General features: G+C 69.1%; 208 protein-coding genes and 1 tRNA gene (1 of these 209 only partly in view). 146 read left to right on the top strand and 63 right to left on the bottom strand.

The window, feature by feature from the left end; translation table 11 throughout:
- The 3 genes in view from ASC77_RS22660 to ASC77_RS22650 are tightly spaced (at most 49 nt apart) and all read left to right on the top strand, a layout consistent with a single transcriptional unit that may run on beyond the window.
- A protein-coding gene (locus ASC77_RS22660) for a hypothetical protein (protein ID WP_056158377.1) crosses the window boundary here: on the top strand, positions 1 to 80 show its final stretch. The gene continues 139 nt to the left of window position 1, outside the view; 80 of the gene's 219 nt are visible here — the last part of the coding sequence; its start codon lies off the left edge, out of view; it ends in the stop codon at positions 78 to 80.
- A gap of 7 nt (positions 81 to 87) precedes the next feature.
- The gene (locus ASC77_RS22655) at positions 88 to 1,122 is read left to right on the top strand and encodes a glycoside hydrolase family 6 protein (protein WP_056158374.1); all 1,035 of its coding nucleotides are present in this window, start codon (positions 88 to 90) and stop codon (positions 1,120 to 1,122) included.
- 49 nt (positions 1,123 to 1,171) lie between these two features.
- The gene (locus tag ASC77_RS22650) at positions 1,172 to 2,248 is read left to right on the top strand and encodes a response regulator transcription factor (RefSeq protein WP_056158372.1); all 1,077 of its coding nucleotides are present in this window, start codon (positions 1,172 to 1,174) and stop codon (positions 2,246 to 2,248) included.
- Between the two features lie 9 nt (positions 2,249 to 2,257).
- Here the strand turns inward: ASC77_RS22650 and ASC77_RS22645 are convergent, their stop codons facing one another.
- The 4 genes from ASC77_RS22645 to ASC77_RS22630 form a co-directional block, all read right to left on the bottom strand.
- The gene (locus ASC77_RS22645) at positions 2,258 to 2,992 is read right to left on the bottom strand and encodes a hypothetical protein (protein ID WP_056793395.1); all 735 of its coding nucleotides are present in this window, start codon (positions 2,990 to 2,992) and stop codon (positions 2,258 to 2,260) included.
- A 47-nt stretch (positions 2,993 to 3,039) separates the two neighbouring features.
- Complete coding sequence (locus ASC77_RS22640; RefSeq protein ID WP_235547541.1) at positions 3,040 to 4,509, bottom strand: glycosyltransferase family 2 protein; 1,470 nt, start codon at positions 4,507 to 4,509, stop codon at positions 3,040 to 3,042.
- Positions 4,510 to 4,665: 156 nt separating this feature from the next.
- Positions 4,666 to 4,881, bottom strand: a complete 216-nt coding sequence (locus tag ASC77_RS22635; protein WP_056158366.1) for an acyl-CoA carboxylase epsilon subunit — start codon at positions 4,879 to 4,881, stop codon at positions 4,666 to 4,668.
- A complete protein-coding gene (locus tag ASC77_RS22630) occupies positions 4,881 to 6,500 on the bottom strand; it encodes an acyl-CoA carboxylase subunit beta (protein ID WP_056158365.1) in 1,620 nt (539 codons plus the stop codon). The genes ASC77_RS22635 and ASC77_RS22630 overlap by 1 nt, the downstream gene beginning before the upstream one ends.
- A 69-nt stretch (positions 6,501 to 6,569) precedes the next feature.
- Between ASC77_RS22630 and ASC77_RS22625 the strand changes: the two genes are divergently transcribed.
- From ASC77_RS22625 to ASC77_RS22580, 9 genes are all read left to right on the top strand, one after another.
- Positions 6,570 to 7,376, top strand: a complete 807-nt coding sequence (locus ASC77_RS22625) for a biotin--[acetyl-CoA-carboxylase] ligase (RefSeq protein WP_056158640.1) — start codon at positions 6,570 to 6,572, stop codon at positions 7,374 to 7,376.
- Positions 7,377 to 7,388: 12 nt separating this feature from the next.
- Complete coding sequence (locus ASC77_RS22620; protein WP_056158362.1) at positions 7,389 to 7,895, top strand: PH domain-containing protein; 507 nt, start codon at positions 7,389 to 7,391, stop codon at positions 7,893 to 7,895.
- The gene (locus ASC77_RS22615) at positions 7,879 to 8,865 is read left to right on the top strand and encodes an adenylate/guanylate cyclase domain-containing protein (RefSeq protein ID WP_082575222.1); all 987 of its coding nucleotides are present in this window, start codon (positions 7,879 to 7,881) and stop codon (positions 8,863 to 8,865) included. The genes ASC77_RS22620 and ASC77_RS22615 overlap by 17 nt, the downstream gene beginning before the upstream one ends.
- A gap of 86 nt (positions 8,866 to 8,951) precedes the next feature.
- The gene (locus tag ASC77_RS22610; protein ID WP_056158359.1) at positions 8,952 to 9,269 is read left to right on the top strand and encodes a winged helix-turn-helix domain-containing protein; all 318 of its coding nucleotides are present in this window, start codon (positions 8,952 to 8,954) and stop codon (positions 9,267 to 9,269) included.
- Between the two features lie 88 nt (positions 9,270 to 9,357).
- Positions 9,358 to 10,476: a 5-(carboxyamino)imidazole ribonucleotide synthase gene (locus tag ASC77_RS22605; protein ID WP_056158634.1), complete on the top strand. Its 1,119-nt coding sequence runs from the start codon at positions 9,358 to 9,360 to the stop codon at positions 10,474 to 10,476.
- A 1-nt stretch (position 10,477) separates the two neighbouring features.
- Positions 10,478 to 10,987 (top strand): 5-(carboxyamino)imidazole ribonucleotide mutase, encoded by a 510-nt coding sequence (gene purE / locus ASC77_RS22600; protein ID WP_056158358.1) that lies wholly within the window; start codon positions 10,478 to 10,480, stop codon positions 10,985 to 10,987.
- 1,469 nt (positions 10,988 to 12,456) lie between these two features.
- The coding region (locus tag ASC77_RS22590) for an HNH endonuclease signature motif containing protein (RefSeq protein WP_235565259.1) at positions 12,457 to 12,690 on the top strand (234 nt) is incomplete at its 5' end.
- Positions 12,691 to 13,003: 313 nt separating this feature from the next.
- Positions 13,004 to 13,639, top strand: coding sequence for a DUF6758 family protein (locus ASC77_RS22585; RefSeq protein WP_082575220.1), 636 nt, complete (start codon positions 13,004 to 13,006; stop codon positions 13,637 to 13,639).
- A gap of 26 nt (positions 13,640 to 13,665) precedes the next feature.
- Complete coding sequence (locus ASC77_RS22580; RefSeq protein ID WP_056158348.1) at positions 13,666 to 14,589, top strand: PHP domain-containing protein; 924 nt, start codon at positions 13,666 to 13,668, stop codon at positions 14,587 to 14,589.
- Here ASC77_RS22580 and ASC77_RS22575 read toward each other — a convergent pair.
- Positions 14,558 to 15,301, bottom strand: a complete 744-nt coding sequence (locus tag ASC77_RS22575) for an SDR family NAD(P)-dependent oxidoreductase (RefSeq protein WP_235547726.1) — start codon at positions 15,299 to 15,301, stop codon at positions 14,558 to 14,560. The two genes, ASC77_RS22580 and ASC77_RS22575, sit on opposite strands and share 32 nt — an antisense overlap.
- 96 nt (positions 15,302 to 15,397) lie before the next feature.
- Between ASC77_RS22575 and ASC77_RS22570 the strand changes: the two genes are divergently transcribed.
- Both ASC77_RS22570 and ASC77_RS22565 read left to right on the top strand, forming a co-directional pair.
- Positions 15,398 to 16,207 carry a ParA family protein gene (locus ASC77_RS22570; RefSeq protein ID WP_056158343.1) on the top strand — a complete coding sequence of 270 codons (810 nt, stop codon included), beginning with the start codon at positions 15,398 to 15,400 and terminating at the stop codon, positions 16,205 to 16,207.
- Positions 16,204 to 16,917, top strand: a complete 714-nt coding sequence (locus tag ASC77_RS22565) for a L,D-transpeptidase (RefSeq protein WP_056158340.1) — start codon at positions 16,204 to 16,206, stop codon at positions 16,915 to 16,917. Before ASC77_RS22570 ends, ASC77_RS22565 begins: the two co-directional genes overlap by 4 nt.
- 4 nt (positions 16,918 to 16,921) lie before the next feature.
- Here ASC77_RS22565 and ASC77_RS22560 read toward each other — a convergent pair whose 3' ends face one another.
- The gene (locus ASC77_RS22560) at positions 16,922 to 18,385 is read right to left on the bottom strand and encodes a DEAD/DEAH box helicase (protein WP_056158336.1); all 1,464 of its coding nucleotides are present in this window, start codon (positions 18,383 to 18,385) and stop codon (positions 16,922 to 16,924) included.
- A gap of 190 nt (positions 18,386 to 18,575) precedes the next feature.
- Here ASC77_RS22560 and ASC77_RS22555 point away from each other — a divergent pair, with 190 nt between their 5' ends.
- Entirely contained in the window at positions 18,576 to 19,277 is a 702-nt protein-coding gene (locus tag ASC77_RS22555; RefSeq protein WP_056158334.1) for a ferritin-like fold-containing protein, read from the top strand.
- Here ASC77_RS22555 and ASC77_RS22550 read toward each other — a convergent pair.
- From ASC77_RS22550 to ASC77_RS22540, 3 genes are read right to left on the bottom strand one after another with little or no spacing between them, the layout of a single operon-like run.
- Positions 19,274 to 19,552, bottom strand: coding sequence for a GlsB/YeaQ/YmgE family stress response membrane protein (locus ASC77_RS22550; protein ID WP_056158331.1), 279 nt, complete (start codon positions 19,550 to 19,552; stop codon positions 19,274 to 19,276). The two genes, ASC77_RS22555 and ASC77_RS22550, sit on opposite strands and share 4 nt — an antisense overlap.
- A gap of 33 nt (positions 19,553 to 19,585) precedes the next feature.
- Complete coding sequence (locus tag ASC77_RS22545; protein WP_414813206.1) at positions 19,586 to 19,822, bottom strand: DUF3107 domain-containing protein; 237 nt, start codon at positions 19,820 to 19,822, stop codon at positions 19,586 to 19,588.
- A gap of 42 nt (positions 19,823 to 19,864) precedes the next feature.
- The gene (locus ASC77_RS22540) at positions 19,865 to 20,452 is read right to left on the bottom strand and encodes a TetR/AcrR family transcriptional regulator (RefSeq protein ID WP_056158328.1); all 588 of its coding nucleotides are present in this window, start codon (positions 20,450 to 20,452) and stop codon (positions 19,865 to 19,867) included.
- A 178-nt stretch (positions 20,453 to 20,630) separates the two neighbouring features.
- On the opposite strand from ASC77_RS22540, the gene moeZ reads away from it, so the two are divergent.
- From moeZ to ASC77_RS22495, 9 genes are all read left to right on the top strand, one after another.
- The gene (moeZ, locus tag ASC77_RS22535; protein ID WP_056158326.1) at positions 20,631 to 21,830 is read left to right on the top strand and encodes an adenylyltransferase/sulfurtransferase MoeZ; all 1,200 of its coding nucleotides are present in this window, start codon (positions 20,631 to 20,633) and stop codon (positions 21,828 to 21,830) included.
- A 70-nt stretch (positions 21,831 to 21,900) separates the two neighbouring features.
- A complete protein-coding gene (locus ASC77_RS22530; protein ID WP_056158323.1) occupies positions 21,901 to 22,779 on the top strand; it encodes a hypothetical protein in 879 nt (292 codons plus the stop codon).
- Positions 22,780 to 22,798: 19 nt separating this feature from the next.
- A complete protein-coding gene (locus ASC77_RS22525; RefSeq protein WP_082575218.1) occupies positions 22,799 to 23,533 on the top strand; it encodes a DUF4129 domain-containing protein in 735 nt (244 codons plus the stop codon).
- Positions 23,530 to 24,000 (top strand): hypothetical protein, encoded by a 471-nt coding sequence (locus ASC77_RS22520; protein ID WP_056158318.1) that lies wholly within the window; start codon positions 23,530 to 23,532, stop codon positions 23,998 to 24,000. Before ASC77_RS22525 ends, ASC77_RS22520 begins: the two co-directional genes overlap by 4 nt.
- A gap of 2 nt (positions 24,001 to 24,002) precedes the next feature.
- A complete protein-coding gene (locus ASC77_RS22515; RefSeq protein ID WP_056158315.1) occupies positions 24,003 to 24,986 on the top strand; it encodes an AAA family ATPase in 984 nt (327 codons plus the stop codon).
- The gene (locus tag ASC77_RS22510) at positions 24,983 to 26,305 is read left to right on the top strand and encodes a DUF58 domain-containing protein (protein ID WP_056158312.1); all 1,323 of its coding nucleotides are present in this window, start codon (positions 24,983 to 24,985) and stop codon (positions 26,303 to 26,305) included. Before ASC77_RS22515 ends, ASC77_RS22510 begins: the two co-directional genes overlap by 4 nt.
- Positions 26,302 to 26,817: a hypothetical protein gene (locus ASC77_RS26860; protein ID WP_056158309.1), complete on the top strand. Its 516-nt coding sequence runs from the start codon at positions 26,302 to 26,304 to the stop codon at positions 26,815 to 26,817. Before ASC77_RS22510 ends, ASC77_RS26860 begins: the two co-directional genes overlap by 4 nt.
- Positions 26,814 to 27,143: an MGMT family protein gene (locus tag ASC77_RS22500; RefSeq protein ID WP_056158306.1), complete on the top strand. Its 330-nt coding sequence runs from the start codon at positions 26,814 to 26,816 to the stop codon at positions 27,141 to 27,143. The genes ASC77_RS26860 and ASC77_RS22500 overlap by 4 nt, the downstream gene beginning before the upstream one ends.
- Positions 27,144 to 27,223: 80 nt before the next feature.
- On the top strand, positions 27,224 to 27,829 hold the full coding sequence (locus tag ASC77_RS22495) for a hypothetical protein (RefSeq protein ID WP_056158304.1): 606 nt from the start codon (positions 27,224 to 27,226) through the stop codon (positions 27,827 to 27,829).
- Here ASC77_RS22495 and ASC77_RS27770 read toward each other — a convergent pair.
- The 3 genes from ASC77_RS27770 to ASC77_RS22480 are packed head-to-tail and all read right to left on the bottom strand — an operon-like array spanning position 27,823 to position 31,291.
- The gene (locus ASC77_RS27770; RefSeq protein WP_056158301.1) at positions 27,823 to 29,226 is read right to left on the bottom strand and encodes a DUF1116 domain-containing protein; all 1,404 of its coding nucleotides are present in this window, start codon (positions 29,224 to 29,226) and stop codon (positions 27,823 to 27,825) included. The two genes, ASC77_RS22495 and ASC77_RS27770, sit on opposite strands and share 7 nt — an antisense overlap.
- Positions 29,223 to 30,644, bottom strand: a complete 1,422-nt coding sequence (locus tag ASC77_RS22485) for an FdrA family protein (RefSeq protein WP_056158298.1) — start codon at positions 30,642 to 30,644, stop codon at positions 29,223 to 29,225. Before ASC77_RS22485 ends, ASC77_RS27770 begins: the two co-directional genes overlap by 4 nt.
- A complete protein-coding gene (locus tag ASC77_RS22480; protein ID WP_082575217.1) occupies positions 30,641 to 31,291 on the bottom strand; it encodes a DUF2877 domain-containing protein in 651 nt (216 codons plus the stop codon). Before ASC77_RS22480 ends, ASC77_RS22485 begins: the two co-directional genes overlap by 4 nt.
- Positions 31,292 to 31,366: 75 nt before the next feature.
- Here ASC77_RS22480 and ASC77_RS22475 point away from each other — a divergent pair, with 75 nt between their 5' ends.
- From ASC77_RS22475 to ASC77_RS22435, 9 genes are all read left to right on the top strand, one after another.
- Entirely contained in the window at positions 31,367 to 32,653 is a 1,287-nt protein-coding gene (locus tag ASC77_RS22475) for a PucR family transcriptional regulator (RefSeq protein WP_056158293.1), read from the top strand.
- Between the two features lie 161 nt (positions 32,654 to 32,814).
- Entirely contained in the window at positions 32,815 to 34,182 is a 1,368-nt protein-coding gene (locus ASC77_RS22470) for a uracil-xanthine permease family protein (RefSeq protein ID WP_200945108.1), read from the top strand.
- Positions 34,179 to 35,045 carry an FAD binding domain-containing protein gene (locus ASC77_RS22465; RefSeq protein WP_056158290.1) on the top strand — a complete coding sequence of 289 codons (867 nt, stop codon included), beginning with the start codon at positions 34,179 to 34,181 and terminating at the stop codon, positions 35,043 to 35,045. The genes ASC77_RS22470 and ASC77_RS22465 overlap by 4 nt, the downstream gene beginning before the upstream one ends.
- The gene (locus ASC77_RS22460; RefSeq protein WP_156391247.1) at positions 35,045 to 35,536 is read left to right on the top strand and encodes a (2Fe-2S)-binding protein; all 492 of its coding nucleotides are present in this window, start codon (positions 35,045 to 35,047) and stop codon (positions 35,534 to 35,536) included. The genes ASC77_RS22465 and ASC77_RS22460 overlap by 1 nt, the downstream gene beginning before the upstream one ends.
- Positions 35,533 to 37,947 (top strand): aerobic carbon-monoxide dehydrogenase large subunit, encoded by a 2,415-nt coding sequence (cutA, locus tag ASC77_RS22455; RefSeq protein WP_056158284.1) that lies wholly within the window; start codon positions 35,533 to 35,535, stop codon positions 37,945 to 37,947. Before ASC77_RS22460 ends, cutA begins: the two co-directional genes overlap by 4 nt.
- Positions 37,944 to 38,558 carry an SRPBCC family protein gene (locus tag ASC77_RS22450; protein WP_056158282.1) on the top strand — a complete coding sequence of 205 codons (615 nt, stop codon included), beginning with the start codon at positions 37,944 to 37,946 and terminating at the stop codon, positions 38,556 to 38,558. Before cutA ends, ASC77_RS22450 begins: the two co-directional genes overlap by 4 nt.
- Entirely contained in the window at positions 38,555 to 39,943 is a 1,389-nt protein-coding gene (locus ASC77_RS22445; RefSeq protein WP_056158279.1) for an amidase, read from the top strand. Before ASC77_RS22450 ends, ASC77_RS22445 begins: the two co-directional genes overlap by 4 nt.
- Before the next feature lie 1,047 nt (positions 39,944 to 40,990).
- Entirely contained in the window at positions 40,991 to 41,920 is a 930-nt protein-coding gene (locus ASC77_RS27035; protein WP_056158276.1) for a peptidoglycan-binding domain-containing protein, read from the top strand.
- 82 nt (positions 41,921 to 42,002) lie between these two features.
- Entirely contained in the window at positions 42,003 to 42,668 is a 666-nt protein-coding gene (locus ASC77_RS22435) for a lysophospholipid acyltransferase family protein (RefSeq protein WP_056158273.1), read from the top strand.
- Here ASC77_RS22435 and ASC77_RS22430 read toward each other — a convergent pair.
- Both ASC77_RS22430 and ASC77_RS22425 read right to left on the bottom strand, forming a co-directional pair.
- On the bottom strand, positions 42,641 to 43,057 hold the full coding sequence (locus ASC77_RS22430) for a DUF5990 family protein (protein ID WP_056158271.1): 417 nt from the start codon (positions 43,055 to 43,057) through the stop codon (positions 42,641 to 42,643). The genes ASC77_RS22435 and ASC77_RS22430 overlap by 28 nt on opposite strands.
- A 4-nt stretch (positions 43,058 to 43,061) precedes the next feature.
- Positions 43,062 to 43,790, bottom strand: a complete 729-nt coding sequence (locus ASC77_RS22425; RefSeq protein WP_056158268.1) for a winged helix-turn-helix transcriptional regulator — start codon at positions 43,788 to 43,790, stop codon at positions 43,062 to 43,064.
- A gap of 108 nt (positions 43,791 to 43,898) precedes the next feature.
- Between ASC77_RS22425 and ASC77_RS22420 the strand changes: the two genes are divergently transcribed.
- The 7 genes from ASC77_RS22420 to ASC77_RS26850 all read left to right on the top strand — a co-directional run bounded on the left by ASC77_RS22420 (position 43,899) and on the right by ASC77_RS26850 (position 52,536).
- Positions 43,899 to 45,038: an acyl-CoA dehydrogenase family protein gene (locus tag ASC77_RS22420; protein ID WP_056158265.1), complete on the top strand. Its 1,140-nt coding sequence runs from the start codon at positions 43,899 to 43,901 to the stop codon at positions 45,036 to 45,038.
- Positions 45,039 to 45,131: 93 nt separating this feature from the next.
- Positions 45,132 to 46,373 (top strand): amidohydrolase family protein, encoded by a 1,242-nt coding sequence (locus ASC77_RS22415; RefSeq protein WP_056158262.1) that lies wholly within the window; start codon positions 45,132 to 45,134, stop codon positions 46,371 to 46,373.
- Complete coding sequence (locus ASC77_RS22410; protein WP_056158259.1) at positions 46,370 to 48,448, top strand: hydantoinase/oxoprolinase family protein; 2,079 nt, start codon at positions 46,370 to 46,372, stop codon at positions 48,446 to 48,448. The genes ASC77_RS22415 and ASC77_RS22410 overlap by 4 nt, the downstream gene beginning before the upstream one ends.
- Positions 48,448 to 50,358, top strand: a complete 1,911-nt coding sequence (locus ASC77_RS22405) for a hydantoinase B/oxoprolinase family protein (protein WP_056158256.1) — start codon at positions 48,448 to 48,450, stop codon at positions 50,356 to 50,358. The genes ASC77_RS22410 and ASC77_RS22405 overlap by 1 nt, the downstream gene beginning before the upstream one ends.
- A gap of 73 nt (positions 50,359 to 50,431) precedes the next feature.
- Positions 50,432 to 51,103: a hypothetical protein gene (locus ASC77_RS22400; protein WP_156391245.1), complete on the top strand. Its 672-nt coding sequence runs from the start codon at positions 50,432 to 50,434 to the stop codon at positions 51,101 to 51,103.
- 53 nt (positions 51,104 to 51,156) lie between these two features.
- Positions 51,157 to 51,861 (top strand): class I SAM-dependent methyltransferase, encoded by a 705-nt coding sequence (locus ASC77_RS26855; RefSeq protein ID WP_056158249.1) that lies wholly within the window; start codon positions 51,157 to 51,159, stop codon positions 51,859 to 51,861.
- 3 nt (positions 51,862 to 51,864) lie between these two features.
- A complete protein-coding gene (locus tag ASC77_RS26850; protein WP_056158247.1) occupies positions 51,865 to 52,536 on the top strand; it encodes an SDR family oxidoreductase in 672 nt (223 codons plus the stop codon).
- A gap of 5 nt (positions 52,537 to 52,541) precedes the next feature.
- On the opposite strand, the gene ASC77_RS22385 is transcribed toward ASC77_RS26850, so the two are convergent.
- Both ASC77_RS22385 and ASC77_RS22380 read right to left on the bottom strand, forming a co-directional pair.
- Positions 52,542 to 53,219, bottom strand: coding sequence for a TIGR00266 family protein (locus tag ASC77_RS22385; protein WP_056158244.1), 678 nt, complete (start codon positions 53,217 to 53,219; stop codon positions 52,542 to 52,544).
- Positions 53,220 to 53,239: 20 nt separating this feature from the next.
- Positions 53,240 to 53,746, bottom strand: a complete 507-nt coding sequence (locus ASC77_RS22380) for a cupin domain-containing protein (RefSeq protein WP_056158241.1) — start codon at positions 53,744 to 53,746, stop codon at positions 53,240 to 53,242.
- 55 nt (positions 53,747 to 53,801) lie between these two features.
- Between ASC77_RS22380 and ASC77_RS22375 the strand changes: the two genes are divergently transcribed.
- Positions 53,802 to 54,449 (top strand): helix-turn-helix domain-containing protein, encoded by a 648-nt coding sequence (locus ASC77_RS22375; RefSeq protein WP_056158238.1) that lies wholly within the window; start codon positions 53,802 to 53,804, stop codon positions 54,447 to 54,449.
- Positions 54,450 to 54,465: 16 nt separating this feature from the next.
- On the opposite strand, the gene ASC77_RS22370 is transcribed toward ASC77_RS22375, so the two are convergent.
- Positions 54,466 to 55,164 carry an SDR family oxidoreductase gene (locus tag ASC77_RS22370; RefSeq protein WP_056158235.1) on the bottom strand — a complete coding sequence of 233 codons (699 nt, stop codon included), beginning with the start codon at positions 55,162 to 55,164 and terminating at the stop codon, positions 54,466 to 54,468.
- 125 nt (positions 55,165 to 55,289) lie between these two features.
- On the opposite strand from ASC77_RS22370, the gene ASC77_RS22365 reads away from it, so the two are divergent.
- On the top strand, positions 55,290 to 55,859 hold the full coding sequence (locus tag ASC77_RS22365) for a TetR/AcrR family transcriptional regulator (RefSeq protein WP_056158232.1): 570 nt from the start codon (positions 55,290 to 55,292) through the stop codon (positions 55,857 to 55,859).
- A 25-nt stretch (positions 55,860 to 55,884) separates the two neighbouring features.
- Complete coding sequence (locus tag ASC77_RS22360) at positions 55,885 to 57,474, top strand: arylsulfatase (RefSeq protein ID WP_056158230.1); 1,590 nt, start codon at positions 55,885 to 55,887, stop codon at positions 57,472 to 57,474.
- On the opposite strand, the gene ASC77_RS22355 is transcribed toward ASC77_RS22360, so the two are convergent.
- A complete protein-coding gene (locus ASC77_RS22355) occupies positions 57,471 to 57,845 on the bottom strand; it encodes a VOC family protein (RefSeq protein WP_056158226.1) in 375 nt (124 codons plus the stop codon). The two genes, ASC77_RS22360 and ASC77_RS22355, sit on opposite strands and share 4 nt — an antisense overlap.
- An 80-nt stretch (positions 57,846 to 57,925) precedes the next feature.
- Between ASC77_RS22355 and ASC77_RS22350 the strand changes: the two genes are divergently transcribed.
- On the top strand, positions 57,926 to 58,411 hold the full coding sequence (locus ASC77_RS22350; protein WP_056158223.1) for a nucleoside deaminase: 486 nt from the start codon (positions 57,926 to 57,928) through the stop codon (positions 58,409 to 58,411).
- A gap of 22 nt (positions 58,412 to 58,433) precedes the next feature.
- Here the strand turns inward: ASC77_RS22350 and ASC77_RS22345 are convergent, their stop codons facing one another.
- Complete coding sequence (locus tag ASC77_RS22345; RefSeq protein WP_056158220.1) at positions 58,434 to 58,640, bottom strand: hypothetical protein; 207 nt, start codon at positions 58,638 to 58,640, stop codon at positions 58,434 to 58,436.
- Between the two features lie 174 nt (positions 58,641 to 58,814).
- Between ASC77_RS22345 and ASC77_RS22340 the strand changes: the two genes are divergently transcribed.
- Positions 58,815 to 59,219, top strand: a complete 405-nt coding sequence (locus ASC77_RS22340; protein WP_056158218.1) for a cupin domain-containing protein — start codon at positions 58,815 to 58,817, stop codon at positions 59,217 to 59,219.
- Positions 59,216 to 59,953: an SDR family oxidoreductase gene (locus ASC77_RS22335; RefSeq protein WP_056158215.1), complete on the top strand. Its 738-nt coding sequence runs from the start codon at positions 59,216 to 59,218 to the stop codon at positions 59,951 to 59,953. The genes ASC77_RS22340 and ASC77_RS22335 overlap by 4 nt, the downstream gene beginning before the upstream one ends.
- 6 nt (positions 59,954 to 59,959) lie before the next feature.
- Here the strand turns inward: ASC77_RS22335 and ASC77_RS27335 are convergent, their stop codons facing one another.
- Complete coding sequence (locus ASC77_RS27335; protein WP_056158212.1) at positions 59,960 to 60,619, bottom strand: response regulator; 660 nt, start codon at positions 60,617 to 60,619, stop codon at positions 59,960 to 59,962.
- On the bottom strand, positions 60,616 to 61,458 hold the full coding sequence (locus ASC77_RS27330) for a sensor histidine kinase (RefSeq protein WP_056158209.1): 843 nt from the start codon (positions 61,456 to 61,458) through the stop codon (positions 60,616 to 60,618). The genes ASC77_RS27335 and ASC77_RS27330 overlap by 4 nt, the downstream gene beginning before the upstream one ends.
- Positions 61,459 to 61,594: 136 nt before the next feature.
- Between ASC77_RS27330 and ASC77_RS22320 the strand changes: the two genes are divergently transcribed.
- The 5 genes from ASC77_RS22320 (at position 61,595) to ASC77_RS22300 (ending at position 67,167) form a co-directional block, all read left to right on the top strand.
- Complete coding sequence (locus tag ASC77_RS22320; protein ID WP_056158207.1) at positions 61,595 to 62,131, top strand: SPFH domain-containing protein; 537 nt, start codon at positions 61,595 to 61,597, stop codon at positions 62,129 to 62,131.
- Between the two features lie 10 nt (positions 62,132 to 62,141).
- Positions 62,142 to 63,437: an SLC13 family permease gene (locus ASC77_RS22315; protein WP_056158204.1), complete on the top strand. Its 1,296-nt coding sequence runs from the start codon at positions 62,142 to 62,144 to the stop codon at positions 63,435 to 63,437.
- A gap of 62 nt (positions 63,438 to 63,499) precedes the next feature.
- Positions 63,500 to 64,435, top strand: coding sequence for a carbamate kinase (locus ASC77_RS22310; RefSeq protein ID WP_056158201.1), 936 nt, complete (start codon positions 63,500 to 63,502; stop codon positions 64,433 to 64,435).
- Positions 64,436 to 64,447: 12 nt separating this feature from the next.
- On the top strand, positions 64,448 to 65,542 hold the full coding sequence (locus ASC77_RS22305; protein ID WP_056158198.1) for a ring-opening amidohydrolase: 1,095 nt from the start codon (positions 64,448 to 64,450) through the stop codon (positions 65,540 to 65,542).
- A gap of 167 nt (positions 65,543 to 65,709) precedes the next feature.
- On the top strand, positions 65,710 to 67,167 hold the full coding sequence (locus ASC77_RS22300; protein WP_056158196.1) for an aldehyde dehydrogenase family protein: 1,458 nt from the start codon (positions 65,710 to 65,712) through the stop codon (positions 67,165 to 67,167).
- A gap of 4 nt (positions 67,168 to 67,171) precedes the next feature.
- On the opposite strand, the gene ASC77_RS22295 is transcribed toward ASC77_RS22300, so the two are convergent.
- The 4 genes from ASC77_RS22295 to ASC77_RS22280 form a co-directional block, all read right to left on the bottom strand.
- Complete coding sequence (locus tag ASC77_RS22295; RefSeq protein WP_056158193.1) at positions 67,172 to 67,495, bottom strand: nuclear transport factor 2 family protein; 324 nt, start codon at positions 67,493 to 67,495, stop codon at positions 67,172 to 67,174.
- Positions 67,496 to 67,620: 125 nt separating this feature from the next.
- On the bottom strand, positions 67,621 to 68,253 hold the full coding sequence (locus ASC77_RS22290) for a class I SAM-dependent methyltransferase (RefSeq protein ID WP_056158192.1): 633 nt from the start codon (positions 68,251 to 68,253) through the stop codon (positions 67,621 to 67,623).
- A 7-nt stretch (positions 68,254 to 68,260) separates the two neighbouring features.
- Positions 68,261 to 69,418: a CaiB/BaiF CoA transferase family protein gene (locus tag ASC77_RS22285; RefSeq protein ID WP_056158189.1), complete on the bottom strand. Its 1,158-nt coding sequence runs from the start codon at positions 69,416 to 69,418 to the stop codon at positions 68,261 to 68,263.
- A 62-nt stretch (positions 69,419 to 69,480) separates the two neighbouring features.
- Complete coding sequence (locus ASC77_RS22280; RefSeq protein WP_235547727.1) at positions 69,481 to 70,071, bottom strand: DJ-1/PfpI family protein; 591 nt, start codon at positions 70,069 to 70,071, stop codon at positions 69,481 to 69,483.
- Between the two features lie 46 nt (positions 70,072 to 70,117).
- On the opposite strand from ASC77_RS22280, the gene ASC77_RS22275 reads away from it, so the two are divergent.
- From ASC77_RS22275 to ASC77_RS22265, 3 genes are read left to right on the top strand one after another with little or no spacing between them, the layout of a single operon-like run.
- Positions 70,118 to 73,354, top strand: a complete 3,237-nt coding sequence (locus tag ASC77_RS22275; protein ID WP_056158177.1) for an ATP-dependent helicase — start codon at positions 70,118 to 70,120, stop codon at positions 73,352 to 73,354.
- On the top strand, positions 73,351 to 76,539 hold the full coding sequence (locus tag ASC77_RS22270) for an ATP-dependent DNA helicase (RefSeq protein ID WP_235547728.1): 3,189 nt from the start codon (positions 73,351 to 73,353) through the stop codon (positions 76,537 to 76,539). Before ASC77_RS22275 ends, ASC77_RS22270 begins: the two co-directional genes overlap by 4 nt.
- 52 nt (positions 76,540 to 76,591) lie before the next feature.
- Positions 76,592 to 78,463 carry a patatin-like phospholipase family protein gene (locus ASC77_RS22265; protein WP_056158175.1) on the top strand — a complete coding sequence of 624 codons (1,872 nt, stop codon included), beginning with the start codon at positions 76,592 to 76,594 and terminating at the stop codon, positions 78,461 to 78,463.
- On the opposite strand, the gene ASC77_RS22260 is transcribed toward ASC77_RS22265, so the two are convergent.
- The gene (locus ASC77_RS22260) at positions 78,438 to 79,514 is read right to left on the bottom strand and encodes an FAD-dependent oxidoreductase (protein WP_056158167.1); all 1,077 of its coding nucleotides are present in this window, start codon (positions 79,512 to 79,514) and stop codon (positions 78,438 to 78,440) included. The two genes, ASC77_RS22265 and ASC77_RS22260, sit on opposite strands and share 26 nt — an antisense overlap.
- Before the next feature lie 23 nt (positions 79,515 to 79,537).
- Here ASC77_RS22260 and ASC77_RS22255 point away from each other — a divergent pair, with 23 nt between their 5' ends.
- On the top strand, positions 79,538 to 80,146 hold the full coding sequence (locus tag ASC77_RS22255) for a hypothetical protein (protein ID WP_156391244.1): 609 nt from the start codon (positions 79,538 to 79,540) through the stop codon (positions 80,144 to 80,146).
- Here ASC77_RS22255 and deoD read toward each other — a convergent pair.
- Positions 80,137 to 80,853 (bottom strand): purine-nucleoside phosphorylase, encoded by a 717-nt coding sequence (deoD, locus tag ASC77_RS22250; protein WP_056158161.1) that lies wholly within the window; start codon positions 80,851 to 80,853, stop codon positions 80,137 to 80,139. The two genes, ASC77_RS22255 and deoD, sit on opposite strands and share 10 nt — an antisense overlap.
- A gap of 30 nt (positions 80,854 to 80,883) precedes the next feature.
- Between deoD and nudC the strand changes: the two genes are divergently transcribed.
- Positions 80,884 to 81,789, top strand: coding sequence for an NAD(+) diphosphatase (nudC, locus tag ASC77_RS22245; RefSeq protein ID WP_056158158.1), 906 nt, complete (start codon positions 80,884 to 80,886; stop codon positions 81,787 to 81,789).
- Between the two features lie 4 nt (positions 81,790 to 81,793).
- Here the strand turns inward: nudC and ASC77_RS22240 are convergent, their stop codons facing one another.
- Positions 81,794 to 82,048, bottom strand: a complete 255-nt coding sequence (locus ASC77_RS22240; protein ID WP_056158156.1) for a mycoredoxin — start codon at positions 82,046 to 82,048, stop codon at positions 81,794 to 81,796.
- Positions 82,049 to 82,128: 80 nt separating this feature from the next.
- Between ASC77_RS22240 and ASC77_RS22235 the strand changes: the two genes are divergently transcribed.
- From ASC77_RS22235 to ASC77_RS27320, 6 genes are all read left to right on the top strand, one after another.
- Positions 82,129 to 84,165 (top strand): ATP-dependent DNA helicase UvrD2, encoded by a 2,037-nt coding sequence (locus tag ASC77_RS22235; RefSeq protein ID WP_056158154.1) that lies wholly within the window; start codon positions 82,129 to 82,131, stop codon positions 84,163 to 84,165.
- Positions 84,166 to 84,343: 178 nt separating this feature from the next.
- Positions 84,344 to 84,562, top strand: coding sequence for a hypothetical protein (locus ASC77_RS26845; protein WP_156391243.1), 219 nt, complete (start codon positions 84,344 to 84,346; stop codon positions 84,560 to 84,562).
- Between the two features lie 132 nt (positions 84,563 to 84,694).
- A complete protein-coding gene (locus tag ASC77_RS22225) occupies positions 84,695 to 85,033 on the top strand; it encodes a WhiB family transcriptional regulator (RefSeq protein WP_056158148.1) in 339 nt (112 codons plus the stop codon).
- Positions 85,034 to 85,101: 68 nt separating this feature from the next.
- A complete protein-coding gene (locus ASC77_RS27325) occupies positions 85,102 to 85,266 on the top strand; it encodes a hypothetical protein (RefSeq protein WP_200945106.1) in 165 nt (54 codons plus the stop codon).
- A 26-nt stretch (positions 85,267 to 85,292) separates the two neighbouring features.
- Complete coding sequence (locus tag ASC77_RS22220; protein WP_235547729.1) at positions 85,293 to 85,508, top strand: hypothetical protein; 216 nt, start codon at positions 85,293 to 85,295, stop codon at positions 85,506 to 85,508.
- An 82-nt stretch (positions 85,509 to 85,590) separates the two neighbouring features.
- On the top strand, positions 85,591 to 85,752 hold the full coding sequence (locus tag ASC77_RS27320; RefSeq protein WP_200945105.1) for a hypothetical protein: 162 nt from the start codon (positions 85,591 to 85,593) through the stop codon (positions 85,750 to 85,752).
- Between the two features lies 1 nt (position 85,753).
- Here the strand turns inward: ASC77_RS27320 and ASC77_RS22215 are convergent, their stop codons facing one another.
- From ASC77_RS22215 to ASC77_RS27315, 7 genes are all read right to left on the bottom strand, one after another.
- Positions 85,754 to 88,192 carry a beta-glucosidase family protein gene (locus ASC77_RS22215; RefSeq protein ID WP_056158142.1) on the bottom strand — a complete coding sequence of 813 codons (2,439 nt, stop codon included), beginning with the start codon at positions 88,190 to 88,192 and terminating at the stop codon, positions 85,754 to 85,756.
- A 49-nt stretch (positions 88,193 to 88,241) separates the two neighbouring features.
- Positions 88,242 to 89,108: a carbohydrate ABC transporter permease gene (locus ASC77_RS22210; RefSeq protein ID WP_235547730.1), complete on the bottom strand. Its 867-nt coding sequence runs from the start codon at positions 89,106 to 89,108 to the stop codon at positions 88,242 to 88,244.
- Positions 89,105 to 90,034 carry a carbohydrate ABC transporter permease gene (locus tag ASC77_RS22205; RefSeq protein ID WP_056158139.1) on the bottom strand — a complete coding sequence of 310 codons (930 nt, stop codon included), beginning with the start codon at positions 90,032 to 90,034 and terminating at the stop codon, positions 89,105 to 89,107. Before ASC77_RS22205 ends, ASC77_RS22210 begins: the two co-directional genes overlap by 4 nt.
- Before the next feature lie 97 nt (positions 90,035 to 90,131).
- Entirely contained in the window at positions 90,132 to 91,481 is a 1,350-nt protein-coding gene (locus ASC77_RS22200) for an ABC transporter substrate-binding protein (protein WP_056158136.1), read from the bottom strand.
- A gap of 189 nt (positions 91,482 to 91,670) precedes the next feature.
- Positions 91,671 to 92,315 carry a TetR/AcrR family transcriptional regulator gene (locus tag ASC77_RS22195; RefSeq protein WP_056158133.1) on the bottom strand — a complete coding sequence of 215 codons (645 nt, stop codon included), beginning with the start codon at positions 92,313 to 92,315 and terminating at the stop codon, positions 91,671 to 91,673.
- A 10-nt stretch (positions 92,316 to 92,325) separates the two neighbouring features.
- A complete protein-coding gene (locus ASC77_RS22190; protein WP_056158126.1) occupies positions 92,326 to 93,099 on the bottom strand; it encodes a hypothetical protein in 774 nt (257 codons plus the stop codon).
- A 129-nt stretch (positions 93,100 to 93,228) separates the two neighbouring features.
- A complete protein-coding gene (locus tag ASC77_RS27315) occupies positions 93,229 to 93,387 on the bottom strand; it encodes a DUF5679 domain-containing protein (RefSeq protein ID WP_165356914.1) in 159 nt (52 codons plus the stop codon).
- A gap of 202 nt (positions 93,388 to 93,589) precedes the next feature.
- Here ASC77_RS27315 and ASC77_RS22185 point away from each other — a divergent pair, with 202 nt between their 5' ends.
- From ASC77_RS22185 to ASC77_RS22175, 3 genes are all read left to right on the top strand, one after another.
- The gene (locus tag ASC77_RS22185; protein WP_056158124.1) at positions 93,590 to 94,396 is read left to right on the top strand and encodes an enoyl-CoA hydratase/isomerase family protein; all 807 of its coding nucleotides are present in this window, start codon (positions 93,590 to 93,592) and stop codon (positions 94,394 to 94,396) included.
- A gap of 339 nt (positions 94,397 to 94,735) precedes the next feature.
- Positions 94,736 to 95,788, top strand: coding sequence for a PHP domain-containing protein (locus ASC77_RS22180; RefSeq protein ID WP_056158121.1), 1,053 nt, complete (start codon positions 94,736 to 94,738; stop codon positions 95,786 to 95,788).
- Between the two features lie 9 nt (positions 95,789 to 95,797).
- Positions 95,798 to 96,334 (top strand): M48 family metallopeptidase, encoded by a 537-nt coding sequence (locus ASC77_RS22175; protein ID WP_056158117.1) that lies wholly within the window; start codon positions 95,798 to 95,800, stop codon positions 96,332 to 96,334.
- On the opposite strand, the gene ASC77_RS22170 is transcribed toward ASC77_RS22175, so the two are convergent.
- Both ASC77_RS22170 and ASC77_RS22165 read right to left on the bottom strand, forming a co-directional pair.
- Positions 96,331 to 96,870, bottom strand: a complete 540-nt coding sequence (locus ASC77_RS22170; RefSeq protein ID WP_056158113.1) for an NUDIX hydrolase — start codon at positions 96,868 to 96,870, stop codon at positions 96,331 to 96,333. The genes ASC77_RS22175 and ASC77_RS22170 overlap by 4 nt on opposite strands.
- The gene (locus ASC77_RS22165) at positions 96,867 to 98,171 is read right to left on the bottom strand and encodes a zinc-dependent metalloprotease (RefSeq protein ID WP_056158110.1); all 1,305 of its coding nucleotides are present in this window, start codon (positions 98,169 to 98,171) and stop codon (positions 96,867 to 96,869) included. Before ASC77_RS22165 ends, ASC77_RS22170 begins: the two co-directional genes overlap by 4 nt.
- A gap of 30 nt (positions 98,172 to 98,201) precedes the next feature.
- Here ASC77_RS22165 and ASC77_RS22160 point away from each other — a divergent pair, with 30 nt between their 5' ends.
- From ASC77_RS22160 to ASC77_RS22125, 8 genes are all read left to right on the top strand, one after another.
- Complete coding sequence (locus tag ASC77_RS22160; protein ID WP_056158107.1) at positions 98,202 to 98,624, top strand: molybdenum cofactor biosynthesis protein MoaE; 423 nt, start codon at positions 98,202 to 98,204, stop codon at positions 98,622 to 98,624.
- Positions 98,625 to 98,671: 47 nt separating this feature from the next.
- The gene (locus tag ASC77_RS22155; RefSeq protein ID WP_056158105.1) at positions 98,672 to 98,917 is read left to right on the top strand and encodes a hypothetical protein; all 246 of its coding nucleotides are present in this window, start codon (positions 98,672 to 98,674) and stop codon (positions 98,915 to 98,917) included.
- Positions 98,918 to 98,959: 42 nt separating this feature from the next.
- On the top strand, positions 98,960 to 100,015 hold the full coding sequence (locus tag ASC77_RS22150) for a PDZ domain-containing protein (RefSeq protein WP_056158101.1): 1,056 nt from the start codon (positions 98,960 to 98,962) through the stop codon (positions 100,013 to 100,015).
- A 10-nt stretch (positions 100,016 to 100,025) separates the two neighbouring features.
- Positions 100,026 to 100,592 (top strand): PPA1309 family protein, encoded by a 567-nt coding sequence (locus tag ASC77_RS22145; protein ID WP_056158099.1) that lies wholly within the window; start codon positions 100,026 to 100,028, stop codon positions 100,590 to 100,592.
- A gap of 25 nt (positions 100,593 to 100,617) precedes the next feature.
- Entirely contained in the window at positions 100,618 to 103,632 is a 3,015-nt protein-coding gene (locus tag ASC77_RS22140) for a UPF0182 family protein (RefSeq protein WP_056158097.1), read from the top strand.
- A gap of 48 nt (positions 103,633 to 103,680) precedes the next feature.
- A tRNA-Met gene (locus ASC77_RS22135) sits at positions 103,681 to 103,754 on the top strand.
- A 242-nt stretch (positions 103,755 to 103,996) separates the two neighbouring features.
- Positions 103,997 to 104,173, top strand: a complete 177-nt coding sequence (locus ASC77_RS22130; RefSeq protein ID WP_200945104.1) for a helix-turn-helix transcriptional regulator — start codon at positions 103,997 to 103,999, stop codon at positions 104,171 to 104,173.
- 6 nt (positions 104,174 to 104,179) lie between these two features.
- Positions 104,180 to 105,376 (top strand): tyrosine-type recombinase/integrase, encoded by a 1,197-nt coding sequence (locus ASC77_RS22125; RefSeq protein ID WP_056158096.1) that lies wholly within the window; start codon positions 104,180 to 104,182, stop codon positions 105,374 to 105,376.
- Positions 105,377 to 105,714: 338 nt separating this feature from the next.
- Here ASC77_RS22125 and mobF read toward each other — a convergent pair whose 3' ends face one another.
- Positions 105,715 to 108,336 (bottom strand): MobF family relaxase, encoded by a 2,622-nt coding sequence (mobF, locus tag ASC77_RS22120; protein ID WP_200945103.1) that lies wholly within the window; start codon positions 108,334 to 108,336, stop codon positions 105,715 to 105,717.
- A 1,947-nt stretch (positions 108,337 to 110,283) separates the two neighbouring features.
- Between mobF and ASC77_RS22115 the strand changes: the two genes are divergently transcribed.
- From ASC77_RS22115 to ASC77_RS22100, 7 genes are all read left to right on the top strand, one after another.
- Entirely contained in the window at positions 110,284 to 110,691 is a 408-nt protein-coding gene (locus ASC77_RS22115) for a hypothetical protein (protein ID WP_056158090.1), read from the top strand.
- A gap of 163 nt (positions 110,692 to 110,854) precedes the next feature.
- Positions 110,855 to 111,538 (top strand): hypothetical protein, encoded by a 684-nt coding sequence (locus ASC77_RS22110; protein WP_056793450.1) that lies wholly within the window; start codon positions 110,855 to 110,857, stop codon positions 111,536 to 111,538.
- Between the two features lie 354 nt (positions 111,539 to 111,892).
- Positions 111,893 to 112,189: a hypothetical protein gene (locus ASC77_RS22105; RefSeq protein ID WP_056158085.1), complete on the top strand. Its 297-nt coding sequence runs from the start codon at positions 111,893 to 111,895 to the stop codon at positions 112,187 to 112,189.
- Positions 112,190 to 112,868: 679 nt separating this feature from the next.
- Positions 112,869 to 119,072, top strand: a complete 6,204-nt coding sequence (locus ASC77_RS26840; protein ID WP_162249853.1) for an RHS repeat-associated core domain-containing protein — start codon at positions 112,869 to 112,871, stop codon at positions 119,070 to 119,072.
- A 127-nt stretch (positions 119,073 to 119,199) separates the two neighbouring features.
- Positions 119,200 to 119,721, top strand: a complete 522-nt coding sequence (locus ASC77_RS26835) for a hypothetical protein (protein WP_156391241.1) — start codon at positions 119,200 to 119,202, stop codon at positions 119,719 to 119,721.
- Positions 119,722 to 119,793: 72 nt separating this feature from the next.
- Positions 119,794 to 120,390, top strand: coding sequence for a DUF1990 domain-containing protein (locus ASC77_RS27905; protein ID WP_082620438.1), 597 nt, complete (start codon positions 119,794 to 119,796; stop codon positions 120,388 to 120,390).
- A 323-nt stretch (positions 120,391 to 120,713) separates the two neighbouring features.
- Positions 120,714 to 121,730 carry a tyrosine-type recombinase/integrase gene (locus tag ASC77_RS22100; protein WP_056158082.1) on the top strand — a complete coding sequence of 339 codons (1,017 nt, stop codon included), beginning with the start codon at positions 120,714 to 120,716 and terminating at the stop codon, positions 121,728 to 121,730.
- Position 121,731: 1 nt separating this feature from the next.
- Here the strand turns inward: ASC77_RS22100 and ASC77_RS22095 are convergent, their stop codons facing one another.
- Positions 121,732 to 121,992 carry a hypothetical protein gene (locus tag ASC77_RS22095; protein WP_056158073.1) on the bottom strand — a complete coding sequence of 87 codons (261 nt, stop codon included), beginning with the start codon at positions 121,990 to 121,992 and terminating at the stop codon, positions 121,732 to 121,734.
- A gap of 182 nt (positions 121,993 to 122,174) precedes the next feature.
- On the opposite strand from ASC77_RS22095, the gene ASC77_RS22090 reads away from it, so the two are divergent.
- The 4 genes from ASC77_RS22090 (at position 122,175) to ASC77_RS22075 (ending at position 128,861) form a co-directional block, all read left to right on the top strand.
- Positions 122,175 to 123,848, top strand: coding sequence for an Lsr2 dimerization domain-containing protein (locus tag ASC77_RS22090; protein WP_056158071.1), 1,674 nt, complete (start codon positions 122,175 to 122,177; stop codon positions 123,846 to 123,848).
- Positions 123,849 to 123,945: 97 nt separating this feature from the next.
- Complete coding sequence (locus ASC77_RS26350) at positions 123,946 to 124,662, top strand: TIGR02391 family protein (RefSeq protein WP_156391240.1); 717 nt, start codon at positions 123,946 to 123,948, stop codon at positions 124,660 to 124,662.
- 135 nt (positions 124,663 to 124,797) lie between these two features.
- Positions 124,798 to 126,984 carry an ATP-dependent nuclease gene (locus ASC77_RS22080; RefSeq protein ID WP_082575208.1) on the top strand — a complete coding sequence of 729 codons (2,187 nt, stop codon included), beginning with the start codon at positions 124,798 to 124,800 and terminating at the stop codon, positions 126,982 to 126,984.
- Positions 126,981 to 128,861 carry a UvrD-helicase domain-containing protein gene (locus ASC77_RS22075; RefSeq protein WP_056158065.1) on the top strand — a complete coding sequence of 627 codons (1,881 nt, stop codon included), beginning with the start codon at positions 126,981 to 126,983 and terminating at the stop codon, positions 128,859 to 128,861. Before ASC77_RS22080 ends, ASC77_RS22075 begins: the two co-directional genes overlap by 4 nt.
- A gap of 405 nt (positions 128,862 to 129,266) precedes the next feature.
- Here ASC77_RS22075 and ASC77_RS22070 read toward each other — a convergent pair whose 3' ends face one another.
- A complete protein-coding gene (locus ASC77_RS22070) occupies positions 129,267 to 130,085 on the bottom strand; it encodes a hypothetical protein (protein ID WP_056158062.1) in 819 nt (272 codons plus the stop codon).
- 335 nt (positions 130,086 to 130,420) lie between these two features.
- Here ASC77_RS22070 and ASC77_RS26345 point away from each other — a divergent pair, with 335 nt between their 5' ends.
- The 5 genes from ASC77_RS26345 to ASC77_RS22045 all read left to right on the top strand — a co-directional run bounded on the left by ASC77_RS26345 (position 130,421) and on the right by ASC77_RS22045 (position 137,311).
- The gene (locus ASC77_RS26345; RefSeq protein WP_162249851.1) at positions 130,421 to 131,101 is read left to right on the top strand and encodes a DUF433 domain-containing protein; all 681 of its coding nucleotides are present in this window, start codon (positions 130,421 to 130,423) and stop codon (positions 131,099 to 131,101) included.
- Between the two features lie 2 nt (positions 131,102 to 131,103).
- Positions 131,104 to 131,541, top strand: coding sequence for a hypothetical protein (locus tag ASC77_RS22060; RefSeq protein WP_056158055.1), 438 nt, complete (start codon positions 131,104 to 131,106; stop codon positions 131,539 to 131,541).
- Between the two features lie 643 nt (positions 131,542 to 132,184).
- The gene (locus ASC77_RS22055) at positions 132,185 to 132,628 is read left to right on the top strand and encodes a hypothetical protein (protein ID WP_056158052.1); all 444 of its coding nucleotides are present in this window, start codon (positions 132,185 to 132,187) and stop codon (positions 132,626 to 132,628) included.
- Between the two features lies 1 nt (position 132,629).
- Positions 132,630 to 134,762: a tyrosine-type recombinase/integrase gene (locus ASC77_RS22050; protein WP_056158049.1), complete on the top strand. Its 2,133-nt coding sequence runs from the start codon at positions 132,630 to 132,632 to the stop codon at positions 134,760 to 134,762.
- A 116-nt stretch (positions 134,763 to 134,878) separates the two neighbouring features.
- Positions 134,879 to 137,311, top strand: a complete 2,433-nt coding sequence (locus ASC77_RS22045) for a hypothetical protein (RefSeq protein WP_056158046.1) — start codon at positions 134,879 to 134,881, stop codon at positions 137,309 to 137,311.
- A gap of 38 nt (positions 137,312 to 137,349) precedes the next feature.
- On the opposite strand, the gene ASC77_RS22040 is transcribed toward ASC77_RS22045, so the two are convergent.
- Positions 137,350 to 140,379, bottom strand: coding sequence for a hypothetical protein (locus ASC77_RS22040; RefSeq protein ID WP_156391239.1), 3,030 nt, complete (start codon positions 140,377 to 140,379; stop codon positions 137,350 to 137,352).
- 2,295 nt (positions 140,380 to 142,674) lie between these two features.
- Between ASC77_RS22040 and ASC77_RS22030 the strand changes: the two genes are divergently transcribed.
- On the top strand, positions 142,675 to 143,046 hold the full coding sequence (locus ASC77_RS22030; protein WP_056158037.1) for a hypothetical protein: 372 nt from the start codon (positions 142,675 to 142,677) through the stop codon (positions 143,044 to 143,046).
- 31 nt (positions 143,047 to 143,077) lie between these two features.
- Here ASC77_RS22030 and ASC77_RS22025 read toward each other — a convergent pair whose 3' ends face one another.
- From ASC77_RS22025 to ASC77_RS22010, 4 genes are all read right to left on the bottom strand, one after another.
- Positions 143,078 to 144,388 carry a type II toxin-antitoxin system HipA family toxin gene (locus ASC77_RS22025; protein ID WP_056158035.1) on the bottom strand — a complete coding sequence of 437 codons (1,311 nt, stop codon included), beginning with the start codon at positions 144,386 to 144,388 and terminating at the stop codon, positions 143,078 to 143,080.
- Positions 144,388 to 144,735 carry a helix-turn-helix domain-containing protein gene (locus ASC77_RS26340; RefSeq protein WP_162249850.1) on the bottom strand — a complete coding sequence of 116 codons (348 nt, stop codon included), beginning with the start codon at positions 144,733 to 144,735 and terminating at the stop codon, positions 144,388 to 144,390. The genes ASC77_RS22025 and ASC77_RS26340 overlap by 1 nt, the downstream gene beginning before the upstream one ends.
- A gap of 458 nt (positions 144,736 to 145,193) precedes the next feature.
- Positions 145,194 to 145,448, bottom strand: a complete 255-nt coding sequence (locus ASC77_RS27900) for a helix-turn-helix domain-containing protein (protein ID WP_056158030.1) — start codon at positions 145,446 to 145,448, stop codon at positions 145,194 to 145,196.
- Between the two features lie 206 nt (positions 145,449 to 145,654).
- Entirely contained in the window at positions 145,655 to 145,978 is a 324-nt protein-coding gene (locus ASC77_RS22010; protein ID WP_056158028.1) for a hypothetical protein, read from the bottom strand.
- 254 nt (positions 145,979 to 146,232) lie between these two features.
- On the opposite strand from ASC77_RS22010, the gene ASC77_RS27765 reads away from it, so the two are divergent.
- The 9 genes from ASC77_RS27765 to ASC77_RS21970 all read left to right on the top strand — a co-directional run bounded on the left by ASC77_RS27765 (position 146,233) and on the right by ASC77_RS21970 (position 154,671).
- Positions 146,233 to 146,367 carry a hypothetical protein gene (locus ASC77_RS27765; RefSeq protein ID WP_268788441.1) on the top strand — a complete coding sequence of 45 codons (135 nt, stop codon included), beginning with the start codon at positions 146,233 to 146,235 and terminating at the stop codon, positions 146,365 to 146,367.
- A 193-nt stretch (positions 146,368 to 146,560) separates the two neighbouring features.
- Positions 146,561 to 146,941, top strand: a complete 381-nt coding sequence (locus ASC77_RS22005) for a hypothetical protein (RefSeq protein WP_056158025.1) — start codon at positions 146,561 to 146,563, stop codon at positions 146,939 to 146,941.
- A gap of 982 nt (positions 146,942 to 147,923) precedes the next feature.
- Positions 147,924 to 149,021, top strand: a complete 1,098-nt coding sequence (locus tag ASC77_RS22000; protein WP_162249849.1) for a branched-chain amino acid ABC transporter permease — start codon at positions 147,924 to 147,926, stop codon at positions 149,019 to 149,021.
- Entirely contained in the window at positions 149,018 to 149,749 is a 732-nt protein-coding gene (locus ASC77_RS21995; protein WP_056158018.1) for an ABC transporter ATP-binding protein, read from the top strand. The genes ASC77_RS22000 and ASC77_RS21995 overlap by 4 nt, the downstream gene beginning before the upstream one ends.
- A complete protein-coding gene (locus ASC77_RS21990) occupies positions 149,746 to 150,546 on the top strand; it encodes an ABC transporter ATP-binding protein (RefSeq protein WP_056158016.1) in 801 nt (266 codons plus the stop codon). Before ASC77_RS21995 ends, ASC77_RS21990 begins: the two co-directional genes overlap by 4 nt.
- The gene (locus ASC77_RS21985) at positions 150,543 to 151,427 is read left to right on the top strand and encodes a branched-chain amino acid ABC transporter permease (RefSeq protein WP_056158013.1); all 885 of its coding nucleotides are present in this window, start codon (positions 150,543 to 150,545) and stop codon (positions 151,425 to 151,427) included. Before ASC77_RS21990 ends, ASC77_RS21985 begins: the two co-directional genes overlap by 4 nt.
- 56 nt (positions 151,428 to 151,483) lie before the next feature.
- The gene (locus tag ASC77_RS21980) at positions 151,484 to 152,731 is read left to right on the top strand and encodes an ABC transporter substrate-binding protein (protein WP_082575199.1); all 1,248 of its coding nucleotides are present in this window, start codon (positions 151,484 to 151,486) and stop codon (positions 152,729 to 152,731) included.
- A gap of 81 nt (positions 152,732 to 152,812) precedes the next feature.
- Positions 152,813 to 153,583 carry an SDR family NAD(P)-dependent oxidoreductase gene (locus tag ASC77_RS21975; RefSeq protein WP_082575197.1) on the top strand — a complete coding sequence of 257 codons (771 nt, stop codon included), beginning with the start codon at positions 152,813 to 152,815 and terminating at the stop codon, positions 153,581 to 153,583.
- Positions 153,580 to 154,671 carry a Gfo/Idh/MocA family protein gene (locus tag ASC77_RS21970; RefSeq protein WP_082575195.1) on the top strand — a complete coding sequence of 364 codons (1,092 nt, stop codon included), beginning with the start codon at positions 153,580 to 153,582 and terminating at the stop codon, positions 154,669 to 154,671. Before ASC77_RS21975 ends, ASC77_RS21970 begins: the two co-directional genes overlap by 4 nt.
- Here ASC77_RS21970 and ASC77_RS21965 read toward each other — a convergent pair.
- The 3 genes from ASC77_RS21965 to ASC77_RS21955 are packed head-to-tail and all read right to left on the bottom strand — an operon-like array spanning position 154,656 to position 157,349.
- Positions 154,656 to 154,991, bottom strand: coding sequence for a hypothetical protein (locus ASC77_RS21965; RefSeq protein WP_056158000.1), 336 nt, complete (start codon positions 154,989 to 154,991; stop codon positions 154,656 to 154,658). The genes ASC77_RS21970 and ASC77_RS21965 overlap by 16 nt on opposite strands.
- Entirely contained in the window at positions 154,988 to 156,550 is a 1,563-nt protein-coding gene (locus tag ASC77_RS21960; RefSeq protein WP_082575193.1) for a class I adenylate-forming enzyme family protein, read from the bottom strand. Before ASC77_RS21960 ends, ASC77_RS21965 begins: the two co-directional genes overlap by 4 nt.
- A 37-nt stretch (positions 156,551 to 156,587) precedes the next feature.
- Positions 156,588 to 157,349: an enoyl-CoA hydratase/isomerase family protein gene (locus tag ASC77_RS21955; RefSeq protein WP_056157995.1), complete on the bottom strand. Its 762-nt coding sequence runs from the start codon at positions 157,347 to 157,349 to the stop codon at positions 156,588 to 156,590.
- A 161-nt stretch (positions 157,350 to 157,510) separates the two neighbouring features.
- Between ASC77_RS21955 and ASC77_RS21950 the strand changes: the two genes are divergently transcribed.
- The 6 genes from ASC77_RS21950 to ASC77_RS21925 all read left to right on the top strand — a co-directional run bounded on the left by ASC77_RS21950 (position 157,511) and on the right by ASC77_RS21925 (position 162,889).
- The gene (locus ASC77_RS21950) at positions 157,511 to 158,647 is read left to right on the top strand and encodes an acyl-CoA dehydrogenase family protein (protein ID WP_056157993.1); all 1,137 of its coding nucleotides are present in this window, start codon (positions 157,511 to 157,513) and stop codon (positions 158,645 to 158,647) included.
- Between the two features lie 20 nt (positions 158,648 to 158,667).
- Positions 158,668 to 159,129, top strand: coding sequence for a MaoC family dehydratase (locus tag ASC77_RS21945; RefSeq protein WP_200945102.1), 462 nt, complete (start codon positions 158,668 to 158,670; stop codon positions 159,127 to 159,129).
- Entirely contained in the window at positions 159,122 to 160,348 is a 1,227-nt protein-coding gene (locus ASC77_RS21940) for a thiolase family protein (protein WP_056157988.1), read from the top strand. The genes ASC77_RS21945 and ASC77_RS21940 overlap by 8 nt, the downstream gene beginning before the upstream one ends.
- A gap of 14 nt (positions 160,349 to 160,362) precedes the next feature.
- Entirely contained in the window at positions 160,363 to 160,761 is a 399-nt protein-coding gene (locus tag ASC77_RS21935) for a Zn-ribbon domain-containing OB-fold protein (RefSeq protein WP_200945101.1), read from the top strand.
- Positions 160,758 to 161,594, top strand: a complete 837-nt coding sequence (locus tag ASC77_RS21930) for an enoyl-CoA hydratase/isomerase family protein (RefSeq protein WP_056157985.1) — start codon at positions 160,758 to 160,760, stop codon at positions 161,592 to 161,594. Before ASC77_RS21935 ends, ASC77_RS21930 begins: the two co-directional genes overlap by 4 nt.
- A gap of 110 nt (positions 161,595 to 161,704) precedes the next feature.
- Complete coding sequence (locus ASC77_RS21925) at positions 161,705 to 162,889, top strand: cytochrome P450 (RefSeq protein ID WP_056157982.1); 1,185 nt, start codon at positions 161,705 to 161,707, stop codon at positions 162,887 to 162,889.
- A 206-nt stretch (positions 162,890 to 163,095) separates the two neighbouring features.
- Here ASC77_RS21925 and ASC77_RS21920 read toward each other — a convergent pair whose 3' ends face one another.
- Both ASC77_RS21920 and ASC77_RS21915 read right to left on the bottom strand, forming a co-directional pair.
- Complete coding sequence (locus ASC77_RS21920) at positions 163,096 to 163,851, bottom strand: SDR family NAD(P)-dependent oxidoreductase (RefSeq protein ID WP_056157980.1); 756 nt, start codon at positions 163,849 to 163,851, stop codon at positions 163,096 to 163,098.
- Positions 163,852 to 163,939: 88 nt separating this feature from the next.
- Positions 163,940 to 164,503 carry a TetR/AcrR family transcriptional regulator gene (locus ASC77_RS21915; protein WP_056157977.1) on the bottom strand — a complete coding sequence of 188 codons (564 nt, stop codon included), beginning with the start codon at positions 164,501 to 164,503 and terminating at the stop codon, positions 163,940 to 163,942.
- A gap of 156 nt (positions 164,504 to 164,659) precedes the next feature.
- Between ASC77_RS21915 and ASC77_RS21910 the strand changes: the two genes are divergently transcribed.
- From ASC77_RS21910 to ASC77_RS21900, 3 genes are all read left to right on the top strand, one after another.
- Entirely contained in the window at positions 164,660 to 165,871 is a 1,212-nt protein-coding gene (locus ASC77_RS21910; protein ID WP_056157974.1) for a thiolase family protein, read from the top strand.
- Positions 165,871 to 166,395, top strand: coding sequence for a VOC family protein (locus ASC77_RS21905; RefSeq protein WP_056158611.1), 525 nt, complete (start codon positions 165,871 to 165,873; stop codon positions 166,393 to 166,395). Before ASC77_RS21910 ends, ASC77_RS21905 begins: the two co-directional genes overlap by 1 nt.
- A gap of 86 nt (positions 166,396 to 166,481) precedes the next feature.
- Positions 166,482 to 167,072: a TetR/AcrR family transcriptional regulator gene (locus ASC77_RS21900; protein WP_200945100.1), complete on the top strand. Its 591-nt coding sequence runs from the start codon at positions 166,482 to 166,484 to the stop codon at positions 167,070 to 167,072.
- A 3-nt stretch (positions 167,073 to 167,075) separates the two neighbouring features.
- Here the strand turns inward: ASC77_RS21900 and ASC77_RS21895 are convergent, their stop codons facing one another.
- The 3 genes from ASC77_RS21895 to ASC77_RS21885 are packed head-to-tail and all read right to left on the bottom strand — an operon-like array spanning position 167,076 to position 171,180.
- Positions 167,076 to 168,263, bottom strand: coding sequence for an NAD(P)/FAD-dependent oxidoreductase (locus ASC77_RS21895; protein ID WP_056157967.1), 1,188 nt, complete (start codon positions 168,261 to 168,263; stop codon positions 167,076 to 167,078).
- On the bottom strand, positions 168,260 to 169,960 hold the full coding sequence (locus ASC77_RS21890) for an AMP-binding protein (protein WP_056158608.1): 1,701 nt from the start codon (positions 169,958 to 169,960) through the stop codon (positions 168,260 to 168,262). The genes ASC77_RS21895 and ASC77_RS21890 overlap by 4 nt, the downstream gene beginning before the upstream one ends.
- A 44-nt stretch (positions 169,961 to 170,004) precedes the next feature.
- On the bottom strand, positions 170,005 to 171,180 hold the full coding sequence (locus ASC77_RS21885) for a CaiB/BaiF CoA transferase family protein (protein ID WP_200945099.1): 1,176 nt from the start codon (positions 171,178 to 171,180) through the stop codon (positions 170,005 to 170,007).
- Positions 171,181 to 171,386: 206 nt separating this feature from the next.
- On the opposite strand from ASC77_RS21885, the gene ASC77_RS21880 reads away from it, so the two are divergent.
- From ASC77_RS21880 to ASC77_RS21855, 6 genes are all read left to right on the top strand, one after another.
- Positions 171,387 to 171,581, top strand: coding sequence for a ferredoxin (locus ASC77_RS21880; protein WP_056158605.1), 195 nt, complete (start codon positions 171,387 to 171,389; stop codon positions 171,579 to 171,581).
- 49 nt (positions 171,582 to 171,630) lie between these two features.
- The gene (locus ASC77_RS21875; protein ID WP_056157962.1) at positions 171,631 to 173,229 is read left to right on the top strand and encodes an FAD-dependent oxidoreductase; all 1,599 of its coding nucleotides are present in this window, start codon (positions 171,631 to 171,633) and stop codon (positions 173,227 to 173,229) included.
- A gap of 28 nt (positions 173,230 to 173,257) precedes the next feature.
- Entirely contained in the window at positions 173,258 to 173,860 is a 603-nt protein-coding gene (locus ASC77_RS21870) for a nuclear transport factor 2 family protein (protein WP_056157957.1), read from the top strand.
- Positions 173,861 to 174,126: 266 nt separating this feature from the next.
- Positions 174,127 to 175,764 (top strand): flavin-containing monooxygenase, encoded by a 1,638-nt coding sequence (locus tag ASC77_RS21865; protein ID WP_056157954.1) that lies wholly within the window; start codon positions 174,127 to 174,129, stop codon positions 175,762 to 175,764.
- Positions 175,765 to 175,821: 57 nt separating this feature from the next.
- The gene (locus ASC77_RS21860; protein ID WP_056157951.1) at positions 175,822 to 176,565 is read left to right on the top strand and encodes an SDR family NAD(P)-dependent oxidoreductase; all 744 of its coding nucleotides are present in this window, start codon (positions 175,822 to 175,824) and stop codon (positions 176,563 to 176,565) included.
- Positions 176,566 to 176,604: 39 nt separating this feature from the next.
- Entirely contained in the window at positions 176,605 to 177,564 is a 960-nt protein-coding gene (locus ASC77_RS21855; protein WP_200945098.1) for an SMP-30/gluconolactonase/LRE family protein, read from the top strand.
- Positions 177,565 to 177,640: 76 nt separating this feature from the next.
- Here the strand turns inward: ASC77_RS21855 and ASC77_RS21850 are convergent, their stop codons facing one another.
- Entirely contained in the window at positions 177,641 to 178,528 is an 888-nt protein-coding gene (locus ASC77_RS21850) for a LysR family transcriptional regulator (RefSeq protein ID WP_162249848.1), read from the bottom strand.
- Between the two features lie 116 nt (positions 178,529 to 178,644).
- On the opposite strand from ASC77_RS21850, the gene ASC77_RS21845 reads away from it, so the two are divergent.
- From ASC77_RS21845 to ASC77_RS21815, 7 genes are read left to right on the top strand one after another with little or no spacing between them, the layout of a single operon-like run.
- Complete coding sequence (locus tag ASC77_RS21845) at positions 178,645 to 179,817, top strand: CaiB/BaiF CoA transferase family protein (RefSeq protein ID WP_056157943.1); 1,173 nt, start codon at positions 178,645 to 178,647, stop codon at positions 179,815 to 179,817.
- Entirely contained in the window at positions 179,814 to 180,953 is a 1,140-nt protein-coding gene (locus ASC77_RS21840) for an acyl-CoA dehydrogenase family protein (protein WP_056157939.1), read from the top strand. The genes ASC77_RS21845 and ASC77_RS21840 overlap by 4 nt, the downstream gene beginning before the upstream one ends.
- Positions 180,950 to 181,999 carry an enoyl-CoA hydratase/isomerase family protein gene (locus tag ASC77_RS21835; protein ID WP_056157936.1) on the top strand — a complete coding sequence of 350 codons (1,050 nt, stop codon included), beginning with the start codon at positions 180,950 to 180,952 and terminating at the stop codon, positions 181,997 to 181,999. The genes ASC77_RS21840 and ASC77_RS21835 overlap by 4 nt, the downstream gene beginning before the upstream one ends.
- Positions 181,996 to 182,943, top strand: coding sequence for a 3-hydroxyisobutyrate dehydrogenase (mmsB, locus tag ASC77_RS21830; protein WP_056157934.1), 948 nt, complete (start codon positions 181,996 to 181,998; stop codon positions 182,941 to 182,943). The genes ASC77_RS21835 and mmsB overlap by 4 nt, the downstream gene beginning before the upstream one ends.
- Positions 182,940 to 183,716: an enoyl-CoA hydratase gene (locus ASC77_RS21825; RefSeq protein ID WP_056157931.1), complete on the top strand. Its 777-nt coding sequence runs from the start codon at positions 182,940 to 182,942 to the stop codon at positions 183,714 to 183,716. Before mmsB ends, ASC77_RS21825 begins: the two co-directional genes overlap by 4 nt.
- Positions 183,717 to 183,743: 27 nt before the next feature.
- A complete protein-coding gene (locus ASC77_RS21820; protein ID WP_056157927.1) occupies positions 183,744 to 185,246 on the top strand; it encodes an aldehyde dehydrogenase family protein in 1,503 nt (500 codons plus the stop codon).
- Positions 185,247 to 185,254: 8 nt separating this feature from the next.
- A complete protein-coding gene (locus tag ASC77_RS21815) occupies positions 185,255 to 185,845 on the top strand; it encodes an adenylate kinase (protein WP_056157924.1) in 591 nt (196 codons plus the stop codon).
- Between the two features lie 514 nt (positions 185,846 to 186,359).
- Here ASC77_RS21815 and ASC77_RS21810 read toward each other — a convergent pair.
- On the bottom strand, positions 186,360 to 187,034 hold the full coding sequence (locus ASC77_RS21810; protein WP_056157921.1) for a PaaI family thioesterase: 675 nt from the start codon (positions 187,032 to 187,034) through the stop codon (positions 186,360 to 186,362).
- A gap of 3 nt (positions 187,035 to 187,037) precedes the next feature.
- Positions 187,038 to 188,243 carry a phenylacetate--CoA ligase family protein gene (locus tag ASC77_RS21805; protein WP_056157918.1) on the bottom strand — a complete coding sequence of 402 codons (1,206 nt, stop codon included), beginning with the start codon at positions 188,241 to 188,243 and terminating at the stop codon, positions 187,038 to 187,040.
- Positions 188,244 to 188,482: 239 nt separating this feature from the next.
- Between ASC77_RS21805 and ASC77_RS21800 the strand changes: the two genes are divergently transcribed.
- The 7 genes from ASC77_RS21800 (at position 188,483) to ASC77_RS21770 (ending at position 196,541) form a co-directional block, all read left to right on the top strand.
- Entirely contained in the window at positions 188,483 to 189,970 is a 1,488-nt protein-coding gene (locus ASC77_RS21800; RefSeq protein WP_056157915.1) for an aldehyde dehydrogenase family protein, read from the top strand.
- A complete protein-coding gene (locus tag ASC77_RS21795) occupies positions 189,967 to 191,184 on the top strand; it encodes an acyl-CoA dehydrogenase family protein (protein WP_056157913.1) in 1,218 nt (405 codons plus the stop codon). Before ASC77_RS21800 ends, ASC77_RS21795 begins: the two co-directional genes overlap by 4 nt.
- Positions 191,181 to 192,227, top strand: a complete 1,047-nt coding sequence (locus ASC77_RS21790) for a phosphotransferase family protein (protein WP_056157911.1) — start codon at positions 191,181 to 191,183, stop codon at positions 192,225 to 192,227. The genes ASC77_RS21795 and ASC77_RS21790 overlap by 4 nt, the downstream gene beginning before the upstream one ends.
- Positions 192,224 to 192,958, top strand: coding sequence for an SDR family NAD(P)-dependent oxidoreductase (locus ASC77_RS21785; RefSeq protein ID WP_056157908.1), 735 nt, complete (start codon positions 192,224 to 192,226; stop codon positions 192,956 to 192,958). Before ASC77_RS21790 ends, ASC77_RS21785 begins: the two co-directional genes overlap by 4 nt.
- A 192-nt stretch (positions 192,959 to 193,150) precedes the next feature.
- Positions 193,151 to 194,359 (top strand): TRAP transporter substrate-binding protein DctP, encoded by a 1,209-nt coding sequence (dctP, locus tag ASC77_RS21780; RefSeq protein WP_156391237.1) that lies wholly within the window; start codon positions 193,151 to 193,153, stop codon positions 194,357 to 194,359.
- A gap of 16 nt (positions 194,360 to 194,375) precedes the next feature.
- A complete protein-coding gene (locus ASC77_RS21775) occupies positions 194,376 to 195,032 on the top strand; it encodes a TRAP transporter small permease (RefSeq protein ID WP_156391236.1) in 657 nt (218 codons plus the stop codon).
- Positions 195,033 to 195,068: 36 nt separating this feature from the next.
- The gene (locus ASC77_RS21770) at positions 195,069 to 196,541 is read left to right on the top strand and encodes a TRAP transporter large permease (RefSeq protein ID WP_082575183.1); all 1,473 of its coding nucleotides are present in this window, start codon (positions 195,069 to 195,071) and stop codon (positions 196,539 to 196,541) included.
- A gap of 29 nt (positions 196,542 to 196,570) precedes the next feature.
- Here ASC77_RS21770 and ASC77_RS21765 read toward each other — a convergent pair whose 3' ends face one another.
- On the bottom strand, positions 196,571 to 197,173 hold the full coding sequence (locus tag ASC77_RS21765) for a TetR/AcrR family transcriptional regulator (RefSeq protein ID WP_056157898.1): 603 nt from the start codon (positions 197,171 to 197,173) through the stop codon (positions 196,571 to 196,573).
- A gap of 310 nt (positions 197,174 to 197,483) precedes the next feature.
- On the opposite strand from ASC77_RS21765, the gene ASC77_RS21760 reads away from it, so the two are divergent.
- A complete protein-coding gene (locus tag ASC77_RS21760) occupies positions 197,484 to 198,284 on the top strand; it encodes an SDR family NAD(P)-dependent oxidoreductase (protein ID WP_056157895.1) in 801 nt (266 codons plus the stop codon).
- A 21-nt stretch (positions 198,285 to 198,305) separates the two neighbouring features.
- Here ASC77_RS21760 and ASC77_RS21755 read toward each other — a convergent pair whose 3' ends face one another.
- The 3 genes from ASC77_RS21755 to ASC77_RS21745 form a co-directional block, all read right to left on the bottom strand.
- Positions 198,306 to 199,334: an NADP-dependent oxidoreductase gene (locus tag ASC77_RS21755; protein ID WP_082575179.1), complete on the bottom strand. Its 1,029-nt coding sequence runs from the start codon at positions 199,332 to 199,334 to the stop codon at positions 198,306 to 198,308.
- Positions 199,335 to 199,402: 68 nt separating this feature from the next.
- Entirely contained in the window at positions 199,403 to 201,103 is a 1,701-nt protein-coding gene (locus ASC77_RS21750) for a flavin-containing monooxygenase (protein ID WP_082575177.1), read from the bottom strand.
- 37 nt (positions 201,104 to 201,140) lie between these two features.
- Complete coding sequence (locus ASC77_RS21745; RefSeq protein WP_056157888.1) at positions 201,141 to 203,018, bottom strand: AMP-binding protein; 1,878 nt, start codon at positions 203,016 to 203,018, stop codon at positions 201,141 to 201,143.
- A gap of 304 nt (positions 203,019 to 203,322) precedes the next feature.
- On the opposite strand from ASC77_RS21745, the gene ASC77_RS21740 reads away from it, so the two are divergent.
- The gene (locus ASC77_RS21740) at positions 203,323 to 204,228 is read left to right on the top strand and encodes an acetyl-CoA hydrolase/transferase C-terminal domain-containing protein (RefSeq protein ID WP_162249846.1); all 906 of its coding nucleotides are present in this window, start codon (positions 203,323 to 203,325) and stop codon (positions 204,226 to 204,228) included.
- Between the two features lie 53 nt (positions 204,229 to 204,281).
- Here the strand turns inward: ASC77_RS21740 and ASC77_RS21735 are convergent, their stop codons facing one another.
- Positions 204,282 to 205,217, bottom strand: coding sequence for an aldo/keto reductase (locus ASC77_RS21735; RefSeq protein WP_056157883.1), 936 nt, complete (start codon positions 205,215 to 205,217; stop codon positions 204,282 to 204,284).
- 101 nt (positions 205,218 to 205,318) lie between these two features.
- Between ASC77_RS21735 and ASC77_RS21730 the strand changes: the two genes are divergently transcribed.
- From ASC77_RS21730 to ASC77_RS21670, 13 genes are all read left to right on the top strand, one after another.
- Complete coding sequence (locus tag ASC77_RS21730; RefSeq protein WP_200945097.1) at positions 205,319 to 206,563, top strand: acyl-CoA dehydrogenase family protein; 1,245 nt, start codon at positions 205,319 to 205,321, stop codon at positions 206,561 to 206,563.
- Positions 206,564 to 206,565: 2 nt separating this feature from the next.
- The gene (locus ASC77_RS21725; protein WP_056157877.1) at positions 206,566 to 208,884 is read left to right on the top strand and encodes a CaiB/BaiF CoA-transferase family protein; all 2,319 of its coding nucleotides are present in this window, start codon (positions 206,566 to 206,568) and stop codon (positions 208,882 to 208,884) included.
- The gene (locus ASC77_RS21720) at positions 208,877 to 209,272 is read left to right on the top strand and encodes a nuclear transport factor 2 family protein (RefSeq protein WP_056157874.1); all 396 of its coding nucleotides are present in this window, start codon (positions 208,877 to 208,879) and stop codon (positions 209,270 to 209,272) included. The genes ASC77_RS21725 and ASC77_RS21720 overlap by 8 nt, the downstream gene beginning before the upstream one ends.
- Positions 209,269 to 209,931, top strand: a complete 663-nt coding sequence (locus tag ASC77_RS21715; RefSeq protein ID WP_056157871.1) for a nitroreductase family protein — start codon at positions 209,269 to 209,271, stop codon at positions 209,929 to 209,931. The genes ASC77_RS21720 and ASC77_RS21715 overlap by 4 nt, the downstream gene beginning before the upstream one ends.
- Before the next feature lie 116 nt (positions 209,932 to 210,047).
- Positions 210,048 to 210,920, top strand: a complete 873-nt coding sequence (locus tag ASC77_RS21710) for a cyclase family protein (protein ID WP_156391235.1) — start codon at positions 210,048 to 210,050, stop codon at positions 210,918 to 210,920.
- Between the two features lie 188 nt (positions 210,921 to 211,108).
- Positions 211,109 to 212,086: a thiolase family protein gene (locus ASC77_RS21705; protein WP_200945095.1), complete on the top strand. Its 978-nt coding sequence runs from the start codon at positions 211,109 to 211,111 to the stop codon at positions 212,084 to 212,086.
- Positions 212,079 to 212,483, top strand: a complete 405-nt coding sequence (locus ASC77_RS21700; protein WP_056157865.1) for a Zn-ribbon domain-containing OB-fold protein — start codon at positions 212,079 to 212,081, stop codon at positions 212,481 to 212,483. Before ASC77_RS21705 ends, ASC77_RS21700 begins: the two co-directional genes overlap by 8 nt.
- A gap of 96 nt (positions 212,484 to 212,579) precedes the next feature.
- Positions 212,580 to 213,815 carry a CynX/NimT family MFS transporter gene (locus ASC77_RS21695; RefSeq protein WP_156391234.1) on the top strand — a complete coding sequence of 412 codons (1,236 nt, stop codon included), beginning with the start codon at positions 212,580 to 212,582 and terminating at the stop codon, positions 213,813 to 213,815.
- A 75-nt stretch (positions 213,816 to 213,890) separates the two neighbouring features.
- Positions 213,891 to 214,304, top strand: a complete 414-nt coding sequence (locus tag ASC77_RS21690) for a hypothetical protein (protein WP_056158594.1) — start codon at positions 213,891 to 213,893, stop codon at positions 214,302 to 214,304.
- Positions 214,301 to 215,668 carry an acyclic terpene utilization AtuA family protein gene (locus tag ASC77_RS21685; protein ID WP_056157859.1) on the top strand — a complete coding sequence of 456 codons (1,368 nt, stop codon included), beginning with the start codon at positions 214,301 to 214,303 and terminating at the stop codon, positions 215,666 to 215,668. The genes ASC77_RS21690 and ASC77_RS21685 overlap by 4 nt, the downstream gene beginning before the upstream one ends.
- Positions 215,661 to 216,437 (top strand): enoyl-CoA hydratase/isomerase family protein, encoded by a 777-nt coding sequence (locus ASC77_RS21680; RefSeq protein WP_056157856.1) that lies wholly within the window; start codon positions 215,661 to 215,663, stop codon positions 216,435 to 216,437. Before ASC77_RS21685 ends, ASC77_RS21680 begins: the two co-directional genes overlap by 8 nt.
- Before the next feature lie 3 nt (positions 216,438 to 216,440).
- A complete protein-coding gene (locus tag ASC77_RS21675) occupies positions 216,441 to 217,385 on the top strand; it encodes a phosphate acyltransferase (protein ID WP_156391233.1) in 945 nt (314 codons plus the stop codon).
- A complete protein-coding gene (locus ASC77_RS21670; protein ID WP_056157853.1) occupies positions 217,382 to 218,323 on the top strand; it encodes an SDR family NAD(P)-dependent oxidoreductase in 942 nt (313 codons plus the stop codon). Before ASC77_RS21675 ends, ASC77_RS21670 begins: the two co-directional genes overlap by 4 nt.
- 369 nt (positions 218,324 to 218,692) lie before the next feature.
- Here the strand turns inward: ASC77_RS21670 and ASC77_RS21665 are convergent, their stop codons facing one another.
- Positions 218,693 to 219,181, bottom strand: a complete 489-nt coding sequence (locus tag ASC77_RS21665; protein WP_056157851.1) for a hypothetical protein — start codon at positions 219,179 to 219,181, stop codon at positions 218,693 to 218,695.
- Between the two features lie 454 nt (positions 219,182 to 219,635).
- Here ASC77_RS21665 and ASC77_RS21660 point away from each other — a divergent pair, with 454 nt between their 5' ends.
- The 3 genes from ASC77_RS21660 to ASC77_RS21650 all read left to right on the top strand — a co-directional run bounded on the left by ASC77_RS21660 (position 219,636) and on the right by ASC77_RS21650 (position 225,723).
- Complete coding sequence (locus ASC77_RS21660; protein ID WP_156391232.1) at positions 219,636 to 220,133, top strand: hypothetical protein; 498 nt, start codon at positions 219,636 to 219,638, stop codon at positions 220,131 to 220,133.
- A gap of 522 nt (positions 220,134 to 220,655) precedes the next feature.
- A complete protein-coding gene (locus ASC77_RS21655) occupies positions 220,656 to 224,192 on the top strand; it encodes a hypothetical protein (RefSeq protein WP_056157843.1) in 3,537 nt (1,178 codons plus the stop codon).
- Between the two features lie 322 nt (positions 224,193 to 224,514).
- Positions 224,515 to 225,723, top strand: a complete 1,209-nt coding sequence (locus ASC77_RS21650; RefSeq protein WP_200945094.1) for an IS110 family transposase — start codon at positions 224,515 to 224,517, stop codon at positions 225,721 to 225,723.
- 265 nt (positions 225,724 to 225,988) lie between these two features.
- Here the strand turns inward: ASC77_RS21650 and ASC77_RS21645 are convergent, their stop codons facing one another.
- The gene (locus ASC77_RS21645) at positions 225,989 to 229,444 is read right to left on the bottom strand and encodes an RCC1 domain-containing protein (RefSeq protein ID WP_156391231.1); all 3,456 of its coding nucleotides are present in this window, start codon (positions 229,442 to 229,444) and stop codon (positions 225,989 to 225,991) included.
- Positions 229,445 to 230,178: the final 734 nt, after the last annotated feature.

The raw sequence follows: 230,178 nt of genomic DNA, 5'->3' as shown, positions 1-230,178 counted from the left end.
GGAGGACCGGCAGTCGTCCGGGCCGGCCCGCGTCCGACCGGGTGGGGCGGACCGGGAAGCAGGCGCCTCGCTTGGCATGATGGCGCGGTGGACCTTCTCCGATCGTCTCGCACCACGCCCCGCCGGCTGCTGGCCGGCGGGGCGTTCGTCGCCCTGGCGGCCCTGACCGGGTGCTCCAGCGGGTCTGACGGCTCAGCCGGCTCGGACCCGGCGGCCTCCCAGCCGAGCCGCGACGCCCAGACGGTGAACCCCTACGACGGTCACGAGCAGTTCGCCGACCCGGGCTCGAAGGTCGCCCAGGCGGCGGCCCAGGCGAAGACCGACGGGGACACCGATCGCGAGGACGACTTCACCCGGCTCGCCGGGGTGCCGCAAGGCATCTGGCTGACGCCGGAGCAGTACCCGGCCGGCTCGGTCGGGCCGTTCGTCGCGAAGATCGTGGCCGCCGCGGACGACGCGGGCAGCGTGCCGACCTTCGTCATCTACGGCATCCCCGACCGCGACTGCACGGGCCAGCACTCGGCCGGCGGCCTGCCGGCCGACCAGTACGGACCCTGGGTCGGCGAGATCGCCGACGCGGCCGAGAGCGGCACCGACGTGGCGGCGGTCGTCGAGCCCGACGGGCTCGCGTCGCTGCTGGAGTGCGGCGACCGCGGCCAGCGGGTCGGGCTGATCGCCGACGCCGCCCACCGGCTCGCCGCGGCCGGCGTGACGACGTACCTCGACGGCGGTCACTCCCACTGGATCGACCCCGACAAGATCGCGCCGCTGCTCCAGGACGCCGGGGTCGCGGACGTGCGCGGCTTCTCGACCAACGTCTCGAACTTCCAGAGCGACGACGACGAGAAGGCCTACGGCGAGCAGCTCAGCGCGCTCGTCGGCGGGGCGCACTTCATCATCGACAGCGGGCGCAACGGCTTCGGCGCGACCAAGGACTGGTGCAACCCGCCCGGTCGCGCGTTCGGGACCGACCCGGGAGCGGTCTCCGGCGGGGGCAACCTGGACGCGTTCGTCTGGGTCAAGCCTCCCGGCGAGAGTGACGGGGAGTGCAACGGCGGACCGGCAGCGGGCCAGTTCTGGCCCGAGCGGACGATGGAGCTCGCCTCGGCATCCGGATGGTGACCGACTGGACGGTGACGGCGACACCCGAGCCGTTGTTAGGCTGCGCGTCATGGAGCCGGGTAACCAGTGGGTCGCTGTCATCATCGAGGACGACCCCGACGTGCGCGATCTCATCGACATCGTGCTGACCCAGTCCGGTTTCACGACGGTCGTCACGGAGAACGGCACCGATGGTGTCGAGGCCGTGCGCAAGCACAACCCGCTGATCACCACGCTCGACGTGAACATGCCGGGCATGGACGGGTTCGCGGTCGCGAAGCGGCTGCGTGAGTTCAGCAGCACCTACCTGATCATGATCACGGCGCTCGCCGACGAGATCGACGTGGTGCAGGGCTTCGAGGCGGGGGCCGACGACTACCTCGTCAAGCCGTTCCGGCCGCGCGAGCTGCGCGCCCGCGCCGACTCGATGCTGCGCCGCCCGCGGGCGCGGATGGACAAGCCGCACGGCTGGGCCGACGACGAGCCGGAGGCCCCGGCTCCCGCCGCGCCGGCGCCGGCGCAGTCCTGGGCGGCCGCCGCCGCCCGGGAGTTCGCGGAGTCGCAGCAGGTGGCGCCGCCCCAGGCGCCGCCCGCGCCGTCGGCGCCGCAGCCGCAGCCGGTCCAGCCGCAGCCCGTCCAGCCGCCGCCCGTCCAGCCGCAGCCCGTCCAGCCGGTGCAGCCGCCGGCGCCCCAGCAGCCGACCCAGCCCGCCTTCCAGCCCGCGGCACCGCCGACGGTCCAGCAGCCGCCCGCACCCGCCCCGCAGGCGCCGCAGCCGGTGCCTGCGCAGCACGGCGCCGTCACGGCCGAGGCCGGCACCGGGTGGATGCGGTTCAACGGACTCGCGCTCAACGCCGAGACCCGGATCGTGACCGTCAACGGCGGCACGGTCGACCTGACGCGCACCGAGTTCGACCTGCTCTACTCGCTGATGGGCACCGGCCGCCGGGTGCGCAGCAAGGCCGACCTGGTGCTGACGATGCGCGGGCAGCAGTACGTCACGTCGTACTTTGTCAACGAGGCCGACAAGCGCTCTGTCGAGGTCCACATCGCCAACCTGCGCCGCAAGCTCGGCGACGACGCCGCCACCCCGCGCTACGTCGAGACGGTCCGCGGCGTCGGCTACCGCCTCGCCGAGGCGGGCTGAGCGACCCTCTCAGTTCGCGTCGACGGGGATGTCCTGGGCCTCGGTGGCCTGGTCGGAGGCGAAGATCGCGATCGGGACCCGCTGCTTGATGGTCTTGCGCGCGAACGTGCCCGACCCGGCGCGACGCTCGACGTACACCGTGGCGGTGAAGGTCAGGTCGATGCCGACGGTGTCGTCGGCGGTCGGCTTGATCGTCTGGTTGCGGAGCTCGAAGGCGCCCTTCGGCGACGTGATGAGCATGCCGCGCTTCGTCGAGAGCGGCTCCGGGTCGAAGGTGACCTCCTTGGCGATCGCGTTCAGCTCGTAGGGCCGCTCGTCGTTCGTGCCGGTCGAGGTCTTGACCGTCGAGGTGACCTTGATCCGCTGGAGGTAGACCTCGCGCTTGGTCGAGAACGGGTCACGGATGTCGCGGTCGAGGTCGTAGGCCTGGAAGGTGAACGTGAAGTACTTGTTGCCCTTGGGGTACCACTCGTTGGTCCGCGGCGTGGCCTTCGTCGGGTAGAGCGTGTAGACGAAGTCCATCCCGTCGATCTCGATGTGGGACTGAAACGTGCCGTCACGCGTGAACTCCGACTCGTACGGCGTCTCGCTCGCCGAGGGCGACGCCGACGGCGTGGCGGAGGGGTCGTCGTTGCCCGTGAGGCCGTCGACGACGGAGCAGCCGGAGAACGCCGCCATCGCGACGACCGCCGCCAGGGCGCCGGCCAGGCCGCGGGCGTACGGGCGCGTGCGGGTGCTGCTCATGGACGTCTCCTGCGGGTGGGGGATGGGCGTGCGGTCGACGCGGTGACTCATGCCTTGAAGCCGCGGTAGCGCTTCATGGCCTTGAGGCACATCCAGGCGGTCTGGAGCACGGTGATGACGCCGAGGATCGGCCAGCTCACCGCGAGGATGTCGGAGCGCAGCCCGATGGGCAGCTGCAGCCAGATCGCCGCGGAGACCGCGAAGATGAAGAAGAACGCGAGGAACGGGTAGGTCCAGGCGACGCCCTTGCCGCGCTCCGCCTTCGCCTGCGCCGCCCAGTTGTCGGTCTGCTGGCGGCTGAAGAACTTCAGCCAGGCCCGGATGAAGTGGCCCATCCGGATGATCATGTAGCTCTCGGCCGGCACGATCAGCAGCGCGAAGAGGTAGTCACGCCGGTTCGCGAACTCCATGGACCGGGCCACCCGGAAGTTCAGCCAGATCGAGGCGAACGGCGGGATCAGCCACCAGGGGCTGAACACGAACGCGTGGATGTTGAGCGAGCCGGCGAGCAGCAGCACGAAGAGCACGCGGGTCGTGATGTTGATGACCATCGAGAGGTGCTCGAACCAGCGCAGCCGCAGGTTGGGGTGGAACGGTTGGCCGCGGGTGTCGCCGCGCTGGCCGGGCCACATCAGGTCGATGGCCCCGAAGTTCCACTTCACCTGCTGCGCGTCCAGCGAGCGCAGCGTGTCCATGCCGCCGACGTGCGCGCGGGCCCGGGCGCTGATCTTGGTGAGGTAGCCGGCGCTCTTGATCTGGAGCGAGAGGAGCGAGTCCTCGACCTCGCTGTCGCTGACCCACGGGGTGCGCTGGTGGCTGTCGCGGAGGACGTCGCGCAGCGCCTGCGTCGAGAAGATCGAGAACTGGCCGCCGAGGACCGCCATGTTGCGGCCCTTGAGGAGGTTCTGCATGTTGAACGCCGAGAACTGGGCGCGCTGGCCGGCGATCAGGAACTTCGCCATCCAGCCGTCGAGGGCGCTGTCGTCGATCGAGTAGATCGCGGAGATGCCGCCGATCCGGTCGTCGCTGGAGATCTCGTCGACGAGGTGCTGGATCGCGTCCGGCTCCGGGGTGGTGTCGCCGTCGACGCCGAGCAGGAAGTCCATGTGCTCGACGAGCGAGTAGCCGTAGTTGAGCGCGCCGACCTTCTTGTCGGGGTTCTTGCCGATGTCGTGGACGTAGATGATCGTGCTCTGCTCGCCGGTCGGGGTCATCCGCGTGTGCGGGCCGGCGTAGTGGCTGGCGATCTCGACGGAGTCGTCGGAGGTGTTGTTGACGATCAGGTGGATGACGTCGGGGAGCCGGGTCTGCTGGAGCAGCGAGTCGAGCACGCCCGCGATCGTCTCGGCCTCGTTGTAGGCCGGGATGATGCAGCCGACGGTCGGCCGGTACGTCGGGAGGTCGTCGACCTCCTCCTGGTACTGGTTCTCGTACGCGGCCAGGTCGGGGTCTGCCACGCGCAGGTAGGGATCGGCGGGCGCCGATCCGTACTGGGTCCCCATGTCGTTGACGTCCACCCTGGTCCTCGCCTCCGTGCTGCGGGTGCCGCCCGATGCGGCCGCCCGTGTGACTCCAGTCTGGAGACCGCGTCTCAAGCCCCCACACCGATTACCCCAAAGATCTCCCTAAGTATGGGTCAGGACGGTGGTCCAGGTCACGGCTCAGGTCACGGCTCAGCGGGGCAGCGCGCTCGAGCGCCAGCCGCCGGGTCCGTGCGGGAGGGTCCGGCGCACCGTGCGGTGCGGCGCCGACCACTCCGGCGTACGACGGGGCGCCGGCGCGGCCTCGGTCTGGAGCGCGGCGAAGACCGCCACGATCGCCGCGACCTCCTCCGGGGTGGCGTCCGCGTTGACGATGCGCAGGGCGGGCTTCGCGTCCTCGGCGACCATCAGAGCGGGATGTTCCCGTGCTTCTTGGCCGGCAGCGTCTCGCGCTTGGAGCGCAGCAGGCGCAGCGCGCGGACGATCTCGACGCGGGTCTCGTGGGGCGAGATGACCGCGTCGACGTAGCCGCGCTCGGCGGCGATGTAGGGGTTGGCGAGCGTGGTCTCGTACTCGTCGATCAGCTCGGCGCGCTTGGCCTCGACGTCGCCGCCGTCCTCCTCGACCTTCTTGAGGGTCTTGCGGTGCACGATGTTGGCGGCGCCCTGGGCGCCCATCACGGCGATCTGGGCGGTCGGCCAGGCGAGGTTGATGTCGGCGCCCAGGTGCTTGGAGCCCATCACGTCGTAGGCCCCGCCGTACGCCTTGCGGGTGATGATCGTGACCAGCGGGACCGTCGCCTCGGCGTACGCGTAGATGAGCTTGGCGCCGCGCCGGATGATGCCGTTCCACTCCTGGTCGGTGCCCGGCAGGAAGCCGGGCACGTCGACGAAGGTCAGCACCGGGATGTTGAAGGCGTCGCAGAACCGCACGAACCGGGCGGCCTTCTCGGAGGCGTCGATGTCGAGGGTGCCGGCGAACTGCATCGGCTGGTTGGCGACCACGCCGACCGGGTGGCCCTCGACGCGGCCGAAGCCGATGACGATGTTGGGCGCGAAGAGCTCCTGGACCTCGAGGAAGTCCTCGTCGTCGACGACGGTGGTGATGACGTCGCGCATGTCGTAGGGCTGGTTCGGCGAGTCCGGGATGATCGTGTCCAGCGCCCGGTCCAGGTCACTGAAGTCCGTGTCCGCGACCTCGTCGTACGTCGGAGCCTCGTCGAGGTTGTTCTGCGGCAGGTAGGACAGCAGCGCCTTGACGTACTCGATGGCGTCGTCCTCGTCGGAGCCCATGTAGTGGGCGTTGCCGGACTTGGTGTTGTGGGTGCGCGCGCCGCCGAGGTCCTCCATGGTGACGTCCTCGCCGGTGACGGTCTTGATGACGTCGGGGCCGGTGATGAACATGTTGGAGGTGCCGTCGACCATGATCGTGAAGTCGGTGACCGCGGGGGAGTAGACGTGCCCGCCGGCGCAGGAGCCCATGATCATGGAGATCTGCGGGATGACGCCCGAGGCGTGCACGTTGCGGCGGAAGATCTCGCCGTACAGGCCGAGCGAGACGACGCCCTCCTGGATGCGGGCGCCGGCGCCCTCGTTGATGCCGATGATCGGGCAGCCGGTCTTGATGGCGAGGTCCATCACCTTGGTGATCTTCTCGCCGTACACCTCGCCGAGCGAGCCGCCGAAGATCGTGAAGTCCTGCGAGAACACGCACACCTGGCGGCCGTCGATGGTGCCGTAGCCGGTGATCACGCCGTCGCCGTACGGGCGGTTCTTCTCGAGCCCGAACGCCGTCGAGCGGTGCCGGGCGAGCTCGTCGAGCTCCACGAACGAGCCCTCGTCGAAGAGCAGCTCGATGCGCTCGCGGGCGGTCTTGCGGCCCTTGGCGTGCTGCTTCTCGACGGCCTTCGCGGAGCCCGCGTGGACGGCCTCGTCGAGGCGTCGGTCGAGGTCGGCCAGCTTGCCCGCGGTCGTGTGGAGGTCGATGTCCGCGGGGACGTCGGTGCCTTCGCCGGGCTCTGCAGTCATCGGGGTGGACTCCTCATTGGCACGGGGTTGGGACCGTGGGCCAATCTAGTGCCCGTGACCGCCGACGCCATGAGACGCCCATCACTCGACGCCCGGCGACTGGCGTCGCTCGCTCCAGCGCTGGACGTCGAGGTGCTCGAGGAGGCGACGTCGACCAACGCCGTCGCCGCCGACCGCGCCCGGGCGGGCGCCGCCGAGGGCCACGTGGTCGTCGCGGAGCAGCAGACCGCGGGACGCGGACGCCTCGACCGCACCTGGCACACCCCGCCCCGCGCCGCGCTGCTCTTCTCGGTGGTGCTGCGTCCGACCGTGGCCGCGGCGGACTGGCCCTGGCTGCCGCTGCTCACCGGTCTCTCCGTGTCCCGAGCGCTGCAGGGCCTCGGCTACGACGCGGGCGTCAAGTGGCCCAACGACGTGCTCGTCGCCGGTGCCGACGGGGAGAGCCGCAAGCTCGTCGGCATCCTCGTCGAGCGGGTGGAGACCCCGGACGGGCCGGCCGCGGTGGTCGGCGTCGGCATCAACGTCTCGCTGACGGCCGCGGAGCTGCCGGTCCCGACCGCGACGTCGCTGGCGATCGAGAGCGGCACCGAGCCGGACCGCACCGCGGTTCTCGCCACGGTGCTCAGCACGCTCGTCGAGGCGTACGATGCGTGGCAGGCGGGGGGTGCGGAGTCGCACCGGCGCCTGGCCGCGTCGTACGCCGCCGCGTGCGTCACCGTCGGCCGCGACGTACGGGTGGAGATGCCGTCGGGGAAGCCGCTGCTCGGCCGGGCCACCGGGGTGGACCGCGGCGGCCGTCTCCTCGTCGACGGACCGGACGGCCAGACCGCCGTCGGCGCTGGTGACGTAGTCCACGTGCGCGCCGTCGATCGGTGACATGATCGCCCCGTGGCCATCTCACCGAAGCTCCTGAACGAGGGCGAGAAAGTCGTCGTCGACACGCGCACGCACGTCAAGGCACTGATCTTCCCGATCTTCATGCTGGTCCTCTTCCTGGCGATCGGGACGTTCGTCCAGGTGAAGGTCGACCAGGGCATCCTGACGAACGGCGTGTGGATCCTGGTCGCCGTCGGCGTCATCTGGTTCGTCCTCCGGCCGCTGATCATCTGGGCGACCGCGACGTACACGTTCACCGACCGCCGGCTGATCACCCGCACCGGCGTGATCGTGCGGCGCGGGCACGACATGCCGCTGGCCCGGATCAGCGACATCGCCTACGAGTTCGGCCCCATCGACCGCCTGCTCGGCTGCGGCACGCTGCTCATCTCCGACGCGAGCACGCACGGCACGATCAAGCTGCACGACATCCCGCGGGTCGAGGAGACCCAGCGCCAGCTCAACCAGATGCTCCAGCGGATCCACGACCCCGCGGCAGGACATGACGACGGAGCCTGATCGGCCCGGCCCCGACGACCTCGAGCGCGCCATCCTCGGGGAGACGCCGGAGCTCAACGCCCTGGAGGTCGCCGAGGCCACCGGGGTGACCCTCGAGGAGGCCCGCCGTCTCTGGCGCGCCCTGGGCTTCCCCGAGCACGGCCTCGAGAACGCCTACACCGACGCGGACACCGAGGCGCTGTCGACGATGATCAGCGCCGTCCGCGCGGACCTCATCGACTTCGACCTGGCGGTGAACCTGACCCGCGCGGTCGGCCAGACCATGGCCCGGCTCGCCGACTGGGAGGTCTCGACGCTGGTCTCCCGGGTGGACGACCTCGCCTCCGACCCGACGACCGACGAGGGGCGCACCGGCTCCGCCCTGCGCCTGATCGAGCAGATCAAGGACCCCTTCGAGGAGCTCCTGGTCTACGTCTGGCGCCGTCACCTCGCCGCCGCCGTCGCCCGGGTCGAGGCGCTGCGGGCCAACGAGGAGGACCTCAACACCGTCCAGCTCACGGTCGGCTTCGCCGACATCGTCAGCTTCACCGCGCTGTCCAACCGGCTCACCGAGGAGCGGATCGGCGACCTCGTCGAGATCTTCGAGTCCCGCTGCGCCGACGTCGTGACCACGCAGGGCGGCCGGGTCATCAAGAGCATCGGGGACTCGGTGCTGTTCGTGAGCGACGACCCCGTCCGCGCCTACGACATCGCCGAGGGCATCATCAACGTCGTCGGCCGCGACTCCCGGATGCCCGACATCCGGCTCGGCCTCGCCAGTGGCGCGGTCGTGATGCGGCTCGGCGACGTCTTCGGTCCGCCGGTCAACCTGGCCGCCCGGCTGACCGCGGTCGCGCGTCGCAACCGCATCATCATCGATGCGACGACGGCCGACCTGCTGCCCGAGGACGAGTTCGAGACCCGCCGGCTGCCGGCGCGACCGGTGCGCGGCTTCGGCATCGTCGAACCGCTGACCGTGCGGCGCGCCTGAGCGGGCGAGGTTTCGCGCAATTCGGACACCCCAGGATATTTCGGCATTTGCCCACCTGACACGCGTCACCTTCCTACGGTGGGCAGATGCTCGAGGTCCAGGAGATCAGGCTCGACCCCGAAGAACGCCGTACGTGGCGCGGGGGCGAGGAGATCGTGCTGTCGCGCAAGGAGTTCGACCTCGTCTATGCGCTGATGACCCGGGCCGGAGACATCGTCAGCCGTGAGGACCTGATGCGCGAGGTCTGGCACACGACGTTCTGGACGTCGTCGAAGACGATCGACGTGCACCTGGGGTGGGTGCGCCGCAAGCTCGGCGACGACAGCCGCCAGCCCCACCTGATCACCACGATCCGCGGCCGCGGGCTGCGGTTCGAGACCGAGGACCTGCGCAACGGCTCCTGAGCCCGACCTCTAGTCTGGGCGCGTGCCTGCGCCGGACCCCACCCACGCGCCCACCCTCGCCGTGATCGGCGGCGGCCAGCTGGCCCGGATGATGGCGGAGCCGGCCGCGGCGCTCGGACTGCCGCTCCGGCTGCTCGCCGAGGCCGAGGGCGTCTCCGCCGCGCAGGTGATCCCCGACCACCGGGTCGGCGACTACCGCGACCTCGAGACGCTGCGCGCGGTCACCGCCGGCTGCCCCGTCGTCACCTTCGACCACGAGCACGTCCCGACCGAGCACCTGCACGCCCTCGAGGCGGACGGCGTCGCCGTACGCCCCGGGCCGGAGGCGCTCGTGCACGCCCAGGACAAGGGCGTGATGCGCGAGCGGCTCGCCGAGCTCGGCGTCCCGTGCCCGCGCAACGCGATCGTCTCCTCGGTCGCCGAGGTCGAGGCGTTCGGCTTCCCGTGCGTGCTCAAGACGACGCGTGGCGGGTACGACGGCAAGGGCGTGTGGTTCGTCCGCTCGGCTGCCGCCCTGTCACAGGTGGCAGCCGACGCCTTCGCCGCAGCGGAGACCGCGGGGGTGCGGATCCTCGCCGAGGAGCTGGTCGACTTCCGCCGCGAGCTGTCGGCGCTGGTCGCCCGCTCGCCGAGCGGGCAGGCGGCGTCGTACCCCGTCGTCGCCTCGACCCAGCAGGACGGCATCTGCCACGAGGTCGTCGCGCCGGCGCCGGACCTCGACCCCGCCCTGGCCGGGCAGGCGCAGGAGATCGCGCTGCGCATCGCCGGCGCCCTCGACGTCACCGGCATCCTCGCGGTCGAGCTCTTCGAGACCAACGACGGCCGGATCCTCGTCAACGAGCTGGCCATGCGGCCCCACAACACCGGGCACTGGACCCAGGACGGGGCGGTGACGTCGCAGTTCGAGAACCACCTGCGCGCCGTGCTCGACCTGCCGCTCGGCTCGCCCGCGCCGCGGGCACGCTGGACGGTGATGGTCAACATCCTCGGCGGCCCGGACAGCACCGTCGGCCGCCTCTACGACGGCTACCCGCACGCGCTGGCGCGGGACCCGCACCTGCGGGTGCACCTCTACGGCAAGGACCTCCGTCCGGGACGCAAGGTCGGGCACGTCAACGCGTACGGCGACGACCTCGACGAGTGTCTCGAGCGGGCCCGGCACGCGGCCGCGTGGTTCCGGGGCGACCTGGGGAACGAGAGTGAGTGAGATGGCATCCGTCGGCATCGTGATGGGCTCCGACTCGGACTGGCCGGTGATGAAGGCGGCCTCCGAGGCGCTGGCCGAGTTCGACATCGCCTTCGAGGCGGACGTCGTCTCCGCGCACCGGATGCCGGAGGAGATGCTCGAGTACGGCCGCTCCGCCGCCTCGCGCGGGCTGTCGGTGATCATCGCCGGCGCCGGCGGCGCCGCCCACCTGCCCGGCATGCTCGCGTCGGTGACGCCGCTGCCCGTGATCGGCGTACCGGTGCCGCTGAAGTACCTCGACGGCATGGACTCCCTGCTCTCCATCGTGCAGATGCCCGCCGGTGTCCCCGTCGCCACCGTCGCCGTCGGCGGCGCCCGCAACGCCGGTCTCCTCGCCGTCCGCATCCTCGCCGCGAGCTCGCCCGAGCTGCAGGAGAAGATGCTGGCGTTCCAGGCCGAGCTCAAGACGTCGGCCCAGGAGAAGGGCGCGGTCGTGCGCAACGACGCCGGTCCGCGGAAGGTCGGCTTCTAAGGCCCTCTGTCGGTTGCCTGCGGGTTCGCTTCCCAGCACCCGGTGGTTGAGGAAGGCGCGCTAGCGCCTGTCTCGAAACCCCGGAGCCGAGCAGGGGCGATCTGCGCGGCTCGCGGGTCCGCTCGGGTTGGCCGCCGACAGGCTGGCTACGCCGGGTGAGGTCGGCGGTGGGTTGCGCTCGCCTCCCGGGCTGCGGGTCCGCCCGAAAATAGTTCGAATCAATCCCGAGGCCTATCGAACATTCGTTCGAATCGTGGTAGGATCGAGCATGGCTCGACGCACCCCCACCCAGGACCCGCAGCTGCGGGATCTACTGGAGCGTGCGACCGAGCAGACCCAGGTCGCGCGGATGGCCGAGGCCTCCCGGTTCGAGCTCGCCGCCACCTGGGCCGAAGCCCACCCCGCACCGGTCGAGGACGCCGTGGTCGACGAGCTCGGCGACCTGGTCATGTTCGGCGACCAGCCGATCACCCTGGCCGGCGAAGGTGCACCGGGGATGAGCGAGTTCGCGGTCGCGGAGTTCGCCGCCGCCGTCGGCATGTCTGCCTACCAGGGCCGCAACTTCCTCGGCGCCGCCCTCGAGACCAAGTACCGGCTCCCCAACATCTGGTCCCGGACCATGGCCGGTGAGATCCCCGTGTGGAAGGTCCGTCGAGTCACCGACCGCACCCACCGCCTCAACCACGTCGCCGCCGCCCACGTCGACCACCAGTTGGCCCCCGTGCTCGCGACCTGCTCGTGGGCCAAGGTCGAGGCAGAGGTCGAGACCGCCGCCGCCGTGGCCGACCCCGAGCACGCCGAAGGCGAACGCCTCGACTGCTCCGCCCAGGCACACCTCGACATCGCGTTGACCGACGNGGTCGAGACCGCCGCCGCCGTGGCCGACCCCGAGCACGCCGAAGGCGAACGCCTCGACTGCTCCGCCCAGGCACACCTCGACATCGCGTTGACCGACGCCCACCTCAACCGGGGCCTCGTCCCCATCACCGGGCTCCTCGAGTACACCGACGCCCTCGCCCTCGACGCACAGATCAAAGCCGGCGCCCACGCCCTCCTGACCGAGCACCCCGAGCTGGACCTCGACACCCGCCGCGCGATGGCCGCCGGACACCTNCGCCCTCGACGCACAGATCAAAGCCGGCGCCCACGCCCTCCTGACCGAGCACCCCGAGCTGGACCTCGACACCCGCCGCGCGATGGCCGCCGGACACCTCGGCGGCGATGCCGCTGCGCCGCGCGAGGTCGTCATCTACGCCCACCACCAGCCCGACGAGCCCCACGGCATCGTCACCGTGGAGGGCGGCCACGTCCCGTACGCCACCATCGACCAACTGGTCGAGTGGTGCACGGCCCAGGGCACCCGGGTGTCGATCCGGCCCGTCCTGGACCTCTCCGAAGAGATCAGCACCGACGCCTACGCGCCGACTGCCCGGCAGCGGGAGCAGGCGATCCTGCTGACCCCGAGGTGNCACTGCAGCAAGGACGCCCGGGGCTGCGACCTCGACCACATCACCCCCTACGCGAGCGGCGGGAAGACCACGTCGTGGAACCTCGCCCCGTTGTGCCGGTTCCACCACCGCGTCAAGACCTTCAGCACCTGGACCTACCAGCGCACCTCCCGCACCAGCTTCGTCTGGACCTCCCCCAAGGGCCGGGTCCACCCCGTCGACCTCACCGACGAACACCGACGACGAACCCGCTGACCCCCACCCCGCCGACACCGCTGGCGGGGCCATTCTCATGCCACCCGGGCCACCACGGTCGACCCGAGCGGACTCGCAGCCCACCAGGCGCTGGAAATCGCCCCCGCAACCACCGACCACGGTGACCACGTATCCCGGTAGTCGCGTCAACAGCAGCAACCACCACGAACCGCGGCGCCGAGAACAGCCGGGAAGATCTGGTGCACCGGGTAGATCAGATGTTCCCGGGTGATCGCCCGGTCGACGCCGCGACCGGGGGCGCGTCGCGGAGGGCGCCCTTGACGGCCGCGGCGCCGATCCGCACCGTTGTCCCATGCTGACGGCGAGCTGTGTGCGCTGCCCGGCTCCGGTGGCGGAGGCGACGGACGGCAGCTGGTCGTGCCCCGACCACGGCGCGACGAGCCCGCTGTGGCGTGCCGAGGAGGCGTCGTACGACGGGTTCGCGGAGCACCTGCGCACGGCGGACGGCTTCCCGACGTACGTGCCCTGGCCGCTGAGCCCGGGGTGGACGCTGACCGACTTCGCCGCCGTGGCGCCGGCGCCGGGGGAGGCGACCGCCGTCCTGACCTGTGCCTCGGGCACGAGCGAGCTCGACGGCCCCGTCGACGTGCTGGTGGTGGCCGAGGAGGCCGGCACCGGGCTGGGGGCGCGGTGTGCGGGAACGCGCTACACCGACCCCGGCTCCGAGATCGGCGAGCGTCCGCCCTCGGCGCGGGTGCGGATCGGCAGTCAGTCGGTGAACCTCTGGGACATCTCGACCAGCAGCTCGGACGGCGAGTGGGACCGGTCGGTGCTGGCGGGCGAGGCCGCCGGACGGTGGCTGTGGATCGTGATGCGACCGGCCTCCGCGCTGCTGCTGTTCCGGGACGACTGGATCCTGCGTGACGTCTCCGCGGCGGGCCCGCAGCTGGTCGAGCTGCCGTTCGGGGGACACCGGCCGGGCTGGTGACGACCGGCACACCCTAGGGTTGAGGCGTGCGCATCGACCTGCACACGCACTCCCGTGCCAGCGACGGGACCGACACCCCGGCCGAGCTGGTGCGTGCGGCGGCGCGGGCCGGGCTGGACGTCGTGGCGATCACCGACCACGACACTGCCGACGGGTGGGCCGAGGCGTCGGTGGCGGCCGAGGACGCCGGGGTCACGCTGGTGCCGGGCATGGAGATCAGCACCGGCCACCACGGCCGCAGCGTGCACCTGCTCGCCTACCTCCCCGACCCCACGAGCCCCGCCCTGGCCGACGAGCTCGCCCGCGTGCTGACCGGCCGCGAGTCGCGGGTCCCCGACATGGTGCAGCGGCTGCGCGGCCTCGGCATCGAGATCACCGCCGACGACGTACGCGCGGCCGCCCACGGTGCCGCGGCCACCGGGCGACCCCACATCGCCGACGCCCTCGTCACCCTGGGGGTCGTCGGCGACCGCACCGAGGCCTTCGACCGCTACCTCGGAGCGGGCAAGGTCGCGTTCGTGAACCGGTACGCCGCTCCGCTGGAGACGACGATCCGTGCCGTGACCGAGGCCGGCGGGGTGTCGGTGATCGCGCACCCGTGGGGGAGGGGCGGCCTCGGCCGGCCCGACGAGGCCACGCTGGCGCGCCTGCGCGACGTCGGGCTCGCCGGCATCGAGGTCGACCACCAGGACCACGACGCCCCGACCCGCGAGCGCCTGCGCGCGATGGCGCGCGACCTGGGCCTGGTGGCGACCGGGTCCAGCGACTACCACGGCGTCGGCAAGATCGACCACGACCTGGGCTGCAACACCACCGACCCGGAGGAGTACGAGCGGCTGATGGCGATGGCGGCCGAGGCGGCCGCGCTCAGCAGCCGTCGGACCCCGACTACTTCCGGCCCAGCTACTTCCGGCCCAGCTACTTCCGGCCCAGGGACTGGAAGCGCTTGAGCAGCGGGGTGGGGACCATCCGCGCCGCGCGCGTGATCACCTTGTACTGAGCCCCGGGGATCGAGAACACCTTGCCCTTGGCGTGGTCGGCGAGCGCGTCGGCCACCAGCTCGTCGGCGTCGAGCCACAGGAAGTCGGGTGCCGAGCCGCGCGAGACGTCCATCCGCTCGTGGAACTCGGTCTTGGTGAACCCGGGGCACAGGCACGTGATCGTCACGCCCTGGTCGCGGTACTCGTACGCCGCCCACTCCGAGAAGGAGTTCACCCACGCCTTCGCGGCGCTGTAGCTGCCGCGGGGCAGGAACGACGCCACGCTCGAGACGTTGATGATGCCGCCCTGGCCGCGCTCGGTCATCGGCCCGAGCGCCGCGTGGCTGAGCCGCATCACCGCGGTGACCAGCACCTCGAGCATCGCCTGCTCGGCATCGACGGAGTTGTCGAGGAAGCGCTGCTTCAGCCCGAAGCCCGCGTTGTTGACCAGCAGGTCGACCGGGCGGTCCCGGTCGGCGAGCCGGGCCTCGACCGCAGCGAGCTCCTCGCGGTCCACGAGGTCGGCCGGCAGCACCTCGACGCCGACGCCGCACGACGCGGTCAGCTCGGCCGCCTCGGCCTCGAGCCGGGCCCGGTCGCGGGCGACCAGCACGAGGTCGTAGCCCTGGGCGGCGAGCTGGTGGGCGAAGGACCGGCCGATCCCTGCCGTGGGTCCGGTCACGAGAGCAGTCTTCGACATGTGCCCGAGTAAATCAGGTGTCAGCCCAAGCAGGTGCCTGCGGGATCTGCGCGCACCGGTCCGGCATGATGGTCACCGATGACCACCACGCTCGCGATCGCCAACCAGAAGGGCGGCGTCGCCAAGACCACGACCGTCGCCTCGGTCGGCGCCGCACTGGCCGAGCTCGGGTACTCCGTGCTGCTGGTCGACCTCGATGCGCAGGCGTGCCTGACCTTCTCCCTGGGCATCGATCCCGAGGACCTCGAGCTGTCCGTGCACCACGTGCTCACCAAGGGCGTCGACCCGAGCGAGGTCATCATCGCCACCGACGACGGTGTCGACCTGCTCCCGGCGACGATCGAGCTGGCGCGCGCGGAGGCCGAGCTGCTGACCCGCACCGGCCGTGAGCACGTCGTGAAGTCGATGGTCGAGACCCTGGCCGAGGACGGCACCGAGTACGACTGGGTGCTGCTCGACTGTCCGCCGTCGCTCGGCGTGATGACGGTCGCCGCGCTCACCGCCGCCGACGGCGTGCTGATCCCGCTCCAGTGCGAGACGCTGTCGCACCGCGGCGTCGGCCAGCTGCTCGACACCGTCCACGACGTACGCCGCTTCACCAACCGCAAGCTCGAGGTCTGGGGCGTGCTGCCGACGTTGTACGACGGGCGCACCAACCACGCGCGCACCGTGCTCGAGACGATCTCGGACACCTACGACCTCGACGTGATCGAGCCGCCGATCCCGAAGACGATCAAGTTCGCCGAGGCGCCCGCCGCCGGCCGCTCGATCCTCGCCACGAACCGCAGCAGCAAGGGCGCCCGTGCCTACCGGGAGGCGACGGAGGCCCTGGTCGCCCGCGCCAAGCGCCCGAAGGTCAAGAAGAAGAAGACGGGACGAGTGTCGTGACCGAGCTCCGCGGCGCCCACCGCGCAACGCCGATCCGGCCCCGCTACGGCCGGCTCAGTGCGCTGGGCGTCTCGCTCGCGGTCACGGCGATCGCGGTGCTCGGCTCGTTCGGCGCGCTGCCGTTCTCCGGCGACGACGCCCAGGCGCAGCAGCAGCCGCACGCCAACCAGGCCGCCGCCGACGTCGGCGCCGCGGCGAAGCCGTCGACCTCGACCTCGACCCCGACCCCGACCTCGCCGACGCCGTCAGGCTCGACCGCGTCCGCGGACAGCACCGAGTCGGCGAGCGACCCCGCCCTCGACACCGCGCTCCCGGCCGACTCGGGGACCGGCAAGCGGGTCGTCTTCAGCCAGAGCCGGCAGCGGGTGTGGCTGGTCGACGCCGACACCGGCGTACGCCGTACCTACCTGGTCTCGGGCAGCCTGCTCGACAACCTCGAGCCCGGCAGCTACGAGGTCTACAGCAAGTCCCGGTGGGCGGTCGGCGTCGACGACTCCGGGGTGATGGAGTACTTCGTGCGCTTCACGAAGGGGCCGAGCGGGGCCGCGATCGGCTTCCACACGATCCCGACCAAGGACGGCACGCCGCTGCAGACCAAGGCGCAGCTCGGCACCCCGCGGTCGCACGGCTGCATCCGGCAGAAGACCCCCGACGCGATCGCGCTGTGGAACTTCGCGCCGGTCGGGGGCTCCGTCGTCGTGACCGCCTAGCGGATCACTCCGCGGCGGGAGCCTGGTCGCCGCCACCCGAGCCGCCGGAGCGGCGCCGACGGTTGCGGTTGCGGTTGCGGCTCGCACCAGCGGGAGCGTCGCCGCCCTCGGTGCTCGCGGCCGCGGCCGCGGCCGGCGCGTCGGTGGTGGCTGCCTCGCCGGAGCGGGTCCGGGTCCGGCTGCGGTTGCGGTTGCGCGCGGGACGGTCGCCGGAGCGCTCGCCCCGGTTGCCGCCGCGGTCGCCGCCCCGGTCCTCGCGCGGCTTGCGCTCCACGGGCGCCGGGTCGACGATGCGGCCCTTGGTGCCGGGCGGGATGCCCTGGTCGTGGAAGAGGTGCTCGGACGTGGAGTAGGTCTCCTGCGGCTCGTCGAACGGCAGGTCCAGCGTCTTGTTGATCATCTTCCAGCGGTGCAGGTCCGCCCAGTCGACGAACGTGATCGCGATGCCGGAGGCGCCGGCGCGGCCGGTGCGGCCGATCCGGTGGACGTAGGTCTTGTCGTCCTCGGGGCAGGTGTAGTTGATGACGTGGGACACGCCGCGCACGTCGATGCCGCGAGCGGCGACGTCGGTCGCCACGAGCACCCGGATCTTGTCCTCGCGGAACTTCGTCAGCGCCTTCTCGCGCGCCACCTGGGCCATGTCGCCGTGCAGGGGGCTGGCGCTGAAGCCGCGCTCGACGAGGTCGTCGGCCACCCGCTGCGACTGCCGCTTGGTGCGGGTGAAGACGATGATCTTCTCGGCGTCCTCGGCCTGCAAGATGCGGCCGATGATCTCCGGCTTGTCGAGGTCGTGGGCCTGGTAGATGAACTGGGCGGTCGCCGGCACCATCGAGGTGTCGTACGACGACTCGGCGCGGATGTTCATCGGGTGCCGCATGTGCATGCGGGCGAGCGAGACGATCGCCGACGGCATGGTGGCCGAGAACAGCATCGTCTGGCGGGTCTCGGGGGTCATCCGCAGGATCCGCTCGACGTCGGGCAGGAAGCCCAGGTCCAGCATCTCGTCGGCCTCGTCGAGCACGAGCGCGTGCACGTGCGAGAGGTCGAGGGCGCGGCGGTTCGCGAGGTCGATCAGGCGTCCGGGGGTGCCGACGACGATGTCGACGCCGGACTCGAGCACGTCGAGCTGGGTGTCGTAGCCGACCCCGCCGTACACGGTGAGGACCCGCAGGCCGGTGTCGGCGCTGGCGATGGAGAGGTCGCTGGAGACCTGGAGCGCGAGCTCGCGGGTCGGGGCGACGATCAGCGCCTGCGGCTTGCCCTGGGGCATGTCGGCGTACGCCGGGTCGGTCGGGGAGACGCTGCGCTGCAGCACGGGGATGCCGAACGCGAGGGTCTTGCCGGTGCCGGTGCGGGCCTGGCCGATCAGGTCGGTGCCCATCAGGGCGACGGAGAGGGTCATCTCCTGGATGGCGAACGGGGTCGTGATGCCGTGGCGGTCGAGCGCATCGCAAATCTCGGGGAGCACCCCGAGCTCTCGGAACGTGGTCAGTGTCTTCTGCTTTCGTGAGTCAGCCGGGTATCAACCGAGTGAATGTCGGGTGCGGCGGACTCCGTCACAGACGACGGGCAGGTCTGCCGCGCACATGCGGGAGGTCGCGGCCGAACGAACAGCTGAGCGACCTCGGTCACGTCCACTGTATCTGTAGGGTGCGCACGTGCCCCCATCGACGCCGGACGACACCCCGGTCGCGTTCCAGGACCCGCAGTACCGCGAGGCCGTCATCGACCTGCTCGCCGCGATCGCGTACGGCGAGATCTCGGCCTTCGAGCGCCTCGCGGAGGACGCCAAGCTGGCGCCGACGCTGGAGGACAAGGTCGCGATCGCCTCGATGGCGTCGGCGGAGTTCGGCCACGTCGCGCGGCTGCGCGAGCGGCTCGCCGAGCTGGGCGCCGACCCGTTCCAGGCGATGGCGCCGTTCCGCAGGCCGATCGACAAGTTCCACGAGCACACCGCGCCCGCCGACTGGTACGAGGGCCTGATCAAGGCGTACGTCGGCGACGGGATGGCCAACGACTTCTACCGCGAGATCGCGGCCTACCTCGACGCCGACACCCGCGACCTGATCGTGGCCTCGCTCGAGGACACCGGTCACTCGGAGTTCGTCGTCGGCCGGGTGCGCGCCGCGATCGCCGCGGACCCGCGGCTCGGCGGCCGGCTGGCGCTGTGGGGCCGCCGGCTGATGGGCGAGGCGCTCACCCAGGCGCAGCGGGTCGCCGCCGACCGCGATGCGTTGACCGCGCTGCTGGCCGGAGGCATCGACCGGCCCGGTCTCGACCTGGCCGCGCTCGGCCGGATGTTCGCCCGGATCACCGAGCGGCACGCCGAGCGGATGGCCGAGCTCGGCCTCGACAGCTAGCGGGACACGCGTCCCCGACGCCCCGTGAGCGTCGCTGCGATCGTCACCAGCACCGCAGCGGCGACGACCTGCCAGCCGTGGCGCCACCAGTCGACCCCGAGGGTCTGCGGGTTGAAGAACAGGCCGTAGAGGTAGTCGCCGACGAGGCAGCCGCCGATGCCGCACAGGATCGTCAGCCACAGCGGCACGTCGTCGCGGTCGCCCGGCGCGACCAGCTTGCCGAGCAGGCCGATCACGGTGCCGCCGATCACGGCCCACAGCAGGGCGGAGATCATCCCTGGATCATGCTCCTGGTCGTGGTCGGAGCGCTACGAGCGGAAGCCGACCTGGCCCGCGACGCCGTGACCCAGCTCGACGTACGCCAGCTTGGCGACGGGGACGATCAGGCGCCGACCCTTGGCGTCCTTGAGGTTGAGCACGCCGTCGCCGGAGACGGCGTCGGCGACGAGCTTCTCGACGGCCTCGGCGGTCTCGTCGACCTCGATCGTCAGCTCACGGGCGGCGTTCTGGACGCCGATCTTGACCTCCACGAGGTCCTCCTTCATCGATCCTGCTCGGGGGTGGTGCGGGGTGCTGCGAGGGGTTGGTCAGTGGTCGTCGGTGAGCGGGTATCCGCGGATGCCCCGCCAGGCCAGCCCGGCGACCAGCGCAGCTGCGTCCGGGCGGGGGATGTCACCGTGCTCCGCGAGCCAGAACCGCGCGCTCACCTGGGCCATTCCCACCAGGGAGACGGCCAGCAGGCGGGAGGCGTCGTCGGGCAGGCCCGTGTCGTCGTGGATGACGTGGGCGATCATCGCGGCGCACTCCGTCGTCACCCGGTCCACGTGCTCGCGGACGGCGGGCTCGTTGGTCAGGTCGGACTCGAAGACCAGGCGGAACGCGCCGGTCTCGCTCGAGACGTACTCGAAGAAGACGTCCATCGTCGCCGCGACCCGCTGCTTGTTGTCGTGCGTCGAGGAGAGCGCGTGGCGGGTGTTGTCGATGATCGTGTCGCACGAGCGGTCCAGCAGCGCGAGGTAGAGGTCGAGCTTGCCGGGGAAGTGCTGGTAGAGCACGGGCTTGGAGACACCCGCGCGCTCGGCGATGTCGTCCATCGCTGCCGCGTGGTAGCCCTGGGCCACGAACACCTCGAGGGCGGACTCCATCAGCTGGGCGCGTCGCTCCCGCCGGGGCATCCGGCCGCCGCGGGGTCGCGCCGGTGCGTCGTACTGCTCTGCCGTCACCCGCCGAACACTACCGGGCAGTCACCAGCGTCCGGATGACGGGACGCGGCGATCCGCGCCGCGTCCCGGCGGGGAACATGGCAGGACCGGAGGTTGTTGGTCCGGCAACCGATCGATCAAGGAGTACGCCGTGTCCTTTCCCGCGCTCGTGGAGCCCGCGGACGAGCTGACCATCGACGAGGTGCGTCGCTACAGCCGCCACCTGATCATCCCCGACGTCGGGATGACCGGTCAGAAGCGCCTCAAGAACGCCAAGGTGCTGGTCATCGGCGCCGGCGGTCTCGGCAGCCCGGCCCTGCTCTACCTCGCGGCGGCCGGCGTCCACACGCTCGGCATCGCGGAGTTCGACGAGGTCGACGAGTCCAACCTGCAGCGCCAGATCATCCACGGCCAGTCCGACATCGGGAAGTCGAAGGCGGTGTCGGCCAAGGAGTCGATCGCCGAGACCAACCCCTACGTCAACGTGATCGTCCACGAGACCCGTCTCGACAACGACAACGTCATGGAGATCTTCCGGGGCTACGACCTCATCGTCGACGGCACCGACAACTTCGCGACGCGCTACATGGTCAACGACGCGGCGTACTTCCTGGGCATCCCGTACGTCTGGGGCTCCATCTACCGCTTCGACGGCCAGGCCTCGGTCTTCGCGCCCACCCTCTCCGACGACGCGCCGTGCTACCGCTGCCTCTACCCGGAGCCCCCGCCGCCGGGCATGGTCCCGAGCTGCGCCGAGGGCGGCGTGCTCGGCGTGCTGTGCGCGTCGATCGGGTCGATCCAGGTCAACGAGGCCATCAAGCTGCTCACCGGCATCGGCGAGCCGCTGGTCGGCAAGCTGATGATCTACGACGCCCTCGAGATGGAGTACCGCAAGCTGAAGGTCCGCAAGGACCCGAACTGCGCGCTCTGCGGCGAGCACCCGACGGTCACCGGCCTCATCGACTACGACGCCTTCTGCGGCGCGATCTCCGACGACGCCGCCGAGGCGGCCGCCGGCTCGACGATCTCGGTGACGACCCTCGAGCACATGCTCAAGGAGCGCGCCGAGGGCACCCGCGACTTCGTCCTGGTCGACGTGCGCGAGCCGAACGAGTACGAGATCAACAAGATCCCCGGCTCGGTGCTGATCCCGAAGGGCGACTTCCTCAACGGCTCGGCCCTCGAGAAGCTGCCCGCCGACAAGCAGATCGTCATGCACTGCAAGTCGGGGGTCCGCTCGGCGGAGACGCTCGCGATCGTGAAGGGCGCCGGGTACGCCGACGCCGTCCACGTCGGCGGCGGCGTGGTCGCCTGGGTCAACCAGATCGACCCCTCGCAGCCGACGTACTAGATGCTTCAACCGACGCTCCCGGTCTGTTACCCACGCGTAACCGGCCGGGAGCGTCGTCGTTGACCCGGGCATGAGCCTCACTCGTTCCCAGCTGGCCGCCGTGTTCGCGGCCGTCACGATCACGATCCTGACCGCCGCGCTGCTGACGCTCACGCCGTCGCGCGCCGACAGCGCGCCCACCTGGGCGCCTGCCGACACGGCCGAGATCCACCCCGGCACGATGATGTACACGGAGGGTGCCCAGTGCACCGCCAACTTCGTCTACACCGACGGCGCCGGCAACGTGTACGTCGGCTACGCCGCCCACTGTGCGGGCACCGGCGAGGCCACCGACACGAACGGCTGCAACGTCGACTCGCTGCCGCTCGGCACGCCGGTCACCTTCAACGAGGGTGGCAGCCTGGTCGACGAGGGCACCCAGGTCGGCTCGGGCACGCTCGTGTACTCGTCCTGGCTGACCGAGAAGCAGCTCGGCACCACCGACGCCAACACCTGCGCCTACAACGACCTCGCCCTGGTGAAGGTCAGCGCTGCGGACGTCGGCAAGGTGAACCCCTCGATCCCGTTCTGGGGTGGCCCGACCGGCATCGACACCGACGGCACCGCCGCCGGCGACCGGGTCTACACCTACGGCAACTCCAGCCTCCGCGCCGGCATCTCCGTGCTCTCCCCGCACACCGGCATCAGCCTCGGTGACGACGCGGCGGACGGCGGTTGGTCGCACCCGCTCTACACCGTGGGCCCCGGCATCCCCGGCGACTCCGGCTCGGCGTTCGTCTCGGCCGACGGCAAGGCGATCGGCGTCCTCTCGACGCTCGGCCTGGCCCCGCTGCCGCTGTCGAACAACATCGGCGACCTGAGCAAGGAGCTCGCGTTCGCCCAGCAGCACTCCGGCATCTCCGGTCTGCAGCTGGTCAACGGCACGGAGCCGTTCTCGCCCATCCTCTGACCCGGGTAGGTTGCCGGGCATGACGGCCCGGCAACCCGCTTCACGGCAGGGAGCCCTGGCCGCGGCATTGGTCGCGGCCGGGGTCCTTCTCGTCGTCCTGCTGGTGACCTGGGCGGCCTCGATCGGCCCCAGCGGGGTGCTGCGCGGTGACGGCCCGGGCGCCGTACGGCCCACGACGGAGCAGACGACGGCCACGGCCGCGCCGCAGCCGCAGCCGAAGCCGGTCAAGGACGAGCGGGGCGACGGCGGTGGTGGCTACCTGTGGATCGCCGCGCTGCTGATCAACATCGCCACCGCGGTGCTCGCGGTGGCGCTGCTCGTGTGGCTGGTGCGCTGGCTGGCCAGGGTCCGCCGGGTACGTCGTGCCCGGCGTCGCCGCGAGGCGGCCGTCGACGCCGCGGACATCGACGTGCTGTCACCGGGCGAGGCCGTCGCGCGTGAGCTGCTGGCCGACGTCGACGCCCAGCGGTCCGCGCTCTCGGGTGGCGCACCGCGCAACGGCATCGTGGAGTGCTGGCACCGCTTCGAGGTCTCCGCGGCCGCGGCCGGGATCGAGCGCCGTCCGTGGGAGACGTCGTCCGAGCACACGCTGCGCGTCCTCGACCTCGTGGACGCGGATCCGGCGGCGGTCTCCCGCCTCGCCGCGCTGTACCGCGAGGCCCGCTTCTCCGAGCACGAGCTCACCGAGACCCACCGTGCCGCCGCGGTCGAGGCGCTGGACCGGATCCACCACACCATCGGGGCGCCGGCATGAGGGACCGGTGGTGGCTGCGGGTCGCGGGCGGGCTCGTGGCCTACGTCGGCTTCGAGGTGCTGCTGACCCTGCTCGACGCCGACCCCGACCCGCTGCGCCTCGCGCTCCTGGTCGCGACCTGCACGGCCATCCTCGGGCTGGTCTTCGACGCCCTCGACGGCGGTGAGCCCTCCTGGCAGGTCGACGTCGAGCGTCCGTCGGTGCGCGACAGCGGTGACCCGCGCCTGGTCCGGTACGTCGGGCTGATCGAGGCCCACCAGTCCTCCCGGACGCCGGACCACGCGCTGCGCGACCGGCTCGCCGTGCTCACCGACCAGGTGCTCCGGCAGCGGCACGGCATCGGCCGCGCCGACCCCGCGGCAGCAGCGGTGCTCGGACCCGAGCTGACCGACCTGCTGACCGCTCCGCCCCGGCGACTCAGCAACGCCCAGATCGACCACTACCTGACCATCATCGAGGAGCTCTGAGCATGACCACATCGCCGCAGGCGACCCTGTCCGTCGCCGAGGCAGCCGAGCTGGCGGCCCGCGTCGTCACCGAGGTGGAGAAGGCCGTCGTCGGCAAGCGCGAGGCACTGCTCCAGGTCCTCGCCGCCATCCTCGCCAAGGGGCACGTGCTGCTCGAGGACTACCCGGGCCTCGGCAAGACCCTCGCGGCGCGCTCGTTCGCCCAGGCGCTCGGCCTGGACTTCCGGCGCGCGCAGTTCACCCCCGACCTGCTGCCGGCCGACCTCACCGGCTCGTTCGTCTACGACCAGCGCGAGGCCCGTTTCGACTTCCGTCCCGGACCGATCTTCACGGGCCTGCTGCTCGCCGACGAGATCAACCGGACGCCGCCCAAGACCCAGTCCGCGCTGCTCGAGGCCATGCAGGAGCGGCAGGTCACGGTCGAGGGCGAGACGTTCCCGCTGACGGCGCCCTTCCACGTGCTGGCCACGGCGAACCCGATCGAGTACGAGGGCACCTACCCGCTGCCGGAGGCCCAGCTCGACCGGTTCCTGCTGCGGGTCAGCTTCGGGTACCCCTCGGCCGGGGAGGAGTACGACGTGCTCGCCCGCCGCCTCGAGCGGCGCCAGGAGGAGGTCGACCTCGAGCCGGTCACCGACGCCGCCGGGCTGCTCGCGATGCAGGCGGCGGTCGAGACGGTGGTCGTCGGCGAGGACGTCGGTCGCTACTGCGTCGACCTCGCCACCGCCACCCGCACGCACGCCGACGTGCTCACCGGCGCCTCGCCGCGCGGCTCGCTCGGCCTGGTGCTGGCCGCCCGCGCCTTCGCGCTGATCCGCGGTCGCGACTACGTGATCCCCGAGGACGTCAAGGCGGTCGCCCGGTCCGTGCTCGCCCACCGCATCACCGTCCGGCCCGAGCTCTGGATGACCGAGGCGAGCGGCCGCGGGGTCGTCGACTCGGTCCTCGCGAAGGTGCCGACCCCGAGCACGCTCGAGCGCCGATGACCCAGCCCGTGACCCACGGCGACGCCGTGTGGCGCCCCACCGCCGCCCTCGGGCGCGCGGTCTTCACCGCCGCGGTCGCGGTCGCCGGGGCACTCCTCGTCGGCGAGCCGGCGCTGGTCGTCCTCGCCGTGCCCTTCATCGCGCTCGCGGCGCTGGGCCTGCTGCACCGGCCGACCCAGGCACCCCGGCTGACGACGCACCTGGACCACACCTCGCTGCACGAGGGCCAGGGCACCACGTCGCGGCTGACGGTCGCGGACGCCGGAGACGCGGAGTACCTGACGCGCGCCTCCGGCCGGCCCCCGTACGTCGTGATGCGGCCGCACGCCGGACAGGTCGGCGCCCTGCTGAGTGGGCCCGACGGGGCCGGGCCGACCGTCGAGATCAGCCCGCGCCGCTGGGGCCTCCGGTTCGTCGGCCAGGAGAAGGTGGCGCTGATGTCGCGGTGGGCGGGCTTCCGGTTCGGGCCGGTCCCGCTCGGCGGCCAGCACCTGCGGGTTCTTCCGATGGCGGCCGTCTACGACTCGCGCGCGGACGCACCGCAACCGGTCGGCCTCGTCGGCGCGCACCGGTCGCAGCGGCCCGGGTCGGGCACGGAGCTGGCGGGCATCCGCCCGTTCACGCCGGGGGACCGGCTGCGGCGGGTCAACTGGCGGGTCTCGCTGCGCACCCGCGAGCTGCACGTCGTCAGCACCCGGGCCGAGGAGGACACCGCCGTGCTCCTCGTCGTCGACGCCCTCGCCGACCACGGTGCCTCCGGCGGCGTCGACGGGGCGGCGAGCAGCCTGGACCTGTCGGTGCGCGCCGCGTCCGCGGTCGCCGAGCACCACGTCCGCTCGGGCGACCGGGTCGCGCTGCGCGTGGTCGGTCGCGGTCGCGAGCTGGTCGGCTACGGCACGGGCGCCCGGCACCTGCGGCGGATCCAGCACACCCTGGCCGGGATCCGGAGCGGCGAGGTGGCGGAGGCCGAGGCGGGCGTGCTGCAGCTCGGTGTCACCGGTGGCACCGTCGTCGTCGTGCTCTCCCCGATGCTGGCCGAGTCGATCGGCGCGGTCGCCGCGACGCTCACCCGCCGCGGCGTGCCGGTGCTGGTCGTCGACACGCTGCCCGGCGACGTCCGCCCCGGGGTCGCGCCGGGCACCGACCCCGACCTGGCGTCACTCGCCTGGCGGATGCGCACCTTGGAGCGGACCGCGGTGCTCCAGCGCCTGGCCGCGCTCGGCTGCCCGGTGGTGCCGTGGCGGGGTCCTGGCACCATCGACGACGTCCTGCGCCGGCTCGCCCGACGGGCGGCCCAGCCTCGGGTGGTGGCCCGGTGAACGGCCTGCTGAGCGCGGTGACCGAGCTCTCCCGCAGCCAGCTGGTGCTCCGGGTGCTGATCTTCCTCGGGCCGGTGGTGGCCGTCCTCGCCGCCGGCCCCGCGGGGCGGTGGCCGACCTGGTGGGTCGCGCTCGGGATCGTGGTGCTCGCGGGCGCCTTCGCGGCCATGCCCGAGTCCGCGGTCGGTGCCGCCGTGATGCTCGCCGTGCTCGCCTGGTGGGCCGGTGCGCTCGACGACGGCCTGCACCCGGCGGTCCTGGTGGCCGCGACCGGGCTGCTGGTGGCCCACCTCGCGGCGCTGCTCGCCGGCTACGGTCCCGACCGGATGCCGGTCGACCCGGCGCTGGTGCGGCTGTGGGTACGCCGCGGGGCGCTGCTGCTCCTCGGCGTACCCCTCGTCTGGGGGCTGGCGCTCGCGCTGCGCGGCCAGCCGGAGCAGCCCGGGATCTGGGTGGTCGGCGTGATGGCCGGCCTCGTCGCCACCGTCGCGGCTGCGGTGGCCCTCACATGAGCCTGGACTTCGAGGAGTACGTCGAGCTGGTGCTGCGCTGCGTCGAGACGGTGCCGCGCGGCCGGGTGACGACGTACGGCGTGATCGCGGAGGTCGTCGGCGCCGTGGTCGGTGGCGGTGGCCCGCGCCTCGTCGGCAACGTGATGGCGACCCACGGCAGCGGCATGCCGTGGTGGCGGGTCGTGCGCGCCGACGGGTCGCTGCCGCCGAGCCACCAGGGCGAGGCGCGCCAGGCCTACCTGGAGGAGGGCACGCCCCTGCGCCCGTCGGGCAACGTCGACATCAAGGTCGCGCTCTGGCGGCCGCCGACGCCCAGTCGCACCTGAGACAGCCGCACCTGAGATGACCGGGCGTTGTGTCAGGAAGCAGACAGTGCCGACCCTGCCCACGTCCCTACCGTCACGGCATGACCACTCTCGCGAAGGCCGTCGCGGCCGCCGTCACCGTCGTCCTGGCCACCGTGGGCAGCCTGCTCCTGCCCGTCGGGAGTGCCGTTGCCAACGACGAGGACGCGGGCGCGTTCTCCGGGACCTGGCACCACGTGCACTGGCACATCAACGCCTACGGCGGGGGAGCCGGCGGCAGCTGCGAGGGCAGCTGGCGTGACGACGCGGGCTTCTGCCAGGGCCGCGCCGAGTGGCGGACCTGGCACGACAGCTACCCCTTCAACAACACGACGTTCGTGCGGTGGGCGTCGCAGCCGACGCGCTGCCCCGACGTCCCCGGCGGCCGTGACCCGGCCGTGTGGCGCCACGAGGTGCACGTCTACGCGGCGCACGTGGGCACCGGCCAGAACAGCTGGCTGTGCGGCTGGGTCGACCGTGGCTGGAACACGATGATCGTGACCGGCGGCCAGGTCCGCGGGTACGACGGCTACTTCCACGACATCGCCCCCAGCAGCGGCAAGGTCGCCGACCGCGAGCACGTGCAGGGTGGGCCGCTCTACGTGTTCCTGGACGCCAACCGCGAGCGCGGCGCCGTCATCGGCCTCCGCGGGTGGATCCGCTACTGACGCTGCCGCGTCAGCTCGGCCAGCCGCGCCAGCGCCTTCGGGAAGATCTCCGCGGGCGGGGTGACGAGTCCGGCCCCGACCTGGCCGGTGCCGGCGACCTTGCCGGCCATGCCGGTGTTGATCTGCGGCAGGATCCCGGTGCGGCACACCTTGGTCACGTCGATGCCGCTCGGGGTGCCCTGGAACTCCAGCACCGGCACCGTCCACCGCGGGTTCTCGCCGAGCGTGATCTCGTGCATCCGTCGGGTCGTGGCGAGCGCGTCCGGCACGGAGCCGCCGACCAGCCGGACGATCGCGGGCGCGGTCGCCATCGCGAAGCCACCGATGCCGGCGGTCTCGGTGATCGCCGAGTCGCCGATGTCGGGGTTGGCGTCGTCGGGCCCGTAGGAGCCGAGAAATAGGCCGTCGGCGAGCTGGGCCGGCCCGGTGAACCACTCGTCGCCGGTGCCCGCGACCTGGATGCCGAAGTCGGTGCCGTTGCGGGCCATGGCGACCACCATCGTCGAGCCCTCGATGCCGCGCGCTGCATCGAGCGCGAGCTTGCAGGCGGGCATCGCCAGGTTGAGGAAGAAGTGGTCGTTGCTGCCGATGAAGCGGAACGCCTCGGCGATGTCGTCGGGGGCGGCAGCGCTACGCACCAGAGCCGGCGCGAGGTCGCGCAGCAGCATCAGGGTGCCGGCCCGGTTGCGGTTGTGGGCCTCGTCGCCCATCTGCAGCATCTGGGTGAGGATGCCCGTGACGTCGACCGCGCCGGTCGCCCGGACGGCCTGCTGCAGCAGCGGGCCGAGCACGTCGCGCATCCAGCGCAGCCGGGTCAGCACCTCGGGGCCGTAGGCGCCGTACCGCAGCACCTTGCCGAGCCCCTCGTTGAGCGAGCAGTACGTACGGCGGCCGGTCGTCGCGTCCTCGAGCACGAACATCCACATGCTCGGCGTGACGACGCCGGCCATCGGACCGACGGTCGAGCGGTGGTGGCACGGCTCGAGGGAGACCCCGGAGCCCGACTCGAAGAGCGCGGCCGCGTCCTCGGGGTCGTCGACCAGCCCCTCGAGCGCCGCTCCGGCCATCAGCCCGCCGCGCAGCGGGCCCGACGCGCGCTCCCACGCGATCGGGGGGCCGGCGTGCAGGAACTCGCCGCGCTGGAGGCCGAGCACCTCGGACGCCGGGGCCACGTCGACCAGGTTGGCGGTGACGTCGAGCATCGCCGCGAGCGCGCGCTCGTTGGCGGTACGGCGCAGCGGGTCGGCGGCGACGGTCGCGAGGTCGGCCTCGGTGCCGGTCATCGGCGGGCGCCAGTCGACGCGGGTCACCGGCGTGGCCTGGTCGGCGATCGCATCGGCGAGCAGGTCGGCGCCGACGTTGACGACGGCCCCGGGTGTGCTCAGGGGGTTGCTCATGCGTTGTCTCCCAGCAGCTCGAGGGCGCGGCGGGTGGCGCCGGCGTTGGACAGGTGCACCTCGGCGCCGGCGTCGACCAGCGCCCGGACCTGGCGGTCCCGGCCCTGGGGATCGCCGACGGTGCCGACGACGGCGATCACCACGGGCTGGTCGACGGCTGCGACGGCCGGGGCGAGCAGCGCCGCCGGGTCGGGCTCGGCGCCGTGGCCGAGCACGACGTCGAGCAGCAGGACGCCGGTCGCCGGGTCGGCGGCGGCTCGGGCGAGGTGCTCCAGCCGCAGGCTCGGGTCGATCATCGGGTGGGCCCGCCCGGACGTGTACTCGTCGTCGCCGAAGTCGACGAAGCTGTGCCCGCCGTCCTGCCCAGAGATGTGCTCAGCGGCGATGAGCTGGGCCTCGGTCTTCAGGGTGCCGCCGACGAACAGCCCGCGGATCGCTCCGCTGCCCCGGCCGGCCTCGCCGGTCACCGGCCAGGCGGGGACGTCGCGACCGAGCCGGCGCAGCACCGACTCGGCGGCCGCGGTGAGGTCGGGCCGGCCCTCGCCGAGCAGGGCGAACTCGACCGGCGTCGCCAGGCTCGCGGCGTACGCCTCGATCTCGGTGGCGACGTCTGCTGCGGGAGGCTTCGAGATGACCACGACCAGCTCGACCGCGGGATCCTCGTCGAGGCGGCGCAGCGCCTCACGGGTCGAGGCACCGCGGACCTCCGAGGAGAGGTCCCGGCCACCGACGCCCAGCGCGGACCCGACGCCGACCCCGGCGTGGTCGAGCAGGGCGAGCAGCTGCTGGCACCCGGTGCCGGACGCCGCGACGATGCCGACGGGGCCGGGGGAGACGACGTTGGCGAAGCCGAGTCCGAGCCCGCCGACGACGGCGGTGCCGCAGTCGGGCCCCATCACCAGCACGCCGCGCTCGGCGGCCGCACGCTTGAGGGCGACCTCCTGCTCGACGGGCACGTTGTCGCTGAAGACGAGCACGTCGCGGCCGGCGTCGACGGCGTCCATCGCCTCGACCAGCGCGCTCGGGCCGGGGACGGACACGACGACGATCTCGTCGCCCGGGGTGCCGGCAGTTCGCCGCAGCGCGCTGCCCGTCGTCCGCGGTGCCGCGACCTCGCTCGAACCCTCCGGACGCCGGTTGGCGTCGCGCAGCGCCTGGTCGACTCCGGCGAGCGCGGCGGCCAGCGCGCCCTCGTCCGCGAGGCGCAGGGCGACGACCATGTCGTTGGTGGTGGCCTCGGTGGGGACCTCGAAACCCATCTCGGTGAGGACCTCGATGTTGAGGGCGGTCGCCATCGCGACCTGGGCCGCGAGCACCCCGTCGAGGCCCTGCACGGCACGGCTGACCTGGAGCAGCGTGACCGAGTCGGCGTACGCGCCGGCTCGGAGCTCGACGTGGCCGAACGTGGGGGTGGTCATGCGGCACCTCTCATCTCGTGCAGGGCGAAGCGGGCACCCTGGAGCATGCCGCGCCCCGAGGTGTGTCCGACCGCCGCGAGGGTCGCGGTGCGGTCGGGGTCGTCGGGGGCGGCCAGCCAGGCCGCGAACTCGGGGATGACCTCGCCGTGCATCGCGCAGTCCAGCAGCGTCGCCGACAGCAGCGTCGTGCGCGACAGGCGGGCGCGGACGGCGGCGTCGACCTCCGGGGTCCCGACACCGGCCGCCCGGTGGACCGCGAACCAGCCGCACAGCACGTCGTCGTCGTACGGCGTCAGGCCGTCCCCGCGGCCGACCATCGCGGCCACCTCGCCGGGCGGCGGTGCCGCCACCCGCGCGTGGGGGAGCCGGGGCACGGAGACGTCGACCAGGCGGCCGACGAGCAGTGCCTGGTCGTCGAGGTGCAGCACGCCGTCGTGCAACCGGGCGGTCCCGATGTCCGGCAGGGACGGGACTCCGGTGCGCAGCGCGCAGGGCACCGCGGTCGCCCGCGACGACACGACGCCGACGCACCGGCCGACGATCTCGACGTACACGGCGTCCCGTCCGCGGTGCACGATCGGCACCGGTCCGTCGGGCGTCGACCGCAGCAGGTCGCGCACTCGCGGAGGTGCGCTGACGGGGATCACTGCACCGACGCTATCCGGGGCGGTTACGGTTTGGGGATGTGAGGTTGTGCCAACGCCTACGTCGAGGGAGTGCAAGTGTTGATAACCGGTGACCGCGAGGAGCTCGCCAGCGCTGCGCTCGCGCGCATCGACGCGCTGCACAGCGGGCTCACCCAGATCGCTCTCGAGGGCGGCAACCTCGACGGGATCGCAGCCGAGGTGAGCCGGGTGCTCGGGCTCGGCGTGGCGTTCACGTCCACCGACGGCCGGGTCCGCGAGGCGGCGCTCACCGACGACCACCGGACCCTCCTGGAGACCCACCACCTGCTCGACCCGACCGGCCGGATCCGGGTCGAGCGGATCGGCGGTGTCCCCGCCTACATGACCCGGGTCGCTGCCGGCGGCATCGACCTGGCCCGCCTCGTGGCGGTGCGCGCCGACGAGCCGATCCCGGACGACGACGTGCACGCGCTGGAGCGCGCGGCGGCGATCGCGGCGCTGCTGATCACCCGGGAGACGGCGGTCGCGGCGGTCGAGAACAAGTACCAGGGCGACTTCCTCCGCGACCTGCTGCTGCGCCGCAACGTCGACGCGGCGTACGTCGCCGAGCACGCCTCGACCTTCGGCTGGGACCTCGACCGGCCGGTCGTCGTCGTCACCGCCGAGATCGACCCGGTCCTCGAGACGACGCCGGGCGAGGAACCGGTCTCGAGCACGCAGCGGCGCCAGTGGCAGGAGCGCTTCTCCGCGGCCTGGCGCCAGGTCGGCGACTCGCTCGCGCCCGGCATCCCGTCGGCCGACTTCTCCTCCGAGGTCGTCGTCCTGCTGCCGCTGCTGGAGGCCCCCGACGCGCAGGGCGGTGAGCCCGTCGACGGGCACGGCGTCGTACGCCGCGCGGTGACCGCGGTGGCGGGCGACAAGGGTGGCGGCCGCCGTCCGTTCTCGGTCGGTGTCAGCCGGGTCGCGCACTCCCTCGACGACCTGCCGGGGGCCTACGCCCAGGCGCGGCGTGCGGTCGAGGTCGGTCGCCGGGTCAGCGGTGGCGGCTCGACGACGTTCTTCGACCAGCTCGGCCTGCACCGGCTGATCGCCCTGATCCCCGAGGGGCCCCAGGGCGACGCGGAGCTGCGCTCGTTCGTGCACGACGTGCTCGGCTCGCTCGCCGAGTCGACCACCGAGGCCGCGGACCTCCGCGAGACCCTCCAGGTGCTGCTGGACACGAACTTCAACGTCGCCGAGGCCGCCCGTCTGCAGTTCTTCCACTACAACACGATGCGCTACCGGGTCTCCAAGCTGGAGCGCCTGCTCGGCCCGCTCTCGACCGATCCGCACCTGCGCCTCGACGTCGCCGTCGCGCTGCGGGTCCTGGAGATCACCGGCTGATCACGCCTCGGTTACCGGGCATCCGAGCGCGCGCCGCGCCCACAACTGCTGCCATCGGATGCGGCGTTCCTTCGGCATCTGTCGCCGTCGAAGGTGTGTCATGGCTCTCATTAGGTTGAGCGGGACTCGGGGCCTGTCCTGACACCGAAAGGGTGTGCGCAATGTCGATGTTCAAGTGGGACGTGGTTGATCCACAGCCTGGCGAGCCGGTAGGGCCGCGACAGCGGCTGCCGTGGGGCAAGACGGTGGGCGTCGGAGCCCAGCACGTCGTCGCCATGTTCGGGGCGACGTTCGTCTTCCCGATCGTCATGGGGCTCGATCCCAACCTGGCGATCATGTTCTCCGGTATCTGCACGATCCTGTTCCTGCTCGTGACGAAGAACATGGTTCCGAGCTACCTCGGCACCAGCGCGTCCTTCGTCGCCGGCGTGGCAGCGATCCGGGCGCAGGGCGGCGACTCCTCCGACGTCACGGGAGCGATCCTGGTCTCCGGGCTCGTGCTCCTCGCGGTGGGCGTCCTCGTCCACTTCGCCGGCTCGGGCATGATCCACGCGATCCTGCCGCCGGCCGTCACCGGTGCCGTCGTCATGCTGATCGGCTTCAACCTGGCGCCGGTCGTCGCCCAGATCTACTGGCCCCAGGACCAGTGGGTGGCACTGCTGACCGCCACCTTCATGGTGGTCGCGGCCTGTCTGTTCCCCGGCTTCTGGTCCCGGATCGCGGTGTTCCTCGCCCTGATCTTCGGCTACCTCGTGTCGTGGCTCTTCGACGCCGTCTTCGGCCAGATCAACTCGGTCCTCGGTGGCGCGACGGAGGCGACCGACCACGACCGCGTGTCGTGGGCGGGCGTGAAGGCGGCCGACTGGATCGGCTTCCCGAGCGGCAAGCTCGCCGACGGCGTCGACGTGGTCCACGGGCCGAGCTTCTCCCTCACCTTCATCCTGCTCGTGCTGCCCGGTGTCATCGCGCTGATCGCGGAGAACACCGGCCACGTGAAGGCCGTCGCCGAGATGACGGGCGAGGACCTCGACCCCTACATGGGCCGGGCGATCGCCGCCGACGGTGGCGCCACCGCGCTCGCCAGCCTCTTCGGTGGCTCGCCGACCACGACGTACGCCGAGAACATCGGGGTCATGGGAGCGACCAAGGTCTACTCGACCGCCGCCTACTACGTGGCCGCGATCGTGGCGATCCTGCTGGGTCTCTGCCCGAAGTTCGGGGCGATCGTGAGCGCGACGCCCGGTGGTGTCCTCGGCGGCATCACCGTCGTGCTCTACGGCATGATCGGTCTCGTCGGCGCCAAGATCTGGGTCGAGAACCGGGTCGACTTCGGCAACCCGGTCAACATGGTCGGACTGGCAGCAGGCATCATCGCCGGTATCGGCGGCGTGACCCTGAAGATCACCGACGACTTCGAGCTCAGCGGCATCGCGCTCGGCACCATCCTGGTGATCGTCTACTTCCACCTCGTCAACATCCGCGGCCGCCACACCGACCGAACGTCGGGAGAGGTGACCAAGGTCCTGTGAAGCCAGCACCGTTCGCGTACCGCCGGCCGGGGACCATCGCCGAAGCTGTCGAGGCCCTGGCCGGCGAGCCGAACGCCAAGGTGCTGGCCGGTGGCCAGAGCCTGGTCCCGTTGCTGTCGATGCGGCTCGCGGCTCCCGCGACGCTCGTCGACATCAACGGGATCCCGGGCCTGGACACGATCACGGTGCTGCCGGAGAGCGAGAACGGTGGCGGCGTCCGGGTGGGTGCGCTCGCCCGGCACGCCGCCGTCCTCGCCTCGGACGACGTACGACGCGTGCAGCCGCTCGTCCCGCTGGCGCTCTCGCACGTCGCGCACGCCACGATCCGCAACCGGGGCACGACGGTCGGCTCGCTCGTCCACGCCGACGCGGCCGCCGAGATGCCCGTCGTGCTCTCGTTGCTCGGTGGGTCCGTCGAGGTCGAGGGGCCCGCGGGTCGCCGTACGATCCCGGCCTCCGAGCTGTACGTCGGCCCGCTCGAGTCGTCCCTGCACCACGACGAGATCGCGGTGTCGGCGTTCTTCCCGGCGCTCGCGCCGGGGGCCGGCGTCGCGTTCGAGGAGATCGCGCGCCGCCACGGCGACTACGCCCTGGTGGGCGCGGCGGCGCTCGTCGACGGAGCCCCTGGTGATGGGCAGAGCGTCAAGGTCGGCTACCTGTCGGTGAGCGACGTGCCCACGGTCGTCGACCTCAGCGGCGTCGCCGACGACGAGCTGGGGGAGGCCGCGCTCGCGCAGCTCGACCCGGCAGAGGACATCCACGCCAGCGCCGCCTACCGCGCGCAGCTGGTCCGCGTGCTCACCGCACGCGTGGTTCGATCGGCCCGAGTGTTTCGACAGGCTCAACGACCGGAGGAGCTCTGATGGAGGAGCTGCACGACGTACGGCTGAGCGTCAACGGCCACACCCACGAGATCCGGGTGCCCGCGCGGCGGCTGCTCTCGGACGCCCTGCGCCACGACCTGAGGCTCACCGGCACCCACGTCGGCTGCGAGCACGGGGTCTGCGGCGCCTGCACGATCCTCGTCGACGGCGCCCCGACCCGGGCCTGCCTGATGTTCGCGGTCTCCGCGCAGGGCAGCGAGATCACGACGGTGGAGGGGCTGACCAGGCCCGACGGCTCGCTCGGTCCGGTGCAGCAGGCCTTCATGGAGTGCCACGGCCTCCAGTGCGGCTTCTGCACGCCCGGCTTCCTGACCACGATCACGGCCGGCCTGCGCGACAACCCGACGCCGACCCACGACGAGGCGCGCGACATGGTCGCGGGCAACCTCTGCCGCTGCACCGGCTACCAGAACATCGTGAAGGCCGTGGAGAGGGCCGCGGAGATCGCGGGCGAGGAAGCGGCATCGTGACCACCAAGCTGATGGGCCAGAAGGTCCAGCGCGTCGAGGACCAGCGCTTCCTGCGCGGCAACGGACGGTACGTCGACGACGTGGCCGTCGAGGGAGGCACCCTGCACGCCGCCGTGCTCCGCTCGCCGCACGCGCACGCCCGGATCCTCGACATCGACGTCGAGGCCGTGCTCGACCTGGAGGGCGTGCACGCGGTCTTCACCTGGGACGACCTGGCATCGTGCACGCCGCAGATGGCCGAGCCGCTGCCGCTGCTGATCCCGCACCCGGCGCTGACCCACGGCCGCACGCAGTACGCGCTCGCGAAGGACGAGGTCAACTACGTCGGCGAGGCGATCGCCTTCGTCGTCGCCGACGACCGCTACATCGCCGAGGACGCGGTCGGCCGGATCCGCGTCGACTACGAGTTCCTGCCGCCGGTGGTGGGCATCGACGCCGCGCGGGCGGCGACCTCGCTGGTGCACGACGACGTGCCCGGCAACATCGGTGCGCGCCTGGAGCAGAACGTCGGCGACGCGCCGGCCGCGATCGCCCAGGCACCACACCGCCTCGAGCTCGACCTCACCGTCGAGCGCAGCGCCTGCATGCCGATGGAGGGCCGGGGCACCGTCGCCCGCTGGGACCCGGACCTCAACCGGCTCCAGCTGTGGACCTCGACCCAGAGCTCGACCGGCGTGCGCGCCGCGGTCGCGGTGAAGATGGGCCTCGACCTCGGCCAGGTCGACGTGATCACCCCCGATGTCGGCGGCGGCTTCGGGGTGAAGATCAACCACCCGTGGCCCGAGGAGCTGCTCGTCCCGATGGCGGCGAAGGCGCTCGGCCGCACCGTGAAGTTCACCGAGGACCGGCGCGAGCACTTCATCTCCTCCGCGCACGAGCGCGGGCAGGTGCAGCACATCGAGGTCGGCTTCGACGACGACGGCCGGCTGCTCGGTCTGGACGTGGAGTTCTGGCACGACCACGGTGCGTACACGCCGTACGGCCTGATCGTCCCGATCATCACCTCGACCCAGCTGCTCGGCCCCTACAAGCCGCAGAACTACAAGGTCGTCTTCGAGTCGCTCTACACCAACACCGTCATCGTCACGCCCTACCGCGGCGCCGGTCGCCCGCAGGGCTGCTACGCCATGGAGCGGACGATGGACGCCATCGCGGCCTACCTCGGCAAGGACCGTGCCGAGGTGCGCGCCGTGAACTTCATCCAGCCCGACGAGTTCCCCTACGACCAGGGCCTCATCTTCCAGGACGGGCGCGAGCTGGAGTACGACTCCGGCGACTACCCGGCGATGCTGGAGAAGACCAAGGCGCTGGTCGGCTGGGACGAGTTCCCGGCGTTCAAGGCAGAGATGGCGGCCCAGGGACGGCAGGTGGGCATCGGCCTGGCCTGCTACGTCGAGGGCACCGGCGTCGGTCCCTACGAGGGCGCGCACGTGCACATCGAGACCAGCGGCAAGGTCAAGGTCGCGACCGGCCTCACCACCCAGGGCCAGGGCCACGCCACCGTCTTCGCGCAGCTGGTCGCCGACGAGCTCGGCGTGAAGTTCGAGGACGTCGAGGTCGTCACCGGCGACACCCGCCGGATGCCGTACGCCGTCGGCACGTTCGCGTCGCGCGCCGCCGTGATGAGCGGCTCGGCCATCCACCTGGCCGCGAAGCGGGCCAAGGAGAAGGCGCTCAAGATCGCCGCGGAGGCGCTGGAGGCCGACGAGAAGGACCTCCAGATCGTCGACGGCGTCGTGTCGGTGAAGGGCTCGCCGGGCACGTCGATCGACCTCGGCACCGTGTCCGTGCTGTCCAACCCGCTGCGCTACGCCTTCGACGAGGCGTCGAAGGCCGCGACCCAGTTCTCCGTCGGCGACCCGGGCAAGCCGCCGGTGCCCGAGGACGACGAGCCGGGACTGGAGGGCAAGGACTTCTACTCGCCGGAGCGGGCGACGTTCGCCTCGGGCATGCACGCCGTCATCGTCGAGACCGACCCCGAGACGGCCGAGATCACCATCCTCAAGTACGCCGTCGTCCACGACTGCGGTCACCTGATCAACCCGATGATCGTCGAGGGCCAGATCCACGGCGGCGTCGCCCAGGGCGTCGGGGGAGCGCTCTACGAGCGGATGGCGTACGACGAGTCCGGGCAGCTGCTCAACGCCTCGTTCATGGACTTCCTGATGCCCTACGTCACCGAGGTGCCGGACGGCATCGACATCGACCACCTCGAGACGCCCTCGCCCCTCAACCCGCTCGGCATCAAGGGCGCGGGCGAGGCCGGCGTGATCCCTTCGGCCGCTGTCTTCGCCGCCGCCATCGAGGACGCGGAGGGCACCCTGCATCCGGGAATGGGCATCACGGCGATGCCGATCTCGCCGTCCGAGCTGTACGCCCTGCGCCAGTCACATGATGGGAAGAACTCATGAAGATCAGCGGTACCAACGTCGTCGACCAGCCCGTCGAGAAGGTCTGGGACGCGTTGCTCGACCCGCGGGTGCTGGTCGCCACCATCCCCGGCTGCGAGCGACTGGTCGCGACCGGCGACAACGCCTACGACATGACGGTCACCGCCGGGGTCGCCGCGATCAAGGGCACCTACCAGGGGCAGTGCACGCTCTCGGACCTCGAGGAGCACCGGGGCCTGACCATGCGGCTCTCCGGGGCAGGCGCGCCCGGCACCATCGACGCGACCGTGCAGGTCTCCTTCGCCTCGCCGGCCGCCGGCAGCACCGAGATCTCCTACGAGGCCGACGCGGTGGTCGGCGGCATGGTCGGCGGCGTCGGCCAGCGGATGCTCTCCAGCGTCTCCAAGCGGATGGCGGGGGAGTTCTTCGGCAACGTCGGCTCCGCGATCGCGGGTGGACCGGTGGTCGAGCCTGTCGAGACCCCCGCAGCCGATGCGCCCGCCGGGACCACGTTCACGGCGCCGGCGAAGGCCTCCGTGTCGTCCCAGGACGACTTCCTCAAGGGCATCGCCGTCGGCGCCGGGCTCGTGGTGCTCGGCGTCGTCGTCGGACGCCTCTTCGGCCGCCGATGAGCCTCGGCGTCGAGTCGACGGCACGCGACCAGGCCGACGCCGTACGCCGTCGCGAGATCTCCGCGCGCGAGCTGCTCGACCTGCACCTGGACCGGATCCGTGCGCGCAACCCGCAGCTCAACGCGATCGTCTCGCTCGACGAGGAGCGCGCGCGGGCCGGCGCCGCCGAGGCCGACGAGGCGCTCGCGTCCGGCGCCGAGGTGGGGCCGCTGCACGGGCTGCCGTTCGCCTTCAAGGACACCCACGCGGTGGCCGGCTGGCGCACGACGTACGGCTCGCCCCTCTACGCCGACCACGTGCCGGACCGGGACGAGCTGATCGTCGAGCGCGTGCGCCGGGCCGGGGTGGTGACCATCGGCAAGACCAACGTGCCCGAGTTCGCCGCCGGCTCGCACACCTTCAACACGGTCTTCGGCACCACCCTCAACCCGGTCGACCCGTCGCGCTCGGCGGGCGGCTCGTCCGGTGGCGCCGCGTGCGCCCTCGCCGCCGGGATGGTGCCGCTGGCCGACGGGTCCGACATGGGCGGCTCGCTGCGCAACCCGGCGTCGTTCTGCGGGGTCGTCGGGCTGCGGCCGAGCCTGGGCCGGGTGCCGGAGTGGCCGCTCTCCAACCAGTGGGAGACGACGTCGGTCGGTGGCCCGATGGCCCGCAACGTCGGCGACCTCGCGCTGCTGCTGTCCGTGATGGCCGGCCCCGACCCCCGCGCGCCCCAGGCGCTCGGGGACCCCGGCGCGGCCTTCGCCCCGCCGGTCTCCGGGTCGCTCGCGGGCCTGCGGGTGGCTCTGTCCGTGGACCTCGGTGGTGCCTTCGACGTCGACGACGAGGTGGCCGCGATCGTGGCCTCGGCCGGCGGGGTCTTCGGCGACGTGGCCGACGCCCACCCGGACCTGCACGAGGCCGACGACACGTTCCGCACCCTGCGCGCCTGGCACTTCCAGGCCCGTTTCGGCGAGCGGCTCGCGCAGCACCCCGACGCCTTCAAGCAGTCCCTCGCCGACAACATCCGGCTCGGCGAGGCGCTGAGCGGCGCCGACGTCGCGCGCGCCTACGCCCAGCGGACCACGCTCGCCGAGCGGATGCGCACCTTCTTCTCCCCCGAGGACGGCGGCGGGTACGACGTCCTGGTCCTGCCGGTCTCGCAGGTGGCGCCGTTCCCGGCCGACCAGGAGTACCCGACATCGATCAACGGCCGCCCGATGGAGACCTACCTCGACTGGATGCGGGCGGCGTACTACATCACCGTCACCGGCTGCCCCGCGATCTCCGTCCCCTTCGGCCACACGCGCGACGGGCTGCCGGTGGGCATCCAGATCGTCGCCGCGCACGGCCGCGACCGGTTCCTGCTCGAGGTCGCCGCGGCGTTCGAGGCGGCCGTCAGCTGACGGCCGGCTAGGGCCGTCGGTGGAAGTCGATCTCACGGTGAGCGGGGAAGATCTGATCCACCCCGTGCACCAGATCTTCCCGGCTGACCGCTGACTACCACCCGCGGGCCGGGAGGCGACGCCGACCTGAGACCGCCGTGCCCGGCGTAGAAAGCCTGTCGGCGCACAACCACGGACCGCCCGCAGGCTGCGGGGGTTTCGAGACGGGCCCAGCGGCCTTCCTCAACCACCGACATTCATCCACAGGGGTGGTGGATAACCTGTGTGATCCGGTGCACATCCTGTGGATGGTGGGCCCGGAAACTGTGGGGAACGGGTCAGTTTCGGTGGAACCGGAGGAATGTTGCCGCAACCTCTTGCGCGCCCTGATCCGGAGGGCATAGAACTTCTCCCACGCCCTCCGGCAACGGGGAGCGGGACAGCTCGAAGGTGAGGGTCCGTACGACGAAGAGCCGGCTTGCCGGGGACGCGTCGCGGCGACTGGATGACGAAGTCGCTGGGGCCGGAATCGACGAGAGGTCGATCGGGAGCGTCATCAGTACCGGTCACTTGAAAGGCCCTTGCGACTCATACTCGCAAGGGCCTTTCTCCTTTTGTGCCCCGCGCTGGTGGATGCCCGATCCCGCTCAACTGTGGGGATCTGGGCGTTTTCTGTGGACAACCAGGGTCGGTTCTGTGGACGAAGTCCCCTATTTCGGTGGAACCGGAAGAATGTTCCGGAAAGCTCTTGCGCACCGGGTTCGCCAGGGCATAGAACTTCTCCCACGCCCTCCGGCAACGGGAGGCGGGACAGCTCGGAGACGAGGGTCCACACGAGAGCGAACCGGCTTGCCGGGGAGTGATCGCGGCGGCGAGATGACGACGACGCCGGGGCCGGAAGCGAGGAGCAGTCGATCGGGAGCGTCATCGGTACCGGTCAACCGAAGGGCCCTTGGAACTCATACTTCCGAGGGCCCTTCACCTATTTCAAGACCTGTCTCGGGCACCTGTCTCGGGACGAGGGTTTCCCCGGTTCCGACGATCCGGCCACCGTGCTCCGATGGAGACATGCCTCGGACCCTCCGCATCGTCCTGTCCGTCCTGGTCGCGCTGGTGGTCGCGCTCGTGGGGTCGGCGGGCCTGAGCGCCGCCCCGGCGTACGCCGCGACCTACCCGACGCTGAGCACCGGCGCTACCGGGGCGAACGTCACGAGCCTCCAGCACCTGCTCACCTCGCGCGGCTACTCCACGGCCGCGGACGGTGACTTCGGCAGCGGCACCCAGGCGGCGGTGCAGGCCTTCCAGTCCGGGGCCGGGCTGAGCGCCGACGGGGTGGCCGGGCCCGCGACGTTCGGAGCCCTGGTCAGCACGCTGCGCCAGGGCGACAGCGGAGCGGCGGTGCAGGCGCTCCAGGTGCAGCTGGTCAAGCACGGTGCGTCGGTCACGGCCGACGGCGCGTTCGGGCCGGCCACCGACAGTGCAGTCCGCAGCTTCCAGTCGGCGGCGGGCCTGGGCATCGACGGGGTGGTCGGGCCGGCGACCTGGCAGGCGCTGCTCGGGACCGGCGGAGGCGGCTCGACCCCGGGCACGACGTACGACTCCCTCTCCGAGGAGCAGAAGCAGAACGCGCGCACGATCATCGGGGTCGGGCAGGACGCGGGCATCCCGGAGTACGGCTGGGTGATCGCGCTCGCCACCGCGATGCACGAGTCCACCCTGGTCAACGTCGACTACGGCGACCGTGACTCCCTCGGCCTCTTCCAGCAGCGGACCAGCCAGGGCTGGGGGACCGAGGCGCAGATCCTCGACCCGGTGCTCGCGAGCAAGGCGTTCTACGGCGTCGCGACCCACACCTCCAACCCGGGCCTGACCGACATCAGCGGCTGGCAGTCGATGAGCGTCACCCGGGCCGCGCAGGCGGTGCAGCGCTCGGCGTACCCGGACGCCTACGCGAAGTGGGAGAGCCTCGCGCGCGACATCGTGGCCCACGAGGCGTGAGACGCCCACCTCCCACGACGGCCAGGACCGTGGACGAGGAGTCGGCTGACTGACGGGTAACCGCAAGACTGGACGGGTGGTCATGTACTCGGTCCTGCACGCGGTCGTCCCGCCGGTCGCGAAGCTGGTGTGGCGACCGACGGTGACCGGCCTCGACAACGTGCCGCGCACCGGGGCCGTGCTGCTGGCCAGCAACCACCTGAGCTTCGCCGACTCGCTGGTGATCCCGATCGTGGCGCCGCGCAAGGTGCACTTCCTGGCCAAGTCCGACTACTTCCGCGGCGGCGGGATCAAGGGGACGCTCCAGAAGGCGTGGTTCGAGGGCATGGGGATGCTGCCCGTCGACCGCGACGACCCCCGGGCCGCGATCGCCAGCCTCGACACCGCGCTCGAGGTGCTCGGCCGCGGCGATGCGTTCGGCCTCTACCCCGAGGGCACCCGCTCCCGCGACGGCCGGCTCTACCGCGGCCGCACGGGTGTCGCGCACCTCGCCCTGACCGCCGGCGTCCCGGTGGTCCCGGTCGGCATCACCGGGACCGAGCGGCTGCAACCCGTCGACGCCCGCTTCCCGCGCGTCGTCCCGGTGTCGATCAGCTTCGGCGAGCCCATCCAGGTCGTGGGCCGGTACGACGGGGTGCCGCTCGGCAGGGCCCGGCGGCAGATCACCGACGAGATCATGACCGCGATCCAGGCCCTCACCGGCCAGGAGGAGGCCGGGATCTACAACGAGCGGGCGCCCGACGCCTGAGCCGCCCAGGAGATCGCGGGCGGGTGCACCCGGGCGCAGCGCGGACCGCCCTTCTCGTCGGTGAGCGACACGGTCGCCACCAGGGTGCCGTCGTCGCTCGCGGGTGGCGCGTCGGCGAGCATCAGCTTCGCCCGCCGGAACATGCCCCAGTCGTCGCCCACCGGGCTGCCCCAGGTCAGGTAGAGGAACCGCTCGCCGCGCTTCCCGTGGACGGCCGGGCCCCGGAAGTCCCCGTCGACGACGCGGACCTCGGTCTCCCACCGCGCCGACGCCGCGTCGCCCGGCACCGGGTCGGCCGGGTCGGTCCGGACCTGCAGCGCGACGTGCACGTCGGCGTACGACGCGAACGTGCGGCCGGGCAGGTCCCGGCCCTCGATGACGATCCGCATCCGCTCAGCGACTCGTCTCGTGCGGGCTCGCGAGTTCCTCGGCGCGGGCCCGGTCGGCCCGCTCCCGGGTCACCTGGGACCACGGACTCCACAGGAACCAGCGCGGCAGCGCGGACAGCAGGCGGGGCGGACCGGCGGCCTCGATCCGACCGTCGGCGACCGCCTCCTGCCACGTGCAGTAGCCCTGGAAGACGTCGGCGAAGGTGTCGGTGGTCGCGGAGACGACGACGTCGACGTCGAAGCCCGGGTGCACCATGCACACCGACACCTCCTGCCGGTCGAGGACCAGCCAGATGACCTGGACGGCGGGTCCGGTGTGCCGCCACTCGATGACCGTGCGGTGCGGCGGGAAGCGGGCCGGGTCCACGCGCCGGTGCATCCACCACATCAGGGTCGTCGGCGGCACGTCCTGGGGTCGCATGTCGTCGAAGAGCCACTCGATCGCCCACCGGCCGAAGCTGTCGATGACCCGCTCGAGGTCCCGGCCCGCGGGAGTGAGGTGGTACTCGTTGCCCCGCCCGGTCGGCGAGGGCCAGGTCTCGAGCACGCCGTTCTTCTCCAGGTGGCGCAGCCGCTGCACCAGCAACGACCGCGAGATCCCGGGCAGCCCCCGGGCGATGTCGTTGAAGCGGGTGTTGCCGAGCACCAGCTCCCGGATGATCATCGGCGTCCAGCGGTCGGCGACGACCTCCGCGGCCATCTGCACCGGGCAGAAGTCCCCGTAGTCGGGCATGGTCCATGATCGCGCGGCCGGGCGCCGTTGCGGAAGTAGCGAATCTGGACCAGCAGGGTCGCGAACCTGCACTAGTTGCGGTCGGTTCACCCGTCGGACCGTGGAGACATGACCATCACTGCACCGATCTCCAGCCAGACCCTGACCACGCGAGCCGCCGCCCTCGGGCCCGAGCTCGCCTCCCACGCCGCCCGGCACGACGCCGACGGCACCTTCGTCTCCGAGTCCTACGACGCCCTCCGCGACTCGGGCCTCCTCGCCGCCGCCGTGCCGGTCGAGCTGGGCGGCGACGGCGCGACGATCGCCGAGCTGACCGCGCTGCAGCGCGAGCTGGCGCACCACTGCGGCTCCACGGCGCTCGCCAGCGCGATGCACCAGCACGTCGTCGCGTTCACCGCCTGGCGCTACCGCCGCGGGCTGCCCGGGGCGGAGGCGACCCTGCGCCGGGTCGCGGAGGAGGGGATCGTGCTCGTCTCCACCGGTGGCGGCGACTACACCCACCCGCGCGGCGACGCCGTCAAGGTCGACGGCGGCTACCGCGTGAGCGGCACCAAGCGGTTCGCGAGCCAGTCGCGCCACGGCACCGTCCTCTCGACGATGTTCACGTACGACGACCCGGAGCAGGGCCGTCGCGTGCTCAACGTGGCCGTGCCGGTCGCCTCGGCAGGGGTGACGGTCGCCGACAACTGGGACACGCTCGGCATGCGCGGCACCGCCAGCAACGACATCGAGCTCGAGGACGTCTTCGTGCCCGACGAGCGCGTCCTGGCGAACCGGCCCTACGGGGTGGTCGACGGCCCCCTGCAGGTGATCTCGAGCATCGCCTTCCCGATCATCAGCGGCGTCTACCTCGGCGTCGCGGAGGCGGCGTACGCCGAGGCCCGCGCGGCCGCCGGCCTCAAGTCCGGCAACGTGCTGGTGCAGCGCCAGGTCGGCAGGATGAAGCACGCCCTGCAGGTGGCGTCGTGGGCGCTGGACGGCGCCCTCGGCGCGGTCGGCGACGACCCCGAGCCGTCCCACGACACCTACCTGGCGGTGATGATCGCCAAGGCGGAGGTCGCCCGCGCCGGCATCGAGGTGTGCGACCTCGCGATGGACGTCGTCGGCGGCCCGGGCTACTTCCGCGGTTCCGTCGTGGAGCGGGCCTACCGCGACATCCGGGCCGCGAAGTTCCACCCGCTGACGCCGGAGGCGACGCAGGTCGCGACCGGGCGCCACGAGCTGGGCGAGTCGGGCCTGCTGCAGTGAAGCCGTCCGCTGGCAGAGGTTGCCGGAGAACGGGAGGGCCGTCGGCAACCTCTGCCGTGGTCCCCGCGGCTGTGGGGCCGGTTGAATCGACCCGTGCCCTCCCACCAGCTCGTCGTCGCCGACGCCACCCTCCGCGGACGTGAGGGACGCTGGCACGTCGCGGTCGACGACGGTCGCATCACGAGCATCACCCAGGACCGGCCGAGCGCGACCCGAGAGATCGACGCCGCCGGCGGCCTGGTCACCGAGAGCTTCGCGAACGGCCACATGCACCTCGACAAGGTGCACACCCTCGACCGCATCGGCGACGCCGCCCTGACGGCGTACACCTCCGGCGACATGGGCTCCGCGCTCACCTCCATCGAGCTCGCCTCGGCGGTCAAGGCCGGCTACGACCGGAGCTGGATCGAGGTGAACGCGCGGCGCGCGGTCATGGAGGCGGTCCGGTACGGCGTGCGCCACGTGCTGGCCTTCGCCGACGTCGACACGAAGGCGCGGCTCGAGGGCGTGATCCCGCTGCTGGCGCTGCGCGAGGAGTTCCGCGGCGTGGTCGACCTGCAGGTCGTGGCGTTCCCGCAGGACGGCCTGCTCTGCGACCCGGGCGCCGAGGAGCTGGTCCGCGAGGCTGTCGACCTCGGCGCCGACGTCGTCGGCGGCATCCCGTGGATCGAGCACACCGACGCCGAGGCCCACGAGCACGTACGCCGGATGTGCGCCCTCGCCGCGGCCCACGGCCGCCGGGTGGCGATGCTCGTCGACGACGCGGGCGACCCGAGCCTGCGCACCACCGAGATGCTCGCCGCCGCGATGATCGAGCACGGCCTCGTCGGCCGCGGCGTCGCCAACCACGCCCGTGCGGTCGGGCTCTACCCGCGTCCCAGCCTCGAGCGGCTCGCGGGCATCGCCCGTCGCGCCGGGCTCGGCTTCGTGAGCGACCCGCACACCGGCCCGCTGCACCTGCCGGTGCGCGAGCTGACCGCGATGGGGCTGCCCGTCGCCCTCGGCCAGGACGACATCGAGGACGCCTACTACCCGTTCGGCCGGCACAACATGGTCGAGGTCGCGTTCCTCGCCGCCCACGCGCTCGAGGCCGTGGACGCCCCCGGCATCGACCTCGTGTACGACGCGGTCACGACCACCGCGGCCCGCGTCCTCGGCGTCGACGGGCACCGGCTCGAGGAGGGCGGCAACGCCGACCTCGTCGTGCACCACCACCCGACGCTGCGCTCCGTGCTCACCCACCACGATGCGCCGGCGTACGTCGTCGCGTCGGGCAGGCTGGTGGCGAGCTCGACCACCGCCACGACCTTCCACCTCCAGGAGGAGAACGCATGACCCGCCGCATCCGGATCGGCATCGACACCGGCGGGACGTTCACCGACGTCGTCGCCTTCGACGAGGACTCGGGCGAGCTGGTGACGACGAAGACCCCGTCGACGCCGAGCAACCCCGCCGACGGCTTCCTCGCCGGCATCGACAAGGTGCTCGGCCTGCTGGGCGCGACCGGCGCCGACATCGACGCGGTCAGCCACGGCACCACGGTCGCGACCAACCAGCTCCTCGAGGGCAAGGTCGACCGGCTCGGCTTCATCACCAACACCGGCTACGAGGCCATGCTCGAGATCGCCCGGCAGTCCGTGCCCGACGGCTACGGCAACTCCTACTTCTGGGTGAAGCCCGACCGGATCGTGCCTCGCGACCTGGTCAAGGGCGTCGAGGGCCGGCTCGACGTCGGCGGCGAGGAGGTGCGCCCCTTCGACGAGGAGGGCGCCCGGGCGGTCGCGCGCTGGTACCGCGCGCAGGGCATCAGCACGCTCGGCGTCTGCTTCCTGCACGCCTACGCCAACCCGGTCCACGAGGAGCGGATGCGCGCGATCCTGGCCGAGGAGCACCCCGAGGCCGTCGTCTCGCTGTCGAGCCAGGTGCTGCGCGAGTACCGCGAGTACGAGCGGGCGATGACCACCCTCGTCGACGCGGCCGTCAAGCCGCGGCTCTCGGCGTACGTCCGCAACATCGCGACCCGGCTCCACGACCTGGACGACCGGACCATCCCCTTCTACGTGATGAAGTCCAACGGTGGCGTGCTGTCGGCCGACGAGGTCGTCCACCAGCCGATCACGACCGTGCTGTCCGGCCCCGCCGCCGGGGCGCTCGGTGCCGCGCTGATCGCCAAGGTCGCCGGCTTCGACAAGGTGCTGACCTCCGACGGCGGCGGCACGTCGACCGACGTGTCCGTGGTCATCGACGGCGAGCCGACGCTGACGACCGAGGGGTCGGTCGGCGCGTTCCCGTCGAAGATCCCGATGATCGACGTGGTCACCGTGGGCGCCGGCGGCGGCTCGATCGCCTGGCTCTCGCCCGAGGGCACCCTGAAGGTCGGCCCGCAGTCGGCGGGCGCCGACCCCGGCCCGATCTGCTACGGCAAGGGCGGCACCGAGGTCACCATCACCGACGCCCACGTCTTCCTCGGCCGGATCCCCCCGCACCTGCTCGGCGGCGAGATCCCGCTCGACGTCGACGCGGCCCGCGCCGGCATCGAGGCGCTCGCCGCGCAGCTCGGCATGACGCCCGAGGCGTGCGCCGCCGGCGTCCTGGAGATCTCCGCGTGGAACCAGGCCAACGCGCTGCGCCAGGTCACGGTCAAGCGCGGCCTCGACGTCCGCGACTTCGCGCTGACCACGTTCGGCGGCTCCGGCTCGCTGCTGCTGTGCCGCCTGATGGACGTGCTCGGCATCCCGACGGTCCTGGTGGCGCCCAACCCCGGCAACGTCTCGGCGTTCGGGCTGCTGACCGTGGACGTCAAGAACGACTACGTGCAGACCCACGTCACCCTCGCCGACCAGCTCGACCCCGCGGTCGTCACCGGCGTGTACGACGCGCTCGCGGCCCAGGCCGCCGAGGCGCTGACCAAGGAGGGCTTCGACCCGGCCGAGCACCAGTTCGTGCGGACCGCCGACCTGCGCTACTTCGGCCAGGCCTTCGAGGTGCGGGTGTCCGTCCCTGCCGGCGAGCTCGACCCGGCCGCGGTCGCCGATGCCTTCCACGCCGAGCACCGCGCGCTCTACGGCTACGACTTCTCCGGCGACCCGACCCAGCAGGTCGAGTGGGTCAACCTCCGGGTCTCCGGCATCGGCCCGATCCAGCGACCGGAGATCAAGCGCCACCCGGTGGTTGAGGAAGGCGCGCTAGCGCCTGTCTCGAAACCCCGGAGCGTCCGACAGGTCTGCTTCGAGCCCGCGGACGGGTACGTCGAGACGCCGGTCCTGTGGCGCACCGACCTCGCTCCCGGCACGGTCGTGGAGGGCCCGGTCATCATCGAGGAGTTCGGCTCCACCGTGCCGGTGCACCCCGGCTTCGACGTACGCGTCGACGAGTTCCTCAACATCATCGTGACCCGGAAGGACGCCTGATGAGCCGCCGTGCACCCACCGAGTTCCCGTTCGGGCACCTGACCGCCGACGCCGGCGCGAGCGCCGACCCGGTGCTCGTCGAGATCGTCCAGGGCTCCCTGGCCTCCGTCGAGATGGAGGTCGAGACCGCCATCGGCCGCACCAGCCGCAGCCCGATGATCCGCGACGCCCACGACTTCCGCGCCGGCATCCACGACCGGCTGCTGCGCAAGCTCACCGGCCGCTCGTACTCCGCGCTCGTGCACCCGGTCGCCCGCGACTTCCCGATCGAGGACATGCAGGAGGGTGACGTCTTCTTCCACAACGACGTCTACCGCTCCGAGGGCGGCATCGGGCACCTCCCCGACCTCTGCGTCACGGTCCCGGTGTTCTCCGGGGGCAAGGTCGTGGCCTTCGTGCAGGCCTTCGGCCACCACGACGACATCGGCGGCGCGGTCCCCGGTTCCATGCCGTCCAACGCCACCAGCGTCTTCGAGGAGGGCCTGATGGTCCCGCCGATCCGGCTCTGGGACGCGGGGGTGCCCAACCGGGCCGCGCTGTCGATCATGACCCGCAACTCCCGGATGCCCGAGTCGCTGGCGGCGGACCTGGACGCCGAGTGCTCGGCCTGCCTGATGGGCGCGCGCCGGCTCGGCGAGCTCTTCGACCGGTACGGCGTCGACACCGTCGAGTCCTGCTTCGACGCGATCATCAGTCGCACCACCGAGACCTACCGCCGCGAGATCCTCAGCCAGATCCCGGTCGGCAGCTGGACGTGGGAGGACTACGCCGAGCACGACGGCGTCGACGAGCCGATGCTGCACACCCAGCGCATCACGCTGACCCGCACTCCTGCCGACGATCCCGAGGGCGAGCGGCTGGTCCTCGACTTCGACGGGACCAGCCCGCAGGCCAAGGGACCGATCAACCACTGCGGCGACTACAGCGACGGCGTCTTCCTCAAGAAGTGGCTCGCGCCGATCCTGCGCAACCTCGCCGAGAACCCCGAGCGGATGGCCGAGCTCGACGTCAACGAGGGCATCGTGCCGCTCATCGAGATGCGGTTCCCCGAGCCCGGCACCCTGCTCACGCCGGTCTTCCCGGCGCCCACGAACGCCCGCACCTTCGTCATCCTGCGGCTGCTCGGCGTCCTCGCCGGCGTCGTCGCGAAGGCGGTCGACGGGCGGATGCCGGCCGACCAGGAGACGATCCGCTACACCGGCGTCTACGGCGACGACCTCGACGGCCGGCCCTACCTGATGCGCGAGGTGCTCGGTGGCGGCTCGGGCGGCCGCTACTACGCCGACGGCGAGGACACGATCCACGTCGTCCCGGACTCGCGGAACCTGCCGTCCGAGTTCACCGAGGCGCGCTTCCCCTTCCGGGTCGAGTCGCTGTCGCTGGCGATGGACAGCGGGGGAGCGGGCCAGTTCCGCGGTGGCCTCGGCTACGAGAAGCACATCCGGATGCTCAAGGACGGCCACTTCATGTCCATCGCGGACCGCTCGATCCTCGCCTGCTGGGGCGTGAAGGGCGGCCTCGCCGGCAAGCCGTTCGAGGTTGTCATCGACGCGGGCGGACCCAACGAGCGCGAGGTCGACGCCCTGGCCGACGCCGAGCCCGTCGCCGCCGGCGAGGTGATCCGGATCCGCACGACCGGTGGTGGCGGCTGGGGCAACCCGCTCGACCGCGACCCCGCCCTGGTGGTCCGCGACGTCGTGTGGCGCAAGGTCTCGGCCGAGGCCGCGCTCGCATCGTACGGCGTGGTGCTGACCGGTTCGCTCGACGACGACTCGCTGGCCTACGACGAGGCCGCGACGGCCGCCGAGCGGGCCGCCCGGCCCACCGCGAGCGAGGCGTTCTTCGACCGCGGCCCGGGCTACGCGGCGCTGGCCGACGGTGCGGCGTACGCGGAGGTCGACCTGGTCTGAACTCGGGGCACCTTGTGGCCGTGTCACAGAGAGCGCACCATGAGGTGCACGGCGCACGAAGAAGGTGATGCCGATGGGCACGACCGATGTCCTCCGCAGCTCGATCCAGCACAGCCAGGGTCGGCTCTCCGACCGGCTCGGCGAAGCGCGGTCGATGGAGGCCGCCCGGGACCGGCCTCGCGACGGCCACGAGCGGATCGACGCGTTCCTGGCCCTGACGAGCATGCACCTGCACGCGGTCGACGCCGTGCTGCTGCCGCCGGCCCGACGCAAGGTCCGCGACGGTGGGCAGCTGGTGCACGACTACCTGCGCTCCAGCAAGGCGCTGGAGGTCGAGCTCGCGCACGTGAAGGCCCACGAGTACGGCTCGGTCTACGAGACGTCGTACGGCTGGAGCGACGTGTGGACCGACGTCGAGGTCGCGATGACCGACCACCAGCGCCACGAGGGGGTGCTCGGGGACCGGCTCAGCGACACGCTCCCCGACGACGACCTCGACGTGCTGGCACGGCGGCTCTTCGCGGCCGAGCTCGCGGCACCGAGCCGACCGCACCCGTACACGCCGCACACGGGGCCGCTGGGCCTGGTGGCCCGCCGGGTGATGCATGCCGTCGACCTCTTCTGGGACACCGCCGAGGGCCGGATGGTGCCCGAGCCGGCTCGCGAGCCGAAGAAGCGGCCCGGACTGGTCGCCCAGTACTTCCTCGCCGACCCGCGGTTCGACGAGGAGCGGGACCGGGGGTAGGTCGCTACGCTCCAACGCGTACAGGGTGCACACCGACCACGCCTGGGAGCGAGATGACCGTCGACAACCCGCTCGAGAAGTACTTCCGGTCCAACGACAAGAGGCTCATCCACAAGTGGATGCACTTCTTCGAGATCTACCACCGCCACTTCGCGCGATTCCGCGGCAAGCCGGTCACGATCCTCGAGTTCGGGGTCAGCCACGGCGGCTCGCTGCAGATGTGGCGCGACTACTTCGGGCGCAAGGCGATGATCTACGGCGTCGACATCGACCCGCGCTGCGCGAAGCTCGGGGGCCGGCGTACCAAGGTCTTCATCGGCGACCAGGAGGACCGCGACTTCCTCCGGTCCATCGCGGACGAGATCGGCCCGATCGACGTGCTCATCGAGGACGGCGGCCACACGATGGGCCAGCAGATCGCGACGTTCGAGGAGCTCTACCAGCGGATGACCCCCGACGGGGTCTTCCTGATCGAGGACCTGCACACGAGCTACTGGGAGCGGTACGGCGGCGGCTACCGGCGGCCCGGGACCTTCATCGAGTACGCCAAGGGACTGACCGACCAGCTCAACGCCTGGCACTCGCACGAGGAGGGCTTCGTCGTCGACGAGTTCACCCGCACCACGAAGTCGATGCACTTCTACGACAGCATCATCGTCTTCGAGCGCGGGCCGGTGTCACCGCCGCACGCCGAGCGCACCGGGCGGTGGAGCTTCGGCAAGAACAAGGGCACCATCGCGACGTACGACGAGGAGTAGGGCGTGCGCGTCGCCGTGCTCGGTGGTCACGGGAAGACGGGCCGCGCCGTCTGCGGGGCCCTGGCCGAGCGGGGAGCCGACCCCGTTGCGCTCGGTCGCGCCGACTGGCCGGACCTCGCCGGCGCACTCGCCGGCGCCGCGGCGGCGTACGTCGTCGCGCCCAACCTGCACCCGGACGAGCCGGCGTACGTCGGCTCCGTGCTGGAGGCGGCGCGGACGGCCGGGGTGGACCGAGTGGTCTACCACTCCGTGGCCTCGCCGTACGTCCCGGCGATGCCGCACCACCTCGGCAAGGCGCAGGCGGAGGACCTGGTGCGCCGCTCGGGGCTGCGCTGGACGATCCTCCAGCCCGGCGCCTACCTGCAGAACCTCGACCTGACCGGCCCGGTGCGGGTGCCGTACGCCGTGACCGCGCCGTTCGGCCTCCTCGACCTGGCCGACCTCGGCGCGGCCGCCGCGACCGTGCTGCTCGACGACGCCCACGTCGGTGCGACGTACGAGCTCGCGACGCGGACGACGAGCGTGGCCGAGCTCGCCGCCGAGGCCGGGGTCACCGCCGAGCAGGTCGACGACCCCGGCACCCACCCGTGGCTGAGCGCGATGTTCGCGTACTACGACCGGCACGGGCTCCCGGTCGGCACGCTCCCGCTGCGCGCGCTGCTGGGTCGGACCTAGGGCACCTAGTTGCTGTTGTTCTGCGGCAGCTGCGGGATCAGCCAGCCGAGGAACGCGTCCTGGCTGCGCGTCTGCAGGTAGATCCGGCCGGGGCCGGTCAGGTCGCACACGAGGCCCTCCCCGGAGAAGAACGTCGACTTCCAGTTGCCGACCTTGCGGACGTTGTACTGGATGCCGTCGGTCCAGGCGACCATGTGGCCGGTGTCGACCGTGTAGGTCTGGCCCGGCTGCAGGTCGATCGCGTGGATCGCGCCGTAGCTGGACAGCACCAGGTCGCCCTGGCCGGCGACCCGCAGCATGAAGAGGCCCTCGCTGGAGAAGAAGGTCTTGCCGCCGCCCCACTTCGTGTCGACCTCGAGCCCGGCCGACGAGGCGAGGTAGGAGCCCGACTGCACGAAGAGCGTGCCGTTCAGCGGCCAGTGCACGATGTCACCGGACAGGGTGGGCGCGAGGTAGAGCTCGGCGCCGTCTGCCTGGGCGGTGAAGGTGTTCATGAAGAACGACTCGCCGCCGAGGAACGAGCGCTTCAACCCCTTCATGATGCCGCCCTGCGTGGAGGTCTCCATCGCGATGCCGGGCGACATCGCGAGCATCGCGCCGGACTCGGCACGGACCACCTCCCCGGCGGTCAGGGTGAGCTTGGCGGCGGCGTACGCCGGGCTGTAGAGGATCTCTGTCTGCATGCGCCCGAGCGTAGGGCGCGCTACTCCGGGATCGGTGGACCCACGACCTCCATGCCGTAGCGCGGCGCGGCCTCCATCCAGCGAGGGATCTCGACCTCCGGCTCCAGACCATCGGCGCCGGGAAGGCGCATCTCCGTTGCGGGGATGCCGACCTCGTCGTACAGGTGCAGGAGCGCGCCGGGCTCGGCGAGCGCCAGGAAGCGCGCCGGCTGGTCGCCCCGGATCCGGAACGCGTGAGGCAGGCCGGCCGGGAGGTACATGAAGCAGCCGGCGTACAGCTCGAAGTCGTCGTCGCCCGCGCGGTAGTCCATCCTCCCGTCGAGGAGGTAGAACGCCTCGGACTCACGGGTGTGCCGGTGCAGCGGCGTGGCGACGCCGGGAGGCTGGGTGACCAGGGCGACCCCCAGGCGGTCGGCGCCCGGCGGCGACTCCAGCAGGTGCTCGAAGAGCGAGCTCATCGCCCAGGTGCCGCGGCCGGTGCCGGGCTCCCGCACCACCACGCCGTCCTGCGGATCGGTCTGCGTCATGGCTACTCCTCTAATCATCCGAATAGGCTTCGGATCAATTGCTACGCTAGGACCCATGGGCGATCCGGTCAAGAAGCGGAGCTACGACTCGTCGCGGCGCCGGGCGGCGGCCGAGAGGACCCGGACCGCGGTGCTGGTCGCGGCGCGGGACCTCTTCACCACTCGGGGGTACGCCGGGTCGGGCGTCGCCGACATCGCCGCAGCCGCCGGGGTCTCGATCGACACGGTGTACGCCACGGTGGGCCGCAAGCCGCAGCTGCTCCTCGCCGTCCACGACATGGAGCTCGCCGAGGGTGACGTACCCCTGGCGGCGGAGCAGCGAGGCTACGTGCAGGACGTTCGCGCCGCGGAGGGTGCGGCCGCCAAGATCGCCGTCTACGCGGCTGCCCTCGGTCGCGTGCTGCCGCGGACGGTCCCGCTCCTCGAGGCGCTGCGCGTCGCCGGGCAGTCCGACCCCGCCTGCCAGGCGGTGCTCACGTCCGTCAGCGACCGTCGCGCCGCTCACATGCGACTCTTCGCGGCTGACCTGCGCGCCACGGGCGAGCTGCGCGAGGACCTCGACGACGACGACGTCGCGGACCTCGTGTGGTCGATGAACGCCCCCGACTACTACCTGCTGGTGCGCTCCCGGGGCCGGACCCCGGCGGAGTACGCCGACCTGGTGCGTGACGTCTGGACGCGCACCCTGCTGGCGGCGCCGTGATCCGGCGAGCGCCGGATCAGAGCACCAGGTGCGCAGGTGGTCCGGACAGGACCGACTTCGCGACCTGGCTGGTCTCGTCGCCGAGGACCTCCTCCTCGCCCTTCTCCAGGGCGTCGAGCACCTGGGTGACGAGGTCGGCGGGGTCGGACTTCGGCGCGGTGACGTCGGCCGTCATGTCGGTGTCCATGTAGCCGACGTGCACGCCGACGACGAGGGTGCCCTGGTCGCGCAGCTCGCCGCGGGCGGCGTTGGTCAGCGACCAGAGCGCGGCCTTGGTGGCGGAGTAGCCGGCCACCTGCGGGCTGGTGAACCACGAGAGCGCGGAGTGGATGTTGACCACCGCGCCGCCGCCGTTCGCCGCCAGGATCGGCGCGAACGCGCGGGTCACGTGCAGCGGCCCGATCACGTTGGTCTCGAGCTCCTCGCGGAAGCCGTCGAGCGACTCCCCGCTGAGCAGCGAGCCGCTGCGGCCGATGCCGGCGTTGTTGACCACGACGGTCACGTCGCCCAGCTCGGCTGCCGCCGCGGCGACCGAGGCGGGGTCGGTGACGTCGAGGCGTACGGCGGTGACGCCCGGCGTCGTGACCGACCGGGGGTCGCGCGCCCCGGCGTACACGGTGGCGCCGGCGGCGACGAGGGCCTCGGCGAAGGCCTTGCCGAGGCCGCGGTTGGCCCCGGTCACGAGGACGGTGGACTGGTCGAGGGAGATGCTCATCGGTGGGCCTTTCGATGCGGACACGTAGCGGACCGATCGGTCCGTCATGGTCGCAGCCTTGGTCGGCCCGGTTTCATTCCCCGACACGCCGAAGCCCGGACCAATCGGTCCGTTATCGTCGACGCATGCCCCGTCCCGCCGACCCCGCCACCCGCGACCGCATCCTCGACGCGGCCGGCAAGCTGTTCTACACGCGCGGGATCCGGGCCGTCGGCATGGCCGAGATCGTGGCCTCCGCCGGCTGCGGCAAGAACGTCCTCTACCGCCACTTCCCGAGCAAGGACGAGCTGGTGCTCGCCTACCTGCACCGGGCGGCCGAGCAGCTGGACGGCTCCATGGACGCCGCGGTCGCCGGCCTCGACGAGATCCCGAGGGCCGCCCTGGTCGCCGTGGTCCGCGAGGTCGCGGACCGGGTGACGGCCCGCGGCTACCGCGGCTGCCCGTTCCGCAACTACCTGCGCGAGATGCGCGACCCGACCGACGTGCCCGGCCGCTTCGCGATGACCGAGATCAGGGGCCTCCGCAAGCGCGTCGACCGGCTCGTCGCCGAGGTCGACGTGGACGACCCGGAGCTGCTCGCCGACCGGGTCTGGCTGCTGGTCGAGGGGCTCTACGCCAGCGCGCCGTACGGCGACCGCAAGGAGGCCGCCACCACCGCCGTCGGTCTCGTGCAGGAGCTGCTCGCCGCGGCATAGTGGAGTTCATCGCTAGGGTTACTGCGTGACTGCGCGCCCGAACGTGATCCTGGTCCTGGCCGACGATCTCGGCTACTCCGACATCGGCTGCTACGGCGGTGAGATCCGGACATCGAACCTCGACCGGCTGGCCGCCGACGGCGTACGGCTCGCGCAGTTCTACAACACCGCGCGGTGCAGCCCCTCGCGCGCCTCGCTGCTGACCGGGCTGCACCCGCACCAGACGGGAATCGGGATCCTGACGAACGACGACGGCCCGCGCGGCTACCCCGGCACGCTGCGCCCCGAGGCGGCCACGGTCGCCGAGGTACTGGGCTCCGCGGGCTACGACACCGCCATGTTCGGCAAGTGGCACCTGACCGGACGGATCGAGGAGCCCAACGACTCGTGGCCGACGCGGCGCGGGTTCGACACCTTCTTCGGGACGCTGAGCGGCTGTGGCAGCTACTACTGGCCCTCGACGCTGCACGACGGCGAGCAGCCGGTCGGCGACCTCCCGGTCGGCCGGCCCGACTTCTTCTACACCGACGAGATCTCCCAGCGGGCGTGCGACTACCTGGACGAGCGCGACGGCGCGACGCCGTTCCTGATGTACGTCGCCTACACCGCGCCGCACTGGCCGCTGCACGCCCAGCCCGAGGACGTCGCGGCGTACGACGGGGCGTACGCCGACGGCTGGGACGCGCTCCGCGAGCGCCGGCTGGAGCGGCTCCACGCCAGCGGCCTGCTGCAGCAGGGGACCGGCCCGTCGGAGCGCGATCCGTCGCAGCCGGCCTGGGAGGACGTCGACGACCCGGAGTGGCAGCAGCGCCGGATGGAGGTCTACGCCGCCCAGGTCGAGGTGATGGACCGTGGCATCGGCCGGATCCTCGACCACCTCGACGCCAGCGGCCTGGCCGACGACACGATCGTCGTCTTCCTCGCCGACAACGGGGCGTGCGCCGAGGAGCTGCCGTTCGGCGACCCCGAGGTGTTCCGGGCCCGGCGCTCGATCGTGCCGGTGTCGACGCGCGACGGAGCGCCGCTGGCGCTCGGCAACACCCCCGACGTCGTCCCCGGTCCTGAGGACACCTACGCCAGCTACGGCCAGGCCTGGGCCAACCTCTCCAACACGCCGTTCCGGCTCTACAAGCGCTGGGTCCACGAGGGCGGCATCGCGACGCCGTTCGTCGTGCGCTGGCCGGCCGGCGCACTGGCGGACGGGGGCGTCGTGCACACGCCGTTCCAGCTCACCCACGTGCTGCCGACCCTGCTCGAGGCGGCGGGCGTCGAGCACCTCGCCGCGTCCGCGCCGAGCATGCTGTCGGCCTGGCGCGGCGGCGAGGTGGATCCCGGCACGCTCTGCTGGGAGCACCTCGGCAACAGCGCGGTGCGCCGCGGTGGGTGGAAGCTGGTGCGCGAGCACGGCGACCCGTGGGAGCTGTACGACGTCGGGACGGACCGGTCCGAGACCGACGACCTCGCCGCGACCCACCCGGAGCTCGTCGCCGAGCTTGAGGCGGCGTACGACGCCTGGGCGGAGCGCGTGGGCGTCGTGCCGCGCCAGCAGATCGTCGACCTCTACGACGAGCTCAGCCGGCGCAAGGTCGTCGTGGAGGGCGGCGTCGACGGCTAGAAGGTCGGGACGACGATCTGCTGGAGCGCCCACCGGTTGCCGTCGGGGTCGGCGAAGTGCACGAAGCGGCCCCACGGCAGCTCCTCGACGCCGCGGCACTCGACGCCGCGCCCCTCGAGCTCGGCGAGCGCGGCCTCGGCGTCGGCGACGACGACCTGGATGTATTGCGACGAGCCGGTCGGCATCATCTCGATCCCGATCCCGAAGCAGATCGAGCAGGCCGAGCCGGGCGGCGTGACCTGCACGAAGCGCAGCTCGGGGGTGACCGTGCGGTCGTGGTCGACGGACCAGCCGAGGGTCTCGCCGTAGAACCGCACGGAGCGGTCGACGTCGGACACGGCCAGGGGGATGAGCTCGATCTTGAAGTCCATGCCCCCAGCCTGACGGCCCTTCAGGTCAGTTCCTGACCGCTTTCGGAATCGGTGCGGGATCGGAGCGTGATACTGGCCGGATGAGCATCACCGAGACCGATCTCGCCCACCTGCGACGCTGCGTCGAGCTCGCCCGCGAGGCGCTGGACGACGGCGACGAGCCGTTCGGCTCGGTGCTGGTCTCCGGGTCCGGCGAGGTGCTCCACGCCGACCGCAACCGGGTCAAGGACGGCGACCAGACCCGGCACCCCGAGTTCGACATCGCCCGCTGGGCAGGGGAGCACGTCCCGCAGGACGAGCGGGCCGCCTGCACGGTCTACACCTCGGGGGAGCACTGCCCGATGTGCTCGGCCGCGCACGCGTGGGTCGGGCTGGGTCGGATCGTGTACGCCGTCTCCGGAGCCCGGCTCGGCGAGTGGCTGACGGAGTGGGGCGTCGCCCCCGGACCGGTCACCCCGATGTCGATCCAGCAGGTCGCCCCCGGCGTGCCCGTCGACGGGCCGGCGCCCGGGCTCGAGGCCGAGGTGCGGGCCCTGCATGCCCGGTTGCACGGAGTCTCGGGCTGACGCCCGTCCGGAGCGGGCGCCCCTAGGCCGAGCAGGAGGGCGGCAGGAGCTCGATCGACGCCTCGTCCGACTCCTCGCCGAACTCGGCCAGCACGACGAGGTCGGGTCCGCTCGCGGGGTCGATCCACACGCGCGTCGCGCCGTGCTGGAGCAGCACGTGCTCGAGGGCGTCGAACGTCGCGAGCCGGACGGCCATCTCGACCTCGGAGTGCATCGTGAGGACTCTCATGACGAGCTCATCTCTCCCCTGGTCACAGGTCCGGAGCGAGCGGGGGTGCCCGTCCCGTGATGAGTGGTCAACCGTCGGGGTGACCGTTTCGTCACGCTCGGTGCGGCGATTGCGACTTGTATCACGCCGTGCTCGCTGTCGCGCGCCGCGTGGACGCGGTGACAGACTCGGGCCGTGCCGCACCCACCCGTCGCTGACGCCCTGGACCTCCGGCCGCACCCCGAGGGCGGGTGGTACCGCCAGACCTGGCGCTCGCCGGTCGACGTGACGCTCCCGGACGGACGGGTCCGGCCGACGGCGACGCTCATCTACTTCCTGCTGCCGGCGGGGGAGTCGTCCGCCTGGCACAAGGTGGCCTCCGACGAGCTCTGGATGGCGCACGACGGCGTCGTGACCCTCGAGCTCGGCGGGTCCGGACCGACGCCGTCGTACGACGTCAGCCTGACCGTCGACGCGACGACGCCGCAGGCGCACGTGCCGGCCGGCGTGTGGCAGCGCACGGTCCCGACCGGCGCGGACGCGCTCGTGAGCTGCCTGGTGTCGCCGGGCTTCGACTTCGACGACTTCGAGCTGGCATGACCGTCCTGATCACCGGGGGCACCCGGGGCATCGGCGCCGCGACCGCGCTGCGCCTCGCGCGCGACGGCCACGACCTCGTCCTCGGCTACGCCAGCGACGACGCCGCCGCCGAGCAGGCCCGGCTCGCGGTCGAGGACGCCGGCGTCCGCTGCGTCGTCGTCCGCGCCGATCTCACCGAGCCGGAGGCGGTCGACCGGCTGTTCTCCGTCGCGACGGAGCACGGCCCGTTGACCGGCGTCGTCAACAACGCGGGCGCGACCCTCCACCTCGGTCCGCTCGCCCAGACCCCGCCCGAGGTGATCGCGGCGACGGTCGACCTCAACCTCACCGCGGCGCTGCTGGTCGCGCGGGCCGCCGTACGCGCGCTCGGCACGTCGTACGGCGGGAGTGGTGGCGTGCTCGTCAACATCAGCTCGGGCGCCGCGACGCTCGGCTCCCCGGGCGAGTACGTCCAGTACGCCGCGGCCAAGGCCGGCGTCGACGCGTTGACCGTCGGGCTCGCCCAGGAGGTCGCCGGCGACGGGATCCGGGTCGTCGGGGTCGCGCCGGGGATCGTGCGCACCACCATCCACGCGGACGCCGGCGAGCCCGGACGCGTCGAGCGCGTCGGCCCGCTGGTGCCGCTCGGTCGCGCGGGCGAGCCGCACGAGATCGCCGACGCGGTGGCGTGGCTGATGAGCGACGAGGCGTCGTACATCACCGGGACGACGCTGCGGGTCGCCGGAGGACGCTGAGCCCGTTCAGGGCTCGATGAGCCCCGCGCGGATCGCGTAGCGCGTCAGCTGGGTGCGGTCGCGCATCCCGAGCTTCCCGAGGATGTTGGCGCGGTGCCGCTCGACGGTCTTGATGCTGATGGTGAGCGCCTGGGCGATCTCCTTCGAGGAGCTGCCCTCGGCGATCAGCTTGATGACCTCGTCCTCGCGCTCGGTCAGGACCGTCTCCGGCACGCGTTCGCCGCGCCGCATCCGGTCCAGGTAGTCACGCACCAGGGCGCTCATCGCGCCGGGGTAGACGAACGCCTCGCCGCGCAGTGCGGCGCGGCACGCCTCGACCAGGTCCTCGTCGGCCACCGACTTGAGGACGTACCCGGACGCACCGACGCGGAGCGACTCGAAGAAGTACTGCTCGTTGTCGTGCATCGACAGCATCAGGACCCGTGGCGGCTCGCCGCTCGCCGTGCGCCGGCCGATCTCGCGGGCCGCCTGGAGGCCGGTCATCCGGGGCATCGCGATATCCAGCACGACCAGGTCGACCTCGGTGCTGCGGGCCAGCTCGACGGCCTCGGCGCCGTCGCCCGCCTCGGCGACCACGGTGAGGTCGGGCTCCTGGTCCAGGATCAGCCGGACGCCACGGCGCACCAGCGCGTGGTCGTCGGCCAGCAGCAGCCGCGCGGCGGTCACGCGGGAGCCACCGGTACGGCGAGCCGGACCGTCGTACCGTGCGACGCGCTCCTGAGCGTGAGGTCGCCGGCCACCAGGGTGGCGCGCTCCCGCATGCCGCGCAGGCCGGCGCCGTCCCGGGTGGTGTCGAAGCCGTGCCCGTCGTCCGTGACCTCCAGCACCACCCGGTCGCCGGCACGGGTCAGCGACAGCGTCACGTCGTGCGCGGCGGCGTGCCGGGCCGCGTTGGTGAGCGCCTCCTGGGCCACGCGGTAGACGACGAGCTCCGCCTCGCTCGTCAGCGGCGGGAGGCCCGGTGCGACGACGCGACGCACCGACGCGCCGCTGTGCTCGGCGAAGTCGTTCGTCAGGGACGCGAGCGCACTGGTCAGCCCGAGGTCCTCGAGCACCCCGGGGCGCAGCTGCCGAGCGACGCGTCGTACGTCGTCGAGGCCGTCGCGGGTCGCCTCCCGCAGCAGGGCGAGCTCGGCCGCGAGGTCGGCGGGCGCGCGCCGCTCGAGCTGCTTGAGGCCGAGGAGCACGACCGTCAGGTTCTGCCCGACCTCGTCGTGGAGCTCCTGGGCGATCCGGTGCCGCTCTGCCTCCTGCGCGGCGAGGGCCCGGGCGTTGCTCGCGTCCTGCTCGGCACGCATCTCCCGGATCACCCGGTCGACCGGGGCCAGGCTGGTGCGCAGGACCAGGGCGTTGGCGAGCAGCATGATCCCGAGACCGATGGTGAGGACGAGCACCTCCGAGACGACGACCTGGCGCGAGACGCTCACCGGCGCGAGCACCAGGGACAGCGTCGCGGCGCCCAGGACGGTGCCGTTGATCAGGAAGACCTTCCAGTACACGGGCACGTCTCCAGCCTCGCCGACGACCGGTTGCCAGGTCCATGGTCGGCGTTCGATCCGGGACCGAGATGGGTGGTAGACCCCATTCTCCGTGGCCCTCCGCTCACGAAGACTCGAGGTGTCCGACGGAGGGAGACCCGCCATGAAGACCGCCGAGACGCACGCCGTCCTCGACCCGAGCTCGCCCTGGGTGCTGGGCGTGGTCGCCGGCCTCGTGCTGCTGGTGGTCGCGGCGAGCGCCCTGCGCCGGGTCGTCTCCGACCAGGTGGTCGTGGTCGTGCGCCGCGGCAGGGTCCGTCGGGTCCACTACCGTGGGTGGGCCTGGCGGGTGCCGGTGCTCGAGAGGTTCGAGGCCCAGCTCGCTCTGGAGCACGACATGCCGGTCGGCGTCCGGGCGACGACGCGCGACGGTGTGCCCGTGCTGCTCCTGGTGGAGCTGACCATCCGGGTCGCGCCGCCCGAGCCGGGTGATCCGTACGTCGACCCCTGGCCCGACGCCGAGCTGGCCGCCGAGGCCGTCCTCGCCGATGCCGTGGCGTCGTGGACGGTGGGAGGCCTGCCGGACGCGGCGGCGGTCGCGGTGCGGCCGCTGCTGCGCCCGGTCCAGTCGGCGACCCGGGAGCACGGCGTCGAGTCGGTGCGCCTCGAGCTCGTGGAGATCGACGTACCCCTGCTGTGAGCCGGCGCCGATGAGCCACACCGTCGTCCTGGCCGCGGTCGCGATCTTCGCGGTCACCTACGCCTTCATCGCGACCGAGAAGGTGCACCGGGTCGCCGCCGCGCTCGGTGGCGTCGCGGCGATGACCGCGATCGGGCTGGTGGACGCCGACAGCGCGTTCTTCAGCCACGAGACCGGCGTCGACTGGAACGTCATCTTCCTGCTCTTCGGGATGATGGTGATCGTCGGGATCCTCAAGCACACCGGCCTGTTCGAGTTCCTCGCGCTCTGGGCGGCGCGCACGTCGCGGGGCCGGCCGGCGCGGCTGATGGCGCTGCTGGTCCTGGTCACCGCGGCGGTCTCGCCGATCCTCGACAACGTGACCTGCGTGCTCCTGGTCGCGCCGGTCACGCTCTCGGTCTGCCAGCGGCTGGGGCTCTCGCCGGTGCCGTACCTGATCACCCTGATCCTCGCGGCCAACATCGGTGGCACCGCGACGCTGATCGGCGACCCGCCCAACATCATCATCGCCAGTCGCGGTGGACTGACGTTCAACGACTTCCTGGTGCACTCGCTCCCGATCACCGTCGTGCTCATCGGTGGGCTGATCCTGCTGACGCGCTTCCTCTTCCGCCGCGAGCTCGCGGTGGAGACGCTCAACGACATCGCCGACATCCGCCCGGGCGACGCGATCGTGGACCGGCGCCGGCTGGTGCGCTGCCTGGTCGTGCTCGGCGTCGTGATGGTCGCGTTCAGCCTGCACACGGCACTCCACCTCGATCCCTCGATCGTGGCGATGCTCGGCGCGGGCGCGATGGTGGTGGTCGCCCGGGCGACACCCGAGGAGTTCCTCGCAGAGATCGAGTGGACGACGCTGGCGTTCTTCATGGCGCTCTTCGTGCTCGTGGGCGGTCTGGTCGAGGTCGGCGTCATCGGCGACCTGGGCCGGCTCGCGGCCGACGCGATGGGGGAGCACGAGCTGCTGGCCTCGACGGTGCTGCTCTCCGGCTCCGGCATCGTGGGCGGGTTCGTCGACAACATCCCGTACACCGCCGCGACGGTCCCGATCGTCGACGACATGGTCGCGGCCTCGCCCAACGACGGCTCCGGCAGCCCGTTGTGGTGGGCGTTCGTGCTCGGCGCCGACCTCGGCGGCAACACGACCGCGGTCGCGGCCGGTGCCAACGTCGTGGTGCTCGGCATCGCGGCCAAGGCCGGTCACCCGATCAGCTTCTGGAGGTTCACCCGCTACGGGCTCGTCGTCACGTTCGCCTCCCTGGTCGTGGCGTGGTTGTACGTGTGGCTGCGGTACTTCGTACTCGCCTGAGGCCCGTTCTGTTGGCAAGTCCTGCCATCGCACCATCCCCGCGCGGTCGTTAGGTTCGATCCATGAGAGTCCTGGTCGCGCTCGGCGGCAACGCCATGACGAGTGCCGACGGCCGAGCCCGGCCCGAGGACCAGATCGGCGCCGCCGGAGTGGCGATGGCAGCGGTCGCCGACCTCCTCCAGCGCGAGGTCGAGGTCGTCGTCACCCACGGCAACGGTCCGCAGGTCGGCAACCTGCTCGTGAAGAACGAGATCGCCGCCGCGGTCGTGCCCCCCGTCCCGCTCGACTGGTGCGGCGCGCAGACGCAGGCGACGCTGGGCTTCGTGCTGATGGACGCGCTCGAGGCGGAGCTGTCGCGCCACGGCATCGACCGTCGTACGGCGACCGTGGTCACCCGCACCCTCGTCTCCTCCGACGACGCCGGGTTCACGCACCCGACCAAGCCGATCGGGCGCTACCTGCCCGCGGACGAGGCCGCCGTGCTCGTCGAGCACGGCGAGACCTGGGAGGACCGGGGCGAGAAGGGGTGGCGCCGGGTCGTCGCCTCGCCGGAGCCGCTGCGGATCGTCGACGCGCCCGCCGTCCAGGCCCTCGTCGCCGCCGGCTTCGTGGTCATCGCCAACGGTGGCGGCGGCATCCCCGTCGTCGCCGACGCCGACGGCAGCCTGCATGGCGTCGAGGCCGTCATCGACAAGGACCTGGGCGCGGCGCTGCTGGCCCGCTCGGTCGAGGCCGACGTGCTCGTGATCGGCACCGACGTGCCCCACGCCGTGCTCCACTACGGCACCCCCGAGGCGCGCGACGTCGGCGTCGTGACCGCCGCCGAGCTGCGCTCCCACGCCGCCGAGGGCCACTTCGCCAGCGGCTCGATGGGCCCCAAGGTCGACGCCGCCTGCCGGTTCGTCGAGAACGGCGGCGCCCGGGCCGTGATCACCGACCTCGCTCACCTGTCCGACGCCGTCACCGGTACGTCGGGCACCGTCGTCGTACCCAACTAGTGAAGGAACGTCATGCCTGACGCCATCGAAGTACGCAAGGTCCCGATCCACTCCGTCGCCGACGCCAGCGAGCTCGCGAAGCTCATCGACGACGGCGTCATGGAGGCGTCCCGCGTCATCGCGATCATCGGCAAGACCGAGGGCAACGGCGGCGTCAACGACTACACCCGGATCATCTCCGACCGGGCCTTCCGCGAGGTGCTGGTCGAGAAGGGCGCGCCCGCCGACCAGGTGAAGCAGATCCCGATCGTGTGGTCCGGCGGCACCGACGGCGTGATCAGCCCGCACGCGACGATCTTCGCGACCACCGACGCCGAGCCGACCGAGGAGCCGCGCCTGACCGTCGGCTTCGCGATGAGCGAGGTGCTGCTGCCCGAGGACATCGGCCGCGTCGCCATGGTCGAGAAGGTCGCCGACGCCGTGAAGGTCGCGATGGAGCGGGCGGGCATCACCGACGTCGCCGACGTCCACTACGTGCAGACCAAGACGCCGCTGCTGACGGTCCACACCATCCGCGACGCGAAGTCGCGCGGCAAGACGGTCTGGACCGAGCACACCCACGAGTCGATGGACCTCTCCAACGGCACCACCGCGCTCGGCATCGCCGTCGCGCTCGGCGAGATCGAGATGCCGACGGACGAGGACGTCATGCACAACCGCGCGCTGTACTCCGCGGTCGCCTCGTGCTCCTCGGGCGTCGAGCTCGACCAGGCCCAGGTGGTCGTGGTCGGCAACGCGACCGGCGTCGGCGGCCGCTACCGGATCGGCCACTCGGTCATGGCGGACGCCCTCGACGCCGACGGCATCTGGGCCGCCATCAAGGACGCCGGCCTCGACCTGCCCGACCGCCCGCACCCCTCCGACCTCGACGGCCGCCTCGTCAACGTCTTCCTCAAGTGCGAGGTCTCCCAGGACGGCGTCGTCCGTGGTCGCCGCAACGCGATGCTCGACGACTCCGACGTGCACTGGCACCGCCAGATCAAGTCGGCCGTCGGCGGCGTGACCGCTGCCGTCACCGGTGACCCGGCCGTCTTCGTGTCGGTCTCCGCGGCCCACCAGGGCCCCGACGGTGGCGGTCCCGTGGCCGCGATCGTCGACCTGGGCTGAGACGCGTCGCCGTGCGGGTTTCGGCGGTCAGCCGGTGAAACCCGCACGACACGCCGTGGTCCACCGGCGCGCCGTGCGGGGCTCGGCTGACAGGTCCGGGCGCGCTGTTCCGTCCAGCGAAAGCGCGAGCCGTCGCCGCTGGTGACCGGCGCGTCAGAATCGGGAGCATGACACTCCTCGACGCTGCGACCTGGACCGGGAAGATCTTCATCGACGGCTGGACCGACGGTGGCGGAGGCGTCGCCACCGCGGTCGAGCCGGCGACCGGCGAGTCGCTGGGTGAGTACGGCGTCGCGTCGGTCGACGACGTACGCCGGGCCGCGACGCGCGCCGCCGAGGCGCAGCGCGAGTGGGCGGCCCGCAAGCCCGAGGAGCGCGCCGCGGTGCTGAGGAGGGCTGGCCAGCTCTTCGAGGAGCACGCCGCGGAGATCGAGGACTGGATCGTCCGCGAGGCCGGCAGCATCCCGCCGAAGGCGGGGCTCGAGACCCACATCGCCGCGAACGAGTGCTTCGAGGCGGCGGGCCTGCCCGGCCATCCTGCCGGAGAGGTGCTGACCAGCAACGAGGAGCGCTGGTCCTTCGCGCGGCGGCGTCCGGTGGGCGTGGTGAGCGTGATCGCGCCGTTCAACTTCCCGCTGATCCTGAGCATCCGCGCCGTCGCCCCGGCGCTCGCGCTCGGCAACGCGGTGCTCCTCAAGCCGGACCCGCGCACCGCCGTCTGCGGCGGGGTCGCGCTGGTGCGTGTCTTCGAGGAGGCCGGCCTGCCCGACGGGGTGCTGTCGCTGGTGCCGGGCGACGGCGAGATCGGCGCCGCGGTCGTCGAGGCGCCCGAGGTCGCCGTTGTCGCGTTCACCGGCTCGACCGCTGCCGGTCGCAAGGTCGGTGAGGCCGCCGCGCGCGGTCTCAAGCGCGCCCACCTCGAGCTGGGCGGCAACAACGCCCTGGTCGTGCTCCCCGGCACCGACGTCGCCGCAGCCGCCAGCGCGGGCGCCTTCGGCTCGTTCATGCACCAGGGCCAGATCTGCATGACCTCGGGGCGGCACATCGTGCACGAGAGCCTCTACGAGGAGTACGTCGCAGCGCTGGCCGAGAAGGCGCAGCACCTGCCGGTGGGCGACCCGAAGTCCGGCATCGTCGCGCTCGGCCCGTTGATCGACGAGAAGCAGCTCAAGCGGGTCGACGGCATCGTCCAGGACGCCGTGCAGCACGGCGCCCGCCTGCTCGCGGGCGGCACGAACGACGGTCCGTACTACCAGCCGACCGTGCTCGCCGACGTCGCGCAGGACAACCCCGCGTGGACCGAGGAGATCTTCGGCCCGGTCGCTCCGGTGGTCTCGTTCTCGACCACCGACGAGGCGGTCGCGCTGATCGAGGGCAACGACTACGGGCTGTCGGTCGGCATCCTCGGCGATGTCGGTGAGGCGATGCGGATCGCGGACCGGGTCACCTCCGGCAAGGTGCACATCAACGAGCAGACCGTCTCCGACGAGGCAAACGCGCCGTTCGGCGGTGCGAAGTCGTCGGGCAACGGCTCGCGCGTCGGCGGCGCCCAGGCCAACATCGAGTCGTTCACCGAGATCCAGTGGCTGACCATGCGGCCCGACGTGGCGCCGTACCCCTTCTGATTCCTCAGGGAGCGATCACCAGCCGGCTGATCCGCTCCTCGTCGTCGAACCCGAACACGAAGCCGAGCAGCACCGGGCTGCCCGGGAAGTCGCCGGAGATCTCGACGGTCGCGACGTGCGTCCCCGCATCGGTGTCGGCCACCTGGCGCACGTCGTAGCGCACGCCCGGCACGCTGCGCCGCCAGGCACGGACCGCGTCGACGCCGACGTGCGTCCGGCCGTCGTCCTCCACGACGACCTCGGGTGCGAACTGCGCGACGTACGCCTCGACGTCGGGCTGGGCGGCGAGCACGAAGTAGCGCTCGATGCGCTCGGTGGGGGTGGCCATGGAGCCACGGTGCCACCGGCCACCGACAGTCGGGCAGGTCAGCTGTAACGCCGGGTTACCGGCTGTTCCCACGGCGTTGCAACCTGGTGGGAACAGGCAGTAACCCGGCGTTACATGCGCCGTCCTCAGACGAAGTCGAACATCCGCACCCCGGCGCGGGGGGTACCCGTCGGGCCGGGCCAGCGGTGCACGCCGACCCGGAAGCCGGCATCGTCATCCGCGACGAACGCGACCTCCTCGAAGCCGGCCTGCGCGAAGAGCCCGCGCACCAGCTCGGCAGGGTCGCCGTCGTGCGAGGTCGGGTCCATCGGCACGTTGTTGCCGCGGGTCCAGACGACCTGCCCACCGGCGGTGAGCAGCGAGGGCAGGGCGGCGACGGTGCGGGCGATGTCCGCATCGGTGACGTTGCCGAAGACCCCGCACGCGAGGAACACGTCGGCCGGGCAGACGTCGGCGTACGACGTCGTGATGCCTGCGTCGGCGGTGCGGACCTCGATCCCAGCGGGAGCAGACGCCCGCGCGCGTTCGGCGAGCTCGGGGTCGAGCTCGACGAGGACGCCGGTCACGATCGCGTCCGAGGCGTCGAGCACCGGGATCGTGTCCCGGCCGTCACCCGCGCAGATGCTGACCAGCCGCACCGGCCCAGTCGCGGCCTCGAGCAGGCCCTGCAGAGCGCCGCGCACCACCACGAGCCGGCGGGAGAGCCCGGACCCGGGCTCGTCGTAGCGGCGGTGCCACTCGTGCCAGTCCCGGCTCATGCCGGGCTCACGACTCCAGCCACGCGCGGATCGACTCGTTGTGCTGGCCGAGCGTCGGAGGAGCGACGTGCGAGGACCGGCCGCCGGAGAACGCGTTGTCGTCGAAGCGGATCGGTGAGCCGGGCAGCTCGAGCTCACCCTGCGTCGCGTGGTCGACGGAGAGCAGCAGGGCCTGCGAGAGCACCTGGTCCCAGCCGTAGACGTCGTCCATCGTCCGCACCTTGCCGGACGGCACCCCGGCGTCGGAGAGCATCGCCAGCCAGTGCTCGGCCGGCTGGTCGGCGAAGAGCGACTCGATCCGCTCGACGAGCGTGTCACGGTTGGCCACCCGGAGCGCGTTGGTCGCGAACTCCGCCTCCGCCGCGTCCCAGCCGAAGGCGCCGCACAGCGCGCGCCACAGCCCCTCGGAGCCGCAGGCGATCTGCACCGGCGCCGTACCCGTCGCGAACATGCCGTACGGCGAGATCGACGGGTGGTGGTCGCCCGCGAGACCGGGCACCTCGCCGCCCACCGTCCACCGCGTGCCCTGGTAGGCGTGCACGCCGACCATCCCGGCGAGCAGCGACGTGCGGACGACCCTGCCGAGTCCGGTCTGCGACCGCTCGTGCAGAGCGGCGAGCACGCCGTACGCGCCGTACATCCCGGCGATCAGGTCGGCGATCGGCACGCCGACCTTGGTCGGCTGCTCGGTCCCGGTGATCGACATCAGGCCGCCCTCGCCCTGCGCGATCTGGTCGTAGCCCGACCGCGTCGCCTCCGGCCCGTCGTGGCCGAACCCGGTGATCGACAGGACGATCAGCCGCGGGTTCAGCTCGTGCAGGCGCGACACCGGGAAGCCGAGGCGGTCCAGCACTCCGGTCCGGAAGTTCTCCATGAGCACGTCGGCGCGCTCGACCAGCCGGGCGAGGACGTCGCGGTCGGCCTCGGACTTCAGGTCGAGGACCAGCGACTCCTTGTTGCGGTTCGCCGACATGAAGTACGTCGACTCGCGCTCGTCGTCCTCGCCCACGAACGGCGGTCCCCAGCCGCGGCTGTCGTCGCCGGTCGGCGACTCGACCTTGATCACCCGCGCGCCCATGTCGCCGAGCATCATCGCGGCGTGCGGGCCGGCGAGGGCGCGGGTCAGGTCGAGGACGAGCAGGTCGGCGAGGGGTCCGTCGGTCATGGGCCCGACGCTACCCAGCGGCGTACGACGCTCCTACGGCGAGAGGTGACAACCCGGGTCGCTCACGATTGCCACATCCACTCCATCTCGGTCACCGTCGCGTCACGCGTGGCCGCGCCGGCGAGCTCCTGGACGACGTACAGGCTCGCGTCGACGCCGGCCGAGACGCCGGCCGAGGTGACGACCCGCTCGCTCGAGCGCACGAAGCGCTGCCCCCGCACGACCGTCGTCGTCGGCGAGAGCGCCGCGAGCTCGTCGAACGCGTCGTGGTGGGTCGTCGCCGACCGGTGCTCCAGCAGGCCGGCGGCCCCGAGCAGGAGCGCTCCGGTGCAGACCGACAGCAGCAGCTCGACCTCGCCGGCGCGCTCGCGCAGCCAGGCGAGGAGTCGCTCGTCCCGCAGCAGCGGACGGGTGCCGGCGCCGCCCGGGACGACCAGGAGGTCGGCCGGCGGCGCGTCGTCCAGGGAGTACGTCGGCTGCACGGTGAACCCGCCGCGGCCCACCGCCGGGGAAGTGGTCAGCCCGACGGAGAAGACGGAGAACGGTGCGCCCGCACCGAGCTCCCCGGCCACGTTGAAGACCTCGTAGGGGCCGGCGTAGTCGAGCACCTCCATGTCGTCGAAGGCGAGGATGGCAACGGTTCGCTGACTCACCGCCCCATTGTCGGGTGCTGTCGGCGCCAGGTGGTCGAATAACCACATGACGACCACCGCGATCTCCTACCGCCTCGTGCGGCCGGACGTCGCGGTCGACGTGCCCACCCTCGACGAGCACCAGCAGCGCGTCGTCGACCACCCGGGTGGGCCGCTGCTCGTGCTCGCCGGTCCGGGCACCGGCAAGACCACGACGCTGGTCGAGGCGATCGTCGACCGGATCGAGCACCGCGGCGCGCGCCCCGACGAGGTGCTGGCGCTGACCTTCTCGCGCAAGGCCGCCGAGCAGCTGCGCGACCGCGTCACCGCCCGCCTCGGCCGCACCATGTCCACCACGCTGAGCTCGACCTTCCACTCCTTCGCCTACGCGCTGATCCGCCGGTACGCGCCGGCCGAGCTCTACGAGGCGCCGCTGCGGCTGCTCAGTGCGCCCGAGCAGGACGTCGTGCTCCGCGAGCTGCTCACCGACCACCCCGAGTCGGTCCGGTGGCCCGACTCGCTGTCCCGCGCGCTCGGCACCCGTGGCTTCGCCCGCGAGGTCCACACGGTCCTGTCCCGCGCGCGCGAGAAGGGCCTCGACGGGGAGGAGCTGCGGCTGCTCGGCGAGGCCGAGGGCGTCCCCGAGTTCGTCGCCGCGGGACTCTTCCTCGACCAGTACCTCGACAGCCTCGACAGCCAGGGCGCCATCGACTACGCCGACCTGATCCGCCGCGCGACCATCGAGGCCGAGGCGCACCGCGACGAGCTGCGGGCCCGGCTCCGCCACGTCTTCGTCGACGAGTACCAGGACACCGACCCCGGGCAGGTGGCACTGCTCCGCGCGCTCGCCGGCGACGGCCGTGACCTCACCGTCGTGGGCGACCCGCACCAGTCGATCTACGGCTTCCGCGGCGCCGAGGTGCGCGGCATCCTCGACTTCCCGACCGAGTTCCCGCAGGCCGACGGGGCTCCGGCCGACGTGGTGGCCCTGCGTACGACGAGGCGCTTCGGGCCGCGGCTGCTGGTCGCGTCGCAGCGGGTCGCGCACCGGCTCGCGCTGCCCGGCTCGATCCCGCTCGAGGCGCGCGAGGCGTTCCTCTCGCCCCAGGCGCAGGCGGGGCCGCTCGGGGAGGGCCGCGTCGTCGTCCGCACCTTCGACACCGAGCGCGCCGAGGCCGAGCACCTCGCCGACCTCCTGCGGCGCGCCCACCTCGAGGACGGCATCGCCTGGGACGACATGGCGGTCCTGGTCCGGTCCGGTCGCACCTCGATCCCGCCGCTGCGCCGGGCCCTGGGCGCCGCAGGCGTCCCGGTCGAGGTCGCCAGCGACGAGGTGCCGCTGGTCCGCGACCCCGCCGTGCTGCCGCTGATCGACGGGCTGCGGGCCGTCGTCAACCTCGACAACACCGACCTGGACCACGTCGACTACCTCGACCCCTCCCGCGCCGAGGCCCTCCTGCTCGGCCCGCTCGGCGGTCTCGACGCCGGCGACGTACGCCGCCTCGCCCGGCTGCTCCGCGCCCGGGAGAAGGAGCAGAGCAAGGCCGAGGGGCGGGTGCCGCGCACCTCGCGCGACCTGGTCCGGGCCGCCGTCGTCGAGCCCGGCTGCCTCGACGGTCTCGACGGTCTCGACGGCCCCGAGGTGACCCGCGTGCGGGCGCTCGCCCAGCTGCTGGCCGACGCCCGCGACGACCTGACCGGCGGCGCGTCCGCCGAGGAGCTCCTCTGGACGCTCTGGTCGCGCACCGGCTGGCCGGCCCGCCTGCGGCGCTCCGTCGACCTCGGTGGCGGGGCCGCGCGCCGTGCGCACCGCGACCTCGACTCGGTCTGCGCGCTCTTCGAGGTCGCGGCCCGAGCCGAGGAGCAGCGCGACCACGTCGGGGTCCGCGCCTTCCTCGCCACCCTCGTCCAACAGCAGATCCCCGCCGACACGCTGGCCGACCGGGGCGCCCGTGGCGCCGCCGTACGCCTGCTCACCGCCCACCGGGCCAAGGGCCTGGAGTGGCGGCTGGTCGTCGTCGCCCACGTCCAGCAGGAGGGGTGGCCCGACCTGCGGCGCCGCTCGACCCTGCTCCAGGCCGACCGGATCGGCGAGGACGGCATCGTCCCGCCGGTCTCGCCGCGCGAGCTGCTGATGGAGGAGCGCCGGCTCTTCTACGTCGCCTGCACGCGCGCGCGACAGCGCCTCGTCGTCACCGCGGTCGCGTCGGCCGAGGACGAGGGGGAGCAGCCCTCGCGCTTCCTCGACGAGCTCGGCGTGAGCGTCGAGAAGGTGGTCGGCCGCCCGCTGCGTCCGCTCTCGATGGCCGGCCTGGTCAGCGAGCTGCGCCGTACCCTCGCCGACCCCGCCACCAGCGAGGCGCTGCGCGAGGCGGCCGCCCGGCGACTCGCTCGCCTCGCGGGTGAGTCGGTCGGTCAGCGCGCCCTCGTCCCGAGCGCCGACCCCTCGACGTGGTGGGGCACCCGCGCCGCGAGCCGCTCGGTGCAGCCGGTCCGCGACCCCGACCAGCCCGTGCCGGTGTCTGCGAGCGTGCTGGAGTCGCTGATGGTCTGCCCGACCCAGTGGTTCCTGGAGCGCGAGGCCGGTGGCGTCGCCCGCGCCCATCAGTCGGCCAACCTGGGCGAGCTGATGCACGCGCTCGCCCAGCGGGTCGCCGACGGGGAGGTCGAGCCGGCGGTCGAGGTCCTGATGGAGCACGTCGACGCGGTCTGGGACCGCCTCGACTTCCGGACGCCGTGGTCGAAGGCCCGCGAGCACGACCGGGTCCGCGCCGCGCTCGCCCGCTTCCTCCAGTGGCACCTCGACAACCCGCGCCGGCTGCTGGAGACCGAGGCCAGGTTCGCGACCGTGGTCGAGCTGGACAACGGCGAGCAGGTCCAGCTCACCGGCTACGCCGACCGCCTCGAGCTCGACGCCGACGGCAACGTCGTCGTCGTGGACCTCAAGACCGGCCGCACCAAGCCGAGCAACAAGGCGGTCGAGTCGCACGTCCAGCTCGGGCTGTACCAGTACGCCGTCGACCACGGCGCCGTCGACGACCGCGCCGGCGAGCAGGCGCACGCCGGTGGAGCGGAGCTGATCCAGCTCGGCATCCTCGACGACAGCACCACCGCCGTCGTGCAGGCCCAGGACGTGCAGCCCGAGGACGGCCCCGACCGCAGCCTGCTCCGCGACCGCCTGCGGCACACCGCGTCGCTGCTGCGGGCCGAGGAGTTCCCCGCGGTGTCCGGCCAGCACTGTCGCGACTGCAGCTTCGTGCCCATCTGCCCGATCAAGGGCGCCGGGTCGGTGACGTCGCAGTGACCGCCACCCGGAGCATCACCGAGATCGCGTCACCCGAGGACCTCGCCCGGGTGATGAGGACCGACTACGCGCCCAGCGACCAGCAGTGGGCGGCCATCTCGGCGCCGCTCAGCCCTGCCGTCGTGATCGCCGGCGCCGGCTCGGGCAAGACGACGCTGATGGCGGCCCGGGTCGTCTACCTCGTCGTCACCGGCCAGGTGCGCCCCGACGAGGTGCTCGGCCTGACGTTCACCACCAAGGCGGCCAGCGAGCTGCGGCAGCGGATCCGCACCGCCCTGACGACGGCAGGTGCGCTGGAGGAGACCGACGATGGTGACGTCCTCGAGCCGACGGTGCTCACCTACAACGCGTACGCCGCCGGCCTGCTCACCGACCACGGCCTCCGGATCGGGCACGAGCCCGACACCCGGGTCATCACCGACGCCGCGCGCTACCAGCTCGGGGCGCGAGCGGTCGACCGCTTCACCGGCGAGGTCCGCCACCTGACCGACCACCCGGCGACGGCGATCCAGAACCTGCTGGCCCTGGACAGCGCGATGAGCGAGCACCTCGTCACCCCTGACAACGTCCGGGCGCTCGACACCGACGCACGTGCTGGGTTCGAGCGCGCGCTCGCCGAGGAGGTCGCCGGCAAGGCGCGCACCACCTACCGCGAGCCCGTCGAGAAGGCGATCTCCGCGATCGACCGGCGCACCGAGCTGCTCGGCCTGGTCGAGGCCTACCGGCGGCTCAAGCGCGACCTCGGGCTGATGGACTTCTCCGACCAGATCGAGCTGGGCGCCCGGCTCGCCAGCGAGCAGCCCGACGTCGGCGCGCTGGAGCGGTCGCGCTTCAAGGTCGTGCTGCTCGACGAGTACCAGGACACCTCGGTCGCGCAGGCGACGATGCTGTCCCGGCTCTTCGGCGAGGGCCACGCGGTGACCGCGGTCGGCGACCCCAACCAGGCGATCTACGGCTGGCGGGGCGCGTCGGTCTCCAACATCCTCGACTTCGCCGGCACCTTCCCGGCGGTGAGCGGCCCGGTCCCGACGTACCCGCTCACCGTCAACCGCCGCTCCGACGCGCGCATCCTCGAGGTCGCCAACCGGCTCGCGACGCCGCTCTACGAGAAGTACGGGCAGGTCGAGCCTCTCGTCGCCAAGCCCGGAGCGGAGGTCGGCTCCGTGACGCTCGGCGTCTTCGAGACGCACGCCGACGAGCTCGAGCACCTGGTCGCAGCCGTGCAGGCGGCTCATGACGAGTCATGGGCCGCGATCGGCGTCCTCACCCGCGACAACGCCCACGCCGAGGACGTCTTCGACGCCCTGACCTCCGCCGGCATCCCGGTGGAGATCGTCGGGCTCTCCGGGCTGCTCCGGCTGCCCGAGGTCGCCGAGATCGTGGCGACGCTCCACCTGCTGCACGACGTCACGGCCAACGCGTCGCTGCTGACCCTGCTGACCGGGCCGCGCTGGGCGATCGGGCCGCGCGACCTGCGCCTGCTCAGCCGGCGGGCCCTCGAGGTCGCCGGGCGTCAGGGCCGCGGTGCGGAGCCCGCGTCCATCACCGACCACCTCCTCGAGATCGCCGACGGCATCGACCCCGCCGAGATCCCGTCGCTCGACGACGCGCTCGCCGACCCCGGGGACGCGCCGTACGCCGCCGAGGCCCTGGAGCGGTTCGCGCTGCTGTCGGCCGAGCTGCGGATGTTGCGCACCTACGTCGGGGAGCCGCTGCTCGACATCGTCCGGCGGATCATCGACACCAGCGGCACCGACGTCGAGCTCGCGTCCGCGGTGAGTCCGGCGGCCGGCGCGCGCCGCGACAACCTCGACCTCTTCGTCAAGGCGGTCGCCGACTTCCAGGCCGTCGACGGCGACGTCACGCTGCCCGCGCTGCTCGCCTACCTGACCGCCGAGGACGACCAGGGCAACGGCCTCGACGTCGCCACCCCGACCGAGGCCGACTCGGTCAAGCTGCTGACCGTGCACCGGTCCAAGGGGCTCGAGTGGGACTCGGTCTTCCTGGTCGGCGTCTGCGAGACCCGCTTCCCGTCCAACCGCTCCCGGACGCTGTGGACCTCGTCGCCCTCGATCCTCCCGGCACCCCTGCGTGGCGACGCCCCCGACCTGCCGCAGCTGCAGGGCTGGGACAAGGCCGCCCTCGACACCTACCGCCAGGACACCCGCGCCCACGACGCCGAGGAGGAGCTGCGGCTCGGCTACGTCGCGTTCACGCGCGCCGCCCACCACCTGTCCGTCACGTCGTACCTCTGGAGCCCGCGGGCCACGCCGTTCGGCCCGTCGTCCTACCAGGAGACCGTGCGCGACCAGCTGCTCGCCTGGGGTGAGCCGACCGAGGCCTGGCGCGACAAGCCCCAGAAGGGCGACCCCAACCCCTACGCCGCCGTCGACCCGTCCCGGCCCTGGCCGCCGACCGGCGTGGGCCGGGAGGCCGCGCTCCGGATCGAGGCCGCCGGACGGGTCCGTGCGGTCGATGCCGCGCAGCCCGACCACGGGCTCGACATGATCGAGGCCGCTCGGGTCGCCGAGTGGGACGCCGAGCTCGACCGGCTCCTCGTCGAGGCGCGCCGCGACCGCAGCACCGACGTCGCCGTGCCCCTGCCGAGCAGCCTGTCCGCCACCGCGCTCGGCCGGCTCAACGACGACCCCGAGACGTTCGCCCGCGAGCTGGCCAGGCCGATGCCGCGCCCGCCGTCCTCGGCCGCCAGGTTCGGCACCCGGTTCCACGCCTGGGTCGAGGCGCGGTTCGGGCAGCAGGACCTCTTCGACTACGGCGACCTGCCGGGCCGGGCGGACGCCGGCATCGACGACGACGCGGACCTCAAGGACCTGATCGCGACCTTCGAGACCGGCCCGTTCGCGACCCGGACCCCGCACCAGGTCGAGGCGCCGTTCGCGCTGGTGCTCGCGGGCCAGGTGGTCCGCGGCCGGATCGACGCCGTGTACGCCGACGGGGAGGACGGATACCTGCTCGTCGACTGGAAGACCAACCGCACCGCCACCGCCGACCCGCTCCAGCTGGCGATCTACCGGCTCGCCTGGGCCGAGCTGCACGGGCTGGAGCCCGAGCGGGTGCGCGCCGCCTTCTACTACGTGCGCACCGGCCGCCTGGTCGAGCCCGACGACCTGCCGGGCCGCGCCGGGCTCGAGGGACTCCTGGGTGCCCCGAACGGGCCATCGTGAACGCTGGCTGACTGGACCACACTGGGCTCAACGCAGCTATCTCGGAGGCGACATGAGCACGACACAGCGGCCGGAGCAGCAGTGCGACCTGGTCATGAAGGGCGGCATCACCTCGGGCGTGATCTATCCGGCGGCCCTGGTCCGGCTGGCGGAGACCTACCGGTTCCGCGGGCTCGGCGGGACCTCCGCGGGTGCGATCGGCGCGGCCGTCGGCGCGGCGGCGGAGCTGGGTCGTGAGCGTGGCGGCTTCGACGCGGTCGCCCGGCTCCCCGAGAGCCTGGGCGACGGAGCCCTGGGCAAGCTGTTCCAGGCACAGCCCCGCACCGCCGGACTGCTGCGGCTGCTCTTCGCCTACCTGCGCTCCGGCTGGAGGGCGCTCGTCCCCACCGTGCTCCGTACCTTCCCGTTGACCTCCCTCGTCGGCCTGCTCCCGGGCGTCGTGCTCGTGGTGATCGGCGTCCTCGAGGGCGGGCTCGCCGGGATCCTGCTGGCGGTCGCGGGCGTCGTGCTGGCCCTGATCGGCTGGGTGGTCGCGGTGGGCCTCCGGCTCTTCCGGATCGCCACCGTCGACGTGCCTGCCAACCTCTTCGGCATCTGCCGTGGCCTCGGCACCCACGGGACGCCCGGCTTCACGGAGTGGCTGTCCGACGCGATCGACGACGCGGCCGTGCTGTCCGACGCGCAGCGGCCCCTGCTCTTCGGCGACCTGTGGTCCGGCGAGGTGGCGCGACCGGTCGCCGGGTTCGGCACGCCGATGCCGTCACGCCCGGAGATCGACCTCCGGATGATCACCACCTGCCTGAGCTTCGGACGGCCCTACGAGCTGCCGATGGAGGTCCGGACCTTCTTCTACGACGAGTCGGTGTGGGAGACGCTCTTCCCGCCGCACGTGATGGCGGCGCTGCGCGCCGGGAGCGACCCGGTGCCGGCCGACGTGGACGCCGTCACGACCGAGACCGGTTGGCTCGACCTGGTCGCCAGCCAGCGAGGCCTGCGGCGGCTCCCGCCCGCGCGGTCACTGCCGGTGATCGTGGCCACGCGCCTCTCCCTGAGCTTCCCGGCGCTGATCTCGGCAGTTCCGATGTGGGACGTCGACTTCGGCGCCGAGGACACGCGGATGTCGATGGCGGCGGTGCGGGCCGCGATCCGCGACAAACGCCCGACGCCGGTCTCCGCTGTCACCTTCCGCCGGCTCTGGTTCTCCGACGGCGGCCTGTGCAGCAACTTCCCCGTGCAGTTCTTCGACGGCGCTCTCCCCACCCGGCCGACGTTCGCGATCAACCTGGGCTCGTTCCCCGACGACCGCTCCCCGGACCCGGACCAGAGCCGCAACATCGAGTACGCCCGCACCAACGACGTGATCCCGGCGATCTACTCCGACCTGCCGACCTCCGGGGTCGGCGCTCTCACCGGCTTCGCGGGCCTGGCGTTCGGCACCGCCCGCAACTGGAACGACTCGTCCCACCTGCAGTTCCCGGGCTACCGGGACCGGATCGTGAAGGTCTTCCAGACCGACACCGAGGGCGGGCTCAACCTCGACATGGAGCGCGAGGTCATCGACGGCCTCGGTGCCCGCGGAGCGGCCGCCGCGACGGCGATGGTCGAGCAGTTCGACACCGACCACTACAGCCCGCCGCACGCGACGGGGTGGGACAACCACCGGTGGGTCCGCTACCGCGCGCTGCTCGCCTGCATGCCGGCGTTCCTGGGCTCGTACGCCGCCGGCCGGGCGGCGCTCGGCATCGACAAGGACCCGCCGTCCTACCCCTTCAACCGCACCGCCACCCGGGACCTGGCGGCCCAGCTGTCGGAGGCGCTCGACCGGGCCGCTGCGGTGGTCAAGGAGGCCGACCCCGAGACGATCGCCGACCTGGTCGGCGAGCCCAACCCCGCGGGGGTCATCCGGCGCGTGCCGCGGACCTGATCTCGTCGCGCTCTCGCGACAGCCACTGCGCCACCCCGCGCGCGGCGGATCGTCCCGCGCGGTTGGCGCCGATGGTGCTCGCAGAGGGCCCGTAGCCGACCAGCTGCACGCGCGGGTCCGCGACCGCGGTCGTGCCGGCCCGATCGAGCTGGATGCCACCGTGCTCCGAGCGCAGGTGCAGGGGAGCGAGGTGGGCGATCGCCGGCCGGAATCCGGTCGCCCAGAGGATCACGTCGGCCGGCCACAGCTCGCCGTCCGGCAGGCGTACGCCGTCGGGCTCGATCCGCTCGAACATCGGGTGCTGGTCGTAGGCACCGAGCCGCTCGGCCTCGCGCTCTTGCTCGCGCAGAGCCAGACCGGTCACGCTGACCACGCTGGCGGGCGGCAGGCCACGGCGTACCCGCTCCTCGACCAGCGCCACCGCCTCGCGGCCGCGGTCGGGGTTGAACTCGTCGGTCCGCCACACCGGCTCACGCCGGGTGACCCACAGCGTGTCCGCCGCGACCGGCGCGATCTCACCGAGCAGCTGGACCGCCGAGGCGCCGCCGCCCACGACGACGACCCGCTTGCCCCGGAAGGGCTCCGGTCCGGGGTAGGAGACCGTGTGCAGCTGCTCGCCGCGGAAGGCCGCGATGCCGGGGTAGTACGGCAGGTGCGGCTGGGTCCAGGTGCCGGTGGCGTTGACGATCGTGCGGGTCCGCCAGCTGCGGTCGACCGCGTGCACCACCAGCAGCCCGTCCTCATCCGTCACGCGGTCCACCCGCACGGGGCGCACCACGGGGAGGTCGTGGGTGCGCTCGTAGGCCCCGAAGTACGCCGGCACGACCGCGTTGGCGCGTCCGGCGGCATCGGTCGGCGACTCCGCATCGGGGAGCGCCGCGATCCCGTGCACGTCGTGCATCGTCAGGGAGTCCCAGCGGTGCTGCCACGCGCCGCCGGGCGAGTCGTCGGCGTCGAGCACGACGTGGGAGAGGCCGCGGCGCTTGAGGTGGTACGACGCCGAGAGGCCGGCCTGCCCCGCTCCGATGACCACCGCGTCGTACGTCTCCACGACGGGTGAACACCCGTGCGGCGGTGGATGTTTCGCCGGACGACGTGTCCGGGCACACCCTCGGCATGGTGACGACCGACCCGCAGGGCGTGGCGTGGTCGGTCGAGCTCCGCAGCACGGGGCGGATGTGCCTCGACGTCCGGCGCTGGCGGACTTGGGCGTACGTGTTCGTCGCCGGCTACCTGACCCTGATCGCCCTGGGACTGCTGGTCCTCGTCCGCGGGGTCGGCGGCGTCCTCGTCGGCGCCGGGCTCCTGCTCCTGGCGGTGCCGATGACGGTGTCGACCCTCCGGCAGGGCTTGCGGCTCGGCTCGTGGGCCTCGCCGGTGGTCGTCGTCGACGCCGCGGGCGTCACGGTGCGTCACGGTGTGCTCAGCGTGCCGTGGGACGAGCTCGCCGGCGCGGTCGCCTACTCCGCCAACCACAACCGGTGGATCGCGCTCGTCGTCACCGACGCGTTCTACGACCGCTGGTTCGCCTCACTGTCGTGGCCTGTGCGGATCCTCGGCCGCGGCGGGCGTCGCCGGGTCGGCACCACGATCAACCTGCCGCCCAACCTGGCGGTCGACACGGACGCCTTCGCCGCGTGGCTGACCGAGGAGATCTTCGACCGGCTGCGGGCTCAGCTCTGAGCGAGACCCGCCTCGAGCGCGATCTCGACCATCGCGCCGAACGTCTGCTCGCGCTCCTGCGAGGTCGTCTCCTCGCCGGTGACGAGGTGGTCGGAGACCGTGCAGATCGCCAGCGCGCGGCGGCCGTGCTTGGCGGCCAGGGTGTAGAGCGCGCTGGCCTCCATCTCGACCGCGAGGACGCCGTAGTCCACCATCCGCGCCGACAGCTCGGGCCGCGCCGGGTAGAAGGAGTCGCTGCTGTAGATCAGGCCGACGTGCACGGCCTCGTCGAGGTCGCGCGCCGTCGCGGCGTCGTGGGCGGCGCGCAGCAGTCCGAAGTCGGCGACCGGGGCGTAGTCGAGGCCCTCGAACGCGATCCGGTTCATCGAGGAGTCGGTGCAGGCGCCCGAGGCGATGACGAGGTCGCGTACGGCGGGCCGCTCGGTCATCGCGCCGCAGGAGCCGACCCGGATGACCGACTGCACGTCGTACTCCCGGAAGAGCTCGTTGACGTAGATCGCCAGCGACGGCTGCCCCATGCCGGAGCCCTGCACGGAGACCCGCCGACCGCGCCAGGTGCCGGTGAAGCCGTACATCCCGCGCACCTCGGAGTAGCAGCGGGCGTCGTCGAGGAACGTCTCCGCGATCCACCTGGCGCGCAGCGGGTCGCCCGGCATCAGGACGAGGGGCGCGATGTCTCCGGGCTGGGCGGCGATGTGGGTGCTCACGGCGAAGACCCTAGGACTAGCCTCGCGTGAGTGACGTATCAGCACGAACGCCTCTCCGCGAACGCTCACGACCGGTCCGGGGTGCACCGCGCCGACGACGCCTGGCTCGAGGAGAAGTGGGCCGACCCGGAGAGCCGGGTCCTGGTCGTCTCCGGCACCCGCATCAAGCCACGCGACGGCAGCCTGGACTGGGTCGCGCCGGCCGACGCGCCCGAGGGCCTACGGGTCCTGCTCGGCGAGCACGACGACCGCACCTGGTTCGCGGTGATCGTCGACGCCGAGGTCTCGCGGACCGACGGGGGCTGGGCGCCGCTCAGGGGCCTGCTGCCCTTCCTGGCCGACGACACGCTCGCCGGGGCGCCGCTGGTCTTCCACGCGCTCGGCCTCGCCGAGTGGCTGTGGGTCACCCGCTTCTGCCCGCGCTGCGGTGAGCCGCTGCAGCCGCGCTCGTCGGCGCACGAGCTGGTCTGCGCCAACGGGCACACCCAGTTCCCGCGTACCGACCCGGCCGTGATCATGGTCGTCACCTCCGGCGAGCCCGGCTCCGAGGACGAGCGCTGCCTGCTCGGTCGCGGCGCGACCTGGCCGGAGGGTCGCTACTCCACGCTGGCGGGCTTCTGCGAGCCGGGGGAGACGCTCGAGGACGCCGTACGCCGCGAGGTGCGTGAGGAGTCGGGTATCGAGGTGGGTGTGGTCGAGTACTTCGGCAACCAGCCGTGGCCGCTCCCGGCCAGCCTGATGCTCGGCTTCATCGGCCGGGCCGTGTCGACCGATATCGCGGTCGACCACCACGAGCTCGAGGACGCGCGCTGGTTCACCCGCGCGGAGATGAAGTCGCTCGCCGAGGCGGGCACCCTGCTGCTGCCGCGGGGGGTCTCGATCAGCCGGTCGCTCGTCGAGCACTGGTACGGCGGCGAGCTGCCCGGGCAGTGGTGAGGCCTCAGGCGGAGGCGAGCTCCTCGAGCTTGGCCTTCACCTGCGCGAGCGACGGGTTCGTCTGCGCGGTGCCGTCGGCGTAGACCAGCGTGGGGACCGTCTGGTTGCCGTTGTTGGCCGACTCGACGATCTGCGTCGCCGACGGGTCCTGCTCGATGTCGACGATGTCGAAGGGGATGCCCTCACGGTCGAGCTGGCTCTTCAGCCGGTGGCAGTAGCCGCACCAGGGGGTGGTGTACATGGTGAAGGAGCTGCTCATCTGGGACTGTCGCCTCCGACGTCTAGGGTGTGGATCGTCCACCGGATCCAACCATCACAGCCCAGGAGTTGTTCCCGCAGATGCCCGACCTCCTCGACGCCCTCGACCCCGAGCAGCGCCAGGTCGCCGAGGCGCTGCGTGGTCCGGTCCGGGTGCTGGCGGGCGCCGGCACCGGCAAGACCCGGGCGATCACGCACCGCATCGCGCACGGGGTCGCGACCGGCGTCTACGCACCGACCGAGGTCCTCGCGGTCACGTTCACGACCCGGGCCGCGGGCGAGATGCGGGGCCGGCTGCGCTCGCTCGGGGCGGGTGGGGTCCAGGCCCGGACGTTCCACTCCGCCGCGCTGCGCCAGCTCCGCTACTTCTGGCCGCGCGTCCAGGGCACCGAGCTGCCGTCGCTCATCGAGTCGAAGATCGGCCTCCTGGCCTCCGCCGCCCGCCGGCAGCGGCTGAACGCCGACCAGGCGCTGCTGCGCGACCTCGCCTCCGAGATCGAGTGGGCCAAGGTCAGCAACGTCCACCCCGACGACTACGCCCGGGTGGCCCGCACCCGGGGCCGCTCGGTGTCCGGCCAGGACCACGACACCGTCGCACGGGTCTTCGCGGCCTACGAGGACGTCAAGCGCGGCCAGGGCCGGATGGACATGGAGGACGTCCTGCTGCTCACCGCCGGGCTCCTCGACGAGGACCAGCGCGTCGCCGCCCAGGTGCGCAGCCAGTACAAGTGGTTCGTCGTCGACGAGTTCCAGGACGTCTCGCCCCTCCAGTGGGCGCTGCTGCGGCTCTGGCTCGGCGGTCGCGACGAGCTGTGCGTCGTGGGCGACCCCGCCCAGACGATCTACTCCTTCGCCGGGGCCGACGCGCGCTACCTGCGCGACTTCCGCACCGAGTACCCCGCGGCCGCCTCCATCGAGCTGGTGCGCAACTACCGCTCGACCCCCGAGGTCGTGGACGCGGCCAACACCCTGCTCGCGGCCTCCAGCAGTCGCGGCGTGGACCTGCGCGCGCAGCGCCCCTCGGGGCCGACGGTCACCTACACCCCGCGCCCCGACGAGGTCGCCGAGGCCGACGCCGTCGCCGCCCAGATCGCCCGGCTGCGCGATGCCGGCCGCTCGCTCGGCGAGGTCGCGGTGCTCTTCCGCATCAACGCCCAGTCCGAGTCGTTCGAGGAGGCCCTCTCCGCGCGCGGCATCCCGTACGTCGTCCGCGGCGCCGCCCGCTTCTTCGACCGCGCCGAGGTGCGCGAGGCCGTGACCCGGCTCCGTGGGGCCGCACGATCGGGGGAGGGGGCCGACGACGGCATCGTCGCGGCCGTCACCGGCATCCTGGGCGGCATGGGGTGGAAGGCCGAGCCGCCCACCGGTCGCGGCCAGACCCGGGACCGCTGGGAGTCGTGGCAGGCGCTGGTGGACCAGGCGACCGAGTTCGCGGCCGCGCCCATCGAGGGCCGGAGTGCCGACCTCAACGCCTTCGTCGACGACCTCGACCGCCGCGCCTCCGAGCAGCACGCCCCGGTCGCCGACGGCGTCACGCTGGCGACCTTCCACGCTGCCAAGGGCCTCGAGTGGGACTCCGTGTTCCTCTGCGGGCTCCAGGACGGCACCTTGCCGATCACCTACGCCGAGTCCCCGGCGGCGATCGAGGAGGAGCGTCGCCTCCTCTACGTCGGCATGACCCGCGCCCGCGTCGACCTGTCGCTGTCCTGGTCGCTGGCCCGCAACCCCGGGGGGCGCGCCTCGCGCAAGCCGTCCCGCTTCCTCGACCCGCTGCTGCCCGCGTCGGCCCGCACCACCGGCGAGCAGCCGCGCAGCCGCAAGATCGCCAGCTGCCGCGAGTGCGGCCGACCGCTGACGACGGGCGCCGAGAAGAAGGTCGGCCGCTGCGCGGACTGCCCGGCGTCCTACGACGAGGCGCTCTTCGAGAAGCTGCGTGAGTGGCGTCGCGAGCGGGCCGGCGAGGAGGGCAAGCCCGCGTTCGTGGTGTTCACCGACGCGACCCTCCAGCTGATCGCCGAGCACAAGCCGCGCACCCCCGACGCCCTGCTGAAGATCAACGGGATCGGCCGCTCCAAGGTCGAGAAGTACGGCGACGAGGTCCTCACCCTCGTCGACTGAGCCTCGACGGAGCCTCGACGGAGCCTCGCCCCGAGGGGTGGCAGAAACTTTTTGAGAAATGGGCAGTAAATCGTTTGCCCCTTACCTGTATGAACCGATAGTTTTCTCTCACTTGACCAGCAGCGCACCACGGTCCTGGCACGACCGGCGCACTACGCATCGAAGGAGGTGGCTCCACATGAACAGCAACAAGCTCTGGATGACGGCTCCCAGCATCTCGACTGCCAGCCCGTCCGGCTTCGCCATGCCCATGGGCAGCCACGCCTTCTGCGCGACGACCGTCGTGCGCGAGCGAGTGGCAGTCATTGCCGGCACCACGGATGCCGCCAAGGCGGGTCTGGGTCTCACCCAGGCCTACTTCCCGGGGACCTCTGCCTGGAGACCACCGACCTGTTGACACCCAACAGCCATCGGCAGCCTCCAGGCCGCGAATCCCGAACCGGGATTCGCGGCCTTTGTGTTTTTCGAACACAGCACACGACCACCAGCACCGCACACCAGCGATCAGGTCAGAAGAAGGAGGTGAAACATGACCATCAGTGAACTCATCCGCACCGATGGGACTGCCGAGGCGTCGGCCCAGGAGATCAGCCTGGGTCAGCTCCACGACGAGGCCAACCGGGTCGACGAGGAGCTGCTGCCCTGCCGGATCAACAACCCGGAGCTCTGGTTCGCCGAGTCGCCCACCGACGTGGAGTTCGCGAAGGCGCTGTGCCTGGACTGCCCGGTCCGGACCCTCTGCCTCGACGGCGCCCTCGAGCGTCGCGAGCCCTGGGGAGTCTGGGGAGGCCAGCTCTTCCTCCAAGGCGTGGTGATCCCGCGCAAGCGTCCGCGTGGCCGTCCCCGCAAGAACGAAGTCGCCGCCTGAGGCAGCGTCCCCGCACCACCCGCCCGCACCGCACCACCCTTCCGACAACGACGTCAAAGGACACCGAGATGAACTTCAGCACCGAGGACCTGGCTCGCGCTCAGGTGAGCACGCGACTCGTCGAGGCGCTGCACTGCCGACAGGGCCGCCGTCTGGCCCGCGTGATCAGCTCCGGCCGCCGGGCCGAGCAGGTCGCCCAGCAGGCCCGACTCGCCATCGTCCGCACGCTCTGAGCACGCCGCAGATCTAGAAAGTCGACATGACTCCGATGAACACCACCACGAACACGAACCCGAACGGACTCACCGAGATGAATCTTCTCCACGAAAATCTGGCCCGAGCGCAAATGTCCGAGCGCCTGGGAGAGGCGCACCAGCTCCAGCTGGGCTACCAGCTGGCCCGTGCCCGTCGACTCAGCCGCAAGGCCGAGCAGGCGGCACAGCAGGCGCGTCTGGCCCTCGCTCGCGCGCTCTGACCACGACCACCACCTACCCCGGGAGCCGGGTACGACGACACGTCGTACCCGGCTCCCGGCGTTCCAGGACTAGCCTGCAGAGGTGACCACCTGCGACTTCTGCGGCAAGCAGGAGAGCGACGAGGCCAAGACGCTCACCTGGACCACGGCCACCGAGCGGGGACGGCTGCGCGTCTACTGCGACGAGTGCTCGCGCACCCACCTGCGGGCGATGGAGGGCAAGCTCGACAGCGAGTGGTGGTGAGTCAGCCGACCTCGGCGCTGAGCACGATGTCGGCTGCCGACCGGCCGACCTCCACGGTGAACGCGCCGGGCTCCCGCACCCAACCGCCGTCGGACCAGTGCTCGAAGGCACGCGCCGGTACGCCGATCCGCGCGGTCGCGCCGGCGCCCGGCCCGGCCTCGACCCAGGCGTGGCCGACCAGCCAGCGCACCGGTCGCTCGACCGCGCTGTCGGGCCGCGCGAGGTAGACCTGCACCAGCTCGCGTCCGGGCCGGTCCCCGGTGTTGGTCACGGTGACCGCCACGTCGGTGCCGGTGACGACGAGGTCGTCGTACGTCCACGTGGTGTAGCCGAGACCGTGCCCGAACCAGTACGCCGGCTCGACGCCGTCGCGCAGGAACCTGCGGTAGCCGACGTGCAGGCCCTCGGTGTAGTCGAGGCGCCCGTCGACGGGGGTGGTGGACGGCAGGGCTGCGTCCTCCGACGCCGGCCAGGTGGTCGGCAACCGGCCGCCGGGCTCCACCCGGCCGAGCAGCACGTCGGCGAGCGCGCCGCCGAACTCCTGGCCGGGGAACCACGCGAGCAGGGTCGCGGCGACCTCGTCGCGCCAGGGCATCAGCACGGGAGCGCCCGCGTTGACGACCACGACGGTCTCGGGCCGGGCCGCCGCGACCCGGTGCACCAGCTCGTCCTGACGACCCGGGAGCGCCAGGCTGGTGCGGTCGAAGCCCTCGCTCTCGACCTCCTCGGTGGTGCCGACCACCACGACCGCGAGGTCCGCTGCGGCCGCATCGGCGACGGCGTGGGCGAGTGAGGCGTCGTCGTCCTCGACGGTGCAGTCGACGGCGAGCTGCATCGAGACGAGCAGGTCCTCGTCGGCCGTGTGGTCCTTGACGACGTGCACGAGCGAGACCCGGACCTGCTGGCCGGCCGTCAGCGCGACCGTCGCCCACTCCTGCGGCGGGCGCATCAGGCCCTCGACCGGGTCGGCGCCCGGCGGCAGCTCGAGCAGCTCGTCGAAGGCGGGGTGGTCGTCGAGTCGCAGGCGGTAGCGCCCGACCCCGGACGCGCCGATCCGGTACTCGCCGCTCTGGTCGGCGGTGACGACCACGTCGAGCGCGATCTCGGTGATCAACGCGGGGTCGACGCCCTCGAAGGCGTTGTTCCAGTTGAAGGCCGAGCCCAGCCGGCGATCCGCCCCGAGGACCTCGCCGCCCGCGCCGCGGAACTCGACCCGGATGCCGGGCTCGCCGCCCGGGGTCGTCAGCAGCGCGGGATCCGCCGCCGAGACGCGCTCGTGGCCGCGCGCACCGAGGCAGTAGGTCACCTCGACGTCGGGGCCGAGCGCCGCCAGCAGCCCGGCCAGCGGGGAGACCGTCGCGGGCGGGAAGACCAGCGCGCTGCCGCCGCCGAGGAAGCGCGCCTCGCGGGCGTTGGGGCCGATCACCGCGACGCGCTTGATCCCGGGACGGACGGGGAGCACGGGCGCGTCGCCGACGGGGGCGTTGCGCACGAGCACGAAGCCGGCGGCGGCGGCCCTCTGCACCAGGGCGTCGCTCTCGGCGTCGGTCCACGGCTCGACGGGCTGGGCCTCCGGCCCGTCGGCGAGCGCGCCGACCCGCGTGGCGAGCCCGAGCAGCCGCAGGACCTTGGCGTCGATGTCGGCCTCGTCGACCCGCTGCTCGCGGACCGCGTCGACCAGGGCCTCGCGCCATGGCCCCGTCGGCCCCGGCATGATGAGGTCGAGCGCTCCGCGCGCGGCCGCCTCCGTCGAGCGGCCGGCGTACCAGTCGGTCATGATGACGCCGTCGAAGCCCCACTCCTCGTGGAGGATCGCGCGCAGCATCGGACTCTCGGTCATCGTGGCGCCGTCGACCGAGTTGTACGCCGCCATCACCGACCAGGCGCCCGCGTCGCGCACGATCGTCTCGAACGGCGCCAGGTAGAGCTCGCGCAGCGTGCGCTCGTCGACCCGGGCGTCATAGGTCAGCCGGTCGGTCTCCGAGTCGTTCGCGACGAAGTGCTTGACGGTGGCCGCGACGCCCTGCGACTGGAGCCCCTCGACGAGCGCGGCGCCGATCGATCCGGTCAGCACCGGGTCCTCGCTCAGGCACTCGAAGTGCCGGCCGCCGTACGGCGAGCGGTGCAGGTTGACGGTGGGCGCCAGCACGACGTCGACGCCCTTGCGACGTGCCTCGTGGGCGAGCAGCCGACCGAGGGTCGCGGTGAGCTCGGGGTCCCAGCTCGCCGCGATGGCCGTCGGCGACGGGATGTTCGTCGACGGGTCGCGCTCGTCCCAGAGCTCACCGCGGACGCCGGCCGGGCCGTCCGAGGTCACCATCCGGCGCAGGCCGATGGCGGGCTCGTCGTACAGCGCCCAGAAGTCGGCGCCGGTCAGCAGCCGCACCTTCTGCTCGAGGGAGAGGCGGGAGACCAGGGCAGGCAGGTCCAGGGAAGGCATCGAGGGAGAACTCCAGGTCGGTGACGGATGGGTGGGGGAGCAGGGGCTACTAGGACTTCACGCCGCCCTCGCTGAGGCCGCTCTGCCAGAAGCGCTGCAGGGCCAGGAACGCGATCATCAGCGGGATGATCGACAGCAGCGCGCCGACGACGACGTACAGCTGGAGGTTGCCGGCGATCGCCTTCTGGCTGTTCCAGGTCGCCAGCCCGAGCGTGACCGGGTAGAGCTTGGTGTTCTGGAGCATCACCAGCGGCAGCAGGTAGTTGTTCCAGATGGTGACGAACTGGAAGAGGAAGATCGTGACCAGCGCGGGCGCCATCAGCCGGGAGGAGATCGTGAAGAACGCCCGGAACTCCCCGGCGCCGTCGAGCCGGGCCGACTCGAGCAGCTCGTCGGGCACCGACGCGGCGGCGTAGATGCGCGCCAGGTAGACGCCGAAGGGCGACACGATGCTCGGCAGCAGCACCGCCCAGAACGTGTCGGTCAGGTCGAGCTTGCTGAAGAGCAGGAAGAGCGGCAGCGCGAGGGCCGTCGCCGGCACCAGGACCCCGGCGAGGATCACGTTGAAGACGACCTCGCGCCCCGGGAAGACGTACTTCGCCAGGCCGTAGCCGGCCATGGCGGCGAACAGGGTGCCGATCGTGGCCCCGGCGGTCGCGTAGACGATGCTGTTGAGGATCCACCGGACGTAGACGTGGTCCTGGTAGGTGACGACGTTCCTGATGTTGGTCCACAGCTCGAACTCGCCGTGGAACCACAGGCTGGTGTCGGTGAGGCCGCCGCGGGTGGTGCTGGAGGCGACCACCATCCACCACAGCGGCAGCAGGAAGTACGCCGTGCACACGACCATGAAGAGCGTCGCCGCCAGCACCGGGACCGGGCGGTCGCGGAACCGGGTCCTCTCGAGGGTGCTCACTGGAAGGCTCGCTTCTGGGTGACCTTGAGGAACGTGAAGGACAGCGCGCAGGTGATCAGCGCGAGCACCACCGAGTAGGCCGCCGCCAGGTGGTAGTTGGGGATGCTCGACGTCGCGTAGACGACCATGTTCGGCGTGTAGGTACTGCTCACGGCGCTCGAGATGGTGCGGAAGATCTGTGGCTCGTTGAAGAGCTGGAGGGTGCCGATGATCGAGAAGACGCCGGTGAGGACCAGCGCCGGTGTGACGTGCGGGATCTTGATGGACCAGGCGATCCGCACCTGCCCGGCACCGTCGACGGTCGCCGCCTCGATCACCTCCGCGGGGATCGCCTTGAGGGCGGAGTAGATGATCAGCATGTTGTAGCCGGTGTAGATCCAGTTGACGACGCTGGCGATCGAGAACATCACCAGGTCCGGCCCGAGCAGGTCGAAGCGGTCGGCGAAGGCCGGGATCGGCGTGGTGCCGGGGGAGAAGAGGAACCCCCACATCAGCGCGGCGATCACGCCGGGCACGGCGTACGGCGCGAAGAGGGCCAGCCGGAAGAAGCGGTGTGCGCGCAGGACGGGCGAGTCGAGGAGCAGTGCGAAGAGCAGCGCGAGGCCCAGCTGGATCGGGATCGAGATCAGGAAGAACTGGCCGACCCGGACCAGGCTGTGCCAGAACTCCGCGTCGGAGAAGACCTCGGAGTACTGGCTGAGCCCGCCCCAGACGTCGTGGGCGACGCCGAACGTGCCCTGGCGCTCGACCTTGAAGAAGGACTGGTAGACGGCGTACGCGATCGGCAGCACGTAGAACAGTGCGAACGAGACCAGGAACGGCGCCAGGAAGCCGATCGCGGCTCGTCGGTGCCGTCGGCCGCCGGAGGGACGCGCCGCGGGTCGGACCTTCTTCGGGACCGTCGTCGTCGGGGGCAGTGCCGTCATCGGGTCGGTGTCCTCCAGGTCCTCGGTGGCGGGTGGTGCGTGCGGCCGGCCGGGAGAGGTCGACGGCCGGCCGGCCGCACGTGCGGGGTGGTGCGGTTCAGTCCGCGACCGTGAGCGACTGCGACTTCATCGTCTCGACGGTCTTGTCCTGCGCGGACGTGAGCGCCTCGTCGAGGGTCCCCTGCCCGTTGACGGCCTTGCCGAGACCGTCGGCGAGCGCGGCGTACGTGTCGGTCATCGTCGGACCCCACTGGAAGCTCGGGTCCACCCCGGCCGATGCCTGGGCGAAGACCTCCCACACCTTCTGGTCGCCGTAGTAGGGCAGGCCCTCGGTGAGCGCCGGCAGCTGCTCCTGGCCCTCGGTGGTGGCCGGGTACTGGCCGCCGTTCTTGTTGTTGAGCGTCAGTGCGTCCAGGTTGCTGAACGCCCAGGTCGCGAACTTCGAGGCCTCGTAGGGGTACTTCGAGTTCTTGAAGACGACGGCGGTCGAGCCACCCCAGTTGCCGGCGGTGTTGTCGCCGGCGGTCCACTGCGGCATGGGTGCGACGGCCCACTTGCCGGCGGTCTTGGGCGCCGAGCTCTCGAGCAGCTTGGTGGTCCAGGCGGCGCCGATGATCGACCACTCCTTGCCGGAGTCCAGGGCCTTCCACTGCGGGTCACCGAGGCCGGGGACGCTGTCGACGAGCTTCTCGTCGATCAGCTTCTGCCAGTAGTCGGCGACCTGCTTGGTGGCGTCGTCGTCGAGCGAGACGGTCCACTTGTCGTCGTCGACCGAGAACCACTTCGCGCCGTTCTGCCAGGCCAGCGAGGTGAACCAGGCGGGCTGGTCGGGCGGGAAGTCCCCGATCGTGGCGCCCTTGGCCGCGATCTTCTTCGCAGCCTCGTAGTACTCGTCCCACGTCGTCGGCACCGGGATGCCGGCCTGGTCGAAGAGGTCCTTGCGGTAGTAGAGCGCCATCGGGCCGATGTCCATCGGGATGCCGTAGACGGCGTCCTTCTCACCGAAGCCGGTCTGGTCGATCGCCCACGAGACGTACTTGCTCTTCGCCTCCTGGACCGGCTCGCAGCCGCCGACGTTGGTGAGGCCGTCCTGGAGCCGGAACGACGGGAGGTTGTCGAACTCGATCATGCCGATGTCGGGCGTCTTGCCGGCCTTGATCTGGTTCGAGTACGCCTGGTAGGTGCCCTGGTTGCCGCCGACGACCTCCTTGTAGTCGACCTGGATGTCCGGGTTCTCCTTGTTCCAGAGGTCGACCGTCTCCTGCATGCCGGGGACCCACGAGGTGAAGGTCAGCGTGACCTTCTTCCCGGCGGGCTTGCAGGAGCCGGAGTCGGCGGACGTGCCGCTCCCGTCGGAGTCGCTGCTGCCGCATGCGGCGGTGAGCAGCAGTGCCGCCGAGACGAGGGCGGCTGCCGCCCCGGTGCGGCGCCTACGAGCTGTGCGCATCTGGCTGTCCCTTCCCTGTCCGGCCGAGGCCGGGTGCGATGTCGAGATACGGATCCACGTGGTGGGCGGCCGTACTGCGACGGGCTTGTGATGGCAGTCACAGCGGGTGGCCGGGGCGATCTAAGCACACTTGCTGACAGGTAAGTAAGTAGTGACGGCGAAATTGTTACCTGCCGAGACCGCCGCCGCTCAGACGGCGGCGGCGACGGTGCGCTCGGTGCTTCCCCAGCGCTCGAGGATCGCGTCGATGACGAGCGCGACGGTGGCCGGCATCCGGATCTCGTCGGGCGCCAGCAGCCACTGCACCTGGAGCCCGTCCATCACCGCGATGATCGCGCTGGCTGCGGACTCGACCTCCTCGGGCGGCGGGTGCTGCTCCGAGGGCAGGGATGCCTCCAGGGCCGCGACGATCAGTCCCCGGAGCACGGCGAAGCGATCCCGGAAGGACGCCTGGGCGGGGTGGCCCTCGGTCACCGACTCGGCCGAGAGGACGACGTACGCCTGGACCAGGCCGATCCGGCCGGTGTTGACGACCGCGGTGTGCACGAGGTGGCGCAGCAGGTCGGGACCGCGCGGCGGCTCGTGGTTCTCGAAGCCGGCGACGTCCAGCCGCTCGCGGTGGGCGAGGGCCTCGACGAACAGCTGCTCCTTGGAGCCGAAGTGGTGCAGGATCCCCTGGTGGGTGATGCCGACCCGCTCGGCGATCTCGCCCAGGGAGGCCTTGTGGAAGCCTCGCCCGCCGAACACGTCGACCGCGGCGACCAGGATCTCCCCGCGACGCTGCTCCGCCGAGACCCGGGGGGCGCGAGGACGAGTGGGTCCGGAAGTCGTCATGCGGCGCAGCCTACTCGCCACTTACCGCCCGGTCAGTTGCGCCGAGCGCGTCCCACGCGCAGCCGCAGTGCGGGTGCCGGGACCACTCGCGCCGGTCGGGGTCCAGGTCGAGGTCGAGCCGGACCGTCGCCGACCAGGTCGACGGGACCGCGCCGGTCAGGTAGCGCAGCACGTCGCGGACCGCCCAGGTCAGGGCGAGAGCCTCGAGCAGGGCGTCGTCGGGCGCCGCCGCGCGGCCGGCCAGCTGCTCGACGACGACGCCGCGCCGAGGATCGCGCTCGGCGAGGTGGGCGTCCACGCAGCGCAGGCAGGCCGTGGCGCCGGGCTCGATGAACGGTCCGACCCGGAAGCCCCGCGGGCCGGCGCCGACCACCAGGTGCGCCTGCCCCGCGCGCACCCGGTCGTCGACCAAATCGCGGGGCGGCTCCCCGGAGGAGACGACGACCGCCAGGTCCGCCTCCTCGAGGGGCGCCGGGGAGACGTCGGCCGCCCGCAGCAGCCGGACCACCTCGCCGGTCGGTCGCGCGTCGCCGACCACGGCCACCGCGGCCGTCGGCAGCGGGGCCACGGCTGGACCGAGCATGCCGGCGGCGCGCAGGTCGCGGAGCGCCCGGTGCCCCGCGTGGGTGGCGGGGGAGGGCGCGCGTCCCGCCACGAGGTCGTCCAGCACGGCCTGCACGTCCGGGTCGTCCGGCACGACCACCCGCCACGGCGGATCCAGGCCGATCTGCAGGTGGCGGTCGTCGCGGCGTACGACGTGGAGGCCGGGGCGCAGGAGGTCCATGCCGGCTCCCTACCCCGGATCCGGGGCCTCGGACGGCTGTCCACAGGGAGGTTCGCCGAAAGACGACAGCGGCGCCGCCCCGGGAGGGGCGGCGCCGCTGTGGAACTCGTGGGGCTGAGCGCTCGTGCGTCAGGCCTTGCCGAGGATCCGGTTGAGGTTCGTGCCGCAAACGGGGCAGACGCCCTTGGCCATCTTGGTGCCCTTGTCGTTCACGCGAATCTCGCCCTCGGCCTCGCGCTTCTCCTTGCACTTCACGCAGTAGAACTCGCCGCTCCAGGTCTCCGCCATGACGGCCTCCTTGCTTGTATTCATTTCACGGTCGTCGCGACGGGGATGAAGGGGAAGACCCGTCGGAGTCCAGCGGGGTGCCGCCGAACCGTCTCAGACCCTACGACACGCGGGGCTGAGCGTGCAGGAGGCCCTCGGCGCGCCGTGGATGAGCGCGATTTCCCTCACGGCGCCGCGGGAGCCCGATGGGTACCTTGAGCGCATGTCCCACGACTCCCTGAGCCTCAGCCACCTGCGCCTCGAGCGGCCCCGCGACGGCGTCGCCCTGCTCACCCTCGACAACCCCGACCAGCGCAACGCGATGTCCGACGAGATGACCTCCTCGTGGGTCGCCGCGGTCGACGAGCTGGCCGCCGACCGGTCGGTGCGCGCGGTCGTGGTGACCGGCGAGGGTTCGGCGTTCTGCTCCGGTGGCAACACCTCCTGGATCGCCAGCGAGCCCGACGCGTCGGTCGACCACCTGCGCACCCGGATGATCGCGTTCTACCGGGCCTGGCTGTCGATCCGCCGCCTCGAGGTCCCGACGATCGCGGCCGTCAACGGCGCGGCGATCGGCGCCGGCCTGTGCCTGGCGCTCGCCTGCGACCTGCGGTACGCCGCGGCCGGCGCGAAGCTCGGCGCGCCGTTCGTGAAGCTCGGCATGCACCCCGGCATGGCGGCGACCTACCTGCTGCCCAACGTGGTGGGCGAGGCGCACGCCCGCGACCTGCTGCTCACCGGGCGGGTCGTGGAGGCCGACGAGGCGCTGCGGCTCGGGATGGTCTCGCGGGTGGACGAGCCGGCGACGTTCCTCGAGGGCGTGCTGGACACGGCCGCGGGGATCGCCGCGACGGCGCCGATCGCGAGCCGGCTCACGAAGCTCGCGCTGCGCGACGGCGGCCACGCGGACGTCGAGGCCTGCCTGCAGTGGGAGGCGATGGCGCAGCCGATCACGCTCGCGACCGTGGACCTCCAGGAGGGGATCCGGGCGGCGCAGGAGAAGCGGGCTCCGGCCTTCACGGGGCACTGACCGGCCCCGGCGGGGCATGAAGAAGAGGCCCCCGCGCCGCCAGCCGGACACTTGCCTTCCCCTTGCGAGTGTCCTTCGGCGACCCGGAGGCCTCATCTGGGGACGACGCTAGGAGCAGGGCGGAGCGCCGGTCAACGCGGCGTGGCCCCAGCCTGTGGACAACGTTGTGGACAAACCTGTGGAAGACCGGCTCTGCCGGTGGAGGACGCGGCCTGTCGCCGGGACACGGCTGTGGACGAACCGCCACGTCACGGCCGCCGCGCGGCGCTGACCAGCGACAATGGCTCTCCACCGGGTGTGGAGGAAAGAAACTCGGGACGGATATCGGGAGGGCACGGCGTGTCGCACGACGGGAGCTACGACGGGGGACCGGTGGCGGCGCTGCGCCGGATCGCGTTCCTGCTGGAGCGGGCCCGGGAGGACACCTACAAGGTGAAGGCGTTCCGCGGCGCGGCCGCCACCCTCCTGCCGATGCCGGCCGACGAGGTGGCCCGCGCCGTGGAGGAGGGGACCCTCACGCAGCTGTCAGGGGTCGGGGCGAGCTCGGCGAAGGTGATCGAGCAGGCCGTGCGGGGCGAGCTGCCCGAGCGGCTCGCGGCCCTCGAGCGCGACCACGGCGGCCCACTCACACCTGGCGGCGCGGAGCTGCGGGCCGCGCTGCGCGGCGACCTGCACTCCCACTCGGACTGGTCCGACGGCGGCTCCCCGATCGAGGAGATGGCCTTCACCGCCATCGAGCTCGGCCACGACTACCTGGTGCTCACCGACCACTCGCCGAGGCTGACGGTCGCCCACGGGCTGAGCCCCGAGCGGCTCACCCGGCAGCTCGGGGTGGTGGACGCGGTCAACGAGCACCTGGGCGGCCGGGCCGACGGTGGCTTCACGCTGCTGAAGGGCATCGAGGTCGACATCCTCGACGACGGCTCGCTCGACCAGGACGACGAGCTGCTCGCCCGGCTCGACGTCCGGGTCGCGAGCGTGCACTCCAAGCTGAAGATGGACCCGGCGGCGATGACCAGGCGGATGATCGGAGCGGTGCGCAACCCGCGCACCAACGTGCTCGGGCACTGCACCGGCCGGATGGTGATGGGCAACCGCGGGACCCGCGCCGAGTCCCAGTTCGACGCGAAGGCGGTCTTCGAGGCCTGCGTCGAGAGCAACACCGCCGTCGAGATCAACTCGCGCCCCGAGCGTCGCGACCCGCCGACGCGCCTCCTCGAGCTGGCCCGCGACCTCGGCTGCCTCGTCTCGATCGACAGCGACGCCCACGCTCCCGGGCAGCTCGACTTCCAGGTCTACGGCTGCGAACGGGCCGAGGAGGCCGGGATCGACGCCGACCGGATCGTCAACACGTGGTCGCGGGAGCGCCTGCTGACCTGGGCGAACGGCTAGTTTCAGGTCATGACGACCCGGCCCGAGGTGGAGGTACGCCGCTCGAAGCGGCGCCGCCGTACGGTCTCCGCCTACCGCGACGGCGACCGCGTGGTCGTGCTGATCCCCGCCTCGCTCTCCCGCAAGGAGGAGGCGGAGTGGGTCGAGACGATGATCGCGCGCCTCGAGCGGTCCGAGCGCAGGCGCAAGCCCAGCGACGAGGACCTGATGAAGCGGGCCAAGGCGCTCAGCGACCGCTACCTCGGCGGCCTGGCGCTCCCGGAGTCGGTGCGCTGGGTGGAGAACCAGGAGGCCCGGTGGGGTTCCTGCACCCCCGGCGACCGCTCCATCCGGCTCTCGGCGCGACTCCAGGGGATGCCGTCCTGGGTCATCGACTACGTGCTGATGCACGAGCTCGCGCACCTCTTCGAGGCCAGCCACAACTCGCGGTTCTGGGGCTGGGTGGACCGCTACCCGCAGGCCGAGCGGGCGAAGGGCTACTTGGCTGGCTGGTCGGCCGCGGCCCGGCTGGACCCGCCGCCGGTCGACCACGACGAGGTCGACTAGCTCCTCAGTCGAGCGAGTGCGACCAGGTCGACGAGGTCGGGCTGCGGGTCGGGCAGCGCGTCGGCGGGCCACCAGCGGACGTCGAGCGACTCCTCGCTCACCGCGTGGGCGACGCCGGCCGGCGCGACCGCGACGAACCGTACGTCGAGGTGGTGCACGTCCCGGGTCGGGCCGCAGAACGGTACGGCGTGCTCGCTGAGCTGGACCGGCACCGGGTCGAGCCGCAGGCCGGTCAGCCCGGACTCCTCGGTGGCCTCGCGCAGCGCGGCGCCCGCCAGCGTCTCGTCCTCCGGCTCGCAGTGGCCGCCGAGCTGGAACCACCGCTGCGCCTTGGCGTGCAGGGTCAGCAGCACCTCGGTGCGGTCGGGGCTGAGCACCACCGTGCTCGCGGTCACGTGGTCGGGACGGCACTCACGGGTCAGGCCGTCCGGGTGCGCCTGCAGGTGCGCGACGTACCGCTCTCGCAGCGCCTCCTGGGCGGCGTCCGGCGCCCGCCAGCCGGTCAGGACCGCGAGCGCGTCGGCGTGGAGGCTCACTCCTCGGGCTTGTCGAGGAGCTTCTTCAACTCGGCGTCGAAGTCCTCGTCGCTGAGCGCGTCCGGTGCCGAGGCGTCCTCACGGAAGCCGAGCGGGTCGTCGAGGTCGGCCGGCGTCGGTAGCAGGTCGGGGTGCATCCACACGCCGTCGCGGGCCTCGGTGCCCTGGCGGGTGCGCAGCGAGCCCCACAGGGTGGAGGCGTCGCGCAGCCGGCGCGGGCGCAGCTCGAGGCCGACCAGGGTCGCGAAGGTCTGCTCCGCCGGACCGCCGGCGGCACGGCGCCGGCGGAAGGTCTCCTGCAGCTTGGCAGCGGTCGGCATCCGCTCGGCGGTCGCCTGGCCGACGACGTCGTCGACCCAGCCCTCGACCAGGGCGAGGGCGACCTCGAGCCGCTGCAGCGCGGCCTCCTGGGCGGGGGAGCGCTCGAGCTCGAACATCCCGCCGTCCAGCAGCTCCTGCATGGACTCGGGGTTCTGCGGGTCGATGCCCCGCATCTGCTCCTCGATGCGCGACTGGATGCCCTCGGCGTTGATCTCGATGCCGCGGGCGTAGTCGGTGACGGCGCCGATCAGGTAGTCGCCCAGCCACGGCACGTGGGCGAACAGCCGCTGGTGGGCGGCCTCGCGGAGCGCGACGTACAGCAGCACGTCGTCGGCGCTGACGTCGAGGTCGGCCGCGAAGGCGTCGAGGTTGGCGGTCACGATCGCCGCACGGCCGGGCGCGGCGAGCGGCAGCCCGATGTCGGAGACGCTGAGGACCTCGGAGGCGAGCGCGCCCAGGCCGGAGCCGATCTGGCCGGCGAGCATCCCACCGACGGCCTTGCCGAGGATGCCGAGCAGCGGGCCGGACATCTCCCGGGTCTCGGGCGGCAGGGCGCCGCCGAGCGCCTGCACGGACGACTCCGCGATCGGCTCGACCAGCACCTTCCAGACCTCGGTGGTGCCGACGACCCACTCGGCGCGGCTCCAGGCGGCCGGGGCCGTGACGCCGGACGGGAACGCGGTGGTCTCGTCCAGCCAGTGGTCGGCGAGGCGCAGCGCGTCGGCGACCGCGTCGCGCTGGCGCTGGCTCGGCGTGGGGTCCGGCGACTGCGCGACGGTCTTGCGGGCCAGGTCGAGCGCGAACTCCCAGTTCACGGGGCCGTCGTGGGGCTGCAGGAGGTTCTGGAGCTGGCCGAAGAGCTGGCTCAGGTCGGGCATCGCGCCACCGCCGGTGGCCGCGCCGAAGAGCTGCTCGAACGGCGTGCCCTTGAAGGGGTTGTTCGCGCCGTCATCGGGGTTGTCGGCGGGCTTGTCGTTCATGCCACCACGGTACGCGGATACTGTCTGCCCGTGTCCGCCATCCGTCTCGTCGACCTGCGCGAGGAGCCCCTCGACGTCACCGAGGTGCTCGATGCCCTCGACGACGACGCATCCGGCGGGCTGACCCTCTTCGTCGGGCGGGTCCGCGACCACGACCACGGCAAGGGCGTGGTCGGGCTCGACTACACGGCCCACCCCACGGCGCTCGAGCGGTTGCACGACGTCTGCGCGCGGATCGCGGAGGAGTACGACGTGCAGGGGCTCGCCGCCGTGCACCGGGTCGGGAGCCTCGACATCGGCGACATCGCCGTCGTCGTCGCGACGGCGTCGGCCCACCGCGGGGAGGCGTTCGCCGCGTCGCGCGCGCTGATCGACACCCTCAAGGCGGAGGTGCCGATCTGGAAGCACCAGCGCTTCGGCGACGGCACCGAGGAATGGGTGGGGACGCCTTAGTGGCGAGCCTCCCCGCCGCGGAGCACCGCAGTGCCTAGCCTCGACCCGTGGAGATCCTGCTCTGGCTGGTGCCGTCGGTCGTGGTGGCCGTCGTGGCCATGCTCTGGGTCGCCTGGCTCGGCCGCGAGGGCCGTGGCGAGGTCGACCGCGACGTCGCCGTACGCCGGCTTGCGGACGCCCTCGACGGTGACCGGCGCCGTCGCCGCCGGCCGGCCCCCGGCTACGCGGCTCCGCAGCCCGAGGACGACCGCAGCACGGGCATCGCGGTGCGGCCGTCGCGCCGGGCGTCCTGACCTCCCGCGCGCGCGTTGGGTGGGTCTGACAGTCTTGGCGCCATGACGCAGCGGACCCTTGCCGGCCTCCTGGCCGTGCCGCTGCTGCTCGCCCTCTGGGTGGCCGCCGCGTTCGAGTCGCTGCCCTACGTGACCTACAGCCCCGGACTGACCGTCAACGTCCTCGGCGACAACGACGAGGGCAAGGCGATCATCCAGATCGAGGGCAAGCCGACCTACGCCGACGACGGCCAGCTGCGGATGACCACCGTCTACGTCTCGCAGCGCGACGCCCACAACCACCTCTTCGAGCTGATGCACGACTGGATCAGCCGCTCGAACGCCGTCTACCCCAAGTCGGCGATCTACCCGCCCGGCGGCACCGTCGAGAAGGACAAGCAGGAGGGTCAGCAGGAGATGACCTCGTCCCAGGACGCCGCGACCGCCGCCGCGCTGACCCAGCTGGGCTACGACGTGACCGAGGCCGTCGTCTCCGAGGTCGAGAAGGGGTCGCCCGCGGACGGCAGGCTGCAGAGCGGCGACGTGATCCTCACTGTCGACGGCACCAAGACGCTCGACGCCGACGACGTGGTGTCCGCCGTGACCTCGGCCGACGCGGGGGAACCGGTCACGTTCGAGGTACGCCGCAAGGGCAAGACCGTGCCGGTGGAGGTGACGCCGCGCGAGGTCGACGGCAAGCCCCAGGTCGGCGTCCAGATCGGCACCAAGACCACCGACTTCCCGGTCGACGTGACGATCGCGATCGACCCCTCGATCGGCGGCCCGAGCGCAGGTCTGATGTTCAGCCTCGGCATCTACGACACCCTGACCAAGGGCTCGCTGACCGACGGTCGCACCATCGCCGGCACCGGCACCATCGACGCCGGGGGCAACGTCGGCCCGATCGGCGGCATCCAGCAGAAGATCGTCGGCGCGCGCGACGCGGGCGCCGAGCTCTTCCTGGTCCCGCCGGACAACTGCGACGAGGCCGTCGGCGCCGCGAACGGCGACATGCGGCTCGTCGAGGCACCCACCACCGAGAGCGCGATCGACTCGATCGAGAAGTGGGTCGCCGACCCCGACGCCACGCTCCCGACCTGCGGGGACGACGCGGCATGAGTGAGGCAGCATGAGCGAGTACGACTCCGAGCTCCCCGGCTTCTCCGACGTGGACCCTGCCCTGGCGGCGGCCGTCCTCGAGATCGAGGAGCACATCGCGGCCGACGGGTGGGACCAGCCGTCGCGGCTCTACGCGCTGGTCGACACCGCGGCGCTGGTGGCCAAGGAGCCCGCGCTCGCCGCGGCGATGGGTCTCGACGACTCGTCGGCGGCGGGGTCGCTCACCCCGGTCGAGCAGGAGCTGCTGGCCCCGGGCCGGACGCTGGAGGAGGCGCTGGGCTCGATCAGCTGGCCCCCCGGCGTGACCGGCTGCGCGGCCGTCGTGGAGCGCCTGGTGCTCCCGCCCGACGCCGACGAGCAGATCCCCGACGACCCGAAGTCGGCCGAGGAGTTCGCCCGCGAGCACCCCGACCGCCAGGAGGTCCGCATCGTGGCCGGGGCGACCCGCGCGGGCGCGACGTACTGCGCACTGCGGCTGAAGGCCCATGACGACGACCAGTCCGTGGTCGGGGGCGCCGACCTGGTGCCCGGACTGCTCGAGCTGTTGATCGCGACGCTCGAGGACGAGCCCGAGTAGGGCCGGAAGAGGAAGAGACGCACGCATGAGTGAGCTGTTCGACGAGGAGCCCCAGGCGGCACCGCCCCGCGGGTCGCGGCGGTCGCGCGCACTGATCATCACCGCGGTGGTGCTGGTGCTCGCGTTCCTCGGGCTGTCCACCGTCGCGTCGCTCTACACCGACCGGCTCTGGTACCAGGACGGCGGCTACTCGGGCGTCTTCAGCACGCTCTTCTGGACGAAGGCGGGGCTCTTCCTGGCCTTCGGTGCGGTGATGGGCTTCGTCGTCGGCCTGAACATCTACCTCGCCTACCGGTTCCGCCCGTTCTTCCGGCCGAACTCGCCCGAGCAGAACGGTCTCGACCGCTACCGCGACGCCGTCACCCCGATCCGCACCTGGTTGCTGATCGGCATCCCGGTCGTGCTCGGCGCCTTCGCCGGCAGCTCGGCGATCGGGGAGTGGCGCGACTACCTGCTGTGGCGCAACGGCGTGCCCTTCGGCGAGACCGACCCGTGGTTCGACAAGGACATCGGGTTCTACGTCTTCACGCTGCCGTGGCTGCACTACCTGGTCGACTTCACGATGGCCGTCCTGGTCGTCGCGCTGATCGCCGCGATCGTCGTGCACTACCTGTACGGCGGGATCCGCCTCCAGGCCACGCGGGACCGGCTCTCCGGCGCCGCCCAGGTGCAGATCTCGGTGCTGCTCGGCCTCTTCGTGCTGGCCAAGGCCGTCGACTACTACCTCGACCGCTTCGACCTGGTGCACAAGTCGGGCTCGCTGATCACCGGCATGGACTACACGGCCGACAACGCGATCCTGCCGGCCAAGAACATCCTGCTCGGCATCGCCGTCATCTGCGCGATCCTCTTCTTCGTCAACGTCTGGCGACGCACCTGGCTGCTCCCGTCGGTCGGTCTGGCGCTGCTCGCCGTCTCGGCGATCCTGCTCGGCCTGATCTGGCCCGGCATCGTGCAGCAGTTCCAGGTGAAGCCGTCCGAGGCCGACAAGCAGGCGCCCTACATCCAGAAGAACATCGACGCCACCCGCGCGGCGTACGACGTGGGCGAGGACAAGGTCGAGGTCGAGCCGTTCTCCAGCACCAAGATCAGCGAGACGGCGGCAGCCCTGGACGCCAAGACCTCCTCGATCCCGCTGGTCGACCCGAAGCTGGTCCGCCAGACCTTCAAGCAGAACCAGCTGGAGCGGGCCTACTACTCCGTCGCCGACGTCCTCGACGTCGACCGCTACAAGATCGACGGCACCGATCGGGCGCTGGTGCTCGGCGTCCGCGAGCTGGACCAGAGCGGCATCGACCCCAACGACCGCAACTGGTCCAACCTGCACACCGTCTACACGCACGGCTCCGGCGTCATCGCGGCGTACGCCAACCAGCGCAGCGAGGCCAACCTCGTCCCGTCGGTCAGCGACGACGACAAGACCCAGTGGGCCGAGGGCGAGGCCCCGGGGGAGGACGCGCTGACGAAGGCCACGGGCGGCTTCCGCGAGCAGGTCTACTTCGGTGAGCTCAGCCCGGACTACTCGGTGGTCGGCAAGTCCAGCAAGGACGCCAAGAGCGTGGAGCTCGACCTCGGCTCCTCCGACGCCAGCGGCTCGGCGACCGACGAGACCACGACGTACGACGGCAAGGGCGGCGTGCCGATCGGCAGCACCTTCCGGCAGCTGATGTACGCCGTGAAGTTCGGCGAGCCGAACTTCCTGCTCTCCGGACGGGTCAACAGCAACAGCGAGGTCATCTACAACCGCGACCCGGCGACCCGCGTGGAGAAGTTCGCGCCCTGGCTGACGGTCGACAGCGACCCGTACCCGACCGTCGTCGACGGCAGGATCGTGTGGGTGCTCGACGGCTACACGACCACCAACAACTACCCGGGCGCGGAGCGGGAGTCGTTCAAGAAGATGACCGACGACTCGCTGCAGACCGAGACCCAGCTGCGGACGCTCCCGACCGACGAGATCAACTACATGCGCAACGCCGTCAAGGCGACGGTCGACGCGTACGACGGCACCGTGACCCTCTACGAGTGGGACGAGACCGACCCGATCCTCAAGACGTGGGAGAAGGCGTTCCCCGGCACGGTGCAGCCGAAGTCGGACATCCCCGAGCAGCTGATGGACCACATCCGCTACCCGGAGGACATGTTCAAGGTGCAGCGCTACCAGTACGCCCGCTACCACGTCACCGACCCGGTGCGCTGGTACAGCGGCAACAACCGCTGGGCCGTCCCGGAGGACCCGAACTCCTCGGGTCGACTGCAGCCGCCGTACCGCGTCTTCGTGGACGAGCCGCAGGGCGACCAGGGCGTCTTCTCGTTGACCTCGACCTTCGTGCCTTACAACAAGAGCAACCTGGCTGCGTTCGTCTCCGTCGACTCCGACGCCACCTCGCCGGACTACGGCAAGATCAAGGTGCAGCAGTTGACCGACCAGAGCGCCAAGGGTCCCGGGCAGATCGCCAACGACTTCATCTCCGACACGAACGTCGCCGACCGCCTCGCGCAGTTCAACCGGAGTGGCGGCCAGGTCATCTACGGCAACCTGCTGACGCTGCCCATCGACGACGGCCTGATCTACGTCGAGCCCGTGTACGCCGTACGCCCCGGCTCGAGTGCGAGCTACCCGAGCCTTGCCTACGTGCTGGTCTCCTTCAACGGCGAGGTCGGCATCGGCACCTCGCTGCCGCTCGCCCTCGCCGACGCCATCGGTGTCGACGACGTCGGGGGCGGCACGGGCGGCAACGGCGGCACCGGCGGCGACGGCAACGGGAGCGGCACCGGGGGCGAGCCCACCGGCAGTCTCGCCCAACAGATCCGGGCGAAGCTGATCGCCGCCGACCAGGCCTTCCGCGACGCCGACGAGGCCCAGCGCAACGGCCAGTCGGTCAAGTGGGCGCGCCTGGTGGAGAAGGGCGAGGCCCTGGTCGCCCAGGCGGTCAAGCTCGCCCAGCAGATGCCGGCCACCCCGTCCGACACGTCGTCGGACGCCCCGTCCGACACGGCCAGCCCGTCCTCGAGCCCGAGTGCGAGCCCGTCGTCCTGACCCCGATTTGGCCCGCCCGACCCCGGTCTGTAAGGTTGGTTTCACCGACGCGGGGTGGAGCAGCTCGGTAGCTCGCTGGGCTCATAACCCAGAGGTCGCAGGTTCAAATCCTGCCCCCGCTACAAAATTCAGGCTCGGATCCCCTGGGGATCCGAGCCTGAAAGCATTTGAGACTTGATTACGTCATCACAAAGTCATCACTTACTCGGCCGATTGGCCCATTCGAAGGCCCTTGCCGCGCACCAGCGTCCGCGTGAGCATGGACTGCTTCGGGACTGCTCGGGTCCACTTGGACAACGCCGCGCACCTCAGGGACATGACGACACAACTGCGAACAGTCCCCGGGCTCGATCCGCTGCTGAGCATGGAGAATCTCGCGGAGTACCTCGGGGTGCCGATCGCGACCATCTACGACTGGCGCGTCGACGGCAAGGGTCCGCGTGGCATCCGGGTCGGGCGCCACGTGAAGTTCACGACGGGCGACGTGCTCGCCTGGATCGAGACACAGCGCGAGGTGCGACCCGACCAGAAGCGGCGGTGATCTGAGATGGGTCGTCCGCGGACCGACATCGGGACCTTCGGGGACTTCTCCTACCTCCCCACACCGAACGGCAAGGTCAAGGCGCGCGTCCGCTTCCGTGACGATGACGGCCGACTTCGTCTGGTCCAGGCGACCGGCGGGAGTCGCAAGTCTGCCGAGCGAGCGTTGAAGCACAAGCTGTCGCGGCGCGACAGCTACGCGGCCGGAAGCCTCGATCTATCCGGCGACAGCACATTCGGGGTCTTGGTCGACGTATGGCTCGATGACCTCGACGTCACCGGCAAGCTCGCACCGAGCACCCGTTCGCTGTACGAGCGCAACATGCGGCAGCTCGTCCTGCCGGTGTTCGAGCACTACGCGCTGCGCGAGATCACCGTCCGCAAGGTCGACCAGTTCATCAAGACCCTCGCGACAGCCAAGAGCTACAGCATGGCGAAGCAGGCCCGGACCGTGATGAGTCTGGCCTTTGGCCTGGCCGTGCGCTACGACGCGATGCGCTCCAACCCGGTCCGCGACACTGCTCGTCTGCGCAAGCCGCCCTCGCAGGCGATGTCGCTGACGCTAGAGCAGGTCGAGGCCATTCGCTGGGCCGCGCAAGGCTGGCGTCGGGCGGACGGCCTTCCCGGGCCCAGGCCGGACGGACAGCTCGAGCAGATCATCGACGTGATGCTCGGGACCTCCGCTCGGATCGGGGAGGTGCTCGCCATCCGTCGGTGCGACATCGATGTGACCACGTCGCCGGCGACGGTCCGGATCTGCGGCACGATCGTTTCGCCCACCGGCAAGCCGACGCACCGGCAGGCGCACCCCAAGACCGCGAGGTCCAGCCGGACCGTATCGGTCCCGTCCTTCGCGGCTGAGGTCCTGCGCGACCGAATGGCCGCCACGTCGTCCGACAACTTTGACCATCTCCTGTTCTTCAGCCGCAACGGCACTCCGCTGACGACGAACAACGTTCGTCGTCGCCTCCGGGCCGTCTTGGTGGAGGCAGGCATCGAGGGCGTCACGCCGCACTCGTTCCGCCGGACGGTCGCGACCGTGCTGGACCGGGCCGGGGGAGCGGACCTCGCCGCTGAAATGCTCGGGCACACGTCGTCCCAGATCACCAAGGACCACTACATCCAGCCGGACGAGAAGGTGAATCCCGTGACCGCAGAGATTCTCGAGTCGCTCGCTCCGAGACGTCGGACCGCGGACGGATGAGTGAGCGGCTACCGGACCCGGACCCGATCCAGGACCGTGGTCGCCGTGGCGTCAGCCCCGGTCCCGCCCCCGGTGCGGGGCCGTAGCGTCCGGGTCTGCGCCGGGCGCATAGCCGCCGTCTCCGGTGGTGCACCCGGTGCACCGCCGTACGGTCCCGCGTCCGACGCGAGACCGGAGACTGTGGTGGTGGACCCGGTCCACGACCCTGGAACCAGCTCGGCTGTGCACCGGGTGCACAGCCGTAGAGGCCGAAGGTGCGTCGGACGCACCACCGGCGCGGGCGGCCCCGCGCCCGCGGTGACGGCCGTGCGTTTCCCCGAAAGCTCTCTGATGTCGGGTCAGAGCCCGAAATCGACGCTTGCCGCGGCCGCGGGTCGGTACTCGGCTCCCGTGGGAGCCTGGCCGGGTCGCGGCGAGACGGCGCTCCCGTAGCGGTTGAGGGCGTCGATCGCCTGGTGGCGTGCGTGGGCGGGGCCGAGGTCGGCGCGGTCGCGTGCGAAGACGTCGACCCATTGGCGGCGGGCGTCGTCGAGGTCGTCGGCGACGAGGTGGGCGGTGTTGTGGTGGCGGGCGCGAGTCATCGCGACGTACGCGGCCGAGGCGCCGGTGTGCTCGCCGATGAGGGCGTGGGCTGTGTCGACGGTCTCGCCTTGGGCGCCGTGGACGGTGGTGGCGTAGGCGAGCTCGACGAACCGGGCTGCGTACTCGGCCGGGACCACGCGGTCGCGGCCGTGCCCGTGGAGCAGGAGGCTGCCGTCGTTGCCGAGGCCGGTGACGGTCCAGGTCTGGCGGTTGGTGACCTGGAGGTCGGGGTCGTTGCGGCGGGTCGCGACCCGGTCGCCGAGGCCGATGCGCTCTCCGGCCGCGGTGGTGAGGACGTCGTCGATGTCGCGATCGCCGCTGCGATTGGCCTGGGCGTGGTGGTCGCGGATGGTGGCGTTGAGGTCGGCGACCTGTTCGCGGGTGTCGGCGATGACCAGGTCACCGCGGGCACCGGCGTCGGCGAGGGCGGCGGTGCGTTCGACTTCGGTGGGATGGATGAGTATGTGTCCACGCCGCAGTAGGTCGTCGAACACGGCGGCGGGGTCGTCGCCGGTCCGCATCCGCAGCGACAGGTCGGCGTAGTCGGGGTCGGTGAACCGGTGCACCCTCTCGAGGGTGACCACGGCGGTGGGGTGCGCGAAGGCGATGGCGTGGTCGAGGACCCCGCCGCGGCCGACGGCGGGGAGTTGATGGCGGTCCCCGACCAGGGCGAAACGGGCGCCGGTCTCGTCGGCCAGGGTCAGCAGCGCCAGGGCGACGTCCTGGTCGAGCATGCCGGCCTCGTCCACCAACAGCAGATCCCCTGGACGCAACCGCGCCGCTGGGTTGGGGGAGGGATCGGGTTGGCGGGTCCAGTGGCCGTCCTCGTCCCAGCGCCACCCGTGCTGGTGGATCAGCCAGGAGACGGAGTGGCCGTCGGCGCCGGTCTCGGCGGCGGCGACCTCGGCTGCCTTCAATGTGGGGGTCACCACGACGAGTCGGTGACCCCACCGGGCGAGACGCTGCTGCGCGGCACGCAGTGCAGTGGTCTTCCCGGCGCCGGCGGCACCTTCGACCACGACCAGATTCCCGTCGCCGGCCAGGGCGCTGACCACGGCTGCGTGCTCCGGACCGGCCCGCTCGCCCTGCCAGGCGCGTCGGACGGGTCTGGTTCCGCGTCGGGCCAGCCGGGCGATGAGGTCGGCCTCGACTTCGAGCACGCGCGGGGAGGTGAGGGCACGCACGTGCTCGGGAACCCCGGACATGGTGGATCCCTGGAGCAGGCGGGTACAGCCTTGGAGGGCGCGGGCGGTGATGTCTTCGGCGAGCTCGACCCGGACCGCCCGATCCGTGACCAGCCCGGTCTGGGCGAGCAGCACCTCGGTCTTCCCGCGGATGTCGGCGGTGTTCCACGCCGATCGCTTCGATCCCAGGATCGAGATGACCAGGTCGGCGACAGCGTCCCGGTCAATCCGCCCCGGCCGTGTCCCGGCTGGGGGGACCGGCGCGGCTGGGCCATCGGGGTCCTGGTAGCCGAGGTCGTGCAGCTCGCTGTTCCACTGCGCCACCAGCTCGCGGCCATCGCGGGGCACGACCTTGTCGGGGCGCGCCTGCGCCCATGCACGCCGATCCCACCCCTCCCGCAACCGCCGACCCGGCTCCTCGCCCGGATGCTCGGCCCTCCACTTGGCCTCGTAGCGGTCGACGTTGCGGCGGATCTGCGCCGCCCGGGCGCTGAACGCACCCGTGTACGGCTTGAGCTGGGCGATCTCGCCCGTCTCGGGATCGAGCGTGTACCCGTGCTCGGCCAGGACGCGTCGGAACTGCGGGTCGGTGGCGACCACCGCGTGGCCGATCCCGTTGATCGCCTCGATCGAGTCGCGGATCCCCACCGAATGGATCCCGCGCCACGCATTGGCCGCCCAGACGCGGGCGTTGATCTGCAGGTGGAGGTGACGGTGCGGATCCCCGGCCCGCGAGGTGTAGTGCCGGATCACCGCCGCCTCGACCTGCTCGACCGGGACCTGGACCTGCCTGCCCCGCGGACCCACCCGGGTCGTCGCATGAGCGGCGACCCACCCGACGATCTCCGCGGCCGCACGATCCTGGGCCGCATCAAGTGCCTCAGAGATCGCTGGGTGCAGCGAGGCCGCGAGCGACCACGTCTTTGGACCGTTCACGACGACCTCGACGAACCGCAGCCCGTCCGCATCGTTACGGAGCCGTCCCTTCTTCGCGCCGGCGTCGATGTCCATCCCGGCCACCCACTGCTCGTAGGTGTCACCGTTCATCGCGCCGGCGAGGTCGACGCTCTTTGGGGTGGCGACCAGTCGCATCGCGATCGCGTCGCCCTCGGACAGGTAGTAGTCATCCGCCCGAGACCGGTCCCGCTCGACATACAGGCGCGCCGCCTTCGCTGCGCCGCTGTAGAACTTCACCCCGCCATGCACGCGACACCCCCGAGACCTCTCCGATCTCAAGGTGCACACCGCCCGCCTACGGACCTCCGTAGCATGCGTGCCGCGAAAATTCAGTGACTGTGGCAGGGGTATCTGTGTGCGGGGGCCGAGATTATCGAGACCGAGGGCCGCCGACGGTTATCAACCATCTTTACCCCACGTCGGTGCGACTTCTGGACCTTTGCGGACATGCGACTGCTCGTTGGGGCGACCCTCGTTCCCGACCTGGCTTGGTGCACCGGCAGACGTCAGCCGTCAGCGTAATCAACCTTGAGCCCACAGCGGAGTCGCCCAAGGTAGAAGTAGCCAGCGAGGACCTGGGTCGGGTGAGTGCTCGCACGTGCTGAGGATCTGGCCTTAGGTTGGGGGTCAGCAACAACGGGAGCGTGATCAGGATCAAGGCCGCCAGCGTGGCGCGGTTCGATCGTGCGGATGAAGTCTTCGGCGACGCCCGCCGCATGACCGCGGCCCTTCTCGAAGACGGCGTCCACGCACTGATCAACAGGGCAGTTCTCGGCGCCAGCACCGAACAGGTCGGCGGAGGCGAAAACGTCTGGCGGGGGACTCTGGCGGGGGACTATCGAAGTTCTTGTCTGGCCTGCAGGACTATCGCGACGTCATCGATCTGGGCTGACGTTTCGACGGCTGCGGGCGGGGCATCGGTTCGATATGACCGAATGGGTCTCGCACGCCGCCGCTGCCGAGCTGGTCGGCTGTGCGACCAGCACGATCGAGCGACACCTCGACGAGATCGCACATCGAGATCGCCGAGGTGGTCGGCCGTGCCTTGATCGCGAGTCGGTGGTGAGGTGGGGCGACGCATGGCGAGCTGCCCGGACTCCGCTTCGTCTGCCCGCTGGTCGCGAGCCGGTCGACGAGAGTGCACCCGACGACGGACAGGTGTGGCTGGATCCGACTACCGCCGGGCTCCTACTCAGTTACACACCGCAATACGTCACGCGGCTCGCCCTCGACGAACGGATCCCGGCCGTGCGCCGCGGCCGTCGTTGGTGGCTGCGCCGGCGTGACGTCGAGACCTACTCCGCGGCTCGCGCGTTCGCGGCGCGAACTCGAGCGGCCTAATACGGGCACGGGTGCAGCCGATCCTCATTCGCAGTCGGTCTAGCGGTCGGACCAGTGCTGTGTCAGGCAGCGCGCCCCATCCATGTCGTTACTGCCCCTGTCAGGCCACTGTTCTTCGCAAGCGACGCAGCAAACAGCGCCAAGTGCTGCTTAGGGTTCACCAGGTCGCTAAGGACCAAGAGTCATCTTCTGCGTTCCAGAGGAACGCTGACGTTGCGGGTTGGGGAAGGTCCTCCCACGCACTCTCGGCTAGTGAGAGCGCGGTCTGGCACCGTCTAGCAGGTAAGCGCACAGCACCCGGTTGCTGCTGTTGCACGGCGAACCGCTAAGGCGGCAGCCGACGTTGCCGACTCGGGTGTGCAGATGGTAGGAGAGCGCATCGATTGCCACCTCCGTCAGCGGGATGGTCCTGCGGCTCGTCGACGTTTGGGCCAGGAACACGTTCCACCAGCAGAGCCCCCGAGGCGCCGCTAGCGTTCAATCTCGACCCCGCCGGGGACCCGAGACTTCGGCGCTGTCACCTGCCCGACAGGTGCACTACCGCTCCCATGACGACCTGCGCGAACACAAGGGGGAATCACTCAGCTTGGAAGTGCCAGCTGCGCCCGTCACCCCGGTGGCGGGGCGCCTTCGGGCGTTCACAGGTCTAGCCCGAGGCGCAGCCCGCGGGCAAGATTTTAGATCTTGGGAACGCAGAGGTTCATTCGCCCTATGCTGGGTTTGCTTCGGCCATTTGATCGCACCTGTAGACCGCGTCTGAACTTCTCGGTAGGGGAATTGGTGTCCGTGTTCAGCTGGCCTGTGAAACGGGCTTTCGTTACGTGTATCGCGACGCTCGCTGCTGTGATCGGATTCGCCGCACCAGCGCACGCGTGGGCGGTAGACATCTACAGTCAATCCAGCACACTCGGGGGCGGCGGCGGCGAAGTCTGGGGTTCGGGGACCTTCACCGACAGGGACTCGTTCACTTACGCGATGTCGGTCAAAGACCGGTGCCCCGGCGATGGCTTGGGCGTGGCCTTTTACTTCGAGATGAAGCTCGCGGGCGCCTCCTATAGTTCGATCTCGCAGGTCTTCGGTGTCAACCGGTATGGCTGCGAGGTCCAAACCGTAAGCGCTAGCGGCAAGGTGAATCGTCAATCAGACATGATCAAGATGCGGGCGCTCCTGTGTTACACCAACGGCGCTGACTCCTGTGCCTTCGTCAACGACGATGGGTTCAGCGTGTGGAAGATCAACCCGAACGTCTGAAGACCCAAGGCCACGCCACCAGAGCAAGCACGAAATACGCTGTGGAAGGACATCACCGATGAATCTCCGTGACACCGAGGCCCCCGCGAGAGCCGAGAGGTCAGGTCCGAGCGAGGAGCGTCGTGATTCTGCGCGCTCTGGGCGTCGTCTCAGGCGATGGGTGGTGCCGACGCTCGTTGTTGGTGTCGGGATCGCTGGTGCGGTCACGCTGCGCCCCTTTCTCAGCGATGACGCCGATCAGACATCTGCTGCTGCGCCCGACTTCAAGGGCTATGTCGCGTCGGACATGCGAGACCGGATGATCACCTCCGCGGAGTCGGTTCTCGGCAAGTCCATTCCAGACACAGCAAACCCGAAATTCGTGGCCGGAACCGCAGAGTTCCAGGAACTGGAGCAAGCGAACTACGCGGACGCTGACTACATGAACGTTCTCTTCGGCGATAAGGCCAGCCACAGCGTCCAGCTCTACTCCGGACACACGAGCGATGCCCCCAACCCGAACGCGTACTGCTGGGGCATCGACACTGGCCGACAGGTGAGTTGCGAGGTCGAGAAGCTGTCCTCCGGCGCCTCCATGGTCACCACCGTCACACCGTTCCTTCGGGCGCCCGAGTTCGGCAGAGGCAAGTTCAAGATGGTCGACTACCGCACCCTCAGCCAGAACGACCTCGCGAACATCGACGTCGAGCGCGCTGTCCGCGTGATCCACCCCGGCGGGTTCGAGATCATGGTGACCGAGCGGATCGCTGGCCCATCGTCCCTCGACGACGATGCGTTCTCGGTTCCCTCCGACGCCATGGAGAAGCTGGCGTCGGAGGCGACCCTCGCCATCCCGCGGCCCAGGTGAACCCGAACTGACTGAACTCTCCCGACTGACGCCCCGTCACCCTCGTGGTGACGGGGCGCTTTCGTTTTAGGTCTGTACGTAGGTTGCGAGGGAGGATCCTCCGCGGCAACATCCGCCCGATCAGCGACTTCCACGCAGAGGACCAGCCAATCCAGACCGAGGCCCATGCCTTCGCGACCGTGATGACGCAACTCGAGGAGCTCCGCCCGACGGCTGGCAGCTCTCTATGTCCAGGTCGACCGCGGCGGGCTGATGCCTGACTGGGTCGCGTGGCTCCTGGTCGTCGCCGGCCTCACGATCGGCGGTTCGCTGCTGAGGTCGTGCTGGCGCGATCAACCCTGACACAATGCGAAGGTGCTTCACGCCTTCGTCGACGAGTCGTACACCAACGACTGGTTCTTCATTGCCGCTGCCCTTGGCGATGATCAGCAGGTGACAACGCTGAACAACAACATGCCTTGGCTTGTGATCGAAGCCGCTGAGTCCTTTCAGCTGGCAACCGTGCCCAACGAGCTCCACGGATACGAACTGCTGCAGGGCATCGGGCCGTGGCGAGTCATGCCACTTCACGATCGACTGGACATCGAGCATCACCTTGGCGGAGTGCCACAAGACGCCCGCACCCGGGTTATGCAATGTGATTCCAGCTAGCAGTAGGTGAGCGAGCAGGCATTGCGCGGGTGCTGTCGTTCCATCGGCCGCTGCGACGGACCCCTGCTTTGGTGGTCGAACGCGCAAGTGGCGCAGATGCGTCCTCGGCGACGTCAGTACGGGGCGGTGTCCCCCACGAAACAGAGATGCGTGCGCAGGGGACAGTCGGGGCGTTCCGCATGACGAAACGCTGCGACGGACAACTCTGGGATCTCTGCAACTGTTAGCTTGCGCGGCGGTCCGAAGTGGAGCAGAACGCCGTCCTAACGGAACCCGATGCACTCGGGTTGCGTGCTACGACTTCATCGCAAACCGAAGTAGCACTTGCGCCAAACGCCTGACACGGTCGGGAATCACCCATAGTCTCCGCCTGATTTGTTCGTAACCTGCGCCGGTCCTCCCGTTGCAGCTAACACTTCGGGAGTTGGCCTTGGTCGCAGCGCACCGCTCTGCCCGTTCTTCAGCATTGTTGGTCGCGTCGTTGGCGGTCGGGCTAGTGGTCTCTGGCGGCGGGCTTCCCGTCGTCACTCCAGCGACCGCAGCGCTATCGGTTCAGGCGGCGAGTACATCGACAGAACAAGCCGAGGTCTCTCGCCCTGATCGAGTCTCGGCGATGGTGACAGCGCGAGCCCTGGGGCAGAGGGTAGAGGACGCGTCGCAACGCAATGAGATCAGTCGCGTGTACGCCAATCCGGATGGCACCTGGACCTCGGAGATCGCGTCGGCGCCCGAGTCGGTGCAGGACGAGAGTGGCACCTGGCATGACATCGACCCGTCGCTCGTTCAGGACGGTAATCGTCTGGCCCCGAAGTATGGGCTCTCGGACGTGACCGTGTCCGCTGGCGGCGACAAGGTGTTCGCCACCATGACCGAAGATGGCAAAGACCTAGCCTGGAAGTGGCCGACGGTCCTACCGGAGCCTATACTCGAGGGCCCGTCGGCCACATACGCGGGTGTCGCTGCCGATGGCGCGGGCGACCTGGTCGTCACTGCCAATGACAGCGGATTCTCCTACAACGTTGTACTCCATGAGGAGCCAACCGCGCCCGTCGAGGTAGCGGTGCCGGTGATCACGGACGGCGGGGTGCTCAAAGAGACCTCGGACGGCGGTCTTGTGGTCACTACGAACGACGGCAAGCCTGTCGTCAGCGCGCCGGAGCCGGTGATGTTCGACGCGAGTGCGAACGATGAAGGCGACCCCACCAATGTGGCGACCGTCGATGTAGACGTAGCCAAGTCGAACGGCCCAGCATCCGTGCTAACGCTGCTGCCGGACCAGGACTACCTCCACGACCCAGACACCGTGTACCCAGTGACAGTCGACCCGACGTTCGACGGGATCCACGCGATCAACGACCCGCTGTACAGCACTGACTCGTGGATCCAGACTCCGGACTTTCTCAATGGCCAGGATTCCAGTCAGGAGTTGCGGGTCGGGAGTAAGGATGCCGGAAGCCACAAGGCGCGCGCCTTCATGCACTTCGGCGGTACCTCGAATATGTGGGCCTTCACGACGATCGACTCAGCAGATCTGGTGCTCCGCAGCTTCGACTCCGGCTCGTGCACCAGTGGTGTCGTCCGTGCCGCAATGATCAACCAGGCGTGGACCGGTGGCGCGGGGAATCTGTCTTGGCCAGGCCCTTCGGTCGCGGCTTCCTATTACAGCGATTACGCTCCGGCGCAGGGCTACAGCTCGTCGTGCCCGGCAGGCGATGCGACGTGGGACGTCACCGCGATGGTGCGCCAGTGGGCAGCCGGCGCGGCCAACAACGGGATTCGATTGTCGGCCACGGATGCGAACGCGAACCAGAGCAACACCTATCGGCGGTACCGGTCAGCGAACTACCAGAACTACCCTGGCCTCCGGCCGCACCTCAACGTCACTTGGCACACTCTGCCTAGCATCGCTCTCGCGCCTACGGTCGCTCCAAGTTCTTACTACACCCCGCCGGGAGGGCCGTCCGCGCTCTACACCTCGGCAGCTAAGCCCACGTTTACATCCAGTGCCGCCGATGGGGACGGTGGGCTCGGAAAGATCGTCTTCCGTGTGTACGTCGGAGGATCGACCAATTGGTACACCGCGTGTACTGGGTCCTACGCGACCCCAGGCGTGAACGCCGCGTGCGCGGTGCCCGACGCGTTGCCCGACGGTACCTATACGGTCCGAGGGAAGGCGGGCGACTACTGGGGTTGGGCAGGCGGCGGTTCGTTCGAGGACGAGACTGGGTGGTCGACACGAACCACCTTCACCGTGGATACCTCAGCCCCGTCCATTGCGCTCACAGCGACCGGCTTGGCGGACAACACGTGGTACACGACTGCCCCGACGAGCAACACCTTTACATTCGACGGTGCACCCGACACTGTGTCGATGACGTACTCGAAGGACGGCGCCGCACCAGTCGCTCTGTCGGGAACTCAGATCAGTTCTACGGGTGACGCCAACCTAACCTGGCTCCCTGGGCTCGGATTTCACACGCTTGCCGTCACAGCGACCGACCGCGCCGGTAACAGCTCCTCCAAGTCCTTTAGTTTCGGAATCGGTGATTCGCCTTCGTTGTCAGCGCCTGCAACTCGCATGAAGTCGAACGCGACGTTCCCGCTGTCGGTACTCGCTCCGCTCAGATCGAGCGGAGACCTTCGACTGCAGTGGCGTTACGCCGGCGCTAGCGCCTGGAACACCATCGCCTCCCAAACCGCTCCGTCATCTGGCTCCATCAAGACCTACGCCGGAATCACATGGGACGGCCAGCAGACCGTCGACGGGCCTTCCCAGCCGCAAGCTGCAAGTTCGGACACCTTCGACCTTTTGTGGGACGCGACGAAAGAAGACCGAGATCCCACCGACAATTCAGCAGACACGCTCGCTGCACCCGCGTTGCTCGAGGTCCGAGGGTGCCTGGGAAGTCTGAATTGCACTCCGGCGCGGGCCGTCCAGCTGATTGATAACCCCAACGCGCCGACGACCAGCGTCGGTCCGATGACGGTTGACCTCGGAACAGGTGATGCGTCATTGGGCGGCGCAGATGCGGTCGATGCAAATGCTGGCGTCGCCCGCCTCTTTGCCAGTACAGACGATGCGACGAAAACGGACGGACCCTTCGGCAAGGGATGGTCGGCCAGCGGACTGTCCGCCTACGCTGACCTGTCAGCTGCGACAGTGAACGACGCCGTCGACCAACAAGGCAGCATTGCTCTGTCTCCGCCTGGAGGTAGCCCGATCATCTTTTCGCCGGTCGGTGCGGCCAGCGGCGGCGTCACCATTCTGAGGCGCGCCGATGCTACCGATGATGGATCGCGGCTGACTGTCAACACTTCAGGAAGTCCAAACACGCTGACATGGTCCGCGCCCTACGCCGGCACGGTGACCTGGACCAAGACTTCCGCCGGTTGGGGGTCTCCCACGGCGAGTTCGTCGACGGGTTCCGGAACAACCAGCCAGGCTTCCAGCGGGGGACTTCTGACCTGGATTGCTCAAACGCCATCGGCCGGTGGCGTGGTCTGTACCGCCAGTACTCAGGATCCTGGATGCCGCGGGCTCAAACTGACCTACGACGGCGCACAACACGTCACCCAGATCGCTCGCGTCGCTTACGATCCCAAAGCAGGTGTTGACGGGCTGGCCGGTCCTGGTGCAGGGGTGACAACAACTCCGATTGCAACGTACTCATACGACGGGTCGGGTCGCCTGGTTCAGGCATGCGATCCTCGACCGTCGACGCCGCTTTGCATTTCCTACGAATACATCAGTGTAAATGGGCGAACGCTTATTGCGGCTGAAACACCCCCCGGACAATCAAAGTGGTCATTCAGTTACGACGGGTCTGGCCGACTGATCAAGGTCGCCCGCCCGGTCGACCCGAACACCAACCCTGGGATCAGCGGAAACGCGACATGGACCGTGGTCTATGGTTCCGCGCTCGACGCCATTGGGCTACCAGCGATGGGTGGCAATGACGTTGCGAGGTGGGGCCAGACCGATGTCCCAACAGACGTAACGGCCGTCTTCCCGCCGAACCATGTACCGGCGGCGAATCCGACTATCGGGGATTGGAAATACGCCCAGCTCTTCTACACGCGATCCGACGGCGCGCAGACCAACTCTGCCGTCTTCGGCGCTGGTCAGTGGCTGGTCGACACCGCCTGGTATGACAGCTACGGAAACATCATTCAGTCGCTGAACGGTGCTGGCCGGTCGCGAGCCTTGTCTGCAGCGACGGACGCAGATCGGCTCCGGCTGGCTAAGGAAGCCTCCAGCGTGACGATCTTCAACTCTCAGTCAATCGGAGCCGGACAGAACTCGATTCCACCTGGCTCGCGCGTCGAGGCAACCTATACGCCTGCTCACGCTGCGTACCTGACCGATGGCACATCGGGTCTCTTCAGGAGTCGCACGAGCTACACCTATGACGACGAAGGGTCAATTGCTGGCGACACTAGGCCCCCGCTTCCAGCCAACCGAGTCAACTTCGGGTTGATCATCAAGACGACCAGTGACGCAGTCCTTCCCGACCTCACGGGATCGTTCGACGCGTCGATCGTGCGCCACCAGTACAGTCCCGTAGTGGCGGGAGATGGCGATGGCTGGACGATTGGCCGTCCGACGCGGGAAGAAACTCAGCTCGAAGACGGATCGTGGTCGACAACAGTCACCCGCTTTGACACCGAAGGTCGAGAGATCGAGCGTCGCCAACCTGGTGGACATGCGGACGCCATCGGGAGGGGCGACGACGCTCAGACAACGATGACCCAGTACTACACCGCAGGAAACCCCGACAGCGATTGCAACACCAATGGTCAGCCTTCTAAAGCCGACTGGATCGGCCTGATCTGCAAGCAGGGGCCAGCTGGTGCGCCTATGTCTCCATCAATGCCCAGCTCTGCTGTCACCGGCTACGACGTCGACCTCCAGGCAACCCGCACGGTCGAGTCATCAGGCACCACCGTTCGCACCTCAGTGAATGTGTTCGACGACTTGGGGCGCGAGACTGCTCAGTCATCGTCCGTCAGCGGCGGCGACACTCGCTCGATTACTAGGACCTACGACAGCGCAACTGGTGCGCCGAGCAGTCAAACTGACACCAGCGTGAATGCCAGCGGAAGCGAAAGTCAGACTACTGACTCGTGGGGACGCGAACGCTCCTATACGGACGCGACCGGGATGACGTCCCGACCCACGTACACAATCGATGGAGAACTCAGTACATTCGACGATGGGGCCGGTACATACGCCTATTCGTACGACGAAGGGTCCGGGGCGAATGAGGATCACCGTCGCCTCGTCACCACCGTTGACCTGGGCCTCTCGTCCGGACCGGACACCGTCACCCTTAAATACAACACTCTTGGGGCTCCATCATCCGTGACCTACTCGAACGGAATGGTGGCCTCCTACACATACGATGAGCTCGGGATCGCTCACAACCTCAAGTACGCCAATGCATCCGGCGATGAGGTGGTCGGTTTCGGCAGCGATCATCTCGTCGACGGGAGGGTCTCGTCGAACAAATCCACCGGCAGTTCTCAGCACTACACGTACGACGCACTCGGCAGACTGAGGAGCGTCCAAGATCAACGACCCGACGCGAGTATGGTCACGGCGTGCACCACTCGCATGTACGGCTTCAACCTGGCCCCGGGTCGCACCAGCTTCAAAACGTACGGCCCAGCCAGCGACAAGAGCTGCCAGACCGCGACGCCGTCGATGAGCAAGTCGAACGCTTATGACGCTGCGAATCGACCGATCAACAGCGGATACAGCTACGACAACCTAGGTCGCACCCTTACAACGCCAGCCATCGATACAACCAAGACCGGCGGAGGGGCACCCGCCGGTCCTCTTGAATCTAGCTACTTCGCTAACGACATGATCAAGACACTGAAGCAAGACGTTAACGATGGCAGTGGCGTTACCACAAAAGAAGCTGTGTACGGTCTTGACGCCTCGGGCCGCATCACGAACATCATCAACCGCTCCGGCGGCGCTGAAACGAGCCGCATCGTGTATCGATTCTCGTCTGATGGCGACAGCCCGACGAGTATTCGCAGTTCGAACGACGGCGGTTCCGGGTGGGCCACCACGCGGTATTTGCAGATAGCTGGGCTTGGGGCAATCGGCTCCACCGACATAGCATCGGGAAGTAGCCAGTTCGGCATCTCGAACCTTCACGGAGATATAGTCGCCTACTCTCCGAACGTGTCAGGCGCTGTCACGATCTCGTCCTACCAAGAGGCAGACGAGTTCGGAAATTCGGCTTCTGGAAGGTACTCCTATTTGGGGACCCAGCAGCGCGCCGCCGACGGCATTGGCGGCACGGTACTTATGGGCGCCCGCCTCTATAATCCCGCGTCCGGGAACTTCCTCACACCTGACCCCATCCCCGGAGGAAATGCAACACGGTACGGGTATCCATCGGACCCGATCAACGGGGCCGATATATCTGGCAAGTTCGGCTACGATATGCGGTTCCGTCTCAGAAAATGGGCCGGCAGCCAGTTTGACTTCTTCTTCAAAGTCCAAGCCAACTTCACTAAGGTGTTCCCGATCTCTGGCGCCAAGGACCTTAAGCAGGGAGCGGAAATGAATCTTCATCCGCTGAAGATTCTATACTTCCCGGTTAAGGTATCCAATATCTACCTGAATGGATGGCGATTCGAAGCTCGCAGAGGCCATCCTGACTATCCGGGCGGTTGGATTCAATTCAATTTCGAGAAGGGTAAGGATGGCTACATAACCTTGGTCGTCAAGGCGCATATACCCACCTTTTCAGCAGGAGGCGCCTGCATTGTAGCCGGCCCCACGTGTGTCGCACTCTATGGCGGCAATGCAAGATATACGTGGGGAAAGTTTGCAGACAACCTCGTAGACTTCTTCTGGGGATGAGGCGGAGATGAGGGATGTGAGAGTGGGCGGTGCTCAGACATCGGGCCTGTCGCCGTGTAGAGGGTCGTCCGCTGCTGTTGACGCTGGGCGGCGACGGAAGGGCGGCCTTGCACTACTTAGCACGCTCATGTCAATTGCGTTGTTGAGCTGTGGGCAGGGTCATTTACCGGACACGAGCACGAGCACGTCCGCCGAAACGCCGCATCTCGATGACGAGAAGGGCCCGCTTCGATCTGACCGATCGCCGCTGTCCAATTTCGTGCTCGTAACTTCCGGCGAGTCGTTCTCCTCTAGCGCGCTCGACATTCCCCTGTTCGTTGAAGGTGACGAGCCGATTGTTGTCGATCGGATCAAGTTGGTTTCCGTAGCAGGATTGGCTTCGCCAAAAGTAGTTTCCGCAAGAATTGACGCTTCTGCCGCCGTCGGTCACATTGTGAACCCGGTGACGGACGCTCGCAACGCCCCGCTGCTTAGTTTTACCGTCGGGGCGAACGGCCGTGTCTCGGCCAACCGCATCGTACAAGTTTACTATCATCTCACCAGTAGCGGCGATTCATTCACTGCCTCGTTCGCAACGCAGTGGGTGCTCTGTGAAAAGTCCGAGTTTACCTACGCGCAGTGCGCAGACGCGCTAGACGTAAATGACTGACCAGGCTGGTCCTTCGCTTTGCGATTGGGCGATAGTCCGCCCTGCGTGCATAGCCCGCTGGGAGTCCAGGGCATGGGTCGTGCCGTTCAGGACGTACAGTTCACGGATCATTGCGAAATGAGAGGCGCGAGTCATCGGAGCTTGTCCGAACGACCGCCCACGTACTTCGGCACGAACGTCCCGCTTGACGCGGGATTAGGTCGGATCAAGTCGACTGACTTCGCTGGATATAGCCGCAGCGTAAGAATCGGATTCGGCCCAGAAGCGTGGACGTCGGCCTCCAGCAATCTGCTGCGTTGGGAGGTGAAAGCCCGTAGCGGATTTTCTGTCTGGCCAATGGTGAATGACTCACAGGCTCCTATCGTCAAGGTGGGACAGCGGTACTGGCTGATCGCCCACGTAGGGCCTGTCCGCATTGGCGAACCGGTCGAAGTCGTAGAGGTGGCGGATGAATCGAATCTAAAGGCGTTCAGTTATAGGACCCTCGCCGGGCATCCGATCAAGGGTGAGGAGGCATTCATTATTGACCGACGCGAGGACGGATCAGTCTGGTTCACCGTCCGATCGGTCTCCTCTGCTGGCGACGGGGTCTGGCGGGTCGCCTATCCACTGCTGCGCGCGGCCCAGCCGCTCTACCGACGTCGCTACTTCAAGTCTCTAGCCCAATAGCAAGCGAGGAGGAGTGCAAAGGTCGGGATTGGTCTCGTGCGTGCTAGGCGTCGTTAAGCGCACCCGAGTTTGGTGCATCGCAGAAGAATGCGGGCAAGTGGCAGCCCGCTGCTGTGTCCTAGCGATGCGTCGTGCCACCGGGCGCTTGCTCCCTGAACCAATCGCCCTGTCTGGGCGCGCCCTTCCAGATGCAGGAAATGTCGAGGGTCAGCCAGACGCAGATCTGCAGGTCGATAACGTCGGCGCTTACCGACGTACGACGCCCGGTGGACGGCCCGGGGGAGTGGCCGACGGAGGAGCCGGGTCGCCGGTACAAACCGGCCATGACGCTGACACCCACTCCCGCACCGCTTGGCCTACCCAGCGGGCTCACGGTCGAGGACGCGGTCCGGATCGCCGCCGCTCTCGAGGCTTCGCTCGCCCCCGCGACGCGGATCCTGTACGCGCACACCTGGCGGGTCTGGGCCCGTTGGTGCGCTCAGCGGGGGCTCGAGCCGCTGCCCGCAGACCCGGCCGCGCTCGCCGCCTACCTGGTCGAGCGGGCCGCCGACGGCACCGCCGTGGTCTCCCTCGACGTGGCGTGCGTCGCCATCCGCCACGTCCACCTCCAGCACGGCCTGCCGAACCCCGCCGAGACCGAGCTGGTTCGCCAGGTCCGGCTCGGGCTGCGCCGCACCTACGGCACCGCACCCCGACGACTCGCCCGCCCGCTCACCACCACCGAGATCCGCCAGATCCTCGCCGCCATCGACACCAGCGTCCCGATCGGCATCCGCGACACCGCCATCATCCTGCTCGGCTACGCCTCCGCCATGCGCGGCTCCGAGCTCGCCGAGCTCACCCTCGCCGACATCGACCACAAGCCCGCCGGGATCCTGGTCACCATCCGACACTCCAAGACCGACCAGGAGCACCACGGGCAGAGGGTCGCCGTCGCCCACGGCACCCACGCCGCCACCGACCCCGTCGCCGCCCTCGCCGCCTGGACCCGGCTCCGTCGGCAGCAGCTCGGGGACGACTCCCAATACGGGCCCGGCGAAGGGGCTGGGGAAGCGCTGTTCACCCGGATCTGGCAGACCCGGATCAGCGACCAGCCCCTCGGCAAGTGGGTCGTCGCCCGGATGCTCCGCCAGCGCGCCGAACAAGCAGGCCTCGACGGCACCCGCATCACCGCCCACTCCCTGCGCGCCGGCCACGCCACCACCGCCGCCCTCGCCGGCGTCCCGCTCCACCGGATCGCCGCTCAGACCCGTCACAAGGACCTCGGCGTCCTCCTCAACCGCTACATCCGCCCCGTCGAAGCCCTGGCCACGACCTCGAGTCGCGACCTCGGCCTGTGACCTACCGGTCTCCCGTGCCGCCTGCGGGTGCGCGATCGACAGGCTGGCTCTCCGGGGGCGTGGGCGTGACTGGTGGCAGCTCGGGGATGACGAGATCCTGGATCTCACGAGTGAGGTGCTCTGCGTGGCGCTCGACCTGACCGACGAACCAGTCCCGCACCGGCGACACGACCACGATGCCGAGCATGAGCGCGAGAGCAAGTAGCTTCCTGATCCGCCGAGGCATCAAGAAGTCGAAGTCGCTCGCATCGAAGACATCCACGACCGCACCTTCCCACCGGGCACCGACAGTCCGCGGCCACCTGCAGAGCACATGACCTCATCGGAAGCCGTCGTCGGCGCCGACGCCATCGACAGACGAGATCCGCCAACAGCCGGACGGGTGTCGACGGCCGGTGCCACCATGGCGACGCCGACACCGTCGACTCACATCGGGAGCAGCACATGGGTCTCCTCGACCGATTCCGCAAGCGCGACGCGTCGACCACACATGCCCGGACGACGGTGCCGCAACCGTTCCCGACTGCTGGGACGCCCCAGGGCCAGCCGCACTTCGCCGTGATCGACGTCGAGACGACGGGCCTGTCCGCCAGCCAGCACCGAATTGTCGAGATTGCCGTCATCACCACCGACCCCTGGGGCCGGGTCCTCGACGAATGGGCAACCCGCGTGAATCCCGAGGGGCCTGTCGGCGCGACCCACATCCACGGCATCACGGCCGCCGACGTCGCCAACGCGCCCGTGTTCGCCGACATCATCGCCCCGCTCAGCCAGCGGCTCGCCGGGGCAGCGGTCGCTGCGCACCATGCCAACTTCGACCTCGCCTTCGTGCGCGCCGAATACGCCCGAGCTGGCTGGGACATGCCCCACCTCCCTGCCCTGTGCACCCTGGAGGCCTCCGAGTACCACCTCCCGACGCTCGAACGACGCCGCCTCGCGGACTGCTGCTGGGCCGTCGGTACTCCACTGGTGGGAGCGCACTCCGCGCTCGGCGACGCGCGAGCGACCGCGTCGCTCCTCGCCGCGTACATGCACCCGCATGTCGGATACCCGCCGCCGGCCGATCACCTCGACCTCCCGACCCGCGGGCTCAGTGTGCGCTGGCCCACAGGTCCTTCCCGTGCTCCGTCCCCAACCGTGGTGATCTCGGGGTCACCGCGGTCGCGGCCAGATCCTTCACCACGTGCCCGCTCGGTCATGGCGGCCGAGGCCCACGCCCCGCTACCGCAGGCGCTGGTCGAGCTCGTCGAGAGGTTCTCGCTCGTCGACGCCCTGGATGAAGGCGCCCCGCCCGGAGCGCTCGCCTACTTGGAGAAGCTCGCCGAGGTACTCGAGGACGGCGAGGTGACTGCTGACGAGGCCGCCGACCTCGAAGCCGTCGCCGACGCCGAGAACCTGACCAGCGCCGACATCGCCGCCGCCAACCAGGCGTTCGTCCTCACGCTCGCGCACGCCGCTCTCGACGACGGCAAGGTCACTCGAGCCGAACGCGCCGAGCTACAGGCGGTCTCCGACCTCCTCGGCGTCAACCACAAGCTCCTCCCCGCCCTCCTCGACCGCGCCGAGCAGGCCCGCAACCAACGACTCTCCGCCAGCCTGAAGGATCTCCCGTCGGACTGGTCTCACGGCGAGCCACTGCGTGTCGGCGACAAGGTGGTGTTTACCGGGTGTGACGAGGCGCTGCGGAACCGTCTGGAGGCGAGGTCCGAGCAGCTCGGCGTCAGGATCATCTCCTCGGTCTCCGCCAAGACCGCGATGCTCGTCACCGACGGAACCATGGACGGCGGGAAGACCGCTAAGGCGCGCGAACACGGCACCCGCACCGAACACCCCACGGTCTACGCGACCTTGCTCGAGCACCTCCAGCCCGCGGTCGCTCGCGACGCCAAGCCCGTCCCCAAGGCCCCTGCCAGGCCCCAACCTCGGCACAGCAGCGACCAGGCCTCACCGGAAAGCGTGAGGCCGGTGGAAGCCCATCCGAAAAAGCCGGACGTGAGTCCCTCCGAAGTCCGGGCGTGGGCTCGAGCCAACGGATACGAAGTCGGCAGCCGAGGCCGCCTTCACCAAGACATCCTCACCGCGTACACCGCCGCCCACGCTACGGCGGACTCTGGCTGAGCCGCTGACAGATTTGCGGAACGACCTGTTGTGGACCAGGAGGCAGCGGTGCGCAGTTCTGGTTCGGGTTCGCCGCTACGCGGTAGCGTCCTACACCGTGAATCGGGAGTGGGCGACTGCGAAGCTGGTTGAGTATCTGGAGCTCTGCAAGCAGATCCGCGTTGCCCAAGATGCCGCAGACGGTTTCTGGGGTCCTGAATGCACACGACTGAACGATGTGGCCACGGAGCGCCTCTCCACGGTTGAGCGCATTGTGCGTTCCGTGACCCCGCAAGCGCCCGCACCGCTAATGCCGCCCAGCTACTCCAGCGCAGACAGTGCGCAGTACGTCCTTCGCGCTCTAGGGGCTCTGCGTGATCAGGCTGAGGTTGAAGTCAACCTGATCCCGGACTCACCAACCTTGCCTGCTGATGGCCTACACCCGAGCATTTGGGCGCCGGCGTCCTCGATCTGGACGACCGGACAGTACGCCGCCGCGATTCAGGGGGCTGCTCTTGCTCTCTCTGCGCACGTCCAGCAAAAGGCTGGTTCCAAATTGCGCGACGGAAAACTGGCGGCGCAAGTGTTCTCAAGCGAACGTCCAAAGTCCGGGCAGCCGCGCCTGCACTTCCCGGGGTGGACGCCCGACGACGAAAGTTGGCTCTCGAGGCAGCGCGGTCTCCACTTGCTGGCCCAGGGCGCGTTCGCCGGGATCCGAAACCTTGTCTCACATGATGTCGTGGAACTAACGGAGCATGAGGCACTGGAGCAGATGGCGGTTCTCTCAATGGTCGCCCGCTGGGTCGACGAGACCGAACTGGTAGAGGCGTCCTAGTTGGCCGGCCGTCCGAAGAAATCGACTCTCATCGCGAGTCAGAAGAACTTGAACGCCAGATGGAGCAGTGGCGGGACAAGGGATGTGGGCAGAATAGAGCCATGAGTTTCACTGGCCACCTGCGGAGAGTTCGTAGTGCAAATTAGGTGCTTTCGTGTTGAGAACTTCAGGCGACTCAAGAATGCTCGGGTTGACCTCGATCGGCAGCGCACCATATTCGTCGGCGCAAACAACAGCGGTAAGACGTCGGCCACGCATCTGTTCCAGATGTTCCTGTCGCAACAACCCCGTGCGCCGTTTCAGATCTATGACTTCACGGCCGACTGCTGGGAGGTCTTTGACTCGTTCGACGTCGACGGCGGGGATCCAGACGTCGAGCTTCCGCGAATCACGTTCGATCTGTGGTTCGAGGTCGACGAGGACAACCTGCATCGCGTGCTCGAACTCCTGCCAAGCCTGGACTGGGAAGGCGAGCCCGTCGGTGTCCGAATGGTGTACGCACCCAGGGACGGCGCCAAGTTGGCTGCGAACTTTAAGGAAGCGCGTGCGAAGGCCAAGGCGACCACTGGCGACGTGCAGACGTCCTATAAGCCGTGGCCTCAGACCATGGTGGAGTACCTGACGAAGCGGCTTCAGCAGGAGTACGAGATCAAGTACTACGCACTCGACGCCAATGAGTGCGACGACCAGTTTGTGCTCAACGACGGGTACGATCCGTTCTTCCTCGGCACGCACCTAACCGGCGCGTCGAGCATCGTTGACTCGATCATCCGCGTCGACTTCCTCAACGCTCAGCGTCACCTGTCCGATGTCGACTCGCACGGCAGGAGTGAGGACCTCTCGAAGCGACTGAGTCGCTTCTACGAGCGGAACCTTCAGAAGTTGGATAGCGACCTGGACGCCCTCGGGGCTATCGCCGAATCGGAAGAGCGGCTGAACAAGCACTTCGCCGACGTCTTCGGACCGACCCTGGAGCGGCTGGGGGAGGTGGGATACCCGGGCATCGCCAATCCCGGCCTGGTTGTTAAGGCGTCATTCAACGCGCATGGCATCCTCAGCACAAGCGCTAAGGTCCACTACTCGCTGCCAGCACCGGCGGGCGCAGGTGCGGGCAGCGAGCAAATGCTGCCCGATCAGTACAACGGCCTTGGCTTTAAGAACCTCATCTACATGGTCGTCGAGGTGCTCGATTTCCATCAGGCATGGGCGGAGGCCGAGATCGACCGTCCGCCGATCCACCTCGTCATGATCGAGGAGCCAGAAGCCCACCTGCATGCTCAGCTGCAGCAGGTGTTCATCCGGAAGATTCTCGAAATCTTGCCCGCGCCTGAGGCGGACTTCCAGACGCAGCTCGTGGTCACGACGCACTCGCCGCACATCATCTATGAGAGCAACTTCAAGCCGATCCGCTACTTCTGCCGATCAGTCGCGCCGAATGGGCTGCACTGCAGCGACGTCAAGAACCTGTCGGTGTTCTACGACGATGAAGAGGTGTCGACGCGGGACTTCTTACAGCAGTACATCAAGCTGACGCACTGTGATCTCTTCTTTGCGGATGCCGCCGTCCTAGTAGAGGGCAACGTTGAGCGCCTGCTCCTGCCGCTTGTCATCGAGCGATTCGTGCCTGACCTCCGCTCGTGTCACCTGACGATCCTGGAGGTCGGCGGTGCCTTCGCGTACAAGTTCGCCAAACTCCTGGACTTCCTGAGCCTGCCGACGCTGGTCATCACAGATCTGGACAGCGTGGCTGTTCCTGAAGCTAGCGGGGAGGACGACGAAGACGCCAAGCAGGCATCTGCCTGCGCGGTCGACACGCCTGGGGCCGTGACGTCGAACGAAACGCTGAAGCAGTGGCTTCCAAAGATCGGTGGGATCAGCGAACTGCTGGCGGCCAGTGCTGAGCAGAAGGCACCCGCCAGTCCTGATGGCGGCCCCGGCTTGGTTCGTGTTGCCTATCAGACCTACGAGACGGTGTCGTGGCAGGCGGCCGATGAGGACCGAGCTGGTCGGACGTTGGAGGAGGCGTTCGCTCTTCAGAATCTCGACTGGACGCAGAGCGTGGACGGCAAGGACCTGGGACTGCGCATCGCTAAGGCGTCCGAACTCTCGATCACGGAGTTGCACGAGAAGCTCTTCAAACGCGTCAAAGGCACGCACTTCGACAAGACCGCCTTCGCCCTCAGCGTGATTGCGGCGGCCGAGCAGTCCTGGAAGTCTCCGGCGTACATCGTCGAGGGCCTTGAGTGGCTGCGCGAGCAACTGGAGCTTGTCGTGCCGGAGGAGCTCGCCAGCCAGGTTGCTGAGGAGTCCGACTCAGAATGACGTCACGAGTCGACGCGCCTGACACCGACGCCGATCGCCAGATTCGAGAGATTCTGAACCAGGATCACCTGATCGGGTTCACTGTCGTAGCTGGCGCAGGATCAGGCAAGACCACGTCGCTAGTGAAGGCGCTGGCACATGTAACGAGAACCCGCGGGCCTTCGCTGCTCGCAAAGACGCAGCGCGTCGCCTGCATCACCTACACAGAAATTGCCGCGCGGGAAATTCACGAGGAGATCGGCAACGATCCTCTCGCCTCCGTCTCTACGATCCATAGCTTCTTGTGGGCGTTGGCCAAGCCGTTCCAGAAAGACATCGGCCTCTGGGTTGCGACCCGCATCGATGAGCAGATCGCCGGGCTTCTCGAGAAGCAAGCGAACTACAAGCCCGGCACGCGTCAGACGACAAAGGACAACGACGCGGCGGCTCTCGAGAAGCGTCAACACCAACAGGCCGCCGTAAAGGGCGTCAAGCGGTGGACCTACGGCATCGGGGCTGACTACGCCCGGGGCATCGTTGGCCATGCCGACATCATCAAGATGGTGCCGGAGATGATCCTTGAACGAAGGCTGCTGGCGCAGCTTGTCGGTCGCCAGTTCCCGTTCATCTTTGTGGACGAGAGCCAGGACACCTTTCCCGAGGTCGTTGAAGCGTTGAAGCACGTTTGGTCGCTCGCGGCCGGGAAGATGTGCCTCGGCTTCTTCGGCGACCCGATGCAGCAGATCTATCAGCAGGGCGTTGTCTCGGTGTCGCTGGAGCCTGGCTGGGTCAACGTCGACAAGCCTCAGAACTTCCGGTCTTCGCGGCGGGTGTTGGCCTGCGTCAATGCTGTACGTGCCGAAGGTGACACGCTCCAGCAAGTGAGCGGTCTGTCGGAGCAGCCCGCAGGAGAAGCATTCTGCTTCGTTCTTCCGTCAGACGACCAACGTAGCGACCGACTGGAACTCGTTCGTGTTTGGCTGGACCAACACAGCACCTCAGGGAACTGGACTCGCAGCGCACACGAGGGCGGCTCCAAGATCCTGATGATCGTGCACCGCATGGCAGCCAAGCGTCTCGGCTTCGAGAACCTGTACGCGTCGTTCCACGACAACAAGTCCAGTAGCCTCGGAGACGCATTCGACGAAGGCAACGCGTGGCCCCTGACTCCATTCAGAGACGTGATCCTGCCGCTCTGCCTCGCGAAGGAGGCCAGTTCGCCCGCCGTTCTGGCGGTACTGAGAGAGAGCAGTCCGCTTGTGCGTGTGGGGCAGGCATCCCGGCAGCTCAAGGCCGCACTCGCATCAAGCAAGGCAGCCGTTGAGGAGTTACGCCAACTCGCAGCAGATCCGAGCACAGCGAAGCTGGGCGACCTGCTCCGCAGTGCAGCCAATAGTGAACTCATCGAACTCGACCCTCGGATGGCTGCGTACCTTTACCCGGATGGCGAACACGGTGACGTCGTCCTCGACGAGCGGGTTGTCGACGTATTGAACGCCATGGCCGAGTGCGTCCTGTCCGAGTTGGAGGGCTACTACACCTACGTGAAGCAGGAGTCGCCGTACTCCACGCAGCACGGAACAAAGGGATCCGAGTTCGAGCGCGTCATTGTCGTCCTCGACGACAATGAGGGGCGGTACTCGCTCTACTCGTATGACAAGTTCCTCGGCTTGAAGGATCTGTCGGCCACCGATGTCGACAACCAATCGAGAGGTGTCGACTCTGCGATCGAGCGGACGCGCAGGCTGTTCTACGTCTGCGTCTCTCGTGCGCGGGAGTCACTCGCTGTCGTCTTGTTCTCCGATGACGTGGCTCGGGCCGCCGAGGCAGTTCGCCAGTCAGCGATTGGGCAGCATGTTCAGGTTCTCACCGTCGATGATCTGTCACCTCTGGCCTGACCGTTGGCGGATCGCACACCGGTTACTGGCCGGACTCGCTCCGGAGAACTCGTATTGCAGGTTCGACGGCTGCTGTCGGTGAACCGCATGCGGGAATGGCGGCCATGACGTGGTCGTTCTTCTGGAAGTTTGCGAATTCACCATTCCAGCCCCTCGGCCTGCACAGCGTCCAAGCCGGCCTCATCCGTGACAGGGAGAACCGGTGAGCTTGGCCACGCGCTGGTCGGCCGATCCCGTCGGCTCAGCTGCGCCGGCGCAGGCGGCGAAATGAAGCAAACATCGGCAGGCATCGAGGCGGCCGGCGCCCGCGAGGTGGACGAGGGCATCTGTGGCCTGGGCAGGACGAGCAAGTTTCTAGCGGCGGGACTGCCCTCGCGCGACATCGGCCCTTGCTGCCCGACCGGCCTATCTGTCGGGATTGGTCGGGTTGAACAAGGCCAGTCCGCCGTAGACGGACCGCCGGCGCCAAGGCGGCGCGTAGCCCCAACGGTGACGTCGCTGTGCCCACAGCATCCGGTGGCCGCGCCAGCCGATCCGCCCCATGAGTGCTTCGCGGGACGCGTCTCGAATCCATGGGAGTAGGAATGCGTCCACGTAGGCACCGAGCATGAAGGCCAACTGAAGTTGAGGAGAGGCGGTCGGTGCCGTCACCGAGGTACGCGCGTTGAGCCCTTGCAGGACGGTCGGGTAATACCACCGCAGCAAGCCCTGCTCGGTGTCCCATGGCCGGCCGGGCAAATCCCAGACTTCGCTCACCAGCATTGAAGCGAACGGGATCGAGTTAATGACGCGCACCCAGTCCTCGTCGGAGCAGTCCGCCCATGTCGCCCGCGGCATGTCTTCCAGCGTCATCCACGTACCGTCGATGTCGCGGATTTCGGGGTTGTCGTACAGCACGTCGATCAGGAGGTTAATCAGGTCGAGGCGAATGGCTCGGCCGTAGACGCGGACCCGCAAGGTCGCTTCGATCACCGAAAGTTGGTGGTCCGCGGCCCTGACTCGCTGGAGAAGCCGGTCCGAATCGTCCTTGGGGGGCGGCTCCGAGCGGCTGACGTCCGTCGCGATCGCCAGGACATCGAGGATGGACTGCCACGCCCCCATGTAGGCGTCCGTCAGCGGCACCCGTCGCGCGGATCGCGCAGTCACCACCGAAAGCCACACCGCGGCGAGCGCCGCGAACCCGCTGGAGACCTGCGCCGCGTCCACCCACCCGCTCGATGTCACGAGCGCGATCCTTGCAGGCGCTGGGCACCCGGCCATGTATTTGGCGCGGGACTGCCTTGCAGGGTGAAACGGGCTCGCTTGGTGACCCGCCCCGAGGCGGTGGAGGAGCGTCCGGTGACTGGAGCCCTCCGTGGAAGGTCACGAGCGGTGGGCCACCATGTTGTGCCACAGTGGGCGGTGACCAGGTGGCTGCATCATCAGTTGGCTTCGGATGGGATCTCTGGGTCCTCGGCCCTGGGGTGGTCGGCCGAGTCTCTGACTCGCGCCTTGCGGTTCTGGCCGCGACACGGACGAACTGGGTCGTCGCGGATGGCGACGGGTGCCAAGATGTCGGTGTGGCCGTGTCTCTCCTTGATCGTGCGATCTACTCGTACTCCGACGTGGATCGTCTCGTTGGCCTGCACGCGGGTACAGCTCGTCGTTGGCTTGAGGGATACGAGCGTCAAGGGCGTTTCTACGACCCTGTTCTCCGTCAGGAGCCGTCGGGCACTGATTCGGTGACTTGGGGGGAGATGGTCGAAGCGCGGCTGCTTGCGGAGTTCCGTAACATGAGGGTGACCGTGCAGCGGATGCGCCCTGCGATCCTGAAGTTGCGCGAGGAATTCGGCCGGTACCCGCTGGCGCACGCGCGACCGTTGCTCGATGTCGAGGGTCGTGAGCTCGTCCAGGTGGTGCAGCAGGAGGTCGGCCTGGAGCGCAGCCTTCAGCTCGTTGTGGTGCGCGATGGTCAGTACCTCCTAAGTCCTGCCGCGCAGCGGTTCAGCTCTGCTGTGGAGTATGCCGACAACGTGGCCGGGCTGCTTCGCCCCGATCTGCGGACGCCCGACGTGGTGATGGATCCGCGGCGCGCTTTTGGACAGCCTGCTGTGCGCAATGTTCGGACAGATGCGCTCGCTGAGGACTACCGCGCTGGCACCAGTCGCGACGACCTTGCCGATCTCTACGACCTGAGTCTCGAGCAGGTCGATGAAGCAATCCGATTCGAGCTCATCGCAGGTGCTGAGCGCGCAGCCTGATCATGTCGACCCAGGCGCCGGTGTACTTCACCGACGAGAACACCCTGGGCCTCGGCAAGCTCCTGCGGCGTGCTGGCCGAGACGACGTTGTCTACCCCGGCCACGACGACCTGCCTGAGGTACCGGTCGGCACACTCGATCTGGACTGGATGCCGGTCATCGCGCGCCGGAGGCTCATCGTCGTGACCCGGGACCGTCGGATCCGAAGTCGCCCGGCCGAGCTTCGGGCGTATTGGGAGCACGGCATCCGCTCGGTCTGGATCGGCGCCAAGCAGGACCTCGGCCCACGCGAGCAGGTCGAGCTGTTCCTGCGACATGAGGAGCGCCTGCAGCGAGAGATCACCAAGCGCGGCGCCGGCCCTTGGGCGCTGGCGATGAGCCCTACCGGCATCCGGCCCTTGTCGCTCCGCCAGCCCGACGCCGGCCAAGGCGACGCGTGATCGAGCGATTCGAGAGGTCATCGAAATGTCATCAGATATGACCGGCAAGGGACCCGAGATGGTCCGATAGAGTTGAAGGCGTCCGATGGGGAACCTCCTCAACAACCCGAGGTTCTCCAGGGGAATCCAGAGTCTGAGGTGGCCCGGCGAGGGCCTCCGATCTTGTCCAGAGGTCGCAGGTTCAAATCCTGCCCCCGCTACAAATCAAGGCTTGCAGAGCCTGACAGGACCCCAGCCCCCGGCTGGGGTCCTGTGCATTTCGGGCCGTCTGGGTCCCAGGGCCGTTCTCTCGGACCGGGTTTGTGGCGCGTTTGTGTCGCGAACCTGGTCCGGCGTGCCCCCGGTTGCCCCTCGTGGCCCCGGTTGCCCCCGACCGGCCCCGACCCCGCCCCCGGTGCCGACGGCCACGAGTCGGTCGTCGCGCTGTCGAGTCGGGCGCAGACCGGGGGCAGATCCGGGGCAACCGGGGGCAGCCGCCGCCCCGGTGCCGCCCCCGGTCCGGGTGCCTGCGTGGGTGATGGGGGAGGGCGCCCCGTCCCAGGTCTGCCCCGGGTCTGCCCTCGGTTGCGGTCGACAATGCCCCCGATGTCCGGATGAGCACCGGTCTGCTGCGTCCGATCACCCCGACGCAGGAGCAGCACCGATGTCCGTCCCCACCACCCAGCCCGCCCAGCAGCCCACCCAGCAGTACCGGCCCGACGCCGCGATGACGAAGAAGGAGGCCGCGCAGGCGACCGGTGCCAGCGTCGACACCATCAAGCGCCGGATCGAGGACGGCACGCTGAGCACGTTCCCCCGCGAGGGCGACAACCGCGGCACCCTCCTCATCCCCGTCACCGAGCTGGTCGCCGCCGGCCTGCTGGGCGCCGACGCGCTGCGCGACGTGGCCGAGACCGTCGCCACCGCGAAGCACGGCCGCGAGGCCGGCGCCCTGGAGACCGCCCGCCAGGACCTGGCCCTCCAGGTCGCCGCCCTCCAGGCACGGGTCACCGGCCTCGAGGCGCAGCTCGCCGGCGCCGTCGACGAGCGCGACTTCCTCCGCGGCCTGATCACCGGCACCGGCGCCGGCGCCCTGAAGGCGGCCTGAGATGGGACGCCCACTGTCCGGCCGCATCAAGCCCACCCCCACCGGGTTCCGCGCCGACCTCCCCGAGGCCACCGGCAGCACCCGACGCATCGGCGGCACCTTCCCCGACCGGGACACCGCCCAGGCGTGGCTCGACGACGCGATCGCCGCCCACCAGAGCGGGACGCCCATCACCCACCCCCGGGACTGGCAGACCGCCCGTCACATCGACGCGGCCGAAACCGCCGAAGCCCGCCAGCAAGCACCCGCGAACCAGTCCATGCCCGGCGGTGACGCCGAGGGCGGTGGCGGCCGGGGCGACGCCGTGTCCGCGGTGTCCCAGGAGACCGACGCTCCGGCCACCTTCCGCGCGGTCGCCAGCGCCTACCTCCGCGAGCGCTACGTGCTCGGCCACCAGGCCGGCGGTGACCGGGAGATCGCCGAGCGCGACCTGCTCGACAAACTCGACCGGGCGTTCTTCACCGCCCGCGGGCTCAGCCCCGTCACCCTGACCCGCGACGCCTACCTCAGCATCCTGTGCCAATGGGCCGGCACCGAGACCGGCCCCCTGAACAAGCGGATCCCCGCCCACCAGGTCGACAACGCCGACTTCCCCCGCGGCTACTCCGCCCAAGGCGTCCGCAACCACCGGCAGACCCTCGACAAGGTGCTCCGCTACGCCTGGAAGGTCCTCGGCCAGCCGGCGCTGTTCGACCCCGACACCGTCGAGACCCCCAAGACCGACGCCCGCAAGAAGGCACCCAAGCGGGCCATCACCCTCGCCGAGACCGCGGCCGTCGCCGCTCACCTGCACGCCGTGCACCAGCTCACCCTCTGGGTGCTGCGGCTCTCCGGGCTGCGGATCAGCGAATGCTTCGGACTGCACGTCGCCGACGCGGCTCCGGTTCCCGACGGCTCCGGTCGTGGGCTCCTGGTGGTCGCCCGGCAGGGCGGCCGCGTGTTCTGGGAGCGCCTGCCCGACGGCACCCTGGTCGCGCGCACCGAGGTGGACCGGGTCAAGACCGAGCAGTCGGTGCGGCTCGTCCCGATCCCGGCCGCCCTGATGCGGCTAATCCGGCTCACCATCGAGATCTTCCACACCGACGCGAACGGTGACGTCGACCCGAACACCCGCCTGATCCCCGACCTCACCGGAGCCGGGTCAGGCCAGGGCAGCTTTCGGGCCGCGTTCGCCAAGGCCGCCGCCCGGGCCGGACTCGACGTGTCCAGCGACCTCGTCGACGGCTGCGAGCTGCCCATCCCGCACGACCTCCGCAAGACCATCGGCACCGACCTCGCCGTCGCCGAGCTCCCCGCATGGGTCCGGCTGCGGCACCTCGGTCACGCCGCCGGCACCGACGTCCACCACCGCCACTACCTGCTCGACGACCCCGCCGCCGCACCGCTGCTCAGGGTCGCCGACGCCCTGCAGGCCACCTTGGATGCCGACCTCCCGGCCCCGGTCGCCACCCGACTGGTGGTGCCCACGCTGGAGCGGTGCACCGCCGGCAATCAGTCGGCGCTCGCCCGCCGCGCCGACCAGATCGACGCCCAGCTCCTCGAGGCTGACTGGCTCATCACCCCCACCGACGCCGGCACCGACCTGCTCGACGCCGCCCAGGTCGCCGCCTACCTCAACATGAGCGCCGTCACCGTCCGCCGCTGGCTGCGCGACGGCATGCTCCCCAGCCGGCCGCTTCCCGGTGGTCGCGCCGACCGCCGCTGCGCAGCCCTTGCCGACGTCGAGGCGCTGCGAGTCGCTCTCAGCGACGGGACCACGATGGCCGACCTCGCCGACGAGCTCGACTACGGCGCCGCGAGCCTGCACCAGGCCGCAGCCCGGCTCGGCCTGCCGCTGGAGCGTCGCGGCAGGATCACCCTGGTGCCCGAGCAGACCCGCGCCGGCCTCACCGCCTGGGTCGCCCGCCGCCGTCGGCTCGAGGCCGACGGCTACACCCATGACCAGGCCGCCGCACGGCTCCGCGTCCCCGTCCAGACGATCCGAAGCCTCGTCAGATCCGGCGTCCTGACGGCCCTGCCCACCGGCACCGGCGAGCGCGCCTACGTCACGAGGCCCTCGGTCGACCAGGCGGACCTCACCGGGGCTCGGAGCCGCCGGAGGCGACGGTCGACTGCCCGGCGTGACGCCGCGTGAGACCGGACCGCGTGACGTGAGACCGGACCGCGTGAAACGGCAGCCGAACAGGGCGGACTCGGATAGCGTCGCAAGCCGATCAGACTCAGCGTTGGGATACCGTTCGAGGGGGAACGATGACGGACGAGGCCCTGCGCCTTACCAAGGACGAACTGCTCGCCGCCTACCCGGACCCAAAGTGGCAGCGGTCATTCTTCGAAGTGCAACGCATCATTGACTTCCTGTCGGGATCCATCCTTCAGGAGAAGTACAAGGTCCCCGACGACCTCAGCAGAATCGTGCACCTGACCGAGCATGGCAATCAGGTGCTGAACAAGCTCGTCTCCAAGCACGAAGTGAATCCGAAGGTCGCTCGGCTGCTGTGCCTCCTGCAATTGGTCCACCGCGAGCCCCTGGTCGATCTCCAGAAGACCGATGTCGAGGAGCTCCGCTCGTGGGTGGACCAGCAGGTGCGCGGGCGCGACCTGCTCTTCCCGTTCATCGCCGGACGCGACCTGTACGACCGTGCGGCCGAGCTCTTTGAAGAGGCTCGAGACAGCCTCTCGCATGCGGACACCCTCAAGCTGTTGGACGGCCTTCCGATTGGCGTCTTCCAATCAGGCCCCTTCGTCTCCGGGCCATACGGCCTGCTACGCGGTCTGGAACAGCGCTGGTTCGCCCCCATCAAGACGGTGCCGATGTACCACTGCAGCGAGCTCACCTGCGGCGCCGTCCACCGGTGCCGCCTCAGCAGCGACTACTCCGCCCCGATCAACGAGCATTGGTCGACCCTGGAGCGAGTGGTCGAGTCGTACGGACTTGATGACTCCGAATGGGGCGAGTTCGTCGAAGAGATCGGTGGAGTCCAAGGACACCGCTTCGACGATCGCTCCACCGAACCCATGGTCTTGGTGCTCACAGATCTCTTGGCAGACGACGAGCTCCGCATCCTTCTCAGCGACGTCCTCGACAACTCCGCCGGATCACTCCGGTCGATGGTCGAGCCACTGGGCCTGATCGGCAAGGCCGATGACATCGCGGAGAAGCAGGGCCGCGCCGAACTCATCCAGCTGCTGCTGCTTGCCCCCAACGACGTTCTATTGGCCAGGCTCGACAAGCTCATCGTAAACGGCGGGCAACCCGGCCACACCGGCCCCGCGATTCGAGTCGAGGCGGGCGAGGTCCGCCGCCTGATGACGAACCGGGGAATGGGCTACGGAACCTTCGGGACCTATCCCGAGATCTCCCCGTTCGGAGTCCGTTTCACCTCCGATGACTTCGCGCTCGGTCCGATGCGTCTCAAGCGGCTTGTCGAAGCGCTGTACAGCATGGACGATCACGGCGAGGTCGACGAGCTGCAATGGCAGCTTCGCGAGGTCGAGGGCGACGATCCACATGAGCAGCTCGAGGAGTTCGTCCGATCAGCCGAACCCGACGACGTGATCGCCCGACTGATCTTGGCACGCCGCACGAACCAGATCCTCGCGTGCGAGAAGCTCGGACTCGACTACGACGACTTCAGCGAAGACGGCGTGTTCGTCGACGCCACCTTGTGGAAGCTGGGCTTCTACAACCAGGAGTTGCTCGATCCGAACCGGGAATTCTGGGACCATCACGGTCGCCTCAAGCGGTACGCCCAGACTGCCGGCGTCGGCGCCCGCGTTGACGCCGGCGAGCTGCGCTCACGTGCCGTGAACTACTTCGTGGAACTGGAACGCGTCCTGGACGACACCCTCGCCTTTGCGACATGGGCGATGGTCAACGATCACCTGGCCGCCGACCGCCCCTTCGCCTACGAACCGTCGGCGGAGCGTGCTCGGTCGTTCGCGAGGCTCAACGAGCAGGAGGAACTCCGGGACTCCGGCGACGAGGTCATCCGACTCGGTGAGGAGAACACCCTATTTCCGTTGGTGCGCGGATTCGGAATCCTGGCGGACCTACTCGAACGACTCCGAGCCGAGACGGCCAGCCACCAACGCGACCTCGCCCAATATCCGCGGTATGCCGCCTTCACGACGCTGAAGAGCTTCCCGTTCGTGCACACCGCCCCGTTCCTCGACCTCCTGCCGAAGTCTCAGGACCGCGTGATCGAGTCCCTCCGCCACGTCCGCAAGACCCTCGAGGCCGCCGCGGTTCACGAGGTTCGCAACGACTACATGCACTACCGGGCCTCCGCCACGGACCTGCCACGGCTGGATCAATCACTCGACGCCGCTCAACGTGCAGTCGGCAGGCTCGAGGCAGATGGCCTGTGTCGGACCATGTTCGCCTTGGCTACCACAGTCGGTGATCGCTGGGATCGACGAGTATTCACCCTCCGCAGCGCCAAGGGTCGCGAGCTCGCGTTTGCTCGGCCGGGTGAGTACGACTGGAATCGCATGCCGACGCTCCGAGGCATTCAATACGTCGTTCCGGCCGCGGTGTTCGCACGTCCCAACGAGATGCTTCGGTTTCGGCCCGTGTTCAAGACCCGCTATGCCGAGTACTGGGACGACTTCCCGAAGCCGCGCCAGCGCCGCTCCGGTGTCACCATCGCGGCCGACGTCCATCAGGACGCCGTGGCGCCGTGATCTGGCGCGCGGATGCGTCGGTCCAGCATCGCGAGCTCCTATGGCGCAGCGTCCTGCCCAGTGCGGCGGCCTTCGGCAACCAGGATGGCCAACCTGAGACGCAACGCGATCGCGCCGCGGGCGGGTGTCTCCAGGCCGACGAGCTGGGCCCGGCGGCGCCAGTCCGCAGCGGTCCCCTCGTTGAGCACCCGGTCCAGGGCGGGGCCGTCCAGGGCAGGCTGAAGGTGGCGCGCGAAGTCCGCGTATCGGTTCCATACTTCGGCGCGGTGCTCGCGTGACACGCCACCGTGGCCCTCGAAGATGGCGAGCATCCGCTCGACGAGCCCGTCGAGACGCGTCACCTCGGCAGTGATTGCCTTGGGGAGCCTCCCCTTGTCGGCGACCTCGAGCCCGTACGCGCGTGCGCGTGCGCGAAAGGCTTGGCCGGTACTCGAACCCCGACCGGCTGCACGCCGTTCGATGACGTCCACTCGACGCTGATCCAGGAGATGGGTGCAGTCGCCAGTCAGTTCGGCGTACCGGGCGGGGAACGGCATGCCGGTCGGATCGCAGAGGCACGCCGCGCACAACAGCCCAGCGGCAATCTCGGGTGCGGCGACGTACACCGTGAAAGCGCCTCCGCAGGAGCACTGTCTGACGGACACGGTGCGCAGGCGCCCCGCGCCCGGATGCACGTCGACCACCGCACGACTGATGGCCTCGTCCACGCGCTGTCGTGCCGTGTTCGGCCGAGCGCCCTGTCGCTCCAACGACGCCCTCAGTTCCAAGGTGGTCGCCGTACCGCCGTGTTCGCCGATGAGCGTCTCCAAGGTGCGAGCGTCCGCGGTCTCGATCAGGAAGCCCTGCCGCGACATCTTGCCAAAGGTGCCGTCCAGGTAGGTTTCGCAGATCCGACGCTCGAAGTCCGTCTGCGACGTCTGGATCGCGAAGACGCGCAGGCGGATGGCCTTGGCGACGGCGGCGCGAGCACCACGGACCGGGTGCAGCATGATCCACGAGGCCGCAGATGTGGACATGTGCTTCGCGAGTGCGCTGGTCATCCGATGCCGTGCTGCTCGACCAGTCTCGACGAGAGGACCGGCGAACTCGCGCAGATCTGCGCCGTCCGGCGCGTTGAGCCAGTCGCAGGCAGCCCAGAGCGCTCTGCCTTCAACCTCGACAGGCGTCCCCAGGTACTGCGACTTCAGGTCGGGAACCGTGATCATGACCGGCTCGAAGGTGGCGATCCCTCGGTTCGTCGGAGCGTGAAGTGCTGCGCGAACCGTCATCAGCCCGGGTATGTCCGGAACCACGCTGATCTGCAGCAGTGTTTGAATCAGGGGTGGGAAGGTGGGGTTGTCGGGACCGATCCCGTGCGCCAGTGTCGCCAACGCCCGCGGCACCAGATCTGACTCGATCCGCCACGCCTCATCCTCAGATGCAGAGCTCTGCAGCTCGCTCAGCTTGTGTTCGAGCGCTTCCAGCCGCTCGCCCAGGACGTCGGCATCCCTCTCGTACCTGTCTCGCAGTGTCGCGGTCACGGCACGCGTGCTCCGCTCGACGGCGTATGTGACCTGCTCTCGAACAGTCTCGACGGCCTCTGACAAGGTCTGAAGATCGCGGGAACCGTCGCTCAGCCACTGCCGCCATTCCAAGGGGACGGCGCGGGCGTCGACCGTGGACACCAATGCTCCCTCGGCGAGGGCCGTCGCGACTCGATCGGCCAGCATCACCTCGAAATCGGCGCTGATCACACCAACCCGGTTCCCGGCAGCATTGTTGACCGCGTAGCGCCGCTGGCCGGATTCGTCCCGAAACGCCCGAAGGCGCCACTCACCGTCGTCGCCGGGGTAGGTCGCGCCCGAGTACGGCGAGCGCCTCATTCGTGGCTGGATCTTCTGGCGCTCCGCAAGCCGTCGCTGAACCGCGCGGGCCATATCGATCTCGGCGGGGGAGAGATCGAGCGCGCCGACGCGGAACTTGGTGGTCACGTACGCGCGGCCGTCCGCGGTGTGGATAACGGGCTCGCGGAGGTACTCCGCGGCATTGAGCGGACAGCTCTCCCTGACCTCGTAGACGCCAGAGATCCAGGCATCCATGCCGCGGCAGAACCCTCGAACATCTGGCAGATAGCCGTCGGGGTAGGGCTCGTGCGGCTCTAGGACACGCCATGCGCCGGTCCCGCTCCGTCGGGGCCCAACGACACGGAACTCCCGCAGGAGCCGCCGGGCCTCCATGAACGGGACTCCCTCCTCGAGGGCGGGCAGGACGTGTCGCAGCGCAACCTCCCGGACCTCCGGATCGACCTCGATCTGACGGTTGCCCACGAACCGATACCCGGCGGGGGGAACTTGCGCTCGCGCCCACCGGTCGCGTTGGGCCTCCTGCCTGGCACGATTCTCAGTGAGTTTGCGGACGAGGAAGTCGCGGTCCTCAGCGGCCTTCTGCTGCAACTCTGCCAGCCTGTTCCAGCCGACCTCAGAGGTGAGATCGATCCGCTCGGTTGCGAACACCACTTCGCGCACGCGCGTCTTGCGCATCTGCTTAGCAAGAATGTTTTCGTCGTCGTTCACCGTTCGCCACAGGCGTCTCGGCTCAGATGCATACAACACTCGCGCATGGGACTCCGCGAGCGCCGAGGTCAAGTAGCGCTGGTAGACGGCGACATACGCCTCATCTCGTTCCGCCGCAGTGCCCTTGTACATCTGAATGGCGAGATCGCCGACGGTAAACCTCGCAAAGTGGGCGCCTGTCTGCGGGTCGCGCCCGTACTCGCCGATTCCCGACGTCGGGTCCAACGGCTTGGCGCCGATCTCGATCAACAGATCCGCCTCGGCTCGACTGATGACGCCATCGGCGCACGCAAGCTCAGCGATGGTTGCGAGCTGGCCCTCCTGAGACGCCTCGACCTTCGGCTCAGTTGAACTGGTGCGGGGGATGCCCAGGGCCAATGACCCCGGCTTGATGCCCGGCTGGACCAGCACCGTCAGGTCGCCGTTCGACCCGTCATCCTCTGGGTCTACCACTGCCGCACGTCGGTGTCGACCACTGGAGGTGGTTGATGACACACTTGTGTCGATCGCTCCCATCAGAGATCAGCCCCTATAGCCGCAACCACCTCTGTTGAGCGGGATTGAGCTTCGGCGGAGTTTTCTGCGTCGTCGAGGATCGGATAGCTCGCCGCACGACTAACCGCAGCGAGGTCGGCCAACTCGCGCTGGTCGAGGGCGCGTCGGATCGCGTCGCTGAGGGCGGGCATGTACACCCGCATCGGAGTCGACCCATCAGGAGGTGAAGTGATAGCCATGGGCCGACTGGTCCGACGGCCGCGCCGGCGTGCAGGGCCGACCGCCCGCGTCCGAGGAGGGCAGCAGTCCAGCCGTCCGCAGGTAGCGCGGAGCACGGCGGACATGGCGGCGCGGCAGTTGCTTCTGCGCAAGTCGAGGGGCGCAGTGGCGTGCCCGTGCTCGGCCCGCACAAGCACGGCGCAACAATCCGGAGCGCCCGCAACGCCATGCGCACTTGACTCGGACCGATTCCCAATGTGTCGGAACCTGGACGGTCCGGGCTACGTCAATTGCTGAGATCTCAGGCCGCACCGCTCACGACGTCGCGCGGTCCTGTCGTCGCCCCCCAGCAGGCCGCCATGCCGAGTCTCGGAGCCATCATGGTCGTTTTTCCAAGGAGCTGGCAGGGAACTCGATCATGACCTCGGACGGGCCTCCGGGACGCGCTGCCTACCGAGGATGACGTGAATGGGCGACGTCGAAAGGGCCAGACTCGCGACCAGGCTCCGGACCGTCAGACAATGCAGGGTTGAAGAGCGGTTGTTACGGTCGCCTGCCCTCCGGAGGATGACGCCTACATGGGAACGCGCTGGCGCTAACGCCCGAATTGAGCGGTCCGCACGTCTGTGACGATGGACGGCAAAGGCTGGGCCGACGTGATCACAATTGCGATAACTCGATGTTCGTTGGGGCGTAGCCGTGGCCTGCGCAACCGCCGGCAGCGCCGAGTTTGATACGACACCGCACGACAGCGGCCGCCTGGCGACGAAACCGTGTGGCGGACGTGTTGTACATCGCTTCGTCGGTGAATCCTGCTATCGAGATTGAACACGCAATCGGCTGCCCGGCACTCATCCGCTCACGGGTCGAGCGGAGGCAGGCGTAAGCATGCGGTGACGACCGCCGGTCGACCCAGAGGAAAGTAGCGGTGAGCCGGGCCGGCGAGACCGGGCCAGGCGCGGCGTCTGGTCAACGTGGCGTCGATTGCCGGAGTTGCGCCCCCTTGCACGGTCGCAGCCATGACTACGCGTTCTGACACTCCATCGCCCGACGATCCCGCCCGCACAGAGGGACGATCCATTCCGGTGCCTCGTGCGGTCGAGCCCCGGCGGGGTCCGGTCACGGTGATGGCCAGGTGTTCGGAAGGTCAGCCGATCGTGTTGGAGGACGGAACGAACGGGCGGGTCGTCTGGATCCTGGCTGATGGCGATTCCCAGCAGGATGCCGTTCTCGGGCTTGCGACTCGGTGGCGCGACGTTCCTGAACCGGGCGGTGGTTGGGAGGCATGGGTCGTCGAGCTTCGGACTGGCAAGGACGCGTCTTCCTACGTTGCCGGGTCGTGGGTGCATTGTTCGCTGCTCGAGCCGATTGAGACGACGTCGACGCGTAGCGCAGCTTGATGTCCGGTCCGGCTGGCCACATCGTGTCGCCGACGTAAGGCGAGATGCGTATCGGCCGAGGTCGTTGGCCGTGATCGATGCGAACGCGGCCCCGCGAGCTCGTGTCACCGGCAGCGTCGCCTTCGTGGTAACCACCGCGACCCTTCGAATGATGGCGTCACCAATGAGCTCCAGTCGTGTCGGAATGTCTCACCGGTGGACGGTCTGTCCCACGGCATGCGCCGATGCGAGCGTGGCCGAAAGCCGACCGCTCTGCCGCCAGCGGCGGGGGACGGCTCCCTACTGTCGGTGGCCTCGTCCAGACTCAGCGTGTGTCACAGGCAGCTTTGGTCTCTGGGCTCGCTGGCGACGGTTGCCGTCACCGGGTCTCGATCAACGCCCACCTGACTCTTGACCGCAGCCGTCTCTACGTTGCCTCTCATGCCTTGGCAGATTGTTCATTCTCGGGGGGCGGATGTTCCGACGCGTCGGCACACTTCGGTCAGACGCTTCCCTTCCGCACGGTCGGGGTGTCGCGGTGAGCGGCACGGCGGGCGAGATCGGAGGGACCAAGCCAACGCTCCCACCACCGATCTGGTTGTTGGACGTCGATGGAGTTGTAAACACGACTCGACCTGCCAGGGGTTGGGGCTCAAGCCCGCACCAGGCACGTGCCCACGCGTTTGGGCAGGAGTGGAACCTCCGGTGGGCGCCGGCGTTGGTCAAGCTCATCGGGGACTGGCACCGTCAGGGCCGTGTGGAGGTCCGATGGGCGACCACGTGGTGCCCATATGCCAGTCAGCTCGAAGCGCTGTGGGGTCTTCCGCGTCTGGAGCGGACGCTATCCGCGGCGGACGTGGCGACGCGTGAGACGGCGACGGCCGCCAAAGTCCGAGTGGCGTTGGCGGTTGTCGCGGAGGGGAGGGCGATGTGCTGGACCGACGACGATGCGATCCCGACGGATCCAGAGATCTTGAGTCGGCTTCAGGCGTCAATACCGTGCCTGCTGATTGCACCGCCCGCGAACCGTGGGCTGAGCCCCGAGGATCTTGATCGCATCGACCGGTTCCTCGACTCCTGCGACACATGATCGGCCCGTTCAGTCATAGGCAGGGAGCAAGTTAGCGAGGCCGAGATCGGGTCATGTCGTCGGCGATCTGCTCGGCCTGGTGGAGTGGGATGCCGGCGCGGGTCGCGTACTCGTGCCACTGGCCGATGGCGTGCAGGACGTTGCCGACGATCGTCTCGTTTTCCGAGACCTCGTGCCGATTACCGACGGCATACAAGTCGGACAGCGTGATGCCTTCGGTGCGGCCGTTGACGCGCATCTGATGCCTGGGGTGCGCCGCTGGGGCGGCGTGATTCGTGTAGGTGAGGTCGTAGGCGGGGGCCAGTTCCCACTGTCCGTGTTCGCGGAGCAGGAAGGCGAGGTTCTTGGTGTGATCGTCGCGGTTGACCGCGGCGACGTTGAACACCATCCGACGGTACGCCTGCGCCATCGCCTCCGCGCCGAGACCGAGCTCGGCGACCGTGTCGAGGTACTGGTCGTAGGAGTGTGCTCCGGCCAGTCGGACGTCCAAGTGTGCGAGCGCGCACAGTGTGAGGACGTGGTGTCGCTCACCCTCCGGCCCGCGGTCGAAGCGACGGGTCATGAAGTGAGCGCGGGACCCCTCGAGCAGCAGCTCGGTGTCCACCATCGTGATGCCCGCATCAATGGCCATCAGGTAGTAGGCGAACTCGACTCGCCCCTCCGCGGACGGGGCGCCGACCTCGCCGACCGGATCCTCGAGTCGGAGGTCGCTGACACCGTCGAGCTTCAGCAGATAGTCCACGAATCCGGGCTCGCGCGGCGCGAGCTGGGAGCGGACCTGGCCGGTCTCCTTGTTGTAGAGGACTGCGGCCTTAGGGCGGGCGCCGCCCGCGCTGGCCCCGACCTGGACAAGCTGGCGAAGCTCACCTTCGACAGGCGCATCGGTGCTTGCATCACCATCAAGGATCCTGCGTGCGGCCACGACGAGATCGGCCACCTGGATAGTCGTCGCCTCGGCCGGCGTCGGTCCGATTTGGGGTCGGAAAGCCAGCGCTCCCATTCCACCCGCGCCGGCGTAGGCAAGCCGATCCAGTGCCGTGACGTCACGGCGGTCGAGTCCTCGCTCGGCCATCGCGGCATCCACCACCGCGCTGCCGAAGGAGTCGGGCAGCGCGTCCGCGAACAATGCCGGCAGCCGTCCGAACGTGTCCACCGACAGTCCGGGGAACTGGTAGGGCTCGGCCCGCAGCGGCATGTGCAGCGGGGCCAGTTCGATCCCGGTGGCCTGCCACTGAGGTGTGTACGCGAACGCGTAGAAGCCGGTGTCGGGGTCCTGGGCGAGGCGGCCGACCCAGCGATCCCACGCGTCGACCTCGACGAGCGGCACCTTCGTGGCGGGCATCAGCTGTCGTCGCGATCGCTCATGCTGGCAACGGAGCGACCGTCATGCACCCGGCGCCCAGCGGTGACCTCGACAGCGGGAAGGTCGAGAGGGTTGAAGGTTGGTCGGGGAACGTAGAGCGTCCCCAGCCAGTCGTCGAGACCAAGTGCACGCAGCACCCGGATCAGGGTCCGGACGTTCGCGCCGCGACCGGACTCCAGGTTCTTCAGTGCGCCCACCGAGGTGTTCGCCAGGTCTGCGACCTCCAACTGCGTCAGCCCTTGAGCTCGCCGCGCATCACGGACCTGCCCACCGAGCTGGACTTCGACTTGCCCGACAGCAGCGGGATCATTCAGGCGGCCGCTCATAGACATGATTATAGCTACGCCAACGGTCGCCCGGCTCGGTGGAACGCCTCGATCGCCATTTTTATGACGACGTGGGAGCTTTCCTTGAGGAGCCGGCGAGCGCGCGCTCATGGCAGCCCCGACACCGAACGTGCATTCGAATAATGTCTATGCTGAGTCGCGTGGGTGCGTCGGACCGGGATCGTGCGAACGTCCCTCGCCCGCGGCCGGTCTGGGTTGACGTGACGGGGCATTGGTATGACGAGAAGGACTGGCGGCCCGGCCTGCTCCTCGAGTGGCGCTCGATTGCGACTCGCCAGAACACGGTGCGGTGGGAAGGACTCGTGGTCTGGGCGTCCGGGGGTGGTGAGCTGCCCTGGTCGGTCTCCCAGGGGTGGGTGCGTTCAGGAAACGTGCGCCCGATGTACCCGGCGGACCCCTGGCATGTCGAAGGCTCTCCGCCAACGCGGTGATGAGCGTTACCGCGTCTGTTCGCCGCGTACCTGGTACGCGCCCCGCGTCCGGCGGACGATGCCGGCGGCGTCGAGAGCGCGCCGCACGGCGGTCTGGGTCCGATCTGTCAGCTCCGCGAGTTCGCGTAGCGACCGGCCAGCCTCGTACTCGGCCACAACGAAAGTGACGAGCGCTGCACGCTGCGCCGGCGTCGGACGGGTCGTGTTGGATCCGACGAACTGGGGGAGTGGCTCCAGGACGGGGCGGGCCGGGTAGGGCACATCAACAACGTACGTCTACGGCGCTGGTGTCCACGTGCGTACGCAGGCGCAGGCGTCCTGATTCGCAGAGCGCGCATCCAGGGTCCAAGTCCCAATGCTGGCGCCGGCGCTGGTCTTCGCCGACGCCAGCATGGTGACCTGACGTGAGACTGCGACATGGCCCCGACCTCAGCGACTGCCTCAGCGACTGCCCCTGCGACTGCTGATCAGACCGAAGGCTCCTCGAGCATCTCGGCGATCTCGTCCTCGCTGTAGTGCTCGAGCATGAAGCCGATCTGGGTGCGCAACCCACCACCAATGATCTCGGCGGACGCGCACTCGCGCTCGATCACGAGCCTCTCGTAGTACTCCTGGTAGTCGTCGTCGCTGGGTGCGCTGAAGACGGCCTGGAAGGTCCACCTGAGCACTCGGTTGACGGCATGGGCGAGGTGGTCGGAAGGCAGGCCGAGAAGCTCGGCACGAGCGAGGAGCGGTGCGACCTTCCCCTCCGACGCGCGAATCTGCTCGCCGAAGACGGTGCTGATGTACATGCTGACTCCACTGGGTAGGGACTGGCGGTCGCCGAGGTCGACGGCCGATCGATAGGGACTGTGCGACGTGAGAGCCGCGGGATCTGAGGCCGCCGCCTCACAACAACCACCGTGCTGCGGTGACGTCGGCACGCAGTCACGACCACCGACCCACACGCTCCGGGCGACCCACCGACCGAGAGCCAGCCGTCAGGTGGCGGTTGTCCGCCACCTCAGTGGAACACCAGACTCCGGACTCCACGGTCGGGGTTGCCGTGGGCACGCCGCCCGGCATGCTCGGATCGAGCGCGGCAGATAGCCATGACTCCAAGAAGATGATCCTGAATACCCGCACCACCCCGCGCGGTGGTGTGGTCGCGATCGACGACACTCAGGGTCGTCGCCATTGAGTCGAACCTGGTGCTGTGTTGAGCGCCTCGACGGTGCTAAACGCTCACCCGATCTCACGGTCTGCACCGCCAGCGTTTCCGGTCGTGCGGTCGGCATTGCGGCGACGTCGGAGCACCGCACGGTCCCTCCTGAACGACCTACTCGCCACGATCCCGACCGAGATCCCGGCACAGTCACGAAGGAGCCCAACCCATGCAGACGCCGCACATGATGGACACCGTTGACTCGAGCGGAGGGACCATCTCCGTCAACATCGAGGACGTTCTCGAGCTGGAACGAGTGGCCGACGAGCTCAGCCTCGACGCGGACCAGCTCGCCGAGATCCTGCACGAGGACGCCTGGCGCAGCGTGTCGAACCTGTACGGAAACCTCAACCCGGAGGACGTCGGCGATACCCGGGACTGGGACGACGAAGGCGACGACGACGCCTACGCCAACTGGCTCGAGAGCCACGTCTTCAACGTCATCGAGTCGGTCGAAGGGGGAGCCGGAGGAGGGCCGTTTGCCTACCTGGTCGGACGGGGATGGACTCCGGACAACCTGCGCGCGGAGCTCTCGCGCCTGACGGCGTGACTGAGGTGCAGCCGCGACGCCGCCAGGCGAGTAGGCGGAGCGTGGCAGAACTCGACGACCTACCGGGACCCAGTCCAGCTCGCCTCGATACGGGTCCGTCGACCACCTCACCGAGTCAGCCCTCCACTGAATCGTCGACCCCGTACCACTCGTGCTCGCTGGGTGGCACGGCACGGACCGACTGTGCGTCGTGCCCGAGATCGTGCGACCGGTGGTCACCGCATCGACGGGGTGCGGGATGCGGGATGCCGTACTGGTATCAGCTGGCCCGAGGCGTGACGAGCGCGGTTTCACGTTGCCGTCGAGTGCTGCTGAAACTCAGTCCACGCGGCGCGAAGACAGCGGGAGACACGGCTTCAACACCTCCAGACACAAGGGGCTGTCCGCGAGGGAATCTTGAACGGTTCGCGAAGATCGCTCGACAGAGCGCACCCCAATGATCGCCTCTTAGTGCCCTGGCCCGCACCGACTCCCCAGTCGGCGCGGGCCTGGTTCTGTCTACGCGGCGGCGACTGCCATCGTGAGTGGACTCACGGGGTGAACCCACCTATAAGACCTCGCGCTTCGACCTTGGTCTGTTTTCGCAGGTCAGATGGCGTTTCGACGTTACGCGTCGAGGAGGTTGACGTCCGATGATGCCCCACGGCGGGTCCCGCTCGTGGACGAATGCGGCGACGTCCTGCTGCGCGCATCCAACAAGGACCAGGCCCGCTGCGGCCGCGGAGGCCCGCACGTCAGATCGGTGGGTGCTCTCTCGCCAAGAGCTTGGCGTTGGCAGCGTCTCAAGCAACAGCAAAAACTAACGTTTGTTGACAGAGCGGGCGAGGCGTGCTTTTCTCCTCGTGTGTGGCCCGTCACAACGCACGAAAATTGGCCGCGCGATCGCCAGAGGGTTGTGGGGCCGTGATGCGCAGACCGGCGTCTGGAGCTCGGTTCGTACCTGGCGAGAGACCAGATGTTCGGCCAAGGAGGAGTGGCGAAGGTGAGTCCTGAGCAAGCTGTCAAGCCGTTGGCAGGCGCCAGCGCCAGCCAGTCACCGATCGACGGCCGCGACGGTCACGACCGCCCCAGCAGCCCCGTGCGAAGGTTGATCGGCGCCGGGTCGAGCCTTGCCCCGATGGCCGCGTTGATCGCTGTGCTCCTCGTGGTCGGCGCTGCCGGCTCGGAGCTCTGGATCGACGTGGCGAACCTGGCCATCATCGCGGCGCTCGGTGCGATCGGTCTGGACCTCCTGCTCGGTCACACCGGGCTGATCTCGGTGGGCAACGCCGCTCTGCTCGCCATCGGTGCGTTCGTGGTGGCCACCGTCAACCGCGAGATGGAGGTGCCGTTCCTCCTTGCGGTGGTCCTCTCCGGAGTCGCCTGCGGGATCGTGGGAATGGTCGTCGCCCTCCCTGCCTTGCGGATCACCGGCCTCTACCTGGCGGTCGCCACCATGGGCTTCCACTTCGTCACCATCTGGGCGCTCCGCGAGTGGCAGACCGGTCAAGTGGGCGACAGCGGGTTCGTCGTCCCGATCGCAAATGTGTTCGGGTTCGAGCTGCTCGAGCTCAGAAGCTGGTTCATCTTCCTGTCCGTGTGCCTGGTGGTCGTGCTTGTCAGCTACCGCGCGCTGGTCACCAGTCGCCCTGGCCGCGCCCTTCACGCCATCCGCGAACGACCTGCACTCGCCTTGATGAGCGGGATCTCCGTCACGCGGCACAAGGTGAGTGCGTTTGCGCTGAGCTCCGTGCTGATCGGGGTGTCGGGTGCCTTCACGGCCTACTACATCGGCAACGTCAGCTATGGCACCTTCGCCAGTTTCCACATCGCGATCGAGTATCTCGCCATGGTGATCCTCGGTGGGCTGGGGACGGTCTACGGCCCGGTCATCGGCGCCGGAGTCATCGTGGCCCTGCCTTACGTCCTCCGCGATCTGCGCCTCATGCTGGGCCTGACCGACGTCATCGACACCACGCAGATCTACCTGGTCCAGGGAGCCGTCGTTGGCTTGGTGGTCTCGGCGATGGTCATCTTCCAGCCCCGCGGGCTCGTGGGGATCGGTGCATCGGTGTCGGGACTCTTCCGGAGGAAGCTGTGAGCTACCTGGAGGCGAAGGACGTCAGTGTCCGCTACAGCCGGGGCGCCGCTGCGGTGCACGGGGCCAGCCTGAGTGTCGAGCAGGGCGAGTGCGCCGTGGTGCTTGGTGCCAATGGAGCGGGGAAGACCAGCCTCGTCCGCGCGATCTGTGGCTTCCTTCCGCACGAAGGTGTTGAGACCCGCGGCGAGGTGACGGTCAACGGGGTCAACATCTCGCGAAAGTCTCCGACCAAGCGCGCACGGACTGGCATCGCGTACATCCCGGAGCGGGACAAGATCTTCCGCGAGCTCAACATCTCCGAGAACCTCGAGATCTTCGCGCAGCGCCGTCGCAGCAAGGTCGGGTTGAGCACTGACCGGGACCTGGCGTTCGAGATGTTCCCCGCGTTGTCGCGACTTCCCGCCGATCGGCCAGCCGGCCTGCTCAGCGGCGGCGAACAGCAGATGCTGGCCATCACCGGAGCTCTGATCGGAGCGCCCGACGTCCTCCTGGTGGACGAGCCGTCGCTGGGGCTCGCACCGATCGTCGTCCTCGAGATGATGAGCGCGCTCGGACGCATCCTGACGGAGCGCAACCTGGCACTCCTTCTCGTGGATCAGAACGTTCGGTCGACCCAGCACCTCGCGCAGCGGGTCTACACGATGGACTCAGGACACCTCCAGCACGAGACCGGGCCGGACGTTCACGCGCGCCTGATTCGCGAGGGCTACTCGAAGGCGGCCTCGTGAGCACGGCGCTGCAATGCGACGCCGTCTCGCTCCACTTCGGAGGCGTCTCCGCTTTGTCCGAGGTCTCCTTCGACCTGTCGTCGCACGAGATCGTGGGCTTGATCGGTCCGAACGGCGCTGGAAAATCCAGCCTCATCAACTGCCTCACTGGCTTCTACCTCCCGCAGGAAGGCACGGTCAGGATCGGCGGGCGCGACATCCGCGGTCTCGACCCGCGACAGGTGTCGTTGTTGGGCGTCTCCCGCACCTTCCAGCAAGCCGAAAGCCTCTCCGGGATGGGAGCCGCCGACGTCATGCTTCTGGGCCGCGACCGGTTCCTGTCGTCCGGGTTCCTCGCGTACGCCGTGGGCTGGCCGCCGGCACGTCGGCGCGAGAAGGAGGCCCGCTCGCTCGTGCTGTCCCTCGCGACCGAGCTGGGCATCGCCGACGTGGTGCGAGCGAATACCGCGTACGAAAACCTTCCGTACGGCGTCCGCAAGCTGGTCGATCTCGGCAGGGCGCTGGCCTGCGAGCCCGAGATCCTCCTCATGGATGAGCCGGCAGCTGGTCTCACGAGCGACGAGAAGCAAGTCATGTCCTCCGCGATTGCCGCGATCCGCGACTCACGGGGCATTGCCCAACTTCTGGTCGACCACGACCTCGGCTTCGTCACTGCGCTCGCCGAGAGGCTGGTGGTGCTGGACGCCGGTCAAGTCATCGCCGCAGGAGACAACGCCACGGTACTGGCGGACTCGAGGGTCATCGATTCCTACATCGGCCGCCCCGACGCCGAGGTCACAGTGAGGGAGCCGTCATGAGCACAGGCATGGCCTACCAGACCCTGATGAGCGCGCTCGTCGTCGGCGTCATCTACAGCCTTGTGGCCCTCGGCTATGTCGTGGTCTACCGCGCCAGCCGGGTGTTCAACTTCCTGCAGGCACAGTTTCTCTACTTTGGCGCGCTCCTCTTCATCAGCCTGTGGGGAGGTGGCGGTGTCGCGTCGTTCGCTCTCGCGCTGGTGGCGACTGTGCTGATCGCGGCGGCGGCCGCGATCGTGCTCTACGCGCTCGTGATCCATCGGACGACGGGCCAGCCGCACTGGATCCAGATGCTGCTGACGATGTTCCTCGGCATCGCCGGGCTCAACATCGCTCAGCTCATCTGGGGATCGGACCCGCGCTTCCTCGATCCGCCGGGAGCTCGGGTGAACTGGACACTCCCGGGTGGAGCGGTCATCAGCCGTGTCGACGTCGCCATCCTGGTGGTGGGCGTGATGCTGTGGCTGGCCCTCTACTGGCTGATCACGGTCTCGCCGATGGGCGTGCGACTTCGCGCGACCTCCGAGAACTCGACGCTGTCCGCCTATAGCGGTATGCCACTGATGGTGTGGTTCGGCGTCGCCTGGGCGATCGCAGCAGCCGTTGGCGTCGTCGCCGGGGTCAGCTTCGCAGTCCGCCTCCCGGTCGACCCGACGATCACCGAGATCGGACTGCTTGCTTTCCCGGCAGCCATGATCGGCGGGATGGACAGCATCAAGGGCTGTCTGGTGGGTGGCTTGATCCTCGCACTCGTGCAGCAGTACACCGCGGTCATCTGGGACACCCAGACGAGCATCGCGGCTGGTTTCGCCGTCGTGCTCCTGGTCCTGATCGTCCGCCCCCGGGGCCTGTTCGGCTCACCCATCGTGGACCGCGTCTGACGCGTCCCCGCACGGCGTCGGGCAGTCCGACGTCGAACCCGAGAAAGAGGCAGCACATGAGAACTGGAACTTCCAAGGCCCGCTGGAAGCGGATCGCGGCCGCGTCCCTTTCGGCCTCGGTAGCCATGTCGACGTTGGCCGCCTGTGGCGGGGACGATGGCGCGTCGGCGGCCGGCGGCGGGGGCTACAAGGTCGGATTTGTGGGCAGCCTCTCGGGCCCGCTCGCGCCGGTCGGTACCGCCATGCTGGGAGGGGTCAAGCTCGCCATCGACGACGCCAACGACAACGGTGGTGTCAACGGGCAGAAGATCGACCTCATCACGGAGGACGACGAGGCTGACCCCTCGGCTGGCGTGACGGCCACACGTTCGTTGCTCTCGCAGGACGTCCTCATGGTCGCGGGTGGCAACATCAGCACCGTCGTGGAAGGTGTCCTCCCGACCCTTGAGCGCGAGAAGGTGGCCTTCGTGGCACAGGCCGCGTCGCCGGCCATCCTCGACCCGGTCAAGGAGTCCATGTTCCAGATCGACCAGACATCGTCGTCGAACGCTCAGCCGATGGTCGAGTTCGCGGCCGCTCTGCTGGGGACCGATGATTTCACCGTCGGCATCGGGCCGGTTGAGAGCCCCGCAGGCGAGGCGTGGGGGGACAACGTCGAGAAGCTCGCCGATGACAAGGGCTTCAGTATCAGCAATCGGGTGACGCTCCCAGTCAGCCCCGGCGACATCACCGCGCAGGCGCAGCGGCTCATCGACGGCTCGCCAGACATGCTCCTCCTAGAGGCGCCCGACGGCGTGCTGGTGGCGCTGGCGCAGAAGATCCGCGACCTGGGCTTCTCGGGTCCGATCGCGAACTTCTCCTACGGAGCCGCGACGACCACGCTGGAGAAGATCGGCGACAAGGACCTGTACGTCTTCCGCACCGCTGCGCAGTACGACACCACCAGCACGGAGCCTGGCACGAAGAAGTTCGTCGAGCTCGTCGATGCAGCCGGTGACCAAGAGGTCGCGAAGGGTGCCACCCAGTACACCCAGGGATATCTCATCGGCCTCATGGTCGTGAAGGCGCTGGAGAAGTGCGGCAAGGACTGCGACCGCGCTGGCATGGTGAAGACCCTCAACGACATCGAGGTGGAGACCGACGGGTTCACGCCGAACCCCTTGGCGTTCACGTCGGAGGACCACCTGGCCACCAAGTCGGGGTCCTTCTACTCGTTCGACGGCAAGGCGATCGTCCCGGCTCTGGACGGCAAGGCCTTCGCCGCCACCGTCTACAGTCTCGACGCCGACCTGCCGGAGTCCTGACAGCTCGCTCACGGGTCCGTCGGCGCGGCGGACCCGTGGCAGCCGTCGTAGCCACGCGTACGTCAGACCAAGGGGTCGAGGTTGACTGCACAGGCACTGGTGACCGGAGCAGCGTCCGGCATAGGCGCGGCGACAGCGCGCTACCTGGCCCAGAGCGGATTCGACGTCACGGGGGTGGACGTCGACGCCGAAGGTTTGGATCGACTTCACGGTGCAGGCGTCACGGTCCGCAGCATCGCCCTCGACCTCACCGACCGGACGGCCGTCGAGGAGGCACTGGCGGACGTCGAGGTCGACGCGCTCGTCAACGCGGCCGGGCTCGGCCCGGACACCGAGTCCGCGAGACTCATCTGGACGGTCAACCTTCTGGCCCCGCTCTGGGTGTCGAACGCCGTCGATGTGCGACCCCGTGGCTCCATCGTCAATGTCGCCTCCATCACCGGCGAGCTCGCCGACGGCCGCCACGACGCGCTACTCGAGCGTCCGCTTCGGGAGGACTTCCTCGAGGACATCGTGGTCGCGGTTCCGGCGCCGGTGGACGCCTACAAGTTCAGCAAGCGGGCGCTGCTGCAGGAGACCGAGCGGTCGGCAGCCCGCATGGCACCCGGTGTCAGGGTCAACGCCGTGTCACCGGGCGTGATCGAGACCCCCATGGGCACGCGCAGCATGACGTTCGACTGGACGCGGAAGGCGGTACGCCACATCCCGGCGGGCCGGCTCGGTCAGCCAGAGGAGGTTGCGGAGGTCATCGGTTTCCTCCTTTCGGATCGGGCCGCGTACGTCTCTGGCGCCCGGCTCGTCGTGGACGGCGGCTACGTAGCTTCGCGAACTGTCGTCGGGCTACGCCGTTGACGTCGGACGGCAGGCCGATCGGTGTCGGCGTCATCGGACTCAGTGCCACCGGCGGTTGGGCAGCCAGATCGCACGTACCGGCGCTACGGCTGGTCGACAGCGTCCGCCTCGTCGCGTGCTCCGCATCCTCCGCAGACTCGGCGAGGGCGGCGGCGCAAGTGCACGGAGTCGAGCGAGCACATCCCGACGCGCGGTCCCTGGTCAGCGACCCGGCGGTCGACGTGGTGCTGGTCACCGTCAAGGTCCCCGACCACCGGGCTGCAGTCGAGCAAGCGCTGCGAGCGGGGAAGCATGTCTACTGCGAGTGGCCTCTGGGACGGTCGACGGCCGAGGCCGAGGCACTGCTCCAGGCGGCTGAGAAAGCGGGGCGTCTGACCTTCGTCGGGCTGCAGGCGCGCAGGTCGCCGGCGGTGACGCTGGTCCGCGACCTCGTCGGCGATGGCGCTGTCGGGGAGGTCCTCGACACCGCCATCGCGGGCACTGGTCTGGTCGGCACGCCGATCCAGACCAGCCGGAGCGCCTACCAGCTCGATGTCGACAACGGGGCCCACCTCGGCACGATCGCCCTGGCCCACCTCGTGGACACCGTGGGTCATGTGCTCGGACCGTGGGACTCCCTGGTCGTCGTCGAGCGGACGGCATTCCCACAGGTCGAGCTCAAAGACGCCGGGAGGACGGCCCCGGCAACGAGCCCCGACCACGTCGTTGCGGCCGGATCGGCGGGTGGAGTCCTCGCCACGATCCACGTGCGGCCAGGCAAGCCGGAGTTCGGGCTGCCTGGCTTGCGATGGGAGATCCGCGGTACCCACGGTGCGCTCGTCGTCCGTGGCGAACTGGCCCTGCCTCAAATGACGCGCATCTCGGTCGAGCTCCGGGACGAATCCGGCTCCCGCTTGACCACCTGGGACGACCTCACTGCGAGCCTTCCCACCACGGACCCGGTGGTCGTGCCGCTGCTAGACGTCTGGCAGGCCGTTGCGGACGCTGTGCGATTCGGCCATTCCGGGCTGCCCGGATTCGGCGACGCCGTACCCCTCCACCGCCGGCTGGACACGGCGAGGGGCACTGCCGACTACGCCTCCTCGTAGACGACGACCTCCGGCGGCGACGAGGAGCGGTCAATGAGGTCCGACCGCTCCACGCGGCCATCGCGCATCGCGGCGCCCAAGCCTGCCAGAGCCTCAGCGACACGGTCGGCCTCGACCTCGTAGACAGTCATTCGGCGGCGCGGCCCCTCGGTTGCTCCGCCGATCTGGGTGCGGGACTGCACGAACCTCCGTCCCGATACGACGCCCGGCACCGCGTCGATGACCTGCGGGATGTGCACCGCGTCGTACCACTCGTCAAAGGCGCTCTCGTCCGCTGTCGACCTCGGCGATGAGAAGACCAGAAGTCGTGCGTACGTCATCCCGCGCTCGCCGCCAGCTGCTCGGCCAGGTCGCTGCGGAGGCTCCTCTTGAGCACCTTGCCGTAGGCGTTCGTCGGCAGCTCGTCGAGCCAGACGATCCGCTTCGGGACCTTGTACCCCGCCAATGCCTGGCGGCATGAAGCGATCACGGTGTCCTCGTCGAGCGACGCCCCGTCGGCACGGACGAGGACGGCGGTGACCTCCTCACCCCAGATCCGGTGCGGCAGACCGATGACGGCCGCGCGCTCGACGCCCTCGACGGCGATGAGCACGTCCTCGACCTCACGGGCGTAGACGTTGGAGCCGCCGGTGACGATCATGTCCTTCACCCGATCCACGAGATAGAGGTAACCCTCCTCGTCGAGGTAGCCGACGTCGCCGGTGTGCAACCAGCCCCCGGCGAGGGCCTTCTCGGAGTCCTCCGGGCGATTCCAGTACCCGCTCATGAGTTGGGGCGCCTTCCCCCAGACCTCGCCGGCGACACCAGTCGCGGCGTCGTGCCCGTCGGCGTCGACGATCCGGATCTCGCGGCCCTCGATCAATTTGCCTGCCGACCGGATGAGGGGCGAGTCGGGGTCGTCCATGGCGCGCAGGTGCACCTCGGCGTCGAGTGCCGTCAGGAACATCGGCGACTCCATCTGTGCGAACGACTGCACGAGCCTGCCGCCGAACGCCTGTGCCGCCTCCACGAAGGTGGTCGGGTCGATGGGGGAGCCCGCGTAGTAGATCCACCGGAATCTCGACGACGGCTGCCAACTCTCCGGGAGGGAGTCGAGCAGCATCCGGATCATCGATGGCACCAGGAACATGCCCTGCGCTTCGCCCGAGGCGATGCGATCGGCGGTGTCCCGCGGGTCGAAGGACCGGACCAAGAGGTTGGTCCCGTGGTGGCGCAGGGTCGGGATCAGCAGGAAGCCGGCGCCGTGGGTGAGTGGCGCCGGGTGCATGATCGAGATGCCCTCCTCGAATCCCAGCAGCTCGACGCAGGTATCGCTGACGCTGCTCCACGAGCGGTGGCTCAGCATCACAGCCTTCGGCGCTCCCGTCGTGCCGCTCGTGTACATCAGCGAACAGAGGTCGCTCGGCTGCTTGTGCTCGGGCTCTCGGCCGTCGTCGGGTGCACGCAGGTCTGCGAGGCTGACGGCGTCCTCCGACGTTCCCGTTACGTCGACGACCAGCGGGACCTGGATCGTCGAGTCGGAGCGCAGCTCAGCGAGGAATGCCGCATCCGTGACCAACGCGGACACCTCCGCGTCCCTGAGCATGTGCGCGAAGTCCGGCACGGTCAGGCGTGTATTGAGGGGTACGACGACCAGCCCGGCGGCGAGTGAGCCGAGGAACGCCTCGACGTACTCACACGAGTTGTGCAGCAGCAGCGCCACCCGGTCTCCCGGCACCAAGCCACGTCCGCGCCAGCCTGCGGCGACCTCGGCGCACGCGTCCCTGAGGTCGGCGTACGAGCGTGTGCTGCCGGCTGTCAGGTCACTGAGTGCCGTGACAGAAGGGCTCTGTCGGGCCGAGTCCCAGAGCGCGGTGGCGATGTTTGCGTTGGTGACCATGGATGTCCTCGTACTCGTCAGTTGTCGTCGTGCGCGGTCACAGGTCGAGCGCGGCGAGTGCCTCGTGCGTCAGGCCGAAGGCCAGGTTCTCGTGCATCTGCTGCTTGAACGGCCGTGTGAGCACCTGTCGCACGTAGCGACGGGCGAGCATCGGCTTTGCCGCGATGCCGGCCGCCAGCTCACGCGCACGGGGCAGCACCTGTTCTGCGGGCAGCACCTCATTGACCACGCCGTAGTCAAGCGCCTGCTGGGCGTCCAAGACCTGACCGGTCAGGAGGAAGTAGCGCGCGCGGGTGTTGCCGAGGACATGGTTCCAGACGACGTGAGCGCCGTCGCCGGGGACGATGCCGGACGCGAAGTGCGGAGAGTCGGTGAACTGGACCGTGTCGGACGCGATGATGATGTCGTTGATGACCGCGATCTCGGGGTGCACGAGCGCCGGCCCGTTGATGGCCGAGATGACCGGCACCTGGATGGCGAGCAGATTGTTGAGCAGCCGCTGGCCCTCGAAGATGATCTCCGCCCAGTCGTGAGGCGTTCCGAGGTTGAACGAGCTGAAGTCGATGTCCGGGCAGAACGCGTCGCCGGCGCCGGTCAGGATCACCACCGCATTGTCCGGGTCGCACGAGATCTGCTCGAAGCAGTAGGCCAGCTCGTCGTGTGCGGTCGACGTCCACGTCAGTGGGCCTCCGTCGGTGTGGATCGTCACCTCGAGGACGCCGTCGTCGGATCGTTCGAGCCGGATGTTCTCGTACTTGTCCCGATAGTCCTCGAAGGTGGGAGCGATACGGCGGGTCATGGCAGTCCTTCCTCGAACGTCCGCGGGGCCGGACGTGACGGTCGCTACATCTGGTCTTGATCGTGGCACCAAAACAAACGATTGTCTACGGTGATGGTGGCGGTAGTCACTCAGCAGGGCTATAGTCCCAAAACAAACGATCGTTCGCAGAGGGGTTTCCGATGGATTTTCGTCATACCGAGGAACAGCAGGCGTGGAAGGACATGCTCCACACGTTCATGGACAAGGACGTCGGGCGTGAGTACACCCGCGAGCGCGACGAGAGTCGCCAGTTCCCGGACGAGGCCTACAAGAAGATCGCGGACAACGGTTGGCTCGGCCTGCTGGTACCCGAGGAGTACGGCGGTCTCGAGGCTGACCCTGTCTTCTACGCGATCTTCTGCGAAGCCATGGCCAAGTTCAGCTTGGACACCGCTGCGTGCGTGATGACCTCGATGTTCACCGCAACCAACATCGTGCGCCACGGCACGCCGGAGCAGAAGGCGGAACACCTGCCTGCGTATCTGAGTGGTGACCGGAAGTTCAGCGTGTCGATCTCCGAGCCCGAGGCCGGGTCGGACGCGGCCGCTGTCCGCACGACCGCCGTCCTCGACGGGGACGAGTGGGTGCTCAACGGCAACAAGATCTGGTGCTCCGGCGCGCACCTCCCGGGCGCGGTCATCACGGTCCTCGCCCGCACGAGCGAGGATCGCCACGCGGGCCTCAGTCTGATCCTGGTTCCCAATGACACGCCCGGCCTCGACATCCAGAAGATGCCCACGATCGTCCGGCGCAGCCTCGGCACCACCGAGTACTTCATGACGGATGTGCGGGTCCCGAAGGGCAACATGCTGGGTGAGCCCGGCCAGGGATGGGAGTTCATCAACGGCCACCTCGAGTACGAACGGCTTGGCCTGGCGGCGTCGTACGTCGGCAACGCCCGTACGGCACTCGACGACACGATCGCCTACACGAAGCAGCGGACGCAGTTCGGGCGCTCACTCTCGTCGTTCCAGGTCCTCAAGCACCGGATGGCCGAGGATGAGACGCGCTTGCAGGCCGCCCGTCTCCTCGTGTTCCAGGCCGCTACCAAGATGGCGCGCGGCGAGCGCGCCATCCAGGAGGTCTCGATGGCCAAGGTCTTCGCCGCGGACACCGCGTTCCAGATCGCGTTCAACGGCATGCAGGCGCTGGGAGGCTACGCCCAGCTGCCCGAGTACGACATGGAGCGTTACTTCCGCGAGGCCAAGCACGGAATGGTCGGCGGTGGGGCCAACGAGATCCAGCGCACCATCATCGCGCGGGAGATGGGCCTATGAGCGTGGGCGGCACGGAGGCCGTGAAGACGATCGAGGACTTCCAGGTCGGCGAGACGATCGAGACCGCTGGCCGCACGGTTGAGATGTCCGACATCCTCACGTTCGCCGGCCTGACGGGGGACCACTACCCGCTCCACGTGAACGAGGAGTATGCGCGCACCACGCAATTCGGCGGTCGGATCGCGCATGGCCCGTTGACATTCGCCTTCGCGGTGGGGCAGGTCGCCCTCCACGGGTGGTACGGCGACGCGATTGTCGCACTCAAGGAGTGCGCCAGTCTCCGGGCGACCGCGCCCGTGCGACCGGGCGACACCCTGCGGGTGCGCGCGACTGTTGTCGAGGTGACAGGCGCGCGACGACCGGAGCACGGGACTCTGCACGTCGACTACGACGTGCTCAACCAGCAGGACACCAGCGTGATGACGTTCCGCTGGATCATGATCGCCCACCGACGGACCCCCTTGGAGGCTTCCGATGACTGACGTGTTGGACCACGAACTGCCATTCCCCGAACCGGGCACCGCGGCCGACGCCGCCTTCGTCGGCATCGGTGAGATCCCGTCCGGGAAGTTCCCCGATCGCACCTTCATGGGAGCGCTCGTGGAGGTCTCGGCGCGAGCGATCCTCGACGCCGGCCTCGCGCCACGCGACATCGACACCGTCCTGCTGATCCCGTGCCTCCACGGTGGGCGGGACCAGGCCGACCTGATCTTCTCCCGGCTCGTCGAGGAACTCGGACTCAACGGCCGCGCCAAGAGCAGCATGATGATCCACTCTGGGGGATCGACCAGCGACAGTGCGACCCGCGTCGCCGCTGGCCTGGTCGCCTCCGGGCAAGCCCGCAACGTGCTCATTGCCCAAGCCGACAAGTGGGGCTCGGCGCCGGTGACCGAGATGGTCGACATGCTCAGTGGCTTCGGGATCCCGCGCGAGTGGGAGGTGCCGTCGGGAGTCACGTTCAACGCCGTCGGTGGCCTCATCACCCAGCGCTACATGCACGCGACCGGATCGACCGCGGAAGAGATGGCATCAGTGTGCGTCGCCCTCCGCCAGTGGGCTCGGCTCAACCCCAACGCGATGTTCAAGGACAAGGACCTGACGATCGAACGGGTGCTCACGTCGAAGATGATCTCCGACCCGGTCCACGCACTGGAGTGCCCGATGCTGGCAGACGGCGCGGTCGCGCTCGTCATGACGAGCGCGACGAGCGCTCGTCGCAACCACGACTCGTGGGTGCGAATCGCCGGGTCAGGAGGCACGGTCTCGCACTACAGCCTGGGACAGGAGCGCGACCTCGCGGTGATGAACTGGCCGCGCGCCGGGCGGGAGGCGTACGAGCAGGCGGGATGGGGTCCGGAGGACGTGGACCTCGCCCAGGTCTACGACTCCTACGCCGCCGTCCTGGCCCAGGGCCTGGAGGGACTCGGGCTGGCGGCGGAGGGCGAGGCCGCCCGCCAGTTCGCCGCCGGCCGTTTCTCGCCGGGTGGCGAACTGCCGGCGAACACCAACGGTGGCCTGCTCTCAGCCGGGCACACCGGCGTTGGTGGCGGCACCGCCCTGTTGGCGGAAGGGGTGCGACAGCTCCTGTGGCGCGCGGAGCCCGAACGACAGGTGGAGGGCGCGACCCGCGCCGTCATCGGCGGCACCGGTGGCACGTACATGGACAGCCAAGTGATGCTCCTGGAGAGGGTGACCCGATGACTGCGGAACCGATCATGACCGACCTCACGGTGGACTACTACGAGTCTCTAGGCCGTGGCCAGCTCGTCGTCCAGGAATGCGGCGACTGTGGTGCACTGATCATGTACCCGCGCTACCGCTGCACCGAGTGCTTCAGCTCGAACCTCGGGTGGCGGCAGGTCGAGGGCGGTGGGATCCTGCACAGCTTCACCATCATGCGCCTGGGGGCCCCGTCGGGCTACGAGGCGGACCTGCCCTACGCCGTAGGGATCGTGAAGCTCGACGAGGGGCCGCAACTTCTCGGCCGTCTTTGGCCGGGTGAGGACGGCACTTGGGACGACTACGTGTGCGACGCGCGGGTGACCTTCAAGTCCGCACCGGCCGCGGACGTGGCCAGTCGTCCTGCGCCGTGGTTCGAACGCGCCAAGTCGTGAGCGAGCGGAGCGGGGCGCGCACCGAGCTGGAGACCTGCTACGTCGAGCGGGTCGCCGACGGCGTGGTGGTCCTCACCCTCAACCGGCCCGATCGCGGCAACGGCGTGGTGCCTGAGCTTGCGCGCGACCTGTTGCACGTCCTCGACGATCTCGAGCCCGATCGATCGGTGCGGTCTGTGGTGCTGACGGGTGCCGGGAAGCAGTTCTGCGCGGGAGCGGACCTGCCCGCGATGCAGCGCTACCTCCGCGACGAGCTCCCGGTCCGGCAGGAGCCCTACAACGCACGCGTGCTGTTCCCGGTCACCCAGCGGATCACCGCATCCCGGCTGATCTTCGTCGCGGCGATCAACGGCGCCGCAACGGCCGGTGGGTTGGATTTCGCGCTCGCATGCGATCTGCGTGTCGCCTCAGATCGAGCGCGACTGGGGGAGACCTACGTCAACATGGGCCTAGCGCCCGGCAACGGGGGCACCTGGTTCCTCCCCCGGCTCGTCGGATCCGGCATGGCGGCGGAGCTGGCCCTCACCGGGGAGATCGTCGACGCCGCGCGTGCACTCGAGATCGGCCTGGTGGGGCGCGTAGTGGCGCATGACTCGCTGATCGAGGAGGCGACGAACCTGGCCGGCCTGATCGCGGCGAAGCCCTGGCGCGCGCTCGAGGCGACCAAGCAGGCACTCAAGGCGTCGTGGCAGCACGACCTGACCTCGGCGATGACGGCGAGCTACTGGACGACGGCAGCCCTCCAGTACACCGACGACATGCGCGAAGCGGTCGATGCCTTCCTCGAGAAACGGCAGCCGAGGTTCAACCTCGACGTGGGTGACGGTGATTGACGCTCTGTGAGCGTTGACACAGATCCTGGGCCGAACTACGTTGAAAACAACTGCTTGTTTTCGCGGACGGAGCCGCTCTCCGGCCGTCAGTCCCACACCCAGGAGAAGTTGTGACCGCAGAGAAGTTCGGCCGTGACATGTTCGACGACTTCGACATTGATGCACCCGTGTTCAACGACAGGTTCCTCGAGATCCAGGATGAGCTCGTATCGAAGTGTCCGGTGGCGCACAGCACGGTCGGCGACGGTTACCACGTCATCAATCGCTACGAGGATGTGAAGAAGGCGGGCCAGGACTGGAAAACGTTCAGCAGCGCAAAGGGTTTCCAGCCCAACCGCGCGGACGGCGTGCCCTACCTGTACCCGGAGGAGTGCGACCCGCCCTACCACAACAACTGGCGCACGGCGCTCAACCCATTCTTCGCCCCCGGCCCCGTCAGCGAGATGGAGGATGCCATCCGCCAGGACGCCCGCGAGCTGATCGACGCTTTCGCAGACCAGGGCTCGTGCGAGTTCGTCAGCGAGTTCGCGGCGGAGCTGCCTGGTCGGGCCTTCTTCAAGAACCTCATCGGCGTGCCGGTGGAGGACCTTCCGATGCTGCTCCAGGCCATGGATGCCGGGATCTACGGGCCGGTGGAGGAGCGGCCCGCAGCCTTCGGGAAGGCGTTCGGCTACCTCGGCGAGTACCTGGCAACCCGTAAGGACGAACCCAACCGCGGTGACCTCATCGACACGATCGCCGCGGGCGTGGAGCGCGACGGTGAGCCCTGCCCGTGGGAGGACCGGGTCAGCATCCTGACCGACCTCACTCTCGGCGGCATCGCGACGACGACCTACGTCATGTCGGGCGCCATCTACCACCTGGCCACGCATCCCGAGGACCGCAAGAAGCTCGTCGCGGACCCCTCGATGATCCCCAACGCGATCGAGGAGTTCGTCAGGTTCTTCCCGCCTGTGGTGGCCCTGGGCAGGTCCGTCACTCAGGACGTCGAGCTCGGCGGCTACCAGTTCAAGAAGGACGACTTCGTGTTGCTCAACTACGCCTCGGCGTCGCGTGACCCGGAGGCGGTTGACGACCCCCAGACGCTTGACATCGAGCGGGACAGGATCGTCCACACGGCCTTCGGCGTCGGCGTCCACCGTTGCATCGGCTCGCACCTGGCCCGGCTCGAGCTCCGCGTGGTCCTCGAGGAGTTCCTCGCGCGGATCCCCGAGTTCGAGGTCAAGCCAGGTATGGAGCCCTCGTACGAGACTGGTGTGCTGCGGACGATGAAGTCGCTGGAGCTCGTCTTCTGAGTGCTCCGCGTCTTGGCGCCAGCTGAGCACCGCTACGACTCGACACCCGCCGACCCCGCAGGGGGCCGGCGGGTGTCTTAGGTCGGGCCCGGATGCGGACCGGGTCGAGAAGAGGTGAGAACGCGGATGAGATGTGGAATCCCCGGCCGGCGCCTCCGGAGAGAAGCGCCGGCCGGGGAGGCTGGTGCGTTCGAGCGGGGGACCGGCTACTGGGCGGTCCAGCCGCCGTCGACCGCCAGAACCTGGCCGGTGACGAAGTCGCTGCCGGGCGAGAGGAAGAAGACGATGGCCGAGCCGACGTCCTCCGGCTTGCCGAGGATCCCGGCCGGAGTCGCGGCCGACACCTGAGCGAGCAGCTCCTCGGTGATGTCGCCGAGCATCGGCGTCTGAGTGACGCCAGGTGCTACGACGTTGACCCTGATGTTCTGCGCGGCGTACTCGATGGCCACCTGGCGCGACATCGCGATCACGCCACCCTTCGACGCCGAGTAGGCCACGACATTGGGCATCCCGATGAGTCCGGCGGTGGATGCGACGTTGACGATCTTGCCCCCGCCTGCCTCGAGCATGTGCGAGATGACGGTCCTCATGCCGAGGTAGGGCCCCTTGAGGTCCACGCCGGTGATCCGATCCCATCCGGCATCGTTCTGGGTCGTGAGCGCGTCGCTCGCCGAGACGATGCCGGCGACGTTCGCCAGACCGTCGACGCGACCTCGTGAAGCGAGCACCGACTCGACCACGCGCTCCCACGCGGCGCCGTCGGTGACATCGAGTTCGTGAGCCTCGCCTGAGCCTCCCGCAGCCTGGATCTCCGCCAGCGTCTCGTCCTGCGCCTTGATGTCGGCGGCCACCACGTATGCGCCCTGCTCGGCCGCGAGGAGGCACGTGGCCTTTCCGATCCCCGACCCGGCGCCGGTGATCAGAATCGTCCGCCCGGCCAGCACGCCGTTGCTCTCGCTCATCTCGTCCTCATTCCTCGAATCCCTCGGGTCGATCCCGCGAGCAACTCAATCTAACAAATGGTTGTTTCTGTGCCAATGGTCACAAACGTCAGGGTGCGAGGCCGAGCACCAACAGGTCGCCGATCGCGTCGGCGAGCTGTTCGGGCGAGGATGAGCCGGTCGGTGTGAACCACTCCGTGGCCGAACCCAGGACGCCGATGATCGTCAACGTCGCGACCTTGCGCTCTGCCCGCGGATGCAATGAGCCGTCGGCGCTGCCCTCCCGCAGGAGCGTGCGGAACACGTCCTCGTAGTTCTGCCGCACCTCCACCATCTGGTCGTGACGCTCGCCGGTCAGGTAGTGCCACTGGTGGAAGGTGACCCGAGTCTGGTCCAGGTTGACGGCCAGCACCTCCATGTGGGTCCGCAGCGCGAGTCGCAAGCGCTCGCTCGCCGGGAGGTCGGCAGCGACAATCGGGGTCAGCGCCTGGGTGAAGTTTTCGACGCCGGTGCTCACGATGTCGAGCAGCAGCGCCTCCTTGCTCTCGATGTGTGCGTACAGGCTTCCAGGCAGGATGCCGACGGCCTCGCTGAGGTCGCGCATCCCGATGACGGGGTACCCGCGCTCGCTGAACAGGCGGATCGCTGTGTCCTTCACGAGCTGTCGGGTCACCGGCGAGGAGCTGTTGTCGTGACGACTGACGTTGCGTCTTCCCACAGTCTCGGTTCCCTCTGTGTGGACCAGCCAGGCCGCGTGCGACCGGTGCTCTTGTGGCGATGTCAGTGGAAGTCTACGATACAAACACACGTTTGTTTCAGAAAGGCTCTCATGACTGTCTCCATCCTGGGCACCGGGATCACGAGGTTCGCGCAGCGGCCTGACGTCACTCTTCGGACCCTCGCCAACGAGGCCGTCGACAGCGCGCTCCAAGACGCGGGAATCACTGCCAAGGACGTGGAGATGGTGGTGCTTGGTAACGCTACCGAGGGCTTCCTTCACGGCCAGGAGATGATCCGAGCGCAGGTCGCCCTTCGCCACTCGGGCCTGGCAGGAGTTCCGATGATCAACGTCGAGAACGCCTGTGCCTCCTCGTCCTCGGCGTTCCATGTGGCATGCATGGCCGTGGCCTCGGGTGCGGCCGAGGTGATCCTGGTGCTCGGGGCCGAGCGCTTGAGCCACCCGACGAAGCGCCGGAGCTTCGACGCGCTAGCGACGGCGGTGGACCTCTCGGAGTACCCCGAGCTCGCGTCCGCGGTGGGAGCGACAGGGGCCGACCCCGACCTGCAGGCGGCGTCGCACTCGCCGCTGATGGATCTGTACGCGGCCAAGGCGCGGGAGTACATGGACAAGTCCGGCGCCACTGACGACGACCTTGGTCTCGTCTCGGTCAAGAACCGGGCGCACGCCGCGCTCAATCCCTTCGCGCAGTTCCAGACGCCTGTATCCCACGAGAGGGTGATGGCGAGCCGGATGATCTCTGATCCGCTGCGCATGCTGATGTGCTCGCCCATTGGCGACGGTGCGGCTGCCGTCGTCGTCGCATCGTCGAGCTACGTCGCGCGCAAGGGCAGACCGGACATTCGAGTGGCGGGCTGGGCACTGACGTCGAACGGCGCCGACCCGAGCGCGGCGGAGCCCGTGGCACGCGCGGTGGGCAGGGTGCTCAACCAGTCGGGCTTTGACATCGAGGACCTCGATGTCGTCGAGGTGCATGACGCCTGTGCCCCGGCAGAGCTGTGGCTCTATGAGGAGGTCGGCCTCTGCAAGCAGGGTGGATCCGTTGAACTGATCCGGAGCGGGGCGACGAAGCTGGGTGGGCGCATCCCGGTCAATACCGGCGGTGGTCTTCTAGGGCGTGGACACCCCTTGGGGGCCACGGGCTGTGCGCAGATCGTGGAGATCGCCGACCAGTTGCGCGGCCGCGCCGGCCCCAGGCAGGTGCCAGGAGCCCGCGTCGGCCTCGCGCAGAACAGCGGCGGCATCCTCGACGAGCTGGACGAGGCAGTTGCTGCGGTGACGATCCTCGCTGCCCACCAGTGATGACCGACCCCGGCACCGTCTCGGAACGGATCCGGCACCTGGACCACGTCGCAGTTGCCGTCGCCGACATGCGGCCAGCGGCCCGGCTATTCGTTGACGTACTCGGCGGACGGCTGCTCTCCGGTGGTGACAACGACGAGACCGGTACGCGTCTGATGCAGCTCGCGCTGGGCGGGTTCAAGGTAGAGCTGATGCAACCGCTGCGGCCCGACAGCACGCTCGCTCGGCACCTGAGCAAGCGCGGCGAGGGCCTGCACCACCTGACATTCATGGTGGACGACGTCCCCTCGACGGTTTCCGCGCTCGAGGTTCTTGGATACGACGCCGTGGGCACCGATGCCTCGTCGGCGAACTGGGCAGAAACCTTCCTGTCCCCACGTCAGTCGTTCGGTGCACTGGTCCAGTTCTGCGCGACCAGCCTGCGCTTCGACATCGAGTCCGATGCCTTCGGGGTGGAGGATGTGCTCGCCGGTCGGGTCGAGTGGCGGGACCGCGTGGCGTGCCTGAGAGCGGCGATCCGCTAACGTATGTTCGTTTCTTCGAGCGTTTCACTGCAGACGCTTCGCGAAGTCCCGGACCCGGGAAACAGGTGACGTCAGAAGGTAGGACCGTGACAAAGGCTACGGCGCAAGGAACGCCGCGGGAGTCGATCGTCCGTGCGGCGACGGTTCTCTTCGGCCGCGAGAGCTTCCCCGCGACGTCGATGCGGGACATCGCCGCCGAGGTGGGCATCCTCGCGGGAAGCCTGTACGCGCACATCGACGGCAAGGAGTCCCTGCTGCTCGAGATCATCGAGCAGGGGATCGGCGAGTTCCTGGACGCGGTCTCGGCCGCGGCGGAGCAGCCGGGACCGGCGGTCGAGCGACTGCGCGCAATGATGCGCGCGCACGTGGAGGTCGTGAGCCGCGATCCGCTCAAGACGCAGATCGTGTTCCACCAGTGGCGATACCTGGGGGAGGAGAACCGTCGGCGGGTCCGCGCCAGGCGAAGCCGCTACGAGGACCTGTTTCGGGACGTGATCGACGCAGGAGTGGCCGACGGCAGCTTCGACTCCGCGACCGACGTGCGCATCGCCGTCCTGAGCACCCTCGGTTCCCTCAACTGGACCTCGGAATGGATCTCAGCAGACGGGCCGACCCCGGTCGAGGTGCTGAGCGCCCAGCTCGCAGACACGATGCTCAACGGCCTCATCAAGCGCTGACCGTCATCCGCCTGACAAGGCGACAGACGATGCGCGGAAGGCCAGACGACCCTGGAGGAACTCCCGCGGACTGTTGGCGGCCAGGACGGCGCTGACTCGACCGTCGACCTCCCACTCGGCAACGAACTTCCCGCTCTCGAGGTCGCCCGACGTGATACGGGGAGCGACGTCCGGTGGCGCATGACCCACCGACATGAGGCGAAGCTCGGCCTGGTGGGACCAGAAGTAGTTCTCCGACACGTCGTCGTCGAGGTCCAGCCCGCTCATCGCGGCCGCCACCCGCTGCGCGGAATCGGCGGCGGCGGTCCAGTGCTGGACGGGAGCGCAGTGGTCTGCGCCGTCGTGCAGGCAGACGACATCGCCGGCGCCGTACACGTCCGGTGCAGAGGACCGGCCGGTTGCGTCGCAGACGAGGCCCGCATGGGTTCGTAGGCCGGCCGACGACATCCAGTCCAGCTCGCGTGTGACGCCGACGCCCACGACGACGAGGTCGGCTTCGGCTTCCGTGGTGTCGCTGAGGACCAGCGTGGTTCCAGAGGCCCGCACGTCAGCGGCCACCACCGAAACCCCGCAGCGGAAGGTAACGCCACGCGTCGTGTGCCAGCCCTGCAGCCAGGTCGCGACCGTCGGACCGAGCGGCCCGCAGAGCGGTGTCGGTGCGACCTCGACGACGGTGACCTCGCAGCCCAGCGATCGAGCAGCCGCCGCCACCTCCAGGCCGATGAACCCTGCCCCGACGATCGCGATCCGCGATCTCGGCGCCAGTCGCTCCCGGATCGCGCGGGCGTCCGCCATCGTCCGGAGGTGCTGAATGCCCTCGACACCGTCGAAGATCGGGAGCGACCGGGCGCGCGTCCCTGTGGCGATGACCAGGCTGCCGTAGGCCACGGCGGGCTCGTTCTCGACCACGACAACCTTGCTGTCGAGGTCGAGCGCTACGACGCGGTGCGACAGACGGACGTCGATGCCAGCTGCCGCGGCGTCCTCGGGTGCGAGCAGGCAGGTTGCGGACGCGTCTCGGTCCAGCAGGACGTCCTTGGACAGTGGAGGGCGGTCGTAGGGGTACTCCGCCTCCTCCGACAACACCGTGATGCCGCCGTCGTGGCCGTACGACCGGAGCGCGAGCGCCGTCCGGGCGGCAGCCAGCCCGCCGCCGGCGATGACGACGTCGCCGAGCGGGCCCTCGCTCACACGCTCACCGTGTCTGCCGCGGCCAACATGCGGATCGCCCGCTCGATCAGGAGGAACTTCTGGACCCTGCCGGTGACAGTGCGCGGAAGGTCGGAGGCATCGATGAACAAGACGCTGGCGGGCACTTTGAAGCGTGCGACGCGCGCGGCGCAGAAGGCGATGAGGTCCTCGGCGGCCGGCGGCGCGGCGGGATTGACGACGACCCAGGCACAGCCAACGTCGCCGTACCGCTCGTGGGGGATCCCGACGACGTGCGCTTCGAGGACACCCTCGTGCTGAACGAGCACTTCCTCCACGTCGCTGGGGATCACCAGCTCGCCGCCGAATCGGTAGGACTCCTTCTGACGTCCGGTCAGGGAGAGGTAGCCCTGCTCGTCGACGCGGCCAAGGTCGCCCGTCTGCATCCAGCCGTCGTCGGTGAACAGCTCTGCCGTCTCGACCGGCTTGTCGAAGTAGCCCTGCGTGATGATCGGCCCCCTGGTCAGGAGCGCTCCGATCTCACCGAACGGGAGCTCGTCGCCCGTTGCGATGTCGACGACCTTGTAGACAGCCAGACTCCCTTCCAGCGACGGATCGCCGGCGCAGCCGCCCGGCTTCCGTGTGCCGTTCGTGGTGGTCAGGCGATCGAGGCCATCCCCGGGGAGGGTGCACATCGTCGAGGCCGTCGTCTCGGTTTGTCCGTACGCGGTGTAGATGCGCTCGATCCCGAACACCTCGTCCATGGCGGCGAACATCCCCTCGGGATGCGGCGTGCCTGAGGAGAAGATGCTGGTCAAGGACGAGAGGTCGTAGCTCCCCGCCTTGGCCTTCTCCAGGAGGACGCTCGTCATGGCGGGGACGCACATGATCTCGTCGACGTCGTGCCGGGCGACCGCGCGGAGCATCTCCTGGCCGTCGAACATCGTCTTGGGGACGATGGAGCCGGCAACGAACAGGACGGCGACAGTCGCCTCCACGTAGCCGAACACGTGGTAGAGCGGCATGGCGTACATGATCCGGAAACGCTCGGGCAAAGCACGGTGGAGGGCGCTGGAGTACGCCGTGCGCAGCACGCCGTCGTGCGTGAGGAGCACGCCCTTCGCCTTGCCCGTCGTGCCAGAGGTGTAGAGGAGGTCGGACACCGCCTCCGGGTCGCCAGATGCGGTCAGCTCGAGGATGCCGGTCCGCGGCACTTCCGCGCCGCGCTGGAGCAGGTCGTCGAGCGAGGTCCCGCGAGCAGGACGTCCGCCCTGCGTTGCGAAGACGATCACCTCGCGCAGATCTGGAAGCGCATCACCGCCCCCCAGCTCGTCCCAGCCCGGGGCGAGCTGGTCGAGCTCTGCGAGATAGTCGAGGCCGCGGAACGAGTCCATGGTGATGAGCACGGTGCTGCGTGACTGACGGAGCACGTAGCCGAGCTCCTGGTGACGGAGCATGAAGTTGACCGACACCGAGACGGCGCCCAGCCGCGCAACCGCGAACTTGAGCGCGACAGCCTCGACGAAGTTGGCCATGTCGACCGCGACGTGGTCGCCGGCACGAATGCCGATCGCGTGCAGACCGGCAGCGAGGTCGATCGAGAGCTCCGCCAGGTCGTGGTACGTCCACGTGCGCGCGTCGGTCACGACATAGGGGCGGTCAGGGTGGTCGGCTGTGACCCGGTCGAGAAGCTGCGCGGTCGTCCTTGGCTGCCACGGGCCCCACGTCTCCTCGAGCATGGCCCGGCTCTGCCGGACCTGGTCCTCCAGCTCCGCTGCAGTCTTCACGGCTGGTCGATTCCTCTCGTGACGGGTTCGTGGGCTGCGACGACCTGTGCGACGTCGTCCTCGGTGAGGCCTGCTTCTCGAAGCACCTCGGCAGTGTGCTCGCCGACCGCCGGAGCCTGTCGGCGGGGAGCGGAGCGGGCGAGATCCATCGGGAGGTGCATCTGCTGGAGGCCGTCGACTCTGCCTGGCTCGGCCGGGGCAATCAGTCGGCGTTCGTTGGTGAGCGGGTGGGCGATCGCCTGGGCGAGGTCGTTGACAGGACCTGCGGGTATCCCCGCGCCCTGGAGGACGCTCAGCCAGTGACCTGCCTTCTCCGTGGAGAGGACTTGCTGGATCAGGGCCGCCAAGGTGTCCCGACGGGCGATGCGGTCAGGCATCGTGCGGAAGCGCGGGTCGTCGACCAGGTCGTCGAGCCCCAGTGCCCGGCAGAGGGTGTGGAACATACGATCCGTGGAGGTCGCGATCATGATCGGCTGGTCGAGGGTCTGGAAGGCCTGGTAGGGGGCCGCGCTGGGGGCTGCAGACCCGAGCGGGCCGGGAAACGACCCGGTTCCTAGGAACCCGACGACCTGGTGGCACTGCAGGAAGAGGCCGGAGTCGATCAGCGTCGACTCGATGCGTTGGCCTTCCCCGGTCGCGTCGCGTCGGACCAAGGCGGCTTGGACGGCGAGCGCGGCCCAGAGCCCCGTGGAGATGTCGATGATCGACGGTGCCGCTCGCACCGGACTGCCACCGGGCTCGCCGGTCATCGCCATAATGCCGGTGAAGGCCTGCACCAGTGCGTCGTAGCCGGGACGGTCGTGGCCGAGCGGGCCTGTGCCGAAGGCGTTCACGGACACATGGACGAGGTCCGGCTTGGTCGCGAGCATGTGGTCGAAACCCAGGCCCAACCGATCGGCGACACCGGGTCGGAACGACTCCACGACCACGTCCGCGGTGCCGACGAGGCGGAGCACCGCCGCGCGCCCGGCGTCGGACTTGAGATCGATCGCCACGCTGCGCTTGTTGCGGTTGACGGTCTGGAAGACCGTCGCCTCCGCTCCCCAGAACGGGGGGAGCGAGCGTGTGGAGTCACCAGCACCTGGGCGCTCGATCTTCACCACGTCGCTGCCCATGTCGGCCAGGATCATGCAGGCGAGGGGCCCAGCGATGTTCTCGCTGAGGTCCAGCACCCTGAGGCCGGCGTACGTCTCGTGGAACTCCACGTCCCCTCCTTCTAACAATCACTTGTTTTTATCCTGAGGCCCACGTCACAGTCAAGGGGTCGACCATGATGCCTCAAGGATAAAACGAACGTTTGCTTGACCGTGTGTCGGCTGCGTGGCACGGTGGGATCGCCCGCAACGTGGCGATGGTCACTGTCGACGTGGAGGACCGCATGAAGCTACTCGTGAACGGCTCGGTATGCACCGGGCATGGCCGCTGCTACACCTTGGCGCCGGGTCTGGTCGAGCCAGATGACAACGGGTTCGCGACCCCCGCCGACACTGCCGTCGAGGTGGCGGCGCAGGACGAGGAGCAGGCCCGTCGGATCGCCGGCACCTGCCCCGAAGGCGCGATCTCGATCCAATGAGCATCGACCGACGTACGCCGCGGAGCCGAGCGCGGCGAGGGAGCGCGTCATGACCTTCGTGATCACCCCAGGATGCTGCAGCGACGCGTCCTGCGTCTCGGTGTGTCCGGTGCAGTGCATCCGACCGCGCCCGGGTGATCCTGACTTCCTCACCGTCGAACAGCTCTACATCGACCCGGCCACCTGCATCGACTGCCAGGCGTGCATGGACGAGTGCCCCATCGACGCTGTGCACGCCGACTACGACATGCCCGAGGAGTTCGGTGACCTGCTCGCGATCAACGCGGACTACTTCCGCGACAACCCGATCGTGGAGTCCGGTCCTCCGCCGCACGCGCGTGTGCGGTTGCCTGAGTCACGTCCGGAGTTGCGGGTCGCGGTCGTCGGCACCGGCCCGGCGGCCTGCTACGCCGTGGAGCAACTGGCTGCGGTGAAGGGCGTGCGCGTGTCGGTGCTCGAGAGGTTGCCTGCGCCGTTCGGGCTGGTGCGTGCCGGCGTCGCGCCCGACCACGTGAAGACCAAGCAGATCACCACCAGGTTCCAGCGAGCGCTCGGCCACGCGTCGGTCGACTGTCACTTCAATGTCACCGTCGGTGAGGACGTCAGCGTGGCGGACCTCCTCGAACACCATCACGCAGTCCTGTGGGCTGCCGGTGCGAGCGGCGACCGTCGGCTCGGCGTGCCGGGGGAGGAGCTGCCGGGCTCACACTCCGCGCGGGAGTTCGTGGCTTGGTACAACGGCCACCCGGACCACGCCGAGGACGTGCACGACCTCTCCGGTGAGCGCGTCGTGCTGATCGGCAACGGCAACGTCGCGCTCGACGTGGCCCGGACCCTGGTCAACCCTGAGTCGGTCAGGCATGCATCGGACATCGCCGAGGCCGCGCGCGGAGCGTTCGACGACGCCGCGGTCTCGGAGGTCTGGATCGTGGCCCGAAGGGGTCCTCGGTACGCCGCCTACACGACGGGAGAGCTCGAGGCGCTGGACCGGATCCCGGATGTCGACCTCGTCGCCGATCCCGCCGAGGTGGCTGACCTCGACGGCGTCAACGACCGCTGCCGGCGGATCCTCGAGGCTGCGGCCGGGCAGCCAGCTGTCGCAGGGCGGCGAAGAATCGTCCTGCGTTTCGGTCTGACGCCCCTGTCGATCCAGGGCGCGGACCGCGTGGAGGCCGTGACCTTCGGCCGTCCCGACGGCGAGGAGGAACGGGTCGCAACGCATCTCGTGCTCCGCGCCGTTGGCTACCGCGGTACCGCACCGCCGGGCCTGCCGTTCGACGAGGCGAGCGGACGGATCCCCAACCTCATGGGACGGGTTGCCGACACGGAGAGCGAGAGGGTGCTTCCCGGGCTCTACTGCTCGGGGTGGAGCAAACGCGGCGCTACGGGCGTGATAGGCACCAACAGGGTCGACTCCGAGGAGACGGTCGCCGGGCTGCTCCACGACTTCGCCAGCGGGGAGCTCGTCGACCCGACGGCCCCGCCGGAGGACTTCGCGGACCTGGTCCGGCGACGTCAACCAAGCGTCGTCGACTACGCCGGCTGGTGCCGGATCGACGCTGCCGAACGTGACCGCGGTCGCGAGGTCAACCGGCCGCGCGTGAAGTTCGTGAGCGTCGACCAGATGCTCGCAGCGAGCCGCATGTGAGCAACCACCCGAGGAGAGGTCGAGCACGATGACGAGCAACGGCAATCAGGGCGCCATCGACGAACTGTTGGACCGGCAGGCGATCCATGACTGCCTGATGCGCTATAGCCGCGGCGTCGACCGCCTCGATCGCGCACTACTGCTGTCGGTGTACCACCCCGACGCTATCGACGACCACGGCATGTTTGTCGGAGGGCCGGAGGAGTTCGCTGACTGGGTCATCCCCATGCACACCTCGATGCACCTGAGTCAGCAGCATGTCCTCATGAACCACTCGTGCGAGCTCGACGGATCGACCGCCCACACGGAGACCTACTACATGTTTGTCGGCATGAACCGGCAGGGCCCTCCCGTGTCGGTCAGCGGCGGGCGCTACGTCGATCGCTTCGAGAAGAGAGACGGCCGATGGGCGATCGCGCACCGGATCTGCGTCCGGGACTGGATCCTCACGGATGAGCCTGTTGATCCGGACGACCCGGCCGCCTACACCGCGGTCAAGGGCGGGCTCCCGCCCGAGCTCGCCGCTCTGATGGCGTCGGCAACACCGTCGGCGCGCAACCGCACCGATGCGTCGTACGCGCGCCCACTTGCTGTCAGCCGGCAGCGCCTCGCGGCCTCGGGTCGGGGCTGAGGACGGAGCTGCAGGAGTCCATACCCACGCTGCACGCCGCATCCGACGTCGTGGGTGTCGCTGCCGGGCCGCCCGCCATCATGACGGCCGGCTGGGTGCTGCACGACGTGCAGATCGCACGTCGTTGACGCCTGCGGGGGCCGTGTCGCGTGGGATGTGCGATCGCGCAAGCCAGTCGGTTGACGGGCTTGTGAGAGCGTGCGAGAGTAGAAAAAACAATCGTTCGTAAGGAAACCGGGCGGCGGGCCGCCGAGAGGAAGACCGAGATGACGACAGAACCCGACTTCGACGCCGTGGTGATCGGTGCAGGGATCAGCGGCCTCTACCAGGCGTACCGCCTGCGCGAGATGGGCTACCGGGTCCTCGGTGTCGAGGGGTCTGACGACCTAGGTGGCGTCTGGCACCACAACCGCTACCCGGGCTGCCGCATCGACTCCGAGAGCGAGGTCTACGGCTACTTCTGGAATGACGAGCTCATGCAGGAGTGGAACTGGTCCGAGCGCTTCGCCGCTCAGCCCGAGGTGCTGCGCTACATCCACCGGGCCGCCGAGATCATGGACATCCGCAAGGACTTCATCTTCAACGCCAAGGTCGACAAGGCGGTGTGGGACGAGGAGAACAGCCTCTACACGCTTGGGTTCCAGCAGCCCTACCGGGCGCCGGTCACGGCGCGCTTCGTGTTCTCGGCGCTCGGGCCGCTGTCGACCCCCCAGATGCCGAACCTGCCGGGGATCAACACCTTCAAGGGCGAGAGCTACCACACCGCGAACTGGCCGCGGGAAGCTGATGGCTTCGGCCCTGCGGGTCTGGATCTGGCCGGCAAGCGGATCGGCGTCATCGGCGTTGGTTCTACGGGCGTGCAGACCATCCAGGAGATGGCCAAGATCGCCGGCCACCTGACGGTCTTTCTCCGTGACCCCAACTGGTGCACCCCGCTGGGCAACGGCCCCATGGAGCCCGAACGGATGGACTACATCAAGGCGAACTACCACGAGTTCACCGCCAAGTGCGATGCGTCGCTCGCAGGCTTCCCGCACGAGTTCATCCAGAAGAACCTGTTCGAGGTGCCGAAGGAGGAGCGGGACGCGACCCTCGAGGAGCTCTACAAGGGGCCGGGTTTCTCGCTCTGGCTGGGTGCCTACCAGGACGTCCTGTCGGACCCGGAGGCGAACAAGTACGTCTCCGACTTCGTGGCGAACAAGATCCGTCAACGAGTCAAGGACCCGCGCACCGCCGAGATGCTCATCCCCAAGGACCACGGCTTCGGGATGAAGCGGGTACCGCTCGAGACCAACTACTACGAGGTCTACAACCAGGAGAACGTCGAGATCGTCGATCTCCACTCGACCTCGATCACCCGGGTCACCCCCGAGGGCATCGAGACTCCCGAGGGCCTGCACGAGCTCGACGTCATCATCTACGCGACTGGCTTCGACGCGGTCAAGGGGTCGTGGAACCGCATCGACATCCGGGGCGTCGGGGGCGTGGCTCTCAAGGACGAGTGGGAGAAGGGTGTCACGACCTACATGGGCATGCAGTGCCCCGGGTTCCCGAACTTCTTCATGCTGGTCGGCCCGCAGAGCGGAGCCACGTTCTGCAACATCCCGCGGTGCTCGGCGCTCGCCATCGACTGGCTCAGCGACATGATGATCAGCGCGAAGGAGGCCGGGGTTCGGCGCATCGAGTCCGAGCAGGAGGCCGCCGATAGCTTCACGCTCTACGCGGCAAAGCTGCAGGGCAAGCTGCTGCTGGGGCAGACCAACTCGTGGTTCACCGGCGTCAACCAGAACATCCCAGGTCGCGACAAGCGCGAGGTCCTGCTGTTCGTCGGCGGCAACCCGCGCTTCCGCGCGTACTGCGAAGACGTCAAGGAGCACGACTACAAGGGCTACGTGATGGCGTGACCGATCGGCTGGCGCGTCGGACGGCGACAAGGCAACACCAATGAAGGAGTACGGGGAATGACTCGACTGTCCGGCAAGACGGCACTGGTGACCGGTGGCGGTGGCGGCCTCGGTGCCGCAATCTCGACCGCTCTGGCCGCCGAGGGGGCGCACGTCCTGGTGGTGGATCGCCTCGTCGATTCCGCCGAGGGGGTCGTCAAGGCGATCACCGACGCCGGTGGCTCGGCCGAACCACATGAGCTAGACATTGCTGATCGTGACGCCGTCCTGGCTTTCGGCGCCCGCGTGCTCGAGCGGCACGAGCGAGTGGACGTCCTGGTCAACAACGCGGGGGTGTCGCCGCGCATCCGAGAGGCCGATACCGATGTCGCCGAGAAGTGGGATCATGTGCTCGACATCAACCTCACCGGGCAGTACGACGTCACCGTGTCCCTCCTGCCGGGCCTGCGGCACCAGGGTGCGAGTGTCATCTTCCTGTCATCCATCGCCGGCTTCTCAGCCCCTAGGTCCAGCGCCGCCTACGGCGCCACCAAAGCGGGCGTCCGATCCTTGGTCCAGTACTTCTCCCGCACGCTCGGCCCGACCGGCGGTCGCTGCAACGGACTCGCGCCTGGGCGCATGAAGAGCGGGCTGATGACGGTCGAAGGTGAGGGCAACGCAAAGTTCCTCCAGCGAGTGCCACTCGGACGCGTGGGAGAGACCAACGAGATCGCGGGTCCCGCGGTTTTCCTGGCCTCCGACATGTCTTCCTACGTCACCGGCGTGACCATCCCCGTCGACGGCGGCTACCTCGCCCTCTGAGCTGCAGCAGATGGTCGCGACCAGGAGGATTACATGGGCTTGACCACGATCGAGCCGTACGAGCCGGCGGATCTGGCACAGATCGGTTCCGGCCTGAACCGTCCGGAGTGTGTCCTCGCGGCACCGGACGGATCGCTCTACACCGGTGACTGGACGTTGGGGATCGCGCGTACCGCCCCAGACGGCACCACCGGTCCGGCGGTTGAGGCGGACCTCGTGGGGCAGGGGTTCCGGCCCAACGGCATCGCGCTGACCGCGGGCGGTGAGTTCCTGTTCGCCAACATGGGACGGGCAGGGGGCGTCTGGAAGGTCGGACCGCGAGGCGACGCCTCCGCGTTCGCCACCGAGCTCGCCGGCCAGCCGATGGGACGCACGAACTTCGTGCTGGTCGACGGCGACCGTGTCTGGATCACGATCAGCTCCCGCGCACGCCATCACGAGCACTTCACGGCGGACGAAGACTCCGGGCAGATCCTGCTCGTCCGTGACGGCCAGGTCACCTTGGCTGCTGACGGGCTCAACTGGACCAACGAGGTGCGGGTTTCGCCGGACGGTGCGCACCTGTTCGTCAATGAGACCTTTGCGTGCCGCACCACGCGCTACGACGTGTCGGCGGACGGCTCCCTGAGCAGTCCGGTCCAGCTCAACTATCCCGGCGACACTTACCCCGACGGGATGGCGTTCGACGCAGAAGGCGCCCTGTGGGTCGTCTGCGTCATCTCCAACCGACTGATCCGGGTCGCCCCGGACCTGAGCTGGAAGGTCCTCTTCGAGGACGTCGACCGCGACGAGCTCGCCCACATCGCGTCCACCCACGCGGCAGGCGACCTCACGTGGGAGCACATCTCGCAGAGCCGCGGGTCGCGCGTGGCGAACCTGGCGAGCGTCGCTTTCGGCGGTCCGGACCTGAAGACGCTCTACCTGGGTGGTCTGGGCGTCTCTCAGGTGCAGGCACTGCAGTCGCCGGTGGCCGGCGCGCCGATGGCGCACTGGCGTTAGGACCGGTCGGGTGAGGGCGATGACTGCCGGGAGACACGCCGGGGGCCGACGCGACTGGTGCCGAGCGAGCTCGGTGTCACCACCTCAGCCGGGCGGCACCGTGACTGATCGCATCGGCCACGGCGGTGACCTCGGGCCGTCGAAGGTTCGCTGGTCGGCTCGTCATCCAGTAGGTCAGCTCGACACCCACCTCGTGCGGGAGCACGGCGACGAGGTCGGAATGCGGCTCGGCGAGGTAGGAGGGCAGCAGGCCGACTCCCGCCCCTGCCCTGACCAGCGCAACCTGCGCGAGGACGCTCGTGGCACCGATGAGCCGCCGTCGCTGCGGGAAGAACTGGTCGATCAGGTCCAGGTCTGCCACTTGGAGCATGGACTCGACATAGAAGACGGGACAGTGGTCGCGCAGGTCGGCGCGCGCGCGGATCGGCGGCCGCGCGTCGACGTAGGAACGCGCCGCGAAGAGGGCGAGCCGGTACGAGGCGAGCTCGCGAACCTCCAGCCTTCGTGATCGCGGACGCGTGACGCCGATGTCGAGGTCGTTGCTCGGGCCGTGCTGCGGCAGCGGGCGCGTTGCGGAGATCACCTCGCACGAGAGCTCGGGGTGCTGCCCCGCGAGGGCCGCGACTGCGCTGGTCACGACCTGCACCACGAACGCTTCGGGTGCGCTGAGGCGTACGACGCCACGCAGACGTGCCGTGGAGCGCTGGTCGGCGCTGCCCGCCAACTCGTCGAGGGTTGCCTCGATGGAGCTACCGGCGTCGCTTGCGCTCCGTCCGAGTGGAGTGAGGTCCCAGCCGCCTGGCGACTCAACCAGGAGTCGTCCTCCCAGAGCGGTGGAGAGCGCTTGAAGGCGTCGCGCGACGGTGGTGTGGTCGAGGCCGAGCTCGCGAGCAGCAGCGCTGAAGGTCCGGTGGCGTGCCACCGTCGTCAGGACGACCAGGTCGTCACTTCGCACTCGACTCATCTGTGCATTTTCGCACATCCGGCTCGCACATGTGTGTCTTGCCGGTGCTGCTGTGCACTGCGAAACTTTCGACGAACCGAAGTAGTAGGACGTCCTAGTAAATTCAGGAGGGCCGCATGAACGACGATGGTGGGCCGCTCGACGGTGTGCTCGTCGTTGACCTGAGCCGTGCGCTCGCCGGCCCTCAAGCAACGATGATGCTGGCCGACCTCGGTGCACGGGTGATCAAGGTCGAGAGCTCTGCCGGGGACGACAGCCGTCACTGGGGCCCGCCCTTCGTGGGGGAGGACCGGACCTCGACGTACTTCTTGTCGTGCAATCGAAACAAGGAGTCGGTGACGGCAGACCTGAAGTCGGACGAGGGTCGTCGCCTCCTCGAGGCCCTGGTACGGCGAGCCGATGTCCTGGTTGAGAACTTCCGACCCGGCGTCCTGGATCGCCTGGGATTCCCAGTAGACACACTGCAGGAGCTCAATCCTCGATTGATCGTCTGCTCGCTGACTGGCTTCGGCCACGATGGCCCGGAAGGCCAGCGGCCCGGGTACGACCAGATCGCTCAGGGCGAGGCCGGCCTGATGAGCCTGACGGGCGAGGACGGTCATCCGACCAAGGTCGGCGTGCCCATCGGCGACCTGCTCGCCGGGATGAACGCGGCGTACGGCGTCGTCTCCGCGCTCTACGAGCGCGAGCGCACGGGTCGCGGCCGGGTCGTGCGTACCAGCCTGCTGGCAAGCATCGTCGGCATCCACGCCTTCCAGGGCACTCGCTACACCGTCGGCGCGGTCGTGCCCCGAGGTGAGGGCAACCATCACCCGTCAATCTCCCCGTACGGCCTGTTCGAGACCGCAGACGCGCCGGTGCAGATCGCCTGCGGCAACGACGACCTGTGGCGTCGACTGTGCGACGTCACGGGGTTGAAGGCTGACGCTCGCTCCTATGCGACCAATGCGGACCGTGTTGCCGATCGCGACCAACTGACCGCGGAGCTCGAGACGGTCTTGCGGACCGCGAGCGCCGAGCACTGGTTGAAGCTGCTTGCCGACGCAGGCGTGCCCGCCGGACGAGTGCGAACTCTCGACGAGGTCTACGCCTGGGACCAGACGAGGTCACAGGGCCTTGTGGTGGAAGTCGACCATCCCAGACTCGGTCCGCTCGAGCTCCCCGGCCCGGTGCTGCGATTCGACGACCGGCCCTACGCCGGGGGCCGCCCCAGTCACACCCACCCGCCGTTGCTGGGCGAGCACGACGAGAGCGTGCGCGCCTGGCTCGATATATCGGAGACATCATGAATCTCGACGACGAGGATCTCGCCGCCATGACGGACGCGGTCCGCAAGTTCGCCGAGAGCGAGCTGGCCCCGCACGCCCAGGAGCGAGACGAGAAGAAGCTGTTCCCGACCGATGTACTCGTGCGCGCCGGTGAGCTCGGGCTGGGTGGGCTCTACGTCGGAGAGGAGTACGGCACCGGGCTGTCCCGCCGCGACTCAACCCGCCTGCTCACCGAGCTGGCGCGCGGGGACGTCGCCATCGCGGCGTACGTGAGCATCCACAACATGGTGGCCTGGATGGTCGATACGTTCGCGGCTGACGACGTCCGGGCGGAGTGGCTCCCAGGCCTTGCGGCCATGGAGCACCTCGCGAGCTACTGCCTGACCGAGCCGGACGCCGGCTCCGACGCTGCGGCTCTGCGCACGACCGCGCGTCGCGACGGTGACGAGTACGTGCTGACCGGGGTGAAGCAGTTCATCTCGGGGGCGGGCAACTCGCACGCCTACCTGGTCATGGCCCGGACCGGCGACGCGGGGGCGCGAGGCATCTCGGCCTTCCTGTTGCCGGGCGACAGCTCCGGGCTGAGCTTCGGCGCCAACGAGCGCAAGATGGGCTGGAACGCCCAGCCGACGCGTCAGGTGATCATGGACGGGGTCCGCATCCCGGCGCGTTATCTCCTCGGCGGCGAGGGCGACGGGTTCGGCATCGCGATGCGCGGCCTCAACGGAGGCCGGCTCAACATCGCGGCCTGCTCGCTGGGTGGCGCCTCGTGGGCGGTCGACCGGGCGGCCACGCACCTGCGCGAGCGGGTCGCCTTCGGCCGGCCCCTGAGCGCTCAGCAGGCACTGCAGTTCCGGCTCGCCGACATGGAGACCAGCCTTGAGGCGTCCCGCTGTCTGCTCGAGCGCGCAGCAACGGCCCTCGACGAGGGCGCGCCCGACGCGGTCAAGCTCTGCGCGATGGCCAAGCAGTTCGTCACCGACCACTGCTTCGACGCTGCGAACGCCGCCCTTCAGCTGCACGGCGGCTACGGCTACCTGGCCGAGTACGGCGTCGAGCGCGTCGTCCGGGACCTGCGGGTCCACCAGATCCTGGAGGGGACAAACGAGATCATGCGACTCATCATCAGCCGCGCCGTCCTGGAGGGTGCGGCATGAGCGACAACGCTGGCACCGACGACCGTCCGGTGCTCGTCGAGCAGCGCGGCCGCCTCGGCGTGCTCACCCTCAACCGGCCACGGGCGATCAACGCGCTCACCCACGAGATGGTCGGCATCTTGGACCATGCGCTCCGACAGTGGGCGGGCGACGACACGGTCGAGACCGTCCTGCTCCGGGGTGCCGGGGACCGCGGGCTGTGCGCGGGCGGCGACATCGTCTCCATCCACCGCGACGCCGTCACCGGGGGCCGCGGGTCCGAGGACTTCTGGCGCGACGAGTACGCGCTCAACTCCCTCATCTCCGGGTACCCCAAGCCCTACGTCGCACTGATGGACGGCATCGTGTTGGGAGGTGGGGTCGGCGTCTCGGCGCACGCCTCGCACCGGATCGTCACCGAGCGCACGCGGATCGGGATGCCCGAGACGGGCATCGGCTTCGTACCGGATGTCGGGGGCACCTGGCTGCTCTCGCACGCCCCGGGGGAGCTCGGCACGTACGTTGCCCTCACTGCCGGTCACGTCGATGCGGGCGACGCGCTGGCCCTTGGCCTGGCCGACCACCACGTTCTCGCCGCAGACCTGCCTCGCCTGGTCGAGCTCCTGACGGACCGACCCGTGGACGCCGCGCTCGGGCACGTCGTCCAGCCGGTGCCGCAATCCCGGCTGTCGGAGATCCGCGCGTGGGTCGACGCGTCGTTCGCTTCTGACGACCTATCCGCGATCCTCGACCGCCTGGCCGCCAGCGATGACCCGGCCGCCGAGCCGGCCCGTGAGGCGCTGGCACGGAACTCGCCGACCTCCTTGGCCGTGACGCTGCGCGCTCTTCGCACCGCACGGGGGATGAGCGGGCTGGACGAGGTGCTCGACCAGGAGTACCGCATCGCAGTGCGGATGCTCCGCGGCCACGACTTCCCTGAGGGCATCCGGGCCCAGGTCATCGACAAGGACCGCAATCCGCGCTGGGAGCCGGCGACCGTCGCCGGCCTCGACCCGGCCGCTATCGACGCCTACTTCGCACCACTCTTTCAGGAGGAATCGGCATGACCACCACCACGCCCACGAAGGTCGCCTTCATCGGACTCGGCAACATGGGCGGCCCGATGGCCGCCAACTTGGTCAAGGCCGGGTACGCCGTCGCCGGCTTCGATCCCTCCCCGGCAGCCGTGGACCTCGCCCGTGAGCACGGCATCGCGCTGGCGGGATCTGCCGCCGACGCAGCCGCCGATGCGGACGTCGTCTTCACGATGCTGCCCACCGGGAGCCACGTGCTCGACGTCTACCTGGGACGTCGCGGCAACGCTCCGCTTCTCGGGGCCGCGCCCGCGAGGGCACTGCTCGTCGACTGCTCCACGATTGCCGTCCAGGACGCCCGCGAAGCTGCTCAGGCGGCGCTCGCTGCCGGCTATCGCGCGGTCGACGCCCCGGTCTCCGGTGGCGTCGTTGGCGCCGCAGCCGGGACGCTGACGTTCATGGTCGGCGCGACTGACGCCGACCTCGACGAGGTTCGTGTGCTCCTTGAACCCATGGCTGGCCGGGTTGTGCACTGCGGTGAGAATGGTGCGGGGCAGGCCGCGAAGATCTGCAACAACATGATCCTCGGGATCTCGATGATCGCCGTGTCCGAGGCCTTCGTGCTCGGCGAGAGGCTCGGCCTCACCCACCAGGCGCTGTTCGACGTCGCCTCCACCGCCTCGGGTCAGTGCTGGGCATTGACGACCAACTGCCCGGTCCCGGGCCCGGTCCCGACCAGCCCGGCCAACCGCGACTACGCCCCGGGCTTTGCCTCTCCGCTCATGGCGAAGGACCTCGCCCTTGCGATGAAGGCGGCGGACACGACGCTGACCGACGCCCGCCTGGGTCAGCTGGCTACCGACATCTACCGCCAGTTCGCCGACGGTGACGGCCGCGGCCTCGACTTCTCGGCGATCGTCGCGACGATCCGCGAGGAGCCCGTCGAGGCGCTTCACAAGGAGGAGGTGACGGCGTGAGGGCGTACGAGAACATCCGCGTCGAGCAACGCGGCCGCGTCGGCATCATCACTCTGGACCGCCCCAAGGCGCTCAACGCGCTCAACGTCGCGCTCGGCGCGGAGGTCGTCGATGCCGCCGCGGCCATGGATGCGGATCCCGGCATCGGGGCCATCGTGCTGACCGGCTCCGAGAAGGCCTTTGCCGCAGGCGCCGACATCAAGGAGATGGCGACCCGCGGCTACGCCGACATGGTCCGCGAGGACTTCTTCGCCGGCTGGGACCGCTTCGCCGCCGTGCGTACGCCGACCATCGCCGCGGTGTCCGGCTACGCCCTCGGGGGTGGCTGTGAGGTCGCGATGATGTGCGACCTCCTCATCGCGGCCGAGAGCGCTAGGTTCGGTCAGCCCGAGATCACGTTGGGCACGATGCCGGGCATCGGCGGCACGCAGCGATTGACGCGGGCGGTCGGCAAGGCCAAGGCGATGGATCTGATCCTCACGGGGCGGATGATGGACGCCGAGGAGGCCGAGCGGTCCGGACTGGTCTCTCGGGTTGTTCCCACCGAGTCGCTGTTCGAGGAGACCTTCGCGATCGCCGAGAAGATCGCGTCCATGTCGCTGCCCGCGACGTACGCCGCCAAGGAAGCCGTGGCCCACGCCCACGAGTCAACTCTGGCCTCGGGCATCCGGTTCGAACGACGCACATTCCACGCCACGTTTGCTCTGGCCGACCGCGCCGAGGGCATGGCCGCCTTCTCTGAGAAGCGGCCGCCGCGCTTCACCCACGCCTGATCCGAGACCGTAGAGCAGGAGACCGACATGAAGTACCAGACCATTCTCGAACTCGGCGGTGCCGACGTCCCCGATTGGCCGATGTACATCGGCGGCACCTGGGTGCCTTCGGAATCGGGCGAGTGGCGCGAGGCCGTGTGTCCGTCGCGTGCCGATACCGTGCTCGCCCGCGTGCCCGCCAGCACGGCGTCGGACGTCGACCGCGCGGTGGAGGCGGCCCGGGCGGCCCAGCCGGCGTGGGCAGCGCTCCACTTCACAGCGCGCCAGCGAGCACTCAACACGATCGCGGACGCCCTGGAGGCTGAGGCCGAGGCGCTGGCCGTGCTGACCGCCCAGGACACCGGCAACGCGCTGCGTACCCAGGCTCGGCCGGAGTCGACGACGCTCGTCGCCCTGTTCCGCTACTTCGCCGGGGTTGCGGGCGAGTTCAAGGGCACCGTCCTCCCCGCGGGCGACGACCAGCTCCAGTACACGCGGATCGAGCCGCTCGGCGTGGTCGGCGCGATCCTGCCGTGGAACTCACCTCTCATGATCGCGGCGATGAAGATCCCGGCCGCTCTGGTCGCCGGCAACGCCGTCGTTGTGAAGCCAGCTGAGGACGCCCCGCTCACGATCCTCCGGCTCGCCGAGATCGCCGGGGAGCACCTGCCTCCCGGCGTGCTCAACGTCGTCACTGGCACGGGCAGCGTCGTCGGCGAGGCCATCGTGCAGCACCGTGGGATCGACAAGGTCTCCTTCACCGGCTCCTCCTCGGTCGGTCGTCACGTGGCTACCGCCGCCGGCGAGCGTCTCGCGCACATCTCCCTCGAGCTCGGCGGCAAGAGTCCCAACATCGTCTTCCCCTCGGCGGCGAGCCCCGAGCGGATCGAGGCGACCGCGGCCGGTTCTCTCCTCGCCATGCGGTTCACCCGGCAAGGGCAGTCCTGCACGGCAGGCTCCCGGCTGTTCGTGCACGAGGACGTGTACGAGGAGTTCCTCGAAGTGCTGGTGCGTCACGTCCGTGCGCTGAAGGTCGGAGACCCGCTCGACGAGGACACCGACATGGGCACGATCATCAGCGCCAAGCAGCACGAAGCGGTGTGCGCCTACGTCGAGGACGGCAAGCAACAACCCGGCGTGCGGGTGGCGCTGGACGGCTCGAAGTACGTCCCGGAGGGCCTCCAGGGCTACTACCAGGGCCCCACGATCCTCGCCGGCGTCAGCAATGGCTGGCGCGTCGCGCAGGAGGAGATCTTCGGTCCCGTGTTGGTGGTCATCCCGTGGCGGGACGTCGACGAGGTCGTCGAGATGGCCAACGACTCCCACTACGGCCTCGCGGCGTACGTGTGGTCCGCCGAGATCGACGAAGCCGTCCGCACGGCACACCGCATCGAGTCCGGATGGGTTCAGGTCAACCAGGGTGGAGGCCAGGTCGTCGGCCAGTCGTACGGCGGCTACAAGGACTCCGGCATCGGACGCGAGTTCTCCATCGAGGGCGCGATCGCCGGCTTCACCCAGACCAAGCAGGTCAACGTGAAGCTTGGGGTCTGAGGCTAGACATGAGGCTGATCATGATGGGCCCTCCTGGCGCAGGCAAGGGAACACAAGCCAAGCGAGTCGCTCAACACTTCAAGATCCCTGCGATCTCTACCGGAGACATCTTCCGGGCGCACGTGTCGAGAGAGACTGACCTCGGGAAAGAAGCCAAGGGTTACCTGGAGGTGGGGGAGTATGTGCCTGACGAGGTCACGAACCTCATGCTGCGCGACCGACTCGACGAGGAGGACGCCGTGCCCGGGTTCGTCCTGGATGGCTACCCGCGCACGATTGCTCAGGTCGCTGAGCTCGACGGAATGCTCCACTACGCCGGGTACCAGGTCGACCGGGTCATCTGCCTGTCGGTCGAACACGACCAGCTCATCGCCCGGCTCCTCGATCGGTCCCAGCTAGAAGGCCGAAGCGACGACACCGAACCGGTCATTCGGCGCCGCCAGGAGATCTTTCTCGAGCAGACTGCGGGGCTGGTCTCCGTCTACCGTGACCGGGGTCTTCTCGCCGAGATCGACGGGTCCGGCGACGTCAGTCAGGTGACCGAACGCGTTCTGTCCTCGCTTCAGGTCGGACCGCTAACGGGAGCCGGCCACGGCTAGAGAATGGACGAACTTCCGCCGGCGAGGGAAACGCGGGAACCCGGTCAACGAATCGGTGCCGGCCGGCCCGGCGGCAAGATCTCCGCAGCTGGCGGCTTCAAGGTTCAGTCGCGAGCTGTCCGCTCGATCAGGATCGGCCACGGTGACGTGTCGCCGGTCGAGCTCCTGGATGCAGGGTTGAAGCTCGTGGTCAGGTCCTCGACGTACAGAGCATGGGCGCCTACGGCATCGCTAGCTGGACCCCGCTGCCTCGACAAGTCGAGGCGATCCGTGGGTGACCCTCACACAGTCGACGCACGCCTCTGTCGTGCCTGCGCCAAAGGGCAGATGCCAGAAGGCGCGCCAGTCGACGAGCTGGATGCCGCACGCCGTGGTCGAATCCTCGCTTCGACGCGCATGGCGGGTTCCCCACGGCTGCCTACCCTCCAGAGTGTGCATGTCGAGGTGTCGGGTCGTGACGAACCATCGGGTCGCGATGTCGGACATCAGGGCCTCCAGAGAGGAATGGCGGGATCTAGGGTGCGCCGTTGCGCAGGGCGACGAACAGGCCGTGGGCGGAAGCGACGACGAAGCCGTCTGGTGCGGTGAGGCGGGCAGAAAGGAAGCGCTTGCGGCCGACCTCTTCGTCGACGGTGGCGTCGAAGAGGTAGTCGACGTACGGCAAGGTCACTCGGTGGTAGTCGGTGCGCAGGTAGGCGGTCCGGCAGGGGACCTCTCGGTTCGCGTTGGAGAGTCGCCCGAGCAGCTCGTCGAACAGCAGGGGCACGATGCCGCCGTGCACGGCCCCTCGGCCGCCAACATGAGACGCGTCGAACCGGACATCGGCTGTGATGACGTTGGTCGCCCAGCTGGTGGTCACGGCTGGTACCAGACCCGGGTGGCCGCGGCCCGGCAGGTCGTACCGGCGCCCGCTGAAACCGTTGCCCGGTTCGACCCCGGACTCACCCAGCGTTGCGGTCACGTCGCGCAGCTGCAGGGTGACAGATCGCATCGTCGACTCGTCCGCCATCGAGGCCGCGAGCGCCTCCCTCGCCTCGCAGAACGCTTCCAACAGGTCGGCGTAGGCGGTGCCGCCGCCGTTGTAGTCGAGATCGTCGATCCAGGGATCGAAGGCGATCGGCTCACCTGGATCGACGGTGCGCGGCTCGTTTGCCGGCGGCAGAACTGCGTCGCTGGTCTGGGCACTCATCTCCTAGACGACCTGCCGCAGGTCGATGAGGAGCTGTTCACCTTCCAACTCTTCGACGAACTCTGCGGTGCAGCTGACCCGGAGTGTCTGACAGACATCTTCCAATGCTGCGGGCCAACCTTCAGGCTCAGAACCGACAACCCGAAGCGTCAGCTCGTCACGACCTCCAGGTCGGGTCACGACGAGCTGGTAAGGCAGAGCCAGTCCGTGGCGCTGGAGCACCCCCTTGATGGAGCCGGGCACGACGAACATCCCCTTGACCTTCGTGATGTCGCCTACCCGTCCGACGATCCGGCCGATCCTGGCCGTCGCCGTTCCACAGGCACATGGCGCCGTCGTGACCTCGTCGATCAGATCGCCGGTTCGCATCCGGATGATCGGCATCGCCCGGCGAGCGGTGTCCGTGACCACGATCTCGGCGGGTCGGTCCGGGCTGGCAGTGGCGACCGGGTCACCCGTCTGGGGATCGATCAGCTCGACGAACAGGTCCTCACGGAGGTGCATACCCGGCTCGAGGCCGCACTCCACGGCCACCGGTCCCACATCGCCGGTGCCGTAGAACTCGCACACCGATACGCCGTACTCACGCAGGATGCGGTCCTTCTCGCGCGGATCGTGCAGCTCGCCCATCACCATCGCACGCTGCAGCGGAAGCTTCTTGCCCTGGTCACGGGCGGTGTCGAGCAGGTGGACCAGGAAGGTGGGGAAGGCGAGGATGCCGGTCACTCCGAGCTGTTCGATGACGTCGATGTGGCGCTGGGTGTCGCCGGCTCCGCCGGGGACGACGGTTGAGCCGATCTTCTCGAGCGCCTTCCCCAGGATCGAGCCGGCGATGACCCAGTTGTAGAGCGTCGTCTGGTCGACCACGTCGGCGGAGGTGAACCCGCCGGCCCTGATCGCGGCTGCAAAGCGCGAGGCCAGCGCGTCGATGTCGCCTGCCGTGAGCGGCACGAACATCGGCCCTGGCGCCACGAAGCACCAAGCGATCTCCTCGGCGGGCACGCCCAGCCGATCGCCGTACGGCGCCCCGGGCGCGACGCCCTCGATGAGGACCTCCTTCGACAGGAGCGGCAGGTCGGTCCACCGCTCTCGTGAGATCTCGATGGAGCCCAGCTCGCGAGCGTAGGCAGGCGTGTTGAACGCGATCTTCGCGATCTCGACCGCCTCCTCGAGGGAGCCGGAGGTGACGTGGTCAGCGAGGTGGGGCATGGGTGAGGCCTCTTCGATCCGACGGAGTGGACACCGTTCAGCGTGCCAGTGACGTTCACCACTGTCAACAGTAGTGTTGAAAGACGTCGAGCGCGCTCATGCGTCCCCGTCCCATTGCTCCGTCTACAGAAGTGTTGACGAGCGGGTATCAGCAACCTAGTCTCGAAATTCGTCGGTGCGACTGTGACCACTTGGCGCCGGAGCGACCGGCCGGCAGGGCACCGGATAGGGGCCTTTCCGTGTCTGCACACCAGTCCTTTGACCACCAGCTCGACGTCGACGTCCCCGCCGCGGACTCGGTGTTCATCGGCGGCGAGTGGAGGGCCGCCACGTCGACCGACACGCTGCCCGTCATCGACCCGGCGACAGAGCAGTTGCTGACGCGCGTCGCCAAGCCGTCGATCGCCGACGCAGATGCAGCCGTCTCGGCCGCGCGTGACGCCTTTGACCGCGGGCCGTGGCCGCGGATGTCTCCGGACGAGCGGATCGACGTCGTCCAGCGCTTCTGCCACGCGATCGAGAGTCGGCTCGACCAGATCGTGCGGGCGGTGGTGCTCGAGTCCGGCGTCACGCTGGCGTACTCCCAGGTCCTCGGGGCCGGCGCCGCGCCCGCGGCGTGGAACGCCTCCCTCGATGCCGCTCGCAAGCTGCCCTGGGAGAGTCGTGATGGCGGCGTCGTGCTGCGTCGCGAGCCCGTCGGAACCGTGCTTGCCGTGCTGACCTACAACGGGCCGGTGTCGCTGGTCGGCATGAAGGTCGTCCCGGCGCTGCTCGCCGGCTGTCCCGTGATCGTCAAGCACGCCCCCGAGAGCCAGCTCAGCGCGCATCTGATCGCAGACGCTGCCCTCGAGGCAGGATTCCCGACCGGGGTGCTGAGCTTCCTCCCCGCCGAGACCGACGTCACCCAGCACCTGGTCTCCCACCCCGGGATCGACATGGTCACGGTCACCGGGAGTCAGGCGATCGCCCGAGACGTCGTCGCCCGGACGTCCCAGCGCCTCGCCAGGACGGCGCTCGAACTCGGCGGTAAGTCCCCGGCCATCGTCGGCGAAGACACCGACGTCGCCGAGGTCATGGCCACCCTCGGCGACGGCGCAACGGCGGGCACCGGCCAGGTCTGTGTACTGCTCTCACGGGTTCTGGTGCCACGGTCCCGGTACGACGAGTTCGCTGACGCGTTCATCGAGTTCCTCGCGAGCCGTCGCCTCGGCGACCCCTTCTCGGCAGACACCGACCTCGGACCCTTGAGTGTCGAACGAGCCCGCGACCGCACGGAGAAGTACGTCGAGGTCGCGATCGCGGACGGCGCCAAGCTCGCAGTCGGCGGGAAGCGCCCGAGCCACCTGCCGCGTGGCTACTACTTCGAGCCGACGCTGTTCACCGACGTCCGGAACGACATGCGCATCGCCCAGGAGGAGGTGTTCGGACCGATCACGACGCTCATCGCCTATGACGACATCGAGGACGCGATCCGGATCGCCAACGACACCGACTACGGGCTGGCCGCTTCGGTCTACATGCGCGACCCGGAGGAGGCGGCGGACGTTGCGCGCAGGATCCGCTCCGGCACCGTCGCCATCAATCAGGCCGGTATGTCGCTGAACCACGCGTTCGGCGGGGTCAAGCAGTCAGGCTGGGGTCGGGAGTGCGGGCCCGAGGGAATCCTCGAGTTCACGGACATCAAGCAGATGCTCCTGCCCTCCGGCGGCAGCTTCCTCTCCGCATGAGCACCCCACTGACCGCGGAGCCAGCGCCCGCACGCAGCGTCGATGAGCTGGTGATCGCCACCCAGCAGTTCATCGCCGACGAGGTCATCCCGTTGGACGACGCCCACGACGGGGACATCGACGCCGCCGGCGGCGAGCCGATCCGGCTCCGACTGCAGGGCAGAGCCCGCACCCTGGGACTGCTCTCGCCCCACGCCCCGGTCGACCTCGGTGGACACGGGCTCACCATGACCGACCGCGCGCCCGTCTTCGAGGCTGCCGGATACTCGCTGTTCGGTCCGATGGCCCTGAACATCAACGCCCCCGATGAGGGCAACGTCCACCTCCTCGACCACGTCGGGTCACCCGAGCAGCGCGAGCGGTACCTCCGGCCACTGGTGACGGGGGAGTGGCGGTCCGCATTCGCGATGACCGAGCCCAGTCCAGGGGCGGGCGCCGACCCGACAGCGCTGCAGACGCGGGCCGTCCGGGCAACTGGCGGCTGGCGGGTCAGCGGCACCAAGCGCTTCATCACCGGCGCCGACGGGGCGGGGTTCTACATCGTCATGGCACGGACGAGCGGCGAACCCGGAGGTCCCGGAGGGGCAACGATGTTCCTTGCGCCAGCGTCGGCCGACGGCATCGTCATCGATCGTCACGTCGACACCATCGATCGATCGATGCTCGGTGGGCACTGCGAGGTCTCGTTCGCTGATGTTTTCGTCCCCGACGCCGACGTGCTCGGAGAAGTCGACGAGGGCTTCCGATACGCCCAGGTGCGGCTCGGTCCGGCGCGCATGACCCACGTGATGCGGTGGCTCGGAGCGGCTGGTCGCGCGCACGAGACCGCCGTCCGGTACGCCGCCGATCGCCGAGCGTTCGGCGCTCGGCTCGCGGACCTGGGCATGGCCCAGCAACTCATCGCCGACAACGAGATCGATCTCGCCGCAACCCGGGCGCTCCTGCTCGCTGCGTGCGCTGAGCTGGACGCCGGCAACCGTGCGTCGAAGGCCACATCGATCGCCAAGACCTTCGCCGCGGAGGCTCTGTACCGGGTGGCCGACCGCTCGACCCAGCTGTGCGGCGGCCTGGGGGTGTCACGGGACCTGCCCGTGGCGAAGATCGCCAGAGAGCTGCGCCCGTTCCGCATCTACGACGGACCGTCCGAGGTGCACCGGTGGTCCATCGCCAAGCAAGCCGTCCGCCGCTACGCCGGCCCCGACGCGTCCGCATGACCACGGTCTCCTCGGCGCCCCACCTGTCGGTCGTGGAGCTGGGCGGTATCGCCCGGGCGATGCGAGCCGAAGGCGTCCCTCTCGGCGGCGACCTGCGCGCAACGCTGATAGCCCGCGGCCGGTCGAACCTCACGTTCAGCCTGACAGATGGAATGCGGACCTGGGTTCTACGAATGCCCCCGCGCACGGGACGGACTCCGTCGGCGCACGACGTCGCACGGGAGTATCGAGTCACCTCGGCGCTCGCTGGCACCGAGGTCCCGGTGCCTCCTACCGTGCTGCTCCACGAGGACGAGTCACTGCTGGGAGGGCCCTTCGTGCTCACCGAGTTCGTGGAGGGTGTCACGATCCAGACAAGGCTGGAGCTGGATCTCGCTGAAGCCCCTGGACCTGCGCTGACTCGAACACTGGTGGGGTCGCTGGCAGCCCTACATCGCGTCGACTACGTGGCAGCCGGTTTGGGTGCCTTCGGCCGCCCGGACGGCTACGCCGCTCGACAGCTCCGGCGTTGGAGCGGCCAATGGGAGATCGTCGGCAGTGCCGAGCACGAGCGCGCTGCGCAAACCTTGCTTGCGCGCCTCCATGCGCAAGTTCCGGAGCAGCGGTCGACCAGCATCGTGCACGGAGACTTCAGGATCGACAACACGATCCTCGACCTGACGAAGCCTGACGACCCGAGGGTGGCGGCGATCGTGGATTGGGAGCTCTCCACGATCGGCGACCCGGTCGCCGACGTGGCGATGATGTGCGCGTACCGGAACGACGCATTCGACCTGATCGTTGGCGAGGCCAGCGCCTGGACGAGCCCGAGGCTGGCGAGCGTGCCCGACATCCTGGGCCAGTACGAGGCCGCCGGCGGAACCTCGCTGGAGAACTGGACGTTCCACCTCGCGCTGGCCTACTTCAAGGTCGCCGTGATCGCCGCAGGGATCGACCATCGGGTCCGCGCCGAAGGGGCGGTGAGAGATGGCCACGGAACTGCCGGCCTGTCGGTGCTCCCTTACCTCGAGCTGGGCATCCGGACGATAGAGGAGCGGCCATGAGATCGGCGTTGATCACTGGAGCGTCCCGCGGCATCGGTCGCGGGATCGCGCTTCAGTTGGCGCAGCAAGGATTCGGGCTCACCGTGACCTCGCGAGACGAGAGTGACCTGGGCTCGCTCGCCGTGCACCTGAGGGAAGCGGGGGCCCAGCAGGTTGTCATGCATGCAGCTGAGCTCAATGCTCGTGACCAGCTCGATGCCGTGGTCCGCACCCACGCCGACACGTTCGGCACGATGCACGCGCTCGTGCTGGCAGCCGGCGTCGGGACAGCGGGACCGGTCGGAGACCTGCCCGACCACCGCGTCGACAAGACGTTCGCCGTGAACGTTGCCGCCACCCTCAAGCTTGTCCAGGCATCGCTTCCGCTCCTTCGCCTTGGCGCTGTGGACGATCCGATACACGGTGCGCGGATCATCGCGCTGGCGTCGATCACCGGTGTCTACGCTGAGGGCGGACTGGCCGCGTATGGCGCATCCAAGGCCGCCGTGCTGTCACTCATGGAGACGATCAACGCCGAGGAGTCGAAGAACGGCGTGATGGCCACCGCGATCGCACCCGGGTACGTCGACACCGACATGTCCGCCTGGGTCGCCGACAAGATCGCTCCTGCGTCGATGATCCAGGTCTCGGACGTCGTCACCGTCGTCACGATGCTGCTCGAGCTGGGCGCGACGACGTCCATGACTCGGCTGGTGATGACCCGATCCGGGAGCGACGGGTACCGCGCCTGACGAAGGCGCATCACACCTGAGTGCGTGGCCGGGTTAGGCGAGGTCCCATCCGGACCAACGTCCGCCTGCGCCCGCGCGGGCTCGCGGCTAGCCCATTTGTGGCCGGTTGCGCCGGTGAGCGCCGCCGCGCGTCAACGTAAGTGTTATTTCCGTCAACTAGACTGTTGACAGGCGCGGAGCCATGCCTCAGAGTTGCTGTGGTCAGCCTCACACCGCGTAGTCCCGGGGACCCGGAGTGAGTCGCCCGAGGGACGTCCTCCGGCCTTTCTGAAAGGGATTGCGATGCTTCGCAGAAGTTGGAAACTCGCTGCCACGGCCGCCGTCGGCGCTCTCGCCGTCACGCTTCTGGCGGCCTGCGGCTCTGGCTCCGAGCAGACGAACGCCAGCGGTTTCACCGAGATCAAGCTGAACTACACGACCCCGCTTCCGAAGACCGCTGCCGTCGAGGGCATGCGGACGAGCTTCTCGGACAAGCTGGCCGACGCCACTGACGGAGCGGTCGAGGTGAACCCGTACTACTCGGACTCGCTCCTCCCGGCGACGGACATGCTCAAGGGCATGCAGGACGGCCGCGTGGACATGGGATATGTCTGCGCCTCGTACTTCCCCGAGCAGCTGCCGCTCTACCAGATCACCGGCCTGCCCTGGCTGACTGATAACGCCGAAGCCGTCGTCGGAGCCCTGGACAAGATGTCGAAGGAGAACGACGCCTTCGCCGCGGAGTTCGAGAAGCAGGGCGTCAAGCCGCTCTTCTTCGTGCCGATCCAGAACGCGGTCATGGTCGGGAAGGAACCGCTCACCTCCGTCGACCAGTTCAAGGGCATGCGGGCGCGCTCCTACTCGTTCCCCGCCGAGATGATCGAGAATGCCGGCGGCGAGCCGGTGTTCCTCTCGTACGCCGAGGTCTACGAAGCGATGTCGCGCGGCACGATCGACGCGGTGTTCCCTTCCACGACGGACAACGCCCTTGATGTCTCCTTGACCGAAGTTGCCAAGCAGTTCGACGACCTCGGTGCCGGCCAGTTCGTCTCCTGCTTCGTCGGCCTCTCCACCAAGGCGTGGGACAAGATGTCGCCGGAGACCCAGGACGAGGTCACCAAGCTTGCCGACGCGGCAACCCCGGAGAACCTCGACGCCTTCGTCGGCCTCGAGGACAAGACGTGCGACCGTCTGAAGGAAGCGGGCGGCACGCTCAGCAAGGTCGACCAGAGCGTCGTCGACGAATGGAAGGAAATGTCGGGCTACGACTCCTTCGAGGGCGACTGGGCGGCTGCTGCCGAGAAGGCGGGCGTCGAGAAGGACGCCGCGGACTCGTTCCTCACCGACTACAAGGCGTCAATCGCCGACCTGTCCGCCAGCAACGACTACGTGAGTGGTCTCACCCGCTGCATGGAGGGATGAGCCGGGGGTGCCGGGTGTGAAGAGCACCCGGCCCCCTTCGCCCCCTCCGCCACACATCAAGGAGCCGACTGTGCAGCAGTCAACTCAGGACCCGATCGTGAACACGTCGACGGACGCAGGCCGTCAGGCCAAGCCAGACGTCCTCCAGACCTCGGCGCGGCGCATCATGCGTGTGCTCGACCTGATCGGCGTCATCGTGTCCGGCGCGCTCGTCGTCTTCCTGATGCTGCTGAGTGTCTTCGACGTGGGCATGCGGCAATGGGGTTCGCGCGGCATCACCGGGACCATCGAGTGGACGGAGGTCCTCCTCGTCATCATGGTTTTCGCGGGCCTGGCCCCAGCCGAGGTCAGCAAGGCGAACATCCGTACCCCGCTGGTGACGAATCGACTTCCGGACAAGTGGGCGCACGGGGTCCGTGCGTTGGCGCAGGCCATTGCAGCGGTCTTCGTCGCGTGGCTTGCCTTCAAGGCACTCACCGAGGCACGACTGGCGCTCGACATCCACGAGCTCAAGATCGGCGTGGTCGAGGTGCCCGTCTGGCCGGCCAAGTTCTCCATCGCCGCCGGCCTGTTCGCGCTCTGCGCCGTCATGATCTGCCGCGTCATCCTCCACCTCGACGACCTGAAGCGCGGTGCACCCGCGCGCGACGAGGAGTTCGAGGGACTGCCGTGACCATCACCTACCGCAAGACCGAAATGAGGGCGCTCGATGAATCCTGAACTCGCCATCGCCTTGTCCGTCGGGCTGTTCCTCGTGCTGATCGTCATCGAGATGCAGATCGCCGTCGCGATCTCCATCGCTGGAACCGTCGGGATCACGCTGATCCTCGGTTCGGACATCGCCAACAGTGCCATCTCGACCATTCCGTACTCGGCCTCGTCGAAGTACGCGCTGTTCGTCATTCCCATGTACATCCTGCTCGGCAGCCTGATCGCCAACGCAGGGATCGGGACCAGGATCTACTCTGCGGTCAACCGGATCGTGCATCGACTGCCGGGCGGTCTGGCTGCCTCCGCTGTCCTCGCCACCTCGATCTTCAGCGGCATCTCGGGCTCGAGCGCGGCTGACGTCGCGACGTTCGGTCGACTCTCTGTTACCGAGATGTCGCGCAACGGCTACTCGCGCAACTACTCGGCGGCAGTCGTCGCCGCGGCGGGCACCTTCGCCGTCCTGATCCCGCCGAGCATCACGGTCGTCATCTACGGGTTCATCGCCGGCGAGAGCGTCGGCGCGATGATCCTCGCTGGAGTCGTCCCTGGCATTCTCGCTGCGGTCGTTCTGACTGGCTATGTCATCACCCGAGCGGTCGTGAGTCCGGCCGGCAGCACCGAGTTCGGTCGACGCGTGCCGCGCGAGACGGTCTCGGAGGCGTCGCCAGCCCTGGCCACGGCGGGCGTTTCGAGCGCGACGTCAGTCACCAGCCGAGGAACGCTCCCGACTCCCGAGACCCCGTCGCTTCCTCCGGCGAGCTCCCAGGGAGGAGCGGGCGCTGCCGCGACCTCCGGTGGGGGTCTGGTCTACGACCTGATGTCGTTGGTGTACGCCGGCATCCTGTTCGCGATCGTCGTCGGAGGGCTCTACTCCGGGATCTTCACTGCGATCGAGGCCGCCGCGATCGGCGCCTTCGTTGCCCTGATCATGGCTGTCGCCATCGAGCGCGGTCGACCCTCGAAGCTGCTCCCGCTCCTCTGGAAGTCCGTACGGGAGACGGTGTCCGTCACCAGCATGATCTTCCTCCTGATCATCGGAGGAACGATCTTCGCGACGGCACTCGCCTACTCCCGGCTCCCAGTCACGATGGTCGAGTGGGCCGCTGACCTTCCGGTTCCGCCGACCGTCGTGATCATCCTGATGCTGCTGATCCTGATCCCGCTCGGGGCAATCCTGGACGGGCTGTCCATCCTGCTACTCACCGTTCCGATCATGGCGCCCGTGGCCACCGGACTCGGCTTCGATGGCGTCTGGTTCGGAATCCTGGTGATCAAGGTCATCGAGGTCGGACTGATCACCCCGCCCGTCGGGATCAATGCGTTCATCATCTCCGGGATCACCGGAATCCCGGCCGAGAAGGTGCTCCGCTCGTTGGTCCCGTTCGTGATCCTCGATCTTTCCTTCACGGCGGTGCTCTTCGCGTTCCCGGACATCGTCATGTGGCTGCCTCGATACGCAGGCCTCGGGTAACCGCGGAGGACGACGGCCTCCGGCGAGGCTCAGCCTCGCCGGACGCCGATGCCGTCGAGGACCATTGCGGTGAAGCCGTCCGCGATCTCCTCCGCGGAGGCACGACCCTCAGGCTTGAACCATCGGTGGCTCCAGCTCACCATCCCGATGACACCGTGGGCGACCAGCCCGGGGGAGAGCTGCGATGAGAGCGAGCCATCGGCCAAGCCCTCCGCGACGACACTCTTGAGCGCGGAGTAGTAGGCGTCGCCGAGGCCGACAAGCTGCGTGCGCCAGTCCTCGACGGCTGCGGCGGCTGCGGGCTTGCGGCCCTGCCGCCGCACCTGGCCCCGGCGACCGAAGTCCTCGGCCACGAAGAGAAACAGGTGCGGGTAGTTCTTCTCGTAGCTGTCCATGAGGAGATGGATGGCCTGGGACAGCTTGTCCGCACCGCTTCCTTCGCCGTTGCGGACCTTCTCGACCGCGTTCACGTTGTCGTGGACGACGTCCTCGACCACGGCCCGGTAGAGATCCTCTTTCGACTCGATGTAGTAGTAGAGAGTCGCGCGATCCAGGCCGGCTCGCTTCGCGATGTCGTTCAGCGAGGCGCCGTCGAGGCCCTGCTCGCGAAAGATGTCAGCGGCCGCGCCCATGAGGCGCCCACGCCGCTCCATGTAGAGAGGACCCTGCTCCTGCGCAGCGGCCTTCCGTCGGCGGCTGATGTCACTTGCCACGGGACCCGTCCTTCCGGTGGTTGGGGAGAGCGGATCGCACACGCAATCCAGAGTCAACGATCTCACCATGAGCCGAAATCAACGGTGAGGTTGACAATCTACGGCGCGTTCCGTTCCCGTGCAACAGAAGTGTTGATAGCGTTGGGGGTCGGCTCCGATGTTCCACCTGCCGACCTCGGACATCGCTTGATCGGCGTGACACACGGAGGTACCTGGGATGGATCCCACGATGACGACCGACCTGCAGAGGATCTCGCTCGCGGGACGTCGGGCGCTGGTGACCGGAGCGGCCGCCGGGATCGGTCGCGAGGTCGCCCTCGAGATGGCGCGGCGCGGTGCCCAGGTCGTCGCTCTCGACCTGCAGCCGGAGCCCCTCGACCTGCTTGTCTCGGAGGCCGCTGGCACCCCAGGGTCGATCGTCTCCTATGTCTGTGACCTCCGAGAGGTCGACGCGTTCGAGGATCTCGTTGCGTGGATGGACAACCAGCTGGGCGGGCTCGACATCCTGGCCAACGTCGCCGGCGTGACTCGGTGGAAGTCGTGGGACGAAGTCACCCTGGACGACTGGGAGGTCATCATGGACGTCGACGCGCGAGCCGTCTTCTTCCTCACGCAGAAGATCGTCCCTCTCATGGCGCGCGGGGGTGGTGGCGCGGTCGTGACGATCTCGTCCGTGTCGGGCAAGGGGTTCCGTGGCACGTCGTCGCCGGCCTATGCGGGGGCGAAGGCGGCCGTCATCTCGATCTCCCGGGTCCTCTCCCACGCGCTGGCGCCCTTCCGGATCCGCGTGAACTGCATCTGTCCTGGCCCCGTCGACACGGGGTTCCTCGCGGAGGGCATGGAGGGATTCGCGGCGCGCAGAGGCTCGACCGATGAGGAGGAGCGGCAGTCCTTCTTGGCCCAGGTCCCGTTGAAGCGCGCTGCGCCGCCGATCGACATCGCTGACCTGGTCTGCTTTCTCGCTGGCGACACCGGGGCCAGCGTCACCGGCCAGGCCTGGAATGTCGACGGTGGGCTGGTCTTCGACTGAGGACTCCCGCGGAACCACGAGTCAGCGGGGGTCGTCCGCCAGCCTGACGATGGTCTTGCCCCGGTTGTGGCCACGCAGCATCTCGATGAACGCGCGGGGGGCGCTCTCGATCCCGTCGTGAAACTCCTCGCGGTACGTGATCAGACCGGCGTCCACCCACGCGCTCATCTCGGCGAGGAACTCCGCGCGCAGCCCGTGGTGGTCGCGCACCAGGAAACCCTTGACGGTCAGGCGTTGGCTCAACAGCCGGAACCAGGGCGGGCCGGGCTCCGGGGAGTCCTGGTTGTACTCACTGATGAGCCCGCACACGACGACCGTGCCGCCGGGAGTGAGCGCCGACCAGACGGCGTCGCGGACCTTGCCCCCGACGTTGTCGAAGTAGAGGTCGATGCCGGCCGGGCATGCTGTCGCGAGGTCGGTGGCCATGCTGCTCGAGCGATGGTCCACGCACGCGGTGGCGCCGTACTCCTCCTCGACCAGTCGGCACTTCTCCTGGCCGCCGGCTATGCCGACCACGCGACAGCCGCGCAAGCGGCCGATCTGCGCGACCAGTGACCCGACCGCTCCGGCAGCGGCCGAGACCACCAGGGTCGAACCTGGCTTGATCGAGCCGAACTGTCGTAGCCCTGCCCAGGCGGTGAAACCGCTCGTCCCGTAGATCCCCAGCGCGCTCGAGGCCGGTCCCAGTCTCGGGTCGAAGACGTCAACGGCGTCACTGCGCGCCACCGAGAGCTCACTCCAGCCGCCGGGTGAGGTGACGATCGTGCCGGCTGGCACTGCCGGGTCGCGCGACTCGGCAACGACTCCGACAGTGGGTGCGTAGATCGTCTCGCCGAGCTCCAGCGGTGCGGCGTACGACTCGCGAGAGCTCATCCGGATTCGTGCCGCGGGGGAGATCCCGACGTGCAGCGTTCGGACGAGCAGCTCTCCGGGCCCTGGTGTCGGCCGCGGCTCCGACAGGACGACGAAGTCCTCCGGCGTCGGTTCGCCGACGGGATGCCTGCGGAGGGCGATCCGGCGGAACGTGTCCGTGGGCGCTGATGATGTCATCGGGTCTCCCTGTCACCTGACTCGCGTACGAATGGCCGGGAGTCGCGACGCTTGTCCGTCTCTCTGACCTACACGCTGGTGGCTTGGGGTGTCGCGGTGAGCTCCTTCGCCGAGGTCATGGCGAAGTTCGGGTAGCCGGCCGCTGCCTCGTCGGCCAGGATGCCGCGATACCGCACGGCGCCTCCGGTGTAGATCATGTGTCGCGGACGGTCGTCGCGGTCCAGGTTGACGTTGTGCCCGTTGAACCAGGAGCGGGTCTTGCTCATCAGGACCTTGGAGTTGATGTCGGCCACGTGATCGAGCCATCGAGCCTCTGCTTCCGCGGTGGGCTCCACGCGGACGATGTCATGGTCGATGAGGTACTGACAGAAGTCGGTCATCCACGCCACGATGTCCTCGATCCCGCGCGGGAAGTTGGCGGCGACCGAGCCGGACTGCGGGCCGACGCAGGTCAGGAGGTTCGGGAAGTCCGTGACCTGGACGCCCATGTAGGTGGTCGGCCCGTCGGCCCACTTCTCCCGGAGCCGGACTCCGTGGTCGCCGACGAAGTCGATGCGGTCGAAGGCCCCTGTCACTGCGTCGAACCCGGTGGCGAATACCAGGACGTCGAGTTCGATGTCCTCGGTCCCCGCGGGGGTCGTGATCCGGACCCCGGTCTCGGTCACCTCCGTGATCGGCTCCACGTTGACGTCGATCAGTCGCACGTTGGGCTGGTTGTAGACCTCGTAGTACTTGGTCTCCAGGGGTACCCGTTTGGTGCCGAACCCGTGGTCCTTCGGAATGAGAACCTCCGCAACCGCTGGGTCCTGCACCCGCGACCGGATCTTGCCCGCGATGAACTCCGAGAGCTCGGCGTTGGCTTCCTCGTCCATCATCGTGTCGCGGTAGTTGCCCAGCCAGATGCCGAAGCCCGGCTGGTCGTAGAGCTCCTCCCAGAGCTTGAGACGTTCCTCGCGGGAGACGTCGGTGCTCACCTCCCGGAGCGGGCGGTGGATGAACCCGTTGGGCGACCGGAAGCACTGCTCGAAGATCGCGTCGTAGTTGCGACGGATCTCTTCCATCTCGTCCTTGGCGAGTGGAGCGTTGTGCAACGGGGCGCACCAGTTGGGGTCGCGTTGGAAGACGGTCAGCTCGCCGACGTCCTTGGCGATGGTCGAGATCACCTGGACGCCGGTCGAGCCGGTACCGACCACTCCCACGCGCTTGCCCTTCACGTCCAGGCCCTCGGACGGCCAGTAGAACGTGTGGATCGCCTCACCGGCGAAGCGTTCCAGCCCCGGCAGCCGTGGAGTGGTGGGGACTGACAGGAGACCCATCGCAGTCATCAGGAAGCGGGTGGTGATCTCTCGACCGTCCTGGGTGCGAACCCGCCACATCGACTGCTCCGCGTCGAAGTGCGCTGCCTCCACCTTGCAGTTGAACTGGATGTGCTGACGCAGCTGGAACTTGTCCGCGACGTACCGCAGGTACTCCAGCGTCTCGCCCTGCGGGGCGAACCGCTCGGTCCAGTCCCACTCGTTCAACAGCTCCTCGGAGAACGAGTACGCGTACGTGTAGCTCTCCGAGTCGAAGCGACAGCCGGGATACCGGTTGCGGAACCACGTGCCGCCGACGTCGCCGTTGAGGTCGAGTGCGGTGACTCGGACGCCGAGCTGCAGCAACCGGTAGAGCTGGTAGAGCCCGCACACGCCACTGCCGATGATGACGAAATCGTAGTCCGGCCCCGTGCTGAGGGACTGCTCGGAGGACTCCACCTGTGATGACTGCATGTCGTAAGCGTATGTGTTGACGCGGGTTCCGTCAACGCTAGTGTTGACGAATCTGGTTGACGTAGCCCTCGAGGTTTCGCGAGGCACCTTCGCCGTCGCGGCCGACGTAGGCACTGAAGGCAACTGGCCCTGCTTCGGAGCGTTCATACATCGCGTCGACGAGCTCGTCGTACCGGTCGACGACGACTGCTCGCCGCAGCTTCAGACTCCGTGTGAGCTCTCCATCGTCGACGGTGAGCGGCTTAGGCAGCACGCCGACGAGCGCGATCCGCTGAGAGCTCGGCAGGGTCTGGTTGAGCTTCTGGACCTCGGCGACGACGAGCGCCTCGATCCGCTGGTCGACGACCATCTCCTGGTACGACGAGGGGTTGTCGGACGAGGACTGCTGACGCTGGACGGCGTCCTCGTTCAGCTGCACCAGGGCGCCGATGCGTGAGTCTTCGCCGTGCCCTCCGATCAACACGAAGTTGCTGAAGTAGGGACTGCTCATGGCCGCGATCTCGATGGGCTGCGGGGCGAATGTCGTGCCGTTGGGCAGGTGCTGGATGTTCGTGATCCGGTCGAGGATGTGAAGTGCGCCGTTCTCGATGACGCCGGCGTCACCACTGCGCAGCCACCCGTCGTCAGTAAGGTCGAGCTTGTTCTTGTCGCCCCAGTAGCCCGCGCACCGGACTCCTGCGAGCACCTGGACCTCCCCGATCTCAGTGATCCGGAGCTGGGTCTGCTCGGCTCCGTACAGGCTGGGGATCGGCGCCCCCACGCTCTCGGAGGGGTCGCCGTCTCTGGTCGACGTGATGATGCCGACCTCGGCGAAGCCGTAGACGTTGCGAATCCTCAGTCCGAGCTGCGCGAAGAACTCGAGGACCTCGGGGCCCAGGGAGCCGCCGGCCGTGACACATCCGGTCACGTGCTCCAGCCCAAGGGTTCGGCGGATCTCGTCACGCCGTCGAACGATCTCGTCGGGATTGCTCAGCAGCTCCTGGGGGAGCGTCGCACGAAGCTCCTCCCACTGCCGCGGCCCGAGGTACTTCATCGTCGCCTCCGAGGTGACGAACTCCGCGTCTGCAGCTGCTGGCGACGAGCTGAAGGCGACGTCGAGCGGCACTGCGGCCGCGAGCGTCAGGCCGTTGTACTGCTCGACCGAGAAGGCGGCCGGAAGGTAGCTCAGGTACCGGGCGAACGGCTGCGCGTCGTACACGAATCGGTAGCGGGCGGCGACGTCGAGCATGTACGCGTTCGATCCGAGCACTCCCTTGGAGACCCCGGTGGTCCCGGACGTGAGGATGACGCACGCGATGTCCTCGAGCGTGCCGGCGTCGATGAGCTCGTCCACGGCGTCGGGCCGGCGCTTCAGGAGCTCCGCCCCCATGCGGCGCAGCTCGCTGAACGTCAGGACGCGCGGGTCCTCGACGATGGGCTCCGTGCCCCACTGGACGATGCGCTCGACGGACAGCGTGTCAGTGGCTTCCAGGAGACGTCCGGTCGCCTCGGAGGAGCCGCTGAACGCGATCGACACCGGGTAGGACTCAAGGGTGACGCGCATCTCGGGCGTCGAGATCGCGCTGAACAGCGGAAAGGCGGTCAGGCCCACCGCCTGGAGCGCGTACTCGGCGATGAAGTGCTCGGGCGAGTTGGGACCCACGACGAATCCGGCCTGTCCGGCCTGGCGGGCGGGTAGCTTTCGCTCGAGCTCGAGGATGCCGGCAGCTGCCTCGACCACCACGGCGTACACCTGTGCCCAGGTCATCGAGTCCCATCGTCCTTGAGACGCCGGCGTCCGGTAGGCGACGCGGTCGCCGAACTCGGCCGCGTTGCGCCGGACCAGCTGCGGCAGCGACGACGGGGCGTGTCCGGCGGCCTCTGTGAACCGCTCATCTGTGCGGGAGTTCGGCAGGGTGGTGGTGGCGTGCGACATCGGTTTCCTCCAGGAGCTAGCTCGATGTCCGCATTGTTACCCGGCTCACAGCCGGCGTCAACAGGTCTGTTGATACGATCGCTTCATGAGGACCGTGTGGTGTGCGGAGGGCCTGTACGAGCCCAGCGACGGCCTGGTCGCCTACCTGCGTCGTTGGCCGGCGACCGCGAGCGATCCGGTCCGGCTGGTGTTCGGGGTGCGTCGTACGGCAGTCCCGGACGAGGTCGTCCGGTCGCCTCATGTGTCCGTCGTCAGCCCCTTACCGGGGAGGGGGCTGCGTGACCTCGAGGTGGAGTACCTCCCCTTGAGCTACTTCGAGCTCTGCGAGGCGATCGCCCGCGGCGAGGTGGGCGTCGACGCGGCCGTCGTGGTCGGCTGCCGCTCTGGCGAAGGCCACGACCTGGGAGTGATCAACGGCTATCTTCAGGCCGTCCTGGACCGTGCGACGGTGGTGGTCGTGGAAGAGCGGAGCCGTCTGCCGCGGGTCACCGGGGCGGCCGTCGCACGCCGAGCCGACCTGCTCGTCCCGGTCGAGGACCCCGTTGCCTATGTGCCGCTCAGTGGTCGACCGGACGAGACCAGTCAGCGGATAGCCCGCAATGTCGCCGACCTCGCACGGGAAGCAAGGGTCCTGATGCTCGGCGTCGGTCGGGTCGCCGAGGCGGTAGCCGACAGCCTGGATCCATCCGGTCGTCTGCGGGTGATCACCGGAGCCGTCGGCGAGAGCACGCTGCAGCTCGCGTCGCGGGGGGTCCTCGACGACCAGGCTCCCATTCAGGCGATGTCCGTGGTCGGTCCGCCGGAGGTCGTTGACTGGGCCTGTGAAGACTCCCGGGTCCAGCTGCTTCCCTCCGCAGTGGTGCACTCGCCGCGCTGGCTCGCGTGCCACGACGGTCTCGTGGTCGTCCTCGGCGGTCTCTCGGTCGACCCGAGTGGAAACCTGAACGCAGAGCGTGCCGGGGCGCGCCAGGTCTCAGGCAGGGGTGGCGCGCCCGACTTCGCCGCAGGCGCCCACGCCAGCCGCGGGGGCCGGGTGATCGTGGCGCTCCCGGCGACGTCGCCGTCCGGAGCGTCGAACCTGAAGGACGCGCTTGATGCCATCACGGTGTCGGGTGCGCTCGTGGACGCCGTCGCGACCGAGCACGGAACAGCTGTGCGTGGGACCGATGAACGCCAGTGGCGCAGGCAGCTGGAGCAGATCTTCCGCTGAGCTCACCGACCGCCGGCAGCGTCGCGAGCGCCACAGGCGTGAGGCGCGCGTCCCTAATATCTCGGCTGTTCCGGAGGCACGATCTCGGCCAGTGCCGTGAGATCGGCACCGCTCAAGGTGACGGTGACGGCGCCCAGGTTCTCGTCGATCCGATGGGTCTTCGTAGTGCCAGGGATCGGGAGGACGTCCTGATCCGTGAGGAGCCACGCGAGTGCGATCTGGGCCGGTGTTGCTTCATGGGCGGACGCGATGCGAGCGATCTCGTCGACGATCCGCTGGTTCTGTGCGAGCGCCTCGGGTGTGAATCGAGGGTTGCGCGAACGGAAGTCCGTCGAATCGAACCTGGTTGCCGCGCTCATCGCCCCGGTCAGGAAGCCTCGTCCCAAAGGCGAGAAGGCGATGAAGGCGGCGTCGTGCTGCCGGCACCACGGCAGCACCTGGTCGAGCGCTCCGCGCTCCCAGATGGAGAGCTCGCTCTGGATGGAGCTGACTGGGTGGATCCGGTGCGCCTCATCGCACTGGTCGACGGTCACCTCGCACAACCCGAGATGCCGAGCCTTGCCTTCGGTCACGAGGTCGCCCATGGCGCCCCACGTCTCTGCCAGCGGCACCTCGGGGTCGGTGCGATGGAGCTGGTAGAGGTCGATGTGGTCGACGCCGAGCCTGCTCAGCGAACCTTCGCACGCAGCTCGGATGTGCTCCGGGCGACCGTTCGGTCGCATGAAGTCCTCGTCGGGGACGAGCCCGCCCTTGGTGCTGATCACGACGTCCTCGCGCCGTCGTCGAAGAACGCGACCGACCAGTTCCTCGTTGGTGTGCGGACCGTAGAAGTCGGACGTATCGAGCAGTCGGACCCCGCTGTCCAACGCGTGGTCAAGCACGCGCTCGGGGTCGTCGGGCTCGCCCGAGGTCGCGGTGTAGCCGAAGGTCAGTCCCATGCACCCGAGCCCGATGTCGCCGACAGCGATGGTGCCGATGTGCCGCGTCATCGTCTAGCTCCGTCCGGTTCCGACGACCTCCTTGGTGCGTCCACTCGACGCTAGAGCCGTCTCGAGCATGCTGTCAACAGTACTGTTGACAGACTCGACGGGTGGAGTTACGTTCGAGCGGCGCCGGTGCGGCGTGGTCAACCCATGAGTCGACGGAGAGCAGCGTGGATTTCGTTCCGTTCCCACACCAGAGCCTCAAGCCCGAGCTTCGACAGCTCGTGCAGAGCATCTGTGCCAAGTACGACCTTGAGTACTGGGACCAGTGCGACGCAGAGAAGCGGTTCCCCGAGGAGTTCTTCCGGGACTTCGCCGCGGCCGGACTGCTCGGCATCACGGTTCCCGACGAGTTCGGCGGGGGCGGTGGAGACCTCAGCGATCAGGTAGCCGTTCTCGAAGAGCTCGCCGCAAGCGGCGGCGCCATCAACGCATGCTCCTCGGTGCACATCCCGCTGCTGTGCATTCCCACCCTGCTGGCGTTCGGGACCGAGGAGCAGAAGAGCTCCGTGCTGCCGCGGGTCGCTTCAGGAGATCTCTACGTCACCTTCGGTGTGACCGAGCCTGACGCCGGGACGGACACGACCAGCATCCAGACGAAGGCGGTGCCGACCGACGGGGGATACCTGGTCTCGGGGACCAAGGTCTGGAACTCCGGAGCCCTTCGCGGCGACAAGATCCTGCTGCTCGCGCGCACGTCGACGCCGGGGGAGGGCGACAGGAAGGCCTCGGGACTCACCTTGTTCCTGACGGACCTCGACTCCCCGCAGATCGAGATCCGAGCCATCCCCAAGATTGGCCGCAACGCCGTCGCGTCGGCGGAGGTCTTCTTCCACGAGCACTTCGTCCGCGCAGACGAGGTCGTCGGTGAGGTGGGAAGGGGTTTCTACCACCTGCTGCACAGCCTCAACGGAGAACGGATCTACCTTTCCGCCGAGGCCCTCGGGGTCGGCCGATGGGCACTCCAGGCCGCCGCCCGCTACGCGTCGGAGCGCGTCGTGTTCGATCGACCGATCGGAAAGAACCAAGGCGTGCAGCACCCGCTGGCGCACAGCTACCTCGCGTTGCTGGCCGCCGGTCAGGTCGTCTACAAGGCCGTCGAGACCTACGAGACGGACGGACCCGCCGCCGTCGGCACCCTGGCGAATGCCGCGAAGTACCTCGCCACCGAAGCCTCGTTCGGAGCGACCGACGCCAGCATGCAGGTCTTCGGCGGCTACTCGTTCGCCCGCGAGTACCACATCGGGCGTCACTGGATCGAGTCCCGGCTCCAGCGGATCGCCCCCGTGAACAACCAGATGGTCCTGAACTTCATCGCCGAGCGAACCCTCGGCCTGCCCCGGAGCTACTGAGGATGCCTGGCGCCGCTGACCATCGGTGGCCGCGCGAGACACACCGCCACGACTTCTTGGCAGGAGTCAGCGTCCTCGAGATCTCGGCGCGAGCCTCCGGCGCGTACGCAGGACGACTGCTCACGATCTTCGGCGCGAGCGTGACAAGGGTCGACCTGCCGCCGCTGCTCGACTGCACCCCGGACGAGCTGGATCTCGTCGCCAGCGTCCTCCACGAGCACAAGGACACGGTCACGATCGAGGCCGCGCTCGCGGCGCATTGGGACCTGGTGATCGTCGACTGCGCCGGGAACGGGCATCCGGACGAAGCCGTGCGCGCCGATGTCGAACGCCTGCTCGCGGCCATGGGTCCGCGCACCCACGTGGTCGCCGTGCCCGGCCGCGCCGACGATCGCCCTGCCACCTCAATCACGGCATCAGCGGCATCAGGCATGTCGTGGGCGATCGGCGATGCCGACGACGTCCCGCTGACGCTTCCCTTCGACGTGCCGGACTACCTCGCCGGCGCCGAGGCCGCTGGGGCCGCAGCTCTCGCGCTGGCCACTGGCGACGGTTCCGGGCAGAGCTGGTCCATTCCCGTCACCGACGTGCTGTCTGCCTACGTCGGTCAGATCGCCTCGAACTTCGTGCCCTACGAACGTCCATGGCGCAGGGACGGCGCGCGGGCCACGATGTCGGGAGGCTCCTACCCGGCCGCCATGTTCCGGTGCTCCGACGGGTGGATGTCCGTCATGTGCCGCACCGAGCGGGAGTGGCATGGTCTGGTCGAGGCCCTTGGTCACGCTGAATGGCTCCACGATGAGAAGTACCGCGACGCACGAGTGGTCGCACGGAACTACGCGGACGAGCTCGACCCGATCGTCTCCGCGTGGTGCCGCGACCGTACCCGGGACGAGGTCTTCGCCGCCGGCCGGGAGCACGGCTTTCCCGTCGCACCGGTCCTGACGATGCCTGAGGTTTTCGAGCAGGAACAGCTCGCCTTCCGTGACTTCTTCGTGCAGCGAACGCAGGACGCTGCGCCCTCGCTCCTGAGCCCGGGCAGCCCCTACCGCGTCACCGAACCGACCGCGCCCGGGCGAGCGATGGGTCCCCCCGAGCGAACCACGGGCGCGCGGCCGCTCGAAGGTGTTCGCGTACTGGATCTCGCGTGGGTCTGGTCGGGCCCGATGGTGGCCGCGTCGTTGGCGGACCTCGGCGCCGAGGTCATAAAGGTGGAGAGCCGCACCAGGCCGGACCCGTCGCGAGTGCGGGGACGGGCGTTCAGAAACGGAAAGCCGATGGACGGCCCGGAGCTCGAGGTGACGCCGTACCACAACCAGATGAACCGGTCGAAGCGCTCGATCGAGATCGACATCACGACCGACGCAGGAGCCGACCTGGTGCGCCGTCTGGCCAACGAGTGCGACATCGTCGTCGAGAACATGCGGCCCGGGGTGCTCGCCAAACGTGGTCTCGACTACGCCGCGCTGTCCAATGACCATCCCGAGCTGGTGATGGTGTCGCTGTCGATGCTCGGCCAGACGGGACCCCTGAGCGGCATCCGCGGGTATGCCGTGGTGATGTCCGGCCTGGCTGGCCTCGACTCGCTCATCGGCTACAACGCCGAGCGGTTGATCGGCACCTTCAACCCGGCGCTCGGCGATCCGAACGGCGCAGTCCACGGCCTCGCGGCGGTTCTGGCGGCCTGGCACCGCCGCACGAGGACGGGCCGTGGTGCCTGGATCGACGTGTCCCAAGTGGAGGCGTTGCTGAGCATCCTGCCGGTTCCGATCCTCCGAGCGGAGCGGGCCTCAGTGCTCCCGCCCGCGAACGCTCACAGCACCTGGGCGGTGCACGGCACCTTCGCCACCAGCGGGACAGACAGCTGGGTGAGTGTCGCCGCGCGCTCCGAGCTCGAAGAGGCGCGGCTCGCTGAATGGGCAGCGTCCAACGGTCGAGGAGGCGACGACCTCGAGGCCCGAGTCGCTGCCTCGATCGCGGCACTGACCCAGACCGAGGCTGTGCACCAGCTCCAAGCGCTCGGAGTGCCCGCCGCACCTGTCGTCGGATACGAGGAGATCGTCCGGTCAGGCGAGGTCTGTGACCTCGTCCCGCACCGGTGGCTCGGCGAACAACCCCTTTTCGGCCTCGTGTGGAGACGCGCCGGCCAACGCCTGCAGATCCAGCGTTCCTCGCCACTCCTCGGGCAGGACACCGTCGGGGTACTGCGCGACGTGCTCGACCTCAATGCCGAGCAGCTGGACGAACTGAAGCTACTCGGCGCGATTCCACCTGACACCTGCACCGACGTGTCCGACGACGAGGTGAGCGTCAGTGTCTGACGACCAGCAGATCGCCGGTCTCTACGCCGCCTACGCCCTCGCGATCGACGCTGGCGACATGGCGGCGCTGCGCACCTGTTTCGCCGACGACGCCCGATACGAGGTGGAGGGCTCCTACGTCGAGACCGGTGCCGACGCCATCCTCGTACGAGTGAAGTCGCGGCGACATGAGGGGTGGACCCACGTGACCTCCAACCTCTCCGTGTCGATCGCGGGATCGACAGGTTCGGGCCGTGCGACGTTCCTGGTTCTCGACGACGCCGCGCAGCCGATCGCGACGGGTGAGTACGACGACGACCTCGTTCGAACGGCAGACCAACGTTGGGTCTTCTCCCGTCGCCTCATCCGCTACCGCGGCACCCGGAACAGCCTTCGCGAGCGGGCATGACGAACGGTCGTCTGGGGCTCGACGCGGACACCCTGTTGACCACGACCAGGGCCGTTCGGCGTCGCCTCGACCTCGACCGTCCGGTTCCTCCGGCGGTCATCGACGAATGCCTCGGCATCGCTCTGCAAGCCCCCAGCGGGAGCAACATGCAGTCATGGCACTTCGTCGTCGTCCAGGATCCCGAGACCCGGTCCCAGGTGGCCGGCGTCTACCGCAGGGCGTTCGCCGACTACGCATCCCGTCAGGCGACGGCTGTCGGTCCCCAGACCGCTGATCGCAGGCGACGCTCAGAACAGGGGCGCGTCTTCGACTCGGCTTCGTACCTGGCCGACAACCTGCACCGCGTGCCGTGCTTGGTCATCCCGATCGCGGAGGGCCGATGCACGCGCCTGTCGACCGCACACCGGCAGGCCATCTTCTGGGGAAGCATCATTCCGGCGGCATGGAGCTTCATGCTCGCGGCGCGCGAGCGCGGCCTCGGCACGTCGTGGACGACCATGCACCTCCGCTACGAGGAAGAGGTCGCCTCGGTCCTGGGCATCCCCTTCGACAGGTTCACCCAGGCGGCGCTCATCCCAGTGGCGTACAGCCTGGGCACGAGCTTCAAGCCAGGGCCGAGACGCTCTCTCGACGACGTCGTACATCGCGACTACTGGTAGCGTCAACATGTGTGTTGACAAACGCCTCGACGGCGGTCACGATGACCAGGACGCGTTGAAGCCGGTCGACTTGCCGGTGTCCCGCCGCCACTCGAAGCAACCGGAATGAGGTCCCCATGACGAGCACCGTGACGGCCGAGGTGTCTGGCCGCGGAGCACTGTCCAACATCGACGAGGTCGCGATGCGGCGGGCGATGGACACCGTTCGCACCTTCGAGACAGTGAGCCTGGCGCTGCCCGTGCGAAACGGAAAGGGTCCGGTCGGCCCACGTCGTCAGCCGCCACAGCACTTCATGGTCCGCGACGGTGGCGACGCCGCGGTCGCGCCGGAGCTCACGGCCAAGCACGGGTTCTCGTTCAGCGACGACATCCTGCTCATCCCCACCCATGGCACCACGCACCTGGACGCGCTGTGTCACGTCTGGCAGGACGGCAAGATGTACGGCGGGTTGTCGTCGGACCTCGTGACCAGCCGTGGGGCCAAGCGCCTGGGCATCGAGGAGGCCGGACCGATCCTGACTCGGGGCCTCATCGTCGACGTGGTGCCGGATGGCAAGCGGTGGCTGGACGTCTCGGAACCCGTGGATCTCGACCTCCTGCGACGCAAGCTGAAGGATGCGGATCTGACCCCTGAGCGCGGCGATGCGCTCTTCGTGCGCACTGGTTGGGTCGAGGCGTGGGAGGAGGGGGAGCAGAACCAGCTCGGCTGGGGTGGCTTCGACGTCGATGCGATCGATTGGATCCTCGAGATGGGGCTCTCCGTGATCGGCGCCGACAACATCGGGGTGGAGATGTCGCCGGCCAGCGACCCTGACTGCGCGGTGCCACTGCACGTACGCCTGATGCGCGACCACGGGGTCTACTTCGCCGAACTCCTGAACCTGGCGGGCTTCAAGGGGAGCCCTGCGGTCGCCGGCATGCTCACCATGAGCCCGCTCCGCATCATGGGTGCGACGGCGAGCCCGGTAGCGCCGTTCCTGGTGTTCTGATGGTCCGGGCCGTAGTTGCGGGAGTAGGGGAGTCGCACCCCGTACGGGCGTCTGGTCGACGCGTCACCAGCCATCTCTTCGCGGCGATCGACGCCGCGCTCGAGGACGCTGGGATCTCTGCAACGGATGTCGACGGCGTCATCACCGAAGCCAAGCTGACACCGACGGCACTGTCGATCGACGATCTCGTGCCAGCTCTCGGGATTCAGAACCTCCGCTTCCAGGCCCTCTCCAGTCCCGTCGGCGCCGGAATCATGCTGGCGGTCGCGCAGGCCCACGAGGCCGTCACCAGCGGCCGCGCAACCCACGTGCTCACCTACTTCGGTGTGGACTGGGGCTCCTTCGGATCGGGGCCGTCGGGCATCCACGGCGCCATGGACGCGAAGCGTGAGGTCGAGTACCCGGTCGGATTCGGCGGGCCCCAGCTCTACTTCGCCACGATGGCGACCAGGTACGCCGCCGACTTCGGGCTCAGCAGACCAGAGCTCGAGGACCTTCTCGGAGGCGTCGCCGTCGCCGCACGCCGCAACGCCCTACGACACGAGCACGCACAGCTTCGCCGCGACCTCAGCCTCGACGAGTACCGCGCTGAGGAGTTCTTCGCAGAACCACTGCGTCGCTCGGACATCTCGCTGCTCAGTGATGGCGCCGTCGCCATCCTCGTCTCGGCCGAGGGCGCCGTGCGCCCGGAGCGTCGCGGGGTCGAGATCGCCGCCTGGGCACATCGAGTCCAGTCGATCCCCGACCAGGCGTTCTACACCCAGAGCCGCGACCTCCCCGCCTTCCCGGCGACCACGGCCGTGGCCGACGAGATCGAACGAACCCTCGGCGCCTCGGTCGCGTCGGCCGGTGTGCTCGAGCTCTACGACTGCTTCAGCGTCGCGACGGTGGTGCAGCTGGAGGCTCTCGGCGTCACCAAGCCCGGCCAGACGGCAGCTCTCGTCGCAGACGGTGCCCTGGAGATCGGCGGCGAACGACCGACCAACACGCATGGCGGCCTGCTCGCACACGGCTACCTGCTCGGCGCCTCTCACGTGGCCGAGGCGGTCCGTCAGCTCCGTCACGACGCGGCCGGCACGCAGGTGGAGGGAGTCGACTCCGCCTTCGTCGGTGCGGGTCCCGGGCGGCAGTACACGGGGTTGTACCTGAGGAGGACGGATGCCTGAGTCCCGCGACGATGACCTCTACAAGCCGCGGCGCGAGGGGCTCGAGAATGGTGTCATCCGCCTGACTCGCTGTGCCCGGTGCAAGGTCGTCGAGTGGTACCCGTTGGCCCGGTGCGTGCACTGTCGCAACGAGGCCTGGGAGTGGTTCGACATCGATCCCCGCGGACGCGTCCACTCCTGGTGTCGGGTGGTGCGCCCCACCGTCCCGATCGACGGGCTGGAGGCGCCGTACGTCCTCGCACTGATCGAGGTCGAGGAGGCGGAGGGCGCACGCATCGTCGCGCTCGCCGAGGATCCGACGCAGACGCCGATGGTCGGAGACGCGGTTCGGCTGACCACGCAGTCGGTCGCCGGTGCAGCGCAGCCGCACTTCGTTCTAGCGCCCGCTGGGTCCTGACGGTCCGCCCGCGCTGTCGGATGGCGAGCGGACGCTGAGTGACGGGCGCCGCCGCGCGGTCCCGAGAGGGGAAGGCAGCAGGTGGGGGAGCCCAGCGTGACGGACGCGCCCGATCTCGAGGTGACACGGTCGCGCACCCAAGCTGCGCTGCTCCTGGTCGCGTTCTTCATGCTCGGCATGAGTCTGCGTGGGGCGTTGGGTGGCATCTCGGTGCTGCTGCCGATGATCGGCGACGACCTCGATCTGTCACCAACCCAGCAGGGTGCGCTCACCTCGGTTGCACTGGTGAGCATGGCCGCCGCCGCCCCTTGGGGCGCACGCGTCGGACGCCGACTCGGGCCAGATGCTGCGCTGGGCTGGGTGTTGGCGATCTTGGCACTGGCAGAGGCGGCTCGGTTCCTGACGACGACCTTGGCAGGTCTGCTGGCAACGGTGGTCGCGGTCGGAGTGGCCATGGGGATCGGATCGACCCTCATCCCCGCAGCCGTCCGGCGACGAGTCGTCCGAGATCGGTACGGCCTCACGACTGGTCTTCACGGTGCCGGCATGGCGATCGGCGTCGCGAGCGCAGCGGCCGTTGCACTGCCGATCGCAGACGCCACGGGCAACTGGCGCCCCGCCCTCGGGGTGTGGTCCGTCGCGACAGCTCTGACCGGCGTCGTGTGGTGGTTGGTGCTGCGCACCACACGCCCGGTCGCCGTGGGCAGTGAGCTGACGAGCTCCGACGTCCTTGTGGGCAGCCCGGTCCGCTTGTACCGGTCGGCAGCCGCATGGCTGGTCACCGGCTACTCCGCGGTCGTGATGGTGATCGGCTTCACGGTGCTGGCCTGGATGCCCACGATGTTCGTCGCCGAAGGCCTCAGCCTGGGTGCGGCCACGACGAACCTCGTGCTCTTTCAGGTGATCCAGCTCGGCTCGATGACGGTCTTTCCGATCATCATCGACCGGGTGGCGACGGTCCGGGCGCGCCTGTGCGTCCTGCTCGTCCCGTTAGGCGCGGCGGTGATCGCGCTTGCGCTCCTGATCGTGGCGCCGGTCTCGACAGGGGCTCCGGCGGCCACCCTCCTGGGCTTCGGTGCCGGCGGGGGCACTGCGCTCGGCATGACACTCATCGCCCGCTTCGCCTCCTCCGATGTCCACGCTGCCGGGCTGGGGTCGATGGTGTTCGCCGTCTCGTTCACCGCGAGCGCACTCAGCCCGGTACTGGTCGGGCTGTCGGCGCAGCTGACCGGCAGCTTCGCCTACGGGCTTGGCGCGCTGGCTCTCCTCGCGCTCGCAGTCTTCGTGATGGTCAGTGTCGCCTTTACCCGTGTCGAGCCCCGCTATCCGTAGCGGCGGTCAACTGATGTGTTCAGGGCGTCAACTAATGTGTTGACAGAATGTCCTCGGCGATCTAGCGTCATGGGCATGACCATCGAGGCCCAGGAAACAACCCTCGACGTGCCGCTCTTCCGGCTCGCGCAAGCGCGCTCCGGGGACAAGAACGACACGTCGGACATCACCGTGTTCATGACCAGCCGTGAGCTGTTCGAGTGGATCGAACCTCGGCTCACGGAGCAGGTCGTGAAGGAGTTCATGGCTCCGTTGGTGCATGGAGACGTCCAGCGGTACCTGCTGCCCCGGCTGTACGCCTTCAAGTTCGTCTGTCATCAGGCGCTGGGCGGCGGCGGGTCGAGCAGCCTGCGCGGCGACAACCTGGGCAAGTCCATGGCTTCGGCGCTGCTTCGCTGGGTCGCCACTGACGTGCCGTCCGACCTGGCGCGCACCAGTCCGCTGTTCGATGGCCCGCCCGTCCCGACCCCGAAGGTGGCTGTTCGATGACCGACCCGATCCGGCTTGCTGCCGGCCAGGCGTTCTACGGCGACGCCTCGCGTCCCGCACACCGCACGCTCGAGTCCGCCGACGTCGACTACATGGCGTTCGACGCGCTTGCCGAGCTGACTCTCGCCATCCTGTCGAAGGACCGCGCGCGCGATCCTGGCCTCGGCTTCGCCCGCGACCTGCCCGGGCTGTTCGCCTCCCTGCTTCCTCTCGCCCGGAAGTCGGGAGCGACCCTGCTCAGCAACGGCGGTGGGCTCAACCCGCTGGCAGCCGCGCACGCCGTCGTCGACCAGTGCGCTGCAGCGGGGTACGACGATGTCGTCGTCCACGCGCTGACCGGTGATGATGTCCTCGACAAGCTCGACACGTGGCACGCCGAAGGCCTGGACCTCTCCGACCGGGACACCGGTCAGAGCTACGACCAGCTCCCTGAGAAGCCGATGTTCGCCAACGCCTACCTCGGAGCCACCTCGTTCGCCGAGGCCATGAACGAGCCGGGCGACTTCGTGGTGACCGGTCGTGTGACGGACACGTCGCTGTACCTTGCACCCTTGGTCGCTCGCGGCCTCATCGACCCCACCGATCCGCAGCAGGTGGCGCGCGGGATCATCGTCGGTCACCTGCTCGAGTGCGGCGGGCAGGCATCGGGCGGCAACTTCAGCGGTGACTGGTGGAACGTGCCCAACCTCGAGGACATCGGGTACCCGATGGCCGAGGTGGACGGTGACCGCATCGTGATCACCAAGCCTCCGACCACCGGTGGCCGAGTCAGCCGGGCGACCCTGCAGGAGCAGCTCTACTACGAGATCCACGACCCGACGACGTACCTGACACCTGACGTCATCGCGGACTTCTCGGACGTCGACCTCATCGACGTCGGGGAAGACCGGGTCGAGGTGACGGGAGTCAAGGGCCGACCCGCCCCGGACACGCTCAAGATGATGGCCGGACTCGCCGACGGCTACCTCGCGACGGTCTCGCTGCCGTTCTCGTTCCCGTACGCCCTGGCCAAGGCCGAGCGGGCCGCGGACATCCTGCTCAAGCAGGTGGCGATCGAGCAGATCCCGCTCCGCGAGAGCCTGGTCGAGTTCGTGGGCGTGAACTCGCTCCACGGCGGCCTGTCGGTCCAGCCGTCCGAAGACCTCAACGAAGTAGTGATGCGAGTCTCGATCCGCACCGACGACCGCGCCAGTGCGCAGGCGTTCACCAAGCTGCTCCCGCCTCTGGCCATCAACACCTTCCCGTTCGTGGGCGGTCTGCGTGGTGGCTCGTCCATCAGCCAGGTGCTGAAGGAGTGGAGTGTCCTGGTGCCTCGCGAATTGGTCGAGGCGGACGTCAAGGTGACGCGGGTGACGCATGGGTGATCCCGCGACGGAGCTCGTGCTGGCAAGGGTGGACGGTCACGTCGCCACCGTCACCCTGAACCAGCCCGAGCGAAAGAACCCGCTGAGCGATCCGATGATCCGTGCGCTCACTGCTGCTTTCGAGCTGCCGGAGGTGCGTGGAGCGGGTGTCGTTGTGATCCGCGGGGCCGGGGGAGTGTTCAGCGCGGGCGGGGACATCAAGCAGTTCCATGCCTCATTGACCACAGACGCGTCCGAGCAGCTGGAGGGCACGCGGGACTTCCGCGAGATGCTCCTGACTCTCGAGAGTCTGGAGGCCGTGACGGTTGCCGTGGTCGAGGGCCCGGCGCTGGGTGGTGGGTGTGGCCTCACGGCCGCCTGCGACTACGCCATCGCCTCAAACACCGCGAAGTTCGGCTGCCCCGAGATCAAGCTCGGTGCTTTCCCGATGCTGATCGCTCCAGCGCTGGTCCGGGCGATCGGTGCGCGAGCGACCTATGCGCTCTCGGTGTCGGGCGATCTAATCGACGCGCAGCGAGCGCTCGACCTCGGCTTGGTGAGCCAGGTGGTCAGTGCGGCTGCTCTCGAAGAGCACGTTGCTGACTACATCGAACGAGCCAACGCCGTACCGGCCGACGTCCTGAAGATGGGCAAGATGGCCGTCCGGGCAGCCATGAGCAACGACTACCGAGCCGGCGTCGAGGCTGGCTCGACGCTCCGATCTCTGTTGTTCTCGTCGCCGGCCTTCCACGAAGGCGTGAACGCCTTCGTCTCGCGTTCCAGGAGCTGAGCAATGGGCGGCTTCGGTGAGTTCGACAGTCTTGTCGAGCAGATCGGCTCACGGTCGCTCGGTCGACCGGTCGTCGTTGAGCCGCACGTGTCCGACGCGGTCGAGGCAGTGGTGTCCGAGATCGCCGAACATGGCGGTTCCGCTGTGCTGGTCGGGGACGAGGAACGCATCAGCGCGCTGTTGAGGCAGCTGCGCGCGCCGACTGAGTCGTTCGAGGTCCGGCACGCCTCCGACTCCGCGGTCGCGGTGCGCATCGCCGTAGAAGAGGTGCAAGCCGGCCGAGCTGAGTTCGTCGTGAAGGGGTCGATCCCCACGGCAGCACTGCTTCGCGGCATGCTCGGGCGAGAGCGTCTCGGGACAGGTCGCGTGGCCAGCCACCTCTACGTGATCGAGGCTCCGGCCTACCGGAACCGCGTGCTCGCACTGACGGATGCGGGGGTGAACATTGCACCCGACCTCACCACCAAGGCGGACATCGTCCGCAACGCGGTCGATGCGCTCGCGATGCTCGGCATCACCCGGGCACGGACGGCAGTGCTGAGCGCAGTCGAAATGGTCAAGCAGGAGCTGTCGAGCGCAACCGATGCCGCCCTACTGACCGTCATGGGGCAGCGCGGACAGCTTGGCACGCTCGACATCGACGGGCCCCTCTCCATCGACGCAGCTCTCTTGGCGGCCGCCGCTCGCGACAAAGCGCTGTCCGGTGAGGTCGCCGGGAACGCCGACCTCCTGGTAGCCCCCGCGATCGATGCCGCCAACATGGTCGGCAAGGCCCTCATCGGTGAGACCGGCCGGGCAATGGGTGTCGTCGTCGGCGCGCGGGTGCCGGTGGCACTCCCGAGCCGTGGAGACTCCCTCTGGACGCGTCGGCTGAGCCTGCGGCTCGCCTCCTACCTCGTCCCGGTTGCGCACGGCGCGGAGCCAGCGGCTCGGGTCCGGGCCTCGTGACCTTCGACCTCACGGGTCACGTCGTGGTGATCACCGGCGCCGGCTCTGGCATGGGGGCCGCGCACGCGCGGGGCCTGAGTCGCCGCGGCGCTGACGTCGTCATCAACGACCTTCCCGGCGTCGGCGAGAAGCGGGCAGCCGAGGTGGCTGAGGGGGTCGTGGCGGCCGGTGGTCGGGCGGAGGTGATCGCCTGCGACGTCTCCGATCCGACCAGTGCACAACAGCTCATCGACCTCACCCTGGACCGCTTCGGCGGCATCGACGTGCTGGTCAACAACGCGAGCATCCTGAGGGACGGCGACATCCCGGACCTGTCGACCGCGGACTGGCGGGCGGTACTTGGAGTCAACCTCGACGCCGCCTTCTACCTGACCCGCGCCTGCTGGCCACGCATGGCCGAGCAGGGCGCCGGGAGTCTCATCCACATCGGCTCGGCGTCCGGTCTGTTCGGGAACGTCGGACAGCTCAACTACTCGGCCTCGAAGATGGGATTGGCGGGCTTGTCCCGAGCCGCCGCGGTCGAGGGAGCTCCCTTCGGCATTCGGTCGAACCTGATTGCTCCGATGTCGGCGACGCCGATGAGCAGATCGGCGAACCAAAGCGAGGGCTCTGAGCCAGCGCCGCGTCGCTCGAGCCGAGTGCCAGCTCGCGAAATCCTTGGACACGAGCTGTTCGACTCGTATGCACCCGAAGACGTCACGACCCTCGTCGCCGTCCTCGCGCATCGGACTTCGACGATCTCCGGCCACTACTTCACGTCCGCGGGCGGCAGAGTCAGCGAGGTCGTGGTCGCAGAAACCGACGGATACGGCTTTTCCGGGCTCAGCGACGAGGCACTCGCCACCGCTCTCGAGCCGCGGGTCGTAGTGCCCGGGCTCAGCATCCACACCGGCATGCTCGGCCACCTCGAGGCTCTCCGCGGCGCGTCCCGTCTCTAGGCACTCCCGCTGCTCGACTGCATCCGTTCGGCGAGTGACGGCGAGCTGCGGCCCGTCGACTGGTGTCTGTCGTCCGACTCCTGCGTCAGATGTCGTAGCGGCACCTGGCTCACAGCGCGGGCAGCAGCAGACCTGGAGTTGGCTGCTGGCATTGGTCCTCAGCGAGGACTCCCAAAGTCTAGAACGAGCCCTTCGGAAACCAGGTGAGATGTCTGAGGCCTTGATCGATCCGTTCAGGTCTTGCCCAGTTCGACTCACGTGATGATAGCACCGCTGATCGGTGGCCCGCATACGATTCGGGCCCGGCGCTGGTGCCGTCCGTCGGGCTTGACTGTCATGGGTGTGACGGAGCGCAGAACGTCTGCAGGCTCAGGCAAAGCAGAGGCAGGTCTTTCCGCGCTCGTCGGCGACGTTGTCGATCACCCGGGCGGTCTCGCTGTGCGAGCCGCCGAGAGTGGCCCAGATGCACATGACCTGAGTGAAGAGATCGTCATTTGGGTCGAGTCCGCTCATGTCGCGCTCCATCTCTTCGGCGATGGCCGGGATTGCTTGCTTGAGTTCGGCCATGGAGCAGTCGGGGCCGACGCGCTCCCGAGCCCGAAGCACTGTGAAGTCGGACAAGTTGTCCGCGACCGCATCCCGAAGGTCGGCCCGGTCAAGACCGAGATGCTCGGCTCGGTGGAGGAGCCAGTGCAGCTTGTCCGCTTCGTCCGATTCCATCCCCAGGTCCAAGAGGCGGCGAACCACGGCGTGCCCATCGGTGCATTCGGCGGGATCGATCGGCTCCTCGCCGAAGATGCTCGAGTGGTGGATCGTGATGGAGTCGTTGTCTGCGACGAGTGTCGACTGGTTGTGCATGGGTTCCTCAGTATCTGTTTGTTGTGGACAGGGGTCGGTGATGAGGGATCGAAGCGCGCGAGCGCTGCTGACCGGTTGGTCGGCCGGGATCGTGCTGTCTCGCCGCGCGAAACGGTCGTTCGAAGCGGCCTTGTGCGACCAGTGCTCAATACCTTGACGGATGGTTGAGCACGCAACAAGCGAATGGGACGAATATTGTCCGAATATAGTGAGCCTGTTGTGAATTGACCTGCACGCCGCGACGGAGCAGCTCATGTCGACGACCGTCACAGGAACCGACCGGCGCGCAGTCTCGACCATGTTCCTGCGCGGCCGGTCCGGATGGTCTGGGCGGAGGTACCGGCGTCACGTCGGTCGAGCGATGCGACCCGATCGCGATCGCTGGTCGCTATTGCAGCAGGCTCGCGTCGTCGCACCTTTGCGCTTGACCCTTCAAGCAAGCAGAGGAACCAACATGCAGATCAAAACCCCAGATGGTCGCACCGCACCCATCGACACCGATGCCGTTGCCGAACTGCGCAAGCATGTGTCGCGGCTCGGCCTCACCACACCCGACCTCGCCGAGGTCGTGTTCGAGACCTGCTGCAACGCGATTGCGGACCTGTCCGGCAACCTCCTGCCGGAGGATGTCGGCAGCGACGCCATCATCGATCTCGACTCGGACGACGGCGGCGTCGACGACCCGCAGCGTGTCTGGGTCTACCAGCACGTTCTCAGCACCGGGGCGGCCGCGAACGAGAGCGGAGAGGCAGCACAGCTCGCGTTCATCCTCGACTGGTACGAGGAGTCCGACGTCGTCATCGAGGAACTCGAGCGCATCGCGAAACTGAAGGACCAGTGGAACAGGCGTCACCCCGACGGACCTACGTACCCACCCGGCCCGCCATTCATCCTGTGCGTCGACGACGTTGGACGGACCCGTTCGTACAGCTTTCCGACGGCACCCGCGTAGAAGGCGATGTGCGTCTGCGGGGTTGCGCGCTCGGCTTAGTCAGCGCCCATCGCCAGGGGCCCTGCGGCATCTGGTCGTCTGCTCTCGGGTTGATCGCCGAGCCGTCTGCTCGCGGCTGCTGTCGCTGTTCGTCCGCGGGTCGATTCCATGCGAAGCACTGTGCCGGGCGCCGCCGACAGTCGCGCTCTCGTGGCGGCAGGGAAGAACCGCCGACGATGAGCGGCTGGCGGCCGCACTCTTCCCGCGTGCAGGCCGACTAACGGTAGTCGCAGATGCCAGGACTACATCCGATTCTGGCCATCGCAGGCATATGTGATGGCGCCGTTTGGCGGCGGAGTGACGCACCTCCCTCGCCACGAGACTCACCCACGTGCAATGGGCTCAGCGCGGCCTCCCCAGGGCTTCGGGCTGAACCAGCTCAACTCTGACACTCGTGCGGACCGCTATATCGTTCACCAACCCGCCAAACGAAGTCGCCACCCGCAGATACATTCGCTCCATGGAACCCATCAACAACTTCGGATGCAGAACAGCGCCGAGGTGGTTGATGTGAACCTGCTCGACCGCATCGATCAGCGCCTCTCCGATACGCGTGCACGGATCAACCCGCACGACTTCGAAAATTGTGCGACCTCCCTGCTCAGCCCCCTCCACCCCGGACTCGTGCCGATCACCGGAGGCACAGACTTCGGTCTCGACGCAGAGATCACCGACGACGAGCGGACCACCGGACTCATCGTCACGTCCTCGCGGAGCTGGGACGGCGCGAAGAAGAGCCTTCGAGACAGCCTCCGTTCGATGAGGAAGAACAAAGTCCCCGTCGACCGTGTCGTCGTGGTCAACCTCGCCGAAGCGAACAGGTCCAAGCGCGAGAAGCTCAAAGACATCGCCAAAGAGTTCGACTGCGAACTCGTGCAGGTCTACGACCGAGCATGGTTCGCGAACCAGTTCCGCGAGAACCCCGACTGGCGACGAAAGATCCTCGGCATCGAAGGCGGCCCATACAGCTTCTCGCGCCAACCGCGCGGAGCACGCCCCGACGAACAGCAACTAGCGACCATCGGACGCGACGCCCTGATCGCCGAGGTGAACGAGTCCGACACCGACGTGACCCTGTTCGGAGTTCCAGGCGTCGGAAAGAGCCACGTAGCCAGCAAGCTCGAGGGCGCACTGTTCCTCGAACGGCAACCCACGCCCGAACGCCTTCTCGACGACCTCATCGAAACCAGGCCCGCCCTGGTCATAGTCGACGACGCTGGCGCACGCCTCCAAGACCTCAACCTGCTCCTGCTGCTACGAGACGCGGAGAAGCTCGAGTACCGGATCGTCGCAACCTGCTGGCCGCACGAGATTGACCGGGTCGCAGACCACCTTCCGAAATCGGTCCAGTTTGAGGTCGACCTCCTCACTCGCGAAGAGCTCGGAGCAATACTCCGGGAACGCGGCATCACCCGGCTTTCCGTGATCGTGCACCTCCTCACGCAAGCCGACGGCCGCCCGGCCTGGGCGCTGAACCTGGCCGACCTCCTCATTCACGAAAGTGACTGGAAGTCCGTGTGGACCGGCAACGCGCTGCGCGACCAGATCTTCGGGTTCCTGCGCATGTCCAAAGCCTCGGAGGACGCAGTCGATGTGCTCGGCACCCTGGCACTCCTCGGGCAGGTGAACGACGACCAAGTACGACGTTTGGCGGACCTTCTCCAGATCCGGCAACCCGAACTGATCCGACTCATCCGCTCGGTCGCGATCGCCGGTCTCGTCGACGTGCAGGACCACAAGCACTACAACCATGAGACGAAGCAGATAGAACACACCCAGACCTACCGCGTCCAACCGCACATCATTGCCGCGAGTGTCGCATCCGAGGTCTACTTCTCCGGCGCTGCTTCACCCGTCCGCCTCAGCGACGTCAAAGACGCGTTCCCTGAACTGGCTGCCGACATCATGCAGATCCAGATCTACACCAAACTCCTCGGCGCAACGCACCCAAGAGTGCCGACCACCGCAGACCTCATCGCTGTGCGACCCGACGCCAAGAAGGACGTCGAACTCCTACGAAGCTTCGGCCAGCTCGGCCCCGAACAGGGCCAAGCTGTCGTCGACATCCACTTCGCCCGCGTCACCACAGCGCTCAACACCGGCTACCCCACGACTGCCGAGAGCGAAGCGAAACTCCTAGCCGCACGCGTCGCCGACGCGGTGGAAAGCAACATCCCTGGCGTCGTTCGCACCTTCGTCGAGGCGCTCACCCTGCTCGAAGGTGCAGGTCGCGACATCAAGCCTGCAGTCAAGGAGCTCGTCGAAGAAGTCCGCAACGCCCGCAGCGGCGACCAGCCCCAACTCGCCGACCTCATGAAACTCGTCGAAGCGCTCCAGTCCGTACCGGATGCCGACCTCACCGACACCGTCCGGGTCGCACTGGCGTCCGAAACCCTCGCCCCCACGTTCGACGGCAACTACATGAACCCCGAGGTCCTCCACCAATTCATCCTGCAGTCGTTCACCTGGGCCGCCACCCACATGGAAACGTTGTACGACTCCCTCCAGCCTGCACTCGCAACTCGTGCCCCCGGTCTGACGCCCGCCCTTCAGCTCGAACTGATCGACCTGCTCGACAAATGGGTCCGGATCGCGAACGGATGGGCCCTTCCCTTCGGAGGTAAGACCAACAAAGCCCAAGTACGGGCCGGCAAACGCATCGCGAAGGACATCGCGAGCACCCTCGCCCCGACCATCATCACCCCCGGTGTCCGAGCCCGCTTCAACAAGACTGCGAGCACCCTCAAGATCCGGCTCGACGAACCAGACAAACTGTTCGCAGCCCTCACCCAAGATCGCGAACGCCTGACCGACTACGAAGAAGTCATGCGCCGCAAAGAAGCCGCGCTCGACAAGGCCCTTGCACCGTTCCAACAACAGGCACCCGACGTGCTCATGGAGTGGCTCAAGACCCACGAACCCGAACTTGCAACCGCCGGCCAAACAACCACCGGCACCTGGCAAGTGTTCGCCCGCCTCGCGTACCAACCGGATCCCGACCCAATGAAGTGGCTCACCGCGGCCATCGACCACGGGCTCGCCGGATCAGCATCCGCACTCATCGACGTATGCGCCCGCACCGACCAATTCACCACCACCAAGATCGCCGACCGACTGCTCGCCGAGCCGAACAGCCGACACGGCGTCATCAGCGCGGTCGTCAGCCAATCGACCCATTCGGCCTTAGTCCAAAGAGTCGTCGACCAACTGACCCCCGATGACCTCCAACAACTGGAGTCAGGGTTCGTCCTCAAACACGCACCCGAACCCACCAGGCGGGCGCTGTTCACCCACCCCAACCAAGACGTCCGCGGAACCGCCGCAGCGCTCTGGGCCGCCGAATGGACCTATGACAACGACCCCAGACCTGAAGACTCGGACTGGCTCAACGCCATGAAGTCCTACACCGTCCCGGAGAACAGCAGGCGCGACTACATCCACACCCAAGCGCTCAACGCGCTCGCCAAAGCGTCACCCGAGGTCTTCATCGAACTCTTCACCAGGCACGCCACGAACACGATGCCCGGCAGCTATCGAGACCTCGACGAATGGGAAGAACCCGTCCGGCTCCTCACCCCCGCCGAACGGACCAAGCTCTGGCAGAACGTCAAAGGCACCGAACTGGCGCGCGAACTCTTCTGGGTCATCGCCGGCAGAAACACCGACTGGATCACCGAAGCCGTCAGCGACCCCACCTTCAACATCCCAGTCCGCAGGCTGCTCGGCGCACTGCAGTTCCAGTTCGGACCCCGCTACTCACTCGACACCCTTGCCACCATGCTCCGCCCACTCAACCCTGACCCCGACGACCTCCTCCACACCCTCGAAGTCGGAACATTCTCAGGCGAGGACCATGAACGGTACGCAGCCAAACTCGACAACCTCCGAGACCTCGCCACCTCTGACGACGAGGACATTGCCCGCCTCGGCCGGCGCGGCATCGAGATCTACGAGCCCCTACTCAAGGAAGCCCTCGCCCAAGCAAGACGGGCGGCTGTCCGCGGAACCCGCGACTACTAGCGGCAATGTGCGGTGATTATCCGGCGCGTAGGGGGACGCATTTCACCACGCGGAATTGGGTCAAGCTTCGCGGACGAGGACTGCGTCTTTATGGGCTACTAGAGACTCCCCGGCAGGACCGGCGTCTGGCCAGACTCGGTCTCAGGTGCTCGGCGGGCTCGCTCTCTTTTGGGCTGCCCACCGGCGTCGTCGGTGTGGCCCTCTTCCGGTTTGCGGCCCGCTGAGCACTGCTGACGAGGCGTGGCTCAAGAGGGGACTGCCCAGCTCGTAGTAGCAATGCCCACCTCGCCGTCCATCTGGAAGCGAACAGGCGGGAAACCACATGAGCAAGGCAATCGGCCGGGTCGTCATCGGCGTCGATCCACACAAGCTGTCAGCCACGATCGAGGTCATCGACCAACACGAGAAGAAGCTCGGCAACGGGCGGTTCACCACCGACCACGCCGGCTACACGGCCATGCGCGCCTACGCGAGCACCTGGCCTGACCGGGTCTGGGCCGTCGAAGGAGCCAACGGCGCCGGGCGTCCACTGGCCCAGCGGCTCCTCGAAGCCGGCGAGAACGTCGTCGACGTCCCAGCCAAGCTCGCAGCCCGAGTCCGCCTGTTCGACACCGGCCACAACCGCAAGACCGACGCCCTCGATGCGCACTCCGTCGCCGTCGTCGGCGTCCGCACCAAGACCCTCCGCGTGCTGCACGTGGACGCTGAGCTCGAGGCCATGCGGATGCTCACCGACCGCCGCGAAACCCTGACCCGACGACGCGTCCAGATCGTGTGTCGCCTGCAAGCACTGCTCGCAGAACTCCAGCCGGGGCAGGCGAAGAAGGACCTCACCTCCGGCCAGGCGAAGGCCATGCTCGCCAGCGTCCGACCCCGCGACATCGCCGGCAAGACACGACGCCGCATCGCCGCCGAGGAACTCGCCGACCTCATCGCGATCGAGGTCAAGATGAAGAAGGCCACCGCTGAGCTCAAAGCGATGGTTCAAGCCCGCGAGTCGCACCTGATGGACATCCACGGCATCGGACCCGTCGTCGCCGCCCGGATCCACGCCGACGTCGGGGATGTCGCCCGGTTCGCTGACCGCAACCGGTTCGCCTCCTGGACCGGCACCGCGCCACTGGACGCATCCTCCGGCGAACAGAACCGGCACCGCCTCTCGCGAGCTGGCAACCGCCGGGTCAACCACATGATCCACATCGCCGCGGTCACACAGCTGCGGCTCGACACCGAAGGCCGTGCCTACTACCGCCGCAAACGAGCGGCAGGGAAGAAGCCCCAAGAGGCGCTGCGCTGCCTCAAGCGCCGAATCTCCGACGCGATCTACAAGCAGCTCGTCGCCGACACCATCGCGTCCCCGACGAGCCCGGGAGGGCACTGCGGGGCGTCTCAAGAATCCAGCGCGGTCGACCTGCCCCCGCACATCGACACTTCGGATCAGCCACTCCCGGACCCGCACCTACGACGCTACGCCGCCCAGCACTCAACGCGACAGAGCCCCGAACAGTCAGACCTCAGAAACACGGGTTGACGACAGAGGGGAGCCGGGATGACGCGTTCACGAAAGGCATCCTCCCGGTTGTTTCCTGCCGGTGTCAGGTCGGCGGTCGGCGCGACTGTGGTCGACGATGCATCCATACATTGGTGCCGGCGCAGTGCCCTACGGTGCCTGGGACGTCGAGCGAAGGTCGGGCGACGCCGCGAGCCCGTCCCGCACCAGCGCCTCGTGATTGCAGTGATCACGAGGCGCTGGTCGTCCAGGACACGGCTACCTGGCTTCGCGCCGGTCCTTGGGCCTACTCGAAAATGCTCGCGGCGGCCGGGTGCTTGCCAGACCAGCACCGCACCGTGGTGGCGTCAGTGGTGATGGCGCAGCCACCGGCTTCGCTCGCGCTCACCCGTGCGTAGTCGGCGGCGGTCCCGACTCGGATCGGTGTCTCGCCGTAGTCGTGGATGGAGTAGTAGCCGTCCCTGTAGTCCGTCGCGTCCGCCTGACCTAGGCACCACACGGTGTGGTCGGTCTTGGTGGCACACGTCAACCAGCCCGCCGCGCTCACCGTGGCCCAGTTCGTGCCGTTGTCGACCCGGCCCGGTTCAGAGCGATCGACACCTTCGTCCAGGTCCCACGCCATGCCGAGCTCCCCCGCATAGGAGTAGCCCCAGCACCATAGGGTGCCGTTCGTCTTGGTGGCGCAGCTATGCGTGTAGTCCACCGACAGGGAGCGCCAGTCGGTGTCAGTGCTCATCTTCACTGGGGCCGTGAACACCTTGCCTTCTTCGCCGCTCTTGAACCAGAGGCCGTCGTCCTGCCCCCAGCACCACAGGCTCCGATTGAGGTCGAGGCCACACGTGTAGTCGATGCCGGTCTGCACGCTGAGCCACTGATGGTTGCCTCGCACCTTGGTGGGTGTGGGGTTGGTCCACTTGCCGCTAGTGCCATTGCCGAGCTGGCCGAGGTCGTTGCGGCCCCAGCACCAGGCGCTGGTGTCGGCCTTGATGGCACAGGTGTGGTCGCCGCCAGAGGAGACCTCCGCCCAGTTGCTGTCCGTGCCGACCTGCGCGGGACTGGTTACCCCGGCACTGTCAATCGGCTCTCCGATCGTGGGCCTGCCGCCGCGCTGTCCGTTGTAGTTCTCCCCCCAGCACCACAGCGTGCGCACCGTGGTGATCGCACACTGCTGGCTGACCTTGGACCACGTATGTGTGGCACCCACGCGCACCGGGGTCAGCGTGGAGTCAAATGATGAGGTGCCCTGCCCCAGTGCCCCGTAGGCGTTGGAGCCCCAGCACCACAGGGTGCCGTTGCTCTTGACCGCGCACGGCGTTGCGCCGGCAGAGACGCCTCCTGCGATCTCGATCCTCGGCAGGGTGGGGTCGTCTTGGCTGCCCGGATCCCCGGGAGTCGTGGGCGCGTCGGGGTCAACCGGGGGCAGTTCATCCTTCAGCTCGATGGCGAACTCCCCGGTGACGCTCTGGTCCCACAGGTCGGTGGCCTTGACCGTGAACGTGTAGTCACCCAGTGCTCCGGTGGGGGTGCCGGTGATCTGTCCGTCGGTGCCGAGTCGAAGGCCCGCAGGCAGCGCGCCGCGCACGATCTTCCACGTGCCGGTGCGGTACCCGACCAGCGACAGAGACTTCTCGTACGGAGTCTTTAGGTGCGCGTTCCACAGGTAGGAGTTCGCAATCTGCGGCGGGTCCGGCGGCGGCGGGTCCTCGTCGCTGGCGCATGCATCGACTGAGGATTCGGCTCCGAAGTCGGTCTTCCACGATGCCTCAGGCAGTTCGACCGGCATGAGGTCTTGCAGGTGGCTGCTGAACCCGAGGGTCAGGGAGAGCTCGGGTCCGTGCTTGGCCGCGCAGGTCCAGTCGTCGCCGTCGTAGCCCAGTGCGATCTCCATGCCGTAGCCGATGGCGACGGTGGGGCCGAAGACGTCGTACATGTAGAGGCTGGCCTGTGCGCCGATGCCCATGCCTGCGGTGCCGTTGGCGGTGATGCCGGTGAGGTCGCCGGATACGTCGGGGGCGTCGAAGGTGAACTTGGGCTTGAGGCCGTGATCGTGGTCCTTGTCGCCTTCCACGCCGACGTAGGCGAGCCCGGTGGTATCGGTGACGAACTCGATGCCGACGTTGCCCTCGGCGTGCATGGTCGCCACGATGGCTCCCTCGACGGTGACCGCTACCGGGAGCGGGCCGATGGCTCCGGCGAAGGTGCGCGAGATCTCGGCGATGGTGAACTCGCCACTGCAATCAGGCTCGGCCTCTTCCGAGGTGTCTCCGGAGTCTTCACCAGCTTCGCTGTCGGAGACGTGTCCGGTGTCGGAGTCGGTGGTGCACAGGGCCTCACCGATGGCGTTCTTAGTGGTCGCCGTGATCTTGGTGCGCACACTGCTGTCGAAGTCCATGCCCGCCCCGAGACGGTAGGAGCCGAGGTCGGCGAACCAGTCAATGTCGACCTTGAGGTCGGCCTCGGGGTTGACGTTGACGTCGCCGTCGATCTCGACCGCGATGGATCCGCCGTCGCCCAGCGGGACGGTAACCGTCGTGGTCGGGATGGAGAAGTCGATGCCCTCGTCGTCCTCATCGCTGGAGGCGGCGGCGATGACGGCGCGCCCGAACGCCGGGCTACGGCGCATCCGGGTGTTCGCTGCGACCCCGTCGAGGACAGGTCTCGCCGTCGTGGAGACCGGGGTCAACTGGATCTCTGACATGTTGTCGGGCAGATCAGTGACCGCGTCGGTGATCTGGGCCGGGCCGGTGGTGATGGTCTTGGTGCCGCCCGGGTTGGTCGTCACCGCGATGACCTTGCGTAGAGCGCCGCGCGGTGTCTTGGTGCTGACGCCGAAGGCCAGCACGTCTCCGGCGCTCGCGTTGGCGAGTGCTGGGGGAGCGTTGCGGTCGAGGATGATGTCGCCGGTCTGGGAGTCGTAGGTCTCGATGGTGGTCATCGCGGTGAGATCAACCACGGTGAGGTCGGGACTTTCGGTGACTTGCTGGGCAGTGATCGTGAGGGTCTGGCTCGCGGAGGCGACGGCGGCGGCGCCCTTGAACGCCCGTGCAGTGGCGCGGTAGGCGAATGCGCCCGCCGTGATGGCAGAGAGGTTGAACGTCGCGGCACCGGTCGCGCCCTGCGCGGCCGAGGCGACGGTGAGCCAGGTTCCGCCTTCGCGGCGCTGCACATCGACCATCCGACCCTTGCGGACTGGGGAGAACTGGGCGGTGATAGCGAAGTTCGTGTTCTGCTTCACCGTGGGCGGCATCTTCAGCGTCCCGGACTGGGTGACGATCTTGAAGGACCGTTTGAGCAGCTGCGCCGCCGGTAGCCGCTTGCCGTTCACCTTGGTGGCTGGGGCGATGATCCGGTACGTCACGCTCACACCGGTGCGCTGAGGGACCGCGGTCGCGAAGGCGACCTTGCCCTTGCGGGTGGTCTTCTTTCGGGCCACGGTCTGCCACTTCTTACTGCCGCCGACCTTGGCCTGCAATACGACCTTGCGGGGTTTCGCCACGCGTACCCGGGCGCTCAGTACGACCTGCTCGCCGGCGATGACCCCGGCTGCCGCAGCGCGGTCCTGCGGAGGATGGCTGCCCGCAGCGGACCCTGCAGCCGACGGGCTGCCCGTACCCGGTGCGGCGGATGCAGCGTCGGCAACCGGGGTGGCGCCGACGAGAGGCAGAACGCCGGCACTCAGGACGAGGGAGAGCAGCAGCGCGAACGCGCTGCGTCGGAGGTGACCGACAAGCGTGGAGATCAAGGTCGACTGGCTTCCTTCGTTGCTACGCGGGAAAGGACGTTCCGCGGGAAGAGAGATTGGGGGCGCTTTGGAGAAGGGACGAAGCTGGCCACAACAGGTCCGACCAGACAGTCGGACCCAGCCGAGCCGTGATCCTAGGTCCCTATCGGACTCAAAATGTCCGTTCTGCCTGGAATGGGCGAGACTGCGGATACAGCGGCAGCGGACTCAGCGCCGGCGAGGCAACGATCAGGGGACGACGACCAGCAGTCCGCGGAGCGTCGTGAGTAGTCCGTGCCACCCTCCGTGCAAGGTGGCGAGACGGGGAGCGGATCGCGACAGATCAGCGTCTTGACATCCTCGTCGTCACGCGGCGACTAGATAGCCTTCAGTGCGGTTCGCCTGTGGCCGGTCGGGCGGACTCAGGCGCCGCCGAGAGGCGACTGTTGCCGTCAGGGCGCGGCGGTGAGAGTCTGAGTGAGACGCGCTAAGCGCGCTCAACGCCCGCCGAGAGTTTGTGGATCGATGATCGGGACGACGCTCCGAGATCTGGTGCAGCACCTGGTGCAGCAACCTGGTGCACGGCTCGATGTACGCGGGAAGCCGCCGCCGCCTGGGATCGCGATCAGGGCGCTGGGACGTCCCCCCGCTACAAATGTGATGTCTCAGGACATCGCGGACACCCGGACCTACGGAAACGTAGGTTCGGGTGTTCTTCATTTGGGGGTTCGTGGCTGGTAGTCCTTGCTGGGGTC

Source organism: Nocardioides sp. Root1257, assembly GCF_001425175.1.
In the GTDB taxonomy this organism is placed as follows: Bacteria; Actinomycetota; Actinomycetes; order Propionibacteriales; family Nocardioidaceae; genus Nocardioides.
The sequence above is the reverse complement of the archived record's forward strand: the minus strand, read 5'-3'. Positions and strand labels throughout refer to the sequence as shown.

Excerpts from the sequence above, each read along its gene's own strand:
- ASC77_RS22650 (WP_056158372.1), top strand. The coding sequence starts at position 1,172 with ATGGAGCCGGGTAACCAGTGGGTCGCTGTCATCATCGAGGACGACCCC.
- ASC77_RS22645 (WP_056793395.1), bottom strand. The coding sequence starts at position 2,992 with ATGAGCAGCACCCGCACGCGCCCGTACGCCCGCGGCCTGGCCGGCGCC.
- ASC77_RS22635 (WP_056158366.1), bottom strand. The coding sequence starts at position 4,881 with ATGGTCGCCGAGGACGCGAAGCCCGCCCTGCGCATCGTCAACGCGGAC.
- ASC77_RS22630 (WP_056158365.1), bottom strand. The coding sequence starts at position 6,500 with ATGACTGCAGAGCCCGGCGAAGGCACCGACGTCCCCGCGGACATCGAC.
- ASC77_RS22625 (WP_056158640.1), top strand. The coding sequence starts at position 6,570 with ATGAGACGCCCATCACTCGACGCCCGGCGACTGGCGTCGCTCGCTCCA.
- ASC77_RS22615 (WP_082575222.1), top strand. The coding sequence starts at position 7,879 with ATGACGACGGAGCCTGATCGGCCCGGCCCCGACGACCTCGAGCGCGCC.
- ASC77_RS22610 (WP_056158359.1), top strand. The coding sequence starts at position 8,952 with ATGCTCGAGGTCCAGGAGATCAGGCTCGACCCCGAAGAACGCCGTACG.
- ASC77_RS22605 (WP_056158634.1), top strand. The coding sequence starts at position 9,358 with ATGATGGCGGAGCCGGCCGCGGCGCTCGGACTGCCGCTCCGGCTGCTC.
- purE (WP_056158358.1), top strand. The coding sequence starts at position 10,478 with ATGGCATCCGTCGGCATCGTGATGGGCTCCGACTCGGACTGGCCGGTG.
- ASC77_RS22585 (WP_082575220.1), top strand. The coding sequence starts at position 13,004 with ATGCTGACGGCGAGCTGTGTGCGCTGCCCGGCTCCGGTGGCGGAGGCG.
- ASC77_RS22570 (WP_056158343.1), top strand. The coding sequence starts at position 15,398 with ATGACCACCACGCTCGCGATCGCCAACCAGAAGGGCGGCGTCGCCAAG.
- ASC77_RS22550 (WP_056158331.1), bottom strand. The coding sequence starts at position 19,552 with ATGATCTCCGCCCTGCTGTGGGCCGTGATCGGCGGCACCGTGATCGGC.
- ASC77_RS22545 (WP_414813206.1), bottom strand. The coding sequence starts at position 19,822 with ATGAAGGAGGACCTCGTGGAGGTCAAGATCGGCGTCCAGAACGCCGCC.
- ASC77_RS22540 (WP_056158328.1), bottom strand. The coding sequence starts at position 20,452 with ATGCCCCGGCGGGAGCGACGCGCCCAGCTGATGGAGTCCGCCCTCGAG.
- ASC77_RS22530 (WP_056158323.1), top strand. The coding sequence starts at position 21,901 with ATGAGCCTCACTCGTTCCCAGCTGGCCGCCGTGTTCGCGGCCGTCACG.
- ASC77_RS22525 (WP_082575218.1), top strand. The coding sequence starts at position 22,799 with ATGACGGCCCGGCAACCCGCTTCACGGCAGGGAGCCCTGGCCGCGGCA.
- ASC77_RS22520 (WP_056158318.1), top strand. The coding sequence starts at position 23,530 with ATGAGGGACCGGTGGTGGCTGCGGGTCGCGGGCGGGCTCGTGGCCTAC.
- ASC77_RS22515 (WP_056158315.1), top strand. The coding sequence starts at position 24,003 with ATGACCACATCGCCGCAGGCGACCCTGTCCGTCGCCGAGGCAGCCGAG.
- ASC77_RS22510 (WP_056158312.1), top strand. The coding sequence starts at position 24,983 with ATGACCCAGCCCGTGACCCACGGCGACGCCGTGTGGCGCCCCACCGCC.
- ASC77_RS22500 (WP_056158306.1), top strand. The coding sequence starts at position 26,814 with ATGAGCCTGGACTTCGAGGAGTACGTCGAGCTGGTGCTGCGCTGCGTC.
- ASC77_RS22495 (WP_056158304.1), top strand. The coding sequence starts at position 27,224 with ATGACCACTCTCGCGAAGGCCGTCGCGGCCGCCGTCACCGTCGTCCTG.
- ASC77_RS27770 (WP_056158301.1), bottom strand. The coding sequence starts at position 29,226 with ATGAGCAACCCCCTGAGCACACCCGGGGCCGTCGTCAACGTCGGCGCC.
- ASC77_RS22485 (WP_056158298.1), bottom strand. The coding sequence starts at position 30,644 with ATGACCACCCCCACGTTCGGCCACGTCGAGCTCCGAGCCGGCGCGTAC.
- ASC77_RS22470 (WP_200945108.1), top strand. The coding sequence starts at position 32,815 with ATGTCGATGTTCAAGTGGGACGTGGTTGATCCACAGCCTGGCGAGCCG.
- ASC77_RS22460 (WP_156391247.1), top strand. The coding sequence starts at position 35,045 with ATGGAGGAGCTGCACGACGTACGGCTGAGCGTCAACGGCCACACCCAC.
- ASC77_RS22450 (WP_056158282.1), top strand. The coding sequence starts at position 37,944 with ATGAAGATCAGCGGTACCAACGTCGTCGACCAGCCCGTCGAGAAGGTC.
- ASC77_RS22445 (WP_056158279.1), top strand. The coding sequence starts at position 38,555 with ATGAGCCTCGGCGTCGAGTCGACGGCACGCGACCAGGCCGACGCCGTA.
- ASC77_RS27035 (WP_056158276.1), top strand. The coding sequence starts at position 40,991 with ATGCCTCGGACCCTCCGCATCGTCCTGTCCGTCCTGGTCGCGCTGGTG.
- ASC77_RS22435 (WP_056158273.1), top strand. The coding sequence starts at position 42,003 with ATGTACTCGGTCCTGCACGCGGTCGTCCCGCCGGTCGCGAAGCTGGTG.
- ASC77_RS22430 (WP_056158271.1), bottom strand. The coding sequence starts at position 43,057 with ATGCGGATCGTCATCGAGGGCCGGGACCTGCCCGGCCGCACGTTCGCG.
- ASC77_RS22425 (WP_056158268.1), bottom strand. The coding sequence starts at position 43,790 with ATGCCCGACTACGGGGACTTCTGCCCGGTGCAGATGGCCGCGGAGGTC.
- ASC77_RS22420 (WP_056158265.1), top strand. The coding sequence starts at position 43,899 with ATGACCATCACTGCACCGATCTCCAGCCAGACCCTGACCACGCGAGCC.
- ASC77_RS22410 (WP_056158259.1), top strand. The coding sequence starts at position 46,370 with ATGACCCGCCGCATCCGGATCGGCATCGACACCGGCGGGACGTTCACC.
- ASC77_RS22405 (WP_056158256.1), top strand. The coding sequence starts at position 48,448 with ATGAGCCGCCGTGCACCCACCGAGTTCCCGTTCGGGCACCTGACCGCC.
- ASC77_RS22400 (WP_156391245.1), top strand. The coding sequence starts at position 50,432 with ATGGGCACGACCGATGTCCTCCGCAGCTCGATCCAGCACAGCCAGGGT.
- ASC77_RS26855 (WP_056158249.1), top strand. The coding sequence starts at position 51,157 with ATGACCGTCGACAACCCGCTCGAGAAGTACTTCCGGTCCAACGACAAG.
- ASC77_RS22385 (WP_056158244.1), bottom strand. The coding sequence starts at position 53,219 with ATGCAGACAGAGATCCTCTACAGCCCGGCGTACGCCGCCGCCAAGCTC.
- ASC77_RS22380 (WP_056158241.1), bottom strand. The coding sequence starts at position 53,746 with ATGACGCAGACCGATCCGCAGGACGGCGTGGTGGTGCGGGAGCCCGGC.
- ASC77_RS22375 (WP_056158238.1), top strand. The coding sequence starts at position 53,802 with ATGGGCGATCCGGTCAAGAAGCGGAGCTACGACTCGTCGCGGCGCCGG.
- ASC77_RS22370 (WP_056158235.1), bottom strand. The coding sequence starts at position 55,164 with ATGAGCATCTCCCTCGACCAGTCCACCGTCCTCGTGACCGGGGCCAAC.
- ASC77_RS22365 (WP_056158232.1), top strand. The coding sequence starts at position 55,290 with ATGCCCCGTCCCGCCGACCCCGCCACCCGCGACCGCATCCTCGACGCG.
- ASC77_RS22355 (WP_056158226.1), bottom strand. The coding sequence starts at position 57,845 with ATGGACTTCAAGATCGAGCTCATCCCCCTGGCCGTGTCCGACGTCGAC.
- ASC77_RS22350 (WP_056158223.1), top strand. The coding sequence starts at position 57,926 with ATGAGCATCACCGAGACCGATCTCGCCCACCTGCGACGCTGCGTCGAG.
- ASC77_RS22345 (WP_056158220.1), bottom strand. The coding sequence starts at position 58,640 with ATGAGAGTCCTCACGATGCACTCCGAGGTCGAGATGGCCGTCCGGCTC.
- ASC77_RS22335 (WP_056158215.1), top strand. The coding sequence starts at position 59,216 with ATGACCGTCCTGATCACCGGGGGCACCCGGGGCATCGGCGCCGCGACC.
- ASC77_RS22320 (WP_056158207.1), top strand. The coding sequence starts at position 61,595 with ATGAAGACCGCCGAGACGCACGCCGTCCTCGACCCGAGCTCGCCCTGG.
- ASC77_RS22315 (WP_056158204.1), top strand. The coding sequence starts at position 62,142 with ATGAGCCACACCGTCGTCCTGGCCGCGGTCGCGATCTTCGCGGTCACC.
- ASC77_RS22310 (WP_056158201.1), top strand. The coding sequence starts at position 63,500 with ATGAGAGTCCTGGTCGCGCTCGGCGGCAACGCCATGACGAGTGCCGAC.
- ASC77_RS22305 (WP_056158198.1), top strand. The coding sequence starts at position 64,448 with ATGCCTGACGCCATCGAAGTACGCAAGGTCCCGATCCACTCCGTCGCC.
- ASC77_RS22300 (WP_056158196.1), top strand. The coding sequence starts at position 65,710 with ATGACACTCCTCGACGCTGCGACCTGGACCGGGAAGATCTTCATCGAC.
- ASC77_RS22295 (WP_056158193.1), bottom strand. The coding sequence starts at position 67,495 with ATGGCCACCCCCACCGAGCGCATCGAGCGCTACTTCGTGCTCGCCGCC.
- ASC77_RS22290 (WP_056158192.1), bottom strand. The coding sequence starts at position 68,253 with ATGAGCCGGGACTGGCACGAGTGGCACCGCCGCTACGACGAGCCCGGG.
- ASC77_RS22285 (WP_056158189.1), bottom strand. The coding sequence starts at position 69,418 with ATGACCGACGGACCCCTCGCCGACCTGCTCGTCCTCGACCTGACCCGC.
- ASC77_RS22275 (WP_056158177.1), top strand. The coding sequence starts at position 70,118 with ATGACGACCACCGCGATCTCCTACCGCCTCGTGCGGCCGGACGTCGCG.
- ASC77_RS22265 (WP_056158175.1), top strand. The coding sequence starts at position 76,592 with ATGAGCACGACACAGCGGCCGGAGCAGCAGTGCGACCTGGTCATGAAG.
- ASC77_RS22240 (WP_056158156.1), bottom strand. The coding sequence starts at position 82,048 with ATGAGCAGCTCCTTCACCATGTACACCACCCCCTGGTGCGGCTACTGC.
- ASC77_RS22235 (WP_056158154.1), top strand. The coding sequence starts at position 82,129 with ATGCCCGACCTCCTCGACGCCCTCGACCCCGAGCAGCGCCAGGTCGCC.
- ASC77_RS26845 (WP_156391243.1), top strand. The coding sequence starts at position 84,344 with ATGAACAGCAACAAGCTCTGGATGACGGCTCCCAGCATCTCGACTGCC.
- ASC77_RS22225 (WP_056158148.1), top strand. The coding sequence starts at position 84,695 with ATGACCATCAGTGAACTCATCCGCACCGATGGGACTGCCGAGGCGTCG.
- ASC77_RS27325 (WP_200945106.1), top strand. The coding sequence starts at position 85,102 with ATGAACTTCAGCACCGAGGACCTGGCTCGCGCTCAGGTGAGCACGCGA.
- ASC77_RS22220 (WP_235547729.1), top strand. The coding sequence starts at position 85,293 with ATGACTCCGATGAACACCACCACGAACACGAACCCGAACGGACTCACC.
- ASC77_RS22215 (WP_056158142.1), bottom strand. The coding sequence starts at position 88,192 with ATGCCTTCCCTGGACCTGCCTGCCCTGGTCTCCCGCCTCTCCCTCGAG.
- ASC77_RS22205 (WP_056158139.1), bottom strand. The coding sequence starts at position 90,034 with ATGACGGCACTGCCCCCGACGACGACGGTCCCGAAGAAGGTCCGACCC.
- ASC77_RS22200 (WP_056158136.1), bottom strand. The coding sequence starts at position 91,481 with ATGCGCACAGCTCGTAGGCGCCGCACCGGGGCGGCAGCCGCCCTCGTC.
- ASC77_RS22195 (WP_056158133.1), bottom strand. The coding sequence starts at position 92,315 with ATGACGACTTCCGGACCCACTCGTCCTCGCGCCCCCCGGGTCTCGGCG.
- ASC77_RS22190 (WP_056158126.1), bottom strand. The coding sequence starts at position 93,099 with ATGGACCTCCTGCGCCCCGGCCTCCACGTCGTACGCCGCGACGACCGC.
- ASC77_RS27315 (WP_165356914.1), bottom strand. The coding sequence starts at position 93,387 with ATGGCGGAGACCTGGAGCGGCGAGTTCTACTGCGTGAAGTGCAAGGAG.
- ASC77_RS22185 (WP_056158124.1), top strand. The coding sequence starts at position 93,590 with ATGTCCCACGACTCCCTGAGCCTCAGCCACCTGCGCCTCGAGCGGCCC.
- ASC77_RS22175 (WP_056158117.1), top strand. The coding sequence starts at position 95,798 with ATGACGACCCGGCCCGAGGTGGAGGTACGCCGCTCGAAGCGGCGCCGC.
- ASC77_RS22165 (WP_056158110.1), bottom strand. The coding sequence starts at position 98,171 with ATGAACGACAAGCCCGCCGACAACCCCGATGACGGCGCGAACAACCCC.
- ASC77_RS22150 (WP_056158101.1), top strand. The coding sequence starts at position 98,960 with ATGACGCAGCGGACCCTTGCCGGCCTCCTGGCCGTGCCGCTGCTGCTC.
- ASC77_RS22145 (WP_056158099.1), top strand. The coding sequence starts at position 100,026 with ATGAGCGAGTACGACTCCGAGCTCCCCGGCTTCTCCGACGTGGACCCT.
- ASC77_RS22140 (WP_056158097.1), top strand. The coding sequence starts at position 100,618 with ATGAGTGAGCTGTTCGACGAGGAGCCCCAGGCGGCACCGCCCCGCGGG.
- ASC77_RS22130 (WP_200945104.1), top strand. The coding sequence starts at position 103,997 with ATGGAGAATCTCGCGGAGTACCTCGGGGTGCCGATCGCGACCATCTAC.
- ASC77_RS22125 (WP_056158096.1), top strand. The coding sequence starts at position 104,180 with ATGGGTCGTCCGCGGACCGACATCGGGACCTTCGGGGACTTCTCCTAC.
- ASC77_RS26835 (WP_156391241.1), top strand. The coding sequence starts at position 119,200 with ATGTCAATTGCGTTGTTGAGCTGTGGGCAGGGTCATTTACCGGACACG.
- ASC77_RS27905 (WP_082620438.1), top strand. The coding sequence starts at position 119,794 with ATGGGTCGTGCCGTTCAGGACGTACAGTTCACGGATCATTGCGAAATG.
- ASC77_RS22100 (WP_056158082.1), top strand. The coding sequence starts at position 120,714 with ATGACGCTGACACCCACTCCCGCACCGCTTGGCCTACCCAGCGGGCTC.
- ASC77_RS22090 (WP_056158071.1), top strand. The coding sequence starts at position 122,175 with ATGGGTCTCCTCGACCGATTCCGCAAGCGCGACGCGTCGACCACACAT.
- ASC77_RS22075 (WP_056158065.1), top strand. The coding sequence starts at position 126,981 with ATGACGTCACGAGTCGACGCGCCTGACACCGACGCCGATCGCCAGATT.
- ASC77_RS22060 (WP_056158055.1), top strand. The coding sequence starts at position 131,104 with ATGTCGACCCAGGCGCCGGTGTACTTCACCGACGAGAACACCCTGGGC.
- ASC77_RS22055 (WP_056158052.1), top strand. The coding sequence starts at position 132,185 with ATGTCCGTCCCCACCACCCAGCCCGCCCAGCAGCCCACCCAGCAGTAC.
- ASC77_RS22050 (WP_056158049.1), top strand. The coding sequence starts at position 132,630 with ATGGGACGCCCACTGTCCGGCCGCATCAAGCCCACCCCCACCGGGTTC.
- ASC77_RS22045 (WP_056158046.1), top strand. The coding sequence starts at position 134,879 with ATGACGGACGAGGCCCTGCGCCTTACCAAGGACGAACTGCTCGCCGCC.
- ASC77_RS22040 (WP_156391239.1), bottom strand. The coding sequence starts at position 140,379 with ATGGGAGCGATCGACACAAGTGTGTCATCAACCACCTCCAGTGGTCGA.
- ASC77_RS22025 (WP_056158035.1), bottom strand. The coding sequence starts at position 144,388 with ATGCCCGCCACGAAGGTGCCGCTCGTCGAGGTCGACGCGTGGGATCGC.
- ASC77_RS26340 (WP_162249850.1), bottom strand. The coding sequence starts at position 144,735 with ATGAGCGGCCGCCTGAATGATCCCGCTGCTGTCGGGCAAGTCGAAGTC.
- ASC77_RS22010 (WP_056158028.1), bottom strand. The coding sequence starts at position 145,978 with ATGTACATCAGCACCGTCTTCGGCGAGCAGATTCGCGCGTCGGAGGGG.
- ASC77_RS22005 (WP_056158025.1), top strand. The coding sequence starts at position 146,561 with ATGCAGACGCCGCACATGATGGACACCGTTGACTCGAGCGGAGGGACC.
- ASC77_RS21985 (WP_056158013.1), top strand. The coding sequence starts at position 150,543 with ATGAGCACAGGCATGGCCTACCAGACCCTGATGAGCGCGCTCGTCGTC.
- ASC77_RS21980 (WP_082575199.1), top strand. The coding sequence starts at position 151,484 with ATGAGAACTGGAACTTCCAAGGCCCGCTGGAAGCGGATCGCGGCCGCG.
- ASC77_RS21965 (WP_056158000.1), bottom strand. The coding sequence starts at position 154,991 with ATGACGTACGCACGACTTCTGGTCTTCTCATCGCCGAGGTCGACAGCG.
- ASC77_RS21960 (WP_082575193.1), bottom strand. The coding sequence starts at position 156,550 with ATGGTCACCAACGCAAACATCGCCACCGCGCTCTGGGACTCGGCCCGA.
- ASC77_RS21955 (WP_056157995.1), bottom strand. The coding sequence starts at position 157,349 with ATGACCCGCCGTATCGCTCCCACCTTCGAGGACTATCGGGACAAGTAC.
- ASC77_RS21950 (WP_056157993.1), top strand. The coding sequence starts at position 157,511 with ATGGATTTTCGTCATACCGAGGAACAGCAGGCGTGGAAGGACATGCTC.
- ASC77_RS21940 (WP_056157988.1), top strand. The coding sequence starts at position 159,122 with ATGACTGACGTGTTGGACCACGAACTGCCATTCCCCGAACCGGGCACC.
- ASC77_RS21935 (WP_200945101.1), top strand. The coding sequence starts at position 160,363 with ATGACCGACCTCACGGTGGACTACTACGAGTCTCTAGGCCGTGGCCAG.
- ASC77_RS21920 (WP_056157980.1), bottom strand. The coding sequence starts at position 163,851 with ATGAGCGAGAGCAACGGCGTGCTGGCCGGGCGGACGATTCTGATCACC.
- ASC77_RS21910 (WP_056157974.1), top strand. The coding sequence starts at position 164,660 with ATGACTGTCTCCATCCTGGGCACCGGGATCACGAGGTTCGCGCAGCGG.
- ASC77_RS21905 (WP_056158611.1), top strand. The coding sequence starts at position 165,871 with ATGACCGACCCCGGCACCGTCTCGGAACGGATCCGGCACCTGGACCAC.
- ASC77_RS21890 (WP_056158608.1), bottom strand. The coding sequence starts at position 169,960 with ATGCTCGAGGAGACGTGGGGCCCGTGGCAGCCAAGGACGACCGCGCAG.
- ASC77_RS21880 (WP_056158605.1), top strand. The coding sequence starts at position 171,387 with ATGAAGCTACTCGTGAACGGCTCGGTATGCACCGGGCATGGCCGCTGC.
- ASC77_RS21875 (WP_056157962.1), top strand. The coding sequence starts at position 171,631 with ATGACCTTCGTGATCACCCCAGGATGCTGCAGCGACGCGTCCTGCGTC.
- ASC77_RS21870 (WP_056157957.1), top strand. The coding sequence starts at position 173,258 with ATGACGAGCAACGGCAATCAGGGCGCCATCGACGAACTGTTGGACCGG.
- ASC77_RS21865 (WP_056157954.1), top strand. The coding sequence starts at position 174,127 with ATGACGACAGAACCCGACTTCGACGCCGTGGTGATCGGTGCAGGGATC.
- ASC77_RS21860 (WP_056157951.1), top strand. The coding sequence starts at position 175,822 with ATGACTCGACTGTCCGGCAAGACGGCACTGGTGACCGGTGGCGGTGGC.
- ASC77_RS21850 (WP_162249848.1), bottom strand. The coding sequence starts at position 178,528 with ATGAGTCGAGTGCGAAGTGACGACCTGGTCGTCCTGACGACGGTGGCA.
- ASC77_RS21845 (WP_056157943.1), top strand. The coding sequence starts at position 178,645 with ATGAACGACGATGGTGGGCCGCTCGACGGTGTGCTCGTCGTTGACCTG.
- ASC77_RS21840 (WP_056157939.1), top strand. The coding sequence starts at position 179,814 with ATGAATCTCGACGACGAGGATCTCGCCGCCATGACGGACGCGGTCCGC.
- ASC77_RS21835 (WP_056157936.1), top strand. The coding sequence starts at position 180,950 with ATGAGCGACAACGCTGGCACCGACGACCGTCCGGTGCTCGTCGAGCAG.
- mmsB (WP_056157934.1), top strand. The coding sequence starts at position 181,996 with ATGACCACCACCACGCCCACGAAGGTCGCCTTCATCGGACTCGGCAAC.
- ASC77_RS21820 (WP_056157927.1), top strand. The coding sequence starts at position 183,744 with ATGAAGTACCAGACCATTCTCGAACTCGGCGGTGCCGACGTCCCCGAT.
- ASC77_RS21815 (WP_056157924.1), top strand. The coding sequence starts at position 185,255 with ATGAGGCTGATCATGATGGGCCCTCCTGGCGCAGGCAAGGGAACACAA.
- ASC77_RS21810 (WP_056157921.1), bottom strand. The coding sequence starts at position 187,034 with ATGAGTGCCCAGACCAGCGACGCAGTTCTGCCGCCGGCAAACGAGCCG.
- ASC77_RS21805 (WP_056157918.1), bottom strand. The coding sequence starts at position 188,243 with ATGCCCCACCTCGCTGACCACGTCACCTCCGGCTCCCTCGAGGAGGCG.
- ASC77_RS21795 (WP_056157913.1), top strand. The coding sequence starts at position 189,967 with ATGAGCACCCCACTGACCGCGGAGCCAGCGCCCGCACGCAGCGTCGAT.
- ASC77_RS21790 (WP_056157911.1), top strand. The coding sequence starts at position 191,181 with ATGACCACGGTCTCCTCGGCGCCCCACCTGTCGGTCGTGGAGCTGGGC.
- ASC77_RS21785 (WP_056157908.1), top strand. The coding sequence starts at position 192,224 with ATGAGATCGGCGTTGATCACTGGAGCGTCCCGCGGCATCGGTCGCGGG.
- ASC77_RS21770 (WP_082575183.1), top strand. The coding sequence starts at position 195,069 with ATGAATCCTGAACTCGCCATCGCCTTGTCCGTCGGGCTGTTCCTCGTG.
- ASC77_RS21765 (WP_056157898.1), bottom strand. The coding sequence starts at position 197,173 with ATGGGCGCGGCCGCTGACATCTTTCGCGAGCAGGGCCTCGACGGCGCC.
- ASC77_RS21760 (WP_056157895.1), top strand. The coding sequence starts at position 197,484 with ATGACGACCGACCTGCAGAGGATCTCGCTCGCGGGACGTCGGGCGCTG.
- ASC77_RS21755 (WP_082575179.1), bottom strand. The coding sequence starts at position 199,334 with ATGACATCATCAGCGCCCACGGACACGTTCCGCCGGATCGCCCTCCGC.
- ASC77_RS21750 (WP_082575177.1), bottom strand. The coding sequence starts at position 201,103 with ATGCAGTCATCACAGGTGGAGTCCTCCGAGCAGTCCCTCAGCACGGGG.
- ASC77_RS21745 (WP_056157888.1), bottom strand. The coding sequence starts at position 203,018 with ATGTCGCACGCCACCACCACCCTGCCGAACTCCCGCACAGATGAGCGG.
- ASC77_RS21735 (WP_056157883.1), bottom strand. The coding sequence starts at position 205,217 with ATGACGCGGCACATCGGCACCATCGCTGTCGGCGACATCGGGCTCGGG.
- ASC77_RS21725 (WP_056157877.1), top strand. The coding sequence starts at position 206,566 with ATGCCTGGCGCCGCTGACCATCGGTGGCCGCGCGAGACACACCGCCAC.
- ASC77_RS21715 (WP_056157871.1), top strand. The coding sequence starts at position 209,269 with ATGACGAACGGTCGTCTGGGGCTCGACGCGGACACCCTGTTGACCACG.
- ASC77_RS21710 (WP_156391235.1), top strand. The coding sequence starts at position 210,048 with ATGACGAGCACCGTGACGGCCGAGGTGTCTGGCCGCGGAGCACTGTCC.
- ASC77_RS21700 (WP_056157865.1), top strand. The coding sequence starts at position 212,079 with ATGCCTGAGTCCCGCGACGATGACCTCTACAAGCCGCGGCGCGAGGGG.
- ASC77_RS21690 (WP_056158594.1), top strand. The coding sequence starts at position 213,891 with ATGACCATCGAGGCCCAGGAAACAACCCTCGACGTGCCGCTCTTCCGG.
- ASC77_RS21685 (WP_056157859.1), top strand. The coding sequence starts at position 214,301 with ATGACCGACCCGATCCGGCTTGCTGCCGGCCAGGCGTTCTACGGCGAC.
- ASC77_RS21680 (WP_056157856.1), top strand. The coding sequence starts at position 215,661 with ATGGGTGATCCCGCGACGGAGCTCGTGCTGGCAAGGGTGGACGGTCAC.
- ASC77_RS21675 (WP_156391233.1), top strand. The coding sequence starts at position 216,441 with ATGGGCGGCTTCGGTGAGTTCGACAGTCTTGTCGAGCAGATCGGCTCA.
- ASC77_RS21665 (WP_056157851.1), bottom strand. The coding sequence starts at position 219,181 with ATGCACAACCAGTCGACACTCGTCGCAGACAACGACTCCATCACGATC.
- ASC77_RS21660 (WP_156391232.1), top strand. The coding sequence starts at position 219,636 with ATGCAGATCAAAACCCCAGATGGTCGCACCGCACCCATCGACACCGAT.
- ASC77_RS21655 (WP_056157843.1), top strand. The coding sequence starts at position 220,656 with ATGCAGAACAGCGCCGAGGTGGTTGATGTGAACCTGCTCGACCGCATC.
- ASC77_RS21650 (WP_200945094.1), top strand. The coding sequence starts at position 224,515 with ATGAGCAAGGCAATCGGCCGGGTCGTCATCGGCGTCGATCCACACAAG.